Raw genomic sequence first — 220,214 nt, forward strand, 5'->3', positions numbered from 1 at the left:
TGACTGAGCGCCTCCCGGACCGGGAAACCGTCCCAGCCCGGCATGATCGGCGGAGCCACCGGAACACCCTCGGGAAAACGGACCGGCCCCGGCACACCGATACCGGCACCGTCGAAACCCTCCGCGAGCCCCGTCGCCTTCAACTTCGCCGCCATGGACAGGACTTGCTCGAAGACCGCGACCGGGCCCTCACGGACGTCCATCGGTTGATTCAGATGCCCCAGGACCTCCAACTCCGCATTCGTCACGGCGACATCGATCGAGGTCGCACCGATATCGACACCGAGGAAACGCAGCGTCGGCGCAAGCCGGATGTTGTGCGACCGCCGGCCGCCGCGGGACGGTGCCAGCCCGTCCGCGACAACCAGCCCCGTCTCCAGCAGCCGGTCCACCTCCACGGCCAGCTTCGAGCGGGACAGATCCACCAGATCACCGAGCTGGGCACGAGAGTTGGACCCGTTGTCACGCAGCAGACGAAGCAGCCGCGCCTGATGCGCGTTCTCAGGTCGAGCAGTCATCCGTCGCACGATCCCTCCTCTCCCCTCACCCACGGCCGGGGATCCAGAAGCCTGTCTGCACCGACTGCACCGTCAGGCTGTTGAAGAGGAACGTAACAACGATTTTCCAGACTGGGAAGTACTTACGTCGGAGTAGGGCGCTTCTTTTTCCACACTCAGGACAAAGTCTGGATGGGTGACGTTCGGGAGTCGTACGACAGGGACGGCACACCGACGGCGTCGCGGTGGCGTTGTGCGGCTGCGGGGAAGAGGTCGAAGGCGCGGCGGCCGAGTGCGTCGACTTCTCGCGGTGCGAGGACGCGGGAGTTCCGGAGTGCGTCGATGTTGCGTTTCATGTTGTTCTCGTTCGAGCAGGGGACTCCGGCGTCGGCGCCGTAGACGAGTTGGTCGCGGGGCACCATCGTGACCGCCGCCGCGAGGTTGGCGTCCGTGCCGGACGCGGCGGTGTCGAGGTAGAGCTTCGCCAGGTCGGTGCGGATGTCATCGGCGGTCAGACCCAGTGGGTTGACTATGTACTCCTCCGCCCCGAGCAGCCCGAGGCGGCCGGAGAGCGCGGGCAGGGCGCCGCCGCAGTGGGCGAGGACGACCGTGAGACGGGGGTACCGGCGGAAGAAGCCCGTATAGAGGAGGTCCACGACGGTCCGGGTGGTCTCGAAGGGCAATTCGACCAGGACGGCGGTCTGCTGGAACGGGGGCGCTACTGCGCTCGGGTGGATGAACAGCACGGCCGAGCGCCGGTCGAGCTCCTCCCACACCGGCTCCAGCCGCGGGTCCCCGAGCCGGACACCTGACCGACGAGTGGTCAACAGATAGCCGTCGGGGTGTGTTTCCGTGTCGCCGCGCGCGATCTCGGCCAGAGCCGCGTCCGGGTCGTCCGTGGGCAGGCCGGCGAGCAGGCCGAAGCGGCCGGGGTGGTCGGCGACGAGCTGGGCGCCGTAGTCGTTCCAGGCACGCAGTTGCGGCAGTGGGGCATCGACGGGGACGGGACTGAGCATCTGCATGGCGATGCCCAGGCGGTCCATGGTGGCGAGCATCGTCTCGGGTTGCCAGTGGTAGGGCTCGGGCGCCAGGAGGTGCGCGTCCCTCAGCTGACGCCACTGGGCCTCCCGCTCCTCCGCACTGGTCGGTGGGGTGAAATGCGAGTGGATGTCCACCCAGCCGTTGACCTTGTCCATGATGCGTTCCCTTCGAATCAAGTTGCACTCAAGTGCAACAAGCTCGATGGTTGCACTCAAGTGCAATAATGTCCACATGACACAGTCGGACGGCGGGAAGCAGGACGGGAGAACGCGCAATGCCCAGGCCAACCGGGAGCGCGTCTATGCGGCAGCGATCAAGGTGTTCGCTTCGCGCGGCTACGACGCCGCCACGATGGACGAGATCGCGGCGGAAGCCGGGGTGTCGCGGCGGACCGCGTTCAATCACTTCCCCGCGAAGGCGGACATCGCCACCGAGTGGGCAGTACGAGGCGGGGAATCGGTCTTCGCCCTGGTTCGCGACGTCGACCGCACCGCTTCTGCGGCAGACCGGGTGCGGGCGTACTTCCACGAACTGGCCCTGGCGGCGGAGCGGGACTGGGACGAGACCCGGCAGATGACCACCGGACTGCTGCGCGGACACGGCGTACCGCCCCACCGCTCACAGCTCTCCGCGGAACTGCGCGACTGGCTCCGTGACTGCCTACGGGAGCGGCCGGGCAACGGACCGACGCCCTCCGCCGATCCCGCCCTTGCCGTGGACGTGCTCTACGACGTCTTCCAGGGCGCACTCATGCGACGGCTGCCCCAAGAGACTGCGCCGCACGGGGCGTTCACCGCCGAGGTGGATGCCGCGATCGCGCTCGTGCTGGCCGGATTCGCGAGTGACGTCGCGCCCGATCGAGGGAGAGTGGCCGACGTGTGAACCATGCACAGGCACCCAGCCGTTCTCGTCTCCCGCAGTCATCGCACCGGCCCTGCGAAGCGGTTGCGCGACATCCAGACTGACGCTTCTACGGCGCAGTGGCCAGGCCGAGCCGGACCGGCTCGTCGCGGCCGCGGTCGCAGTCGCAGTCGCAGTCGCAGTCGCAGTCGCAGTGCAGCGTGCCGTCGACGACGCGCACCGCGGCGACCTGGAGGGAGGAACGGCGCGTGGCGTAGGCGTCGTCGTCCTCGGCCGCCATGCCGTCGCGGCCCGGGTGCGTGAAGTAGAAGACGTAGGCCGTCTCCCCTTGGACCACCACGTCCGCGTGAAGACCGATCGTGCCGTCGTCGGGTCGGTGGCCCGGCTTGTCGAGGATCAGCCCCTGGCGCTCCCAGGTGGCGAGGTCGTCCGAGCGCAGGACTCCCTGGCCGCGCCATTCGTCGACGAGCATCCAGTAGTGGCCGCCGAGTTCGAAGACGTTGGGGCCCTCGTGCGGGCGGTGGCCGACCGCGAGGCCGGTGGGCCGCCACTGGTAGAGGTCGGGGCTGTCGGCGGCCGCGGTGCACGACCCGTAGGACTTGTCCTTGAACCACATCCGCCAGCCCCGCCCGGCGGCGGCCACACACCTCGCGCCCTGCCGACGGGATGCCACCCCGGCCAAGAGTTCGTCCTCGGCTTCGACACTACGGGGGGCCAGCCCACAAAGAACCCCGCGCACCCGGACCAACTACGGCCCAGAGACACAGGGTTGAGAAACCAGCAGTCATCTCCCCGAACCCCGCGACCTGTCGATCACAGCCAAGTAGTGAGATCTGGCCCTGCCATAACCGACTCAGACACAGGCTCTGCTGAGTCACCGCACACGGCGACAACGCCGTCCCGGCACGGGAGCGGGGCATCGCCCCGGACCGGCTTGACCGTCCGGCGCGATGCCCCGCTCCTCGCATCCCCAGGTCAGCGGTGCCGCTACACCAAGGGCTGAGCGGAGCGCGCCGTCTGGGCCTGCTCGGCGGGCGCGGCCGGGCGGCCCTGCGGTGCCGTGCCCACGATCTTCGCCGCACCCGCTGCGGCCTGCTTGGCAGGGCGCAGGAGGGTGACCGCGCACACGGCCGCGATCAGCACCAGCACCGCCGCCACTATGAGGCACAGCCGCATGCCGTCGATGAGGGAGTCGCCCAGGGCACCGTAGACCTGATCGGCGGTGGAGCCGAGGTTCATCCCGGCGACCGCGCCCAGGCCGCCGTCCTTGGCGGTGGCGACGATGGTGTCGACCTGCGCGCCCGTCACACCGGCATCGGCGAGGTGGCCGGGCAGGGTGTGCACGGCGCGGGTGGACAGCAGGGCGCCCAGGACTGCCGGGCCGAGCGCGCCGCCGACCTGGCGGAAGGCGTTGTTGGCGGCCGAGGCCATGCCGGCCAGCTGGTGCGGCACGGCGGCGACGGCGGTGGCCGTCATCGGGGTGGTGACCAGGCCGAGACCGATGCCCAGGACGACCAGCCGCCAGGCGATGGAGCCGTAGGAGGTGTCGGCGTCGAGGTTGGTCATGGCCAGCAGGGACCCGGCGATCAGCAGCAGACCGCCGGTGATCATCCAGCGGGCCTGGACACGGTGCATGAGGCGTCCGGCCGGGGCGCCGGCCACGATCGCGGCGACCGGGACGAGCAGCAGGCGGGCGCCGGCCTCCAGGGTGCCGAGCTGCTGGACCATGCCGAAGTACAGGCTGAGGACGAAGAAGAAGCCGATCAGCCCGAGGAAGGTGATCAGGGCGATGAGAGCGGTGGCGGTGAAGGCCGCGCTGCGGAAGACAGCCAGATCCAGCATGGGGCTCGCGCTGCGCTTCTCCGCCACGACGAACGCGATCAGCGCGACGACGCCCAGTGCGAGGGCGATGACCACCTTCGGCGTGGTGAAGGAGTCGGCGCCGCCCTCGATCACGCCGTAGACCAGGGCGGTGACGCCGACGGCCGCGGTGATCTGGCCGGGCCAGTCGAGCTTGCGACCGTGCGGGGCGCGCGAGTCGGTCAGCAGCGGGGCGGCGACGGCCATCGCGGCCAGCGAGAGGGGGATGGACAGCAGGTAGATCCAACGCCACGAGTAATGGTCGAGGATCACGCCGGCGATGACCGGGCCGACGGCCAGGGCGGCGAGCAGGGCCATGGCCCACATGCCGATGAACTTGCCGCGCTCGCGGAAGTCGGGCACCGCGTGGCTGATCAGCGCCAGCGTGGTGGGCAGCAGCGCGGCCGAGCCCAGGCCCGCCAGCGCCTGGCCCGCCCACAGGGTCTCGATGTTGTGCGCACACAGGGCGAGGGCCGCGCCGGCCGCGCTGAAGAACAGGCCGGCCTGGAAGACCTTCTTGCGGCCGTGGACGTCACCGAAGACGCCGGCGGTCAGGATGAAGGCGGCCATGGGCAGGACGAACGCGTCCTGGACCCAGGACAGTTGTGCGGTCGAGGTGTTCAGCGCCCGCTGGATGGCGGGCAGGCTGACGGCGACCGTGGTGATCGGCAGGTAGGCGACGAACACGCCGAGGCAGGCCATGACGATGGTGGCCGCCCGCCTGTCCGTCGACCCGCTCGCCGGTGTGGTGACGTTCACGGAAATTCTCCGTTTTCTCCCGTACGGCATGGTGAACCGCAATCGGTTGGATGGGGAGGGGTGGGTGGTACTCAGGGGCCGCCATGCGGAAGCGGGCAGCCCCTGCCTGGCGGACGCAGCCGGTGGCGTCCCCCAGACGTCGGTGGGCGACAGCGCCCCGCGCCTACGCCGACAGTCCGAACTCCGCCCGGTACGCAGCCGGACAGGCGTGCGGCTGGGCTCGGGAACGGACGCGCTCGAACGGCGCCCTGACGGCAGTGGCGCGGATCCACCAGACCGGGGCGCCGGGGTTGCCCCGGACGACCTCGTCCTGCGCATCGGCCTGGGCGTCGGCGACGTCCAGCACCGCCGGGGAGAGCGTCCCGCGGAAGTCGTGGCCGTAGTCGCGCGAGGGCGGGAAGGACCGGCCACCGGTGGAGCAGGTCCGCTTCCACGAGAGGCTCTCGTCGAACCGGTCGGCGCGCTCCGGCCGTCCGAGGAGCTTGACGAGGATGCCGACCGGGAATGTCGAGGGGAAGGCGTCGGCGGTGAGGTCCACAGGGACGGATACCTCTCTGGGGAAGTGGTACTGCTCGTGTGCAGTGGCGTGAACGGCTCGTCGGCGCAGCGCGGCCGGAGGCCCGGAGCGCCCGCGGGGGGTGCGAGGACGGCGCTCCGGGCCGGTCAGGGAGCGGCGACGCCCCGCCGGGCGGCCTGCCCGCAGACTCCCGGGAGCGCCACCGCGGGCGCCGGGGCCATGCCACCGATCACCTGCTGGATGCGGGAGAGACCGGCGAGTGGGAGCACCGTCCGGTGGGACAGCGCCCCGCCTGCCATGGTGAGGTGCGTCAGCAGGACGAAGGTGCCGATACAGGCCGCAGTCGGCGCCAGCCGCGTGCTCATGGGAGTCACGCCCTTTCTTCAGAACACGACCAGCATCCACCTCGCATCCCAAAACCATGAACTCAACCGCTCAAAACGACTAGAAACTTCTACGTGATCGCAGAGACGTGACAGACTCCTCCCGTGATCGACGAAGTGGACAGGAAAATCCTCCACGCGCTCCAGTGCGCACCCCGCCTCCCGTTCCGGCACATCGCCGAGGTGACCGATGTGTCGGAGCAGACGGCCGCCCGCCGCTACCACGCCCTGCGCCGCAGCGGGGTGATGCGTGTGGTGGGCCTGGTCAACCCGGCCGTCCACGGCAAGGCCCAGTGGGTGACCCGCATCCGCTCCCGCCCCGACCGGGTCGGGCCCCTGGCGGACTCCCTGGCCAAGCGGCCGGACGTCGCCTACGCCAACCTCGCCTCGGGCGGCTCGGAGATCATCTGCATGATCCACTCCCCCGTGGAGGCCGAGCGCGACGACATCATCCTGCGTCAGCTGCCCCGCTCCGCCTCCGTCCTGGATGTCAGCATCGACCTCCTGCTGCACCCCTTCGGCGAGACCGGCACCAGTGAATGGACCGGCTACGGCGACGGCCTGGCCCCCGAGCAGGTGCGGCAGCTCACCGCCGACCGGGCACCCACCCCCGCCGGCCCTCTGCGGCCCCCAACGGAGGAGGACACCCCCCTACTGGACGCCCTCGCCGAGGACGGCCGCACCACCCACACCCGCCTCGCCGAGCTCACCGGCTGGTCCAACGCCCGCGTCGCCCGCCGCCTGGAGGCCCTGGAAACCTCCCGCACGCTCTTCTACGACGTGGAACTGCTGCCCGAGCGCCTCGGCCACACCCTCAACGCCACCCTCTGGCTGCGCGTCACCCCCAACCGGCTCCAGCAGGCCGGGGAGCAACTGGCCCAGCACGCCGAGGTCGCCTTCGCCGGTGCCATCAGCGGCCACCACAATCTGATGGTCAGTGTCATCTGCCGTGACGCCGAGGACTTCTACCGCTACCTCACCACCAGCGTCGCCGCCGTCGACGGCATCGACGCCTACGAGGTCAGCATCCGCGTCCGCCGCCTCAAACAGGCCGCCTCACTCATCTTCCACGGACGCCTGGTGCACACGACACCCGCATGACAGCCGAGCCCGCCGCAGCGACTGATCCCGGCACACGTTCTGGACAGGCCTGTGTCGAGGAGTCCGGCTGCACCGAAGTACGGCTGCTCACCAAGCACGTCGAGATGTACCAGCTCGCCGCGGTCGCCGCGCAGAGTGCCGTCGACGACCCGTGCGGCGGCAACCTGGAGGAGGGAACGGCGGGTCCCGCAGGTGCCGTCGTCGGCGACAAGAGCGACTCACCCCGGGTGGGTGAAACGGAAGTCGTAGGCCGTCCGCCCTGGACGACAACGTCGGCGTAGAGACCGATGGTCCCGTCGTCGGGGCGGCTGCGGGGCTTGTCGTTCGGTGCTGCCCGTCAGCCCGTCGCGCAGACGGACGCGCTCAACTCCTCACCGGCAAGCCGATGCCGAGCTCGGTGCCGATGGCGCCGGAAGCATGCCGGGCAAGCAACGAGAGTTGCGTCATGCAACCTTGACAGTTGCTTCGTACAACTCGATGATGGCGCCATGGCAGCACGGAACGAACCCCTCGACGTGATCCACGAGGCGATCATCCTGTTCTCCCGCAACGCCAAGGTGCGGGAGAACAGGATGTACGACGAACTGTCCTTCGTCGCCTACACGATGCTGTCCTACGTGGGGTCCTCCCCCCAGCCGACCGCCTCCGATCTGGCGGAGCGATACGGCCTGGAGAAGTCCACAGTCAGCCGTCAGCTGTCCGCACTGGAAGACGAGGGCCTGCTGCGCCGGGTGGCCCATCCGTCCCGGCCCAGGACCAAGTTGCTGGAACTCACCGACATCGGTCTCGCCTGCCTGGCCCGCGTCAGGCAGCACCAGCGCGAGGGCCTCGAGGAGCGGCTCGGCCGATGGCCGGACAAGGACGTCGAGACGTTCGGCCGTCTGCTCTGGCGATTTGTCACGGAACTCGACTGACGCCCGGGACCGGCCCGCCCGACGGACGAGGACCGAGCCGTCATCATCACTCAACCCACCGCGACGAGGACACGAACGGAGACCCGCATGCGACACGGCGTGCACATCCACCGGTTCGCCCGACACCACGACCCGGCAGGGTCCGGCCCCGCGCCGGACGTCACGCGCCACCACCTCGACGACGCAGGGTCTGCGTCGACGCAGGAACGGCGGTGAGTGCCGTGCTCTACGCGGCGGACCTTCACCCCGGAACCGTGTTCGAGCTGGGCAGCACCAAGGTGTCCAAGGAGGAGATCCTCGACTTCGGCCGCCGCTTCGACCCTCTCCCCCTGCACACGGACGAGGACGCTGCGGCCGCGAGCCGCTTCGGGGGCCTCATCGCCAGTGGTTTCCACACCGCCGCACTCCTGCAACGCCTCGTGGTGGAAGCGGTGCTGTCGCGCGCCGCGCTCATCGCCGGCCGAGAACTCGGACCCGTGCGCATGCGAGCGCCGGTCAGACCCGGGGACGTACTGCACGGCGCCATGGAGATCATGGAGGTCCGCCCCCGCGACGACGGCACAGCCGTGGTCCGCAGCCGGGGCACCCTCACCAACGAATCCGGCACCGTCGTCATGGAAGTCCAAGGCGAGACGCTCTGGGAACACCGTCCTGCGGACGGAAACACGAACGGCGCGGTCTGACCCATCGTCGGAAGAGGTGGACTTCCCGCCCGCCGACAACCTCGTCGGCATCATCAACAAGGCCCACCCCTCAGCGGTCCCCGCGTGATGACCCACGGGCCCGTCCCGAGCAGCCCCGGCGGCGCACTCCCCCCTGGCCCGCCGGGGCACCTCCGTGTCGGCGCGGCACGCAAACCGTGCCGCGCCGACCAGACTCCGGGCGGCCTCAGCGCAGGGTGAAGAAGATCATGGGGTTGTCCCTGCTGTCCCGGAGAGGATGGCCCAGAGCAAGGGACCGTTTGACGTCGTTCAGGCGGTCGTGGGTCTCGGGGTCATGCACCCGCGACGCGGTGAAACAGTCGTTCTCCCGGTCGGCGAGCCAGCGCAGGACGACCGCGCCCTCGGTGAACGGCAGCGGGCGACGACCGTGGAAGACGTCGTGGACGCACACCGGTATGCCCGGCCGCATGCGCGGGAACAACTCGCGGATGTACCAGCGGGCGAAGCTCGCGGAGTGCGCCGCGTCGATGAACAGGAAGTCCGCGGTGTCCGGGATCTTCTCCAGGTTCTCCCGCACGTCCCCCTGCGTGAACGTCCAGCGGCCGGTGGACAGTTGCCCGGGGACGTTGCCCACGACGTGGTCCACGATGTCGTACGAGTACAGGTGGCCGGTGCCGTTGTCCCTCAGTGCCTGGAGGATCCAGGTGGTGGACCAGCCGTGGAAGGTGCCGATCTCCACCACGGTCTCCGGGCGGGCCTCGCGCAGCAGCAGATAGGTGATCTCCGCCTCGATGTCGTCGAGTTGGGCCTTCAGCGAGATCGGCGGCGTCAGCAGTTTCCGCTGCTTCTCGCGCACCCTGTCGAGATCGTGGGCGTAGGCGCGGTAGAGCCCGATGATGTGGTCGATGTCGATGTGCTGGTGCATGCTCGCTCCGTGCGAAACCGGTCTGGTTGGTCAGGGCGCGGTGACGGTAAGTCGCGGGAACGTCAGTGCACGTCACACCCGGGTGCCAACTCCGGTGTCCCACCTGGGTGCTACGTGCCCGGGACCGGGTGCGGCCTGCCCGGGGCGACCAGCCCCGACTCGTAGGCCATGACGACGAGTTGCGCCCGGTCGCGGGCGCCGAGCTTGGCGAGCAGCCGGGACATGTGGGTCTTGACGGTCTGCTCGGCCACCACCAGCCTCGCGGCGATCTCCGCGTTCGACAGGCCCTGAGCGACCAGCAGCAGCACCTCCGTCTCCCGGGGGGTGAGACCGTTCAGCCGCACATTCGGGTCCCGGCGCGGGGCAGGGCGGCGCCGGGCCACGTCCTCGATGAGGCGTCGGGTGACGGACGGGGCCAGGAGCGCCTCACCTGCGGCGATCACCCGTACCGCCTGCACGAGTTCGGAAACCGGCGCGTCCTTGAGGAGGAAGCCGCTGGCTCCGGCGTGCAGAGCCTCGTAGACGTAGTCGTCGATGTCGAAGGTGGTCAGCATGAGCACCTTGGGGCGGTGCACCACGCCGGGCGGTGGATCGAGCAGCTGTCGCGTTGCCTCCAGCCCGTCCATTTCCGGCATCCGTACGTCCATCAGCACCACGTCCGCGTGTGTGCTGCGGCTGACCTCGACGCCGAGGCGGCCGTTGGGTGCCTCCCCCACGACGTCGATGTCGCTCTGTGCCGACAGCAACGCCGCGAACCCCGAACGCACCATGTCCTGGTCGTCCACGACGACCACCCGGATCACCATGTTGATCTCTCTCCTGTCCCGGTCACCTGCGAAGTCCACGCGACCGGGACACATGACGGGGCGGGCATGCGCGCAGGGCCGTCGCGTGCTCGTGCGGTCGGGGCGTGGACCGGGCTCACTCTGCCCTCGTCGCAGGGCGGCCGCCTCGGCCGAACGGCCACACATCACCGACCGCGAGGGGAGAGATCTCGACCGAACGACGGATGACGGAGTGTCACGGGCCCCGGCACAGTTGCCGAAGCGGTCACGACGACGTCTTCTCCGTCGGCAGGATCGCCATGACCTCCCAGCCCCGACGGCCGGATCGGGGTCCTGTACGCAGCTCGCCGCCGAGCGCGGTGACTCGTTCGGCCAGTCCGACCAGGCCGAAGCCGCCGCCACGCGCGGCGGTCGGCAACCGGGCGCCGCCTCGGCCGTCGTCGCGCACCGTCACCTCCAGCGCGCGCCCGTCGTGGACCAGGCCGACCGTCACCTCGGTGGCGTCGGCGGCGTGCCGCCGTACGTTGGTGAGCGCCTCCTGGACGACCCGGTAGGCGGCGGCCTGCACCTCGTGGGGCAGGTCGTCGGGCACCGAGGGATCACGGCGCAGGGCGGCTTTCGGGCCGACGGGCCCGACGAAGCCTTCCACCAGTTCGGGGAGTACGGCCAGATCGCCCGTCGGGTGGCGGTCGGTGTCCCCCGCCGCCGGGACCTCGCGCATCAGGCCGACGGTACGGCGCATGGACGCCAGAGCCTCGGTGGCGGCGCGTTCGACGTCCTTCAGGATCCCGGCCAGACGCTCGGGGTCCGACATGGCCAGGTGCTGGGCCACCTGCGACTGCACCAGGATCCCGGTGACATGGTGGGCCACGAAGTCGTGCAGGTCGGCCGCCATGGCGAGGCGTTCGGCCCGCTGGGTCTCGGTGACCGCCACGCGTCGGCGGTGCTCCAGCGCGCGCAGGTATCCGGCGAGTCCGGCCACCGCGCAGACCGGCAACAGCATGGTGAACGGGTTGACCGACGACCCGCCGAAGGCCTGCCGGTAGGGCAGCGCCAGAACGGCCACCGCGCCCAGAACGCCGCACACCGCCGCCCAACGCACAGGGCAGTCACGCACCGCGATCAGGAGCAGGCACAGCAGGGTCGCCACTTCACCGGGGCCGGACATCGCCTCCCGGCCGGACAGGAACACGGCAGCCGTCACGGCGCCGGAGAGCACCGCGGGCACGGCGGTGCGCACCGGCACAGTGAGCCATGCGGGGCGCCGGGCGACGGGCCACAGAAGCGCCGCGAGACCGATGGGCAGCACCACCAGCTGCGGCCACAGAGAACCGCCGTCGACGCCGACGAACAGCACGTCCACGCCTGCCGCCAGCAACAGGAGGACGATGCCGAACGCCTTCAGAAAGTCCCGTCGGCGGCCATCCGGTCCGGGTGACGTACCAAGGGCACGCACGCTGCTCAGGAGATCCACGGCGCGACCTTAACCTCCCATCGGCACGGCGGGATCAGCCGAATGGCCACTTGCCGCGACGCCGCGGGCCACGCACACCGGCCGAACGGCCGAGTCCTGGCACGCGCACGAGTCCGGCTCGATTTTTCAGTGCCCTGGAGGGGCTACTGACCAATCCTCCGCAGGCCAAGACTCGATCACGGCCGACGGCACTCCTCCGCCGACGGCTCGGGCGGCCCCGGCCCCACCGCCCCCTGCGTGGGCCGGGGCCGCCCCTGCGCCCTTCATCCGGAACCATCCACCGACCTATGGGGAAGCGAGACAGCACATTGCGGAACAAGCACAGCCGCATCGCGCGGAGACTGACGGCGCGGAGTGCCGCATACGGGATACCGGCCCTGGTGGCGGTCGCCGGGCTCACCGCCACCGCCATCGCCCCGGCGGCAGCGGGCCCGTCGGTGGACCTGACGGCCACAGCGGCGAGCGGGTCGGCCCGGGCGGGTGCCCGGGTGACGCTGGTGACCGGTGACACCGTGAGCGTGGACGGCACGGGCCGGGTGACCGGTGTGCGGCGCGGCGAGGGCCGCGGGCACATCGGCTTCTCGATACGGCAGTTCGCCGGCCACACCTACGTCGTCCCGCAGGACGCGACGCGGCTGCTGGGCAGCGGGCGGCTGGACCGCCGCCTGTTCGACATCACGCGGCTCGTCAAGGACGGCTACGACGACGCCCACCGCAAGCAGGTGCCGCTGATCGTCTCCTACCGGGGCGGCAGCGGTACCCAGGCCGGTGCCCGACGTGCCCTGGCCGCCGCCGACGCAGAGGTCGAGCAGGTGCTGCCCGCCGTCCGCGGGGAGGCACTGACCGCCGACAAGCCGGACGCCGGCGATGTGTGGCGGGCGCTGACGGACACGGTCACCGGTGACAGCGCCGTGGCCGCCGCGCCCGGTATCGACCGGATGTGGCTCGACGGACAGGTCGAAGCGGCCGTACAGGACAGCGGCGACCCCGACCCGGAGGGCGGGGTCGCGCAGATCGGTGCCCCCGGGGCCTGGAAGCAGGGCTACGACGGCAAGGGCGTGAAGGTCGCCGTCCTGGACACCGGCGTCGACGCCACCCACCCGGACCTCAAGGGCAGCATCCTCAAGACCAAGGACTTCGCGGGCTCCGACTCCGGCTCCGGCTCGACCGACGACAAGCAGGGGCACGGCACCCACGTCGCCGCCACCATCGTCGGCTCCGGTGCGGAAAGCCACGGCAAGTACAAGGGTGTGGCGCCCGGCGCGAAGCTGCTGGTCGGCAAGGTCATGGACGACACCGGCGTCGGATCGGACTCGTCGATCATCGCCGGTATGCAGTGGGCCGTGGCGCAGGGCGCCAAGGTCGTCAGCATGAGCCTGGGCGACACGGACGCCCCCGAGGTGGACCCCCTGGAGAAGGCCGTGAACGACCTGTCGGCCTCCTCCCACGCCCTGTTCGTGATCGCCGCGGGCAACGACGGCCCCTCCGACACCACCGTCGGTACTCCGGGCTCGGCCGCCGCCGCGCTGACCGTCGCCGCGGTGGACCGGCACGACAAGATCGCCGACTTCTCCAGCCGCGGCCCCACCGCGGACGGCGCGCTGAAGCCGGACATCGCCGCGCCCGGCGTCGACATCGCCGCCGCGCGGGCCGCCCACGGCAGCGAGGGCGAGGAGGTGGCACCCGGGTACGTGTCGATGTCGGGCACCTCCATGGCCACCCCGCACGTAGCGGGCGCCGCAGCGATCCTCGCCCAGGAACACCCCGACTGGACCGGCGAGCGGATCAAGGCCGCGCTGACCGCCTCGGCGAAGCCGCTGACCGGCACCAGCGCGTACGAGGTAGGGGCGGGCCGGGTCGACCTGACCCGGGCTACCGGCGCCGACGTCACCACCGAGCCGGCCTCCGTCGGCTTCGGCACCGCCTCCTGGCCGCACGACGACGACCAGCCGGCGGCCCGGACGCTCACCTACCGCAACTTCGGCACGAAGCCCGTCACCCTGGACCTGACCTCCGACGTGACCGGCCCCGACGGCAGCAGCGCACCCGCCGGCATGTTCACCATCTCCCCGGCCCGGCTGACGGTCCCGGCCGGGGGCACCGCGCAGGCCACGGTCACCGCCGACACCCGGCTCGGCGGCGCCGACGGCGCCTACTCCGGCGCGGTGACCGCGAGCGGCGACGGACAGCGCGTGCGCACCGCCCTGGGCGTCATCCGTGAGGTGGAGTCGTACAAGCTGAAGCTGACTGTCACCCGCCGCGACGGCAAGCGCGACGACGCGCCCGGCGTCACCGTGGCGAACCTGGACACCGGCAAGCAGTACACGCCGTTCGACGACGACAAGAACCACCCCGACGGCACGGCCAGCCTGCGGCTGCCCGAGGGCCACTACGTGGTCGACGCCCAGACCACCGACCCCCGGGGGAAGACCGCCCTGTTGGTGGCACCTCGTCTGCTGCTCGACCGCAACACCACGCTCGCCCTCGACGGGCGCAGGGCCAAGCCGGTGAGGATCACCGCTCCCGACCGCCGGGCCACCCCGCGCGACGCGCAGGTCCTCTTCGCGGCCCACGGCGCCGAGCCGGCCTACGACTACGTCGGCGGGAACACCGTCGACGCCGGCGACACCGCCCTCGGGCAGATCGGCTCCGGCACCACGGCAGACTCCTTCGTCGCCCAGTTCGGCGGGATCTGGCAGCGCACCTCCACCTCACCGACGTACAACCTGGTCACCACCCGCACCGGCTCCTTCTTCACCGGCCTGAACCGCACCTTCTCCACCACCCGGGACATGGCCCGGGTGAACACCTCCGTCGCCACCGCCCTGCCCCGGGCCGGCGCCGCACCCCAGGTGAACTGGTCCACCCCCGACTGGCCTGAGCTCGGCCGGGCGTCCATCTTTTCGGAAGGCCTCCAGCACCCGGCGCCCACCGCCTCTCTCGTGCAGTACCTGAGCACCGACCGCGGTCTGCGCTGGAACCTGGGTGCTCGGATCGCCAACGGCTCGCACAACGAGGACACGGTCTCCTTCCTCACCGCCCGCCGCTTCGAGCCGGGTCGCACCTACCGGGTCGGGTTCAACGGCGGCGTCCACGGCCCGGCCGTCTCACCGGCGTCCGGAACCGGCGCCAAACGGCTCGGCGGGTTCTCCTACGTGTGCGTGCCGATGTTCTCCGACGGCCCGGGCAACCTGGCCTACCTCCCCCAGGCCACCATCACCACCCGGCTCAGTTCCGGCTCCCGGGTCTTCACCTCCACGACCGACGACACCTGCCTGAACGTCTACGGCGGCCTGCCCGCCGCGCGGACGCACTACCGGCTGTCCATCAGCACCGACCGCACCAAGGACTACGGGACCAGCGACCACGTGGACGCGGTGTGGACCTTCACCTCCCGCGACAACGGTGAGACCAAGGGGGTCCCCTTCCCCCTCTCCGTCGTCCGCTTCCACCCGAAGCTGAGCCTGACCGGCACCGCCAAGGCGGGCGCCCGCGTCACCGTGCCGCTGTCACTCCAGGGCCCGGCCTCGGCCAAGGGCCACGTGAAGTCGCTGACCGTGCACGTGTCGTACGACGGCGGCCGCACCTGGAAGACGGTCGCCGTCCACACGGACCACACCGGCAAGCGATCCCTCACCCTCACCCACCCGAGGAAGCCCGGCACCGTTTCCTTCCGGGCGTCCCTGACCGACACCGACGGCAACACCGCCACCCAGACCATCCGCACGGCGTACCGCACGGTGCGCTAGCCGTCCCGGCCAGCTCCACGCCGTGCCTCCGGCCGTACCGGTCGGAGGCACGGTCATGTCCCCGCGTCCGCGGAATGGGCCGGAATTGCCACGAATCGGCGGCCGAACGTAGGTTTGGCGCCGATCACTGGTGTGTTTGCAGGTCGAAAGGTACGGCCCGGTGGGACGACGCGAAAAACCGGTGAACCCTGATGCCGGACCCGTGCAGCGGCTCGCGCACGAACTGCGGCTGCTGCGGGAGAAGGCGGGAAAGCCGCCGTACCGGGAGATGGCCGAGCGGGCGGGCTACTCGACGACCGCACTGTCCCAGGCGGCAGCAGGCGACCAGTTGCCCTCGCTCGCACTGCTGCGGGCATACGTCCAAGTGCTGGACGGCGATCCCGACGAGTGGGAGCGGCGCTGGCGGGAGGCGGATGCGGAGGTCCGGGCGGCCTCGACCGGGGAGCGGGCACCGTACCGGGGCCTGGCCCGCTTCGAACCGGGTGACAGTGATCTTTTCTTCGGCCGGGACAAACAGGTCGGCGAGCTGGTGGGCCTGGTGCGCGCGCACCGGTTCGCGGTCGTGTCGGGTCCCTCCGGCAGCGGCAAGTCGTCGTTGCTGCGGGCCGGGCTGATCCCCGCTCTGCGGCAGGCGCAGGGCGCCGACCGCCCGGCGGTGATCCGGGTGCTCACCCCTGGTGAACAGCCGGCGCGCACGCACGAGCGAGCGCTCGTCCCGAAGGACGACGGGGACGGCGAGGACGCCGGCCTGGACACCTGGGTGATCGTCGACCAGTTCGAGGAGCTGTTCACCCTCTGCCATGACCGCGCGGAACGCGACCGCTTCCTGGATCTGCTGCTGTCCGCCCGCGAGCCCGCGAGCCGGCTGCGCGTTGCCATCGCCGTGCGCGGCGACTTCTACGGCCACTGCGGCACCCATCCGCAGCTCGCGGAGTCGGTCGGCCGAGCGACCCTGCTGATCGGGCCGATGGGCCGCGAGGAACTGCGGGACGTGATCACACAGCCCGCGATCGCCGAGGGCCTGAATGTGGAGCGCGCGCTGACCGCCCGCGTCATCGACGAGGTCACCGACCAGCCCGGCGCCCTGCCGATGCTCTCGCACGTCCTGCTGGAGACCTGGCGCCGTCGCCGCGGCCGCACACTCACCCTGGCCGCGTACGAGGAGGCCGGCGGTGTGCGCGGGGCGATCGCCGCGACCGCCGAGCAGGTCTACGGCGGCCTCGCGCCGGAGCAGGCCCGTACCGCCCGCCGCATCCTGCTGCGGCTCATCACTCCCGGCGACGGCGCCCCGGACACGCGCCGCCCCGCGTCCCGGGCCGAGCTGGGGTCCGACGCGCAGGACGTGCTGGAACGCCTCGCCGCAGCCCGGCTGGTCACCCTGGACGGTGACACGGTCGAGCTGGCCCACGAGGTGCTGATCACCGGCTGGCCCCGGCTGGCCGGCTGGATCGAGGAGAGCCGGGGACGGCTGCGGGCGCAGCGGCTGCTCGGGGAGTCGGCACGTGCCTGGCAGCAGCTGGACCGGGACCCGGGAGCGCTGTACCGGGGCACGCGGCTGACCCAGGCCGAGGAGTTGTTCGCCGGACGGTCCCAGGACGACCTCGCCGCGCTGGAGCGGGACTTCCTCGACGCCTCCCGCTCCGCGCGCGATGCCGAGCGGGAGGCCGGGACACGGGCCGCCCGGCGTACCCGCCTGCTCACCGTGGGGCTCTCCGCGTTCCTCGTACTGGCCCTGGCCGCGGGCCTGCTGGCCTGGCAACGCGACCGGGCGAGTGACGAAGAGGCGGCCAAGGCGGCCGCCCGACGCCTGGCCACCGTCGCCGACAGTCTGCGCTCCGCCGACCCCCGCACCGCCGCCCTGCTCTCCGTCGCGGCCTGGCGGCTCGCCCCGCTGACCGAGTCCCGCTCGGCCCTGCTCGACGCCCAGGCCCGACCGGAGCGGGACGCGTTCACCGACCCGCAGACGGGTGAGAACTCCCAGCGCTTCCTCACCGATCGGGGCCGCGCCCTCATCACCGTCACCGGCTCCGAAGTGACCGTCCGCGACGTGGCCGACCACCGTGTCACCGCCACCTACCGCCTGCCCGCGGGCGCCGAGGCCTCCGATGCCGGCCTCGGCGCCCGCTCTCTTGTCCTGACCCGACAGGACGGCGGCGAACTGTGGAACCTCGCCGCTCACAGACCCGTCGCCGAACTGGGCGACGCGGTCTACTGGGGGGCGCCCGACGGCAGCGCCTACGGCACCGGACCGGTGGACGGTCCCGGTCCGGTCCAGGTGCACCGGGCAGGCGACGGCAAGGTGGTGTTCAGCACGGACACGCCACGCGCCCTTACCGCCACCGCGATCGGTCCAGGCGGCCGCCTCCTCGCCCTGTGCCCGGCCGACGGCGCACCACAGGTGTGGGACACCGTCCATGGCACGAGGCTGCGGGGTTCCTGGGAGAAGGCGGGCGGCACCGTCTGCGGCACCGGCTCGGGGGCGGACCACGGCTCCCGGCTGCTGCGGTTCAGCGGAGACGGCCGACGGCTGTCCGTGATCTCAGGGAACACGGCCACGGTCTGGAACATCTCCGGTGGACGGGAGGTCGCCGACTTCCAGAGCAGCGGCACCAGTGGCTTCACTCAGGCCGTCCTGTCCCCGGACGGGCGGTTCCTGGCCACGGCCGACGACCAGGAGATCGCCGCGTGGTCGCTGGACCTCGGCGGCGGGGAGGTCTTCCACACCCCGTTGGCCGGCGCCGAGGTGAGCGACCTGACCTGGGCCCCCGGCAAGGCGCGGACCCTGCGCTATCTCGACGGCGCCACGGTGCGCACGTACGACCTGAGCGACCGCCTGGACGCTCACTGGCAGAGCACTCCGGCCGACGCGACCGCGCTCAGCCCGGACGGCACCGTCCTGGCCACGGCCACCCGGTCCGGCTCCGGCTACCGCTTCGAACTGCGCTCCACACGGACGGGCGCCGTCCTTGCCCGCACCACGCTCGGTGCCCTGCCGGGCGACGGTGCCGAAGGAGCCCCACCGCTGGCCTTCAGTCCGGACGGACGGGCTCTGGCCGTCGCCGACACCGTGTCCTCGCACGGCTCCCTCCGGCAGCGCTTCACCATCTGGGACGTCCCAGCGCACCGGGTCCGTACGTCGTTCCAGACGTCCGGTGCGGCGGATCGCATCGTCTCCGCTCTCGCCCTCGGCACCGGCGGCCGGACGCTACTGGCCGCGCGCTCCCCCGACGGCGACGGCACGACCGAGGTCTGGGACACCGCCGCCCACCGCCGCACGGCCACCCTGAGCGCCCTCAACGCGGACACGCTCGCCCTGCGGCCCGACGGCCGGCTGCTCGCCGGTTCCGCCGACCGGTACGCCGAGCTGCCGTCCCGTCATGTGCGCGGACGCGCCCTGGCCGACGGCCGACAGGTCACCGCACTGGCCTTCAGCCCCGACGGCACCCGACTCGCCGTCGGCGACTCCACCGGGCACGTCACCCTGTGGGACGGCGACCTGCGCACCCGTATGGGCATTCTGACCGGCACCTCCGACACCGTCTCCGAGGGCGAGCCCGAGGCGGTGGGCGCGCTCGCCTTCTCCCCCGACGGCTCCACCCTCGCCGTCGGCGGCCGCAACGGCACCCTGCGCCTGTGGGACACCGCCGGGCAACAGCTCCTCGGCGGCGACCTGCCCACATCCGGCGACGAGATCGACACCCTCGCCTTCACCCGCGACGGCGCCACCTTGTACACCGGTGGCCCGGATGTGTTGCTCCAGCGTCACCCGGTCGGCGCGGACGACGTCGTCCGCATCCTGTGCGACCGGGTCGGCGCAGGACTCACCGAGGCCCAGTGGCGGACGTACGTGCCCGATGTGCCGTACCGGCGGGTGTGCGCGACGGCACGCTGAGCGGGATTCTTTGTTCACAGTGACGGTGACGGTCGCTGAAAAATGCCTCTGACCTGGACTATCGAACTCGGAAAAGCCCTCTAGTCCAGGTTCTGGTCTCATGCGTACACACCTCCTGTTCCCCTCCCTCCTGCTGCTCGGCTCGCTCTCCCTGACGGCTGCCTGTTCGTCCGGGTCCTCCGGGACCTCGGACACGGCGACCGCCGGAGCGCGGCCCGGATCGTCCTCCGGCACTGTGCCGGTAAGGGCGGTGGACCCCTCGAAGATCAAGGGTCTGCGGATCGTCAACGACAGCAGCGAGGACAGTTCCTGCCCCTTCGCGGCCGGCTACCCGGACGTGCCCGGTGCCGAGGCGATGACGGCCGCGATGAAGAAGGACGTGGACGGGCGCCTGGCCGCCTTCCGCTCGGCGTGCGGCGACAGCAGCGGGTCGGCCGACGTCGGCGAACTCAACATCAGCCACCAGTTCCTGGTCGCCTCCGGTGACGTCCTCGGCGTCCGGCTCACCACCCAGGACCACTCCGCGGCGGGCAGTGGGCTGAGTGTGCGCACCTACTGGTACGACGGACGGGCGGGCGCGTACAGCACCGCGCTCGGGCTCGTCGGCGACGGGTCCCGGAACGCCTTCGTCTCCGCCCTGAAGAAGCGGCTCACGGGACGCGACGGCACCGACGCGGACACGGTGGACGAGGCGTTCGCCGACTCGTCGGACCTGGCCTCCACCCTGGACGACATGGCCTTCACCGCCGACGGCGGCCTTCGGGTGACCTTCGACCGGGGCGAGGTCGGCACCCCCGCCGCCGGCACCTATGTCGTGACCTTCCCCAGGGCGACGGTCACCCCTTGGCTGTCCGCGTTCGGCAAGCGCGCCCAGCAGCAGACCGTACGGCCGTCCGGCTCGCTCGACCTCGGGGCGGCCGCCACACCCACTCCCGCCGTGCCCACACACACGGCCTCCGGTGACGACGACACCGACTGCGAGAAGGTCGTGTGCGTCGCCCTGACCTTCGACGACGGGCCAGCCGCCCCGGAGACGGCGACCCTGCTGACATACCTGGCGCAGTACGACGCCCGGGCCACCTTCTTCACCGTCGGCCAGAATGTCGCCGCCCACCCCGATCTGGTCCGCGCCGAGGCACGTGCCGGCAACGAGGTGGGCAACCACTCCTGGAGCCATCCCGACCTCACGAAGCTCACCGCGGAGCAGGTCGCCTACCAGCTGAACCGCACCAGCGCGGCCATCAAGGCCGCGACCGGCAAGGCCCCCACCCTCTTCCGTCCGCCCTACGGCGCGGTCAACAGCACCGTCCGCGGCGCCACCAAGCTCTCGCCCGTGCTGTGGACCCTGGACACCGAGGACTGGAAGTACCCCGACGCCGCGAAGGTCGCACAGAGCGTCATCGGCAAGGTCAAGCGCAACGACGTCGTCCTCATGCACGACATCCACCCCACCTCGGTCGCCGCGGTCCCCGAGATCCTGCGCACCCTCGGCGCCCGCGGCTACCACTTCGTCACCGTCAGCCACTTGCGCGCCACGATGTGACCTGACAGTCTGCGCGGTCCCCCTCGCGACATCGAAAGTCAGGTCTAAATCGATTCAACCCGTCACGAACTCATTCTCGGCCCAGGCATTGACCACCACGCCGCGGAACCCTAACCTCCGGGCAATCGTATTGAAACCTTTCACGAGCCGAGGGTGCACCATGTCCCGGGACCTGTCGCGTCGAAGACTTCTCCAACTCGGTGGTGCCACGGCCGCCTCGGTCGTCCTGAGCGGGCCCCGGGCACTCGCGGCCGACGGCCCCGGCGTCACAGCCCACGGCAAGCCGCCCGCGCCGACCGGGACCCTGGCCGACCTGCTGCCGCAGGCACTCGCCACGAGCGCCGGGCAGCGGCCCCGGTTCAGCTGGCAGGTGCCCGACTTCGGTGCCGGTACCCTCCAGCACGCCTATCAGCTGCAACTGGCCGCGACTCCGGGCGGTTTCGAGGACGAGCGGCTCGTCTGGGACTCGGGCAAGCGCAGGTCCGCCGACTCCACCGCCGTGCCGTATGCGGGGGCGGCCCTGCGGCCTCGTACCGCCTACTGGTGGCGGGTCGCCAGCTGGGGCGAGAAGCGATCGGCCTGGTCGGAGCCCGCCCTGCTCGCCACCTCGGTCGAGGACGAGTGGGAGGCCGAGCCGATCTGGGTGCCGTCCGGACCGGTCATGACGGACGGCACCTTCGCCACCCGGCTGAGAATCACCACCGTGGCCGCCGGGGTGTGGTTCCGCGCCGCGAACACCGCCAACAACTACATGTGGCAGCTGCGCGCCGGCAGTCCCGGCATCCTGCGCAAGCACGTCTGCGTCAACGGCACCTACAGCGTCCTCGGCGAAGTCCGCCTGCCGTCCGCCGTCGTCACCGGGGAGTGGCTCGACCTCGCCGTCACCATGACCGGCTCCACCTTCACCACCAGCGTCAACGGCACCGTGGTCGACACCACCACCGACACCCGTTACACCTCAGGCAACATCGGCCTGCGCAACGGCCTCACCGAGTCCCAGGTCTACGACCGTGTCACCTTCACCGCCGCCGACGGGACCGTCCTCCTCGACGACGATTTCGCCTCCGACAAGGGCACCTTCTCGACCGGCACGGTCTCCGGCGGCACGCTCACCTTCCCCACCGGCGCCTCCTCGCTCTCCTCCTACGGGGTCGACGACACCTGGGCGCTGCTGCGCCACGAGTACGACACGGCCGCGGGCAAGAAGATCGCCGCCGGCGTCCTCTACGTCGCGGCCGCCTCACCCGACCCGGCACGGCAGTACGTGGCCAAGGTGTGGAGCAACGGCAGTGTGGTCGGGCACGCCTCCGTGCGTTCCGGCACCGGGACCGCTTACCAGGCGTTCGACGTCACCTCGACCCTGCGGGCCGACGGCGGGCCGAACGCGCTCGCCGCGTTGTGCTGGACCACCTCGCAGCAGAAGTTCCTGGCCCAGCTGGAGATCACGTACACCGACGGCAGCCGGACCACCGTCGCCTCGGGAGACCACTGGAAGGCACGTCGGCAGGCCGGGCTGCTGCCCGCGAAGGGCAGCGCGGGCAGCAGCTACTTCACCGTCCCGCAGGAGTACTGGGACCTGCGGCAGGAGCCCGTCGGCTGGACCCGGCCCGGCTTCGACGACGGCGACTGGCACACTCCCGTCGTCCGCACCGCGATCAGCGGACTCCTCCCGGCGCCGATCGAGTCGCCGCGGCTGCACGACGTCGCTCCCGCCTCCGTCACCAAGATCGCCGACGGCCGCTGGCTGGTGGACCTCGGCCGGGAGATCGTCGGCGGGCTGTCCCTGGAGGTCGACGGGGGCGCGGGCGACACCGTCGAGGTACGCCTGGGCGAGGAGTTGAACTCCGACGGCACCGTCAAGTACCAACTGCGCGCCACCAACACCTACCGCGAGGTGTGGACCCTGCGCGACGGCAAGCAGACCTTCGAGCACTGGGGTTACCGCGGCTTCCGCTGGGCCGAACTGCGCACGACCCTCGACCTGTCCGCAGCCGTCGTCACCGGGCGGGCCTGGCGACTCGACTGGGACGACACCGACGCCTCCTTCCACAGCTCCGACCCCGATCTCGACCGGGTCTGGGAGCTGTGCCGGTACTCCATCGAAGCCACCCGCGGCGACCTCTACACCGACACCCCGACCCGGGAACGCGGCCCTTACGAGGGCGACGCACTGATCAACCAGCTCTCCGAGTACGGCGTCCAGCGCTCCTACGCCCTGGCCCGCTGGTCCAACGACTACCTGGTCCGCAAGGGCACCTGGCCCACCGAGTACCGGCTGATGTGCGCACTGTCCGCCTGGGAGGACTACCTCGCCACCGGCGACGACCGTCAGCTCGCCAAGGACTACGACCTGCTCGCCGCGAAGAACCTCACCGCCTACCTGGACTCCCAGGGCCTGGTCCGCAAGGCGCCCGGCAGCAGCAGCCAGGACCTGGGCGACCTCGTCGACTGGCCGACCGCCAGCCGCGACGGCTACGTCTTCACCAACGTCAACACCGTCGTCAACGCCTTCCAGTACGCGGCCTTCGACGCCCTGGCCAAGTGCGCGACAGCACTCGCCAAGGACGACGACGCGAAGGCCCTGAGCTCCCGCGCCGACACTCTCGCCACCGCCATGCGCGCCAACCTGCTCGACAGTGCCGCCGGCCGGTTCCTCGACGGCGAGGGCACCACGCACAGCGCCCAGCACGCCAGCGCCTTCCCCGTCGCGCTCGGCGTCGCGGACACCCTGGACGACGAGGTACGCGCACGGCTCGGAGACACCCTCGCCGCGGGCGGCATGCGGGTGAGCGTCTACGGGGCGCAGTTCCTCCTCGACGCCCTCTTCCGGCTCGGCCGCGCCGATGCCGCGCTCGCGCTGCTCACTTCCACGGCCACCAACTCCTGGCTGCACATGCTCGACACGCTCAAGGCCACCATCGTCACCGAGGCCTGGGATCCCGCGCTGAAGTCCAACATGACGCTCTCCCACGCCTGGGCGTCCGCTCCCGCCAACGCGATCCCCCGGCACGTGCTCGGTGTCCGCGTCACCTCCCCGGGAGCTGCCGAGTTCCTCATCCGCCCCAGGACCGGCGCCCTGACCGAGGCGGCCGGAACGGTCCCGTCCGTGCGCGGCCCGGTCAAGGTCGCCGTACAGCGGTCCACCGATGCCCATACGACACGGGTGACAGTGCCGCCCAACTCCCGCGCGGTACTGGAGGTGGAGATCGGCGACGCCGACCCGGCGGAGTACCGGGTGACCGCGAAGGCACCCGGCGGGCAGGGACGTGTGAAGGTCACGCCGCTCACCGACCTCACCGGCACCGTGCTGCGCATCGGGCCCGTCGGCTCCGGCACGACGAAGGTCGAGCGCACCCGTTCCTGACCGCGTTCCCCCGGGCTCCGGCCCGGGGGAACTTCCTTGCCATCTGGGTCCGTTCGCATGTCCCGTCATGGGGATGTCACGTCTTGTTCTAACGTGTGGGTCTTGGACCAGGACCACGAGCAGCTGGCGCTGAACCCGATCTCGGCGGAGAGCTGGTCCGTGAACTTGCAGGAGGGCTTCGTGTTGACGCCGATCGACACGGATGCCCCGCCGGTGGTCGCGTAGGACTCGTACCAGGTCCAGGTGGAGGACTGCGGGAACTCGCAGTTGCCGCTCACCACATCCCAGCCGTTCGTGAGCGCCCCGTGGGAGCCGTGCGGCGCGGTGCCGGTCGCGTAGCGGGACTCACCGGCGAGGCCGTCGCGCAGCGCTTGATCGTGTAGGTCACTCATCTCTCGCTTCTGTGCGGCCCGCCCGCTGTGCACCAGGGAACAGAGCGTTCCTCAGAGCGGCATCAGAGCCTGATCAGAAACGCGGCACGCAGGTTGCGGCCTCCCAACTCCCGCAAAGCCGGGGGTCACTGTGAAAGTCGGCAAAATCGTTGACGATCACCCTGGCCCGCCGCTACGTTCGCGCCTGCCAACCCCCCACGGCACGCAGGAGGCCGAACAGCACAGGTGTTGACGGCGATACCGCCTCCCTCCCGCCATCCATCCGACAGTGCGAACGATGTTCGACACATCAGTGGTGTGCGGTGAAGGACAGCTCCCTCCCGAAGACGAAAGGACGAGCCGCCCATGCCTTCCTTGCTCTCTCTGCGCCGCCCTCCGCGGCGTCTGCCCAGACCCCTGCTGGTACCGCTCGTCGCCGCCGCGGTGGCGTGCGCCGCCCTGCCCGCGCAGGCGACGCCACCGTCGGCCGTCGACCCGCAACTCACCGAGGCCGCGGCCGCGTTGACGGTTTGGAACGCGGACGACATTCGCGGCTACCTCACTCTCCCCACCACCTCTCTGTACGGCGCGGCCGTGAAATGGGCGTCCAGCAAGCCGCGGACCATCACCCCGACCGGCGAGGTCAACCGCCCCGCCCACGGCCGGCCGTCCGCCCATGTCTCCCTGACGGCCACCGTCCGGCTCGATCACCGCCAGGTCACGCGCCGCTTCGACGTCACCGTCCGCCCCCTCGCGGAGCGGAAGCCGATGGAGGGATACTTCTTCCCCTACTTCGCGGGCGAGCGCTACACCGACGGCGAGCAGGTGTACTTCGGCGCCTCCCGCGGCAACGACCCCTTGCACTGGGACGACCTCAACGACAACAAGCCGGTGCTCACCTCCTCCCTCGGCGAGAACGGCGTCCGCGACCCGTTCATCGTCCGCTCCCCCGAGGGCGACAAGTTCTACCTCGTCGCCACCGACCTGAAGATCAACGGCGGCAAGGGTTGGGGCTACGAGATGCGCTTCGGCAGCCGGTACCTGGAGGTGTGGGAGTCCACCGACCTCGTCCACTGGTCCGAACAGCGCCACGTGAAGGTCTCCGGCGACCAGGCCGGCATGACCTGGGCCCCCGAGGCCACCTGGGACCCGAAGCTGGGTGCGTACGTCGTCTACTGGGCCTCCAACCTCTACGCGGCCGACGACACCGAGCACACCGGCAGCACCTACCCGCGCATGATGTACGCGACCACCCGGGACTTCCGCACGTTCAGCGAACCGAATGCCTGGAACGATCCGGGGGGCGGCGTCATCGACTCGACCGTGGCAAGGGAGGGCGGCTGGTACTACCGCGTCACCACGGACGACAAGGTCGTCGGCTCCTGCGCCCGAGACGTCGTACTGGAACGCTCCCGCGTCCTGACCGCGGTCGACACCCCCGACACGGCACCGCGCACGTGGCAGCTGGTCGACGACTGCGTCCGCACCGGCGTCGGTACCGACTGGGTCGAGGGACCCACCGTCTTCAAGGACAACTCCGGTGACGGCTGGTGGGTGTTCATGGACGAGGCCGGCGGACGCGGCTACCTGCCCTTCCACACCGACGGCCTCGCCGAGCCCGACTGGTCACTGCCGAGCGACTACCGGCTCCCTTCGCGGCCGCGGCACGGAACGGTCCTGCCCGTCACCGCCGAGGAGCTGGCTCGGGTGCGCGCCGCGTATCCGAATTCCTGAGCCCCGCAGGGTCCCGCGCCCGGCCGTCTGCCACGAGGCGGCCGGGTACGGCCAGTTGCGCGCGTGACGGCGCCGCACGGCCTTATCCGGAATTGCCGGAGAAATGCCGCGAGGTTCACCAGAGCGGCTGTTAGTTTCACATCCCACCCTTCGAATGCAGGTGCGACTACCGCCGGTAACATTCTATCTCCCGCAGGGTTTTGAAAATCGGTCAGAGATAGCGCTTGTCTCGCCCGACTCGCGTATGCGAAGGTGAGCCTCCGTTGAGGCAGTTCCCGGCCCTGACCAGGCAAAAGGGAATCCTCAAGGTATGAACCAATCACCCAGCGCTTTCCGACGGAACGTCATTTCGTATGCCGTCCTGCCATGAAAAGGAAAGGGTTCCGTGCAGGTTTCCCACCCCCCACGCCCGCCGTACCCGCCCCGTCCCGGACTGCCCCTCGGGGAGCCGGATCCGGACCTCGTCGCCCAACTGGACGGCGACGTCGACGAACGACACCACGCGACAGCCGTGTTGCTGGCCCGCCACTGGCTCGCCGCACGCGACTACGCGCTCCTGTGCCTGGCCTCCGCCACTCCCACCGCCCAGTTCGTGGCCGCCAGCGCGTTTCAACGGCTGCTGGACCGGCTCGCGAGCGGCGCTCCCGCCGCGGCCCTGCGTCCGCAGCTGCTCGTGACGGTCCGCGAGACCGTCCGCGCCTGGGCCGCGAACGACAAGACTTGCGCAGCCCTACCAGAACTGCGCAAACCGACCGGCGGCCGTGGTCTGCACACAGCCAAACCGGAAGCCCCGGCCAACCGAAAACTCGCCGAACGCGCCTTCGTGGCGTTGTCGGACTTCTCCCAATGCCTGCTGTGGCACACGGAGGTCGAGGCGGAACCCATCGAGATACCCGCCGGCTTGCTGGGTATGGAAACCGTTGCCGCGAGAACTGCCTTGAGTAAAGCCCGTGAACAATTCCGGACCGGTCTGGTGCGCGCTCACACGCAATTCGCCCCGTCCGAGGAGTGCCGGTTCTACAGCAGCCTTATCGACGTTCCCATTCGACGGGGCGGCGCACTGCTCCCGGATGTCCAGCAGCATCTGAACGAGTGCCCTCATTGCCGGTCCACCGCCGACCAACTCGAATACTGTGAAGGCCGGTTGGGGCTTCTGCTGGCGGATGCCGTGCTCGGCTGGGGAGGGCGGCGTTACCTCGCCACGCGCCCAGGCCGCACTGCCCCCGGAGCGTGGCAGGCCGCACCGGAGCATGAGCAGGCAGCGCCGGTTACAGGCGGACGCCACCGCACCACGGCCGAGAGGAGACATCGCGCGTTCGCCGCCGCGGCCCTGGCCTCTCTCGCTCTCCTTGCGGCCGTGCTGGCAGCCCAGAACTGGTCCGATGACAACGACTCGCCCGCGTCGGACACACCGGCCTGGGGGGCTCCCGCCAACAGCATCCCGAGCCCGGGCTCCACCGGGCGGACCGGCGCCGTGTCCTCCGCCTCGCCGGGCGTCTCCGGCACCTCCGTCGAGGGCAGGCTGCACAACCTGGCCACCGGAGAGTGCCTGGCCGTCGACAGCCGGGCCTCGGCCGGCGCGGCCATCCGGCTGGCAGCGTGCTCCTCGGGCGGGTCCGAGCAATGGTCCTACGAGTTCGACGGTCTGCTGCGCAGCGGCGCCGACCCCTCCCTCTGTCTGGCCGCCGACCCTCGGACCCGGAACGTCCGGCTCTCGCTGTGCGTCGCGTCCACCGGCGAGGTGACATACGTCCTCACGAGCCATGGGGAGCTCCTGCTGCGCCGACGTCAGGACCTGGCTCTGGCGCCGGACCCGGACAGCAGGCTCTCCGAGGTGGTCGTGGCCGACCGCAATGCATCCGGCGGCCAACGCTGGGCGCTCGAGGTCGCAGATGCCGACGCCGCCCCCACCTCCCATACGTAGGAGCACGGTTCGAGGGTGCGGCGGGACAGGGGCGATGCCATCGCGTGGATCCGTGCGGTGAATGACCCCCGGCGTGGATCCGAACCGTCCATGTACGCCCGGAGACTCCTGTGAAAGAACGCCCGAAGTCTCGACAGACCCCGGGTAACCGGGGGTAACTTCAGCCCCGTCCCCACCGCAACCGCTTTCTCCCCCAGGAGCCACACCCTCATGCGCAGACTCCTCGCCTGCCTGACGACAGCGGCCGCCGTTCTCGGCGGGCTCACCGCGGCCACCCCCTACGCGGCCGCCGCCGACTCCGGCACCTTCAGCGTCCTCAGCTACAACGTGGCCGGCCTGCCCGAAGCCATCTCCAGCGCCCCGACGCCCCGCGAGTCGGCCACCACGACGATCGGCCAGCGGATAGCGCCGTACGACATCGTCCACGCCCAGGAGGACTTCAACTACCACGCCTACCTCTACGCGGCCGACACCGCCCACGCCTACCGCACCGCCACCAGCGGCGGCGCCGGCATCGGCAGCGGCCTCAACAGCCTGTCGAAGACCTCCTACGACGAGGACGACTTCGAGCGGGTGGGCTGGAACACCTGCACCTACGGGTCGGGCGACTGCCTGACCCCCAAGGGCTTCACCTTCATGCGCGAGCGGCTCGCCGAGGGTGTGTACGTCGACTTCTACAACCTGCACACCAACGCGGGCACCAACGCCGACGACCTCGCCGCCCGCGCCGACAACCTCAGCCAGCTCACCGACTTCATCGCCACCCACTCCGCCGGCAACGCGGTCGTGGTCATGGGCGACACCAACACCCGCTACACCCGCTCCGGTGACACCATCGCCGAGTTCGCCGCCGCCAACGGCCTCACCGACACCTGGGTCCAGCTGATCCGCGGCGGCAGTGCGCCCGCCAAGGGCAGCGACGCCCTGGTCTGCGACCAGACCGGGACCACCGTCCCCAACACCTGCGAGGTCGTCGACAAGATCCTCTACCGGGGCAGCAAGCTGGTCTCGCTGAACGCCACGTCGTACAACAACGCGCACTCCAAGTTCCTCACCGACGACGGCCTGATGCTCTCCGACCACGACCCGATCGCCGCCGGCTTCAGCTGGTCGCGCAACTCCGCGTTCCAGCTCAGCGACCAGTTCGGCGGCCCGCACGGCGACTACTACAACGACATCGACAGCGTGCCCGCCGGCGCCCGCGCCACCACCATCGCCCTGCGCGCCGGATCCCGGGTCGACCAGGTGAGCCTGACCCTGGCGAACGGCACCACGCTCACCCACGGCGGGACCGGCGGCACCGCGTCCTCCCTGACGCTCGGCAACGGGGAGTACGTGACGACGGCATACCTGTGCCAGGCCCAGAAGGACGACCACACGCGGATCTTCTACGCCAAGTTCACGACCAACCTCGGCAACACCCTGGCCGGCGGCACCACCACCTCCGACTGTGTGACCCGCACCGCGCCGTCCGGTTGGCAGATCGCCGGATTCCACGGCCGGACCGGCGACGAGGTGGACAAGGTCGGTTTCATCTACACCCAGCGCTGATCCTCTTCCCGCTCCGGGGCGCGTCACTGCCGCCCCGGAGCGCACAAGAATCACAAAGGCATGCCAGGACGATTGACGGGCGCATGCCCAGCCCCTACGTTCTGATCGATTTTCCGAACCACGTTCGAAATACCGGCCATTTCAGGTGCCCCCGCACGCCACCCTGGAGCCCACGTGAGCAAGAACCCCCACCTGTCCCGTCGCGCTCTGCTCGGCATGACAGCCGCCGTCCCCGTCGCCCTGACCCTCGGCACGGGCACCGCCCACGCCGCCGACTCGGCATACGCGATGGTCTACTTCACCGAGTCGACCAACCTCGGCGACGGCACCGACTACGGCCTGCACCTGGCCGTCAGCCCCGACGGACTGAACTGGACGCCGCTCAACCAGAACAACCCCCTGGCCACCCCCACCGCCGGCGCACTGGGCCTGCGCGACCCGTTCCTGATGCGCAAGCAGGACGGCACGTTCGTGGTGCTCGCCACCGACCTCAAGGGCACCGACTGGAGCTACAACAGCCAGTACATCCACATCTGGGACTCCGCCGACCTGCGCACCCTCACCGGCTACCGGCGCCTGAAGCTGCACGACATGACCACCCACAGCTGGGCGCCCGAGGCGTTCTGGGACGCCGGCCGAGGTCAGTACGCGGTCATCTACTCCTCCGTGAACAGCAGCGGCCACAACGTCATCATGGTCAACTACACCAGCGACTTCGTCACGGCCTCGGCCCCGCAGGTGTTCTTCGACCCCGGCTACGACGTCATCGACGGCGACATGGCGGTCGGCGTGGACGGCTACAACTACCTCTACTTCAAGAAGAACCAGACGCTGGTGAGCGCCAGGTCCACCTCGCTGAACCCGGGCAGCTTCACCGAGTACAGCGCCGGTGTGGCACACGGCGGCACCGAGGCCCCCACGGTCGTCAAGTCCCTCTCCTCCGGCAACTGGTGGCTGTGGGGCGACACCTACACGCCCAACGGTGTCTTCTACGCCTGGCAGTCGAGCAGCCTCGCCTCCGGCACCTGGACCGCCCTGGACCAGAAGACCTACACCCAGCCGGTCAACTCCAAGCACTGCGGCATCGCGACGATCACCACGGCCGAGTACAACAACCTGCTCGCCAAGTGGGGCGCCCCGGCCTGGAACCGGCTCAAGTCCTACAACTATCCCGCCCGTTACGTCCGCCACTCCAACTACGCCGGCCGTATCGACGAATACCCCGTCGAGCCGTACAAGGACTCCCTGTGGACCCTGGTCCCCGGGCTCGCCGACAGCTCCGGGGTGTCCTTCCAGTCGGTCAACTACCCCACCCGCTACCTGCGGCACTACAACTACGCGCTCCAGCTGGACGCGAACGACGGCACGTCGACGTTCGCCGCGGACGCGACGTTCTACCGCACGGCGGGCCTGGCGGACGCGAGTTGGGCCTCCTTCCGGTCGTACAACAACCCGACGCGCTACATCCGCCACGCGAACTACGTCCTGCGCATCGACCCCGTCTCCACGACCACGGAGCGGCAGGACGCGACCTTCCGCGTCGGGTACTGACATGGAAGACACCCGCGTGTCGAACACCTCCGCACCCGGCTGGGCCAGACGCGTCACCGTGCGCGTCCTCGCCCTCGCTCTCGCCGTGTCCGGTCTGACGGCCCTGGCCGACCACGATCCATCGGCACCCCTGCTTGCCGAGCCGGCGGCGGTCAGCACCACACAGGCCGCCGTCACCCCGCCGTCGATGGGCTGGGCGTCCTGGAACAGCTTCGCCAGCAGCATCGACTCCGACGTCATCAAGGAGCAGACGGACGCTCTGGTCTCCTCCGGCATGGCGGCGGCCGGCTATCAGTACGTCAACCTCGACGACGGCTGGTGGCAGGGCGACCGCAACGCCGACGGCTCCATCGCCGTGGACGCCGAGCTGTGGCCGGGCGGCATGCAGGCCGTCGCCGACTACATCCACAGCAAGGGGCTGAAGGCCGGCATCTACACGGACGCCGGCAAGCAGGGCTGCGGCTACTACTACCCCACCACCCGCCCGGCGGCCCCCAACACCGGCATGGAGGGCCATTACCAGCAGGACCTGGAGACCTTCCAGCGCTGGGGCTTCGACTACGTCAAGATCGACTGGTGCGGCGGCCGGGTGGAGGGTCTCGACCCGGAAACGACGTACAAGCAGATCGCCGCCGCCAACGAGGCCGCGACCGCCGTCACCGGACGCCGGCTCGTGCTGTCGTTCTGCGAGTGGGGCAGCGGACTGCCGTGGAACTGGGCCACCGGGTACGGCGATCTCTGGCGCACCAGCACCGATGTCATCCTGTGGGGCCAGACCCCGACCACCGCCATGATGCTCACCAATTTCGACCGGGGCCTGCACCCGGCCGCCCAGCACACCGGCTACTACAACGACCCCGACATGCTGATGGTCGGCATGAGCGGCCTCACGGCCGCCCAGAACCGGCTGCACATGGGCCTGTGGGCGATCTCCGGCGCCCCGCTGCTGGCCGGCAACAACCTGGCCACGATGAGCACCGCCACCCGCGACATCCTCACCAACCGCGAGGTCATCGCCATCGACCAGGACCCGCGCGGGCTGCAGGGCGTCAAGGTCGCCGAGGACACCCGCAACCTGCAGGTGTACGGCAAGGTCCTCGCCGGCACGGGCAAGCGCGCCGTGCTGCTGCTCAACCGCACGTCCTCCTCGGCGTCCATGACCGTGCGCTGGGCCGACCTCGGCCTGACCGGTGCCACCGCGTCCGTGCGCAACGCCTGGACGGGCACCAACGCCGGGTCTCACGCGACCAGTTACTCCACGACCGTGCCGGCGGGCGACGCCGTTCTGCTCACCGTCTCCGGAACGGAGGCCTCGGGGACGACGTACGAGGACACCACCACGGCCACCACGCCCACCTTCGGTGCCGTCACGACCGGCGCGGCGGGCACCAAGCTGGTGGACATCACCTACGCCAACGGCGGCAGCACGGCCCGTAAGGCGACCATCCAGGTCAACGGCCAGTACACGTCCGTGGTCGCCTTCCCGCCGACGGGCTCGGCCTCCACCTACCGGACCGTGTCCGTACTGGCGCACCTGGCCAAGGGCACCAACACCGTGCGCTTCGCCGCGGTCTCCGGCGCCACCGCGCCCGACATCGACGCGATCCGTGTCCAGGGCGTTCCCGGCACCAACGGCGTCGCCCTCGTCGGTGCCGCCTCCAACCGCTGCGCCGGACTGGAGAAGAACACCATCACCGACGGCTCCCAGGCCATCCTCTGGGACTGCTTCGGCGGCCGGAACGAGACCTTCACGCAGACCTCGCGCGGCGAGCTCGTCGTCTACGGCAACAAGTGCCTGGACGCCGACAACAACGGCACCGCCAACGGCACCAAGGTCATCATCTGGGACTGCACCGGCGGCACCAACCAGAAGTGGACCGTCCGCTCCGACGGGACGATCACCAACGACCTGTCGGGACTGTGCCTCGACGCCGCGGAAGCGGCGACCGCCAACGGCACCAAGCTGGTCCTGTGGACCTGCAACGGCCAGACCAACCAGCAGTGGGCCCTCAACTGACCTGACCCGCACCGCCTGCACCGCCCGTCGCCGGGCCGGCCCTCGAGCCGGTCCCGGCGGCGGGCGGTGTCGTGCGCCGGGCGGGACCGCGGGTCGTCAGCGCGGTGGCGGGCCGGGCCAGATGGCCGAGGCGTCGTCGCGGTCCACGTCGGGCAGGCGGATCGGGCGGACGGGGACGGTGCGGGTGCGGCCCTCGGACACGACCGTCCAGGGGGCGGGTCGGCCCGAGTAGCACAGGGTGGTGAGTACGAAGACGCCGTCGGCGTAGACCTCGACGTACTCGCCGATGGTGAGGATGCGCAGGGTGGTGGCGGGTTCGGTCAGTATCGTCTCGCCGAGCCGGTCCCCGTGGGGGCCGGTGACCCAGAGGTTCTTGCCGTCGCAGCCGACGAGCAGCGCCGGGCGGTCGCCGCCGGCGGTGTCGGTGCGCAGGGCGATCTCCACGCGGCCGGTGAGGGTGACGTCGCCGACCGCGTGCAGGGCGGGCTGTTCGGTCTCCTCGCCGAACCAGGCGTTCAGGCCGGGCCACCATTCCAGGCGAGGTGCCTGGTCCGGGGCGGTCACCAGGAGTTTGGGCTGGGCGAGCATGCCGCGGCAGCGTTCGCCGGAGTCGGTGAGGTTCACGCGCCGGGGCGTGGTGTGCAGCACGACGCGGGAGCCGTCGGGAGCGGCGATGACGCGCGGGGCGTAGGAGCCGGTCGGGCCGAGCGGGCCGCGGCGGGTCCACGGCCCCCTCAAACGTGGCGCGGTCCACGCCTCGAAGCCGCGTGTGGCGCCGACGGAGCCGAGCAGCAGCCAGCTGCCGTCGTCGAGACGCTCCAGGACCGGGCACTCCAGCTCGTCGACGTCGCCGGGTGAGACGAGCGGCGGGTGGACGGTCCAGTGCTCCAGGTCGTCGGAGGTGGCCCAGGCGACGCAGCCGCCGACCTCGACGGGCAGGGAGGCGTCGGCGGCGCAGACCACCATGACCCAGCCGTCGGACTCGTCGTCGCGCACGACGAACGGATCGCGCCAGCCCATGTGTTCGCCGGTGCGGTACCAGCGGGCGTCCGCCTCGACGACGGGCCCGGTGCCGTGCCGGCGCCAGCCGGTGCCGTCGGTGCGGTCGGAGTAGGCGAGACCGACCGACTGCAGCGGCCAGCCACCTGGGGTGAGGCCGGAGACGCCGGTGTAGAACATGGCCATTCCGTCGCCGTGCCGGACGGGGTGCATGGTCCAGACGGCCTGCTGGTCGAAGCGGCCGGGCAGGCCGTTGCCGAACGCGGTGCCCTCCGGGTTCCAGCGGACCAGGTCGGTGGAGGTGGCCCGGCCGTAGGACGTCTCCATTCTCAGGTGGTCGAACTCGGCCGTCCACGGGCCCTGCAGATGCAGCACGGCGTAGGTGCCGTCGTCGTCCCGCAGCAGGGCGAAGTCGTTCACGCAGAGGCCGGGCGGGGCGTATCGCATGCGCAGTTCCTGTCGGCTCGCAGCGCCCAAACGCGTGCGCTGACCATTGACCTCGGAGGTATCGCTTAAGAATCGGCCCAAGTAAAACCCAACGCAAACGCTTGCGCAACAACGATGCCGGGTCTACGGTCACGTCACCCACAGATCACACCGACGTGAAACAAACGGGAGAAAAGCGCCGTGACCGTCAGCATCACCGATGTCGCCCGCGCCGCCGGCGTCTCGGCGTCCACCGTGTCCCGCGCACTGCGCGGTCAGCCGGGCGTCTCCGACGAGGTCCGCGCCCAGATCACGACCGTCGCCGCACAACTCGGCTACACCGCATCCCGTTCGGCCTCCAGCCTGGCCAGCGGACGCACCTACACCATCGGGGTCGTCGTCCCGTACATCGGCCGCTGGTTCTTCGGCACCGTCCTCGACGCCGCCGAGAAGGTGTTCAGCGCCGCCGGCTACGACGTGCTGCTCTACAACCTGAACTCACCGGAGGCACGCAAACGCTTCTTCACCAAGCTGCCGGTGCGCAAGCGGGTGGACGCCGTCCTCTCACTGCTCATCCCCGACCTGGACGAGGAATCCGCACTGCGCTCCCTCGGAGTGCCACTGGCCACCACCGTCGGCGGCCCTCGGGACGGCTTCACGGTGGTCGGCATCGACGACCACACCGGTGCCACCAGCGCCGTACGGCACCTGGTCAACCTCGGTCACCGGCGCATCGGCATGATCTCCGGAGCCAGTGAGCCGCTGCACTGGACCACTCCGATCGACCGCCGTCAGGCGTACCTGGACGTGCTGGCCGAGGCCGGTATCGCCCACGATCCGGCACTGGAGGCGGACGGCGGTTACACCGTCGACGGCGGCGAGCGGGCCATGACCGAACTCCTCGCCGTCTCCCGCCCCCCGACGGCGGTGTTCGCCCAGTCCGACGAGATGGCGATGGGCGCGCTGCGCGCCCTGCGCCGGCACCGCCTGAAAGTCCCGGACGACGTGTCCGTCGTCGGCTTCGACGACCACGAACTCGCCGAGGTCATCGGGCTGACCACCGTCGCCCAGCCGGTCCCGGAGCAGGGCGCGGAGGCCGCCCGGCTGCTGCTGCGCCGACTCGACGAACCGGATACCGAGCCGGTCGGCCAGGTACGGATGCCCATCCGTCTGATGCTGCGGGAGACCACGGCCCCACCGAGCCCGCACAGACCCGCGTGACTCCCCGCTCCTCGTCGAGCCACCGCCTTTCGAACCCACCTCCCCACACCCCGAATCGTCGAGTTCCAGAACCCTCACCCAGCACGGAGGCACCGTCCATGAACGCCGGAAGCAGAAGGTTCCGCCGCACGCTCTGCTCGAGTCTGACCCTCACCCTGCCCCTGGTGGCGCTGGCCGCCTGCGGTGGAGGCGGCGGCAGCGACACCTCCGCCGAGGCGGGCAGCGGCAAGGGCACGATCAGTGTCTGGGCCCACCAGGGCCAGGCGGGCGAGACCGCCGCACTGCAGAACACGGTGAAGACCTTCAACTCCTCACAGAGCGACATCAAGGTCGAGCTGAAGCTCATCCCCGAGAACGACTACACCAAGACCATCACCGCCACGGGCGCCGACGAGCTGCCGGACGTGATGGAGTTCGACGGCCCGACGATGGCGAACTTCGTCTACAACAAGAAGCTCGCGCAGATCGACTCGTATGTGTCCGCGAAGACGCTGTCCAACGCCACCGACGCGATCAAGGCGCAGGGCGAGATCGACGGCAAGCACTACGGCCTGGGCATGTTCGACTCCGGCCTCGGCGTGTGGGGCAACAAGAAGCTCCTGGACGCGGCAGGCGTGAAGTACCCGACGAGCGTGGACGACGCCTGGACGGCCGCGGAGTTCGACGCGGCACTCAATGCGCTGAAGGCAAAGGACGCCGACGGCAAGGTCCTGGACGTCTCCGAGCAGTACGGTCTGGCCACGGAGTGGGGCACCTACGGCTTCTCCCCCATCGTCTGGTCGGCCGGCGGTGCCCTGCTGAAGGACGGCAAGGCCGAGGGCGCCCTCGACAGCCCGGCCGTGGTCTCGGCGATGAAGACGTTCCAGTCCTGGAAGACGTACGTCGACCCCAACACCGACGGCAACGCCTTCGCCAAGGGCAAGGTGGCGCTGAGCTGGGTCGGCAACTGGACCTACCCCGGCTACGACAAGGCCCTCGGCGACGACCTCGTCGTCCTGCCGCTGCCCGACTTCGGCAACGGCTCCAAGACCGGCCAGGGATCGTGGGCCTGGGGCATCGGCGCGAACACCAAGAACGCCAAGGCCGCGGGCGCCTTCCTGGACCACCTCCTGAGCGACGACAGCGTCGGCGCGATGACCAAGGCCAACGGCTCGGTCCCCGGCACCGAGTCCGCCCTCGCCAAGAGCGAGCTGTACAAGCAGGGCGGCCCGCTCCAGCTCTTCGCCGACCAGCTCGCCAAGCCGTGCGGTGACAGCGACATCAACAAGTCCTGCGTCGCCGTCACCCGTCCTGTGACGGCCGGGTATCCCACGGTCACCGCCAAGTTCTCCCAGGCGCTCAACGCGATCTACGGAGGCGCGGACCCGAAGGAAACCCTGGAGAAGGCAGCCCGCTCCATCGACCAGGACTACTCCGACAACGCCGGCTACGAGATCCCGTAGGCCCCCGCCGGGAAAAGGACCCACACCCGTGAAAACCGTGGAACCCGCGCACTCCGCGGCACCCGGCCGCTCCACACAGGCCTCCTCCGCACCATCCGTCAAACCCCCGAAAGCCGGGCGCAAGAACCAGGACCGGGTGCACGCCCTGCTCATGGTCGCCCCGGCGGTCGGCGGGCTGATCGCCTTCGTCGGCATCCCCTTCGGCTACGCCGTCGTGCTCTCCTTCTACAACGTGCGGCTCGGCTCCCCGCTGGAACCGTCGTTCTTCGGCCTGGAGCACTACCGGCGCCTGTTCACCGACCCCGACCAGTCCGGCCCGTTCCTGCGGGCGCTGCTGAACAACCTCACCTTCGCCGCGGTCGTCGTACCGCTCCAGACAGGTCTCGCCCTCGGCCTGGCGATCCTCCTCAACCGCAAGCTCAAGGCCATCGGCCTGTTCCGGTCCCTGTTCTTCATGCCGGTGGTCTTCCCGATGGCCCTGGTCGCCGTGATCTGGCGACTCATCCTGGCCCGCAGCGAGCAGGGCATGCTCAACTCCCTGCTCGACGCGGTGAGTCTCGGCAACTGGGGCGCCTTCGACTGGCTCGGCGACACAGCCACCGCCATGGCATCGATCGTCGTGCTGTCGGTTTGGCAGGGCGTCGGCTTCCAGATGGTCATCCTGCTGGCCGGCCTGCAACAGATCCCCGGTGAGTTGTACGAGGCCTCCGAGTTGGACCGCGCGAGCCGCTGGCAGCAGTTCCGCCACGTCACGCTGCCCGGCATCCGCGGCACGCTGGTCTTCGTCGCGCTGCTGACCTCGGTGATGTCCTTCCGGATCTTCGACCAGGTGTACATCCTCATCCGCGGCGGAGGCCTGGACGAGGACGCCACCCGAACGGTCATGTACCAGGCCGTCACCACCGCCTTCGACCAGAACAACATCGGTCAGGCGTCCGCGATCACCGTCGTCTTCTTCCTGATCGTCCTCGTCCTGACGATCGTCCAGCGCCGCGTCGTCCGGCCCGACAACGAGGACTGACCTCCATGGCCATGACCCGCACCCCCGTCCGCCGCATCCTCGACTACAGCGTCCTGAGCGTTCTGGCGTTCGTCTTCGTCCTGCCCGTCCTCTACCTCTTCCTCGGCAGCCTCAAGCCGTCCGACGAGGTCCTGAACGGACTGTCCGGCTTCCTGCCCACCCATCTGACCTTCGCCAACTACTCCGCCGTCCTCGACAGCCTCAGCTCCGACAGCACCGGCTACTTCTGGCAGTTCATGGGCGTGTCGGTACTGGTGGCCTTCGTGGTGGTGACGGGCGGGCTGTTCGTCAACTCGATGGCCGCGTACGGCCTGTCCCGCCTGAAGTGGCGTGGCCGGGAAGCGGTCTTCACCCTCGTCCTGCTGCTGATGCTCATCCCGTTCGAGTCGGTGGCCGTCCCGCTCTTCTACATGTTCAACGGACAACGCAACACCCTCTACATCCAGGCGGTGCCCTTCATCGCCAACGCCTTCGCCATCTACCAGTTCCACACGTTCTTCCGGAAGATCCCGACGAGCATCGAGGAAGCCGCCCGGCTGGACGGAGCGGGCCCCTGGCGCACCTTCTTCGCGATCATCGTGCCGATGTCCAAGCCCGTGTTCGCCTCGGTCGCGATCCTGACCTTCCTCATCCAGTGGGGCTCCTTCCTGTGGCCGGTCCTGATGGTCTCCGACCCCTCGGTGCGCCCCCTCCCCCTGGAGATCAGTGTCTTCCAGGGCCAGCAACCCCCGGACTGGGGCCAGATCCTCGCCTTCGGCGTCCTCCTGGTCCTGCCCGTACTGGTGGTCTTCGCCTTCTTCCAACGCTGGTTCGTCCAGGGCGTGGCCAGCTCCGCCGTCAAGGGCTGAGCGGAACGGGCCCGGCCGGCACCTACGCGGGTGCCCCGCCCGCCAACCTGACCGCCGTCATGCACGGGCATCGACGGAAGTGCCCTGGTCAGCGCCCCGGGCGGGGCGATCACAGGCTTCTCCCGGAGCACGGGCGTGGACGACCAGCGGTACATCGCCGCCGACATCATCATCACCGCCGAACCCCGCACGCCCAGGCGCACCATCTGGCCCTCGGGGCAACTCCGTCCTTCACCGCCGCCGTCGCGATCTCCCGGCCGGCGGTCCCACATGTCCCGTAGCGGCAGCGCGGAGGCGCCTGTGACGTCCGGGGCGCACCGGGGCAGTCGCAGAAGGTCCCTTGCCAGGTCACGAGACCAGGCATCCGGAATGCCCGAAATCGCAACAGAAATCCAGAGTTTGGATTGTTCAGTGCGCCCGGCGGGTCGCTGAAAAACGCCTCTCACCTGAACGATCGGTGACCAGAACGACCGCGACGCGCCGTCGACGGCGTCCCACCAACCCCTCAGTCAGGTTCTGGTCCCATGCGCACTCACACTCTGGTCCCGACTCTCTTGGTCCTCGGTGCCCTCTCCTTCACCGTGAGCCACTCGTCCGCCTCCTCCGCTGTCCCGGACACCTCGACCGTCAGCGCGCAGTCCGGTTCGAGCACCGCGTCATCACGTGTCCACGACGTCGACCCATCGAAGATCAAGGGCCTGCGCATCGTCAGGGACAACAGCGAGAACAGCTCCTGCCCCTTCGCGACGAGCTATCCGGACGTGCCCGGCGCCCAGGCGATGACGGTCGCGATGATGAAGGACGTGGAGCAGCGCCTGGCCATCTTCCGCTCGACGGTGTGCGAGGACGCCCAGAGCGGCGGGGAGGGCATCGAGCTCGACATCAGCCACCGCTTCCTGGTCGCTTCCGGTGACGTCCTCGGCGTCCGGCTCACCACCCAGGACCGGAGCGCCGCCGGGTCCGGGCTGTCCGCAAGGACGTACTGGTACGACGGTAAGGCCGACGCGTACCGCACGGCCCCCGGGCTCGTCGCCGGCGACTCCCGGGACGCCTTCGTCGCCGTCCTGAAGGCACGGCTCAAGGGACGTGAGGGCGTGGACGCCGCCACCCTCGATGACGTCCTCTCCGACCCGGCCTCCCGCGCCGCCGTCCTGGACGACATGGCCTTCACCGTCGACGGCGGACTGCGGGTGACCTTCGACCGCGGTGACCTGGGCGCCCCCGCCGCAGGGGCCTTCAGGGTGACGCTCCCCAAGAAGACGATCACCCCCTGGCTGTCCGCGTTCGGCGAGCGCGCCCAGCACCAGACCGTACGGCCGTCCGGCTCGCTCGACCTGGACGCGCACCACGCCCCGGCACCGGCCGTGACCACCCGCACCGTCTCCGGCGGCGACCACATCGACTGCAAGCGGGTCAGGTGCATCGCCCCGGCCATCGACGGCGGAGCCGCCGCCCCGAATGCCCTTCGCGCCCTGACCGCCCGCGGCCACTATTCCGTCGCCGTCAGCCACCTGCGCGACGCCTTCTGAGCGCACGACGCGCTCACCCCTTGTACGCCTCGATCCCGCCACGCCGGGACCCCCTCACACACGAACACGGGAACGGAACACCCATGCCGCAGCACGCCCACCGACACCTGACCCGCCGGAACGTCCTCGGCAGAACCGCCGTCGGCGGCCTCGCCCTCGCCGGGGGCGCCGCGCTCGCCGGACCCCTCGTCGACGGCGCCGACGCGGCCACGTCGGCCTTCGGATACCGGGACGACGGGCGCGCGTACGTGGTCGGCACCGGCGCCGACCTCGTCTTCAAGGTCGACCACCGCAACGGCGACCTGACCTCGCTCGTGTACAAAGGCACCGAATACCAGGGCTACGGCAACCGGAACTCGCACGTAGAGACGGGTCTGGGAACGTCGTCCGTGAGCATCCGGAAGACCGGCGGCACGATCCTGGTCACGGTGGTGCATGGCACGATGCACCACTACTACGCCGCCCGTCGCGGCGAGAACAACGTCTACATGTGGACGAACAAGGCGGACTCCTCCATCACCGCCACCCGCTACATCGTCCGCGTCCGCCCCGGCCTGTTCCCCAACAACAACCCCGACTCCTGGGACGCCCGCACCGACACCCTGATCGAGGCCCAGGACATCCGCCGCAGGCCGAACGGCACCACCCGCTCCAAGCACTACTCCAACCAGCGCGTCATCGACTACGACCACGTCGGCTGGAGCACCGGCACCGTCGGCATGTGGATGGTGCGCAGCAACCACGAGAAGGCCTCCGGCGGCCCGTTCTACCGCTCGCTCATGCGCCACCACTACGAGGACGGCGCCGGCCTGTACGAGATCCTCTACTACGGCGAGAACCAGACCGAGCCGATGCGCTTCGGCCTCCAGGGCCCCTACGTGCTGGCCTTCACCGACGGCTCCGCGCCCTCGCCCGCGCTGCGTCACGACCGTGTCGACACCTCCTGGGTCGACGGCCTGGGCCTGGCCGGTTGGGTCGGCCGGAGCGGGCGTGGGCGGGTCGCGGGGGTCGGCATCACCGGCCGCGACAAGGCGTACGCCTACACCGTCGGGTTCTCCAACGCCGACGCGCAGTACTGGACCGAGGCGGACCCGGCTACCGGACGTTTCATGTCCCCGTACATGCTGCCCGGCACTTACACGCTCACCGTCTTCAAGGAGGAACTGGCGGTGCACACCACACGGGTGACGGTTACCGCCGGGCGGACTACCCCGCTGCACACCCTGGCGATCGGCGCGGACCCGAGCAGCAAGTCGGCCATCTGGCGGATCGGTGACTGGAGCGGCACACCGCGCGGCTTCAAGAACGCCTCACTGATGACCACCATGCACCCCTCCGACGCACGGGCCAGGCCCTGGACCGGCGCCGCCCACACCGTGGGCACGTCGTCGGCCAACGACTTCCCCTGCTATCAGTGGGCGGACATCAACAGCCGCCTGAAGATCCGCTTCAAGCTCACCGCACAGCAACTGGCATCCGGCCACACCCTCAACGTCGGCATCACCACGGCGTTCGCGAACGGCAGGCCGCGAGTCCGGGTCAACGACTGGGTCTCGGCCCTCCCCGCGGCCGCCAAGGAGCCGACGACCCGGTCACTGACCGTGGGCTCCTACCGCGGCAACAACCACACCTTCGGCTACGCCGTCCCTGCCAGCGCCTGGATCAGGTCCCCGGACGCCTATCAGGAGGTGACCCTGGACATCGTCAGCGGCTCCGGCGGCAATGCCTACCTAAGCGCCGGCGTGTCGTACGACGTGATCGAACTCCTGCCCGGAGCCACCTGGTAGGTCCGGAATCCGCTCGCCGACACCTGGGTGCCGACGGCGTTGTCGGGGACAAGGGCACGGCCCAAGCTTCCGGCTCGGCGGCGCCTTCCCTCTGTCGCTCTCCGTCGGAGTGTTGGCGAATCACGCGGGCTCCTCCGAGGCCTGCCCCGGCTCGGTCCTGTTCGGCGTCGCGTCCGGCAAACCGGAGCACGGAGGCCTGCCGACGGTAACGACGGCGGAGGGGTGCCAGGAGGGCGGTCGTCTCATGACGCATGCCTGTTTCGGCGGCTGAAGGCGCGATGAGCGAAACCTGTGAACCAGCACAGCATATTTCCTGCTTATGTGGCGCTCGTCACTCAAAAGGGACAGGCCCGGCGGCTCGGGCGTTGAGCTGTCAACAATATTGCTGATAGTTCTCTCATCCAGCGCGCGCTTTCCCCGGGCGTCGCCGTCCTCCGAGTCGGCGACGCCCCCGCCTTTCCTTTCAGGGAGTGTTCGTGAGCAAAGAGAGAACACGTCGGGCCCGTAGCCGACGGACTTGGCGAGGTATAGCGGGCGTGGCCGCCGGTGTGGTCCTCGTCGGCGGTGGATTCGTGGCGGCCAACGCCGCGACGAGCTCGAGCGACGCGAAGAAGGCCGGGGTCCACTACCCGGTCGACAAGAAGGCCAATGGCGTCGCGGCCGTGGTCAGCGCGGCCAACGCGTTCCTGAACACGCTGGACTCCGACCAGCAGGCGGCGACGGTCCTGGACTACTCCCAGGCGAACGCGACCGCGTGGTCGAACTTGCCGTGCGGCTCGTCCTGCCGGGTCGGCATCCAGACGGGTTCGCTGAGCGCCGACCAGCTGGCCGCCCTCAAGAACGTGTTGAAGGTGGCCCTGGGGACCGGCAAGGGCACCGGCTACGAGCACGTCCTCGAGACCCTCCTGGCCGACGACCAGCTGGCCTCGGCGGAGGGCTCGGGCTCCGGACCCGCCGCACCGTCAGGCGACACCTCCACCTCGGCCGACCCCTCGGCCTCCGCCTCGGCAGACCCGAGCGCCACAGCCAGCGACGCCCCGACGGGCGCCCCGCCGTCCGGCGGGACCGGCGGCGGCGCCGGTGGCGGGTACGGCAGCGACATCTACTTCCTGGCCTTCCTGGGCACCCCGTCGGCGGACGGCACCTGGCAGCTGCAGTTCGGCGGCCACCACCTCGCCGTGAACGTCACCTACAAGGACGGCAAGGTGGCCGGCGCCAGCCCGTTCTTCACCGGTGTCGAGCCCACCAGCTGGACCGCGGACGACGGCACCGCGTACGAGCCGATGGCGAAGTTCCGCAACGGCATGCTCGCCCTGACCGGCAGCCTGAGCACGGAGCAGCTGGCCAAGGCCAAGCTGTCCGAGTCCTTCAACGACGTACTGCTCGGCCCGGGCGAGGACGGCCAGTTCCCGGAGACCAAGGAGGGCATCAAGGCCAGCTCACTGTCCCCCAAGCAGCAGAAGCTGGTCCTGGCGGCGATCCACCCGTGGGTCGCGGGCGTGGACGACGCCACCGCGAAGAAGCTCATGAAGACGTACGCGCGTGAGCTGAGCAAGACCTATGTCAGCTACTCCGGCGGTACGGGCCTGGACACCCAGGGCGACTACGTCCGCATCGACGGCCCCAGCGTGTGGATCGAGTTCGTCTGCCAGAACGGCTTCGTCTACCAGGACAAGGTTCACTACCACACCGTGTACCGGGACCACACCCGCGACTACGGCAGCGAGTTCTCCTTCTCATGACCGGACCGCGAAACTGGCTGACTGCAGCGCTGACACGCATGGTGGCCGGGATCGCGATCGTGGTACCGGCGACGCTCCTCCTCGGGGCGTCGCCGGCCGCCGCGCATCCGATGCCGCACTCTGTGGTGGAACTCGACGTATACGAGACGTCGGTGAGCGCACGGCTGGAACTGCCCGCCGACGACTTCTCCCGAGCCAGCGGGATCGACCTGAGCGACACCACCCAGGCCACGCTGGCCAAACGGGCCAAGGCCATCCGGACCTACCTCGGCAACCACATCAACCCGACCAGCACCGGGATCAAGGCCTGGCACGTCAACGTCGGCGACCTGCGCCTCAGCAGCACCGAGCAGACCTCCACCGGCCCCTACCGGGAGCTGGTCGCCGAGGTCGTGCTCACCCCGCCGGCCGGCGCCGACGTACGGCACTTCACCTTCGACTACGACGTCATCGTCCATCAAGTCATCACGCACACAGTCCTCGTGACAGTTCGTCAGGACTGGGCCAGCGGGCAGGTCGCCGAGGCGGGCACCACCCAGGTCGGCACCATCCGGGTCGACACCCGCACCATGAAGGTCCCAGCCCTCAAGGTCGACCTCGGCGAAGGCAGCGCCTGGCGCGGCTTCCTCGCCATGGTGAAGCTGGGCGGCGACCACATCCTCACCGGCACCGACCACCTGCTCTTCCTGCTGATCCTGCTCCTGCCCGCGCCCCTCGCGGCCACCGCAGGACGGTGGGCCGGGCTGGTCGGCGCGCGCTCCGCGCTCGCCCGGATCGGCCGGATCACGCTCGCCTTCACCGCCGGGCACTCCGTCGCGCTGGCCGCGACCGCGCTCGGCCACCTGGACATCCCAGGTTGGCCCGTCGAGGCGTTCATCGCTTTGAGCATCCTCATCGGCGCCGTCCACGCGATCCGCCCGCTGTTCCCCGGCCGTGAGGCACTCGTGGCAGGGCTCTTCGGACTCGGCCACGGTATGGCGTTCTCCTTCGTCCTGGCCGAGATGCACCTGTCCACCGGACAGCTCGTAACCAGCCTCCTCGGCTTCAACCTCGGCATCGAGCTGGTCCAGCTCCTCCTGGTCTGCCTCGCCCTGCCCTCGCTGCTGGTCCTCGCACGCCTGCGCATCCAGCCCGTACTGCGCCTGACCGGCGCCGCACTCACCGGCACGGCGGCGCTCGGCTGGCTGGCCGACCGCCTCGGCCTGCCCAACCCCGTCGCGCGGGCAGCCGACAGCGCCGGATCCCACACGACCGCGATGCTCGCCGCCCTCGCGGTGACCGCACTCGCCGCCACCGCCTGGACCCTGGCCACCCGCCGGCACGCACGCCACGGACCGGCCGAGACCCCGACGGCGGCATGTCCCGAGGGCGATGGACCCCACACGGCGACGACAGGTGAGCCGTACGACCGGAACCAGCCGGCGGAGACCGCCGACTCGGCGACGACATAGATCCGTTGAGGGCCGCCAGCGGATGACCCGGGGGCCGCGCCGCAGACCGAGGGTGTCTCGGAGCAGCAGGTCGGCCCCCGACCACCGCAGCGCGGGGCTGCCCACGTCGACTGCAAGCGGGTCCGGTGCATCGCGCCGGACTCCGGCCACCCCGTAGACCACGGCCGTGCTGAACTGCCTGGTGCGTCACCACTCGCGGGCCACCTTCGTCACCGTCAGCCAGCTCAGCGGTGGACAGTTGGGCCGTGTAGCCGTCAGGGTCGTCGGCCGAGTCGTAGACGGGTCGGACCGCGCATGGCAGGCGTGCGCTGCGAGCGCGCGCCCTCTGAATGTCTCGAGCGCTCTCAGGTGAGTCGGCAACTCCGATGTTGTCGCTGTGCCGGGTCCCTACTGTTGTGGCAGCCGTGAGAGGGAAGGACAAGCTCTCCTCCCTGACGACCTGACACGGCATCACTCATCAGTCATCTCATCGCTCGAGTGCCGGAACGGTCTCCCGGTCGTACGACGGCGGTCGACGGCCCAAGACCGGTTCCCGGCCCGGAGCACGGACGTTCGGGGGGACAGAAATGGATCTCAACAAGAAGACGGACAGCGACAGGGACGAGCGGCGTAGTCGCCGTCGCTGGGGCGTCATCCCGCGCTGGCTGGAGGTCCTCGCCATCTGCATGGCGACCGTGGCGGCCGGCTTCTTCGGCGGCAGGGTCACGGTGGTCCAGGCCGACGCCCCCGCACCGACCGCCACCATCACAGCAACGGTCACGGCGACACCCGAACCCAAAGTCAGTGCCAACGTCGAAACGGATCCACCGACGGACGATCCGACAACGCCCGAACCGAGCACACCCGAGAACGCCTCCAGCGTCTACCTCGCGGACCTCGACCCCGTAGAGGGGGACCGAAGCGTCCAGCCCATCACCGTCCACGGCCAGCACTACGCCAAGAGCATCACGCTCACCTGCAGCAGCAGCGGAACCAGCGTCGTCTACAGCACCAGCGGATACACCCAGCTCCAGGCACAGGCCGCCATCGTGGCCGACTCGCCCAACGCGATCGGTTCCATGGGGACCATCAAGGTCACCAACGCGGCCGGGGACCCGATCGGCAAGGACGCCACCATCCAGTCCAGCAAGGCCACCGAACTCTCGGTTGACGTCACCGACCAGGACCAGATCCAGATCGCCTGCGTGATGACGAAATCGGGCGACGAGGACGGCTGGTACTTCTACGGCGGCCTGGGCGATGCCACCCTGTCCTGAACAGCCCGGAACGAAAGAGACTCCATGAGGCCACAGGCGCCCGGAGCGGACATCGTCGTCTTCAGCGCGCTCGGCAAGGAGTCGGCCGCGGTCATGGATCACCTCGAAGGACCACGTACCGAACACGAGGTCCGCGGGGCCCTGTTCGAACTCGGCGAATTCACCGGCGAACACGCCACCTGGCGCGTGGCATGCCATGAGACGGGAGAGGGAAACACCGCCACCGCAGCCCTCGTCGAACGGGCCGTGACGGAGTTCGAGCCTCACCACATCTTCTTCGTGGGCATCGCGGGCGGCCTCAAGGACGTCAAGCTGTGCGACGTCGTCGCCGCCCGCCACATCTACGACTACGAGAGAGGCAAGGACGAGGAGGGGGGCTTCCAGGCCCGTATCACCACCCATCTGTCGACCTTCGCCCTCGTCCAGCGTGCCCAGTCGGTCGCCCGCTCGGAAACCTGGCGAAACCGCATCAGGTCTCCGCTGCCCGACCGCACCCCGAAGGCCTACGTCAAACCCCTCGCCGCCGGCTCGAAGGTGGTGGCCGGCGAACGCTCCGCCACGGCTCGGCTCCTCGCCCGGCACTGCGGTGACGCGCTCGCGGTGGAGATGGAGGGACACGGCTTCCTACAGGCCGCGTACATCAACCCGGGCGTCGGCGCGCTCGTCGTCCGGGGGATCTCCGACCTGCTGTCCGACAAGGGCGAGGACAACGACGACGTCTGGCAGCCCGCTGCCTCCAGGTGCGCCGCGGCCTTCACCTTCGAGGTGCTCTCCAAGCTGCCCGCTCCCCCGGGCCGCCGACTGGGACTTGGGAACTTCGTAGGCGAGTTACGCCGGACGCGGCAGTCCGGCGGTCAGGCGACGATCGGATTCGGGCCGGATCACACGGTGGTCGTCATCGGTGGGGACGGATCGATCGAGCGGTGGGACCTGAAGTCGGGCGAGGCTCTGCCCGGTGCCCCGGGCGAAGCCGAACTGCGCCTCGGCCACCAGGCCATCACCTCCCCGTCCCGCCACAGTGTCGCCATCGCCCGCCGGACGCGCCTGGAACTCGTCCACTTCGTGGGCACGTCCGGCGAACACCGGCGGCGTACCGCGCCCCTGGCCCAGGACGAGTTCCTGGTCACCAGCGGCGGCACCGTTCTGGCGACCCATGACGGCCGCCGGCTGGCCGTGCGCGACTTCGACGACGGCCGGATTCTCCGCGAAGTGCCCTGCCCTCAGGGCCTCGCGGCATCCGCCATCAGCGCCGACGCCTCGGTTGTCGCCTTGGCTACCTCGAACAAGATCCGCGTCCACCAGCACCATCGTGGACCGGTCGAACTGGACATCCGTAACCGGCTGGGAATTCTCAAACCGGGCTGCTGGCTGAGCGTCTCCCCTTCCGGAAGGTACGTCGCGTGCGCCACCTTCCGCGAACTACGGGTCTGGCTGACGGCTGATCAAACCATTGTCCTGCACCGGGAGTTCAGCAGACACGAGAGCGTCGACAGCCTGGGGGCCCAAGGCATGCGCCTGTTCTGCACCGACGAGGGGAGAGTGCTGTGGCTTCGTCGGGGCCTGCTGTCCCAGGTGACCCACCACCCCGAGATCCGCCATCTCGAACAGGCCGGCCGTTACGACGACTTCGCCGTCCACCCCGACGGAAACCTGCTGGCGGCCGTCAGCGGCGCCAGCCTCGTTCGGACCTGGGAATGGTACGGCTGAGGCCGTCCAACCCGAACCCCTCAACGGGTGGGCGCGAAGCGGGTGTTCGGACGTAGGTTGTGCGATGAATGATCCATACCTCGGCTGAAGGACTGACGCGACTCATGACCGACCCTGTGACGACGCCCGATCCAGCGGAGCACCAGAAGATCGACACTTCTGTGCCGCACTCGGCCCGCATCTGGAACTACTGGCTGGGCGGCAAGGACAACTACCCCGTGGACGAGGCGGCCGGCGACGCCTACACCGACGTCTTCCCCGGCATCGTCACCATCGCCCGCAGCAGCCGCGCCTTCCTGCGCCGCAACATCGCCTATCTGGTCTCCGAGGCGGGGATCCGGCAGTTCCTTGATGTCGGCACCGGCCTTCCGACCGCCCAGAACACCCACGAGGTCGCCCAGCAACTCGCCCCCGAGGCACGGATCGTCTACGTCGACAACGACCCCATGGTCCTGGGCCACGCGCGTGCCCTGCTCTATTCCACCCGCGAGGGCGCGACCGCCTACATCGACTCCGACGTCACGGACCCGGACCGCATCCTCGCCGCGGCCGCGAAGACCCTGGACTTCGGTCGGCCCACCGCGCTCATCCTGAGCAACATCCTGGGACACGTCGCCGACCACGATCAGGCCCACTCCATCGTCACCCGGCTCATGGACGCGCTGCCCTCGGGGAGCTACCTCTCCATCAACGACGGCTCACGCGGCATCGACCCGGTCTTCGAGCAGGCCCAGGACGCGTACAACGACAGCGGGGCGGTTCCGTACAACCTGCGCACTGTTGAGGAAATCACCGCGTTCTTCGACGGCTTGGAACTGGTCGAGCCGGGCGTCGTCTCGGTCACGCAGTGGCGTCCGGAGCCCGGTTCGTCCGGTGCCGGCGTCATCGCCGAGCACGGCGGTCTCGCCCGAAAGCCGTAAGCGGCAACCGGCTGTACGGAATCTGCGGTCGTCTCGGCACGACCCAGGTCGCGCGATCAAGGCGGTCGTGCGGGTCGGCAACCAGGAAGTACCCATGTCGCCGTCCCGCACGTTGCCCCAACCCACCCCGGCGACCTGGTCGACCCGGCCGCGGGTGTACGTGTCTCCGGTCAGCAGCTGCCGTTCGACACCAGCAGGCCCTTGCCGGCTCCTGCCGTCCGACTCACGATGCTCGGCACGCAGGCAGTCGCGTCGAGGCTGTGGGCGTAGGGGATGCTCACCGTGGTGTTGGACTTCGGGTCGGGGCCGGCGGGATGGTTCTCCGAACCGGGGCTGGACCAGGTCACGTTGTCGAAGATGTTGCCGCTGACCTGCCAGTATCCGGCCGCGTCCGTGTAGAAGGTGCCGAGGACGTCCTTGGAGTCCTCGAAGTAGTTGTTGTCCACCTTGGCCTTGGCGCCGGCTCGCGAGTTGATGCCGGACTCGTTCAGGCTCACGTAGTGGTTGTTGTACATGTGGGCTGTTCCGCCGCGCAGCAGGGGCGCGCGGGAGTCGATGTTCTCGTACCGGTTGTGGTGGTAGGTGATGAAGCTGTTCGAGACGTCACTCTCACTCGACCCGACGAGGCCACCGCGGCCGGAGTTGCGCAGGATGCTGTAGGAGAGCGTCACATACTGGGTGTTGTCCTTCATGTCGAAAAGACCGTCGAACCCCTGCGCCTCCCCACCCGATGCTTCCAGGGTGGTGTGATCGACCCAGACGTTGCGGACGTTGCGCTCCATGCCGATGGCGTCACCGCCGTTGGACGTGGGCGAGCCCGACTTCTTGACGTTCCGGACGGTCACGTTCTGAATGATGATGTTGCGGGCGTCGCGCAGGTGGATGCCCAACTGGTCGAAGACAGCGCCGCTGCCCACCCCGATGATCGTGACGTTGCTGACCTCCTTGAGCTCGATCACGCCGGCGGCGGTGTTGCAGCTGGCGCCCGACACCTTGGTGGTGTTGCCGTGGTTGATGGTCCCCTGAACCTCGATGGTGATGGGGGTGCTGCTACTCGCCCGGCCGCACAGGGCCGCGTGGATCTGCGTCCCGGTGGTGGCCCGAACGGTCGCCCCGCCCGCGCCGCCGGTGGTCCCGCCGTTCTGGGTCGCGTAGCCGGTGGCGCTACCGGTCGCGGCCGATGCCTCGGGTATCGACAGAACCGCGCCGGTCGCGGCCGTGAAAGCCATCGTGGCCAGCGCCGCATAGAGTCGCAGTGGGAGTGGTCGCTTCATCCTCGTCTCCTCGTTCGTCTGTCGGGGCCGGCCGGTCGGTGGGCCCGCTGGTTCCGGCAACGGAACACCAGGTGCACGAGCTGAACCCCTGTGGGTAAGCGCTTTCTCGGACCGTAGGGACCTGTCACGACCACGTCAATAGTGTTGTACTGAATTTGTTCACGTAGGTGAACATGCGATGACGCGGCACTCCGTGCGGTACGCCCCCGGGTTGGCGAGTCCCAACCCGCGAGAGGCGCACCAACCCGCACGACTGAGACCTCTACCCATCACACCCCCACATTTGGGCGCGACAGCGACCATCGCACAGCATTCACAGATACAGACAATGATCATGTACAGACACCTTGACGTGACTATGACACGCTTCTTAACGTCTCCAGAAAGCGCTTTCCGGCCATCCGTTCGAGGCCTCACCCTGGAGACGAATCATGCGTCTGAAGCACGTCGCCACGTCCACCGCCCTCTCCGGACTGCTGGCCGGCTTCCTCACCTTGGGCTCGGCCGGCGGTGCGCACGCCGCGACCGACCTGTACGTGGCGCCTAACGGCAGCGACAGCAACGCGGGTACGCTCACCGCCCCGTTGAAGACCATCCAACGCGCCGTGGATCTGGCGCAGGCGGGGACCACCATCCAGGTCCGGGGCGGAACATACGCACCGAGCACAAACCTTCAGTTACTCAAGAGCGGCACGGCGAGCCAGCCCATCACGCTGCGCAACTACAACGGCGAACGCGTGATCATCGACGGCGAGAACATGCCGTACACCCCGGGAGCGGTGGATTCGAGCATTCCCCGTGCCGAGCGTGGTGCCGTTCATATCGAGGGCGAGTACTGGCGGCTCGTCGGCCTGGAGATCATCCACGGTCCCTACGGCGTGTTCGGCCTGGACACCAGCGGCAACGTCTTCGACCGCCTCGTCACCCGGGACAACTACGAGTCCGGGTTCCACCTCCAGGGCGCTTCCAGCAACAACCAGATCCTGAACCTGGACAGTTACGGAAACCGCGACCCCCGCAAGAACGGTGAGAGCGCTGACGGGATCGCCATCAAGGAGGGCGCCGGCAGCGGCAACGTGTTGCGCGGCGCCCGTCTGTGGAACAACGCCGACGACGGCCTGGACTTCTGGATGTTCGACAACTCGCCGATCCTCGTGGAGAACACGCTCGCCTGGGGCAACGGGTACAACCGGTGGAACCTGCCTGACTACCAAGGCGACGGCAACGGCTTCAAGATGGGCGGCAACGGCGTGGCTGCCAACCACACCGTCCGCAACAGCATGGCGTGGGACAACTCCGCCGGCGGCTTCGTCGACAACAACAACCCGGGCAAGATGAAGATCGAACGCTGCACCGCGTGGGACAACCTGAAGACCGGCTTCAACTTCAACCGGTCCTCCAGCACCCTGACGAAGAACCTCGCGGTGGCCAACGGCACCGACGTATCGCTGGGATCCACCTCCACAGGCACCGCAAACTCCTGGAATCTGGGTGGCAGTTGGGCACTCACCAGTACCAACGCGAGCACGATCACAGGCGCCCGGGCAGCCGACGGCTCCATCCCGTCCTCCACCTTCCTGCGCCCCAGCAACGGCGCGGACGTCGGTGCACGGTTCTGAAAAGGGCGCGCCCGAAGACTCGTCAAGAACCTGACGGAGCGGTCGTCGCTGTGCACCGCAACGCGGAGAGCCGAGTCGGCAGCCCACGGGTTGCCGACTCGGAGACAGGGGCGCAGGTCCAGATCTTCAGACTGCTCCGCATCGAGGAGATCACCGACGAGCAGCAGACCGTCGACAACGCCACCACCGGCGGCAGCCCGGAACCCGCGGGCCAGGTGCTCGCTCCCTATCCGACCCGGGCCGCCCCACGGCTCCGCGGCCGCGCCGCCCGCTGACACCCTGCGGCGGGGCACCACGATCGCGGCAGTCCACGCCGAGGGGCACCGGATCGACCGGTGCCCCTCTTCCGCGCGCCCGCCGCTTCAGGTCCGGGAGGGCAGTTCGCCCGAGAAGGCGGCGGCCATCCGCAGCCAGGGCGCCGCCTCGTCGCCACGCCCCTGACGTTCCAGGGTGCGGCCCAGCATCAGGTGGGCGTAGTGCTCCACCGGATCGCGGTCGATGACCTGACGCAACTGCTCCTCGGCGCGCCCCAGTTGGGCCGAGTGGTAGTAGGCGCGGGCCAGCAGCAGCCGGGGACCGCTCTGCTCCGGAACCTCCTCGACGACGACGGCGAGGAGACGGGCGGCGCCGATGTAGTCCCGGGCCTCGAAGAGCAGTCGGGCCCTCTCCCAGCGCTCGAGGACGCTCTCCTCGTGCGGCAGGCCGGCGCCGTTGTCGAACAAGTGCAGAGCGCTGGCCCAGCGGTCGGGTGCTACTCCGTCCGGCGCGGGGTAGTCGTTGAAGCCGTCGATGTTGTCAGCCATCAGTCTTCCCTTCCTGCCGACTCCCGGGCGTGGTCGGCGCCGCGGGCGGAGAGCAGCGAGACATGGGTGGGGGCGTCGGGCACCTGGGCCGGCCGGCCCACGGCGAACTCCTTGCGCAGCACCGGGACCACCTCCGCGCCCAGCATGTCGATCTGCTCCAGCGCCGACTTGAGCGGGACTCCGCCGCCGTCCACCATGAACAGCTGGCGCTGGTAGTCACCGGCGTAGTCACGGAAGGACAGCGTCTTCTCGATGACCTGCTCCGGGGTGCCGACCGTCAGCGGAGTCTGCTCCATGTACTCCTCCATGGCCATCCCGCCGCCCATCACCGGCGAGCGGTCGAAGACCGGGCGGAACTCGCGTATGGCGTCCTGGGAGTTGCGGCGCATGAACACCTGGCCGCCGAGACCGACGATCGCCTGCTCGGCACTGCCGTGGCCGTAGTGCGCGTACCGCTGCCGGTACAGGTCGATCATCTTCCTGGTGTGCTCCTTCGGCCAGAAGATGTTGTTGTGGAAGAACCCGTCGCCGTAGTACGCGGCCTGCTCGGCGATCTCCGGCGAGCGGATGGAACCGTGCCAGACGAACGGCGGGACCCCGTCCAGCGGCCGCGGGGTGGAGGTGAAGCCCTGGAGCGGCGTGCGGAACTTCCCCTCCCAGTCCACGACGTCCTCGCGCCACAGGCGGCGCAGCAGGGCGTAGTTCTCGACGGCGAGGCTGATCCCGTCGCGGATGTCCTTGCCGAACCACGGATAGACGGGACCGGTGTTGCCGCGGCCCATCATCAGGTCCACCCGGCCGTCGGCCAGGTGCTGGAGCATCGCGAAGTCCTCGGCGATCTTCACCGGGTCGTTCGTGGTGATCAGCGTGGTGGAGGTCGACAGGATGATGCGGTCGGTGCGGGCGGCTATCCAGCCGAGCATCGTGGTCGGCGACGACGGCACGAACGGCCGGTTGTGGTGCTCGCCGGTCGCGAAGACGTCCAGGCCCACCTCTTCGGCCTTCTGCGCGATGGCCACCATCGCCTTGATCCGCTCGTGCTCGGTCGGCGTACGGCCCGTGGCCGGGTCCGTGGCGACGTCACCAACGGTGAAGATGCCGAACTGCATCGTGATCAGCCCTTTCATAATGTTGACGCATCAACCACGACATCGTAACGCGACCCCGCGCACCCGTATTCCAGCTGCACCCGCGAGCCGTCCTCGCTGACGCCCCACTCACGGCCACCATCTAGTTGACACATCATCCTTGTCTCTCTATGTTCCTCGTGCCGAACCCGTCGACGAAACAACCAAGAGGCCATGCCCCCTCGCCGGGCACGGGCCACATCGGAGGGAACCACCCCCATGTACATCACCGCCGCGGTCCTCAGCGTGCTGCTCGCCCTTGTGTCGCTGGCCGCCGGCGTGCCGAAGGCAATGCTGAAGGGTGACGTATCCGCAGGGCTCCAGTCCCACATGGGCCTGAGCGCCGGGCTGGTCCGTTTCATAGGACTGGCCGAGGTCGCCGCGTTCGTGGGCCTGGCCGTGGGGCTCTTCTGGCAGCCTCTGGGCATCGCCGCCGCCATCGGCTTCGGGATCACGATGATCGGCGCGGTGGGCTTCCACACCAAGGCCGGCGACTACGCCGACCCCGCCACGCGCGGAAACGCCATGGCCCCCGTCATTCTCGCGCTGCTCTCCGCGGCGACCGCCGTCACACTCGTCCTGGCTATGTGAGCCCTCGGCCTCCGAGGCATCGGCCCGGCCGCCCCCGCAGCGATCGCCTACCGCGTCCCGGTCGACCGATCACCCAGGCAACGACCTACCACTCCGAGGAGCGGCTCCGGCCCCGGAAGCGCGGCGCGACCTGTCCTGCCCTGACTGTCCGTGCCGCGCTTCCGGCCTTTCGGCAGATCCACGCTTGGGGATGTTCTCAACCCGGCACCACCACGTACTTGCCCGGTGTCACACCGGCTTCCAGGTCGCTCTGCGCATCGCGCACGGACTCAAGACCCTGGTACACCTTCGCCACGCTGACCTTGAGCCGGCCTTCGGCGATGGCGCGCAGCTGGTGGCCGAACACGTCGGCCGGCAAGTCGGAAGCGGCGCCGCCGTAGGCCGTCAGCCGCACCCCGTTGGGGATGTGACCGAGGGGGCTGAAGTCCTGGATGGTCCACGTGTCCGACAGCGCGCCCGTGAAGCAGACGGTGCCGTGCACGCGGACCGATCGCAGGGTGTCCTGGAGGTCCCGCGTGCCGACCAGTTCCAGCGCGGCGTCGACGCCGTCCGGGAAGATCTCCCGCACGGTCCGGGCGATCTCGCCGTCGTCGACGATCGGATGGTCGACACCGAGCTCACGCAGCATCTGCCCCCGTTCCGGACGGCGGGTCGTGGAGAGCACGGTGGCTCCCAGGTCCTTCGCCATGGCGGCCGCGGTCAGCCCGACCGTCGACGTGCCGCCGCGGATCAGCAGAGACTGCCCAGGGCGCAGGTCGAGTCCGGTGCTGAGGGAGCCGTACGCGGTCTGACACATCTCCGGCAGCGCCCCGAGGGTCTCCCACGGCAGATCGGAGTCGAACGGGATCACCTGGCCGACCGGAACCACGGTGTACTGCGCGTACGCCCCGTCGAACGAGCGGCCCATCCCACCCATCATCGTGGCCACCTGCCGACCGGGACGCAGCCCGCTGCCGGCCGGCGCTTCGTCGACCAGGCCGACGCATTCGATGCCCGGCACGCGCGGCAGCGTCACGTCGGGGCTGGACAGGCCTTTGCGTGTGGTGACTTCGGATTCGTTGACCCCGAAGGCCTTGACCCTGATACGAACCCATCCGGGCCTGACCTTGGGCACGGGCACGTCTTTGACGACGAGTTGCTCCACACCGCCGGGCTCGGCGACCACGACGGCCCGCATTGTTCCTGCCATGGCAACTCCTTGTTCGTACGGGTGCATGTGCGCGGGTCGGCAGTCGTCAGTCGGCGGAGTCGGGGCGTTGCTCGCGCAGGGCCGACCACCGGTCCAGTCGGCGGCGGATGTGCTCCTCGTAGCCGCTGCCCGTGGGGTGGTAGAAGGTCTCGCGGTCCATGCCCTCGGGGAAGTAGTCAGCGCCGGAGAACCCCTCCGGTGTGTCCGGGTCGTACTGGTAACCCTCGCCGTAACCGATGTTCTTCATGAGCCGGGTCGGCGCGTTGAGGATGTGCGGCGGAGGCATCAGGGAGCCGGTCCGGCGGGCGCGCTGCTGTGCGGCGCCGAACGCCCGGTAGACCGCGATGGACTTGGGGGCGGTCGCCAGGTGGACGACGGCCTGCGCGATGGCCAGCTCGCCTTCGGGTGAGCCGAGACGCTCGTACACGTCCCAGGCCGCCAGGGCCTGTTGCACCGCCTGGGGATCGGCCGTTCCGATGTCCTCGTTGGCGAAGCGTACGAGCCGGCGGGCGATGTACAAGGGGTCCTCGCCGCCGTCGAGCATGCGGGCGAGCCAGTACAGGGCCGCGTCGGGGTCGGAGCCGCGCATGGACTTGTGCAGCGCCGAAATCAGGTTGTAGTGGCCCTCCTGAGCCTTGTCGTACAGCGGAGCCCGCCGCTGGATCTGCCGGGCGAGAGCGGAGGTGTCCAGCGGCGGTGTGCCCTCGGGCAGCGCCTGGAGCTGCTCGGCCATGTTGAGCAGGAACCGGCCGTCGCCGTCCGCCATGGCCATCAGGGCCCGGCGTGCCTCGTCGTCCAGCGGCAGTTCGCGCCCGGGCAGCTCCTCGGCGCGTGCGATCAGGGTGCCCAGGGCCGAGTCGTCGAGGCGTTTGAGGACGAAGACCCGGCAGCGGGAGAGCAGTGCCCCGTTCAGCTCGAAGCTGGGATTCTCGGTGGTGGCCCCGACGAGGGTGACCGTGCCGTCCTCCACGTAGGGCAGGAAGCTGTCCTGCTGGGCGCGGTTGAACCGGTGGACCTCGTCGACGAACAGCAGCGTTCCCCGGCCGATCCCGCGCCTGCGCCGGGCCGCCTCGAAGACCTTCCTCAGGTCCGCGACACCGGAGAACGTGGCCGACAGGGGCTCGAAGGCCAGCTCGGTCCGCTGCGCCAGGAGCCGGGCGATGGTGGTCTTCCCACATCCGGGCGGCCCCCACAGGATCGCCGACACCAGCCGCCCCTGCTCCACCATGCGCCCGAGGGGGGCGTCGGGCGCGAGGAGGTGCTCCTGCCCGACGACGTCCTCCAGGGTGCGCGGCCGAAGCCGGTCGGCCAGCGGGCGCTGCGTGTCCTCGTCGAACAGGGGCAGCGCTTGTGCTTCGTGCTTCATGGACGGGTCCTTGGCTCCTGGCCTCGCGGTGGATGTGGCCGGCGGCCGGGTGTTCGTCAGTCGGTGACGCCGCCGTGGGCGATGACCTTGGTGGGGTGCAGGCGGACGACGAGTTCACCGGGAACGGCATTGCGCCTGCCGAACTCCTCGGCCTGGTCCGCGCCCATGTACCGGGCACCGGCCCGGGTGGCGACGTCGAGGAGTTCGTCGAGGTCCTCGCTGAGCGTCACCTCGCCTCGCGCTTCGACGTAGGCGAACGGAGGCGCGTCGTCGGCGACGCAGAGGGAGGCACGGGGGTTGCGCCGCAGGTTGCGGGCCTTGGCCGTCGCGCCACCTGTGGTGAACAGGAATGCCTCGCCGTCGAAGACGTACCAGACGGGGGTGATGTTGGGGGTGCCGTCGGCCCCGACGGTGGCGAATCGTCCGGTGGGCGCGCCGAGGGTGACGAAGGCGTGCCATTCTTCGGTCGACATGCGGTGCATGGGCGGTCCTTGTCCGTGGTCGGTTGCTTGTCCGGTCGGCCGCCGGTCATCCGGGGCGGCGGTTGTGCGGAACCGTCTCCAGGACGAGGTGGTAGGAGTGGTCGACGAGTTCGGCGACCAGGCCTGCGGTGACACCCCTGCCGGCTCCTACGGAGATCCAGTGCCGCTTGTCGAGATAGCGGCCCGGAGTGACAGTCGGGTACTGGCCTTGCAGCAGCCGCCCGTACTCCGGTTCCGCCTTGAGGGTGACGATGAGTTCGTCCGGGTCGTCGGTGACGATCAGGAAGACCTTGCCCGCCACCTTGTAGACGTCCAGTTGCTCGGTGAACGGGCGCCCGTGGCCGACTCCCGGCAGCGCGAGTGCCGTCTCGCGCGCGGTGTCCTGGAGCTTCGCGCCGCTGAAAGGCATGAGGCGGGTCAGACGAGGCGGCCGTAGGTGTGCGGAGCGACGGGCTGCCGGGACTTCGGCAACCGGCCGACGGCCAGACGGCAGGAGTCGGTCACCAGCTCCCTCACGACCTTCTCGTCGAGGGTGTTTCCGCCCTCCAGCGTGATCCGTCCCGGTACGTCGGTCATGAGCATGAGCACCTTGTCGCGCACCTTCTAGACCTCCCACTCGGGGCCGAACGGTGCTCCAGGCCGGCCCCGGGCAATCCTTCGGCGCAGTCGGCCGCGGTCTTCTGCAGTGCTTCTTGGTCCAAGGTCGTCCACTCCTCGATTCCTGTCCGTGCCCCGACCGACGGGCCACAGCACATGGCGCCGTCTCCGTCATGATCAACACACGCGGCGGCACCGGCAACACGACGACGGCGAGCCCCGCGCTCACCATCCTCTCCCCGCGAACGACGATCCGGTCGGTACACCGCGGACACATGATGGTCGACAGACGACACGTGTCGGGACAGGCCACCCCGGATCCTTGAGACTCCCCCGCCGGTGGACATTTGCCGTCACCGGATCCTCCTTCGCGAAGAGAGCCGTGGCCCCGAACCGGTGTCGCGAGCAGGTGTTGTGCCGTCGCGACCACCGGTCGGGCTCAGGATGTCCCTCGGTTCTCACGCACGCCAGTGCACTTTGAAGACCCACGTGTGCTGTCCCGCCCTGCGTGCGGCTTCGGGGACGTCGATCACCAGCGCCCCGTTGCTGACGGTCCACGTCAGGGGTCGGCCGTGGCCCAGCATCGTCACCCTGTCGCCGGCGCGGATCGGTATCGGTGCTTCGACGGTGAGTTTGGCGCCCGGCCTCGCCAGGGAGTGGATGTAGAAGGCCTCGTCCGGGCGGACGGTGAACCGCAGGTCCTCGCCCAGTTCGGCCATCCGGGACCAGTACGTGGTGTCGTAGATCGCCTCCCCGTTGGTGCGCAGCCAGCGGCCCGTCTCACGCAGCCGGGTCTGCATGATCTCGGGGATGGTGCCGTCGGCACGCGGGCCGATGTCGAGGAGGAAGTTGCCGTTCTTGGAGACGATGTCGACGAGGCTGTGCACGACCTCCTCGGTCGTCATGTAGGCGTCGTCCGGGGTCGCCTTGTTGTACCCGTAGCTGAACGGGTCCAGTCCGCGGCTTGACTCCCACTTGGCGACGACCGTGTTGTCGTACGTCGTGTACTCGGGGGTCGTGAAGTCGTGGAAGCCGATGCCCGAACGGTCGTTGACGGTGACGTCGACGGGCCTGGCCCGGTTCTTCGCGTGGTTGAAGTACTCGGCCAGGACGTGGAGGCTGTCGTTGGCGCCGCCGATGTCGCACCAGATGAGCTCCGGGTCGTAGCCCTGGATCAGTTCCAGCATCTGCGGGGCCTGGTAGTCCTTCACGAAGTCCTTGCCCCCGGTGTAACCCGTGTAGGGCACCGGCTCCAGGGTGTACGGATTGCGCGGGGCGTGACCCATCCAGGGGTTGTCCGGGTTGAACCACTCGGGCATGGAGAAGTAGAGCCCGCGGTGGAGTTCGGGGGTGTAGCGGCGGGACGCGTCGAAGAGTTCCTTGACGAGATCCCGTTTCGGGCCCATCTTCACGGAGTTGCGGTCGGAGACCTTCGTGTCCCACAGGGCGAAGCCTTCGTGGTGCTTCGAGGTCAGTACGTGGTACTCCGCGCCCGCGTCCCGGAACAGTTCGACCCAGGCGCGCGGATCGAACTTCTCCGCCGTGAACATCGGGATGAAGTCGTCGTAGGCGAAGTTCTCGCCGTAGGTCTCGCGGTGGTACCCGTGGACGGCGTTCGCCGGGTCCTGCATGTGGTTCCAGTACCACTCGGCGTACTGCCTTCCGACCGGCGACCAGGCGGGCACCGAGTAGACGCCCCAGTGGATGAAGATGCCGAACTTGGCGCCCTGGAACCAGTACGGCGCCTGGTGGCCGGAGAGAGAGGACGCGGTGGGCTGGTAGTCGGCGACGCCGAGGGTCAACCGGCTTTCCTGCGCGGCGACTTGGGTCCCGCGTCCGGTGACGGTCACCGAGCCGTCGCGGACCGTACCGGGGGTGGTGCCCGCACGGTTACGGATGCCCACGCGGACGCGGGCCTGCTCACCGGGGTCCAGGCGGCGGACACGGGCGGCCTCGACGGTCCGGGCTCCCGGAACCTCGACACCCACCGACACGCCGTCCGCGGCCAGGACGGACACCGTCCCCGCGTTGACGACGGTGGCTTCGATGCTCTGGGCGCCGGACGACTCCAGCAGCGAGTTCGTGGACCGGGCCCCTCGCAGGGCCAGCGCGCGCCCCTGGGCGGCAGGTTGCAGGGACAGCGCGAACACATGGAGCGAGGCCTTGCTCGCCTGCGCAGGGTTCGTCACCGGGAGCGTGATCGCCACAGCGTCGCGCTGCGGGTCGAGCCACAACTCCGACGTGCCGATGCCCACACGGTGTTCGTCCTTGGTGCCGTCCGGTGTGTAGCGGTACGGCACCGACAGAGATCCACCCGTCGCGTACCAGTCGGATCCGCCGAGGGTGGCGGTCGTGGTCGAGCCGTCCGCGTAGTGGACCGTGGCCTTGCCGGAGGCGTTGCCGTAGCTGCCCGCGGTGAGGAAGAGGGCCGAGAAGTAGCGGCCTTCGGGTAGTTCCAGGCGCTGGCCAAGCGCGACGACATTGTTGTTCGCGCCCGTGTCCGAGGCCGGGAAGACAAAGTGCACACCATCGACTTCGACAGGGCCCGCGGGAAGTTCCTCGCCGGGGAACGTGTAGCCCGAGCCGTCGAAGTCGCCACCCCGTGCGGAGGCGGTGTCGATGCCGTCGTTGTCGTAGAGGGAGTCGAGTGGAACAGGGACGGGGTCGGGGACGGGAGCCCATGGCCCGGTGTACTCGGCGAGTGGTTCGACGGCGTGTGCGGCGGTGGCTGAGGCAAGGGGAAGGGCCGCGGCGGCGACTCCGGCCGCGGTGCCCAGGACCTGACGTCTCGGATACGTACCCATGAGCGGCTCCAATTCATCGGATGTCTGATGATTGAATGGACTCACCACGCTGTCAACTGCCCCGACAAAGACGAAGGTTGAGAAAAAAGGTAGGACGAAAAGGCAGGTGCTCGTCACCGCACCCTTCCGCTGCGCGGCTCTCCGCGAGTCGATGCGCGGGTCATGCGGGTCACGGTCAGGCGGCGCGGAGGAGCATCGCAAGGGCAGCCGGGGCCGCGGCGCGGACCCTGGCCGTGTGCACGGGACGGGCGGTGCGGACCGCCGTCGCGGCCTGCGAGCGGTTCCGCGCGAAGACGACGAAGCGCAGCACCGCGAACCGCGCGACACCGGCGAGTGCGGAGGCGGACAGGTAGACGACCTGCTCCAGCACCGCACCGGGCGCCGCCACCAGCAGTTGCAGGACAAGCATCGCCACAGAGCTCGCCGCGTACGCGGCCGCCGCGGACCCGGCCGACCGCACATGCCGGCTCCGGGTCGCGCGCCCGCCCGCGCCGAAGGTGAAGCGGGAGTGCAACTCGGTGGCGAGGAACGTGGAAGACACGGTGATCACGGCATTGGCCAGAGCCCAGGGAATCCAGACAGCGAGGGCCGCCACGGCGAAGCTGGAGACGATCCCCACCCCACCACCGAAGAGCACGAAGCGAGCAAAGGCAGTACCGACACCGGGTTCCGTCTGCTGACGGCTCTGCACTGTCTCCATGCCCCAGGCCCCTTGATTAACGCATCATCTTTATATGTGACGCATCAACTAGACGTCAAGGGATGTCAAGTCCATGCGGCGGCCCAAGGCGGGCGTCCCAGATGACGGAGATCGCGCACTTGAGGCGGCTGACGCGGATGCTGTTCCTCGTCCACTGACCCTTGGGTTCTTCACAGTGCGCGGTTCGCCGATGCCCAGGCGCAGGTACTCCACGGCCGTCCGGAGCCGCCAAGCGGATCGGGGTTCAGCCGTGCGCCGCCCGCGTCTCGGCGTGGCGGGCGCCCGGGAGACTCCCAGGGCGCCTTTGCCGCCAGGTGGCACCGCGACCGGTCGATCAGGCGGGGTCCTCGTCCAGCTTGGCCACCACTCGGTCGGAGATGTCGGCCAGAGTCCGCAGCTCCGCCGGGGTGACATGGTCGAGGAACAGCTCTCGCACCGCCTCGACATGCAGCGGAGCCGCCGCCTCGATCGCCACCCGCCCGGCGTCCGTGATCACCACGAACGCTCCCCGCGCGTCCTCCGGGCACTCCTCGCGGATCACCAGCCCTCTTCCGGCCATCCGAGCGATGTGGTGGGACATGCGGCTCTTCTCCCACTCGAGCGCCGCGGCCAGATCCTGGTAACGCTGCCGACCGTCCGGCACATCCGTCAGATTGACCAGCACGCCGAAATCCGCGGCCGAGAGCTTCGACTCACTCTGCAACATGCGCGACAGGCGACCCCCCAGCCGCTCATGCAACCGGACAAAGCTCCGCCAGGCGTGCTGCTCCTCCGCTGTCAACCACCGCACGTCTTCATCCATACAAGCGAGTGTAGATGAGTTGATGGGTCACCCAGTTACCCGAAGGCCTACCCGTCAGCCATGACACCTTCCGCGGTGTACTGACCCCGTTCTGGAGAGCCGTAGTGGACGTGTCCACCGGTGGGAGCAGCCGGTATCGGGACGGACCGGTCAGCTACAGGATGTCCCGACCAGCTCCCGTACGGCGGGCGCGACCTCCTCGCCGAACTGCTGGATCGCGGTGGCATCGTCACCGCCGAGGATGTAGCCCGAGATGCCGGGTTCGAGGGTGGCCTCGGCGAGTTGCTCGGCCCACTGGATGAGCGGTCCGCTGAGGGCTCCGGAGCCACCGGACGGAGAAGGGGTGCCGATGTTGAGCAGTCGGCGCACGGACGCGGGGTCACGCCCCGCCGCTTCGGCGCCTTCGCCGACGTGACGGCCGGCGCGCGCGAGTCCGGCGAGCCCGCCCTCGAAGGCCCTGAGACTGGGCAGCCATCCGTCGGCGACACGGTCGACCAACCGAAGGATCCGTGGCCGGTACGCGCCGACCCGGATGCCGATGTCATGGGCGGGCGCGGGGCCTCGTTCGGCACCCGCGACGTGGTAGTAGGTGCCGTCCATGCGCACTCCGCAGCGCCTTTCGGGGTCCCGGATCTCACGGATGATCGTGATGGCCTCTACGAGGGCGTCGACGGACTCGCCGGGTGCCGGCCGCCGATCGCTTCGATGGCGTCCCGGAATGCGCCCGCTCCCAGCGCCAGTTCGACGCGCCACGGCCGCCACGTCCGGCGACGACAAGTCAGCCCAGGTGCGCCTCGAGCCACCGCAGGACCTCAGGGGTCACGGGGTCAGTGATGTCGGCGAACTCGTCATGCCTCTTCAGGAACTTGGCCACGTAGGGGCAGGCAGGGACTATCCGCTTACCGGAGGCGCGTGTGTCGGTGAGCGCCTGCAGCACCAGCTGTGCGGCCAGGCCCTGTCCGGTGTAGGCGTCGTCGACCTCCGTGTGGAAGAACACGCGCCGCTCACCGTGGTCGCGGTACTCGGTCATGCCGGCGCGCTTGCCGTCGACCACGATCTCGTACCGATGGCGTGCGTCCACGCGCTCGACGGCCGGGTCGGCAGAAGGCTGACTCATGGGGGGGGAACCTTTCCGAGGGAGGTCAGCGACGCGGAGGGTTGCGACGCGGCCTGATGGTGGCGTTGGGCAGGGCGGGTGCGGGGAGGCGGCCGCCGGGGAATCCCCGCATGGTGCCGAAGCGGTCGGAGGAGGCCTCCCAGTCCTCGCGGGCCTTGACGATGTCCTCGTGGGTGCGGCCGATGAAGTTCCACCACATGACGATCTCCTCCTCGAACGGAGTGCCGCCGAGCAGAATCGTCCGCGCCGGACCGTCCGACTCGTTCGTGAGCGTCAAGGTGCCTGCACCCGGCGGGACATAGCCCAGCTCCGCCCGGTGCAGGAGGGTGTCGGCCACACGGACGTACCCGCTGTCCACGAGAACACCGTGCTCGAACTCGGCGTCCATGGGGAGGCTGACCGTCATACGCGGTTCGAGGATGATCACCGCGCCGAGCAGCGGCGTGAACGTCCGCACCGGGGAGACCTCACCGGCGAGCGAGCCGAGGAAGACCCTGATCTCGGCCCCCTCCATCCGCACGGGCTCGGGCGCGTAGTGCTGGAAGTCCCGTTCGGCGCTCCGGTGCTCATCCGGCAGCGCCACCCACAGCTGAACGCCGTGGACGACGGTCGTGCGTGGGGTGGAGACCTCCGAGTGGGCGATGCCGTACCCGCCCGTCATGAGGTTGATCTCCCCGGGGCGCACCAAGGCGTGGGTGCCGAGCGTGTCGCGGTGCTCCACCTCTCCGCTGAACAGCCAGGTCACCGTCTGCAGGCCGGTGTGCGGGTGCGGGGGGAGCGTCATGCCGCCCCTGTCCGTGACCGCGTCGGGACCGTAGTGGTCGGCGAAGCACCAGGCGCCGATCAGTGGCCGGTTCCGCTGCGGCAGCGTCCGCCGCACCGTCATCGAGCGCGGGCCGCCCAGGGGCACCTCGCGCGCGGGGAGCACGTCGACTCGGGGTGCCGCGGTCGGCCGTACGTCGTCGGCCGGCGGCCGGCATGTCATCACTGCCGGCTCGGCTTCTGCATTGCTCACCGAGACCACCTCTCTTGGAATCTAGTTGTCGCATCAACTATGATGTCATGATCACGGAGCGAAGGCCACAGCCGGCAGACAACGAGCGGGAGACATGCGGATCTTCATCGACAAACAGAGCCCCAAGGCCTTCCACGCCCTGCGGCAGACGGCAGAAGCGGTACGGACGGTAGCCGCCGAAGCGGGGCTCGACCGCACCGCCGTGGAGCTGATCAACCTCCGCGTGTCGCAGATCAACGGCTGCGCCTACTGCCTCGACCTCCACACCAAGGCCGCCATACGCGCGGGTGAGTCGACGCGGCGGCTGGGAGTGCTGGCCGCCTGGCGGGACACCGAGGTGTTCTCCCCCACGGAGCGTGCGGCCCTCGAACTGGCCGAGGCCACGACCGACCCCACCGATTCCGTCGGACAGCAATCCGCCTACGAGTCGGCTCGGCAGGTGCTCACCGACGATCAGATCTCCGCTGCGATCTGGGTGGCGGTCACCATCAACGCGTTCAACCGGGTCTCGATCATGAGCAAGCACCCCGTACGGGCGAATCGAGACGCCCCGGGAGGGGAGAGCGGCGTCACCGTGTCCGACGGGTGACGCGACCCCGCTCGTCGTGAGCCGGATCGGGGTGTCGGCGAGTTCGTCGGGGGCGATGCGTCCGGCGACACCCTCCTCGCCCGCGGCCCGCGCGGCGTGGGGCGAAGTAGGTGGAGTGGGCGAAGGGGGTGGAGTGCGCGTCGTAGAGCCGTACGCCCCATGGGGCGCCCGCCCGCCATCTCCTGCCCGACGGCAGACCGTCAGCCATGGAGACAGCGGTCGGTACGTGCTGCTTCGTCGTGCGCGATCCGCACCGATGCCGCGGCTCGCGCCGGTGCCTCAGGCGACCTCGCCGTCGAGCCGCCGGCTCACCACAGGGTCGTACTCAGTCAGTTCGACTCGAACTTCGAGGCGTTCTCGGACAGCCAGTCGTCGAAGCTCTTCAGCGCCGGGTTGATCTCCCGCACCCGGGTCAGATCACGGGCGCCGGTGAACTCGCGGTCGAAGTCGCCGTAGTACTGGAACATGTTGCCGAGCTCCTCGGCCAGCGGAATCTCGAGGGTACGGAAGTAGTCGTAGGGCACGGACTGGAAGCGGACCGGCTCGCCCAGCGCCCCTGCCAGCTTCTCCGCGTACTGCGCACCGGTCAGATGGTCGCCGGCCAGGCCGACCGTCTGGCCGATGAAGCTCGCGCCGCCCTTGAGAATGGCGAAGGCCGTCCGGCCGATGTCCGCCACGTCCACCCCGGACAGGAGCTTGCCGCCCTCCAGGGGCAGGTTCAGCGCCAGTACGCCGTCCTCGCCGCGCTGGGGGCCGAGGCCCTGCAGGAAGCCCTGGAAGTAGAAGGTCGTGTTCAGGAAAGTGGTCGGCACTCCGGCCTGCCTGAACAGCTCATTGCCCTCACCCTTGATGTCAAAGTGCGGCACGTTGTACTTCTCCTGCAGCACCGGCATACGACTGTCCTCCAGCGGCAGCAGCGCGCGGGTGTCCTCCAGCGTCGACCAGACCACGTGCCGCAGTCCGGTGGCCGCAGCGGCCCGGGCCAGAACCTGGATCTCCGCCAGCTCCTGCGTCGCCGAACCGTGCGCCCAGAAGTTGGTGACGAGGAAGGCACCATAGGCGCCCTCGAACGCCTTGTGCACCGTCGACTCGTCACCGAAGTCCGCCCGCACGACCTCGGCCCCGAGCGCCGCGAGCTCCCTGGCCGCGGGCGAGTCGGGATCCCGGGTGAGCGCGCGCACCGTGAAGCCCGACTCCGGATCGGCCAGGATCGCTCGAGCGGCCCCGCCACCCTGCGCACCCGTTGCTCCAGCGACTGCGATGACCTTCTTGTTGCTCATGAGGGGGTCCTTGTCAGAAGGGGGCGATTGTTGTTGACGCGTCAACCACGCTATCCCAAACCAGTTGACACATCAACCCAAAGTGCGGGATCGAACCATGATCGCTTCGGTGAGCAGGCAAGGCAGGCCTTCACCCGCACGCCGAGGTTCTGCGGAGGAGGAGGGCGGAGAGGCGGCTTCTGACTTCGTCGAGTACGGCGACCGGTCCCGGATCGTGGGCCGCACAGGCCAGCCCCGTCACGCCCGTAGCAGCCGGCGACAGCATTGGGCGACCTCCCGTGAACACCGCACGGTTCACGGGCGGTTCGCGTTCCGGCGGTCCTCAGGTCGTGGTCGACGGGGGCGATCACCGAACAGGGGCCTCATGGACGACAACCCGCCGATGCCGCGACGACGAGAGCCGAGCTCGTCCTGAAAGAAGGCACATGATCCATCAACCATGGAAGCTCATGGCATCAGGGCGGATCCGTCTCCAGCCGACCGAGGATGCGTTCACAGAGAACGGTGAGCGTGTCGAGCTCTTCGGGGCTGAGAGGGTCGATGACCAGTCTGCGCACGGTGGCGACGTGATGAGGGGCAGCCGTCTCGATGGCCGCGCGGCCGTCAGGGGTGACGACCACATGGACGCCGCGCCCGTCCTTGGGGCAGTACTCCTGGGTCACCAGGCCGCGCTTGGCCATGCGGCGGAGATGGTGGGACATACGGCTCCGCTCCCACTCCACCGTGTTGGCCAGGTCCTGGAAGTGCCGCAGCCCGTCGGGCGCGTCGGTGAGGGCCACAAGAACGACGTAGTCCGCGACGGACAGATCGCCGCAGCCCTGCAGTGCGCGCGCCAGCCCGCCGGGGAGCTTCTGATGCACACCGATGAAGGCGCGCCAGGCACGCTGTTCGGGCGGGGTCAGCCAGCCAGATTTCCGCTTCATGCAAAGCCACTCCAGTCGATGGTTGACACATCATCTTCGCTGGATTAATAGTTGACGCATCATATACATGGGACCTGTGAAACGTCGTGCCACGTTTCCACGCACTGGAGGAGATCCCGTGAGCGAGTTCCCGAAGACCGGCCTGGACGCCCTGTTGACCCCCGAGGAGAGCCTCCTGCTGCTGATCGACCACCAGCCGTTCCAGTTCGCCAACCTGCACAGCCACGAGCCGACGATGATCGTCAACAACGCCATCGGGCTGGCCAGGACCGCCAAGGCATACGGCGTCCCGACGATCCTGACCACGGTCGTCGAGGAGCGCGGCGGCCTCATCATCCAGGGCCTCCAGGACGTCTTCCCCGACCAGAAGCCGATCAACAGAACGACCCTCAACTCCTGGGAGGACCAGCGCGTGGTGGACGCCGTAAAGGCGACCGGACGCAAGAAGCTGGTCATCGCCGGTCTGTACACCGAGATCTGCGTGGCCTTCCCCGCCCTGCACGCGGCCGGCGAGGGCTTCGACGTCTACGTCGTCACCGACGCCTCCGGAGGCGTGTCGGCCGAGGCCCACGACATGGCCGTACGCCGCATGGTCCAGGCCTGGATCACCCCGATCACGTGGATGGCCGTCCTCGCCGAGTGGCAGCGTGACTGGGCCCGCACGGACCTCGTCGCACCCGAGGACCTGGCGGCGCTGATGGGGCACTCCGGCGGCTCCGGTGTGGCGTTCGCCTGGGAGATGCAGCTCCTCAACACGCCCGTCCCCAACGAGACCGCCCCGGGGATGTAAGGGGCGGATCGAGTCCACGGGGCGGCGCGAGCGCCGGTGCCGCCCCGTGCTCGAGCGATGCCGAGACTTTCGTGTATTCCTTCCGCCGCGGCTCAGCCGACGACGGGGTACCAGGCAGCCACGGATCGGACTACGGAACCGTGGCCGCAGGGCAGCGAACCGCACCTGTTCAGTCCGTCGATCCCGAAGGGTGCCCCCCATGGCAACCGCCCCCGCCATGCCGCTTGTTGTCCCTCTCGTCCCTCCGAAACTGATCGCGACGGACCTTGACGGCACGCTGCTCCGCAGCGACGGAACGCTGTCGAACCGCACCCGGGCCGCCCTGACGGCAGCCGAACAGGCCGGGATCCGCGTGGTGCTGGTCACGGGCCGCCCGCCGCGCTCCGTACGGGAGTTGCTGGCCACCATCGGACCGCATTTCGTCATCGCCGCCAACGGCGCGGCCGTCTACGCCCCTGACGGAACCCTGGCGCAGGTGTCCCCGATCCGGCCCCTGGCGGCCACCCGGCTCATCTCGCGCGTGCGCTGGGCACTGCCCGGGACCACTTTCGCAGTCGAGTACGACGGGGGCTTCGGCCGTGAACCGGGCTATCCGTCATGGTCGTTCGGTGACGAGGACGCCGATCCGGTCGGCACTGCCGGGGAACTCCTCACCCGCATCGCGGGCAGGCCGGTACTGAAGATCCTCGCCCACCATCCGACGCTGCCCCTCGACGACTTCTACGAGCAGGCTCGACGCACCGCGGGCAGCAGCGCCGAGACCACCTACTCCACCGGCCTGTCTCTGGTGGAGTTCAGCGCACCCCTCGTCACCAAGGCCACCACGCTGCTCGCGTGGAGCGGCCGGCTCGGCGTCGGCAGCCACGAGATCGCCGCCTTCGGCGACATGCCCAACGACCTGCCCATGCTCACCGCGGTGCGTCACTCGTACGCCATGGCCAACGCCCATCCGGACGTCCTGCGGGCCGCACATCATCGCGCCCCCACCAACGACGAGGACGGCGTCGCCCAGGTGCTGGAACGGTTCGTCGAGCCGCTCGTACGCCGACCGTCCCGGCGCATCCCGTCGGTGTGGACCGTCCGGGACCGCGACGACGATCCCGCTGACTGAAGGGAAGGCCGTCGCTGAGAACGCGATTGCCCAAGGGATCAGGTCCGCGTCCGTCGGGCGCCGGAGTCTTCTGGCCGGCCCGGTGGCGGTGGCAGGTGCCGCGACGGCCACCGGGCAGCCTGCCACCGCGCAGGCCCCGACGGCAGTCGTGGCCGAGGCCGCCCGCTGCCCCGCGGGGCGGCCGCTGCTGATCCACGGCGCCACCGTCGTGACCATGGACAGGGCACGCGCGATCCTGCCGGACACCGACGTCCTCATGATGGACAGCAAGATCAAGGCCGTGGGCAAGAGGCTGACCGCGCCCCAGGCCATAGTGGTCATCGGGGCGAAGGGTGCCTTGCTGATCCCCGGCTTCGTCGACACCCACCGCCACATGTGGAAGTCCGCGCTGCGCGGCGTCCGGTCGACGTCGACCGGACGCCGACCGACTACCTCGGTGCGATACAGGCCCTGCTCCCCCACCCTCCGCCCGAGAACGTCCACGCCCGCAAAACCTCGGCATGGTCGATGCGCTGTCCGACGGCGTCACCACCGTCGTCGACTGGTCCCACGGGAGCTCCACCCCCGCCCATGCCGACGCCGCGGGCTCGACCTCGCACGCGCGCGACGACTCGCCGAAGCGTCGCACGACCACATGCGTACCGCCGTCGGGGAGACAGCCTGGCAGCACTTCATCAACCCGCCTCGCACCTGATTCCGTCAGCCGACTGTCTCGACAGGCGCACGGGTCGCTCCGGCCCTCGTCGTCGCGGCAGAGGTTGACGCAGCGACTTCTCATCGGGTATTTTCGTTGATACATCAACTATTGCGTGATCGCAGACTTTGCCGGACTCCAAGGAGAACAAGTGACGGTCAAGGTGATCGACCAACCTGAGGCACACCGCTACGAGGCCACGGTGGACGGGCGGTTGGAGGTCGCGGGCTTCTCGCAGTACATCCGGACACCGGAACTGATCGCCTTCCTGCACACGGAGGTGCTTCCGGAGTTCGAGGGCCGTGGGGTTGGTTCGGCGCTGGCTCGGACCTCCCTCGACGAGGCACGCGCCGCAGGGTTGAGGGTCCTTGCCACATGCCCCTTCTACGCGGCCTGGATCGGCCGCCACCCGGAGTACGCCGACCTGCTGTACCAGGCCCGGAGCAAGGTCAGCGACTGACTCGGCCGGCCGGGCGAAGACACCGTGAGGGAGACCGGCATGAGCGACACACCCCAGAAGAAGGCCTACAAGGCGCCGGAGATCACCGTGACCTTCGAGTCGAGGCGCTGCCTGCACGCCGCCCGGTGCATCGACGGCCTGCCCGAGGTCTTCGACACGAGCGCCCGTCCGTGGATCCGGCCCGATCGCGCCCCTGCCGACCAACTGGCAGAGGTGGTGCGCCGCTGCCCCTCGGGTGCGTTGCGGTACGAACTGCCAGATGGCGGGAGAGAGACTCCGGACCGCCCCACCCGTATCAGCCGGACTCCTGGCGGACAGCTGGTCGTCCGTGGCGACCTGTCGCTGGACACGCAGGAAGGGACGCACCACGAGACCAGGGCCGTGCTGTGCGGCTGCGGGAACAGTCAGATGCAGCCGTACTGCGACCACTCCGGCTCCTGCGGCCGGTAGTAGGCGGCGGTGACCGCCGCCCCACACGTCCCCGAACCGTCTTCGCGGCTGCGTCCAAGCCGGCCTCGTTGACGTCGGTGAGGGTTGGACCGGGCTGGCGTCAGCGCTGCGACGGTGCCCGTGCGGGTTCGGCGCCTCGCGTGCGGGGCGAGGTGGTGCGCTGGGCGAGGGCCCGGGCTGTGCGGGGTGCGGCTGACGGTGAGGGCGAGCAGCGGAACACGTGTGAGGACCGCGGAGACGGTACCGACCAGGGACGACCCGGTCAGGCCGAGCGAGGAGTCCATGGCCCTGCCGGCGATGGCCGACCCTGCGGCGATGCCGGTGTTGTAGGCGGAGGTGGTCAGCGCTGAGGTGAGGGTGGGGGCGCAGGGTGGCCAGGGCCATGGTCGGCCCACCGATGATCATGCCGATGGCGAACGCGGTGATCAGCAGGCCGGCGTGGGGGGCTCTGACTCCGAGGTCGCCGGCCATCTCGGGCAGGAGACCGGCGATCACGAACTCGGTGGTTCCCATCAGGAACGTGTCGGCGGCGAGCACCCAGACGACCAAGGGGAGCTTGCCGGGGGTGGTCCCGGATGCGGAAGACATGGGGGGATCTCTCCTTGAGCGGTACGCGGGGATCAGGGTGGCGGCCGAGGTCCGTCGGAGCGGACAGGTCCGCTGAAGGGGCATGAGGAGGAGGGGCTACGCCTCTTTCCGACGGCCGGCCGGTCAGGCGGCGGCTTCGATGGTGACCTTGTCGGCGGTGGCGAGCTGCTCGGGGCCTTCGTCGGCCATGTGCCCGATGGGGATCACGCCGTCGTGGTGCGGGCCCTCGCCGTAGTAGGTGGCAGGGTGCCCCAGGGCTCGTAGTAGGCGAGGTCGCCGACCTGCGGGTCGGCGCCTTTCGGGGCGCCGGTGGTGGAGAGCTCGCGTGGCAGGTCGTCGACTTTCTCGACCTGGTTGAAGTCCCTCAGGGGCAGGGTGAATCGCTCACACCCGTCACGGCAGCGGACTGCCTCTGTCCGGGCACCCACCTCCGCCGATGTAAGCCGGGGCGACGTGCGGGGCCGACCCCCGGTGAACCCCGGCCCTTCGGACGGTCGGCGGCCCATTCACCGGGAACCGGTTGTGCAACTGTCATGAAGTCGGCGTCTCGCGCGCACCGTGGGTTGCCCCGCTCCGACGCGGCCTCTGCTTCTTACGGAGTCATGACGTGCGGGCGCGGCCCGGCTCTCCTGCGCCCCGCCGGACCTAGCGTGGCCGTATGCGTGTACTGGTCACCGGCGGTGCCGGGTTCATCGGGTCCCATGTCGTCGAGGCGCTGGCGGCGCACGGGCACGAGCCGATCGTGTACGACGTCCGGGCGGATCCCGGCGCCGACGTACGCGATCCGGCTGCGGTCGCCCGCGCGCTCGCCGGTGTGGACGCCGTCTGCCACCAGGCGGCCATGGTCGGCCTCGGCAACGGGGTCGCCGACGCGGCACAGTACGTGGCGCACAACGACCTCGGCACCGCCGTGCTGCTCGCCGCCATGGCGGAGGCCGGCATCGGGCGCCTTGTCCTCGCCGGGTCGATGGTGGTCTACGGCGAGGGGCGCTACGAGTGCCCGCGGCACGGTGTCGTACGGCCCGGGCCGCGTGCCGTCGCCGACCTGGACGCCGGGCGGTTCGAGCCGGCGTGCCCGGTGTGCGGGGCGGACCTCTCCCCCGGTCTGGTCGGCGAGGACACCGCCGCCGATCCGCGGAACGTGTACGCGACGACCAAGCTCGCCCAGGAGCACCTGGCCGCCGCCTGGGCCCGCTGCACCGGCGGTTCGGCCGTGTCGTTGCGCTATCACAACGTGTACGGGCCGGGCATGCCCCGGGATACGCCGTACGCCGGGGTGGCCTCCTTCTTCCGGTCCGCGCTCGCCCGCGGTGAGGGACCGCGGGTGTTCGAGGACGGGGCGCAGCGCCGGGACTTCGTGCATGTGCGGGACGTGGCGGCGGCCAACGTGGCGGCGCTGGAGGCGTCGTCGGCCGCGGGCGTGCTGGCGGCGTACAACACGGGCAGCGGTGACCCTCACACGGTGGGCGAGATGGCGCGGGCCCTGGCCGCCGCGTACGGCGGGCCCGAGCCGGTCGTCACGGGCGAGTACCGGCTCGGGGACGTACGGCACATCACCGCCGACTCCGCGCGGCTGCGGACCGATCTGGGGTGGAGGCCGGGGGTCGGGTTCGCGGACGGTATGGCGGAGTTCGCGCGGGCCGGGATGCGCACCGTGTAGAACTGCGGTGCCACAGACCGGTGGTGCTGCCCGCATCAGGAAGCGGCGGCGGGCAGCACCACCTCGAAGCGGCAGCCGCCGGGGATGTTGCGTACGGTGGCCCGCCCCTGGTGCGCCTCGACGATCCCCCGGACGATGGCGAGCCCGAGGCCCGCTCCGGCCGGCGGTGTGCGGGCGTGCGTGCCACGCCAGCCGGTGTCGAAGACGCGGGAGAGGTCCTCGTCGGGGATGCCGCCGCAGCCGTCCGTCACCGACACCACCACCCCCTCGGGCGAGCGCTCGGCGGCGACGGCGACCGTGCCGTCGGCCGGGGTCCGGCGGATGGCGTTGACCAGCAGGTTGCCCAGGACCCGGCTCATCTCCTTGGCGTCCACCTCGACCGGCAGCATCTCGACATGGCCGCCCACCAGCCGCACCCCGTGTTCCCGGGCGAGCGGGTCGGCGCCCGCCAGCGCGTCGCCGATCAGGTCGTAGAGCGAGATCCGGGCGTACGACAGCGGCAGCGTGCCGGCGTGGATGCGGGAGAGTTCGAAGAGGTCGCCGACCATGTCGTTGAGCCGTTCCACCTCGGTGCGTATCTGCTGGAGGTAGCGGGCGGGGTCGGCGGCGACACCGTCCTCCAGCGCCTCCGACATGGCGCGCAGACCGGCCAGCGGGGTGCGCAGATCGTGCGAGATCCAGGCGACGAGTTCGCGCCGGGACGCCTCCAACGCCCTTTCCCGTTCACGTGATTGGGCGAGTCTGGCGCTGGTGGCCGCCAACTCCCTGCTCAGATTTTCCAGTTCGGCGGTCGCGGGGGTGTGGGGGGCGGCGAAGTCCCCGCCGTCGCCGAAGGAGCGCGCCGCCACGGCGAGTTCACGGCTGCGCGCGACCACCCAGCGGCCCAGGAGGAGAGCGGTGGCCAGTGAGACCACGGCTGCCATCGCCACGACCGTCGTGACGACGGTCAGGTCGTGCGGGGACAGGAACATCGCCCAGGCCACGGCAAGCGTGCCCGCCAGCATCGCGACGACCCCGACGGCCGCCACCACCGCCAGGGACGCCGTCAGTGAGCGGCGCCGGACCACGCGCAGTACGGCCGCTCCGGCCAGCCCGGTGGCGGCGGCGCCGGCGAACGCGTACAGGGCTATCAGCAGCGTGTCGTTCACGATGCGGCCTCCTCCCCCGTGGATCCCGTGGGATCGAAGCGGTAGCCCACGCCCCACACCGTCTGGATCAGACGGGGGCGGGCCGGGTCGTCCTCGACCTTGCCGCGCAGACGGCGGACGTGGACGGTGACGGTCGACAGATCACCGAAGTCCCAGCCCCACACCTCGCGCATCAGGTCCTCGCGGCTGAACGCCCGTCCCGGATGCCGCAGGAAGAAGGAGAGCAGGTCGAACTCGCGCAGGGTGAGGGCGAGTTCGGTGTCGTTCTTGGCGGCCCGGCGGGCCGCGGGGTCGACGGTCAGGCCCGCCGCGCCCAGCCGTGCGCCGGTGGTGGCGGGCCTGCTGCGCCGCAGTACCGACTCCACACGCAGCACCAGTTCGCGGGGGCTGAACGGCTTGGTGACGTAGTCGTCGGCGCCCACTTCCAGGCCCAGGATGCGGTCGTCCTCGTCGCCGCGGGCGGTGAGCATGATGACCGGGACCGGCCCATGTCCGCGCATCCGGCGGCAGACCTCCAGGCCGTCCATCCCGGGCAGCATGAGATCGAGCACGACCAGGTCGGGCCAGTGCGCGGCGGCACGGTCGAGGGCCGTCGGGCCGTCGTCGGCGCGGTCGACGACGTACCCGGCGCGGTCCAGGTACCCGGCGACGACCTCGGCGACGGTGGGGTCGTCGTCGACCACGAGGATCCGGGTGGGACCGCTCGCGCTCTCTTCGTGCTGGTAGGGCTGCTGCATGCCTCCAGCCTGGCACCACGCCGCCGCCGTCGGCGTGCCCGGGCGGTCCCCGGGCTTCGATGTCCGCGTTTCGTAAGGAGCAGGTGTCCGCTATGCCCGATTCCCGTTCGTAGGGTGAAACGGTGACAACGACACCTTCTGACGTCGACGTGGTGCTGCCCTGTCTGAACGAGGCCAAGGCCCTGCCCTGGGTGCTCGAACGGATCCCGCCGGGCTGGCGTGCCCTCGTCGTCGACAACGGTTCCACCGACGGATCCGCCGACATCGCCGACGAGCTCGGCGCCACCGTCGTGCACGAGCCGCGTCGGGGCTTCGGCGCCGCCTGCCACGCCGGGCTGGTCGCCGCCACCGCCGACGTGGTGTGCTTCTGCGACTGCGACGCCTCCCTGGACCCCGCGCTCCTCGTGCCCTTCGTCGGCGAGATCCTCAGCGGCGGGACCGACCTGGTCCTCGGCCGGCGCCGTCCGCAGGGCCGCGGCGCGTGGCCCCCGCACGCACGCGCCGGCAACCTCGCGCTCGCCCGCATGCTGCGCCGCCGCACCGGGCTGCGCCTGCACGACCTCGGCCCGCTGCGCGCCGCCCGCCGGGAGCCGCTGCTCGCCCTCGATCTCACCGACCGGCGCAGCGGCTACCCGCTCCAGATGGTCGTCCGCGCCGCCGACGCCGGCTGGCGGATCACCGAACACGACGTGCCCTACCTGCCGCGCACCGGAGCCTCGAAGGTGACGGGCACCTGGCGCGGCACCTGGCAGGCCGTACGGGACATGAGCCGTGTACTGGCCGACGGGAGGGCCGCACGGTGACCACACTCCTCGTCATCGCCAAGGAACCCCTGCCGGGGCGGGTGAAGACCCGGCTGACCCCGCCGTTCACACCGCGCCAGGCGGCGGCACTGGCCGAGGCGTCTCTCGCGGACACCCTGCACTCCGTGGCGGCCACGCCCGCCTCGCGTCGCCTTCTCGTCCTCGACGGAAGGCCCGGCCCCTGGCTGCCGCCCGGCTTCGATGTCGTACGGCAGTGCGCGGGCACTCTGGACGAGCGGCTGGCGGACGCCTTCGCGCACTGTGCGGGCCCGGCCCTGCTCATCGGGATGGACACGCCTCAGGTGACCCCCGCGCTGCTCTCCGTGGACTTCGCCGACTGCGACGCCGTTTTCGGTCCGGCCGAGGACGGCGGCTTCTGGGCGCTGGGACTGGCCGAGCCCGACCCCGACCTGCTGCGGGGCGTGCCCATGTCGACTCCGGTGACCGGGGCGGTGCAGCGCGAGCGGCTCATCGCGGCCGGACTGCGGGTAACAGACCTGCCCCGGCTGCGGGACGTGGACACCGCGGCCGACGCCGAGGCGGTCGCCGCCCTCGCCCCGCACGGACGGTTCGCGGCGCGGCTGGCCCGCTGCGCGCCGGCCGAAGCGGGGCCCGGGTCACCGTCGGGCACCGGGTCCGCTGCGCGTTCGGGCACCCGCCGATGAGCAGCCCGCCCGTCACGGCTCGCGCCTGGGCGACCGCCGATCCCTACGCCGCGGCCCTGCGCGCCGGGCGCGGCCCGTTGTTCCTGCGCCGCGACGACGGCTGGCTGCTGCCGCTGGAGGTGGAACGCTGGTGCGCAGGCGCCGATGAGGTGGACCGGGACGTGCTCGACCGGTGCGAGGGCAACGTGCTGGACGTGGGCTGCGGCCCCGGACGGCTGGTGGCGGAACTCGCCGCCCGGGGCCGGGCCGTCCTCGGCATCGACGTCAGCCAGGCCGCTGTCGAGCACACGGTGCGCCTCGGTGGTCAGGCACTGCGGCGCTCGGTCTTCGAGCCGCTGCCCGGCGAGGGCCGTTGGGACACCGTCCTGCTCATGGACGGCAACGTCGGTATCGGCGGTGACCCGCGCGCCCTGCTGGACCGGGTGGCCGCCCTCCTCAGGCCTGGCGGCCTGCTGATCGCCGAGACCGCACCGGTGGAGGTCGACGAGCGCGTGCAGGTGGCGGTCGTCGGCCTCATCGACAGCGGTGAGGCCGACCTTCCCTTCCCCTGGGCCCGGCTCGGCACGGGGGCCCTGCTCGCGCACGCCCAGGGTTGGCGGCGCGCCGGTCAGTGGACCGCGGGCGGACGGTGCTTCGCCGCGCTGCGCAGCCGTAGCGCCAGCAACAGCGCCGATCCTGCGAACAGCACAGCGGTGATCAGCAGCCAACGCGCCGTGAAGCCGTCCGGCGAAAGGCCGGTGGCGGATCGGTAACGCCGGTCCACCATCCCGCTGATCAGCGGGAACCACACCAGCAGAAGCAGCGCGGACAGCGCGGCCGGCACCCGCACGTACATCACCCACTCGCGGCGGCCGGCCGCGCCGAGCCCGCGGACCACGGCCCGGTCGAGCGCCGCGTAGACCGGAAGCAGCACCAGGTCGTGCAGCAGGGCCGCCCCCACGAACCACAGCGCCACCCCGAACCAGTCGCCGTCGAGCAGGCGCACGCCCGCGTAACCGGCGAGTGCGAACGAGCTGGCGAGCAGCAGGAGTTGAAAGGGACTTCCGACAGGAATCCGTGGTCGGCGCATCACAGGTCTCCGAACGTCAGCCGGGCCACCCACTTGGTGTTCAGGACACCGGGCGCGGCGGGCACGATGATCCGGGCCGGGTGGCCGTGGTCGGGGGACAGTTCCTCGCCGTTGACGTACAGGGCGAGCAGGGAGCGCGGATCGGCCACCTGGTTGGCGCGCAGGGCCGCCTTGCGGAACGATCCGCGCTGCTGGAGGGATTCGACGAAGACGTCCGGCGGGTCGTCCTCGTATCCGACGAGCGCCGCCAGGTCGCGCAGGCGCACGCCGCGCCACCACTGGTCCGAGGTCGACCAGCCCTCCACGCAGGCGATGGGCAACGCGGCGCTGTGCAAGGGCAGTTCGGCGAGCTGGGACCGGCTGAGCCGGACGGTGCCGGTGCGCCCCGTGACGACGAGCCGCCACGCGTCCTCGCCCGTCTGTGCCGGGGTGATCCCGGCGTACGCGGCGGTCTTGTTGATCTGGAAGCCGTTCGGGCCGCTGCCGGGCTCGTCGGCGCCGTGCGGTGCGAGCAGGGCGGTGCGCCGCAGCGGTCCGTCGAAGTTCTGCCCCACCGTCGTGGCGAACAGCAGCAGCGAGCCGCCCCCGACGAACCACAGGGCACCCCGCCGCGAGACGGTCGGCTCGGTGGGGCGCGGGGAGACCAGGTCGTTGCGCTCCTCCCGCAGCTGCCGCAGATTCCGCAGCGCCATCGGCAGCTTCAGCACCGCGTGCGCGGTGAACGCGGCGAAGAACACCCAGGCGCCGTAGAAGTGCAGCCGGTAGAAAGAGCCCGGGAAGATGTAGTCGAGCTGGACGTTGAGCACGCCCGTCACGAACTCGAACAGCCCTCCCCCGACCAGGAGCAGCAGCGAGATCCGCTCCAGGGCGTGCGTGAGGGAGCGGGCCGGCGGCAGGGTGAACAGCCTGGGCACCACCGACCACAGCTTGGCCAGCAGTACGGGGATCAGGGTGACGCCGAGGGTGACATGGACGCCCTGGTTGAGCCGGTACAGCCAGTGCGGGTCGGTCGGCCAGGAGAAGAGGTAGAAGCCGAGGACCCCCTTGTCCGGGGTCTTGTCGTTCACCGGCGACAGGTCCGGGTTGTAGGCGGCGTAGGAGACCAGTCCCGTCACGAACAGCACCGTGATGCCGACGAGCAGGACCAGACCCAGCACCGAGGTGAACCAGGGGCCGCGCAGCGCACTGCGCCAGAAACCGGGCGTGGACGGCAGCCGTGGGTCCGCTCGCAGGGAAAGGCGTGGGATGTCGGGGTCGCGCATGGCCCGACCGTAGGCCCGGACCACCCCATGAAAGGGTGCGCAACCCATGACGAAACGCTGACGTCCGGCCCGGGAGACGGCAAACGGCCGACCGGCCCGCCTAGCGTTCTCCGCGTGACCCGCTCCCTTCGCCGTGACCTGTACGCCGCCGGGGCCGCCGCCGTGCTGGTGACCGCCGCCGTGCTCATCGGCCGGCACATCCAGCACACGCACCACACCCTGTTCGTCGACTGGCCCCCGCTCCTGGCGTTCTGGGACCCCCATCTGGGCCCCGGCACCCCGGCCGCCGTACTCGTGGCGACCGCCACCGTGGTGTACGGCCCCGCCCTCGCCGCCCGTCTCCCCTGGCGTGCCCTGCTCACGCTGGCCTGGGCCACGGCCATGGCGTGGATCTGGTCCCTCGCCCTGATCGACGGCTGGCACCGGGGCATCGCGCGCAGGCTCACCACCCGCTACGAGTACCTCCAGGTCATCGACCGCTTCCACGACATCCCCGCCGCCCTGCGGGACTTCACCCACCACATCCTGCTCGGCTCCCCCGACCACTGGCCCGCCCACGTCGCCGGCCACCCGCCCGGCGCGACACTCACCTTCGTCCTGCTGGACCGGATCGGGCTGCGGGGCGGGGGCTGGGCCGGGGCATGGTGCATCACGGTCGGGGCGGCCGCCTGCGTGGCCGTACTGATCACGATCCGTGCGCTGGCCGACGAACAGCGGGCGCGGCACGCCGCACCCTTCCTGGTCCTGGCGCCGGCCGCCGTGTGGATGGGCACCTCGGCCGACGCGTACTTCGCGGCGGTGGCCGCCTGGGCGGTGGCGCTGCTGGCCCTGGCGATCACCCGGCGGTCCCTGTGGTGGGCGGGAGGTTCGGGGCTGCTGTTCGGCCTGACCTGCTATCTGTCCTACGGCCTGACGCTCGTCGCGCTGATCGGAGCCGCGGTACTGGTGCTCGGCACACGGGAACTGCGGGAGCGCCCGGCCGTGTTGGTGCCGCTGCTCGCCGGAGCGGCCGTGGTGCCGGCGGCGTTCACGCTCGCCGGGTTCGACTGGTGGGAGGCGTACCACCTGCTGGTCACGCGGTACTACGAGGGCGCGGGCGGCATCCGCCCCTACGGCTACTGGGTGTGGGCCAACCTGGCGTGCGCGGTGCTGGTCACCGGCCTGGCGACGGTGGCGGGGCTACGGCGGACGGGCGCGCTCCTGCTGCGGCATCGCACCGCCAGCCGTGCCGACGTCCGCCTCGGCGTTCTCGTGGCCGCCGCCCTTGTCGCCCTTCTGGTCGCCGACCTGTCCGGCATGAGCAAGGCGGAGACGGAACGCATCTGGCTGCCCTTCGCGCTGTGGCTGTACCCGGCGTGCGCGTTCCTCCCCCGGCCCCGTGCCTGGCTCGCCGCCCAGGCGCTGCTCGCCCTGCTCCTCAACCATCTGCTGCGCACCGGGTGGTGACCACCGCCCAGCACGCGGAACTCCCGCCGAGGCGCTCAAAGGTGGCACCGGACGTTGTCAGTGCCGGATGACACCATCCGGACATGAGTGGTGAGGCTTTCAACTGGCACGAGTTCCTGGGACGTTGGCAGGAGGAGTGGGTTTCGCGCGACGACGTGGACGAGGAAGAGGACGGCGGGCAGAGCGCGGGCCCGGGCCGAGCCGGGGCGGACGAGGCGGTGATCGCCGCGGCCGAGGAGCGGCTGGGGCGGCGACTGCCGGCCTCGTACCGGGAGTTCCTGGCCGTGAGCGACGGGTGGCACGTGGACCAGGCGGCCGGGATCTATCAGCTCGGCGGCGCCGCGGACATCGACTGGTTCCGCGACCCGTACGACATGACCCCGCTGTACGAGGAGAACCTGGGCAACAACCCACGCGAGGAGGACGTCCTGCTGGCCGGGATGTGGCAACGGGCGCTCCGGCTGGAGACGGACTCCGACATGTCGTACGCCCTGCTGGACCCGGGCGACACCGACCAGGACGGCGAGTGGGCACTCTACGTCTACAAGGGCTGGGGCGGTGAACTGCCGGACCGTTACCCGTCGTTCCGCGCGTACATGGAGGCCATGTACCGCGGCTTCCACTCCGACCGGGCGCAGAGATCCGACTTCGTGAACGCGACCACGCGCGTCCAGGACGCCCACGTGGCAGACGCCTACCTGCTGGCCCTGCAGGGACGGTACGAGGTGGCACTGTCCCTGCTCGAGGAGGCCCGGTCCTTCGGACGGCCACGCAGCGCTGTCCTGCTGAACCAGCTCCGGCACCTGCCGGCTCCGCGCAGCCCCCTGGATTACGGCAACCTGGTCGACGACCCGCGCTACCTGGCCGAGATCCTGCCCGTGGAAGCCATGACGCCGGCGCGCGGCGAATGGCGGCTGGGCGGGGACGACCACTGGCTCGGGATGATGGCCGCGCGCGGGGCAGACCGGCAGACCGCCGCGACCGTACTGGGCGCGCTGCGGGACGGTACCCATCGCTACGCGCCTCCCGGTCCTTGGGGGCGGGCCGTCGCCGAGGCCCGGGAGACGGCCCGCTGGGGGGCGACCGACGCCGCGTGGCGGGTGCTGCGGGAGGCGCTTCCCCGGTGGGAGACGCCCGGGCCCTCGCTGCTCGCCCCGATCGGCCTGCTCGCCGATCCGGTCCTGGGTCCGCTGGTCACGCCGGAGCGTGGGCGGGAGATCCTCGCGACACCACGGGCCGGACAGACGGGTCCCGTTCCGGAGCCGGTGCCCGATCTCGACCCGCCGGGCCTCGCCTGGCTGGCGGAGCCCGCGGCGAACCGGCTGTCGCCGGACGGATACCGCTGTGTCTGGGTGGAGGGGATCGACCCCGCCGGCCTGCCCGCCCTGATCGGTGAGGAAGGCGCCGAACTGAGCGGGCCCACGGATCCGCGCAGGGCGTCCTGGCAGGCACCCAAGCCCCATGAGCGGGAAGGCGTGGAACTCTGGGAGGACCGGCCCGTGGTCGCCGTCGGCCGCACCGCCGAAGCGTGGGCCTTCGCCTTCGACGGCCACTCCCACCACCATCTGAACAAGCTGTTCCTGTCCCCCGCTCAGACCGCCTCCTCGGCCGGCCGCGCGGTGGTGGTGTGGCGCGACCCGAGGCGCTCGTCACCGGGTGAGCGCTCGGCCGCGTTTCATCTGTCGGTGGCCGAACAGGGCGAGGAGCTCTACGCGTTCACCGTGCGGGGCACGGAGATCCGGCGCTCCGGGGCGATACCCGACGCGCTGGATCCCGCACGGCTGTTCCGCCCCGACGACACCGAGCTGGGCTGCGAACTGCGTGCGCTGGAAGCCCTGCACACCGAACTCGGGCTCTCACTCCCCCGGTTCGCGCTGACCCAAGGCAGGCTTCACACCTTCACCACCCGCTCCTGGACCCGGGCGCCGCGCGAGGGCGAGGGGTTCTCCTACCTCACCGTCGGACGGCTCCGGCACTGACCCCGGGCGGACGTGAGTCGCGCGGGCCGGTTCCGCCAGGGCCGTTCGGCCCCGCTTCCCGCCCGCACGGCCCATAGGACCCTGGGCGGGCCCGGAAGATCATGCCGGAGATGACGTGGGCCGGCCCCCGCACGCCCCTGCGGGGTCGCCCACGTCAGCACAGTGGCCCACGCCGGAGCGCCAACAACGCGATACGTATCGTCTTGTCATTCTCTTCGTCGTGCCGTACCGTCCTCCACATGGGTTCCCTGTGAGACAGCCGGCGCCAACCGCGTAGAGCACCGCTCCGCGGTTGCGCGCCCCGCGTGCAGCCACCCACCCCGATCCCGCCCCGGGCTGAAGCCCGCGCGGCCAGGAGGGACCCGATCGTGCACACCTCACAACTCACCCTTCACCACGTCTCCAAGCGCTACCCCGGCCGCGCCGTCCTCGACCAGGTCTCCTTCACGCTGAAGTCGGGCGAGAAGGCCGGGCTCATCGGTGACAACGGCGTCGGCAAGTCCACCCTCCTCCGGCTCATCGCAGGTCAGGAGAGCCCGGACAGCGGCGAGTTGACCGTGATGGCCGCCGACGGCATCGGCTATCTGCCGCAGAGCCTCCCCCTGCCCCCGACCGCCACCGTCCAGGACGCCGTCGACCTGGCCCTTGCCGACCTGCGCGCCCTGGAGGCGGAACTGCACCAGGCCGAACAAGCCCTGGGCGACAGCACGGACCCGGCACAACTCGCCACGTACGCCGTCCTCCTCGGCCGCTACGAGACCCGGGGCGGCTACGACGCGGACCACCGGGTGGACATCGCCCTGCACCACCTCGGCCTGCCCGCCCTGCGCCGTGAGCGCCGACTCGGCACCCTGTCCGGCGGCGAACGCTCCCGTCTCGCCCTGGCCGGCGTCCTCGCCGGCCGCCCGGAACTGCTGCTCCTGGACGAACCGACGAACGACCTGGACGATCAGGCCGTCGAGTGGCTGGAAGCACAACTGCGGGCGCACCACGGCACGGTGCTCGCGGTCACCCACGACCGCGTCTTCCTGGAACGCCTGACAACCACGGTCCTGGAGGCCGAGGCGGGGAAGGTCACCCGCTACGGCGACGGCTACGCCGGCTACCGCACGGCGAAAGCGGCGGAGCGCCACCGCCGACTCCAGGAGTACGGGAAGTGGCGCGACGAACTGGCCCGCAACGAGCGGCTGGCCGCCGGCCACGCCATCAGCCTCGACGCCATCCCGCGCAAGGCACCGCTGGCCAACTTCGGCCACGGCGGCTTCCGCGCCCGCGGCCGCGCCCACGGCGCGATGGCCCGAATCCGCAACGCCCGCGAGCGGGTCGAGAGGCTGACCTCGAACCCGGTGGCACCACCGCCGGACCCACTGGTCTTCCGGCCGCAGATGGGAACGGCGGGGCAAGCCACGGAGCTCCCCGCCGTCGAACTGTCGGACGTACGCATCGGAGACCGCCTCCACCTGGACTCCCTCACCCTCGGCCGCAGCGGACGGCTACTGGTCACCGGCCCCAACGGCGCCGGCAAGACCACACTGCTGCGGCTCCTCGCCGGCGAACTGCGACCGGACGAGGGCTCGGTGCAGGTGCCGGGCCGAGTGGGCCATCTGCGCCAGGACGAGACACCGTGGCCGCCGGGCCTGACAGTGACCGAGGCATTCGCGCTGGGGCGCGCGGGCTCCACCGACGAGCACGCGGACGCCCTCCTGGCCCTCGGCCTCTTCGATCCGGCACAACTGCGCTTGCGCATGGGCGAGTTGTCGTACGGCCAGCGCCGCCGCGTGGATCTGGCGCGACTGGTCTCGCAGCCCGCCGAGCTCCTGCTGCTCGACGAGCCGACGAACCACCTCTCCCCGGCGCTGGTCGAGGAACTACAGGAGGCGCTCACCGGCTATCCGGGGGCGATCGTGCTGGTCACCCACGACCGCGCACTACGGAGCTGCTTCCAGGGCGAGCATCTGCACCTGTCCCGCTCTTGCCTCGCAGCGGCGCTGCGGCCGGTCACCGGTCAGAGGGCTCGCCCGCCACGGGCTTCCTGAACCTGAGCCTCCTCGACCAAGCAAAGGGATCGATAGGCCACACCTATACGGGGCATCGATTTTTGGTCGTGGACCCCCCGCGCCGGACCCGGGTTCACTGTGGCCCAAAGCTGGCGCGGACCGATGGGGCTCGGTGTCGCGCGATCAGGGAGGTTGCAATGACGCATACCCCGGGCAACGGACGAGCCGAGCAGGCCGCGCGTATCGCGGCGAAGCCGTGGTATCGGCAGTTGTACGTCCAGGTGCTGGTGGCGATCGTGATCGGTATCGTGCTGGGCTGGAAGTGGCCTGATCTGGCCACCGACATGGAGCCGATCGGCACGACGTTCATCACGGCGATGAAGATGCTGATCGGACCGATCGTCTTCCTGACGATCATCGGCGGCATCGCCGGCGTCGCGGACCTGAAGAAGGTCGGCCGCACCGGGATCAAGGCGCTGACCTACTTCCAGGTGGGCACGATCGTGGCCCTGCTGACGGGTCTGGTGGCGATCAACGTCTTCCGGCTCGGAGACGGTGTGCACGCCGACCCCTCGACACTCCAGACCTCGGGCGACGCGAGCCAGTACGTCGAGCAGGGCGAACACCAGCACTGGTGGGAGTTCCTCACCAACATCGTGCCGGACAGTTTCTTCGGCCCGTTCGTCGAAGGGAAGATCCTCCAGGTGATCTTCCTGGCCGTTGTCTTCGGCGTCGCGATCAAGCTGGTGGGCAAGACCGGGGAGCCGATCATCGCGGCCGTGGGACGCCTGACCGAGGTCGTCTTCAAGGTCCTGTCCTTCGTGATGAAGGCCGCGCCCCTGGGCGCCTTCGGCGCGATGTCGTACGCCATCGGGAAGTTCGGCCTGTCCACACTCACCAGCCTCGGCTCGCTGATCCTCCTCTTCTACGTCACCTCGGCCCTGTTCGTCGTGGTCGTGCTCGGCGGTGTACTCGCCCTGTACGTGCGGCTGAACATCTTCCAGCTCTTCCGCTACTTCAAGGAGGAGTTCTGGCTGATCCTCGGCACCTCCACCGCCGAGCCCGCGCTGCCCGGACTGATGCGCAAGCTCCAGTTCATGGGCGCCGAGCGGTCCACGGTCGGCCTCGTCGTGCCGACCGGCTACAGCTTCAACCTCGACGGCGCGGCGATCTACCTCTCCCTGGCCACGCTGTACATCGCCCAGGCCACCGACACCTCCCTCTCCCTGGGGCAGCAACTCGGGCTCCTGGCCGTCATGTTGCTGACCTCCAAGGGCGCGGCGGGTGTGGCGGGCGGCGGATTCATCGCGCTCACCGCCACACTGTCGACGGTCGGTTCCGTCCCGGCCGCGGGCATCATGCTCATCTTCGGCATCGACAAGTTCATGTCGGAGTGCCGAGCCCTGGTCAACTTCTTCGGCAACGCCGTAGCCACCCTCTTCGTCGCCAAGTGGGAGAACGGCCTGGATCTGGAACGGGCCCGGGCGGTGCTGGCAGGCAAGGCGGGAGAACCCTCGCTCGCCGCAGAGCCCGAAGCCGAGCCTAGCGTCGTGCTCGACAAACAGCGCCCGGCCGCCGTACACCCCGCCGAGGTGGCCCCCTGATGCCGTCCGTCCTGATCGCCCCGGACAAGTTCAAGGGCTCCCTCACCGCCGACGCCGTGGCCCGCGCCGTGGCCGACGGAATCCTGGCGGCCTCCCCGCACACCCGCGTCACCCGGCTCGCCCTGGCCGACGGGGGTGAGGGCAGCGTCGCCGCCGCCTGCACGGGCCGCTTCCGTGCCGAGACGCTCATCGTGACCGGGCCCACCGGGCGGCCCGTCACGACCCGCGTCGCGGTCGAAGGCCGAACCGTCCTCGTCGAGGCCGCCGCCATCTGCGGCCTCGGCATGCTGCCGGACGGCCGCACGGCCCCGCTGACAGCCACCAGCCGCGGCATCGGCCAGGCCATCCAGTACGCGCAGGCGGGCGAGGCCGACACCATCGTCCTCGCCCTCGGCGGGGTCGCCACCACCGACGGCGGCGCGGGCCTGCTCCAGTCCCTCGGCGCCGTACTCTCCCGCGAGGACGGCACGCCGATCGGCCCCGGCGGCCAAGGACTCGCCGACCTCCACGCCGTCGACCTCGGCGAAGCCCGCGCCGCGCTCGCGGGAGTCGACCTGGTCCTCGCCACCGACGTGGACAACCCCCTGCTCGGAGCGCAGGGCGCCGCCGCCGTCTACGGCCCCCAGAAAGGGGCGACCGACAACGACGTACGCGAGTTGGACGCGGCGCTGACGGGGTTCGTACGACGGCTGGAGGCGGCCGGAGTCCCGGACGCGGCCGGCCTCGCCCGTTCCGCCGGAGCCGGAGCGGCCGGCGGGCTCGGATACGCCGGGATGCTGCTGGGCGGCCGGGTGTGCTCCGGCGCCGACTACTTCCTCACCCTGCTCGGCGCCGACGAACTGCTCGCGGACGCCGACCTCGTGGTCACCGGGGAAGGCAGCCTCGACGAGCAGTCCCTGTCGGGCAAACTGCCGGTCGCCCTTGCGAGGCGCGCCCGGCAGCGAGGCGTCCCCGTGCACGCCGTGGCGGGCCGCTGCACCCTGCCTCCGGAACGCACCGCCGCCCACTTCCGCTCCGTGCAGGCCCTGACGGACCTCACCGACCAGGACTGCGCCACCGACAGCACACTGTCCGCACAGCTGCTCACGCGGTACGGCCGTGCTCTCGCCGACCGCTGGATCGGCGGCTCCGGGGAGAAGGATGCGGCGGCTAGGTTGACCCTGACCTAGGACGAATCGATCGGCGGAGGCACCGTGGACGCGCGCCAGCTGGAGTATTTCCTGGCCATCGTGGAACACGGCGGCTTCAGCAGAGCCGCCGCCGCGCTCCACGTGGCCCAGCCGTCGCTGTCCCAGGCCATGGCGAACCTCGAAGCCGACCTGGGGGTCGCCCTCTTCCACCGCGTGGGCCGAGGTGTCGTCCTCAGCGAGGCCGGCACGGAACTGCTGGAACCCAGCCGCCGCGTCCTGCGCGACCTGGCCGCCGTCCGTGACACCGCCGCCGCGCTCGCCGGGCTGCACGGCGGCACGGTCGAGCTGGCCACCATGCCCTCGCCCGGCATCGAGCCACTGACCACCCTCGTCCACCGCTTCGCCGAGCTGCACCCGTCCGTGACGGTCAGCACCCAGGCCGCGTTCACCCCCGACGAGGTCGTCTCCCTGGTCCGCAGCGGGGCCTGCGAGCTGGGTCTGCTGGGGTCCTCGAGCCCCGTCAACCCGTCCGGGCTCGACGTCCTGCACGTCGAGGACCAGCCCTTCGTGGTCGTCGCCGCACCCGGCGGGGCGATCGAGGACGACGTCACCATCCGGCCCGAGGAACTGGCCGGACAGAAACTCATCGCCTCGCGCACGGGCAGCCTGATGCGCACCATCGTCGACGACATCACGGCGGGCGGCACCGGCACGGAGATCGTGACCATCGTCGACCACCGCACCTCCATCCTGCCGCTCGTCCTGACCGGCGTGGGCGTCGCCGTGCTGCCCTCCTCGTGGACCCGCCTGGCCCGCCGGTGCGGAGCCGTGGTGGCACCCATCGAGCCGACCGCCCACCTCCATGTGGCGATGGTCAGCCTGCCCGCGCACCTCACCCCGGCCGCGCGCGCTTTCCTGACCCTCACCAAGTCGCTCGCCCAGCGACGAGTTCGCGGCACCTGACGCCCAACCGGCCGAACGCACAACCGATCGGCCACGCCTATACGTCGTATCGAATCCACGTCTTGGACGTGCCACGAGGACGCTGTGTTGACTCGGAGCAACCGCAAAGACAGCGAGCCGGAGGCACCTCATGACCACCGCACCCCGCACGTTCCGCATCGCCGCCATCCCCGCCGACGGCGTGGGCAAGGAGGTCGTCGCCGCAGGACGCGCCGTCCTCGACGCCCTGGCCGAGGACTCCGGCGGGGCCTTCGCCTTCGACTGGCAGGAGTTCCCCTGGGGCTGCGAGTACTACGAGCGCACCGGCACGATGATGGACGAGGACGGCCTCGACCAGCTCAAGGACTTCGACGCCATCTACTTCGGCGCCGTCGGCTGGCCCAACGTCCCCGACCACATCAGCCTGTGGGGCCTGCGCCTGAAGATCTGCCAGAACTTCGACCAGTGGGCCAACGTCCGCCCCGTGCACTTCCTGCCCGGCGTGCAGAGCCCGCTGCGCAAGGCCGACGACACCGAGCTGGACTGGGTCGTCGTCCGCGAGAACAGCGAGGGCGAATACGCCGGGCTGGGCGGCCGCAATCTCGGCGGCCGCGGCCCTGGCGGTGAAGTCGCCGTCCAGTCCGCTCTGTTCACCGAAGTGGGCTGCGAGCGGATCATGCGGTTCGCCTTCGACCTCGCCCGTACCCGCAGCCGTCGCAAGGTCTCGTCGGTGACGAAGAGCAACGCGCAGCAGTACGGCATGGTCCTGTGGGACGACGTCTTCAAGCGCGTCGCTCTCGACTACCCGGACGTGGAGACGGAGAGCGTTCTGGTCGACGCGATGTCCGCGAAGTTCGTACTGAAGCCGGAGGACCTCTCCGTCGTCGTCGCCTCCAACCTCAACGCCGACATCCTCTCCGACCTCGGCAGCGCGCTGGCCGGCAGCCTGGGCCTCGCCGCCAGCGCCAACCTCAACCCCGAACGCCGCTTCCCCAGCATGTTCGAGCCGGTCCACGGCTCCGCACCGGACATCGCCGGACAGGGCCTGGCCAACCCGATCGGTGCGGTCGGCAGCGCCGCCCTGATGCTGGAGCACTTCGGCCTGCCCGACCAGGCGGCCCGACTGCAGAAGGCGATCGAGACGACGACGGGCGCCGGCATCCTCACCCGCGACGTCGGCGGCACGGCCTCCACGGAGGACGTCACCAAGGCGCTCATCGACGCACTCAACGCCTGATCTCGCTCCCCTCGGACACGGGGCCAGTTCCAGCCGGACGGGCTCGTCGCGGTCGCCGGTGCAACGCACCGTCGACGACCTGCCCGGCACCGGGGATGCCGACTTGGAGCACACACTCCCTTCAGGCTCGAGACTATGGTCGTGCACATGACGCGCAAGCGAAGGCACGACGATGGGACGTGGAGTCGTCCCATGCCGGAGTTGGTGCTCTCGGCTCAGGAGGAAACTCTGCTCCGAACCGCTGCTGAGCGTGGTGACATCTTCGCCAGCTGGCGCCTCGGCCGTGCGCTGCTGGCGGTGGACGACAAGGCGCAGGAAGCGCGGCATTGGCTGACGGCCGCAACCCGTGCCGGGCACCGCGAGGCCCGCATCCGACTCGCGTGGCTGGATGCGGGCCGGAGGCTCTATGGCTCCGACCGCAGGCCCGAGGTCGATCAGTGGTTCCGGCGCGCCGCCGCCACTGAGGGCCACATGGCCAACATGGCCGACTACCGCGGACGCCACCGAGAGGCGCTGCTACGCGAACTCGCCGCAGCTGGGGATGCCTTGTCCGCCAACTACCTGGCGATACAAGCCGGCAGGAACGGGGATACCGACGCCGAGGTGCGCTGGTACGCCCGAGCCGCCGAACTCGGGGACGACGCCTCGCCACTCCTTCAGGGACGAGCTCTGGAACAACAGGGCAGACTGGAAGAGGCGGAGGATGTATACCGGCGCGCCGTCGCCACCGCAGACGCCTCGACCGGACATGGGGCCTCCGCCAGGTACCTGCTACGTGAGGTGCTTCGAAGCCAGCACAAACCCGTCCCCGCCGACCTCCAGCACGTCGAGCCGCCCCCGCCCCAGTTTCGTGGAGAGCCCACGCACACGATCGTGGCGACCGCCGTCGTGACCACGGCACTCGTCCCGTTCATCCAAGCACTCGCCACCAAGGCAGCCGAGGAAGCCTACGGCGCCGCCCGCTCCCTCATCAGCCGACTGCTGCACAGCGACCAGCGGGCCACGACCCCTCCCCCTTCCGGCCCGGTCTTCTACGTCCTGCAAGACCCCCAGTCAGGCACACACCTCGAACTGCGCACCGGCCGCCTCGACGACGAAGCGCTGCACGCGCTCACCCTGACCGACCTGGAAACGCTCGCTGCCCCGGACCCCGCAGGAGGAACCGTCACGATCCGCTGGGACGACTCGGTGGGACTGTGGCGACGTCACGTCGATTGAGCCGCAGTGGTAGCGGCGCGGCCGGCGCATGGTGCCGCTGACGTGGGTCTGCGGACGGCCCGCGCCTCGGGCCGAGAGGTACACCGTCTGTACCAGCCGACCGCAGGGAGCACGATCTGGGCGCACAGCGTTCATGGGCGTGTACCAGAGCCGCGACAGCGCCTCTACCGAGTCAGGGGCGACGACATGGTCAACCCGCTGACGAGTTGGGCGAATTCGGTGCGCTGCCCGGTGGTCAGGGTGGCGCAGAGCGGTGCCTGCAGCTCGGTGGTGAGTCGTTCGGCACGTTGCCCTTGCGGGAGGAGGGCCGCCGTTGCGGGGACTGGTGCTTCCCAGCCGTAGTGGGCTGCCTGCTCGGTGCCGAGGTTGATGACCACGGCCGCCTGGGCGCTCGGTCCGGACAGGCGTACCGCGGCCAGGTGGCAGGCGCCGCGGTGCTCTCGCAGCACGTGGATGCGCGGCATGGCCGCACCGACGGGGTCCTTGTCGGGGCAGGGCTGTGCGCGCCGGCCGGCGAACAGCGGCAGTGCGTCCGCGTCGGCGGCGTCGATCAGCTGCTGCGCCAGCCGGTTGAAGTGCTCCACGCCGACGTCACCGGAGATGTGGGTGCGTGCCCACTGCCGGCTCGCCTCGGCGTGGCAAGCGGCGACAGCCTCTGCCGGCATCACGGCCCGTCCGGCGAGCCGGCCTGCGGAGATCAGGCCGAACCGCCGTCGACCCGACCACAGCCGGGATCCGCACCTCGCCCATCGAGGACCACCCGATCCACCGCTCGCTGTTCGCCGCGACCCGCCGCACCAACACGGCGAACCCCACGATCACCGCTGTCGTCACCTCGCTGCGAACAGCCGCTCAGCACGGTCGCGAACCTGATGGGGTTCGAGCCGCTCGCCGACGGTGAACGGCCATGCTTCTGATTGCTTCCGGTCACATCCGAGGGCCTCGTCCTGGACGCTGAGATTCGCCGCCGTTCCCCGGACGGTCGGGTGCCGGCACAGCTCCCATAGCGGCGCGGGGAACTGCTCCGTCAGGAACGAGTCTTCCGATGGGCCAGGACGGCGAAGACCGCCAGAACCACTCCGCTGACTGCGGCGATCACTCCGAGCGGGATCGGCACAACATCGCCAGTAAGAATTCCTGCAACGCACGCACACATCCCTCCGGCGATCGAGACCGCAGAGAAGGCTCGCACTCCTCCTATTGCCTCATCCATCGATGCACCCTTGTGCCGCATTCCACCACCGCTCTCTACGGGTTCGGAGAAAAACCGTTGGACAGGGAAGGAATTGTCGCACCACAGCGAGATACAGGGCCGCAGTACCCTGTTCTCGCTATTCCTCACGCGTTGTCCTGCCCGTGGAGTTGAAGCGGAACCTGGAAGCCCACTCGGCCTGCCGGGTAACGCCGGGAGAAACTGGGTTGAGTGCCCGCACAGGCACTGGATAAACCAAGGAAATCAACCGCGTGTTCCTGAATTCGCCGGGCACTAGGAGCTACGGAGGTTGATAACTATGGTTCCCCTGCTTCTCGTTCTTCTGCTGGCTCTGGTTCTCTTCGGCGCGGGTTTCGCTCTGAAGGCACTGTGGTGGATCGCGGTCATCGTGCTGGCCGTCTGGCTGCTGGGCTTCGTCATGCGCTCCGCGGACACAGGTGGCCGCAGGGGCCGCTGGTATCGCTGGTAACCCGCCACTCGGCACCGTGTCAACGAGCAACGCCCCTGCCATCGGGCAGGGGCGTTGCTCGAGATGGTCTGCTTCAGGATGCCTCTTGGTCGACGGGCTTCTCGACCTCGGTGGTCACCCGCGCCCCTCGGAAGAGCACCGGAAGCCACAGGAGACAGGCCAACAGGGGGACCGCGGCGTAGGCGGCCATGCCCACACCGGAGCCCAGCCCGTCCATGAGCGCGCCGAGGACGAGATAGCCGATGCCGATGAGTGCCGACTCCACGAATGCGATCATCGACAGCAGGCTCGCCCGGTGGCGCGACGGCACGGCCTCGTTGAACACGTTGTCCACGATCACGGCGGTGATCTCGGGAATCCCGACCAGGGCCAGGAACGCGGCGATGGTGACCCAGACAAGGCCGAGGCCGCTCAGGGCCAGTGCCGCGGCGAGCGTCAGGAGGGACACCGGGACGATGACCCGATACCCGATGCGCCGGTCCGCGCGGTCCGACAGCAGCGGAGTGAGCCCGCCGGCGAAGAATCCCGCCGATATGACCACGCTGACCCATGCGGTGCCCGCTCCCTGATCGGAGAGGGTCTTCTGCGTAAAGATGATGTACGGCGTCAAAGTCGCATGCATCAATCCGGACACCACGGCAAGCGTCACGAGCGCCGGCGTGGCGACCCGGAGCATCGCCCGCCATGCTGTGGCGTCGCCGTGCCCCTCGGCTCCCTCCTGCTCGTCCACCGCGTCCGCGCCGCGGATCTCGGGCACCCGTGACATCAGCACCACCACGGCCAGGGCGAGGCACGCCGCCGAACCGCCGTAGACGACTCCCCAGGAGATCTGCTGCAGTTGGCCGCCGAGGACGATGGCGGCTCCCGAGGTGACCGTCCCGAGCATGGTGAACCGGGACTTGATCTTGATGTAGCCGGCCGTTGCGCCACGACGCACGAGCAGGTCGTACAGCAGGGCGGTGTCCGAGCCGGACACACATGCCATGCCCACGCCCTGGCCGACGAACAGCGCCAGGAACACCCAGTAGTTGGAGAACGTCGCCTGGCCGAACAGGCATCCAGCTATCAGCATCTGGCCGATCACGATGCCGGCACGCCTGCCGATTCGGTCGGCGATGACTCCCGTCGGCACTTCCGCGAGTCCGCTGACCAGGTAGAGCAGTGTCTGCAGGAGGGCCACTTGCCCGGCGGAGAAGCCTCGCTGATAGAGGAAGATGACGAATACGCCACGCTGGAACAGCGAGTTGGCGAGCACGGCGTATACGTAGAACGGGCGCGTGACGCTGCGTACTGCATCGTCGACTGCAGCCGACCCGCCAGGGGCCTGCGTGGTGCCGGTCATCCTGCGGGCTCCCTGGTGACTCCGGTGATCATTCGTGTGGGGCCTCCGCCGCCGACCCGAACCTCCACGGCGATCTCAAAGTCCTCGCTCCGGTGCGAAGCCCAACTGTCTCAGCGGAAAGGACCGTCGGCCGCGAAGGCGTGAGCCGCAAAGCGCTTGCCTATCCGACGGTATGCGGCGGCGGTGGGGTGAAGGCCGTCGGCCAGGTCATCTACCTCGTCGGGGCCGAGCAGCTCGCGTCCGTCGAGATGGTGGAGATGAGGATCGGACGCCTGTCGTGCCGCAGCGATCCGGGCCAGCTCGGCACGGACGACCGCCAGCGACAATGCCCCGCCTGCCACATCGGCCGGGTCGCCCAGGGCAACGAGTCTCCCGTCCGGGCCGGTCGCGGTCGGCCCGGGAGCCTCCTCCAGGGCCGGACAGCTCACCGGAGAGACCAACAGCAGCGGGGTGTCCGGGTGTCCGTCCCGGATCGTGTCCAGGAACCCGTGTACCGCCGGGCCGAACGTCCGCCGCCGGAAGGCGGACAGGCTCACGATGTTGATGCCCACCTTGAGGCTGATCAGGTCAGCGGGCGTATCGCGGATCGTCCGGGCGACGTAAGGATCGAGCAGCGCGTTGCCCGCCTGGCTGAGGTTGATCACCTCCACCCCTCCGAGCGCGGCTGCCACCACCGGCCAGGTCCCGGTCGGGCCGTCGGCCTCGATGCAGTGGCTGAGGGAACTGCCGTGGTGCACCCAGCGGCGCCGCCCGTCCGGCAGCGGTGCCAGCACGTCGCCGTCAGCGCGCAGTGCCACCAGTTCCGTTGGGGTCTGCTGTGGTAGCCACAACTCGACGCTCTTCATGCCGGCCGGCAGCCCGGCGAAGCGTACGGTCCCTGGCTCGCCCGGAATGAGCCGCTGTACGGCCCCGGGGCCCGCCATCCGCAGCACGTTGCCCACCGGCGCCTGCTGACGTCCGGCCAAGGCGCCGTCCACCAGCAACTCCAGCATCCCGGTCGGGCGGGGATAGGGGTCGGAGTCGAGCTGGCCGGTGGAGGTGAGTACCTCCACCTCCAATGCGCGCGCATCAGTGCGGAACACCAGCCGCACGCCCGAAGGCATCAGGGTCACCCCGTAGACCGACGGGTCCTGGTACTGCTCCTTGGTCCACGCGGGCAGCCGGCGAGGCATCACCCCTGCCTGTGTGGTCTCCAGGTCCAGCGCACCCCGTAACTCCACCGGCCCGCCCACCAGTGGAACCGCCCGCAGCGCCACCGTCACCGCTCCTGTCCCAGGTAGACGTGGACCGGAGACGACATCAGCCCGGTGCCTTCGTGCCTCATCGGCGCCCGCCGAACTCCCAGTCGTGGACCTCGATGTCCGCGTACCGTCCGGGAGTCAGGACGGCGCGTGCCGTGTCCGGGTCCGGGGCCCTGAGCAGCACCGCCGTACCCAGCCAGGTGTCGCCGTCGTCGGACAGCAACGGCCCGTACGCGACCAGCTCGTCCCGGTCCTGCGGCAGGGCGAGGTCGGCGGCCGGGCCCTCGCCGAGGCCGAGCACCAGGTAGCGGTTGCCATCGGTCCGGCCGCCGGGGAAGTCCCACATGGTGCGCCCCAGCACGTTGCGCCACCGGCGCAGCAGCACGTCCCGGTACGCGCCGGCCTGGTAGTTGGGCTCGTCGAAGGCGAACGCCCGGGCGGCGGCGGGATCGGGCAGGTCGACGATGTGCACGCTGCCGGTGGGGGTTTCACCGTCATCGGCGAAGGTCGGGCCGCGAGCGATCAGCTCCTTCGCGTACCGGTCCATGTAGGACCAGTGCTCCTCCAGCAACTCCTCGCGCAACGCCAGGGAACCGGGCCTATCACGGTGGTAGCAGAAGAACTCCATGACCACAGACCCTTCCCCATCAAGGGGACGATCACAACTGGCTTTTGGCGGCAATGACTTCGCGCTCCGCACGGTCGCGGGGCAGGATGCCTGACCCACCCGGGCGCGCAGTTGGCGCAGGGAGCCGATGGACACTTCCGGGTGACTGACCACGGGGAAAATGAGTAGCGGCAGTCACCCGTCGGAAGGATTGGAACAGGAACCGGTCTGGCACGAAGGAGGCGCTCATGGCTGTATCTGGCGAAGGTGGCCCGATCGCCCAGGAACCGCGCCGGTTCTACGACGGTGGCATGGACGCTTCGGCGGGACAACCGGAAGTCCTGCCCGACCCCGGCTCCGATGCCCGTATCGAACTCGAGCGGGTCATCGTGGGCCGCCACGAGTACTTCATGATGCAGCGCCGCATCGCATACCGCGACCGGCACCTGGGCGAGCTCCTGGTGCCGCGGGAGACCGGTACTTTCTGCACCGACCTGACCTCGGTTCCCGCGTTTCTCACCTGGCTCGTGCCGAAGACCGGCGAGCATCTCCCGGCCACGTTGCTGCACGACGGACTGAGCCACCCGGAGGGTGTCCCGGAGTACATCTCGACCGACGGCAAGGTCGTGCGGCGTGCGGAAGCCGACCGCGTACTGCGCGATGCGATGGCGGACGCCGGCACTGCGCTGATCCGGCGGTGGCTGATCTGGTCAGCGGTGACGATGTCGACCATGTGGCGCGGTGAGGGAACGAACTGGCCGACGTGGCTGAAGTGGCGCTACCGCCTGATCGTGGGCCTGACCGGCTTGGGAATCCTGCTGCTCGGCACCTGGGCGACCATCGACCTTTTCGACGTCGAGATCTCCTGGCTCGGCGATCTGTGGTGGATGGGGAACCGGCCGTGGTGGGAGGAACTCGTCGGCGGAGTGACGGCGGCAATCGTGTTCTCGGTGGGCTGGGCGGTGACCTGGGGACGCTTCTGGAAGGCCGGCGCGGTCGTCGGGGTGAGCCTGGCGGTGCTGTTGCACGTCACGGCTGCGCTACTCATCATCTCCGTGATGTACCAGGTGGCGGAGCGCTTCACGAAGAAGGCTCCGAAGGCGGCATGCATGCTGGTGTGGCTCGGGCTGCTGGCGGCACTGGCCGGATTCATCGCGGTGCTGGCGACTCCATGAGGCACGGCCCACTGGACAGTTCACCGCCGGCTTCGCTCACGTCACGGGCGTGAACTCGGGCAGGGTGAGGGCGGAATGGGCCGGTCGGCCCTCTCCGGAAGGCATGACGCTGAGGCTGCGCAGCATGTCGTTGCGCTGCTCCACGGCTCGGGCGGTGGTGGGGAGGAATATGGCGTCGCCCTCGCCGACCTGGTCCTGGTTCACCGTCACGAACTCACGGATGTCGTGTTCGTAGGCGGCAATGTCTGCGCCGGAGCCCTGTCGGGTGAGGAACGAGGGCGCGTACGCGGCGTCGCCCACGAGCGTGACCCTGCCCTTGGACCAGCGGGGCATACGCAGTACATCAAGGTCGCGTCCGGCTACACCGCCGATCACGGTGTGCGGGTTGACCGCGGCGCCGTCCGCGTCGAGGAAGGTCAGCAGGCGCAGGTCGATCTGTGCGTTCCGCAGTTGCGGCAGGATGCCCATCCTGCGGACGACCTCGAGTGCGGTGCCGCGCACGTCGATGGGGTAACCGCCGCCGTGCAGTGCGCTCGCCTTCTCGACCACCGTGACCGTGAAGCCGTAGCGGTTCAGCCAGAACGCGAGGGCAGGCCCCTCGATGCCGGCCCCGGATATCAGGACCCTGCCCCTCGCCATGGTGTTGATATGCCTCGACAGAACGGCGTGGGTCATTCCTTGCCTCCTTTGCTCATGGTGCACGCGACAAGCAGGGACAGCGCCGTGAAGCCGCCGACGATGGCGAAGCCGGTGCCGAAGGCTGATTCGGCCGGGACGTCCGACCCGGCGGGGGTGGTGGCGGTGAGGATCGCATCGCCGGCCTGGACACCCGACACCGCGCACGCGAGTCACCAGGACCAGGCTGGTGGCGATAGCGGTGTCGCCTCGGTCGACGGACGTGGCGGTGCTGGTCACTATCGCGGTGATGCACAGGCCGTTGGCCCGCGCGATCATCATCTTGCCGATGGCGAGGTGCCAGATCTCAGTGTCCGCGGCGGCCATCGCGATCAGGCCGGCAGTCAGGAGGGCGATCCCGGCGGTGCCGACGGCACGCGAGCCGTGGCGCCGCGTCCCGAGTCCGCTGATCGGTCCGGCCGGCGAAGCGGCCACGGCGCCGGGCCGCAGGTAGAAGCCGATCTCGGTGGCGCCTGCCCCGAACCCGTACGCGTGGGCAGGCACGCGAGCAGCTGCCGGACGAGGTAGACCGGCATCGCGGTGCCGACGCAGTTCACGAACGTCAGCGCACAGGACTTCCCCACCTCGTGCCGTGCCGGCATGCAGAGATCGACCATCGGCGAGGGCGCCCGACGCTCGACGGCTGTCCAACCGGTCGCGAAGGCGGCCAACACCACGTACCGAACCGTGGAGGACCGCGAGGACCAGCCACTCAGGTCACGCTGTGCAACCGCCCAGTGGAGCTGACGCAAGGCGCACCCGCACCGAAATTCGAGAACCCGGACGACGAAGACGAAGCAGACCTGACCTGTTTCAGTAGAACTACGCAATCCTCTACGGGCTTTCACCGCAAGCGGCACGCGGCGCGTGCGAGGGGCGACGGCGTGTGTGACGCTGTGGCAGGCAGCATGGTCGATTGCTTGTGAGCACACGGCTCCGTTCCCGAACCGACTCGCTGGTGGACCTCCTCATCCGGCCCTGCAGGTCCGCCCGGTGAGGGAAAGCAGTCTCGAAGCAGGCGGGGGAACTCATGGGAAGCGCACGCACGTTCGTCATACCGGCCGCGGCAGTGGCAGCGCTGCTCACAGTCTCGGGATGTTCGGACGACAAACCGACCGCCAAGGCGACGGCAACCGCTTCCCCGTCTGAGCTCGCTCACTACACGGCTGCTCCCGACCCGACCACTCCGACGCCGAGCCTGACGACGGCCGCGCCCACACAGTGCGTGAAGACCACTGGCATGAGCGTCGAAAAACTCACCGACTATCTCAAGGAACTGCCCAGCAGCAGCGGCGCATACCAGTCCACGGGCTTGACCCTGGACGCCTCCGGCCTGAACTTCACCCCGGAGGCGATCCAGAGGCCCTGCAAGGCAGTCACGGTCAAGCTCGCCCGCTACTGGATCGAGTTCAAGAAGACGAGCGAGGAGACCATCGTCACCCCGGCCCGCTACGAGTACCAGTACACGCCGATCAGCGTCACCTCCGTCAAAGCCGGCCCGCAGGACGGCAGAGCCCCCGACACCGCGCCGCCGGGAGGCTCCGACTGCCAGGGCTCGCTTTCGGTGGTCTACCTCGGCGAAGACATTCCGCAGGAGTACCTGCCGTCCGGCCTGAAGCTGACCGATTCGACAGCCCCTGTCCCGATCGAGGTTGCCGGAGCCGGAGTGCTGTCCGCGCTCTACGTCTCGCCCATCAGCTTGGAGTCCTGCTGACCACCGATGCGAGTGGCCCCCTGGCAAGGGATCGTGCTGTCCCCTGCCGGGCGGCCGCCCTGCCTGGGCGCCAGGGCATGCTCGCCAGGTCAGTCGCCGCCCCCGAAGTCGCCGCCGTCACCACCGCCGTACGTATCCACGTCCGCCAGGCCGCCGATGTCGTCGTCGACCTCTCCCGGTCCCTTGCGGGAGCGGGGTGACTGCGAGGGTCGGCGGCGGCCCGCACCGGACTTCCCCTTACCCCGACCGGGCTTGGAGAACACGGCCAGCGAGACCCTGAAATCGGTCTCGAAGCTCTCATCGGCCAGCGCCTGCGAGACGGCGGCGCGGCAGCGGCGGGTGAATCGGGGCCAGGGACGGGACATCTCCGGCGGCCACAGCCCCGCGAGAGGCGCCAGGGCGGCCCACACCGCCATCCACACGGTCGTCCACCACCCCGGGTCCTGGTCGGGCAGCCCCGGCACCCCGTGGCGCGCGATCATCGCGTGCATGGACATGCCGAACGCCACCGTGAAGGCGGCGGTCGCAGCAGGCACGCGGTACCTGCCGAATCGTTCGCGCAGGGGGGCGCGACGGGCCTCCAGGACCGTCCGGAACCTCTTGAAGCGCGGCTCGGTGCGGAGTTGCAGGACCGTGGCGCTCCCGTGTCGGCGCATGCCGGCCACGAGTGCCGCGAGCACCGGGTCCGCGAGTGATCGGGACCGCCCGGGCGTCAGGGTGACCCGGCCGTCCTTGTCGACCTCGGCGTCTCCGGCCGCGATCAGCAGGCGTACGGCCACCTCGGCGGCGTACCACTCCTGCTGTGCCGGCGCGTTCTCCCAGGAGGCGCCGAGCCACCAGGCCGCCTGGATCGGGTCCACATCCGCGCCGTCGCTCTCCGCGAGGAACCGTCGCTCGGATCGCGTCCGCCTGCGGAAGGACACGAACAGCGCCCCGTTGAACCCGGCCAACGCCAGCAGCCAGCCGCCGGCGATCCATGCCATCCCCTCGCTCATGTCAGCCGCCCCGTTCCCCGCCCGGCAACGCCCGACGGCTCCGCTCGATTCATGAGACGACCTCCTCGGAGGGCGTCCAACTGGACCTTGGGCTGGCGCACTTGCCGGTCATTCCCCGCCCGAAACACGGCCAACTCCTCTACGACGGGGCGTCTCCCCAGCTCAAGCAGGCGCTCATCGATCTCCGAGCTGCGATCAGGCGCCCGTGTCGCGGCCGGGCCCCGAGCTGACGGGGCAGACGCCGACATGCGTCGCGGAGCCGACGCCGTACGGGGAACTGGTGCCCGGCCCGGCCTGGGTGACGCTGCCGTGATCGTCCGACGTCGGGGTGAAGGCGACGTCCAGGCGGGTGAGCCCGCGGAAGTTGAGGCTGCGCTGCCACTGCGGGGCGGCGCCGTCGAGCCGCAGGCCGGGGAGCCGGGTCAGGAGTGCTTCCAGGACGACCGCGCCTTCCAGCCGGGCCAGGGCCGCGCCGAGGCAGAAGTGCGGACCGTGTCCGAACGCCATGTGCCGTCCGCCGGGCCGTTCGAAGTCCAGCACATGGGGATCGGGAAACACCGCCGGGTCCCGGTTCGCGGCACCGCCCACCAGGAGCACCGTCTGCCCTTCGGCGATGGTGCGGCCCGCCAGGTCGAGGTCGCGGCGCGCCCTGCGCAGCATCAGCTGTACCGGGGCGTCGTAGCGCAGGAGTTCCTCGACCGCGGCAGGCATCAGATCGGGCCGGCCGCGCAGTTGGTCGGCCGCGTGCGGGTGGCGGAGCAGGGCGAGGGTGGCGTTGCCGATGAAGTGGGTGGTGGTCTCGTGGCCGGCGATCAGGAGCAGGGCGCAGTTGGCGAGGAGTTCGTCGAAGTCCTGGTCGGTGTTCTCCGCCTGTGCGCCCACCAGGGCGCGGAGCGTGTGGGGCGCCGGCGGGGTGTCGTGGCGGGTGAGGAGTTCGCGGAAGTAGGCGAGCATGTCCGTCATGCTCTGCGAGGCCTCGCGGTTGCGGTCGGCATCCAGCCGGGAGTTGCCTATGGCCTCGGCGATCGGCTCGGACCAGGAGGCGAGGGCGGCGCGGTCCTGCTGCGGTACGTCGAGGAGGTCGCAGATGATGGTCAGAGGCAGAGGGCGGGCGAGGTCCGCGACGATGTCCATCCGCCCGGTCGGCGCCGCGTGGGTGATGATCCGGTCGACGGCTTCGACGACCCTGCCGCGCAGTGTCTGCACTGCCCGAGGGCTGAAGGCCTTGCTGATCAGGGCCCGTAGCCGGGGGTGGTCGGGGGCGTCGTTGTAGAGCATCTGCCGGCTCAGAACCCGGGCCAGCGGCCGCAGTTCCTCGGGTACGGCCTCGATGTCGGGATAGCGCACCGAGGACAGCCCCGGGTCACCCGCCGCTTTGCTGACCACGGAGTGCCCGGTCGCGACCCACGCGCGCAGGCTGCGGTCCCAGAACAGGTCGTCGGCGTTCCGCAGCTCTTCGTAGAAGTCGTAGAGACGCTCTTGGACTTGAGGCCGAAAGGCCCGCAACAGCGAGGTGGGAGTGCTCACCGGCCCAGGCTAGACGGTCTGCGAATCGGGGTCGGGTCCAAGGAGTCCCCAGCTCACGAGTTAGGTAGGCGATTGCGTACTTTCACCGAAGCCTTCGGACCGAGCGTGCGGAAGCGTTGTCACCGGGCCCTGGACGCCTCCGGGGTGACCGAGTGGAGAGAACGCGGGTGAACGGTGCGGGTACGGTGCGCTGCGGCGGCTGTGTGGGTGCTTTCGTTGACGGTGCTGAGCGCGTGCGGCGGTGGGACCGAGGTCTCAGGCGACACGGCGGAGGAAACGACCTCACAGGCTGCCGTGTCGGCTTCCGCATCTGTGGAGGGTGAGAAGCGCCAGGCGTCGGCTGGGCCCCGGACGTCGGCCAAGGCTCTGAGCGACGCTCAGTTGCAGGCCGCTGTCCTGGTCGATGCGGATCTGAGCGAGTTTCAGATGTCTGAGGAGATGGCGGGTATGCCCGCTCCCGAGGGCGCTGCGAAGAGGGTTTCCCCCGCCGAGTGCCAGCCGCTGTTGAACATCGCCGTGGGCAAGCTCGAACCGCAGGCAAAGGCGTTCCGGTACAGCGTTGCCGTGGGGTCTTCGGCATCGGGACAGTCCGGCGACCAGATCGGGGTGGAGATCAAACTCTTCGCCCTTGACCAGGCCGGTGCCGAGCGCGTCCTCGCGCAGCTGAGAACAGCGGCCAAGGATTGCGCGGGGTACGAGAACGGCGGGCACCAGGCCGTCGCGGCGGCCGACGCACCGGACGCGGGCGACGAGGCGGTGGCGTACAGAACGTCCGCGGCGGGCTCGATCCCGATCTGGACCACGGTGGTACGCATCGGGGCCACTGTGGCGGCCTTCGGCCACTACACAGCCGAGCTGCCTGAGGAAGTGCTGTCCGCTCAGATCTCCAAGGTCGAGGCGGTCGCAGGCTGAGTGTCCAGCCAGGTTCGCTTTCTGTGATCATGTGCGGTTTGGGGGGTCTGTGCGCCGTCGTCGTGAGCAGTCGTGTCTTCTGACAGTTGCGCTCCTGTTCAAGTGGTATCTGGTCGGACACCTCCTCCTGGTTCCGGTCGTCGTCCCCGGGCTCATGGCCGCGCAGTCGCCTCCGCAGCACGTCGACGGAACTGCGCTTCCGATCCTGGCGGGGATATCCCTGCTGACCGCGGTCGTTGTGGCCTGGGTGGCCGGCCGCGGCCAGTCCTTCCGGTGGTGGCTGCTGCTCGCCCGTACCGCCGTGCTGCTGGGTCTCTGCGCGGCAGCGGTGGCGTTGACCCGGTCGCAGGTGGAGCCGGGGGCGTTGCGCGCCACGATGGAGGAGCCGGCGGATCCCTACGCGAAGTGGATGGTCACCTCGATGCTGGAGATCCCGGCGGCGGGGCTCACGGCCCTGGTGTTCTTCCTCGTCGTGCGGTGGTGGGACCGCAGACGTCCGGCCCTACCACCCCGGCGCCGGCAGTCCGCGGACAGGCCAGGCAGGCCGGGCCGGCCGACCGTACCGGAGCCGGGCGAGATCTGGCTGGCCATGGTCCCCTACCGCGAAGGGACCGGGGAGGAATCCCAGCACTACTGCATCGTGGTGACCTCCCACGAACACCATGCCGGCGTCCTGCAGATCACCAGCCAGAACAAGGACGCGCGACGCGACCACATCCGGATGCCCAACGACGGATGGGACGAAGTCTCCGGCAAGGACCACTGGACGGAAATCGGCGTCCCTCTCCGCGAGGTGCCGTACGAAAAGTTCCTGACGGTCAGTCCCCAGGGTCAATGCCCCGCGACGACCTGGGACCAAATCCGAGCAGCGCACCCGACGGAGTTCGCGGACCAGCCGGAACAGGCCACGGCTCGGGAGCCGTTGACCGGATGGAGAAAGCTGACCCGGCAGGTGCGTTCGAGCTCCACGCCTTCCGGCAGGGACGCGAACGTCGGGGCTTTCCAGGGCGAGTCGAGGGTGGATCGGTGAAACCACGCAACCGGATACCTAACCTTCGTCCCCGGCGTCGTCACCGGCCCGGAGCGTCGTAGGTGTCGGATACGGTCCGGGCCATGACGGGAACGGACGACGACCTCTTTCACGCCGTGAGCCCTGCGCACGGCGCTCGGCCACCGGAGCAGGTTGCGAGGATCCGCGCCCTGCTGGCCGAGGGCGCCGACGTGTCAGCGCCTGATGAGCAGGGGGCCACCCCCTTGCACCGGGCGGTCCAAGCCCCTTACCAGGACAGGGACCCGCTGCCGTCCCTGGAAGTGGTGCGTGCCCTGTTGGAGTCGGGTGCGGATGTGCACGCCCGCGACCGGACCGGGGTCACGCCCGCCGCCCGGGCCGTCCTGCTCAACGACACCGCGACGCAAGCCGCCGTCGACCGGTCGGTGGCGGTACTGGAGCTCCTGGTCGAGCACGGCGCCCGTCTCGACGGCCCCTGCGGGGACGTCATGGGCGGTTCGTTCGCGCACCACAGCACCACCGCCACCCCGGTCTACGCCTTCCTGCTCGATCACGGCGCACCGACGGCGGACACCGACAGGCTCGGCAACACGCCTCTGCACGCCACCGTGAGCTCGGCCCGGCCCCAACTGGTGGAACTCCTGCTCCAGCGCGGCGCTGACACCGCTGCCGTCAACCAACTCGGACAGACCCCGCTGGGCGTCGCACTGCGCCTGGACCAGTACAACGACCATCAACGACGTGCCCGGTCGCAGATCGTGCCCATGCTGGAAGCGGCAGGGGCACCCGCACACGTCCGCTACCCCCCTACCGAGGGCGGGCCACTGCCCATCGACATGGACGCCGTACGCCGGGCCGCAGCGGAACTGCGCGCCGAAGGCGAGGACGATCCCAGGCTGCAACGGCACGTGGACGAGACATACGACAGCTACCAGCACTTCGTCGACGTACTGAAGCGCAACTGCGGCCCCGACGGTTTCGTGTGGGTACTGGAGCTGTGCCGCAGGATCCTCGGCGCCACGGGCACAGCCCGGACCCTGGTGGGCGAGCAGGAAGTGCGTACTGCCTTCTTCCACCACGGCGACCTCGTCGTCCAGGGAAACCTTCAGGTGATGCGCACCTTCGTGGTCACCGGCTCCCTGACCGTCGAGGGCTGTCTGGCGGACTCTCGCCCGGCCTCGGGCATCGTCGTCGGCGGAGACGTGACGGCCCAGGCGGTGTACACCGATGGCGACATGCACGTCAGCGGCGACATCGAGGCGGACATCGTCTACGGCTGCTACAACGACCACACCCTCGAGGCACGCACCATCCGGGGACGCCTGGTCATCTCGGACGACCACGATGTACAGGCCCACGTGGAAGCGGAGCACCACTTCGACATCGACGACTACCGGCAGGGGTACGGCGAGGGCGTGCAGAAGTGCCTGCGCACCCTCCTGGTGGACGAGGTGTTCGCCGAGGACGACGATGACGAAGCATCGCTGAACCCGGGCGAACTCTTCTCCCGCCTGTGGGAAGGAGAAGCCGTCTTCCGTACCTCTGGCTGACCGGCCATCAAGACGGTGACGGCGAAGATCCGGTGGGTCCGGCAGTCCCGGTCGTCGTGTCGCGCAGCTCGAGTCTGGTCTGGAGGACGGCGAGGGCGGCTCGCGAAGTGACGCCGGTCTTGCGGTAGATGCGGCTGAGGTGAGATTCGACCGTGCGGGGGCTGAGGAAGAGCCGGGCGGCGATGGCCGGGGTGGTCAGGCCGTCGGCGACCAGGGCGGCGATCTCGCGTTCGCGGGCGGACAGGCCCGGGTCCGGGGCCGGAGGCTGGATCGGGGGCACGTCGTACACGAGGGGGTGGAACGCGTCGGCCAAGCCGGTCAGTTGATGTGCGCCGCCGGCCTCGGCGAGCTGTCGGGCGCGTGTCCACATGGCGCGGGCGCGGTCCGGATCGCCGGCGGCGGTCAGGAGTGCGCCGAACAGCAGGCTGAACGCTTCCCACAGCACCGCTCCCCCACGGGCCGTCCTGTCCACGGCCTCCTCGAACAGCTCGGCGGCCGCTGCCGTGTCGCCGCCGGCGGCCAGACAGTGGGCGGTGCTGCGCAGCGCTGAAGCCTGCTGCGACGGCAGGTTCAGCTGCTCCGCCTCCTTACGGGCCCGCTCGGCCCAGGTCGCGGCGGCTACCGTGTCGCCGGTCAGGATGGCGGAGTTGACGAGGATCTCCAGGATGAGCGGGCGCATGGACGGGTGAAGCGCGTTCAGGTCGTCGCCTCCGCCACGCAGGACTGCGGCCCGGGCGCGCTGCGGATCACCCGCGTGCATCGCCGCCTGGGCGAGTACGCACCAGGCGATGGACGACCACCAGTTGGTACGCGTACCTGCTGCGGCAACGGCTTCCTCGGCCACCGCCAGCGCGGCCTGGTCGCCGGGCGGGAGGGCGAACATCTGGGTATACGCCTTGTTGGTGAGGACGAAGGCCAGCAGTTCGTCGCTGCCGATGCCACGGGCTATCGTCTCGGCCTCGTCCGCGAGTTCCCTGGCCGAGTCCATTCGCAAGGTCTGGAGTTGAACATATGCCTTGCACAGCAGCAGGTGCGGCAGGACGTAGAGCTGGCCGCCGCGCCGGGCGATGGCCAGGCCGCGATCGGCGTGCCGCTCGGCATCGGCGTACCTTTCCAGGAACGCCTCGGCCCAGCCGAGCCGGGCCAGCGGCTCGCACAGTCCCGCGAGGTCGTGATCGGTAAGGGCGTCGACCAGGGCGGCGGCCCGGTCGCTTGTCTCCCGCGCGGCACCCATGTTGCCTTCGTACGTCTCACCGAGGGCCGCGATCCCGAGGGCGCCCGCCTGGGCGACCTCATCGCCCAGCGACCGGGCCAGGGCGAGGGTGTCGGCCAGGTCGGCACGCACCTGGGGGTAGGCGGTGGCATGCGGCGCGGACGATCCGAGTTCCAGGCCGATTTCTACCGTGTCGGCGTCGGACGGGCCCGGTGTCCGGGCGAGCTCGCGGCGCAGCAGAGCAACCGCCTCGGCATACCGCCCGAGGTAACGCTCCATCACCGCGCACAGTGTCACGGCAGAGGCCCGCACGCTTCGTGCCGCCCCCGCCTCGTCGGGCGGTGACATGGCGATCACCTCGTGCAGCAGGTCCCGACTCTCCCGCAGTCCTCCGCTCACGCCCAGGGCACGGGCCCGTCGCAGCATCAGATCGCGGCGCAGCGTGGTGTGTTGGGGCTGGTCGGGCAGGTGGGTGAGGGCGACGCCGAGCCAATGGGCGCTGCTCGCGGGTGCGGTGGCGGCGGAACGCTCGGCCGCTTCGGACAGTACGGCGACGGCCTGCGGGTCCCAGCCGGTCAGTGACTGCTCGACGTGGTGGGCGCGTTCGCTGGCGGGCGCACCCGCGGCGGCCAGTGCGTCCGCGGCGAGGCGGTGCATGCGCACGCGTTCCAGGGGGTGGGTGCTCTCGTGCACGACTGCTCGTAGTACCGGATGGCGCAGTGCCCACCGTCCAGCCGGCCCGGAACGCAGGAGATCACGGTCGGTCAGTGCTCCCAGGTCCGCGGTGACCTCGGCCTCGTCCCGGCCGGTCACCACGGTCAGCAGGGCGGTGCTGCCCCGGTCGCCGAGGACGGCCACCGCCTCGGCGGTCCGGCGCTGTGCCGCGGTCAGCGGGGTCAGTTCGTCCAGCAGGACGGAGCCGAGTCCGGCTGAGTGCGGGGGTGCCTCCTGCCCGGCGTCGCGTCCTGCTTGTCCGGCCTGGAGGAGGGCGAGGAAGTACAGCGGATTGCCGTCACTGGCGGCGTACAGCTCGGCGGCCCGGCCAGACTGCATGCCGGGTGCCAGTCCGGGGGCCAGGACCTCGACACACGCCTGCTCGGCGAGGGGGCCGAGGTTCAGCCGCAGCACCGTACCCATATCGATGCCCCGGGTGAGCGCGGCGTCCAGGGAGGCCGTGGTCTGGCGGTCGCGACGGGCCACGACGATCACGACGGGGGCGTTCGGGGGATGGCGGACGACGTGGTCGAGGAGTTCCAGGGATGCCGGGTCCGCCCAGTGCAGATCGTCCAACGCCACGACGAGCCCGGGGCCGGGGCCGGACCGGGCGATCCGTACGAGCAGCTTCGCGATGGCGCGCTGCAGCCCGAAGCGGTCGCCGCGCGCGTCCATGGCACCCGGATCCGCCAACTCCATGTCGTGGTCGGCGAGTGCGTCACTGAACGGCTGGTAGGGGATGTGCTGTTCGTACTCGGTGGCCCGGCCGCGCAGCACCGTCATCCCCCGGGCCTGGGCCCGTCGGCAGAACTCGGCCATCAACCGGCTCTTGCCGATGCCCGCAGTCCCGGCGAGGTCCACGACGGAGCAGCCGCCGTCCTCGCCGAGTGTCCGGTCGAGCACCGAGTCCAGAAGTTCCAGTTCTGTCGCCCGGCTCACCAGCGGAGTCACATCGCCACCTAACTCCCCATGGCCACGCGGCCGTCGGGGACATTTCCGTGACGATCTTACGTAATCCATGCCCGGCACTGGCGAACCGGCCGGACTCCACGGGTCATCCCCTACCGCTCCCGACGACATGCCCCCAGGGCGGACGAAGGACGGGTAGGGGAAGAAGCGCCCCTCGACGCACGGGCGTCGAGGGGCGCTTCTTCGTCGGCGTGGCCGTCACACCCGTTCGGTGTGGCGCTGCGGTTGCCATGTCGTGGTGGTGCCGGCCGTCAAGGTGGTCACGTCCCCGTCCGGCCACTCGATCCGTGCTGTTGTGCCGGTGGGCACCGTGGTGTGCACCTCCATGCCCGAGGCGTGCAGCTCCCAGCGGATGGCCACGCGGCCGTACGGTGACTCGTGGGCGGCGTCGGCCCAGGTGATGCCGCCGCCCGGGCGGGGACGGAAGACGATGTCCCGGTAGCCGGGTGCGGCGGCGGTCAGGCCGGCGACCGTGGTGTGCAGCCACTGGGCGACCGCGCCGAGGGCGTAGTGGTTGAAGGAGGTCATCTCGCCCGGGTTGACGGTGCCGTCGGGGAGCATGCTGTCCCAGCGTTCCCAGATGGTCGTGGCGTCGTGCTTCAGCGCGTACAGCCAGGAGGGGCAGTCCTGTTGGAGGAGGAGGGTGTAGGCGGTGTCGGTGTGGTGGGTGGCGCTGAGTGCGGGTGTCACGAGGGGGGTGCCGATGAAGCCGGTCTGGATGGTGTGTCCGCCTGCGGCGACCAGTTCGGCCAGACGGTCTCCCGCCGTGGTGCGGGCTGCCGGGTCGGGAAGCAGGTCGAACTGGAGGGCGATGGCGTAGGCGGTCTGGGTGTCGCTGGTCATCAGGCCGGAGGGCAGTACGTAGGCGTCGATGAACGCCCGGCGCACCCGGTGCGCGAGCTCCTCGTAGCGTTGGCGGTCTTCGCCGAGGCCGAGGACGCCCGCGGTCCACGCCGTGTGCCGCGCGGACCAGGCGTAGTAGGCGGTGGCGATGAGGTGGCGGTCGGTGCGACCGGCGCCGGGGTCCTCCGGGGGCGCGGACGGGTCGAGCCAGTCGCCGAGCTGGTAGCTGTGGTTCCACAGGTTCGAGGGGCCCGCGAGTTCGGTGAGGAGATCGACCCACCGGCGTGCGCTGTCGTACTGGGTGGCCAGCAGCCCGGTGTCGCCGGAGTCCTGGTAGAGCGCCCACGGGGTCAGTGCCACCACGTCGCCCCAGCCGGCACCGGGTCGGGCGGGTGTCCACTGCGGGCCACCGGGGATGGCCGGTACGTACCAGGGCACGGTGCCGTCCTCGTGCTGCTCCACGGCGACATCGCGCAGCCAGGAGGCGAGCATCCCGTGGCAGTCGTACAGGAAGGCGGCGGTGGGCGCGAAGACCTGGATGTCGCCGGTCCACCCGAGCCGTTCGTCGCGTTGCGGGCAGTCGGTGGGAAGGTCGACGAAGTTGCCGCGCAGACTCCACACGATGTTTTCGTGGAGCCGGTTCACCTGGTCGTTGGAGCAGGCGAACCAGCCGGTCCTGGCCATGTCGGTGTGGTGGACGCGGGCCACGATGTCACGGCGGGGGTCGCCGCCGCGCCAGCCGGTGATCTCGGCGTAGCGGAACCCGTGGATGGTGAAGCGCGGTTCCCACGACTCCTGGTCCCCGCCCCGCAGCACGTAGCGGTCGGTGGAGAGGGCGTCGCGCAGGGGGCGGACGCACAGCTCTCCGTCCTGGAGCACCTCGGCGTGCCGGATGACGACCGTGTGTCCGGCCGGCCCGGTCACGTCGATACGGATCCTGCCGACGAGGTTCTGTCCGAAGTCCACCAGGAGACGGTCGGCGTCGAGGGCGGTCACCTGGGCCGGTGCGATCTCCTCGGTGCAGCGCACCGGTGGTCCGGTGGGGGCGACCAGCGTCCGCGGGTCGCGGGGGACGACGTCGACCGCTGCCCAGTCGCTGTCGCCGAATCCGGGACTGGACCAGCCCGGCTGCTCGTCCCGGGCGTCGTACGTCTCACCGTCGAGCAGGCCTGAGGACACGATCGGACCGTGGGCCGCTCGCCAGGAGGAGTCGGTGTCGATGGTGGTGCGGGTTCCGTCGCGGTGGACGATCTCGAGTTGGGCGATGAGGGCGAGTCGGTCGCCGTAGAGATCGGAATGGCCGCCGGCGAAGCCCAGCCGTCCGCGGTACCAGCCGTCGGCCAGCCAGGCGCCGATGGTGTTGTCGCCGGCGCGCAGGTGTTCGGTGACGTCGTGGGTCTGGTAGCGCAGCCGATGGTCGTAGCTGGTCCAGCCGGGGGCGAGTGTGTGGTCGCCGACGCGGCGGCCGTTGATCTCGATCTCGTACAGGCCATGGGCGGTGACGTACAGCCGCGCGCGCTCCACCTCCTTGCCGGTCTGGAAGTCCTTGCGCAGCAGCGGTGGGCGCCGCTCGCCGTCGGACCGCTCCAGCGGCCGGCCTTGCGGGGAGATGGCGTGCGCGCTCCAGTCCGCCGGTTCCAGCAGTCCCGTCTCCAGGCGCAGGGCCGGGCTCCACTCGCCGACGCCGGCGTCGCTGCCTCGGACCCGGACGCGTATCTCGGCGGGCTCTCGCGACGTCAGTGGCCGGTCCGGCCAGTCGACGAGGACGGAGTCCTCGGAGATGACCCAGTCGGTGAGGTGCGTGCCGTCGGCGCGGTCGATCTCGATCTGGTAGGCCTGCTGGCTCCAACCGGCCGGCGCGATGGTCTTCCAGGAGATCCGTGGTTGTGACTCACCGATGCCGAACGGCTCCCGGTGATGTTCCGCGGTCGGTGTGGCGACCACTGGGTTCGACACGTGGTTCATCCCTTCACCGCCCCGGCGGTCAGGCCCTTGATGATGCGCTGGTTGATGAGGAGGTACAGGAACAGGGCGCCGACCACGTTGATGCTGATCGCGGCGAACAGCGGTCCGTAGGCCGTCTCGCCGTACTGTCCGGTGAAGTTGAGCAGGCCCACCTGGATGGTGCGCAGGTCGTCGTCGGTGGTGAAGGTGAGTGAGATGAGCAGGTCGTTCCAGATGAAGAAGAACTGCACGAGCCCCACGGTGAAGACGGCGTTGCGGACCATCGGGAAGGCGATCCGCCAGAAGGCTCCGAGGATGCTCGCCCCGTCGAGGGTGGCGGCTTCGAACACCTCGCGCGGGATCGAGCGGAAGTAGGTGGCCATCATGAAGACGGTCAGCGGAAGGCCGGCCGCGGTGTAGGTGATGACGAGCGGCCACAGTGTCCCGGACAGACCTGCCTGGAAGTAGATCCGGAACAGCGGCAGCAGGATCATCTGGCTCGGCACCATGATGCCGACGAGGAAGGCCAGCAGGACCTTGTGACGTCCGCGCCAGACCATCACCTCCAGGGCGAAGCCGGCGGCGACGCCGAGCACGATGATGAGTGCGAGGGAGGGCACGGTGGCCATGAGGCTGTTGCGGATGTACAGGGCGACGTGCCCGGTCGACCACGCCTCGGCGTAGTTGTGCAGGCCCCAGCTCTTGGGGAGCGACCAGGCGGGGTCGTTGACGAACTCGGACTGGGTCTTGAAGGAACTCAGCAGCATCCACAGCAGCGGAGCCACCTCGATCACCAGCAGCAGGGCCACGAGTGCGTTGCGCACCAGGCGCCGGGCGTGCCGGCGCCTGGGGAGGGCGGTCTTCGGCGGGCGGGTGAGGCGTCCCCGCGGCGGCGCTGTCAGGGTGTCGGTCATGGGGGTTCAGCCCTTGGTCAGGTCGCGTCGCGAGAACCGGAAGATGATGAGGGACACGCCCAGGCAGACGACGGTGAGCAGCGAGGCGATGGTGCTGCCGTAGCCGTAGTCGCCGTAGGAGAACGCGGTGCGGAACATGTACAGCGTCAGGGGTGTCGTGTCGCTGCCCGGCCCGCCGTTGGTCAGGGCCAGGACCGAGTCGAACACCTTGAGCGTGCCGTTGATGCTGAACACGGCCGACGCCAGCACCACCGGCCAGGACAGCGGCAGGACGATGTGCCGGATCAGCCGCCATCCCGTGGCGCCGTCCATCCGCGCCGACTCGAGGGTCTCCTCGGGGATGTCGAGCAGTCCCGCGTAGATGAGCACGCCGTAGAAGCCCATGGAGCGCCACACGTCCATGACGACCAGGACGAGGAAGGCTCCGCCACCGGTGGCGAACCAGTCGCCGTGGGGGATGCCCAGCGCTTCGATGGCGGTGTTGGCCAGGCCGTTCTGCGGCGCGACGGCGAAGAGTTTCTGGAACATCAGGGCCACGGCGACCGTGGGCAGGATCACCGGGAAGAACACCAGGGTGCGGATGAGCGCGGACGACTTGCGCAGGACGAACACGTAGAGCAGGGCGAGCAGGTAGCCGCAGAGCACCTGCCCGACGCTGACGACGATCCCGTACTTGAAGGTGAACCACAGCGCCGAGTGCGCCTGCGGGTCGTGCCACAGCTTCTCGAAGTTGCCGAGCCCGTCGAAGGTGAATCCCTCGATGACGTTCCCTTTGAAAAAGGTGTATCCCAGGGACCAGCCCATCGGCACCAGCATCACCAGTGTGTAGACGAGCAGGGCCGGTCCCAGCAGGATGGCGAGGGCGCGGCGATCTCCCAGAACTGAACGCATGACGGCTCTTTCGAAGGGGTCGGTACGGCTGAGGGTGGCGGTGGTCGGACGGGTCAGCCGTTGTCGAGGTCCGCCTGGACCTTGCTCATGAAGTCCTTCGCGGAGAGGGACCCGGTGACCAGCGGCGCGGCGTTCGTCTGGCTGGTCGCGGTCGCCTTGGTGTTGAACAGTGCCTCGAACCACAGGGTGCTGGTCGTGGTCTTCGTGATGGTGTCCTGGACCGTCTGCGTGAGCGCCGGCAGTGTGCCGGTGTCGCCGTTGGGCTTGAACCCGGAGACCGTGCCCTGCTCCTTGAGCGAGGCGGCGCCGTAGTTCTTGGCGGTGCAGGCGAGCCAGTCGCCGACCTCGGGGTTGTACGCCTTGGCCGAGACGGCGACCGGGAGGCCCACGTTGGCCGGGATCTGGTCCGCGGAGCCCTTGCCACCGGACACGGTCGGGAACGGCATGAATCCGACGTTGGCCGCGCCGACCTTGTTCTTGGCCTTGTCGTTGAGGTCGCCCAGCGCCCAGCTGCCCATGTAGAACATGGCGGCCTTGCCGGTCAGGAACTGCTGCGCCGCGGTGTCGTAGTCGATGGATCCGACGCCCTTGCCGAAGTAGCCCGCCTTACCGAGGTCGGCGATGGCCTGAGCGGCCTTGACGTACGCGGGATCGGTCAGCTTGGCCTTGCCGTCCGCGACTGCCTGCAGGGCGTCGGGGCCCAGTTCACGGTAGAGGTAGCTGCTGACCAGACGGGTCAGGGGCCACCCCTCCTTGCCGGCCGCGGAGAAGGGGATGACTTCTGCCTTCTTCAGCTTCGCCGCCGCCGCGACCAGTTCGTCGTACGTGGTCGGGACGGCGATGTCGTGGGCGGCGAGGAGCTTCTTGTTGTACCAGATGCCCTCGATGTTGAACTGGTACGGCATCACGTTGAACTTGCCGTACAGGTTCTCCACCGTCTTGACGGCGGCCGGCTGGATGTCGTCCCACACACCGAGATCCTTGAGCGTCTTCTCCAGGTCGAGGACCTGCCCGGCCTTGTCCAGGGTCTTGGTCAGCGCCGGAGTGCCGCCCGCCGCGAACTGCACCGGCAGCGCGTTCTGCCCGGCGAGAAGCTGCACCTTCTGGTCGACGTTGCTGATCGGCAGCGTCTGGATCTTCAGCGGCAGAGCCGTGTTCTGCGCCTTGCACGCGCCGGTGCTCAGGGACTTGAGCTGCTGCTGCACGATGTGGTTGTCGTCGTTGATGGTGAGCGAGTATTCCGAGGCGCCGCTGCTCGACGAGTCCGTGCCGCCGCAGGCGCTCAGCAGAAGACCGGCGGAGGTGGTGGTTGCCAGGACGGCAAGGGTGCGGGGCTTGAGGGTGTGGTGCACGGGGTTGCTCCTCGCGGTGCACAGCGCATTGAAGCGCTTCAATGTTGCCCCGGAACCTATGGCCCGCTACGCGACCATGTCAAGGATGATTCGCCGGTATTTCCGAATCGCAATGTGGGCACAACGCCGGGAATCAGGCACGCCGGAAGGCGAGCCCGACCGGGGCGGCGACGGCTGCGGACTACGGACTCAGTGCGGCGTGCTGGCGCGGACGACCAGTTCGGGTTCGAGTACGACGGTGGCATGCCGGTGCTGCGCGCCCGAGGCCACCTCGTCCATCAGCAACCGCATCGCTTCGCGTCCCATCGCCCGGCCCGGCAGGTCCACCGCGGTCAGGGGCACGGCCGCGGAACCGGCCGTCCGGTTGTTCTCGCACCCGACGACAGCGACCTGGTCGGGTACGCCGATCCCCGCCACCGTGTGCAGTTCGTGGATGATGCCGTTGGCCAGTTCGTCGGCGACGACCACGAGGCCGTCGGGCAGGTCGCCGGGCTCCCGCCCGGCGAGAGCCCTGCCGACCAGGTGCCCGTGCGCGGTGGTCAGGCCGACGCTGTCGATCTCCTCAAGCGTCACGCGGGCACCGGCCTCCTCGACCGCCGCGCGCACCCCTCTGCGCCGGTCGCGGACCGGCTGGTAGTCGTCGTGCGCGACCACGTACGCCAGCCTGGTGCGTCCGGTGTCGATGAGGTGGCGTGCCGCGAGATATCCCACGTGCTCGTTGTTGACCAGCACCGAGCAGCAGGTGCCCGGTTTCGGCGAGAAGTTCAGGAGCACGATCTGGCGTCCGTGCGAGCGCATCCGGGCGATGCCGTCGGTGGAGTCCTCCATGGGGGCCAGCAGCACGCCGGTCACCCGGGCCTCGTCGAAAACGTCCAGGTACTCGTCCTGGAGCCCCATGTCGCACGTCGTGTTCGCGAGCAGCAGGTTGAGACCGGCCGTGCGGGCCGCCTCCTGCGCTCCGTGCGCCATGTCGATGAACAGGGAGTTCTCGATGTCCGCGAGCACCATGCCGACACTGTCGTTCGACCCCGAGGCCAGCGACCGGGCCGCGTCGTTGCGCACGAATCCCAGCCGGCTTATGGCCTCGCGCACTCGCTGCGCCGTCACGGGGCTGACCTTGGCCGGATGGTTCAGGACGTTGGAAACCGTGCCGAGCGAGACGCCCGCCGCCTTGGCGACGTCCTGCATGCTCGGACCGGCGTGTCCATTTGCTCGCGGACCTGCGGCTGCCACGACGCTCCTCGGCTTCCGGTCTTGTTCGGCCCGGACGGGGGCCGGGCCGGTATGAACAGACGCAGGATACACGTTTGCGTTAAAGCGCTCCAACGCTGTTGTCCGACGCGCCGTGAAACCCGGTGGACACCGGCGCGTAGGCACAGGTCACGGCACTTTGCCGGCCCGCTCCGCGAACTGCCGCACTCCTCAGGCATGCCCGCTCGACGAGCTTCGCCCCAGCAGCGACGCCCGGCACAGAACCCGCTGCGGCCTGCGGGATGAGTGCGCGAGCCCTTGACGTCCTGCCCGGAGAGTGCCAGCCTCTCACCGCTGAAGCGATTGAAGCGTATCAATCCGCCTCTCAGCTCTTGAATGCCGGCCCACGCGGCGACACTCCCCGCAGCCGCACCGGCCGTGCAGAGGCCTGGCCATGTGCTCCGGTTCCGCGCCGGAGCACATGACCGGCTCCCGCGCCACAGACCCCGCCCGCCGTCCTTCCCTCACCGTCGAGGAAGTGAGAAGCCATGACAGCCGGCCCCGGCCTCCCGGACCGGGGCCGCTCACCGACGCCTCAGCCGCTCCTCTGAACAACCGCCGTCCGGGCGCCCCCAAGCCCGGGCGGCGGTGCAGGGACGGGGACGCACCGGGCCCCACAGGTCTGCGGGCCTGTGCGAGCCGACGGCCGGACACCGGCCGCCCGCCCGCACCCACGCATCAGCGAAACAAAGGAGTCTCGTATGGTCAGCCACCGCATCGGAGGCGCATACCCCGGAATCCGCAGACGGCGTATCTCTCCCACGCTCGCCGCGATCCTGGCCGCCCTCGTGACCGTCATAGCTCTGGTCACCGCCGGCCAGGCGAAGGCACTCAGCGGAGACATCCGTATGCACGATCCGAGCCTCATCAAGGTCGGCAGCTGCTACTACGGCTTCTCCACCGGGTTCGAGAACGACTCGCTCAATCCCAGCGGATCCATCACCATCCGCAAGACGTGCGCCGGCACAGCGGCAACCGGCTGGACGAAGGTCGGCAACGTCTGGGGGACGACCCCGTCCTGGATCACCAGCAAGCTCGGCTCGACCCCGCCGAACATCTGGGCCCCCGACATCAAGTACTTCAACGGCAAGTACCACCTGTACTACGCCGGTTCGCTCTGGGGCACGAACTACGCCGTGATGGGCCTGGCCACGGCCACGAACATCGAGGGCCCGTGGACCGACCAGGGCATGGTCACGGACGTCAACTACCCGATCGACCCCAACGTCGACTGGGGCCCCGACGGCCGGCTGTACATCTCCTGGGGCTCCTGGACCGGCAGCGGCACCTACATGCACGTCCTGGACACCGCCACCGGCAAGCTGTCCACCACCGACAACAACCTCTGGCACATCGCCATCGACATCGAGAACCCGACGATCATCCTCAACGGTGGCTACTACTACCTCTTCGGTTCCAAGGGCCTGTGCTGCAGCGGGACCAACAGCACTTACTACACCGTGGTCGGACGGTCCACCAGCATCACCGGCCCCTACCTCGACCAGAGCGGCACGGACATGGCCTCCGGCGGCGGAACCACCATCCTCACCGGTGCCTACCCCAGGGTCGCAGCGGGCGGCGCCGACGCCTACGACGACGGCTCGTCCAAGTTCCTCGCCTACCACTACTACGACGGCGACAATTCCGGGCAGGAGACCCTCGACATCCGTCAGGTGACCTTCGCGGGCGGCTGGCCCGTCCTCGCGAGTCCGCTCGGAGCCGCCAACAACCACCTGCTCAACCGCAACAGCGGCAAGTGTGCGGACGTCTGGTCACTGAGCACGGCGGACGGCGCGGCGGTCAACTCCGGCAACTGCAATTCCGGGGCCAACCAGCAGTGGGTACCCACCGCCGTGGGCTCCAACTACCAACTGGTCAACGTCAACAGCGGCAAGTGCCTGCAGATCGCCGGCGCCTCCACCGCCAACGGCGCCGCGGCCGTCCAGTCGACGTGCACCGGCGCCTCACACCAACTGTGGACGAAGACACCGGTGATCGGCGGCTACGTCACCTACACCAACGTCAACAGCGGTAAGTGCCTGGAGGTCGCCGGGGCGTCCACCGCCAACGGCGCGGCCCTGGACCAGTCGACCTGCGCCACCGGCGCGAACTACCAGTGGATGGTCGTCTGACGGCTCCGACGAGCAGCGTCTCTCCGACGGAACGACACCGTTCGAGGACATGCCCACCCGGGCGGCGCGGACAAAGGTCCGCCCGCCCGGGCTGCTGTCGTCACACACGCGAGCGGTGTTGCGACCAGCACGGCAGGTCGATGAAGCGGGCCCGATCGCCGTCGAGTTCCCCTCACCGCGAGATGACTCTGGAACAGCAGCCTCAGCAGGTCAGTCACGGCCCCGCTCCACCTCGTGGTGCGCCGGACGCGCGGTCGCGGGGTCGGCCAAGTCGCCTTGCAGAAAGCGAGAGGCGCTGGGCCCAGCTCCCCCGCCGGGAAGATCACCGTGTTCGGGCTCCGGGCCGAAATAGGTGATGCGCGCCTTGTTGAAGGGTTACGCCCGTGCCGATGACCGCCTCGGGGCGTACAGGTCCAGGGATCTGCTGAGCCGCGGCGCGGAAGTTCGGATCGCGGATGAAGATCCAGGAGCGGTGTTGCCAGGGATTGAGTGCGTCGCCTTGAGCCAGCGGCGCACCGTGGAGGCGGAGATCGTCCCGGTGATGGCCCGAGTGATGGCCTCGCGCGCGAGATCGGGGCAGGACCGGCGGGAGAGCGGTTCCGGATTCGTTGGGCAACTGGCAGGCCGACGCCTTGACTTCGGCGATCCGAAGGGCCGTGAACGTCGGTGGTCGTCCCGATCGCTTGCGGTCGGCCAGGGCAGGCAGCCGGGCCGGCCGGTCGCGAATCGGCCGCGGCAGCGGCGCACGGTGTCCACGTGCAGGCGGGTTTCGGCGGCGATCCGGGCGTTGCCGCGACCTCGTGCCGCAAGAGTACGATCGCTGCCCGCTGGCGTGCCTGGTGCGGGGTTTTGTGACCGCAGGCCATCTTCTTGAGCCGGTGGCGCTCGGAAGCAGGCAGCTCCACGGGCACGGCGGAGCACACGGGCGCGGATGGAGATCGGCCCATCTCCCGGGGCGGTGAACGGGAGGGGCAGCGCCGGCTTCCCTCACTGGTGCCGGCCCTCACGACCCTCAAGTCCCCCTGGCGACCGGGCGTGTCCGGCACGTCGTGGACGAACACGCCCTTCGCGGTCAGCTGGTGACGTACTGCTCGGAGTATTCCGCGGTGGGGGCGATGGGCGTGATCACGTCGATCAGGACGCCGTTGGGATCAGCCACGATGAAGTGTCTTTGCCCGAAGTCCTCGCTGCGCAGTTCAAGGACGGGAGGCAGCCCTTCGCCGGTGACGAGACGTTCCCATTCCGCGTCCACGTCCTCCACTTCGAAGTTGAGCAGCAAGCCCTGTGCGGGGACCCCGTGGCCCTTGGGAACCGTCGGGTGGGTGTGATCGAGGAGGCCGAGCTCGTACCCAGGGTCTCCCGGCTGGCGCAGGCTGACGTACCAGTCAGCCTCGAACGTCGTCTCGAACCCCAGCAGCCGGGTGTAGAAATCGCGAGACTCTCGCAGCTTCGCTGTGCCGATCACGGGATAGAACCCGGTCAGCTTCATACCTGGACCCCTTTCACATACCATCGGTATGCGAATGACGCTATTCACATACCGTCGGTATGTCAATGAGGAGTGCGATGCAACAGCACGGCACCCGGGCACAGCAGCGGGAGCAGACCAGGCAAGCGCTGCTGCGGGAGAGCAGGCGCCTGTTCTCCCGCAGCGGCTACGGCGCTGTGGGCCTGGCGGAGATCGTCCAGGCAGCCGGGGTGACCAAGGGCGCGCTCTACCACCACTTCACAGGCAAGGCAGACCTCTTCCGCGCCGTCCTGGAGGAGTTGCAGCAGGAAGTGGCCCGGCGCGTGTCCGCGGCCGCAGACGCCCACGACGATCCCTGGGCCCAGCTGACCGCCGGCTGCCAGGAGTTCCTCACCGCGACCACCGATCCGGACATCCAACGGGTCATGCTGGTCGACGGACCAGCCGTGCTGGGATGGAGCCAATGGCGGGCGATGGACGAAGCCGCCTCGGCCCGCCACCTCGCCGACGCGCTGTCCTTCCTCATTGACGCAAGGATCATCACCCCACAGCCGGTCGCACCGCTGGTCCACCTGCTGTCGGGGGCAATGAACGAGGCCGCCCTGTGGCTCGCGTCATCCTCCGACCCCGAAGACCTGGACCACACCAAAGCCGCGCTGGCACAACTGCTGGAGGCACTGCGCACCGGCTGACTAGATGACCACGGCACGGGGCGCAATGAGTACTCGCCGGCCTCATCACCTGGTCAACTCAGCGGCCTGCGCCCGGAGTTCCACCACCCGTGCGCAGGCCGCCGACCCCTGTTCCGGTTCTTCGATCGACAAGCCCGTGACCGCTCATCGGTCCTGCCGAAGCAATACCGGCCTGCCCGAACGAGCCCATGGCGCAGGACAGGCCGCCCCGTCCGATCCGATACCGCCGTAGTGCTAGTCGATGTCGATCTCGGCCAGCTGCAGGCGGAACTTGGTGCTCTCGTCGGAGGCCGGGGTGCCGAGTCTGGTCGCCGTCAACCGCAGGTAGCGACCGGTCACGGCAGTGAGGGTGTAGGTCTGGGCGGCTCCGCTCGGGTTGGCCTGTCCGGTGACGGTGCGGGCGGTGGTGTAGGTGCCGGATCCGTCGGCGCGGGTCTGCAACGTGAAGTCGGCGGGGAAGCCCGCCGAGCCACCGCCGGATCCACCGGCGTCCGTGCGGGGGTGGAGGGTGACCGAGCCGATGGACCGGTCGGCGCCTAGGTCGACTTCGATCCACACAGGTGTGCCGCTGACGTCGGCGGCGGGGAAGTCGATGCTGGTGAAGCCCTTGGCGCCGGTGACGCTGGTGGTGGTGCCCTCCAGGAGCCGGGTCTTGCCCCAGTCGCTGTTCTCCAGCGTGTAGTTGGCCTTCACGGTCGTCGCGGCGGCCGGGACGGTGAGTTCGGCGAGTTGCAGGCGGAACCTGGCGGACTCGTCGGACGCGGGGGTGCCGAGCTTGGTGGCCTGAAGGCGAACGTAGCGGGCGGTGGTGGTCTTGAAGCCGTACGTCTGGACCTTGCCGTCGGGGTTGGCCTGGCCGGTGACGGTGCGGACGGTGGTGTAGGTACTGGATCCGTCGGGGCGGGTCTGGATGGTGAAGTCGACGGGGAAGCCCGCCGTACCGCCGCCCGCTCCCCCGGTGTCGGTGCGGGGGAAGAGACGTACGGCGTCCAGGTCGGTGTCGGCTCCGAGGTCGATCTCCACCCAGACGGGGCTCGCGCTGACGTCGGCGGAGGTGAACTCGTTGCTGGTGTAGCCCCGGGCGCCGCTCACGCTGGTGAGCTTGCCGTCGGTGAGCCGGTTCCTGCCCCAGCTGGTGTTCTCCAGGCTGTTGTTGCTGGTGACCGTCCGGCCCAGGGCCAGGTTGTCGAGGCGGCCGACGCCCGTCGCCGTGAACGTCCACGTGCCCGGCTGGACCTTGAAGTAGACGTACGAGGAGTCCTTGCCGTCATAGCTCAGACCGCTGACACTGCCCGTTGATGAACCGCCGGTGAAGACGGTGGTGCCGTTCGCCTTGACGACGGGCTGGGAGCCGCCGTAGGTGGGCACGCCCACCCGGGCGGTCGTCCCGCTCGGCGAGGTGAGCGTCAACGTCACCTGGGTGCCGTCGCGGGTGATGCCGGAGCGGATCTCACCCTCGACGGTGGGTGTCACGGTGTTGATCTTCGTCAGGGTGCCGGTCTGCGGGATGACCTCGTACGTCGTCCAGCCCGCCGTGGTGGGACGCACCCCGGCGGCGTAGGCGGACAGCGCGTACAGCGGGCCGCCGTTCCAGGCGTGGTTGTCGGTGCCCTGCGACTTGACCCAGACCTCCCACAGTGTGTGGCACGCCGGATCGGCGACCTGGGCGGCGAAGCGGTTGCGCATCCGCTCCTCGGCGACGGTGGCCGCGCCCATCAGGTACAGCGCCTCCAGGACGTAGAACTCCATGTAAGGGCTGGCGTTGAGGTGGGTGCGCAGTACCTCCGTCACGGCCCGGTGGCGGGAGGCGGGGGCCAGGCCCGCGACCACGGCGAGGGCGTTGGCCCGGTCGTCGGTGTCGCCGTTGTAGGCGGGAGAGCGGTACTCGTTCTTCGTGGAGTTCCACAGCAGGGTGTCGAAGTTGGACTTGATGCTGTCGCGCTGGGCCTGCCATCCGGCGACGTCGCCGGTGTTGCCGCTGAGGGCCGCGAGCTTGGCGGCGGTGTCCAGGGCGAGGTAGTACCAGCAGTTGTTCAGGACCCGGGTGTCGATGTTGCTGCCCCAGTCCTGCCAGTCCCAGTCCCCGGTCCGGTGGTTGACCAGGCCGTCGCTGCCCAGGCTCCACAGGTCCAGGTACTCCTTCACCGCCGGGTAGGCGCCGGTGACCGTGCTCGTGTCGCCGGTGTAGAGGTGGAACGTCCAGAACGACCACACCGAGGCGAGCATCTGGTTGGGCAGTTCGGCGGTCCAGATGGTCGAAGGCATCGGCGAGTACAACACGCCGCCGGACTCCTGCCAGGACGCCAGCTGCGAGATGGCCTTCTTGCCCAGGTCGTGGGACTTGGTGTCGAACGTGTAGAAGCCCTCCTTCAGCTGGTTGACCACGTCGCCCCACCACTGAGCGCGTTCGCGGGTCGGGCAGTCCATGTAGTTGTCCCGCATGTTGACGTACATGGTGCGGGCGGCCTTGGTCCACACGGTGTCGAAGAGGGCGTCGCTGCTGGTGAACGATCCGTCGAAGTCGGTGTCGTAGCCGCTTTCCCGGTACTTGAGGTCCAGGATCGTCACGCCCGCCGGGATGGTGTACCGCACCGCCGTGCCGCTCATCCAGCTCAGCGCCTCGAACTCCTGGACCCCGCCGGCGCAGACGTAGGTGGCGCGGACGTTGAAGATGGTGGCCTGGTCGATGCCCACCAGACCCTTGCCGTCGTCGTAGTGGTCGGTCTGGATGCCGATCACCGCGCCGGCCGGAGCGTCGACCTTCAGGTACGGCGTGACCTGGATGTTGGAGGGCAGGCCGGCCGAGATCGCGGTGGAGCCCTGGCCGGTGGCCGGAAGCGAGGAGGCGTTGGTGTAGGACTTCAGGCCGGAGTAGCGGAACTGCGGGATCGGCCGCTCGACGAGGCCGTTCCAGGGAGTGGTGCCGGCGGCGCCGAAGTCGGTGGGCGCGGTCCAGGCGCCGTCGTCGAAGCCGGAGGACTGCCAGCCGGCCATGGCCGTGGCGTTGCGGGCGTCGTAGTAGACGTTCGATTCCGGCAGCCGGAAGTTGACCTGCGTGCCGCTGGTGTTGTTCGCGTAGCCCGGGTGGACGGTGTGCTTCCAGCCGGTGTCGCTGACCAGCCGGGTGGTGGTGGAACCGGTCGTGATGTCCGACTGGAACAGCAGACCGCCCTTGCCGCTGCTGCTGTGCGAGAAGCCCTGCTTGCCGAAGTAGTGCACCAGCAGCGCCACCGTGTTGGTGCCGCTGGTCAGGTACGGAGCGAGGTCGATCTCGTCGTAGTAGGTGTCCGTGCGGTTCGGGCCGCGCTTGAGTCCGCCCTCGAAGACCACGAGGGTGCCGTTCACCCACAGCCAGTACTTCGAGTCGGCCGCGATCTGGGTCACTGCCTTCGAGGGCGCGGAGCCGAGGGTGAACGATCTACGGAAGGCCGCCCACTGGTTCGTCGAACTGGACGGGGCCCAGATCCACTTCGCCGTCCACGAGACCGCCGCGGACGCCGTAGGCGCGAGCCCGGGCACCATCAGGGAACCCAGAGTGGGGGCCAGAGCCACGGCTATGGCCGAGCGCAGGACATTCCGGCGCGTCACAGAGTGCATCGGGGGCTCCAAGCGTTGATGTGCGGCAAGGACGGCAAACGGGCCGACAACCCTGAGAGAGACAAGGCCAGTTGCCGATCACAGGGAATTGAATCGTTTCATTCGCATGTTTGCAGGCGAGATCTTGTCCTTCTGTGCAGGACTACGTCAATGCTCTTGCACCAGTTGCTTTCGCCGACGGGTGGGCCGGGTGCGACGAGTTGCTCGCGCCGGGGATCAAACCGGCCGGTTCCATTGACGCACGCTTGACCCACATCTATCTTCTGCTCGAACTTGCGAACAGCGTTCGACTTCTCGAACCATGGCCCCTTCCCCCTGTCCTCATCACCCGGCACGACGGCCGGGCCTCACCCGTACGTGCACCCGAACGTGACATTTGCAGAACGACAGGAGCAGTTCATGCGCGCGGTTCTCTCCAGACTGGCAGCAATGCTGGTCGCCGCCGGCCTCCTCTTCACAGCCCAAGTCCTGATCACACCTCAGCGAGCCGCCGCGGCCGACCCGGGTTACCTGATGACGCACTTCATCGGGGAGGGCTCGACCGGTCAGCAGATGTACTTCTCGTACAGCTCGGACGGCCTGAACTGGACCGATCTCAACGGCGGCGGGATGACCCTGCGTTCGACCGTGGGCACGCGCGGGGTGCGCGACCCCGCCCTGGTCCGCTCCCCCGACGGCAGCAAGTACTGGATCATCGCGACCGACCTGTGCATCGGCTGCGGGCAGTCATGGTCGGACTCGACGTCCAACGGCAGCCGCAACCTGGTGGTGTGGGAGTCGACGGACCTGGTCACCTGGTCTCAGCCCTGGCTCCTCAACGTGGCCGGTGCGATTCCCGACGGGCGCAACGCGTGGGCACCGGAAGCGATCTGGGACCCGTCCGCCAACAACTACGTCCTGTACTGGGCGACGAACGCGACCCTCAACGGCGTACTGAAGCACCGCATCTACTACGCCCGCACCACCGACTTCCGCACGATCACCACCCCGCAGCTCTACATCGACCGTCCCGGCACGCAGGGCATCATCGACACGCAGATCGTCGAGGTCCCCTCCGGCACCGGTGACTACCGCTACGTGCGGGCCTCCGGCGACGGCCAGATAACGATCGAGGGCAGCAACTCGATCCTCGGCACCTGGACCAGCCTCGGAAACCTCTCCGGCATCGGCCTCACCGGCTCGCAGGTCGAGGGCCCGATGTGGATGAAGTTCCGCGACCGCAACGAATGGACCCTCTACCTCGACCAGTACGCGGCCGGAAAGGGATACATGCCGGTCACGACGACCAACCCGTCCGCCACCGGTACCTACAAGCTCCCGACGTCGGGCACCTACTCCCTGGGCGGCACCAAGAAGCGCCACGGCTCGATCCTGAACCTGACGGCCGCCGAGGACGCCCGGATCCAGGCCCGCTGGGCCAACGTCGCGGGCAAGCGGCTGCAGTCGTTCAACTTCCAGGACCGCTACGTCCGGCACGCCAACTTCGACGTGCGCATCGACCAGAACATCACCAGCCAGGACGCCCAGTTCCGGCCCCGCCCCGGCCTGGCCGGCACCGGCACCGTCTCCTTCGAGTCGGTCAACTTCCCCGGCTACTACCTGCGCCACGACGGAACCGACTTCCAACTCGTCCACAACGACGGCACCACCGCCTTCGCCGAGGACGCCACCTTCCGCCAGGTCGCCGGACTCGCCGACGCCACCTGGTCCTCCTTCCAGTCCTACAACCACCCCGACCGCTACATCCGCCACTACGCCTTCCAGCTCAAACTCGAGCCCATCACCACCGCCACCGCCCGCAGCGACGCCACCTTCCGTCTGACGAGCTGACCCGGCCGAGGTGCCGGCGCCCTCCGCCCAGCGGAGAAGGCGCCGGCATCCCATCGCCGTCGTCATCATTGTCCGCGGCGCCGGCGGAGCGGCAGCCTCAGTTCGAACAAGGCACCTCCCCCGGGAGCGTCACTGACCGTCAGTGTGCCTCCGTGGCGTACGGCGATGTCCCTCGCGATGGCCAGGCCCAGACCGGCGCCGCCGTCGTCTCGGGCTCGGGACTCGTCGAGACGCACGAAGCGCTCAAAGATACGGTCGCGGTCGGCGAGGGGGACGCCCGAGCCGTCGTCGGCGACCTGGAGAACCACCTGGTCGGCGGCCGTGCGCAGGGTGACGGCGACGCGATCACGGGCATGCCTACGGGCGTTGTCCAGGAGATTGCCGAGAACCCGGCAGATCTGGCTGCGGGAGCCGTGCACCTCCACGGACGCCACGCTGTCGAGGGTCACTCCGTCCCGGGAGGACACTTCCTCCGCCACGACCGCCGCCAGGTCGAAGCGAGCGTCCGGCGGGGGGCGCTCCCCCGCGTCCAGGCGGGCGAGCAGCAACAGGTCGGCAGCGAGGGTCTGCAGTCGTACGGTGTCCTCGACAGCCCCGTCCAGGTCCAGCAACTCCGCGTGCGCGGCGCCCACTTCGAGCTGGGTGCGCAGGGACGCGATGGGGCTGCGCAACTCGTGCGAGGCATCGGCGACGAACGCGCGCTGCCGTGCGACCGAGGTCTCCAGCGCAGCGAGGGTCTCGTTCGTCGTGCGGGCCAGGCGGGCGATCTCGTCGTGGGTGCCCGGCTCGGGGACCCGCCGCGACAGATCCTCGGAGGCCATGATGGCGGCCATCTCGGCACGGATGCCCTCGACCGGGCGCAGCGCCCGCCTGGTGACGACGTACGTCACCCCGCTGACCGTCAGCAGCAGCAGCGGCAGCCCGATGAGCATCGTCGTCAACGCGACGTCGACGGCCTCCTCCTGGATGGACAGCGGGGCGCCCGCGTAGACGGTGAGCAGGACACCTCCCGACGTGATCACGTCGACCGCGGCGAACCGGTACTTCGCCGTCACCCCCTCGACGGTCGCGGTGCCCTCGCCGTACCAGGTCTCGTCGGTGACCTCCCCGGTGGTGAGCGCGTCGTTGTCCTCCGTGTCCCGATCGCCCTCCGCCTTGTCGTCGGCGTCGTCGTTGGTCTCGGAGTTCAGCCGGTCCGAGGCGGCGGCGGTCACGTTCATGCCCTCGACGTCCTCGCCGACCGCGACGGGCTTCTCGTCCCGGTCCAGGACCTCGACGGGGTTCTCGTCGCCGTCCGGCAGGTTCAGTTGGTCGTACGCGAACCCGTTCGCCAGCGCCGAGGCGGCGTTGCGAGCGACGGAGTCGGCCTCGGCATCCGCCTTGTCGGTGAGGGTGAACCGCAGCGAGAGCACCACGGCGGTGCCCGCCGCGACCAGGGCGATGGCGACGACGACCGTCGCGGCGAGGGTGGCGCGCGCCCTGACCGAGCGGAGACGGCGCTTCACGGGCGGACCTCCAGTCTGTATCCGGCCCCACGTACCGTCTTGATGAGCGCGGAGCCGAGCTTGCGGCGCAGAGTGCTGATGTAGACCTCGACGATGTTCGGGTCGCCCTCGTACGCGAAATCCCAGACGTGCTCCAGGATCTCGGACTTCGACACGACCTCACCGGCTCTCATCGCGAGCTGCTCGAGGACGGAGAACTCCTTCGTGGTCAGGGTGATCTCGTCCTCGGCGAGGAACACCCGCCGGGCCGCGGTGTCGACCTTCAGATCGCCGACCGTGTGCACGGGCGAGGCTCCGCCCGCCGGCCCGCGCCGCCTCAGCAACGCCTTCACCCGGGCGACGAGGACGACATAGGAGAACGGCTTGGTGAGATAGTCGTCGGCACCCGTGTCCAGGCCCTCCGCCTCGTCGTACTCGCCGTCCTTGGCGGTGAGCATCAGGATCGGCACGTCGTGGCCGCCGGCGCGCAGGGCTGCGCAGACACGGTAGCCGTTCATGCCGGGCAGCATGATGTCGAGGATCACCAGGTCGTAGGCCCCCTCGCTCGCCCGGTGCAGGCCCTCGGTCCCGTCGTGGACGACGTCCACGGCATACCCCTCGGCCGTCAGACCCTTGGCCAGCGACAGCGCGAGCCGCTTCTCATCTTCCACGATCAACAGACGCATGCGCTCAGCTTGGCAAACCGAACCTGAAGACGCCTTCAGGGGGCTTCAGCTCTGCTTCAGTGTCGGTCGGCCAGATTGAGTCCCGTCGACAGCAGACGAGGCGGACAAGCCGACTGCGACCGACGAACACCACTGTCATTCGTTGCAGTCGTTCACATTCTGGAGGAACCCCATGAAGCGCAACACCGTCATCGCCACCGTCGCGGCCGTCGCTCTGATCGGCGGCGGCACCGCGGCCGCCATCGCGGGCTCGGATGACGACGGAGGGCCGGCGAAGAAGACCGTGGCGGTGACGAACGACGTCAACGACACCGATGGCACCGCCCAGAACGGGGCAGGGGACCAGTCCACCCGCACCACGGACGAGGCCTCCGAGGACAAGGCCGAGAACTCCGCCGCGGCGAAGGCCGGACAGATCACGGCCGCGGACGCGATCAAGGCGGCGCTGCGGCACACGACGGGTACGGCGGTCTCGGCCGACCTGGACGACGAGGGCACGACCCATGTGTGGGAGGTCGATGTGCTGGCCAAGGGCGGTACCTGGCACAGCGTCCAGGTGGACCCGGCCGACGGCAAGGTCCTCGGCTCGCGCACCGAGAAGAACGACGACGGTGACGACGCCGCCGAGACCGCGCAGATCCGTGCCGCCCTGAAGGGCACCTCCGTGAGCGCCGCGGAGGCCGCCGAGGCCGCCGCCGCCAAGGGCACGGTGACCTCCGTCGACCTGGACGAGGAAAGCAGGGACCATGCCTGGGACGTCGACACCACCGCCGCCGACGGCACCGGCAGCGAATGGCACGTGAACCCCGACTCCGGCAAGGTCACCGCCGACCGCTCGAACGACTGACCAAGGCGCACGCGATCAGGCCCAGGGGTTGGCCGCCTCGGCCGATGACCGATACCCGGCCTACGCGGAGGCCGCCTTGGCTACCAGGCGCTTTCGCCACTCCTGAAGGCGCTTCATCTCGTAGTCGCCGAGGTTCTCGTCGATTCCGTAGATCGTCCCCCGCTCGGCGGCGATCTCCTCGTCCAGCAGATCGAGGGCCTCTTGGACCTGGCCGTCCAACTCCAGTGCCGTGACCAAGGCGTTGCGGATGGAACGGGTCTCGCTCCGCCGCTTCGGCCCGAAGGCCTGGGACTCGGCGTACAGGGCGCGCAGCAGGCGTACCGCTTCGGCCGGTTGGCCGCTCTCGGCGAGGAACTGGGCGAGGATCGACCGGCAGCGATGGGTGTCGGCGTGATCGGAGCCCAGCACCCGCTCGGAGTCCCCCAGGACGGCCCGCGCCTCGGTGACGGCTCCGTCCAGGTCGCCCACCCGGCGTCGGTGCCAGGCGAGCGAACGGCGCATCCTCAGGGTTTCGGGGACGTCGGCCCCGAACTCCGCTGTTCGTTCCGCCACGTCCGCCTCGGACAGTCGTAGGACGTCGGCATGACGGTCTTCGTCAGTGAGCCACATGCACATCCTTGAGCGGGCAGCGAGGGTGTCCGGGTGCCAGCGGCCCAACTCCCGGGTGAGGCAAGCGACATCCTCGAACACGTCCGGCCAGTTGCGCGACTTCGGCCGCTTCATATGCCGAAAGCGCCGCTTGACCCGCCAGGTGCCCAGGGTGCGGCGCGGCCGGCGCTGCTTCTCGACAGTTCCCTGACCGCTCTCGTGATCCCCCATCGCCATGGGCCGACCGTACCGTCACGGAACGCCGGGTCACATAGCGCGTCGAGCCGCCCGTCAGACCCAGTCGAAGGCGGCCGGTTCCCGCAGGAAGGACACGAACACCGAGTCGTCGCCGTCCGGACGCGCAGGGTCGTGGAGCACCTGCACCACGCCACCCTGGACCAGTACGGACGCATCGCGGTACTTGCGCGTCACCCAGCGGCGCGTGCCGGCGGCGTCGACGTAGGTGACCGTGGCGGTGGCCCCCGCGACGTGCCGCCCACCGGAGTCGTCGCTGGAGTGGTGGATACGCAGCTCGCTGATGGTCCCGGTGGTCCGCAGCCCCTCGATCAGCAGCCGGTCCCGGGTGGCGGCGCTCGCGGCACTACGGCGCTGGGCCCGGATGGCCGACCACACCAGCAGCAGCGAGAGCGTGACGAGGAGGCCGGGCAGCCAGAGGTCGGCGTAGTAGAGGATCCACTGCCCCCAACCCCAGGGGTCCGGCGGCTCGTAGTCCGTCACCACCCAACCGACGCGGTCCGCCTCCACCCAGCCTCGCGACGCGACAGCGACGCCCAGGGCGAAGACGGCGACGCCGATCGCCAGCGCCCATCCGCCGCCGCCCCGTGCGGCCCGGTAGCCGTCGAGATGGTGGGCGCCCACCGGCAGCCCCAGGCCCACCAGGAGCATCCCCGCGACCATCCCGACGACGACGAGCGGGACCGAGACACCGGAGACGTGGGTGCCGGACGGCGCGTTGAGGGAGATCGCACGCAGCGCGTCGAACCACAGGGAGACGGGCAGAGCGAGCACGAAGGCGCCCGCGGCACCGAGGACGAACCAGAACACGCCCATACGCAGCGCCGCCGGATTGCCCACCTGGCGATCACGCTTCTGGCGTCGGCGCACTGCCGGGTCCACGGTGTCCATGGCGCCTCCTGAGGTGCAGGTCGGCGCGATCGCCGGGGAATCATCGTACTGAACTGATCAGGTGATGCCGGGGCGTGGGCCGGCTGACCCCCTACTTCACGGATCCGGCCATCACCCCTTGGACGAAGTGCCGTTGGAAGGCGAAGAACACGACCACCGGCACGATCAGGGACAGGAAGGCGCCGGGCGCCAGCACGTCGATGTTGCTGCCGAACTGCCGTATCTGCGACTGCAGTTCCACGGTCAGAGGCTGCGCCGAGCTGTCCGCGAAGAGGAGCGCCACCAGCATGTCGTTCCACACCCACAGGAACTGGAAGATGGCGAGGCTCGCGAGGGCGGGGCGCCCCACCGGCAGGACGAGCTGGATGAAGATGCGCCACTCGGTGCCGCCGTCCATGCGGGCGGCCTCCAGCATCTCCCGGGGTATCTCGGCGAAGTAGTTCCGCAGAAGGAAGATCGCGAAGGGCAGGCCGTAGGAGACGTGGAAGAGAACGACGCCGGGGATCGTGCCGAACAGCCCGAGCTGGCCGAAGAGTTTGGCCACGGGCAGCAGGCCGATCTGCACCGGCACCACCAGCAGGGCGACGACGAGCAGGAAGAGTGCGTCGCGGCCGGGGAAGTCCAGCCACGCGAAGGCGTATCCGGCGAGCGCGGCGATCACCACGACGAGCATCGTCGTCGGAACCGAGATCAGCACGGTGTTCCAGAACGCCCGCGTGATCCCGGAGTTCTCCAGCAGCGCCGTGTAGTTGTCGAAGGACAGCTGTCCCGGGCTGGTGAACGTCGTCCACCAGCCGCCCTTGGCCGTGTCCTGCGTGGAGCGCAGGGACGACAGGAGCAGTCCGGCGAGCGGGGTGAGCCAGATCAGTCCGACGACCACGAGGACGGCCTGGACCACGCTGTTGGCGAACCCGCGCCGGAGCGCATTGAGGTTCATCGCTGACTCCCTCGGAAGCGGCGGACGTTGAAGACCATGGCGGGGATGACCAGGAGCAGGAGCAGGACGCCGAGGGCACTGCCGAGACCCTGGTCGTTGCCGCCGCCGAAGGACACGAGCCACATCTGCGTGGCCAGCACGGTGGCGTCCTCCTGCACGGGCCCTGGCGCGATGATGTAGACGAGGTCGAACACCTTCATCACGTTGATGACCAGGGTCACGAAGACCACGGTCAGCACGGGCGCGAGCAGGGGCACGGTGATCCGCCGGAAGATCTGCCACTCGTTGGCGCCGTCCATCCGGGCGGCCTCCAGCGCGTCCCGGGGCAGCGTCGACAGGCCGGCGCCGATGAGGACCATCGCGAAGCCGGTCCAGATCCACAGGTAGGCACCGATGATCGCCGGGGTGACGAGCGCCGGGCCGAGCCAGGAGATGCCTTCGTAGGGCGGGGCGAAGTTCGAGCCGGGGAGGGTGACGGTGTACGAGCCCGCGTCGAGGCCCGTGAAGCGGAAGGAGCCGTCGGTGGCGGTGGTCGTGCTCGCGATCGTCTTCCCGTCGCGCACCGCCTCGACCTGCATCTGCGGCAGTCCGCTCTCGCGCGGGTCGACCACCCCCTGTTTGCCTCCTCCGCCGGGGGTGAAGTCCAGGTAGACGACGCCGCGCAGTTCGTCCGCACCCGCTGTCCGGGCGGCGGCCGCCTGGGCGGGCCGCGCGTCCTGGGGCAGTTCCTTGGGCGCTACGCCGACCAGTCCGAGAGAGAGCGTGTCACCCGGTGAGACGCTCGTGCTCGTGCGGTACGAACCGTCGGCGTCCTCGGTCAGGCCCTGCCCGTCGCGGGCGCGAGCGGTCGGGTAGGAGGAGGTGCCTTGGAAGGCGTCGTGGATGCCGACCACCGCCGCGTTGAGGACGCCCTTGTCCGGGTCCTCGTCGTAGGCGAGGCGGAAGATGATGCCCGCCGCCAGGAAGGAGACGGCCATGGGCATGAACAGCAGCAGTTTGAACGCCGTGGCCCAGCGGACCTTCTCGACGAGTACGGCGAGGATCAGTCCCAGGCCCGTGAGCAGGGCGGGGGCCACGACCACCCAGATGATCGTGTTGCGGAGCGCTGTGAGGGTGGCCGGGTCGCGGAACATCTCGGTGTAGTTGTCACCGCCCACGAAGCGGGTTCCGGAGGCGTCGAAGAAGCTGCGGCCGACCGTGAACAGCACCGGGTAGAGGACGAGGGCACCGAGCAGGAGCAGCGCGGGGAGGACGAAGAGGAGGGCGATGGTCCGCCCCCGCCGCCGGGCGCGCCGCTTGTGGGCGACGGTTCCGGCGGCGGGGGGACCGCCCGCCTTCGTGAGCGTGGCGGTCATCGCGATCAGTCCTTGTAGGCCTTGGCCGCGGCGGTCTCCAGCTGGGCCGCGGTCGCCTTGGGGTCGGACGGGTCGCGCAGGAAGTCCTGGAGGATCTTCCACTCGCCTGCGCCCTTGGTCCCGCCGAACGCGGCCGGTGCCTGGTCGGACATGTCGAAGCGGACTGAATCCCCGGCGGCTATGAGGGACTTGGCGGTCGTGCGGGTGACGTCGTCGCCGTAGGAGGCGAGGTCGAGTCCCTTGTTCGGGGAGAGGAAGCCGCCCGTCTTCGCCCACACGGCGGCGGCCTCGGGGGTCGCCAGGTACTCCAGGAGGGCCATGCCGGCCTTGGTGTTCTTGCCGTCCTTGAGGACGACGGCCGCGTCGCCGCCGCTGACCACGGGTGCCTCGCCGCTGCCGACGGGCGGGAACGGGAAGAAGTTGGCGTCCTCGCCGATCTTCCGGCCGAACTGGTCCTTGGCGACACCGGCGACGAAGTCGCCCTCGTAGACCATGCCGGCCTCGGGTTCGGGTCCGAAGACCTTCTCGACGGAGCCCGGGAAGTCGGTGTTGAGGGCGCCCGTCTGTCCGCCCGCCAGGAGCTGCTTGTCCTTGAAGAGCTTGCCGAGGGTGGTGAGCGCGTCGACGACGCTCTGGTCGGTCCACCTCAGCTGGTGCGTCGCGAGGGCGTCGTACTTCTCGGGGCCGGCCTGGGAGAGGTAGACGTTCTCGAACCAGTCGGTGAGTGTCCAGCCGTCCTGTCCGGCGACGGAGAAGGCGGCGAGGCCCGAGTCGGAGATGGTCCGCCCGGCCTTCAGCATCTCGTCGTACGTCTTCGGGGGCTGGACGCCGGCCTGGTCCAGGGCGTCGGGGCTGTACCAGACGGTCGACTTGTGGGCGGCCTTGAAGTACAGGCCGTAGAGGGTGCCGTCGACGCTGCCGTAGTCCTTCCACACGCTCGCGTAGTTGGCGTCGACGGACTTGCGGGTGGCCTGGGACAGCGGCTTGAGCCAACCGCTCCGGGCGAACTGCTGGAGTACGCCGACCTGCGGGACCATCACCACGTCGGGGGCGTTGCCGCCCTCGATCTTGCTGCCGACGACGGTCGAGACGTTGTCGCCGGTGGAGACGAACTGGGTCTTGGCGCCGGTCTTCTCGGTGAAGGCGTCCAGCACCTTCTGGAAGTTCTTCTGTTCGCTGCCGGACCAGACGCCGGCCACGGAGACCGTCTGGCCGCTGAACGCCTGGTCGCCGCCGCCGGCGGAGACGGGGCCGCCGCCACCGCAGGCGGTCGAGCCGAGCGCCAGGACGAGTGCGGTGCAGCCGGTGAGCAGGGCGGTACGTCGTCGCATCATCGTTGATGTCCCTTCGGGGAGGGTGATTGCCGGGGTGGAGGGGTGTGGGGCTCAGGAATCGGTGTCGTCGCCGATCCACCAGGCGGCCGTGGAGCCGGGGAGCACCCCGGCCGGGCAGGGGCCGCTGGACAGCAGGGGGGTGCCGGAGACGGGCGCCGGCGTGGGCGTCGTACCGAAGTTGACGGCGCAGACGAGGCCGTCGCCGCGGACGAAGCCGAGGACGCCTGGCTGGGTGTCCAGCCAGCGCAGCGCGCCCTCGCCCAACCGGGGTAGCGCGGATCGCAGTTGGAGGCCGTCGCGGTACAGGTGCCAGAAGGAGCGGGTGTCGGCGAGGGCCCGGTCGGTGGCGTACTCGGCGAAGTAGTCCGGCTGCGGCAGCCAGGGTTTGGCGTGCTCGACGCCCGAGGTGAAGCCGAAGGGCGAGGCCTGTCCGGACCATGGCAGGGGTACCCGGCAGCCGTCGCGGATGCGGGCGCGGCTGCCGGTGCGGTGGAAGATCGGGTCGGTGAGCACGTCGTCCGGCAGGTCGACGACCTCCGGCAGTCCCAGCTCCTCGCCCTGGTAGATGTACGCGCCGCCGGGCAGCGCGAGCATCAGCAGGGCGGCGGCCCGGGCGCGGGCGGCGCCGAGTCCGCTGCCCTCGGGGGCCGGTTCGCCGTAGCGGGTCACGGTGCGGACCTGATCGTGGTTGTTGAGGACCCAGGTGACGGTCGATCCCGTTCCCGCGATGTCCTGCATGGCCTCGGAGATGACCTTGCGGAAGGCGTCGGCGTCCCAGGAGGCGCTCAACAGGTCGAAGAAGAAGGCCTGGTGCAGCTCGTCGGGGCGCACGTACTTCGCGTGTTCACGGGCTGTGGGGACCGAGACCTCACCGACCAGGAGCCGTTCACGGCCGTCGCGCGCCGTGTACTCCTCGCACACCGCGCGCCAGCGGCGCCACACTCCGTGCACCTCCGGCTGGTTCCAGGCGAGAGGGTTGACGGAGTCACGCGTACGGGCGTCGGCCTCGGGGTCCGGCGAGTCGGGCAGCTCAGGGTGTTTGAAGAGCCCGGCGGCGACGTCGATGCGGAAGCCGTCCACGCCGCGGTCGAGCCAGAAGCGCAGGACGCGGTCGAACTCGGCACCGACTTCGCGGGCGCGCCAGTTCCAGTCGGGCTGTTCGGGGGTGAACATGTGCAGGTACCACTGGCCCGGACGGCCGTCCGTCTCCGTGACCCGGGACCATGCGGGGCCGCCGAACATGGCGTGCCAGTTGTTGGGCGGCTCGGCCCCGTCGGGGCCCTGGCCGTCGGCGAAGTGGAAGCGGGCCCGGGCCGCGCTGCCCGCCTCGGAGGCCAGTGCCTCGCGGAACCACGGGTGGTCGCTGGAGCAGTGGTTGGGAACGATGTCGAGCAGCACCCTGATGCCCAGCCGCCGGGCGGCCGCCATCAGCAGGTCGAACTCGGCGAGGTCCCCGAAGAGCGGGTCGACGTCGCAGTAGTCGGCGACGTCGTAGCCGTGGTCGTGCTGCGGCGAGGGGTAGAAGGGGCTCAGCCAGATCCCGTCGACACCCAGTTTCTTCAGGTAGGGCAGCCCCGCGCGGACTCCGGCGAGATCGCCGACGCCGTCGCCGGTGCTGTCCAGGAAGCTGCGGACGTACACCTGGTAGATCACTGCATCACGCCACCAGTGCGGCGTGTCGATGTGCTTGGAGCTCACCCCATGGACCTGTCTGTGCGGGCTGACTGTTATGCATGCATGTTAGGTAGCCGTTTCACATGGGTGTCAATGAACTCGCAGCAGCAATCAAGACAGCGGGTATCTATATACGGATATAGGAGCCCTAAACGAAGGGGGGCGAGACCACGGCGTTACCTAACATGTAGGTAGGAGGGGAAGGAGAGACGGCAGAGCTCTCAGCCGCGGCGGGCGATCTCCGCCAGCTCCCTGGCCAGCCGTCGCACCGCCGCCGCGGGAGTCGTGTGCCCGGTCATCGCGTCGTGGACGACCGCCTGCACCACCAGACTCACCTGGTCGTAGCGAGGGCTCTTCGGGCGCGGCGCGGCCGCGAGGACACTGGCACGCAAGGTCGGCAGGTACGGGAACTTCCGCACCAGTTCCGGGTCCTCGTACAGATCCGCGCGGACGGGAGGCAGCGCGCCCTTCTGGAGAACCTGCCGCTGGACTCCCTCACTGGTGAGGTAGGCGATCAGGCGCGCGGCGGTCTCCGGATGCGCGGCATGTGTGGTGACGGCCAGGTTGGACCCGCCGAGCACACTGGTTCCGGGCCCGTCGGGACCCGGCAGAGGTACGGCGCCGACCTTGCCGGCGACCGCGGAACCCGCGGCGGACGCACTGACGTACGCGTAGGGCCAGTTGCGCAGGAAGAGCAGCCGCCCGTCCTGGAACGCGCGCCTGGACTCCTCCTCCGTGTACGTCAGCGCCTCCTTGGGCACCCAGCCCTCCCGGACGCCCCGGGCGAGGAACCCGATACCCTCCCGGGCGGCCGAGCCGACGGTGACACGGTCGCCCTCGTCGCCGAGGATCGTGCCCCCCGCCGAGTACACGGCCTCGGCCGCGTTGACGGTGAGTCCCTCGTAGGGCAGGAACTGGCCCGCGTAGCCGTCGAGTCCGTGCCTGGGCGCGATCGTCTTCGCGTCGCGCTCCAGCTCGGCCCAGGTGCGGGGCGCCGGGACGCCCTCCGCGGCGAGGATGTCCTTGCGGTAGAGGAGCAGGCCCGCATTGGTGACGTACGGGACGGCGTACAGCTGTCCGTCGTACGTCGCCGTGTCCACGACCGGCGGGAGGAAGCTGCCCAGCGGGAAGCGGTCGCGTGGCAGCGGGCGGATCCAGTCCGCGGCGGCGAACTCCGAGGTCCAGGCGACGTCGATGTTGAGCACGTCGAAGCGGCCGTGCCCCCCGTCACGCAGGTCGGTGATCATCTGGGCGCGGGTCTCGTCAGGGGAGTCCGGCAGTTCGACGAGGGTGACCCGCTCTGCGGGGTGGGCACGGTTCCACCCCTGGAGCAGCGAGCCGAGGTAGCCGGTCAGGTCGCCGCCCGTGGCCAGGGTCAGCGGTCCGCGGCCCCGGGAGCCGCCGTCGGCGTGGGCACCGGTTCCGCCGTAACCGGCCAGGACCACCGCGAGGACGAGAAGGCCCCTACCGGCGGCGTGTATCCACCGCATAGGTTCCTCCCTGTACACCGGCGCTGGGCTCCCTCGCCCGGAATCAGAGGCCATGTATACCTGTTAGGTATGGGCGATACTAGGGCCTGGACCACACTACGAGGCTGCGAGGAGGACAGCACGAGTGCGCCTGCCCCTCCTGGCACTGCTGGCACGCGGCCCGGCCCATGGCTACGAGCTCAAGCAGGACCTTGAGCAACTGCTGGGTGCCGCGTACCCTCAGCCGAACATCGGCCAGATCTACGTGACCCTCGGCCGCCTCGAGAAGTCGGGACTGATCGAGGGCGAAGAGGTCGAGCAGTCGAGTCGGCCCAACAAGAAGATCTACCGCCTCACCGACGCCGGGCAGGAGACGCTGCTCGCCTGGTACGAGGAGACGGCCGACGAACCGCGGGTACGGGACGAGTTCTTCATGAAGTTCGCGCTCGCCCCGCAGACCGGTCTCGCCGACCAGATAGACCTGATCAACAAGCAGCGACGCCACTACCTGAACACCATGCGCAACCTGTCGAAGCTCGTCACGGCCGAGAACCGGGACAACCGGATCGCCCATCTGTTGGTCGAAGGCGCCATGCTGCACCTCCAGGCCGACCTCGACTGGCTGGAGCGTTGCCAGGAGGAACTGGAGGAGCCGGAGTGAGCGACACCCCCACTCCTGTGCTGCGCGCCGAAGGCCTCGTCAAGACCCACCACGGCGAGGGCGCGCCCGCTCACGCCGTACGCGGGGTGGACCTGTGTGTGCGGCAGGGCGAATTCGTGGCCGTCACCGGCCCTTCCGGCGCCGGCAAGTCGACCCTGCTGCATCTGCTCGGCGGGCTGCATCGACCGGACAGCGGCAGCATCTGGCTGAACGGCGAGCGCGCGGACGCCTACAGCGAGGCGCGGTGGGCCGTGGAACGCCGGCGCCGGATCGGCATCGTCTTCCAGTTCTTCAACCTGGTCTCCAACCTGTCGGTCGCCGACAACGTCGAGCTGCCCGCGCTGCTGGCCGGGGTCTCCCCCAGGCAGGCGCGCGCGAAGCGGGACGAACTGCTGACCGAGCTGGGTCTCACGGGCAAGGAGCGGAGCATGCCGGGCGAGCTGTCCGGCGGCGAACAGCAGCGGGTGGCGCTGGCCCGGGCGCTGGTCAACCATCCGCCGCTGCTGCTCGCCGACGAGCCCGCGGGCAGCCTGGACAGCAAGGGCACCCGCGAGGTGATGCGGCTGCTGTCCCGTTTCCACCGGCGCGGCCAGACCATCCTCCTGGTCACGCACGACGCACGGCTGGCGAGCGCCGCGGACCGGGTGATCAGCTTCTTCGACGGCCGGATAGCCGACGACGCACGGCTGGACGGCACGCCGTCACCGAGCACGGACGCCTCCGCCGTGCTGCAGCTGAAGGACTGAACCGATGCGAGCCACCTTGCGCTGGGCGCACTCGGACCTGCGGACGCATCGCGGCGAGGCGCTGTTCCTGGTGCTCGCCACCGTCGGCATCGTCACCTCCCTGCTGCTCGCGGCGGCGCTCTTCGGCTACGCGACCAACCCTTGGCAGCGTGTCTTCACACAGTCCCGGGGCGCACACGTGTGGATCCATACGGAGCCCTCCTCCAAGGTGTCCGATCTCGCCCGGCTGGACGGCGTCGAGGCCGTCGCGGGTCCCTACCCCACGGCTTCCGCCACCGTCACCTCCCGTGGCTCCCGCGCCTCCGTCGAACTGCGCGGCACGACCCGACAGCCCGCGATCGGCCGCCCGTTGCTCACCTCGGGCCGCTGGCTGGACCCGGCGATGCCCGACGGCGTGGTGCTGGAGAAGAGCCTCGCGCGGGCGCTGCTGGCCGAGCCGGGAGACGCGCTGACACTGCCCGGCGGGACCGGCCCGCTGACCGTCCTGGGCATCGCCGACAGTGCCGAGCCGCAGTACCGCCGAGGCGAGCGGTCCGGGGTGGTCTGGGCGCTCCCGTCCGCCGTACCGCACGCCGACTCCGACGGCCAGGTGATCGGACTGCGCCTGACCGACCCCGAGGACACCGACTACGCCGTCCAGCGCGCCGTCACCGTGCTCGGCGCCGGCGCCGTCGGCGAGGTCTCCACCTGGCGGCAGGCCCAGTCCGAGGCACAGGGCGACGACCGGCTGCTCGGCCAGATACTGGGCCTGTTCGGCCTCGGCGCACTGGTCGCCGCCGGTCTCGCCGTGCACGGGGCCATCGGCACCCGCATCCGAGGCCATCTGCGGGACATCTCGGTCCTCAAGGCGATCGGTTTCACACCGGGCCAGGTGGTACGTGTCTTCCTGCTCCAGCACCTCGCGTACGCACTGCTGGGTGCCGTGGCCGCGGCAACGCTCACACAGGCGCTGGGCAGCCGGATGCCCGGGCGCCTCGGGGACGCGGTCGCCATGTGGCAGGGGCTGCCGGGGCACGCCATGACACTGGTCGCGGTTCCGGTGGGTGCGGTGCTCTTCATCGCGGCGACCACCGGGCTCGCGGCCTGGCGGGCAGGACGGGTGCCCCCGGTTCCGGTACCGCGGACCGCCGCACCGGCCGCCGGACGCCTGTCGGGCCTGGCCCGCCGCGCCCTCGGCCTGCGGCTGCCGCCCGCGCTGGTCCTCGGCTGGCACAAGGCGTTCACGCGCCGCACGCGCTCACTGGCCACGATCGCCCGACTCGCTTTGCCGCTGCTGCTGATCGTGGTGGCGATGAGCGCGTGGACGACCATGGACCGCTTCCACAGCAGACCGGAGCAGATGGGGCTGGCGGCCGCACTCACCGTCCGCGCCGACGACGCGTTGAGCGACCCGGCCACTCGCACGCTCCTGGCCCGCAGTCCCGAGGTCGCCGCCGTCTATCCGGGCGTCGAGGTGGCGGCCCTGGTGCCGGGCCAGACCGCCACGATCGCTCTGCGCGGCCTCGGCACCCGGAAGGACCCCTACCCCTACACATTGGCCGAGGGACGTCTCGCCCACGGTCCCGACGAGGCGGTCGCCGGGCAGGGACTGCTGGATCTGCTGGACGTACGCGTCGGCGACTGGGTGCGCATGACCGTGTCCGGCCGACCCCAGATCCTGCACATCGTGGGCCGCAGCATCGAACCCGAGAACGCCGGCCGGGTCATCTCCACATCGCTCGACACCCTCCAGGAGAACGACCCGACGCTCCGGCCGATGCTCTATCAGCTCCGGCTGCGGGCCGGTGCGGAGCCGCACCAGGTCGCCACCGACCTGGCGGCCTCGGCCGGTCGCGGACAACTGGACGTGCACACCGTGGCGAACCCCGCCGACGGTCTGCCGCCGCTGCGCGCCGTCGTGGTCGGTCTGCTCGGAGTCCTCGCCCTCATCGGACTCGTCGATCTGCTGACCGCGATCGGCGGCAGTGTGCGCGAGGGCGAACGGGACCTGCTCGCGCTCAAGGCGATCGGACTGTCACCCCGGCAGATCACCGCGATCACCGTCACGGCCACCGGTTGCACCGCCCTGGCCTCGGTGGTGGTCGCCATGGTGGTGGGCGTCCCCCTTGCGCACTGGTTGATCGACGCCCAGGGCCGGTCGAACGGGATCGGGGCCGGGATCGCGCACGGCCCCTCCCCCATCATGCTGTCGGCCTTCGCCGCGGCGGCGGTCCTGGGTGCCCTCGCCCTTTCGGCGCTGCCGGCCGCCCGCGCCTCCCGCCGCCGGTTCGCGGACACGCTGAGCGGCGTCGCGTAAAGACCTCGGCACGTGCCTCTTGGAGATACGAGCAGGCAGCGCCCCTGACAATTCAACCAACGGTTGTGGTTTGACTGCCCCCATAAGGAGACGTGCCGGACAATTCTCCGGCTGCCAAGGTCTGTCGGGACAAGGCCGGATATCCCGGCACTCCTACCTCCGGAGAGTGGCACATGTCCCACCCAGATCTCACGACCTCGCCCGCGCAGCGCAGGCACCGCACCCGCAGGAACACTGTCGGAACGATCGTCGCCACGGTCGTCCTGGCGATCTTCGCCACCCTGCTCGGCCCGCTGGGCGTGGTGCAGAGCGCGAGCGCGTGGGCGCCGGACAAGGGCAGTGTCGCCCGTTGGAAGGTCGGTGACCGCACCGGCTACGCCGCGTTCATCAATGCCCTGCGCGAAGCCATCAGACACGGAAGCGCCGCGATTCCGGGCACCTCGCGGCAGATCACCCACACCAACCCGGACAGTCGCGACTACATCAACGTCGACGTCGAAGAACAGCACAGCCAGCGATTCGTGACACTGCGGCTGCGCGCCTCGGACCTGTATCTCATGGGCTGGTGGGGCGGCGCCCGCGGCCACGAGCAGTACCACTACGTAGGCGAAGCGCACGGCCAGCAGATGCCTGGGGTCCCCGGCGACGGCGACCACAACAACCTCGCGCCGGTACAGGCACCCTTCGGGGAGAACTACGTCGACCTCGAGCGTCAGGCCGGAGCCTCGCGCACCGAGATCGACTACAGCCAGGGCGCGTACAACGGCGCAGTACTCGCACTGATCCACGCCCCCTCGAAAACCACCGACAGGGCCGAGGTCCGTCGGCAGGCCCGCTCGTTTCTGATCATGGTTCAAGCACTCTCGGAAGCCGCCCGCTTCAGGCCCATGGCCAACTTCAACACCGCGTCCCAGGTGGACCATGCCCACAACAAGCTCGACGGCCGCTACGTGTCGATGCAGAACCGGTGGAGTGAGTTCAGCGCGGAGCTGAACGACATGGAGGCCACGGGCGCGCACAGGCAGCCGGAGAACGCCCTGACCCAGTGGATCTGGGAGTGGATACCCGACCGGAATACGTTCGACTGGGTGCTCGTGCCTCTCACTGACCCGCGCGTGTTCACGGTTTTGCTCATGACCGTCAAGGGACCGCCCAAGAAGAAGGGCTGACGAGCGGTATCAGCTCCCCCGGGCGTTGGTCGTCGGCGGAATCCCGTCGACGGCCAACGCCCGCTCCCGGTTCTTCACGAACTCCCGGTTGCCGTTCCGCCTCCCTCGGGCGGGCCACCTCAGGCGCACACCCTGCGGTAGCGGATCTCGGGGAGGTAGGCCCGCCACTGGGCTACCGTCAGGCTCTTCCCCCGGGCTCGGGTGCAGACCTGCCGCGCCGATCGGTCTGTGTCCACCGCATACCGCTGCAGCGGTACATGCGCCCCACCGGCGTACAACGTATGACTGTCCGCGCTGAAGGCCAGGGTGTCGATGCTCTCGCCCGGAGTCGGAAGCGGGCCACCGAGAGGCTGTTGAGTCGCGGTGTCCCACAGTTGGAGTGTGCCGGCGTCGCTGCCCACCGCCAGAGTGCGGCCGTCGGGGCTGATGGCGAGCGACCGCACAGCTTCAGGGGTTCCGCCGAACGGGGCTGGGAAGAGGTTGCGCAGGACACCCGCCCGGTGGCGTACGTCGCCGTCCCACAGGGCCACCCGACCCGTCCGGTCGCCGGCCGCCAGGGTACGGCCGTCCGGGCTGAACGCGAGGGCGCTGATCTCATCGCCCAGCACAAGGTCCTGGGCCTGCAGTTGGCCGTCGGATACGCGGGCCACACGGTTGTCGCCGGCCACCAGCCCTCCCTTGGAACTGACCGCGATGTGGGCGCTGGACAGGCGGGTGTCGGTGCCGGCGTACACACGTCGGCCGGTCGTCAGATCCCAGACCTCGTTGCGCAGTCCGGCGGTCGTGGGCGTGCGGGTGGTGTAGAGGTTACGGCCGCCCGCGGCGAGCGCCACATTGGTCAGCGCCGCGTCTGGCTCCGACCGCGCCAGGTCCAGAGTCGTGCGCTCGCGTCCCCCCTTCGTGGTGTCCCAGATCGTGAAGCGCAGGGGAGCCGCCGGGTAGCCGGGCGCGGACATCCCGTACGCGAGGGTCTCCCCGTCGGGACTGAAGGTCATCAGCGGTTTCGTATGCTGCGGTACGACCGGACTGGCGGGGTCTCGAGACACGGGTACCGGTGGTGACGGCAGTCTCTGCACCAGACGGCCGTCCCGGGTGTCGTGGAGTTCGAAGCGGTACGTCAGCCCGGTACGCGACGCCGTCACCAGCATCCGGCCGTCCGGGCTCAGCCGCACGCCCGCCAGCGGCGACGCCCGCCATGCCGGTGTCGTCGCTGCCGACAGGTCGAGCGTGTGGACCGTGCCCCCTTCCAGGTAGCGCAGGAACGGGCGGCCCGGGTCCCAGGCGAGGCAGTCGTAAAGGTGCTGATTGTTCAGCGAGTGCCGGAACACCGGGGTGCTCGGATCCGAGAGCCGCCAGACCCGGACCTCGCCCGCGTCTGCCGTGGCCAGAAACCTCCCGTCCGCGCTGATCGAGACGTAGCCCGCGCCGATGGTGTGCACCTCGGCCACATGACGACGCGACCGCGTGTCCCAGACGTCGACGCCGTGACCGGAGACCGTCGCGAACCGGGTGGCCGTGCCGAAGCCCAGCGCCGATCGGTCGGAGCAGATCCGGCCTGCCCCGTCCCACGCGCCGGAAAGCCTGCGACGGCCCACGACGTCCCACACCTGCGGAGCGTGGCCCGGCGGGCAAAGGGCCACCAGGTGGTCGTCGGGGCTCGGCGCCACATGGGTCCGGTCGGCCCGGCGCGTCTCGAAGAGCAGGCGGTTGTCCGTGACCGAACGGAGCTGGACGCGGTCGCTGCCGGTTCTGCCCGCCAGATACGTGCGGCCGCTCGTGCCGACACCCACGTCCGGCAGTGCGCGGTTCGGGCGGGCCCCGGTCCAGCGGCCGGTGGCCGTGTCCCACAGCCGTATGCCTGCCGCGCCCTGTGAGACGACGAGCAAACGGCCGTCCCGCCCGACCGCGGACACCTCGCCCCCGGGCAGTCGGCCCCGACCGATGCGGCGGTGCGTGACCACGTCCCACCTCTCCCAGGCACCACCCTTGACGGCGAGCAGGCCGCGGCCGGAGTCCACGAGGAAACGCTGGGAGCCGTAGCCCGGGGCAGGGTCGGTGAAGCTGTCCGGTTCGGCCTGCGAGACGGAGCCGAGCAGGGCGCGCCGGGTCTCGGGCAGCGGGGCGATCTTCCAGGCGGCGGCACCGAGCAGCAGCGCGGTCCGCGGGTCGGTGGCGCGCAGGCCGTCGGCGACGGCGGCGATCCGGCGAGCGGTGTTCTCGGTGCGTTGCAGGGTGTTGTCCCGGTGCTGCCGTACGGCCACCAGAGCGACCACCAGCACCGTCGCCAGGACCGCCGACAGCGCGCCGACCAGCATCCGGCCGCGGCGTAGGGAGCGTTTGCGGGCCGCCCGTTCCGCCTCGCGGGCATCGAAGGCGGCCATGAGGAAGGTGCGCTCCACCGCCGTCAGGACGGGATCGGTCCGGAAGGACGGGAAATGCTCCTGCGCGCGTTCCAGGCGGCTGCCCCGGTACAGGTCACCGGGGTCGCGGTCGTGCTCCAGCCAGGTGCGGGCAGCCTCGGTCAGCCGACGGTGGTGCCGCAGGCGTTCCCGGTCCTCCTCGATCCAGCCGTGCAGCCTCGGCCACCCGGTGATCAGCGCCTCGTGGGCGAGCTGGACGCCGTCCTCATCCACGGTCAGCAGCCGGGCACGGGCCAGCCGCTCCACCACGTCCGGCACCCCGGGGTCCGCGAAGTCGTCCAGGTCGTCCCAGGTCAGGGGCCGTCGGGTGTCGGGGGTGCCCTGCCCCGGCTCGACCATACGCATCAGCAACTGACGGGCGGTGCGGGAGTGGGCCGGGGACAGCCTCCCGTACGCCTCCTCGGCGCTCGCCGCGATCGCGCCGCGCACTCCGCCCGCCGCCTGATAGGCGGCCAGGGTCAGCAGGCGGGCTCTACGCCGCCGCCATGTCTCCAGCAGGACATGGGAGAGCATCGGCAGCCCGCCCGGCTCGTCAAGGACGTCGTCCACGAGCCGGGAGGTCAGTTCCCGCTCGACCAGGTGCCCGACCGTCTGCGCGGGCTTGACGATCGCGTCCCGCAGTTCGTCCGCCGTCATCGGGCCGAGCAGCAGCCCCGCGTCGTCCAGGGCCTCCGCCAGCCCACGGTGCTCGGCGCAGCGGGCGTAGAAGTCGGCCCGTACCGCGATCAGGACCCGCAGCCGGCTGTCCGGGGCACGGGCGGTCAGCAGCAGGTCGATGAAGCGGGAGCGCTCCCGCCGGTCCCGGCACAGGGTGAAGATCTCCTCGAACTGGTCAACCACCACCCAGCTCTCGGGTTCGCCGGGCATGGGCGCCAGCAGATGCCCGTACGTGGTCGCGGGCCGGGCTCCGGGCGTGAGCACGCGCAGCACCGACGGACAGTCGCGCCGGCCCATCTCCTCCCGCAGGCGCGGGATGAGACCGGCCCGCAGCAGCGAGGACTTGCCGCTGCCGGACGCCCCGAACAGCACCGCGAGCCGGCGGTCGCAGACCAACCGCTGCAGCCGGTCGACCATCCGGTCGCGGCCGAAGAACACCGCGTGGTCGTCCGGCTCGAAGCGGGCGAGGCCCTGGTAGGGGGACGGAACGTCCGCCGGATCCTCCCGGCCCGCCCGGTCGAGCTCCGCCTCCACCTCCTTCCAGCGAACCTCCCACGCCCCGAGGTCTCCCCCGCAGGCCCGTACGTACCCCTGGATCACGGCGAGCGAAGGCAGCCGCTCCCCGCCGGCGGCATGGGCCAGCGTCGTCGACGAAAAGCCGGCAGCTGCCGCCATCGACCGGTACGAGGGGCCGCCCGCCGCCCGGCGGAGCTCCCGCAATGCCTGGGCGAAACCTTGAACCGGGCCGGCCTTCGGGTCCAGCGGTCGCTCGGGACGTCCCACGGGCCACCTGCTTCCACACAGTCAATGAAAACGATATTCAAGTGCTGAACCTACGTTTCGCCCTGTCTGGGCGTAAAGCGACTCAGGATGTGAGGTTGCCGACCTCCGCGCGATGACGCCGGACAATCCCGTCGACCAGGCGACTTTTGTCAGCCCCGATGAAGAGAGGTGCCTGACAACCCTCCGGTCGGTGAATGTCGGTCTCGCCCCGCCCCATTCCGGCGCGGCACCCCCGTCAGCCGAACATCTGGAGAGCATCCGCATGTCCCAGCCACCCAAGACCCGGAGCAAGTCCCGGTTCCGCAAGGCCGTCGTCGTCGCCGCCGGCGCAGCAGCCCTGACCGTCGGACTGTCGGGCAGCGCGTTCGCCGCGGCCCCGGACCCGCTGCCCTACCAGGCCTCCGCCTTCCAGGACAAGTACCAGCCGCTGCTCGACTACGACCACGACGGCTGCTACCCCTCCTCCGCCGTCGACAGGAGCGGGCACCTCAACGGCGGCCTCCGGACGGTCGGCGACCCCGGCGGCGACTGCCGCTACATCGGCCGGGCCAACACCTACGTCCGCACCGCGTGCGACGCCAACTGGTGCGCGTACATGTACGCCCTCTACTTCGAGAAGGACCAGGGCACGTTCGCCGGCCATACCCACGACTGGGAGAACGTCGTGGTCTGGCAGAAGCGCGGACAGGAAGCGCCGTCGTACGTGTCCACCTCCGCACACGGCGGTTACAGCAGCAAGGCGTTCAACCGGATCGAGCGCTCGGGCAACCGTGCCCACATCGTCTACCACCTGGACGGCGCCGCCACCCACGCCTTCCGCTTCGCGAAGACCGGCGAGCAGCCGGAGGCCGTCAAGGGTGTCTGGGACCGGCCGGCCCTCGTCGCCCTGGACAAGCTCAGGTCGAGCAACCGCACGGCGTTCGACGCGTTGTGGAACAGCAACTGGATCCCCGAGGGCCTGAAGGACGGCGCCAACTTCCCGCTCCAGGACAGGGACACGCACTTCAAGACATCCCTGGACCGGGCGTGGAAGAACGTGAACTCCAGCCTCGGAAACCCCATCCCCACGTTCAACCCGAGCACCAGCCTCTGACCGCGCCCCTGAACGGCGGCCGCCGACGCCCACTCACCAGGTGTCGGCGGCCGTTGCGCAGACGCGGTGGTCTCGCCCCACGGCCCGCATCGCGACTCCGAGCCGTCGGGACAGCAGTGCCTCGCTGCCGGGCGGTTGAGGGCGGGAGTAGAGGCATCAGGCCCACACCACATGTCTTCTCCCCAGGGCGAGCCCGACTCATAACCCCAAGGTCTTCAGACCGAGATCCGCACGTGACAGGAAGAGCAATGACCACAGGCAGCACTGGACAACAGCATCGCCGAGCCATAATCACCGGAGGCGCGGCGGCAACGGTTGCTCTGATCGCCGGTTGTTCGTCGAAGTCGGAGAGTCCGCACAAGCAGTCGGCCGGAACCGCCGCGGCGGCCAAGAGCGCCTCGCCCACCGCGAGCGCCCGCCCGGACTCGCCCGGGTCTGCCTTCGCAAGACTGATGGACGGCAACAAGCGCTGGGTGAAAGGGACGTTGCAGCACCCCGACCGGGACCCGGCGCGCCGCGAGTTCGTATCCCAGGAGCAGGACCCCTACGGGGTCATCCTGTCCTGCATCGACTCTCGGGTCCCACCAGAGCTCCTCTTCGACACCGGGCTCGGCGACCTGTTCGTCCTGCGCACCGGCGGCCAAGTGGTCGGGCCGGTGGTCACCGGATCCGTCGAGTACGGGCCCGTGACCTCGGGGACCCCGCTGATCATTGTCCTGGGACATCAGCGCTGCGGCGCCATCAAGGCGGCATACGAAGCCATGCGCGACGGCAAGAAGCTGCCCGGCAACCTCCAGGCGATCTCCGACGCGCTGAAGCCTGCGTACGAGTCGACCGTCAAGGCGAAGGCCGCCGACCCGGTCGACACGATGATCCGCGTCCACGTCAAGCAGACCGCTGCCGACCTGAGGTCCAACAGGGACCTCGCGCCGATGGTGAAGAAGGGCGACCTGGCCGTGGTCAGCGCCTATTACTCGCTCGACACCGGCCGGGTCGAGGTCCTCACCGGCGCACCGTCCGCCTGACCGGACCGAGGTGCTGTGGTCGACGGGTCCGCATGACAGGAGGTCTCTGGAGTCTGCTCTGTCGACCTGCCGTACTTGTGACCGGACTTGGCGGGTGTGTCGGCGTCCTCGCTCGACAGCTCCGGGCCTGTGGTGGTCGGCCGGGCACGGACACGATTACCTGCACCCGCCCCCGACACAGGCCGGGGACACCGAGCGGGCGGTGCCGCCGCCCGATGCATCAGGCGGCTCGGCAAGGGGCGATGGAGGGTTCGGCGGCGAACAGTCCGGCCAGGTGCAGTACCCGGACTCGGTGACATACGCGCCGGTTGAGCCGACCGCACCGGTAGACGCCCATGGGCCAGGACTCCGACGGCTTCGCCCCCCTCTTCAGGGAGGCGGCCGCCCCCAGCAACTCGGCAGCCTTCCGGCGAGACCTTCGCGCCTGGACGCGGTAGCCCCGGGCGTCATCGCGACGGGTCCACCGCGTCCGAGCTCAACCGGAGGAGAACGGCGGTGTTCTCACGCGGCAGCGAGACGGTGAGCAGCCCCGCGTCCGCGTCCCACTTCACGGCGGCATCGGCTGTCGTCGGATGCAGCACCGTGGGCTGCACATGAGCGCCCCGCAGATGGGGGATGGTGAGGGTGCGGTCGGTGTCGGCGGACGGGTCGGGTGTTCCCCCGTTGCCAGGTTCCCTTCTCCAGACCGTGACGAACGTGGCGCCTTGACCTCGTAGTCCATGGGCGAGCCATGCGTCGTCCCAGGCGGGAAGCCCCAGAGGCCAGAACGGGCGCGCGCCGCCGAGCTCCGGCCGGAGCTCCTTGTAGACGGAGATCGCCGAGCGGACGAGGCCGGCCTGCTCTTCGCTCATCAGGTTGATGAAACCGGAGAGGTGGACGCGGCCGAGCAGCGCCCCGGTGAGGGTGAAGGCGATCTCGTCGAGGGTGTGGTGCGGCTGGGGGTAGGCCCAGACCGCGGACTGCTCCGGCGTCACGGCGGTGGCGGCCGCGGCGGCGATGGGCGGGTAGCGCAGGAGGTCCTGCTGGTCACTGGTGGACTGCAGCTGGGCCACGGCCAGCTGCGCGTAGTCCATGCGCAGGCCGCCCGATCCGCAGTTCTCCAGGACGAGATCGGGATGCCGGTCGAGCAGCGAGGCCATCCAGTCGAGGTGGGCACGGTGATGCCCGAGCAGACCGGCACCCGGGCTCTCGGAGCCGTTCTCCGTGCCGGGGCCGATGTTGATGTTGTAGTCGAGCTTCAGGTAGCCGACGCCCCACTCGCCGACCAGCCGGTCCACGACCTCGTCGAGATGGGCGCGGGCGGCCGGGTGACGCAGGTCCAGATGGTGCCGCCCGTGTTCGGTGACGCGCAGACCGCCGCGCCGGAAGAACGCCTCGGGCGGCAGCGTGCCGGCCAGGGGGCTGCGTACGCCGACGACTTCGGGTTCGAGCCAGAGTCCCGGGGTCATCCCGTGCGCCCTGATGGCGTCCAGGACCTCCAGCAGACCGCCCGGGAAGCGGCGGGCAGCGGGCTCCCACGCGCCGACGGCGTCCCACCAGCCCTGGGCGTCGTCGTCGTACCAGCCCGCGTCGATCACGAACACCTCGGCACCGGCCGCACCCGCCGCCTCGATCAGCGGCAGGAGCCGTTCCGTGGTGGGGTCGCCCATCAGGGTGTTCATGTAGTCGTTGTAGATCACCGGCAGCGCGAGGCGGTCGGGGTGATCGCGGCGGATGCTCCGGCGGTAGTCGGTCAGTTCACCGAAGGCCGCGTCCAGTCCGCCGCTCTCCGTGTGGACGAGGACGGCCGGGACGGTGTGGAACTCCTCGCCGGGGGCCAGGGTGTGGTGCCACTGGTGGTGGGCGTCGTCGGGACCGAACAGTGCCACGTAGGCGGCACCTTCGCGCTCCCCGGTCTCGAAGCGCCAGCCTGCGCTGGACTCGATCTGCCACAGCCAGGCGCGGCCTTCGCTGTCGGTGAGGCCGGCCACGGGGAGGTGGCGGCCGGTGGACCAGCTTCCCTGCGAGTACCGCTCGAAGCAGCCCCGGCCTTCGTGGCCGTGTGCGGAGCGGCTCAGCGGGACCACCCGTTTGCGGAACGCGTCCTGGCGCCACCGGCATTCGGCGAGCCAGTCGTTGTCCGCCCAGTGCAGGGTCAGGTCGTCGAGGCCGCCGTCCGTGTCGACGATGCCGCCGAGGGTCAGGGTGGAGACGCTCTCCAGCCGGAGCGCTGTGCCGCCCTCGTTGGCCAGGCGCACGCGGGCCCGTAGGAAACCGCTGCCCGGACGTGCCTCCAGGGTGACGTCGGCGACCAGCCCGGTCGCGGAGTCCGCCAGCCGGATCGTCGTACACTCCCGGCCGCGGTCCTGGACCGTCTCATGGCTCAGGTAGGTCAGGCGGTCACCGATGGCCGTCTCGATGAAGCGTTCTCCCGACCACATGCGTCCGTGGCCGGTGGCGGTGACCTCGACCAGGGGGACCAGGCCGGCCCAGTCCTGGCCGGGTCTGCCCAGTCTCACCGCTCCGGTGTCATCCATGACGGCGTGCAGACCGAGTTCCGGATGCGACCAGACCCGGGACACCTCGGCAGCTTCGACGGCAGCGGTCAACGCGATTCCCCTTCCGGGATGATTCGGTCCTGCGGTTGGTTTTCGTGGAGTTGATCTGCGAATTCACCCTCGGGGCGGTGCGGATGTGCCGCACCGGCGAATGTACCGGGGTGATAACCCCCCGGTTACGGTCTCTTGACGCCCACGTTGTGACCGCTCACAATCCTCGCATGTCTGTGACCGGTCACACAAGGTCGGGCGGCCGCGCCGACCCCCCACAGGGGCAGCAGAAAGCTGCCAGCATTCGCGATGTCGCCCAGGCGGCAGGTGTCTCCTACCAGACCGTTTCGAGGGTCATCAACGGCCACCCGAACGTCCGGGAGGAGACACGCCAGCGGGTGCAGGAAGCCATCGCCACCCTGGGCTTCAGGCGCAACGCCACCGCGTTCGCGCTGGCCAGTGGCGTGACCCGGTCGGTCACCGTACTCACGTCGAACACGCTTCTCTACGGTTACGCAGCCACCCTGCAGGGCCTGGAGGAGGCGTCCCGCGCCGCGGGCTACACCCTCGGCGTACGGGTCCTGACCCCCGAGGACGACCTGGACCGCACGATCGCCTCGGCCGCCGACGCCGGTGGCGGACTGGTGGTCATCGGCTTCGACCGGCTCGGCGCAGCGGCTCTGGAACGGGTACCGGCCCACGTGCCGTGCGCGGCGGTGGTCGAAGCACCACCCCAGGGACAGTCACCCGGACTTCCCGCGGTGTGGGCCGACGACCGCGAGGCGGCCCGTACCGCCACCGAGCACCTCCTCGCACTCGGGCACGACACCGTCCACTACGTGGCGATTCCCACCTCGACCGGGACCCGGAGCTCGGTGGGACCGCGCGCAGAGGGCTGGCGCCAGGCCCTGGAAGCGGCCGGCGTCACCGCTCCCGAGCCGTCCGGCAAGGGGTGGGACTCCCAGGCCGGATACGAGGCCGGGAAGAAGCTCGCCCGGAACCGGGACGTCACCGCGATCCTCTGCGGCAACGACGACCTGGCGCTGGGTGTCCTGCGGGCCCTGCACCACGCGGGCCGGCGGGTTCCCGAGGACGTCAGCGTCATCGGATTCGACGATGCCCCGCACTCCGCGTTCGTCACACCGTCCCTCACCACGGTCCGCATGGACTTCCAGGGGCTGGGCCGCACCGCCTTCGGGCTGCTGCGCACCCAGCTCGACACCGAACAGCAGGCACCCGCGCCGGTGCCGGCCGAACCCACCCTCGTCCTCCGGGAGAGCGCGGGTTCCCGAGAGACATAAGCCGCACCGGAAGCTCCCGCTCGCCGTCACCCCAGGTCACCGCCCCGCAGCCATCCCCGCCTGGGCAGCACAGCTCCGCCTCCTTCCCCTTACGACCAAGGATCTCGCCATGAGAAGAGCCGTCTCCGTCCTTGTCACCGCCTGTCTGCTCGGGCTGACCGCCACCGCCTGCAGCGACAGCACCGCCGGCGGCACCGGTGCCGCGCCCGAGGGAACGGTCGACCCCACCGCGAACCTCAAGGGCGTCGAGCTCACGATGTGGACGGCCCAGAACAGCGTCGGGCAGCCCAAGCAGGCCATCGAGGCGTTCGAGAAGGCCACCGGCGCCAAGATCAACACCGAGGTGATCCCCGACCCCTACGAGTCCAACGTCCCGACCAAGCTCGCCTCGGGCGTCAAGCCGGACCTGATGTTCTGGCAGCCCACGGGCAGCACCCTGCCGTTCATCCAGCCGCAGCAGAACCTGCTCCAGCTCGACAACGAGGACTGGGTCTCCAAGCTCGGCAAGACGGAGAAGGGCCTCGGCCAGGTCGACGGCCACCGCTACGCGGCCATCGTCACCAGCCCCGCGGTCCTCGGCATCTACTACAACAAGGACGTCTTCAAGAAGGCCGGCATCACCTCGATGCCCAAGAGCTACGACGACCTCCTCGCCACCGCCCAGAAGATCAAGTCCAAGACGGGCACCGCCCCGTTCTTCGAGGTCGGCGGCGACAAGTGGCCCCTGCAGTGGCAGGTCCAGGTGCAGATGACGGACCTGCCGCAGACGTTCTGGGACAACCTCAACAAGAACAAGGACAGCTGGACCAACAAGGCCATCGTCGACGCCATCACCAAGTACAAGACGAAGGTCCTCGACGGCGGCCTGGCCCAGAAGAACTACAAGACCGCCACGTTCGTCGACCAGGGCAAGGCGATCATGGACGGCAGCGCCGCGATGGCCCTCAACGTCACCTCGCTCCAGTCCCAGATACAGGCCACCTCCAGCACGGAGGAGATGGACAAGAAGCTGGGCTGGTTCCCCATCGCCAACAGCGCCGCCGGCGCCGAGTACTCGCCCGACCAGACCAACGGCGTCGTCGCCTTCAAGACCGGCGACACCAAGCGTCAGAACGCCGCCCGGCAGTTCCTGTCGTACTGGCTCGGCCAGGACTACCCGGACTACATCAAGGCGAACAAGCTCGTGTCGGTGCAGCCGTCGGTGCCCAACCCCGACGGACTGCCGCAGACCGCGATCGCCCAGGCCGAGGCGCTGTCCACCGCCACCGGCGTCTTCCAGGTCAAGGCACTCACCGCGCCCGACATGCACCTCGCCCTCGCCGACATGATCTACGGCAAGAAGACCCCCAAGCAGGTCGCCCAGGCCGCCCAGGACCAGTTCCAGCAGGTCCTCAAGGCGCGCGGTGTCTCCGGCTTCTGACCGGCGCCCCCTCGCCAGCCCGTTCCCCGGGCCGCCCGTCGGCGGCGCGCCCGGGGCCCGTAACCGGAGGTAGGAAAGTGGTGGACACCGCCGCCAGGGGCGTCATCGAGCCCACGCGTGCGAAGGACCGGATCGGCCCGCCCCGTCGCGGCCGGCGCACCCGGAAGAAGGCCAACCAGCCGTGGTGGTTCGCGCTTCCCGCGCTCGCCGTGTTCGGCGTGTTCTTCCTGCTGCCGAACCTGCTGAACTTCGTCTACCCGTTCACCGACTGGTCGGCGTTCCACCCGCAGATCAGCTTCGTGGGCCTGGACAACCTCAAGACCATCCTCGACGACGGATCGATGCTCCGGGACATCCGCATCACCCTGGTGTACGCGGTTCTCGTGGCCTTCTTCCAGAACGGCTTCGGTCTCGGCCTCGCCCTCCTCCTGGAGCGGGACACCCGTTTCAACCGCTTCTTCCGCGCGGTCTTCTTCCTGCCCGTGCTGATCTCCGCCCTGGCCGTCGGCTACATCTTCAAGGCCCTGCTGGAACAGGACGGGGCGCTCAACGGCGTGCTGTCCTCCCTAGTGGGACACCAGGTCGACACCCCCTGGCTGGGATCGACCACCTGGACCCTGGTCGTGGTGACCCTCATCCACGGCTGGAAGTGGATGGGCCTGGCCATGCTGATCTATCTGGCGGGCCTGAAGAGCATGCCCGACGACGTGCTGGAGGCCGCCCGCATCGACGGGGCCGGCGCCTGGCGCACCTTCTGGTCGATCCGGTTCCCGCTGCTGGCGCCCGCCGTGACGTTCAACGTGACCACCGCGCTGATCGGCTCCATGAACACCTTCGACATCGTCCAGGCCACCACCGCGGGCGGTCCCGGCAGCGAGACCGAGGTGTTCAACATCTACATGTTCCGCATCTTCGGCCAGGGTCTGTACGCCCAGGCGTCCGCGATGAGCCTGGTCCTCTTCCTCATCGTCGTCGTCCTCGCCGTACCCGTCATCGTCGGCCTGCGGCGCAGGGAGGACAACCAGTGACCACCATGCCCGCGCTCGCCCCCGTACGCCGAAGCCCCGTGCGGTGGGTCCAGCCCTTCGTCACCCTGGTCGTCGCGGCCGTCACCATCGGCATCCCGCTCTGGCTGGTCGCGGTGACCTCCGTGAAGCCGCAGGCCGAGGCGATCAAGCCCAACCTCTCGCTGCCGCAGCACATGCAGGCCGCCGAGAACTACCAGCAGACCTTCGACGAGGGCAAGATCGTCCAGGGATTCGTCAACAGCCTGCTGGTCGTCGTCCCCTCCGTCGTCCTCGTCCTGCTGCTGGGCGCCGGCGCCGCATGGGTCTTCGCCCGTCGCAAGGGACGTCTGGTCGGGACGCTGTACGCGCTGAGCATCAGCGGCCTGCTGCTTCCGCCCGCCGTCATCACCATCGTCATGGAGCTGCGCCAACTCGGCCTGGCGGGCACCCAGCTCGGCATGATCGCCGTCTACACGGGGATGTACCTCTCCACGTCGATCTTCTTCATGACCGGCTTCATCCGAAACCTCCCGGAGGAACTGGAGGAGGCCGCGCGCATGGACGGCGCGAGCCCGGCCCGGGTCTTCTTCCAGGTGATCCTGCCGCTGCTGCGCCCGGTCATCGCCACCGCGACGATCATGGTGATGCTCTTCGCCTGGAGCGACATCTTCTACGCCTTCTTCGTGCTGGGCGGCGGGGACAAGGCCACGCTCCCGCTCAACCTCTACCAGGTCGCCAACGCCCAGCTGTACCTGAACAACTGGCACCTCGTCTTCGCCTACGTCGTGATGATGAGCCTGCCGATGGTGGCGGTCTTCGTCATCGCCCAGCGCCGGATCGTCGCCGGCATCACCAGCGGCGCCGTCAAGTAGCCCCACCCCCTGATCTCCGGGGCGTGACTCCCCGCGCGCCCCGGCCCCCACATCCGGCCACCCGGTCCACCCGGGTTCCCGGGCCCACTCACGATCCTCCCGCAACGACGCGGGAGGCGGAGGACACACATGCCGCGAACCGAGCACGGATCACGCCACACCGCGCGCCTCATGGGGGCGATCGCCTTCACCGCCGCGCTGATCGGCACAGCCGTGACCATTCCGTCCGCCCAGGCGGCCACCGCGCAGGTCACCGTCGACCTGGGCAGAACCACCGGCGACGTGATGCACGGAGCCAACGGAACGCTGTACGGGCTCAGTGACGACGGCGTCCCCGGTGACGAACTGGTCGCACCGCTGCACATGACCACCGTCATACAGAAGGCTCCCGACGGCGCTCAGCACCCCAACGGCGACGCTCTCGCGATCAAGAAGGGCTACGACCGCAACGGCGGCGGCGAGGTCCACATCTACATGCAGGACGTCTACGCACAGTGGCCGTACGAGAACCTCGGCCTGAGCGACTACCTGACCAAGGTCGACACCATGGTCCGCAAGGTCGCGGCACGACCCGACGCGGACGATTTCGTGTGGGTACCGTTCAACGAACCCAACGGCAACTGGTATCCGGATCTGGGCAGTTCCGACAGCGCCAAGTACGCGAGCGCGCTGAGCAGGTTCCAGAGCGACTGGACCACCGTCTACCAGAAGATCCGCTCGATCATCCCCGACGCCCGGATAGCCGGCCCCAACGAGACCCACTACGACGCCAAGCTCATGGGCGACTTCTACCCGTGGGCCAAGGCCAACGGCGTACTCCCGGACATCACGACCTGGCACGAACTGGGCCCGGACTCCCTGAAGGACTTCGAGTCCCACCTCGCCGACTACCGGGCCATCGAGAAGAAGGCCCGGATCAGCGAGCGGCCGGTCAGCATCAACGAGTACGGCAACCGGCGTGACCAGTCCGTGCCCGGACAAATGGTCCAGTGGATGTCGATGTTCGAGCGCAACAAGGTCTACGCCGACCAGGCGTACTGGAACATCGCCGGAAACCTCAACGACAACGCCGCCCAGACCAACATCCCCAACGGCACCTGGTGGCTGCTGCGCTGGTACGCGGGCCTGACCGGCAAGACCGTCAAGCTGGACCCGCCGCAGCCCAACACCATCGACACCGTCCAGGGCATCGCCTCCCTGGACACCGCTCGCAAGCAGGCCCAGGTACTGCTCGGCGGCACCTCCGGCGACGTGAACACCGTGATCCGCAACGTCCCCGCGCGCTTCGGCAAGAAGGTCAACGTCACCGTCGAGCGCATCGGCTGGAGCGGGTACGAGGGCGCCGCCGCGCCCAGCGTGGTGTCCCGCACCACCACCAAGGTCGCCAAGAACGGCAGCGTCAACGTGCCGCTGACCGGCCTGGACGCCATGTCGGCCTACCGCGTCACCGTCAACCCGGCCGGCAGCGGCTCGCCCACCGCGGCGAGCCTGCCCTGGTCCACGTCGTACGAGGCGGAGAACGCCACGATCACCGGCGGCACGGTCTACTCCCAGGGCTCCGTGACCAACCCCTACGGCTTCGCCACCTCGGGAACCAAGGACGTCGGCAGCCTGAACCAGTCCGACAGCAAGGTCGCCTTCACCGTCGACGTCCCGAAGACCGGCACGTACGACCTGGACGTCTTCTACGGCAACCAGTCCGGCGGGCCCGCCACCCAGACCCTCACGGTCGACGGCGGCTCACCCAGGACCCTCACCTACGGGTCCACCCTGAACTGGACCTACCGCGCCACGGCGAGCACGCCCGTGTCCCTGACGGCCGGCACGCACACCCTGACCCTGTCCAAGGGCACGAACGAGGTCACCCTCGACAAGATCGACCTCACCGCGTCCAGGACACCGGACTCCGTCTACCCCGCGGTCTACACCGACATCAGCGGATCCCCGTCCTACGACTACAGCGCCTCCGGCATCAGCGGCGCCGGTGCCCTGGTGCTGGACCGCCGCGACAAGGCCGCCTTCGACGTCTACGCCCCGGCCGACGGCTACTACACCGTGCACGCCCACTACGCCGCCACCGGCGACGCGACCCTGAGCATGGACGGCGCCGACGCCGCCGTCCTCTCCTCCACCCGGGGCCGTGTGACCGACAAGGCCCTGCGGCTGTACCTGTCGGCGGGCAACAACCGCATCACCGCCGCCGTCCCGGGCAAGGGCACTCTCACCCTGCGCGACCTGCGCGTCACCGGCGTGGTCAGCACCTCGGGGGCCGAGACCTACGAGGCCGAGGACGCCACCCCCGCCGGCACCGCGTCGGTCTCCACCAACTCCTGGGCCTCCGGCGACAAGTACGTCGGCCACATCGGCCTCGGTGCCGCCAACACCCTCACCTTCAAGGTGAACGCCCCCTCGGCCGGGCGCTACGTGATGAACGTGCGCTACGCCAACAACGAGGCCGCCGGGTCCGGGAACTACAACACCAACGTCGTCTCCCGGGCCGCGGACATCACCGTCAACGACACGTCCCAGAGGGTCATGTTCCGCAACTCCTACAGCTGGTCCAACTTCTGGGACCTGCCGGTCCCGGTGACCCTCGAGGCCGGCGTCAACACGATCACCTTCGCCAACCCGGCGGCATACGCACCGGACATCGACAAGGTGACCGTCGCGCCGCTGAACGGCTGACGGCACCGCACGCAACACACCATGCCCGAACCGGCGCCGCAGCTTCCGCCCAGGAAGCCGCGGCGCCACCGGCTGTTTTCGAGGGTGCCTGCCTTCGTGTCCGCGTACAGACCCCGGCGGGTACGGCACAGAACAAGACGCCTCGGTCTTGCCTCTCCCTGTCGGGTCCCGTTACGTTGCGGCGGAGTTTCTGACCAGGTACGCGGTGCGGTCCGGCGCATCGGTGTCCGGCGAGCGGAACGGGCATCGGGTGACAGGTCGAGGCAGGGGCCGGCAGGAAGCGCAGCACGGTCTGCTGACGAGCATCGCCGCCGAGGCGGGAGTCTCGCTCAGTACCGTGTCCAAGGTGGTGCACCGGCGCCGAGACGTGGGCGCGGCGACACGGGACCGGGTCGAGGAACTGCTGGCACGGTATGGGTACGTCCGCCCATGGGAACGGGATCCCGCGACGCCCCGGCAGATCATCGTCGTCTTCCGTGACCTGTCCGGCCCGTACACGCTGGAGGTCGCCCGGGGCATCGTGGACGCGGCCGGTGAGCTCGGCATCGACGTGGTCACCGGGACGACGAGCCGACGGTCGATCTCCGGGTGGCTGGAGGAGTGCGTGGCGCTCGGCGCGGCGGGGATCGTGATCGTGATCTCCATGCTGGCCGAGGAGGACCAGCGGCGGATCGTCGAGCAACGGCTGCCGGTGGTGCTGATCGACCCCCTCAGCGCCCCGTCGGAAGACATCCCGAGCATCGGGGTGACGAACTGGAGCGGAGCCCGGGACGCCGTACAGCACCTGCTGGAACTGGGGCACACCCGCATCGGTATGGTCGCGGGCCGCTCGCACTCGCTGGCCGGGGCGGCCCGCGTGCACGGCTATCGGGCCGCGCTGGAGGAGGCCGGAATCACCTACGATCCGGCGATCGTCCGCTCGACCGACTTCGACTACGCCGAGGCGCTCGCGGCCAGCCAGCAGATCCTTCGAGCGGACAACCCGCCCACGGCCGTCTTCGCGGCCAGCGACGCGCAGGCCCTCGGTGTGCTCGAGGCAGCCCGGCAGCAGGGGCTCGCCGTGCCGGACGACCTGTCGGTCATGTCCTTCGACGGCACGCTGGTCGCGGCCATGGCCTGCCCACCGCTGAGTGCGGTACGCCAGCCGTTCGAGGAGCTGGGACGGGAGGCGACCCGGGTGCTCCTGGATCTCGCCCAGGGCCGTCCGCCCGCGTCATCGCGCATCGAGCTGGTCACCGAACTCGTGCTGCGTACCTCGACGGCCGTTCGCCGCCGAGTCAATACCGCGTAACCCGCGACCCTACGAAACCCTTTCGCAATGTGCCGGTGACAGTACGCCGTCGCCTGCGAATACTGGCTTCCTGCCGCGCACCCCATCCCCCTCCCCCGGGAATCCCCTTGGAATGCGGTGCGCGATTCCCCGCTGAAAGGAACGCCGTTGAAAAGACCCTGGGCGCGAAAGGCTTTCGCTTCGGCGAGCGCCCTCGCGATAGGTGTGGCATTCGCCGTCGGCACTGCGACAACCGCATCGGCGTATCAGCCGAGCCCCGCGAATCTGTATACGGCGGACAACACCGCCGCGTGCAACAAGAACCCCTGTGTGCTCTACCCGAAGTCGGCGCAGCTGCCGAGCGGGCGGATCGTGGCGGCGTTCGAGAACAGTCAGAGCGCTCCGGTGGGGCAGACGATGCCCCTCTACAAGAGCGACGACGACGGTACGACGTGGGCGAAACTGGCCGACATCAAGGCCCCCGCCCACCTCTCCAGCGACTCCGCGTACGCGAAGTACACGAGCAACTGGACCAACCCTTATCTCTACGTGCTCCCACAGGACGTCGGCTCCCTGAGCGCCGGCACGCTGTTGCTCGCGAGCATCGTCTCGGGCGACGACTATTACTACCAGGAGCAGAAGGCCGCCAACTCCAGCTGGACGCCGTCCGGTGACGGCGACCGCGAGAACGTGGCACTCGCCCTGTACGCGAGTATCGACGACGGAGCGACCTGGAACTTCAAGAACATCATCGCCGCCGGCGGCTGGCAGGGCGGCAGCGCGGGCAGCATCGGCCGGGTCTCCACGGCCAACGCCGACGCCCAGGTCGACCCCATCTGGGAGCCGCACCTGCTCGCCCACAACGGCAAGCTCATCGCCTACTACTCCGACGAGAGGGACTACACCGGCTACGACACCAGCACCGGCGCCCCGACTCTCGACCCGGCCAACGACACGGCGACCGATTCCGGTGGGCAGGTGCTCCTCCACCGCACCTGGGACGGCGCCACCACCACCTCCTGGAGCAGTCCGGTCGTCGACGTCCCGGGCTCCACGGTGAGCATGGGCAGCGGCAAGACGGAGATCGGCGGCGGCCGTCCGGGCATGACGACCATCGCCCCGACGACCGACGGCAAGTGGCTCCTGACCTACGAGTACTGGGGCGGCGGCACCAACGTCCGCTACCGGATCTCCGACGACCCGACGAAGTTCTTCTCGGCCACGGACGCCGCGATCACCTCACTGCCCGTGCCCTCGGGCGGGAACACGCTGTCCACCGGCGGCAGCCCGGTCCTCCTCCCGATGCCGGACGGCCGGATCGTCTACAACGCCTCCGGCAGCGGCAGCGTCTGGGTGAACGAGTCCGGACTGAGCACCGGCACGTGGAAGCAGTACCAGACGTCGATCGCCGCCGGGTACAGCCGCAACCTCCAGTACGTCGACGGCACGGGCCGCGTCCTGATCCTCCAGGCATCCTGGAGCGGCGGCAGCGTCGGCCCCGTGAAGTACGCCGAGGTCGACCTCGGCCGCTCCGACGGCTCCTACTACAGCCTCGTCAACCGGTTGACCGGCCAGGTCCTGTCCACCGCGTCCGGGAAGACGCAGGACGCGAACCTCACCGGGAACACCCCCGATCTCGTCCTGGGCGCGGACTCCGCGGCCGAGACACAGCGCTGGCACCTGACCACCAAGGGCACCGACGTCACGCTTCTCAACAAGGCAGGGGGCCGCGCGGTCGCCGTCTGGACCGGCAGCGCGACGGCCGGGCAGAAGCTGGCCCAGTGGGTCGACGACGGAGCCACCGACAAGCAGTGGACCCTCGTCTCCTCGACGGACGGGTACTACAAGCTCCGCTCGGTCCGTAACACCAGCCTGTTCATGTCCGGGGCGACCGCGGGAGGCTCGGTCACCCTGGCGTCGTCGGCCACCGACGGCTCACAGGAGTGGCAGCTGGTCCAGGACCCCCTGCCGACGGACGCGACCTTCACACTGAAGGGCGCCAACTCCGACCGCTGCCTCGACGTCCCGAACGGCCAGACGGGCGTGCAGGTGCAGATCTATGACTGCTCCGGGAACGCGAACCAGACCATCACGCAGACCACCACGGGCGAACTCCGCGTCTCGGGCAAGTGCCTCGCCGCCAACGCCGACGGCACCACCGCGGGCACCAAGCTCATCCTGTGGTCCTGCAACGGAAAGACCAGCCAGCGGTGGTCCTTCCGCGTCGACGGGACCATCGTCAACCGCTCCAACGGTCTGGTCGTCGACGTGACCGGCTGGGGCAAGACCAACGGTTCGAAGGTCCAGCTGTGGACCGGCCTGGGCAACGCCACGCAGCAGTGGAGCCGAAGCTAGGTCCTGACCCGTACGAACAGAAGGCGGCGCCACCGGATCCACCGGTGGCGCCGCCTTGTCGTGCTCATCTCCCGCGGCTCACTCCCGCTCGACGGTCACGGGCACGTCGTGATGCCGTACGACCGTCGCGTCCCGCTCCTCGCCGACGAGCCGGACGGCGTCCCGCACCGGTGTGTCCAGGCTGGAGGAGCCCGCGTGGAGCCGGATCTCGCCGGGCTCGACGATGCGGCGACCGTTCAGGCCCGTGAAGGCCAGGCGGTCGGTGTGCACGTGGAAGCGGACCGTCGCCCGCTCGCCGGGACCGAGAGCCACCTTGGCGAAGCCGAGCAGGAAACGCACTGGCCGGGTCACCTGGGCGACCGGGTCGACAGCATACAACTGGACGGTCTCGGCGCCCGGGACGCTCCCCGTGTTCCGCACCCGCGTACTGACCGTGAACTCCCCGTCCGTCGGCACCAGTTCGCGGTCGACGGCGAGCGCGTCGATCTCGAAGCCGGTGTACGACAGCCCGTGCCCGAACGGGAACGCGGGCGTGGGGTCGAGGTTGGACAGAAAGCTCTGCCTGTCGCCGAGCGGCGGGTGGAGGTAGGTGTACGGCTGTCCGCCCGGCGAGGTGGGGATCTGCACGGGTAGCTTGCCGCTGAAGTTGGCCCGCCCGGACAGGAGTTGGGCCATCGCGCGGCCGCCCTCCTCCCCCGGCAGGAATACCTGCACCATGGCCGCGGCGGCGGACGCGAACCGGCCCACGGCGTAGGGCCGGCCGCTGTTGACGACCAGCACGACGGGCTTCCCTGCCGCCAACACCGCCTCGACCAGTTCCTCCTGGACACCCGGCAGACGCAGGTCCGCCACGTCACACCCTTCGCCGGAGGTGCCGATCCCGAACATGCCCGCCTTGTCACCGACGACCAGGACCGTGAGGTCGGCAGCGGCCGAGACCACCACGGCGGCCGCGATGCCGGAACGGTCCGCGTCACGGATCGGGCAGCCCGGCGCGAACTCCCACTGCACGGCCGGGAGTTCCTCGGCAAGCGCGGACCGCAGGGAGACCGCCTCGACGCCGTTGCCGAGGTCGTCGCGGTCGGCGAGGACGTGGTTGGGGAAGCTGTAGCAGCCGAACATGGTGCGTACGTCGTCGGCGCACGGCCCGATCAGCGCGAGCCGGCCGCCGGCCGGGAGGGGCAGGATCCCGTCGTTCGACAGCAGGACCGCACTCGACTGCGCCACGGCGTAGGCGAGGCCGCGGCTCTCCGGCTTGTCCAGGTCGAGTTCGCCCGCACGCAGGGCGGGAGGCCGCGGGTCCCAGTCCGGGTCCAGGAGCCCGAGCTCGACCTTCTGTCGCAACACCCGGCGTACCGCGCGATCGACCAACTCCTCGTCCACCACACCCTGTTGCACGGCGTGGACAAGAGCGTCGCCGAAGCCGCGCTGATCGGGCAGCTCGACGTCCATCCCCGCGCCCAGGGCGAGTGCCCCGGCGTCCGGAAGGTCTTCGGCCACCCGGTGGGCGCTCACCAGGAAGGGCAGCGACCAATAGTCGGAGACGACCGTGCCCTCGAAACCCCAGGCCTCGCGCAGGACGTCGGTCAGCAGCCACCGGCTGGCGGCGGGCGCCTCGCCGTCTATCTCGGCGTACGAGTTCATGATCGAGCGCACTCCCGCGGCGACCAGTCGTTCGAAGGGCGGCAGGATGACGTCGAGGAGTTCACGGCGGCCTGCGTGCACGGGGGCGTGGTTGCGGCCGCCCATGGAAGCGGAGTAGCCGGCGAAGTGCTTGAGGGTGGCGTACACACCGGCGCCCTGCAGTCCGGTGACATACGCCTCCCCCATCTCCCCGACCAGGTACGGGTCTTCCCCGTAGGTCTCCTCGCAACGGCCCCAGCGGTAGTCGCGGATCACGTCGACCACCGGGGAGAGACCCTGGTGGACGCCGGCCTCGGCCATGTCGGCGCCGATGGCCTCACCGACCCGCCGGATCAGCTCCGGGTCGAAGGTGGCCGCCATCCCGAGCGAGGTGGGGTAGATCGTCGCCCCGTAGGCGGTGAAGCCGGTCAGGCACTCGTCGTGTGCCATGGCCGGGATGCCGTGCCTGCTCTGACTGACGATCTGCCGCTGGCGCTCGGCCAGGGCCCGGGCGTGTTCCAGGGCGGGCCGAGGCAGGGTGCCGTAGGGGCGGGTGAGCTGACCCAGGCCGTGCCGGGCGGTGTCGGCGAGGTCGCCGACCCGGTCGAAGATGCTGGTGCCCGGCGCCACTTCCGGGCCGGCCGGTTCGACGTCCTCCCAGGCGCTGCTGAGCTGTGCGACCTTCTCCGGGAGGGGGAGCCGGGCGAGGAGAGCTTCGACCCGCTCGGAGGTCGGCAGGGTGGGGTCGGTCCAGGGGCGGTCGTCCTCCTGCTGGGAGGTGCCGCCGTGGTCCGGCATGGTGGTCGTCATTCACGACTCCTCGGGGATTGCGCGTGTGCTCGCGAGGGGGCGCGCGGGGTGTGCGTGGGCACGCCGACGGGGCCGGGCGCACTGCCCGGCCACTGCTCGGAGCGAACTGCTTGCTGAAGTGGGTTACTTGGAGAAACCGGCGGTGAGACCCGCGACGAGCTGGCGCCGGGCGAGGATGAACAGCGCGAGCATCGGGAGAGTGGAGAGCACGACCGCGGCCATCGTGGCCGGTACGTCGATGCCGAACTGGCCCCGGTAGAGGGTCAGCGCCAGCGGCAGCACGGCCTTGTCGCCGCTCTGGGTCAGGATGAGCGGGAAGAGGAAGCCGTTCCAGACCTGCAGTCCGTCGTAGACGGCGACCGTCATCAGCGCCGGGCGGGCCATCGGTGCCGCGAGCGAGGCGAGCATGCGCCAGTCGCCGGCGCCGTCGACGATCATGGCCTCGAAGAGCGAGCGGGGCACGTCGCGCAGGAAACTCACCAGGATCATCACGGTGATCGGCAGCGCGAACGCCGCCGAGGGCAGGACGATCGCGAGCAGGCTGTCGTACAGCTGCATCCTGATGATCAGCAGGTAGACCGGGATGATCACCGCCTGGAGAGGGATCGCCAGGCCCAACAGGTACAGCCGGAAGGACACACGGGAGAGGCGACTTCCGGCGCCGCGGACGATCGCGAAGGCGGCCATGAGAGCGACGGCGACCGTCAGAGCGACCGTCGCCACGGTCACGATCACGCTGTTGAGCAGGTAGGTCGTGAAGTCGCCCGCCAGGACGGTCCGGTAGCTGTCGAACGTCGGATGGCTCGGCAGGGCCAGTGGGCTGTCGGCGGTGAAGTCGGCGCGGCCGCGCAGACTGGTCACCACCAGCCAGTAGACGGGCACGACGACGATCGCGGCCCACAGGAGGGTGGCACCGCCGGTGAGGGCGCGACGGAACGCCCCTGCCACGAGGTTCGGCCGGACGGGCCTCGGTGGTGTCACCGCTCCGCGTTCGGGGACGTCGGCCTGTCCGGTTGCGGCGCGGGCCTTGGCCTTGGCCTTGGCCTTGGTCACGGTGGTGCTCACATGCCCTCCTGCCGGCTGTCCATCCGGGTGAAGCCGGACAGGCGGGTGGTCAGCAGCGACAGGCCGAGCCCGAAGACCACCAGGAGGGTGGCGACGGCGCTGGCCCGGCCCATGTCATGGGCCTGGAATCCGGTGATGTACATGGCCAGGGGAAGGACGCGGGTGGCGGTGCCGGGGCCGCCGGTGCCGCCGGACAGCACGAAGATCAGGTCGAAGTACGTCAGCGAGCCGACCAGCATGAGCGTGCTGGAGGTGACCATCGTGTACTTCAGCTGCGGCAGGGTGATGTACAGGAAGCGAGTCACCGGCCCGGCGCCGTCGAGGGCGGCCGCCTCGTACAGAGCCGTGGGAATCTGCCGTATCCCGGCCTGGTAGAGCAGTGCGTGGAACGGCACGAACTGCCAGGCGATCACGAAGATCACCGTGTAGAGGGCCAGCTCCGGCGAGCCGAGCAACGGCTTGGCCAGCCAGTGCAGGCCGGGCGTGGCGCCGATACCGAAAGACGGGTCCAGCAGCGCCTGCCAGGTCAGACCGATCGCCACGGCCGAGAGCAGCAACGGGAGGAAGAACAGCACCGCGAACAGCGCCCTCGCCCTCCCCCTCGGTGCCTGGAAGACACCGAGGGCCAGGGCGATCGGCGTCTGGACCAGCCAGCTCACCGCCATCACCTTGACGGTGAGCCCCATCGCCTGCCAGGTCGCGCCATCGGCCAGGACACCGCCCCAGTTCGCGAGGCCCGCCCAGCCGATGGAACCGAGGCCGTCCCAGCGGGCGAGGCTGAGCGCCACGACCCCGACGAGCGGGACAAGCCCGAACAGGCCGAAGAGAAGCAGTGCCGGGGCGGCCATGAGGAGGCCGCTGCCTCCTCTCCGGCGCGCAGGGGCGGTGGAGACCGTCACGACGCCGCCTTGCTCATGTTCGTACCGAACTCGGCGGGCGAGATCTGGCGCAGGAACGACTTGTCGGTGTTCGTCAGCAACGGGTCGGCCTGGTCGGACGGCAGGGCCTGGTCCCAGGAGAGCTGGAAGCCCGGCGCGTTCTCCACCAGGTCGTAGACAAAGGTGAGCCACGCCTTGTCCGACGACGACTCGACCGCCGCCAGCTTCGACTCCAGACCCTTGACCGGTGGCACGCTGCCGGCGGCGAGGTAGGCGTCGACCTGGGAGTCGTTGAGGACGTAGTCCTTCAGGTATGTGAGGGCCGCCGACCTGTTCTTGCTCGACGAGTTCAACGACAGGAAGTTCGAGGGATTGCCGACGATGCTCTTCGAGTCACCGGCGCCGCCGGACAGCGACGGGAAGGCGGTGTAGCCGAGATCGCCCTTCTTCAGGAAGTCGGGGTCGGCCGTGGCTATGTTGGCGTACTCCCAGGTGCCCATCACCTCCATCGCCGCCTTGCCCGTGTACAGCAGGGCGGTGGAGGCGCCCTGGTCGTAGCTGACGGAGGAGGCGTTGTCACCGAAGGCGCCGGCCTTCGACAGCTCCTGGAGGTACTGGTTGGCCCGGGTGACCGACGGGTCCTTCCACGCCGAGGCGTCACCGGAGGCGATCTTCGTGAACACCGAGGAGCCGCCGGTGCGGTCGAGCAGGTACTCCAGGTACATCAGGGTCGGCCACTTGGAGTTCGCCGCGAGGGAGAGCGGCACCACGTCCTTCGCCTTCAGCTTCTTCACGGCCGCCAGCAGGTCGTCGTACGTCTTCGGCGGCTCGACGCCCGCGTCGGCCAGCACCTTCTTGTTGTAGTAGAGGACCACCGGCGCGAGGCCGTTGGCGGGCACACCGTAGACCTTGCCGCCGAAGGTGGCGCTCTGCATCACGCTCGGGGTGAACCGGTCCGTACTCGCCTCGGTCTGCGTCAGGGCGTCGACCTTGCCGGCCTTGACGTAGTCGTCGAGGGCTCCGCCGCCCCAGCTGAAGAAGATGTCCGGGGCCTGGTTCGCGCCGAAGGCGACGCGCAGCTTCTGCTTGTAGTCGTCGTTGGCGAACAGCCGCAGCGTGATCTGCTCGTCCGGGTGGTCCTTGTTGTAGGCGTCGACGGACTCCTTGAGGATCGTCTGATCGTTGAGCGCCCACATCGTCAGGCCCTTCGCGGACGTGGTCGTGGACGGCCCCGAAGTCCCGCACGCGGCAAGGCCCATGACCGCCGTGAGGGTGACTGCGGACGCGATGACGCGTCGCGATATCGGGCTCCCAGGATGTCCGCTGACCGGAATTCTCCGCATGCTGTGCCTCTCTTCTTTCCACATGCCGTCGTTGAGCAAGACAGATCGGGGGGCCAGTACGAAAGGCTTTCGGATACCCCGCTGCCGGACGGCCTGCCTGCTGGCCGGGACACTGACACGGAATTCACGACCGGGACAAGGACAGGAAATGCCTCGGTTACGAAATACTTTCGCGGGTCCGTCCCACCCATGAGGAAAGCGAGGGCGCATATGGCGTGCCGTTGACCGCTGCGTCTGGCACGCACATGGGCCACGCCGGCCTAGGACACGCCGTCAAGCGGCCGGAGAAAACGGCGTTCGTATCGCTTGATGCAGCGCGTTCGACGAGCCAGTTCGATTGCGTCCTGGCACTCCGGATCGGATGCGCTGTCCGCGCGGTACTGCTCGTAGGCGGCGAGGCTGGGAAACGAGAAGAGGGCGTAGGCGATGTCGCTGTCGCCCTCGCTCGGCAGGAAGTAGCCGTGGTGTGTCCCGCCGAAACGGTCGACGAGCCGGACCCAGCGACGGCCGTATTCCTCGAAGTCCTCCAGCTTGTCCGCGTCGATCTCGTACTTCAGATGAATGGTGATCATGCCTACATGATGCAGCGAGTCGACGCAGGCCCGAACGCGGCCCGTGTGCCGTCGGCGCGGCCGGCTCGAACGTCCGCCGGTGCCAACGGGAGCGAGCTTCTTCAACGGCGCCCGGTAGCTCGCCGGCCGCATCCCGCTCGCGGATCCAGTGGATGATCTCGTCGTCGGTCACCTGACCCACGGGGTTGAGGGTCTTGTGCACCACGCCGACCGGCAGCTTGACTGCGGCGGCCGGGCACGGCCGTAATTCGCTTGCTCTGGGCACGGGGGAACGCTGCACTGAGCGCAGGCACCACGGGTTGTGGTGCCGGTATTGCGAGGAGGCAGCGGCGCCGATGGAGATTCGTTCCACGACCGATGAGGACTTCGACGTCTTCGTCGACACAGTCCATGCCGCGTTCGGGAGCTTCCCGGAAACCCCGGTCGAGGGCGGCGGGCTCTGGTGGTCGGCGCTCGAGACAGACCGCGGCCTGCTCGCCCTGACGGTGGACGGGCGGCCTGTCGGCACCGCCGCCACGCACTCCTTCGAGCTCACCCTGCCCGGCGAGACCCTCGTCCCGGCCCCCGGAGTGACCGCCGTCGGCGTCCTGCCTTCGCACCGGCGCCAGGGCGTGCTCAGCGCGATGATGCGGCATCAACTCGCCGAGCTGCGGGCCGGCGGGGAGTTCCTCTCCGTGCTGCTGTCCTCCGAGGCCACCATCTACGGGAGGTTCGGCTACGGACCGGCGACCTACACGGGGCAGCTGACGGTGGAGCGCCACCGGGCCGCCCTCGCCCTCCCCCGGGCGCACGGAGCGGCCGAGGCCCGGGCGGCCGGCTCGGTCGAGGTACTGCGGCGTGCCGAGTGCGGCGAGATCCTTGAAGAGGTCTACGACCGGTACCGCCGCGCCCAGCCCGGCGCGCTGTCCCGGCCGCACCGCTGGTGGGCCTTGCGCGCGGGGCAGCCCCCGATCTCGCCGGCGCCACGCTACGTCGCCGTTCACCGCGACGCCGGCGGTGTCCCGGACGGGTACGCCAGCTACTCGATCGAGTCCGGCACCCTGACGGTCGACGAGACCATCACCACCGACGACGCCGTCTTCACGGCCCTGGCCCGGTTCGTTCTCGAACATGACCTGGTCTCTCAGGTCGTGTTCAAGCACGTCCCGCCCGAGCACCCGCTGCGCTGGCAGCTCACGGACTTCCGCTCCGGCCAGGTGAGCGGCCAGATGGACTGGCTCTGGGTGCGGATCCTGGACGTCCCCGCTGCTCTGACCGCGCGCGGCTGGTTCACGGACGGCGAGCTCGTCCTGGAGGTCGCCGACCCGTTCCTCGGCGAGCACGGCCGCTATCTGCTGACCGTCCGGGACGGCAAGGCCGACTGCGTCCCCACGGACCGGAAGCCCGACCTGTCCCTGGACATCAGGGACCTGGGCTCGATCTACCTCGGCGGCACCGCCCCGAGCACGCTCGTACGTGCCGGACACGTCCAAGCCCACCACCCGGGCGCAGCCACCCTCGCCGACACCCTCTTCCGCACCGAGCGCTCCCCGCACTGCCTGCACTGGTTCTGACCGCGCTCGCAGACCGGCACACGTCTCGTTTGTCCGAGCAGGGAACCAGCCCTCCGGGCCCCAAGGGCAAGCTGCCGTGGGGCCCGGAGGCACAACCTCTGCGCCTCACCCGCCTATTCGGTGCGCAGCGCCGTGGCGGTTCGCGCCCGGGCGGCCCAGCCGGCGGGCAGGAGGGCGCCCAGGGTGGCGATGAGCAGGCCGCCGAGGGTGAGCGGGAGGAGTTCGGCCGCGGGGTAGACGGCGGTGACGGAACCAGGGAGGCGAAGCCCCACGCTGTCCCCCATCGCGGGGATGACCCAGCCGTGCAGGGCCACCCCGAGGGGTACGCCCAGCGCGCCCGCGACCAGTCCGATCACGACGACGGAGGTGAGGACCATCGCGACGGTCTGTCGGGGGGTCATGCCGAGCGCCTTGTGTACACCGATCTCCCGGACGCGCTCGCGGGTGTCGAGCAGCACGCCGTTCAGTACGCCGAGCGCGGCGACGGCGACGAGCATCAGGGTGAGGATCGCGGACAGCGCGTTGAGCGTGACGACCATGTCGCTCCCGGAGCTGAGCCCGCCGGTCCGCGCGGTGGCACCGAGTGGTGTCAGGTCCTTGTTCAGCGTGTCGGCGTAGGCGGTGACATCGGTACCTGAGGTGACCGCGATGTGATGGCTCGTCTCCGTCAGGTCGGGACGCGCGTCCTTGAGTGTCGAGGCGTCGGTGAAGACCTGCATGCCGCCGTTGCGGGTATCGAAGACCTCGCCGACGATCCGGACCGTGACCGGCCGGGCCAGGCCGTTGAGGGTGACGGTGTCGCCGATACGAGTGCTGGTGGCGGTCAGGAAGGGGGTGGGGACCACGGCCTCGCCGGTGCGCTCGATCCAGCGGCCCGAGACCATCGTGTAGCCGCCCCAGGAGGCGTCGCCGGTGAAGGAGTTCACCTCGATGGTCCCGGTCAGACCGGACACGGTCGCCCGTACCCTCGCAGCCCTGTAGTACCTCCCGGTCCCGGGTGCGGCCTCGATGGCCGCGGCGACCGCGGCGGGATCGACTTCGGGCTGCTTCTCCGAGCCGGGGCTCCGGGGTCCGAATTCCGGTACGGGCGCGGGGACGACGACATCGGCCGCGTTGTGGGCCCTTGCTTCCATCACTTGGCCGAGCGAGGCGCCCATCCCCACGGTGAACGTGACGGCGATGGCGCCGAACAGGATGGCGGTGCCCATGGCCAGCGCGCGGGCCGGCCGTGCGAAGGGCCTGGCCAGGCCCAGGGCGACGGGTTGCGGAAGCGGCAGGCGTCCGGCGAGGCGGCCCGCCCACCGGCCGCGCCCCGCCGAAGCGGTACGCCCGACGGCGAGCGCGTCGACGGTACGCAGACGGCCGGCCCGCAAGGCGCTCGCCCAGGCGGTCGCCGCCACCAGGCCGAGCAGCCCCGCGATCACCGTCAGGTCGACCCAGGGGGCGACGGCCAGGGACGAGGTGCTGTAGACGTCCTGGGCCTCGGCCAGCACGGGGACGGCGAGCAGGTGCCCGGCGAGCACTCCGAGGGTCGCGCCGACGGCGGCCGGTATCAGCGCCTGGCCGACGTAGGCCCGTACGACCTGGGCCGGGGTGAGGCCGACGGCTTTGAGGACCCCGATACGGCGTGTTCCCGTGCCGACGGCCGACGCGACGACGTTGCCGACGATGAGCACCGACATGACCAGGCCCAGGGCGCCGAAGGCCATGAGGAAGGGGACGTAGAGGGCGGTGTCGCGCTCTACGCTCTTCTTGACGGTGAGCCAGGACTGTTCGCCGACGGCGGCTCCCTGCGGCAGGGACCGGGTCACGGCCTTGTCGCCCGCGGTGATCTGCGCGGCGGTGCCGGCGTCGGTGAAGCGGTAGAGCATCTGGTGGCCGCCGCTACCGGGTGCGGTGAGCGCCGGCATCCGGGACGGCAGTACCCAGGCGTCGGCGGTCTGCGTGACCGAGCGAGCCTCACCGACCACCGTCAGCGCCGGGGAGCCGGGCAGGTCGGGGAAGGTGACCTTCATGCCCAGGGTCGCGAGGAGCGCGGAGTCGGCGGACACCACGATCTCGCCGGAGTGCGTGGGCCAGCGTCCTTCGAGCAGTGTCAGCTCGTCCACGTCCCGGCCGGGACCGTCCCGGCCGACCACGGTCATCGGCCAGCCTGGGCCGCCCATGCCGTCCGACCGCGGGGTGAGCGTCGCTGTGGGGAACGGGCCGGCGGCATCGCTCACGCCTTCGGCGTCCTTGGACGTCGACAGCTGTCCGGCGCTGACCGTGTCCGCGTCGAACTGCAGGGACAGATGCGCGCCGTGCCGGCGCGCGAACGCGTCGTCGAAGGGCGCGCCCGAGACCGCGAGCAGGGTTCCGCCGAGGACGGAGGCGGCCACCGCCATCATCGTGGCGAGCCCGATCACCAGGGTCTGCACCCGGCGTCGTGCGACCCCCGAGCGCACCACCTTGCCGAGCGCGCTCATCGGACGGCCTGCGGGGTGACGGCCTGCGACCCGGTGTCCTGGGTGATCCGGCCGTCGGCGATGTGGACCGTACGGTTCGTGCAGGACCGGGCCAGGGCGAGGTCGTGGGTGACCACGACGATGGTCTGGCCCTCGGAGTTGAGGCCGGTGAGCAGCTCGCTGACGTCCTGTCCGGCCGCCGTGTCCAGGGCTCCGGTCGGTTCGTCGGCCAGGAGCAGCGCGGGCCGGTTCATCAACGCCCGTGCGACCGCGACGCGTTGCCGTTCGCCACCGGACAGCCGTCCCGGGTAGGCGCGGGCGTGCCGGTCGATGCCCAGCAGTTCCAGGAGTTCCGCCGCCCGGCGGCCTGCCTCGCCCCGCGCCATGCCGGTGAGGCGCGCGGGCAGCTCGACGTTGTCGGTGACGGTCAGATCGTCGAGCAGGTTGAAGAACTGGAAGACCATGCCGATCCTCGAGCGCCGGTAGAGCGCCGCACCGGCCTCACCGAGTCGGTCCACCCGCACCCCGTCCACGGTGACGGTCCCCGCATCGGGCCGGTCCAGGCCCGCGATCAGATTGAGCAGCGTGGACTTGCCGCTGCCGGAAGGGCCCAGGATGGCGACGGCCTCGCCGGGTTGCACGGTCAGCGACGCCTCGTGCAGAGCGGGCGGGCCGTCGTCGTATCGGCGGCTCACCTCTCGCAGTTCGATCACCGGCACGGTCATGAAAGGCTCCTCGGGTAAGGGCAGTTGGCTGCGTGAACGCTAGGAGCGGGCCCGGCCGGCACGCGTCGCCCACTCGAACCCCTTGCGGTACCGAGCTGGGATGAGCCCCGCAAACGTCATCCCTGCGATGTAGGCGGGTGATGTATCCGGTGCGGCGGAAATGACCACGGGGGCGGACTCCGCGGGTCCGCGCGGCGGCGAGAATGATCCGGTGACGGACGTACGTACGACGCTGGAGCGGATGCGGGAAGCCGCCCGCCGGACGGTCCGCGACGCCAGGGTTCCCAGCGGTCCGCCGCTGCGGCCCACCCGGCGCGCCTGGCAGTTCGACACACTGGTCGCGCTGGTGATCGGCATCTCCACCGTCTACTACGGCATCGACAACGTCGACGTCGTCGTGGTGCGCGAGATCGCACCCGGCGTGGCGTACACCGTGGTGCGCCCGTCCGGCCCCGGCGGGCTGGCCTTCATGGTGAGCCTCGCGGTCGTCGCCTCGGGCGCCCTGGCGCTGCGCCGCCGCTATCCGCTCGCCGTACTGTGCGTCGTGACGGCGGCGACGCTGGCGACACCGCAGAGCGTGCTGCGGCTGACCTTCTACGCGTTCATCATCGCCGTCTACAGCGCCGCCGTGTACAGCCCGTACCGGGTGGCGGCCCTGGCGGCACTGCCGGTGTCGGTCGTCCTGGTCGGCACCTCGGGGGACTCGGTGACACCGATCGTCCCCAACGACTACATCGCCCTGCTGATCCTGGTCCCGATGGCCGTGGCCGCCATCGGCCTGCGCACCTGGAAGCTCCGGACCGACGAGGGCCGTACCCGGATCTCCACCCTGGAACTGGAACGGACCGAGGAACTGCGCCGGGCCGTCGAGCACGAGCGGGCCAGGATCGCCCGCGAACTGCACGACGTCGTCACACACAACGTCAGCGTGATGATCATTCAGGCGGGTGCCGCCCGCAAGATCATGAACACGTCGCCCGAGGAGGCCGGCGAGGCGCTGCTCGCCGTCGAGGCGGGTGGGCGGGCGGCCATGACCGAACTGCGCCACGTCATGGGGCTGCTCACCATGGCCGACGAGCACGAGGGGACGTCCAGCGGTGCGGACCCGGCCGACACGGCGGAGGAGCTGACCCCTCAACCCGGCCTGGACCAGCTGGAATCGCTGGTGGGGCGGGTGCGGGACACTGGACTGCCCGTCGACCTGACCGTGACAGGGCCGCCCCGTCCCCTCCCGCCCGGCCTCGAACTCGCCGCCTATCGCGTGGTCCAGGAAGCCCTGACCAACACGGTGAAGCACGCGTCCGGCGCCAGGGCCGCCGTGACCGTCGACTACGGCCCGGACCGGCTCCGGGTCGAAGTCACCGACACCGGTGGGCAGTCGGGCGGGGCCGTCGGAAGCGGCCGGGGCCTGATCGGGCTGCGCGAGCGCCTCGCCGTCCACGACGGAACCCTCAACACCGGCCGACGCCTGACCGGCGGCTACCGTGTGGAAGCCCTGATCCCCCTGGAGGGACCGTGACCGAGCCGCTGCGTGTGCTTCTCGCCGACGACCAGACCCTGGTCCGCACCGGATTCCGGTTGATCCTCCGCGCCGACGGCATCGACGTCGTCGCCGAGGCGACCAACGGGAGCGAAGCAGTCGAGGCGGTCCGCCGCACCCGGCCCAACGTGGTCCTGATGGACATCCGGATGCCCGAGATGGACGGCCTGGAGGCCACCCGCCGCATCCTCACCGGGGGCGCCGACGCGCCCCGCGTCATCATCCTCACCACGTTCGACCTCGACCGGTACGTCTACGCCGCCCTGTCCGCCGGAGCCAGCGGCTTCCTCCTCAAGGACGTCACCCCCGAGCAGCTGACCGCGGCCGTCCGCACGGTCCGCACCGGCGACGCCCTCCTCGCACCCACCATCACCCGCCGCCTCGTGCAGCGGTTCGCGCACCAGGGCAGCGACACCGCCGCCCTCCACCGCGACCTCGCCTCGCTCACCCCACGCGAACTGGAAGTCCTCGGCCTGCTGGCCCGAGGCCTGAGCAACGCCGAACTAGCCGGCCGCCTCCACCTGGCCGAGGCGACCGTCAAGACACACATCGCCCGCATCCTCGGCAAACTCGGACTCCGTGACCGTGTCCAGGCAGTCATCGTCGCCTACGAGACAGGGCTGGTCAGCGTCGGCGCGGGTGGGGTCGCCCAGCAGCCGACGGAGCAGACGTAGAAGAAGGCCGAGACTTGGCCCTGGCAGGAGGAACCTGCGTCTGTCAGTCTCTGCGCGTCCGCGAGGAGCGCCAACCGCCTGGCCGGCACACCGAGTTGGTGGAGTCCCGTTCCGGATGTCGGGCAATTCCCTGCCCGACCGCGGAGATTCAGGGATCCTGGGTGGCCGTGACCGAGAATCTGAGCGACAACACTCCGGACCACGAGGTCAGGGCGCTTCTTCGAGTCCTGCACGGGCAGCGGCGCCACGTGGTGGACATCCTCGACGGGCTCGACGCGCAGGATCTACGACGGCCCGTGCTGCCGTCCGGATGGCACTGTCTCGGCCTGGTCCAGCACCTCACGCTGGACGTCGAGCGGTTCTGGTTCCGCGCGGTCGTCGCCGGGGACCAGCAGGTCATCCGCGGCCTGACGAGCGACGACGAAGCCTGGCAGGTGTCCCCGGAAGTCCCGGCCGTCGACGTGCTCGACCGATACCGGCAGGAGGCGGCCTGCGCCGACGCCGTCATCACCGCCACCTCTGCAGACGCCGCGTTGGCCTGGTGGCCCCACGACCTGTTCGGCGAACCACACCTGCACACCCTGCGCGACGTGCTGCTGCACGTCATCACCGAGACCGCGTGCCACGCCGGCCACCTCGACGCGGCCCGCGAGCTGATCGACGGCCGCCGCTGGCTGGTCCTGACCTGAGAGTCCCGATCCGGCTCCGCGATCCCTCCGACCCGATCGCCGGAGAAGGGCGGCCGCGGGTCGGCCGCCCCAGGAGGAAGAGTGCCGGAAATGAGAATATTCTCCTTGTATGGCACCTACGCGTGCGCGACCCATCGCCTTGGCGGTCATCCTCGGTCTCGTGGCAGTGCTCGGGATCGTCTGGCTGGTCAGATCCGCCACCATTGATGGGCAGAATGCCGCTGACGAACGCCCGATCAGCTCCGTGACCGGCTCAAACGGCACTGATCCCAACGCCGACCCTGGCAGCGGCACCGGCACCGGCACCGATCGCTCGGATGACGGAGCCTCCAGCTCCCCATCCACCTCGCAGGGCACATCGACCGCCGGTAACAGCACGCCAGGCGGCGAGACGCGCAAGAGCGATCGACGATCCATTCATGTCAACGGCGTCCACCTCGACGGCAACGGCAGTGGTCCCGGTTGTGTGACCATCATCAACAAGACGGCCACTGCCGGCACCGTCAACAGTGTCTCCTTCACCGTGACCGCCGGCCCGGCCACTCCGGCGGTCCGTTCCGACGACGCCGCGCATTGTTCCCTCGACGGTAATCCTGCGTGTCGCGGAATCAATCTGACTGAGGGCGACCAGTGCGTGGCGGGGGCTGTCCTCCCGTCAGACGCCCCGGCAGGTGAGTACACGGTCACCGCAGTAGTCCACTTCACGTACCTGTGCGACAACGCCGAGAACTCCCCGTGCAACGAGGTGCCGGACTGGGGCGGTTCGCCACCGACGTCGCAGAATCCGGTGCAGATAAGTGGCTCAAGTTCCAACAACGTTCCCACACTGACGATGTCTGTCGGAGGGGCGGCGGCAGACAGTCCGCCGGAGGAGTTCTCCCCGCCGTCCGACGACACGCCTGTCCCGGACTCCCCGCCGTCACCCGACACCGACTCCCCCGAGGAGTTCCAGCCCCCGCCCGACGAGCCGCTGACCGGGGAGCAAGGCTGATGGCCACGGTTCCCCCACCCGAACCGCCACCCACGCCACCTGGCCCGGAACCAGCCGAAGAACCCGAGCCCTCCACCGACCAGCAGCCCGTCTCGGCCCGCATCCGCCAACTGGCCGAGGCCATCGGCCCGACAACACTGGCCACCGCGCTGCTTGTCTACTTCGGCTACGTCGCCACCCGCGCCCGCTACCAGTACTTCGGCGTTCCCCTGGACATGACGGGCCTGTCCAATCAGGACTTGATGCTGCAGGGCCTCGAAGTGGTCTACGTCCCGGCGGCCTTGATGTTCCTCGGTGTCCTGACGTGCGTCGGGATCCATGTCTTCGTCAAGTGGCTGCTCGCTCGCGACACGGGCGACGACACCTCCACCACCCATGCCCTTCTGGCGTACCTCATCATGCTCGTCGGGGTCCTCCTCATTGCCAGAGCCGTCATCGGCATGTTCGTCCAGGACTCCGACACCAGCGTCATCATCGGTGCCACACCTCTGTCGCTGGCGATCGGACCGGCGGCGGTGGCATACGGCACCTGGGTCTACACGCAGCAGCGCGGGCGAACCCTGCTGTCGCGGCGCCTGGCACGCAATGGCGCGCTCTGCGCCGTGGGGCTGTTCATCGCCGGGCTGTTCTGGGCCTCGACCCAGCTGGCCTGGGCGTACGGCACAGGGCGAGGCGAGGAGGACGCATCCAGACTGGACCTCCGACCGGAAGTCGTCATCGACACCAAGGAACCACTCGATGGTCTGCCCACCGGGGTCACGACAACCCGGCTCGACGATTCCGAGAAAGAGGGAAGGGCGTACCACCACCGTTACGCGGGCTTCCGCCTGTTGCTGTCGTCCGGCGGACGACTGTTCCTGGTCACCCCGGACTGGGAGCTCGGCCGGGACCGGACGATCGTTCTCCCCTACGGAGATGACATCCGGGTACAGCTCATGCCCCAACCCTGAGCCTCCCCCTCCCGGTCGACTCCGAGCCGGAGGAGGAGCACGCTGAGCAAACAGCCTTCGACGCCTTCGTCCGGCAATGCGGCAAAGCGTCCGGGCCCACGCACAGAAGACGTTAGGGAGCGGGACGATGGACCTGTTGCCGGTCGAGATCAAGGTCAACATCGAGAGCGACGTGGCGGCGGCTCTGTCGCTCCTCGGCGCAGCGCACGGCGAGATGACCACGCGCCGGATCTGGTTCGCCGAGGGCCGGGACGGCGCCGCCGAGGGCCGGGTGCCACTGCTGGACGCCGGCGTGATCGTGCGGTTCAGGATCGGTGGCGGTGCGGACGATCTCACCGTCAAGTTGCGCCCGTGCGACCGGAAGCAGTTGGTCGGCCGGTTCTCCACCCCGTTCGACGCGGAGCCGTTCACCTACAGGATCGAGGAGGACTGGTCAGTGGACCGCCATGTGCCCGCCGCCTCCCTGGTGCACAGTCACCCACCGGGGGCGCTGTTGGGCGCGGTGGCTCCCGGTGCCGATCCCGCCGCGCCGATCGATGCGGTGCAGGACCAGTTCCTGCACGCCTGTGCTCCCGCCGTCCAGCTCAATGGCCTGGTCGCGCTGGGGCCGATCCTCTCGACCAAGGTCGACGACGTTCCGCTGGGCGACCTGAAGGTGAACCTGGAGGCGTGGTCGGTCGCCGGTACGGAGTTCCTGGAGGCCTCGATCCGGGTGAAGCCCAAGGACGAGGACGACGCCAAGGAGTTCATCACGCGGGCCGAGCGCAAGCAGCGAAAGCTACAGGAGACGGTGCGGGAACGCGGGGTGGCGCTCTCCGATCACCCGGAGAACAAGACCCGACGCGTCCTCACCGCCCTGGTGGCGGCCGGGCGGCGCTGATCCAGCACCACGGCCGTGGAGCCGGCCCATGGTGTGCCTCCCGTCTCGGTTGACGGACTGTCATCACGGCCACGGCTCCGTGGGCCGCACGGTGTCGAAGACCAGCCCGCTGGAGCTCTCCCCGGTACCGGGGGCCTTCTCCCGGCGCACCCAGCTGTGCCAGGAGCCGTCGAACCAGCGGGCCAGCACGGGGCGTCGGGTGACGAACACGCCGTCGCGCGGCACTTCTTCCTCGTGCATCCACAGTCCGGGGGTGATGAGCCGGCCCTCCGGGCGTGAGTCGAGGCCGGGGCCGGTGAGCCTGGCCAGCCGGAAACGGATCTGGGCGGTGCCGACCGCTTCCGGGACGAGGGGGAACCAGTAGTCCGGCACGATGCTCTGCACGGCGTACGTGGGCAGTTCGCCGGCCGTGGCGGGCTCCGGGGGTGTGGTGCGGGCCCAGCGGTCGCGGCGGTCGACCTGTTCGCCCCGGCCGTCGGTGTAGTGGTGCTGAACGGCCCAGGCCAAGTTCGCCAGTTCGTCACGGGCCAGCACCACGCGTTCCAGCGGCTGCCCCGTCAGGCCGCGTTCGGTGGGCAGGACCAGCAGCCCGGAGGCCGCCGGGTGGTCCGGCTCCGGGCTGCTCAGGGTGAACATCGACCAGGCCGGATCATCCTGGCCTGCGCGCCGGACCAGATGGTGGCGGCCGAAGACGTCACGCACGAGGAGTTGGTCCAGGACGGTCAGGGAAGCCGTCGGCACCTCCAGCGGCACCAGGAACCAGTCGTTGCCGAACACCGTGGCGAAGGAGATCAGCAGCAGGCGGCCCGTGTCCAGCGTGGACACGTCCGCCGCCCCGAGGTCGACGCGCGCGTCCTCCATCTCCCAGAACCGGTCGGCCGGCAGTCCGCCGTAGCGGATCGTCGAGGGCAGTCCCTCCTCGGTGAACGTGCTGCGTTCGCCCTGCGGCGCCGCCTCGGCGTCGGGGTCGGGGTGCACATCCAGGCTGTACCAGTCGAGGCCGTCGCCCTGGTACTCCTCGGCGCGCAGCACGGTTCCACCGGTGGACAGTTCGGCGCCGTACTCGAAGCGGTGCGGGTCGAAGCAGTCGGGGCCGCGCTCGGCGAGCTGTCCCGCCCACCAGGTCCGCCATCGGGCGGCCACCTCGCCGAGCCGCGCGTCGGGTCCGCTGTCGAAGGTGCCCGCGTCCAGTGCTGCCGCCACCGACTCGGCGTCGGGCAGTCGGCCGTCGAGCAAGCCGATCAGGCTCGTGTCCGTCTGGCCGGACCGCAGCCGGTGGGGTGCCAGTGCCGCGAGGGCGGCGGTGGGCAGCCCGGCGTCGTCGGTCATCCGCAGCAGGGCGGCACCGCCTTCGGCGCGCAACCGTTCGTCGGCCTGTACGGGCTCGTCCTCGACCTGGCTGTCCAAGGGGCCGAGGCGCGGATCGTAGGGCACCCAGTCCGTGCTCCCGCCCGGCCGCCAGGCGTCGATGGGCGAGCTGCCGCCGGCCATGCGGACCACCGCGGGCGAACCGGCGTCCTGGGCGGCGAACTCCCCGAACTGCCACTGGCGGGTGAGCAGCCACAGCGGGTCGTGGACGCGGGCGGCCAGTCCGGTTTCGACGTCGGAGGTGCGGTGGCGGGGCTCCAGCATGAAGGGGCCCTCCGGGTCGGTGCCGGGCCGGGGGTTCTCGATCCTGGACAGGGCCTGGCCGGTCGCACCGCGGGGGGAGATCCGGATGCCGGGGATCAGATCGTCCAGTTCCGGCAGGTCGTCGAGGTCGACGGCGCGCAGCTTGGCCAGTTCGAGGGTCTCGCGCACCACCTGCGCCAGGCCGTCGGAGGTCCAGCCGCGCTCCAGGTTCGGGGGCACCGCGATGAGCACGCTGTGCGGGGCCTTGGCGTCCGGGCGGTCGTAGTGGAAGGCGACTCCGGTCAGTTCGGTCTGCGGCGCGGCCGCGTCCGACGGGGGCAGCTGATCGGAGCCGGGGAGCAGTTCGATCCATTCGTCGAGTACGAGGCCGGTGATGGCCGCGCCGGGCACGGTGTCGGCCGGTGCGTGCCAGACCAGGTGGGTGGTGGCGGTCGGGCGCTGCCCGGCGGGGAAGACACCGCCGATCCAGGCGTCGGCCGCGCTCGTCGGGTGCTGTGCCGCACGCAGCCGCTCGACCCGGTCGGCGCCCACTGCGGCCAGCAGCAGGGTCTCGTGCAGGGTGCGCACCACCGGTCGTACGGCCGCGTTGCGCCGTAGCCAGTCCTCCAGGTCGGCGCCGGGCAGGTCGGTGCGGCCGGCCGGGGGCGGGGTCGGTGCGGTGAGGTCGGGCAGGAGCGGGATGTCCGCGCCGAGCACGTCGGCAAGTGTCGTCCGGGCCCGGGAGAGCCAGGCGTCGGCCGCTTCCGGTGTGACCTGCTCCGCTGCCAGGGCACGCAGCGGGTCCCCGGCCGGGCCGCTCTCGGCGAAGGCGGCGAGGCGCGTTTGCAGCCCGGTCGTGTCGACGGTTCGGCCGGCCGGGTCCTCGGGAAGGTGGGCGGGCAGCAGTGGCTGGGCGGTGGACAGCAGCGAACGGATACGGACCGCGCGGCCCCGCAGTCCGCTCCAGCCGGGCCCGCTGAAGGTGACCGGGGTGTCCGGTGTGACGCCATTGGCGTTCTGTACGGCACGGCGCAGCCCGGCCGGTTCGACGGAGGCAGTGTCCAGTACGGTGCGCAGCGCGCCCAACCGTAGGCTGTCGACGGTGAGTTCGAACGCCTCCTGGCCCACTGTCCCGGTCAGCGTCCAGCCAGTCGCAGGGCCCAGCAGATGCGCGACCCAAGCCTCCAGCGCAGGTTGCAGCGTGGCGAGCGGATCGGTGGGCCAGCCGGCCGGGGCGAGGGCGGCCGGCAGCAGCGTGGCGACCCGGTGGGTCAGTGCGCGGGCCCGGTGCGGTGTGCGCAGGACGCGGAAGGTGTCCGGTACGTCCTCGCCGCGGCCCAGGGTGTCGGCGGTCAGGCCCGCACGGATCGGGTTGCCTCCCACCAGCTGGTGCACGCTCTCGGCCAGTACCAGATCGCCCACCGCGTCCAGGGCATCGGCAAGGTCCTCCAGCAGCGGTGTCACCGCCGCGAGGTTGTCGTCCGGGACACCGGCCAGAGCGGGAGCACCGGCTCCGGCCCGTACGAGGGCCATGCCGTCGACGACGTTGCGTGCCGAGATCGCCTCAGCGCTGCGCGCCCACAGGTCCGCCGCGGGCTGCTCCCCCTGCGGTTCGGGTACGACCGGCAGGGGGAAGCGGCGGCGGAAGCGTTCTACGAGGTGGTCCAGTTCGGCGTCGTGCAGGGCCCGTTCGAACCGGTAGCCCAGGAGGGAGCCCAGGTTCTGGCCCTGGCGTACGCCGCCGAGCAGCCAGCGGGCGATACGGGCACGGCGGGAGGTGAGGTTGACGGCGTAGGTCTGCTCGTCGGGGTCGCTGAGGAAGCCGGAGCGCAGCACGGCCGCCGTCGCCGCGTGCTGGAGCGAGGGCGCGTGGATGTAGCCGTCCTTGTCGGAGATCTCGACGGTGGTGTCCATGTCGTCCAGCACGATGTCGAGCTGTTCGCGCTGCACCGGCGGACGCAGCTCCTCCACCCAGCCGTAGCAGCCGAACCGCACGCCTTCCACTCCGGACTTGCGCAGCGCGGCCAGCCGTCGCGACGCGAGCGAGGTGATCCAGGCGTCCAGCCGGTGCGAGTGGACGTCGATGACCTCCAGCAGGAGTTCGGGCAGCCGGGTCACCGGGACGCCGGCCAGGGTCCGCAGGGCCTGTTCCAGGCGGGGCAGCTCCGCGGCGGCCCGGGTGGCTGTGGCGACCCGTTCGGCGCGCTCCTGCTCGCTCAGCCCATCCAGTACGTCGGCCACCAGTTGGTCCACATCGCCGGTGACGGCCAGTGCCTGGCGCAGGGTGTCGTCCGCGCCCTCGTCGTCGCCTTGGAAGAAGGCCCAGTTGGGGAGGAACAGCAGGGCGTCGAGCAGCCCGCTGGCGTCCGGTTCGGGTTCCGGCTCCCCGTCGTCCGGTGGCTGCTCCTCGCCGTCCACGGGCGGCGCCTCACCTTCGCCGCCGGGATCCTCGCCTCCGTCGGCAGGCGCAGGCTCCTCCTGGCCTCCGGGAAGGTCGAAGAACGTGCTGCGCCGAGGCGGAGTCTCCCGGCCGGTCGACAACTCCACCGGCCACGCCTCGTCGTAGCCCTCGGCGTTCAGCTCGCCCGCCAGGAAGGCGCGCACCGCGCCCAGGTAGTCCGCGGTGGCCGCCGCCCGGGCCGGGAAGGCCTGCGGGTCAGGGGTGAGCCGGGCGACGAACTCGGGGACGCCGGTCTTCTCGTCCAGGCTCCCGCCGAAGGAGGTGAAGCCGTCGCCCCGTGTGGTCCAGCGCAGCATCGCATGGGGCGGCAGACCGGGCAGGCCCAGCCGCGCGGGGGGCTCCGTACGGTCGGTCCTCCCCACGGCCGCCGCCGGGCTGTCCATGCGCCACATGGACAGGCCGGTCGCCACGGGCAGCCGCTGCAACGCGTTCACCGCGACCTCGTCGACCGGCATGCCCGGCTGGACTCGGGGGATGGGGTCGATGGCGTTCTCCCCCTTCACCGCCGCCCGCCAGCGTTCCCTGAGACGCTCCAGCCAAGGCGCGATCAACGCGTCCACGTCACCGACGCGTTCGGCGCGCCAGTCGTCCAGCGCCGTGGCGGGCAGGATCCCGTACGGCTGGCGCCCGACCCGCAGCATCGGCAGCGGCCCGCGACCGCGCACATGCTCGGCGAGATGCTCCCTGACCGCACGCCACGGCCCGCCGGGGGCCACACCGGTGACCTGCCGGGTGCCCAGGTCGAGGGTGCTCAGGGCGGCCTCGGCGAAACCCTTGCCGAGCGTCGGCCATGTGAGCAGGGTCAGCGCGGCGACGGCCGAGGGTTCCGGGTCCGCGGCGCCGGAACAGCCGCGCAGGAAGTCGGCGTCGGACAGACCCAGCCCCGTCGCCAGCGCGTCGGCGACCGGCCGCTCGCCCGCCTTCGGATCGGGATCGGGGCCCGGGTAGGCGGGCGCCGAGGACCAGCCGGAGCGGCTGCGCGGGGTGTTGTTGGTCGCGGTGCCGGACGGCAGCAGGCCAAGACCGCCACCGAACCTGTGGCCGTGCAGGAGGTCGCGCAGCCGCGTCGCGCCGTCCGCCGCCGAGTCGTCGCGCACCCCGACGACGAGCAGCTCGTCCAGTTGCTCGGTGCTCTCGGGCGGGAAGACCAGTTCGATGCCCATACCGGCCTTGACCGCCTCGAACCAGTCGGTCTCCCAGCCCTCCTCCTCGGCGCGCAGCAGGCCGATGGGCAGCGGGTCGGGCACCGGGCGGCCGAGCGTGTCCACCACCACCTGGCCGTCGAGCAGGCCCAGGAAGCGCCAGCGTTTCGGCATCGCGACCGTCTGCGGCCGGTGCTGCCCGGGGTCGTCGGTGCGGATCGTCGGTGGCGGTGCGCCGGGGCGGGCGGCGCGGACCGCCCAGGACGCGCGGGCCGGACGCAGCTGGGTGAGCACCTGCTGCCAGGCCTCCGGGCCGGGGTTCTGCCAGTATCCGGCGGCGGCCGCCGCTTCGGCGGGGGTCAACCGGGGGTCGAAGGCCGTGAGCAGGATGTCGTCCGGGTAGATCCGTACCCGCAGGGTGCGCGGCTCCCACCAGATGGTCTCCACCCGCACCGGCAGCAAGGCGATCGGGGCGGTGTTGTCGTCGGGGAACAGGGCCGTGCCCTCGCCCAGGGCGCGGGTGAGTTCGTCCTCGGCCCCGGCCGCCGAGGCGTTCAGCTCCTCGGCTCTGCGCTGGAGCTCCAGCAGGGCCGCCTCTGCCTCGACGAGCAGTTCGGGGCTGGGGCGCTGGCCTTGGATGTGAAGGGGGTCCGGCAGGCCGGCCCGGATGTGGTCCTGGAGGCGCTGCACCACGGCATGCTGCTCGTCCGCGAGGGCCTGCGCGGCGTCCACCTCGGTGCGGGCCCGGTCCACCTGTGCGCGAGCGGCGAACGCGTCGTTCATGGCGGGGGTGCTCCTGTCCTCGGTGCGGCGCTCAGCCGCCCAGCAACGTGGTGGCCCTGAAGGCGAGTTGGAAGGGCCGTTGGAAGGCGATGCGGGCCATGTCGGCCGCGTCCCGGCCCCACACCGCGAGATCGGGTGGCGGTGGGGCAGGGGTGGCGGGGGCCCGGCCCAGAAGGACGAACGCACCGCCCGCCACCTGGACGCCGTCCCAGGTGAGATCCGCCCACGACTCCATCTGGGCGGGCTGGGCGCCGGTGTCGAAGCCGAACTGGGTGCCGCGCATCGGTTCGCGGAACACGAAGAAGAAGTCCTCGGCGCGGGCGCGTTCCGCGTCGAGACCGGAGAACAGGTAGAGCACGGTGGACTCGTCCAGTGCGAGCGGGGTGGCCGGCACTCCGTCGAACGCGTCGGGCAGTTTGCCCGCCACGCCGCGTACGGCGAGCAGGGCGGTGCCGGGGAAGCGGTGCAGCAGCTCCCCGCGCACGAGCAGCACCAGGTTGCCCGCGCCGCCCGTGCGCAACTGACTGCCCAGCGGGGCCTCGCGCGGCCACAGGGCGATCTCCTCGACATCCGCGTCGTCGCTCGGCCAGAACCGGGCGAAGGGGGTGCCGCGCTGGTCGGTGGGGAACTCCCGCCACAGCAGTTCCCGGTTGAACTCGTGGTTCAGCCCGACCAGCAGCGCGGCGATGAACTCGGGGTTGGTCTCCAGCAGGGTCACCGAGTCCGGGGGGAGCGCGCTGATGCCGGGCAGCGCCCACTCCGGCCAGCGGGCCAGGAGCTCCTCGGCGATCGGCACGGTGAACTTCGGATGGGCCATGATCGGCCGCAGCGGGCGGGCGTCGTCCTGTGTGCGTTGCGCCCAGAAGTCGCCGGGGACGCGGTCGGTCATCCGCAGTATCTGCAGCCGCGTGGGGCTGATCCGGTCGCGCAGTTCGCCGGACAGGCCCTGGACGTCCATGCCCATGTCCTGCAGGCCCCGCAGCAGGACCGGATCGGGCTGCTCCTCGGGTACCTCGCCGTCCAATCCGCGCTGGGCACGCCGGGCCAGCGCCCCGCCCGCGCGGATCAGCCGTGCGAAGGAGGTGCTGGCCGCTCCTGTGGGCACCTTGTCGCTCGCGACCAGCATGGCGGACAGCGTCTTCGCCTCCGGTCCGGCGGCGGCCAGGGGCACGCGTCCGCTCACCGGCGCCATGACGGTGACCAGATCGGCCACCCCCAGCGCGTCGAGGTGCTTGTGCTGGGCCCGCTCGGCCGCGGCGGCGGCCAGCTCACCGGCGGCCAGCAGGCGGTTGGCCTGCCGGATCTCGCCGACCTGTTCCCAGGCGCGGGCCATCAGGAATTCCTGCTCCAGTTGCACGTACCGGGTGCCGAGCGCGGCGGCCACCCGCCGGCGGACCTCCAGGTTGAGTGTGCTCAGCCAGCTCTCCGGCTCGGCGGGCACGGTCTGTTCCCCGGTGTGGTGGCTGCCGTAGAGGGGCGGGCCCACGGCGACGATGTCCTGGTCGTCGACGGCTTCCTCGCGCTGACGGGCGGGTGCGTCCACGCGTTCGCGCACCAGGCCCCGGAAGCGCTCCTGAGCGGCCGGGTCGCTCCAGGTCTCGGGTGCCGCGGTACCGGGCGCACGCAGCGCACCGTCCATGGGCACGGTGGCAGGACCGGGAGAATCCTCGGCGGGCCAAGGCTTGCCGACATCAATGATCCGGCTGCCGAGTCCGGCCTCCGCGGCGGACCGAAAGCGCAGTCGGCGGGCCAGCTCCTCGAAGGTGCCCGCCTGCCCGGTGCGGAAGGTCCACCAGTGGTAGACGGGCAGGTCGACGGTGTCCCGGCCGGGAATCGGCCAGGCGTCCGCCGTGGCCGCGCCCGCCGGTGTCACCCTCAGGCCCGCGTCCCGTCCCGCGGCGGTGGCGGGGACCACGGCGGCGATCCAGCCGCGATTCGGGAGCAGCCGACGCGGGCACATCAGCCGGGCGACGACATCGGCCGAGTGGTTGCGCGCCCCCTGCTCGACAAGGCGCTTCGCGCCGGGGACGTCCGTGACGGTGTCCGGGAGGCGTGCCTCCACATGCGCCCACGCCCACCGCTCGGCCAGTGGGGGCAGCGCGGCGACCGGGGCGGTGAGCACCGGCAGCGGGTGGGACTCGCGCGGTGGGGCCGCCTCGTCCTCGGCCAGCACTATCAGCACGACCCAGGGCTGCGGGGTGGGCCCGCTCCCGGTGGGTGCCGGTCCCGGGGACAGCAGCCAGGGCAGGTCGGCGTGGGCCAGTTCGACGGTGGCCAGCACGTTCTCCGCGGCGTCGGGCGTGCCGGGCGGCGGTTCCTCCCGCAGGACCATGCTGCGGTCGAAGCCGAACACATCTCCAGGGCCGACCAGCGACAGCGTCGGCCCCGTCACCGGTGGCGGCTCCTCGCGGCGGCCCTCGATGTCACGGTTGAACCGCACCGACGTGGGCAACGCCTGGCCCGTGGCCGAGGCGCCGGCGCCGACCTGTGCCGAGGAGAAGAACCAGCGCGTGCTCACGACCGTAGCTCCCAGGTCTCGACGAGCCGCAACGCGTCCTGCGGTTCGGCGAGTTGTCCGCGTACGGCGTCCCAGGCGTCTGTGGTGGCGTTGACCAGGGTGACGTCGTCGAGCAGCGGGCTGAGGGTCTCGGCGGCGGCCACGCTCAGCGTGGCCGGGCGTACCTTGACGGCCGCCTCGGGGGTGCGCCACCTCTCCAGCCGCTCGGCGGCACTGACCGCGAAGACGGCCTCGCGGCGGAAGAACCCCGACCACATCGTGAACTGCCGCTCGGGCAGCGGCGGTTCGTACTTCGTCTCGTAGGTGTCGTCGACCCGGTGGCCCTCACCGACCCGGACGCCGTCGGTACGCGCCCGCAGCCCGCCCGCGTGGCTGACGAACGCGGGCCCGGTGAGCTGTTGGTCCTCGGTGAGGTCGAAGAACTCGCCGGGGACGAATCGCTCGGGCAGCGAGGCGAGTTGGCCGGCCGCCTGGGGAGTGCCGAGGGTGACCTCTTTGACCGTCCAGGTCTGTGCGGGTACCGGCCGCCGCTCGAACCGGGAGATCCGCACGCCCAGCGGTACCACACGCTGGGTCAGGCGCAGGGTGGCGTCGGGGTGCACCAGACTCCCCTGGTTCAGCTTCTCGTTGGCCTCGGGGGTGAACAGCAGCGCGGTACGTTCGGCGGCCGGCCGCTCCGCCGCCCAGGCCGTCGTCTTCGCCAGTTCGGGGGTGAGCGCGTCGAGCGGACTGCGTCCGGGTTCCTGCCGGATCGCCTGCGCCGATCCCCAGCGGACGTCGAAGTCCAGCTCGACGTCCCAGAACAGCACCGAGATGCTGCCGGTGCCGAAGGCGTGCCAGGGGGCCGGGCCCTCCAGGGTGAAGTCCAGCCCGATGCCCGCCAGTCGGCGCCCGAACGCGCGCACCGCCACCCCGGCCCGTACATGCACCGAGAACGCGAACACCGGGTCGAAGACGAACAGGGCGTCCAGGCCGAGCCAGCCCTGCACACCGCAGCCGGCGATCGACGCGTCCAGCTGGACCTGACCGCCGAACATCACCGCGTTGGAGGTGATGGCGAAGTAGGCCTCCATCCGCAGTCCGAAGCCGTTGCCCGGGGCCAGGTCGACCTGGAGCCGGTTCAGCGCCGGCACCCCGGCGGGGCGGGCATAGCGGGGGTGGAAGCCGCCGGCGGACAGGACGAACTGCGGCTCCCGGCCGCCGCGTACGAGGAGATACATCTCTCCGCGCACCGCGAGCCCGACGATCCACGAGCCGGACAGCGACACCAGGAGTTCGACGAGGGGGACGGCCGGTTCGATCCGGCCGAGCACACTCGCCTGGAGGCGGATGAGCGGCACCACCGGGTCGGGCAGCCCGACCAGCAGCCGGCCCACCAGCACCGCTCGGGCCGGGGCGGGCAGCTCCAGGATCAGCGCGCCGGACAGGGACACCATCCGGCCGCCCCACGTGATGCGGACCATCGGCCCGACCAGAACACGTCCGGCGGCCACCGGGAACGCCGAGCCCAGGGATCCGATGATCTCCGCGGCGCGCTCGACCGCGCGGTCCGGGAACAGCACATGGTCGGCGTTGCCGTCGCCGACCAACTGCTGAAGTGCGGTGATGTCGACGCGCCGGTTGACGCCGACCAGCCCGCCGACCGCGTCCAGCGCGAAGCCCAGGCCCAGTTGGATGCCGGGGGGCGGGAACTGCGCGGCGAGCAGCACCATGAAGCTGGTCGGGGCGCCGTTTCCGTCCGGCGGCCGGAACAGGGCGACGGCCTGGAGCCGCAGCACGCCCAGGTCGATCGAGATCAGACCCCCGTAGCCCTGGTCGGGAGTGCGCCGCACCAGACCGCCGCCGGAGATCGGCGGCACCTTGAGCTCGGCTCCGATGCCATCCGGGAACAACTCGCGCAACCGGCTCGGGTCCAGGCCCGGCCGGGTGCCGGGGGACAGCGCGATCGGCAGATCGATCCCGGCCCCCTCCAGATGGACGCGGAGCGGCAGACCCGGCAGCCCGGCGCTGGCCGACAGGGACAGCGCCAGGTGCGGCTCGCCGCCCTCGGAGGTCAGTTCCAGGGCGGCACCCCGAGTGGACACGAGCGGGGCGTTCAGCCGCATGGGGAGGGGGACACGCAGGGCGCCGGTGCCGGCAAAACGCAGACCCTCGACCCGGTCGGCCCGCAGGATGACGGGCGGGGGCGGGCCGGACATGGGGCTGGCCCCGCCGATGCCGAGCAGCCTGGCGAGGGCGGCCGGCAGGACGGCGGCGTTGAAGCCCTGCAACTCCAGCTCCGCGGCCGCGGGCGGGCCGGCGGTCACGGTCAGGGCGATGCCATCCACGCTGACCCCCGGCCCGTCCGTCATACCGGCGGCGAGCCGGCCGGTGCGCCGCAGCCGGATCGTCGCGGTGCCGCCAGGCGGCGCCGGAGGCGTGGACGGCTGGGAGGGCACGCCGGGGCCGAAGGCGGCGTCCCAGCCCTGCGGGGCGGCGATGGTCGCCTCCGCACTCCAGGGCGCCAGGCCGGCCGCGGTCGGGTTCAGGGTCGTTCCCCGGGTGACCACCACTTCGAACACGGGCCCGTCCGCGGTCACTCCGAGCACCGCACGCCCGGCGGCCGGCCCCGCCGCGTCGGTCAGCACCAGCGCCACGCCGAGCTGGCCGCCCGGTACCCGTCGCCAGCCGTGCAGGCGTACAGGGGATGCGGAGTCCAGATCACCGAGCATCTCGCGTACGAGATCCACCAGCGAGTTCCCCGCGGGCAGCCGGTCGTGCACGGCGAGCAGCCGGCCCGCGAGCTCAGTGCCGGCGGCGGACGGATCCTCACCGAGTTCGGGCAGCGAGCGGACCAGCCCGTCCACGGCGTCCCGGGTGAGCGCGCGCAGTTGGCCTGCTACCTGGTCAAGGAGTTCGCGGGGGTCCATGGCGGCTCACCTCTGACTCGTCTGGCTCGCTTCGCCGTTGTCGATGACCAGCGCGTCGTTCATGGTGCCCAGGCCCAGCCAGCGGCCGTTCGGGCTGAACCGCATGGTCAGCACCTCGTCGGTGGTGACGGCGTACAGCTCCTTGCCGTCGATGTTGAACAGCCGTACGACGTTGTCGATCGAGGCGCTGGCCGCCAGCTTGCCGTTGGGACTGAACGCCACATGAGTGACGGCTCCGAACCCGGGGTCCGGGGCACCGGGAGTCAGCTTCGGCGCCCGGCCCCTCTCGACGCCGGTCTCCGCGTCCAGGACCCGGGCGAATCCGTCGGCACCGCCGACCACGGTCCACTTGCCCTTCGGGTCGTACGCCAGACAACTGGGGGCCGTGACCTGTTCGTCGATGTCCTCCGCGGTCGGCCACACCTGTGTTCCGTCCTGCGCCTGGAACATCCGGGTGGTGTCGTCGGCGGCGCAGCACAGCACCAGCCTGCCGTCCGGGCTGAACGCGACCGCGAACACGGCGTTGCCGGGGGTCAGTCGGCTGATCTGAGTGCCGGTGGCCAGGTCCATCACCCGCGCGGACCCGGCGAGATGGTGGTCGCCGCCGTGCCGTTCGTCCACGGCCAGCGCGACCCGGGTGCCGTCCCGGCTCAGGTCGACACCGGCGATCAGGGGCCGTTCGACAGTGATCCGCCGAGTGATCGTCCCGGTGGCCTGATCGAGTACGGCGACCAGGGTGTCGGTGGCCGCGATCAGCTGCCCGTCGGGACCGAACCGCACGGTGTTCACCGAGTTGCCCGGGTCGAGCGGCCCTTCCCAGACGGCCGAGCCGGTCGAGCTGTCCCGCAGGGAGATCTTCTCGAAGTCGGCGACGGCGAACTTGCTGCCGTCGGGACTGAAGGCGATGCCGGTCACGGATCCGTCGACGGCCACGTCCAACGCGGCGCCGATACCGACCGCGCGCACCCGCAGCAACGCATCGCTGCCGCCGCCGGCGAAGCGGGTGCTGTCCGGGCTGAAAGCGAGCGCCTGGACCGACCCCTCGTGCTTGACCCGAAGCGCCACGGTACCTGGCTCACTCATTGCGGCACCTCCCTGTGCTTGGCCGATCCGGCGTGCTGGCCGACCGATCGGAGTGGAGACGTCGCACCGACCCGTCGGACACCTCGCCGACGGATGGGCACACCCAGGAGTCACCGGCGATGGAGGCGTGGCGATGGCCGCAGTCCAAGTCGGCGTGGCCCGGCCTGATGCGCTGCCGGTATTCACCGCATGCCGGAATGGAGGGGTTCGCGTTGGCGAACACGGTGTGAATGTCGAATTCGCTGTCACAGCACACATCAGGCTGCGTGCGTTTGCTATAACTCACCAGCCTAGCCGGAATATCGACACTCGCCACATCGACCTGCGGCCACGTGGTCATCGGTGCAGAGCCAGAGCGGCGCGGCGGGGAGCACCTCGCGTGGCGCCGTCCCCTGTGCGGTGCCAGCATTGGTGGTGGTGCTCTGTACCGCTCCGCGCTCCCGCGAGGAGGGATGATCATGGCCAAGCGTCTGGTCGTGTGCTGCGACGGCACGTGGAACTTCGCCGACCAGCCGAGCAAGACGAACGTCGCCAAGGTCGCCCTGGCCCTGCGCCCGGGATCCGCCGACGGGAAGGAACAACGCGTCTACTACCACAGCGGCGTTGGCACCCAGCGGCGGGAGCGGCTGCGTGGCGGCGCGCTCGGCGTGGGGCTGTCCCGGAACGTCGCCGCCGCCTACCAGTTCCTCGTCGAGACGTACGAACCCGACGACGAACTGTTCCTCTTCGGCTTCAGCCGGGGCGCGTTCACCGCTCGCAGCCTGGTCGGACTGCTCCGCAACTGCGGTGTGCTGCGGCGGGACCACGCCGACCGGATCCCGGAGGCCTGGGCGCTGTACCGGGACCGGATCGAGCAACCGAACGGCGCGGCGGCCACGTTGTTCCGCCGCTCGTACGCACGCGAGACGGAGATCCGCTTCATCGGGGTGTGGGACACGGTCGGCGCCCTCGGTATCCCGGTCCCGGACATGGCCTGGCTGCGTCCGGCGGCGGACCGGTTCAACCGCCGTTGGGCGTTCCACAACACCGAGTTGAGCAGCTGGGTCAGGTCCGCCTTCCACGCTCTGTCCGTCGACGAGCAGCGCTCGGCGTTCCGGCCGACCCTGTGGCATCAGCAGCCTGGAGCGGACCGGGAGGGCCAGGAGCTCAAGCAGGTCTGGTTCGCCGGGGTGCACGCCGATGTCGGCGGCGGCTACAAAGAGGCGGGGCTTTCCGACGTCGCCCTGTTGTGGATGGTCGATCAGGCCCGCAGATACGGTCTCGACTTCGACACCGACGTGCTGGGCGAGGCCGGGCCGAAGGTGATGAAGCCGCAGGAGAGCATCGACTTCCGGGTACGGCCCGACGGTTCGAGCATGCTGCATACCTCCCGTACGGGCATGTACCGACTGTCCAAGCCGCTGCATCGCCCCCTGGGTTCGGCGGTGGACGACAAGGGCGAGCCCGACGGGAACGAGTTCCTCGCGGTCCCCGCCAAGGAGCGCTACGACCGGGACACGGGTTATCGGCCGCAGGAACTGGAGCGCTACCTTGCCGCTCAGGAGCGGGTGCGGCTCGAGCCGGTGCTGCTGCCGGGCCTCGCCGCGGGCCTGCCGCCGATCCCGCCGGGGGCGCCGGCCGATACGTCCAAGGGATTCCACCGGGCCCCGTGACATCACGATCTGGGCCGTCCGAGCACGAAGGAGCCCCGCGATGCTCACCTCCGCACTCTTCGCCGGCGATCCGCTGCTGGAAGCCGTCGCACAGGACCAGGACCGTATCTCCCGGTCCCAGCACCGCACCGATCCGGCTGTGCGAAAGGTGCAGATCGCCCTGCTGGACTGGGATCCCGACTGTCTGCCCCAGTTCGGGGCCGACGGTGACTACGGCAACGAGACGGCCGGTGCGGTGGCCCGGTTCAAGGCGGAGGTGCTCGGGGTTCCCCCGGCCGAGATCATCGACGACGTAGGGCCTTTGACGGTCCTGAAGCTGGACGAGATCCGCGCGGCCGTCGAACGTCCGCCCGCCCCGAGCCTCGCTCCCGATGAGTGGCTGCTGACCGACGCCGAGATGGGCGGCTTCCGCTCCCCCGCCTTCACCCTGGACAACCTGATCCTGTTCTTCGTCGACGGCGAGGCCTACTACAACACCCTGGCCGCCCGCCTCGACGGGCTGACCGCCGGAGACCGGGTGCTGTTCGCGGGCTGGCGGTTCTCGCCCGAGCAGAAGCTGCTTCCCGCGGTCGCGGGCGCACCGGGGATCCTCGACCGGCTCCTCAAGCTCCGCGCCGACGGCGTCGTGGTCCGTGCGCTGCTGTACGGCTCGCAGTTCTCCACGCTGCCGGTGCGCAGACCGAGGATTCCGACCTTGCCGTCCAAGGACAACTTCGACTTCCGCACCGGTCTGGTCGATGCCGGGGCGCAGGCCGTCCTCGACGCCCGGGTGGGCGACTTCGGCTCCCACCACCAGAAGTGCGCCGTGGTACAGGGTGCCGCCGAGGGGCCCTGCGCGTTCGTCGGCGGCATCGACGTCTGCCTCGACCGTTGGGACAACGCCGCCCACGTCGATCCGCCCGCCCGGCAGCGGGAGCCGGACTTCCTCGGACAGAAGATCTCCCTGCCCGGCTGGCACGACGTGCAGTGCGCGGTGTTCGGGCCCGCCGTCGGCCAGATCTGGCAGAGCCTGGTCCAGCGCTGGAACGACCCCACACGCCCCAGCCGTATCGACGCGACGCCCGCGCCCATCCCGGCGTCGGAGGCCCCCGGACCGCCGGCCACCTCGGGCACCCAGGCCGTGCAGGTGCTGCGCACCCTCACCTGCAAGGGTGTCTACTCCTTCCTGCCGGGCGGCGAGTTCACCGTCGTGGCCGGCTACCGCAAGGCCATTCGCCGGGCACGGCACTTCATCTACATCGAGGACCAGTATCTGTGGCCCTCGCTCGTCGTCGACGACCTGCGCGACGCCGCCGCCCGGGGCGTCCAGGTCATCCTGGTCACCGCACGCGACTTCGACGCGCCGGGCCTCAAGGACGTCCACAAGGCGCTGCGGGCCGAGGCCCTGCAGCGCATCTCCTCCGCCGCTCCCACGAACGTCCACTGCTTCCATCTGGAACAGGCGGCGACCAGCCTCCAGGTCTACGTCCACGCCAAGCTGTTGATCGCCGACGACCAGTACGTCGCCGCGGGCAGCGCCAACCTGAACTTCCGCTCCCACACCACGGATTCGGAGCTCCAGCTCGGCATCTTCGACACGGAGCTGATCGACAGCGCGATGGGGGGCGCACCGCACCAGGCCGGCAAGTCCGTCCGTGAACTGCGCACGCAGATCTGGGGGGAGCACCTCAACGAGGACCCGTCCCTGCACGAGGATCCGCTGGCGGGTCTGGGGCGCATGCCGACGGCCGGAGGCAAGATCGGCCATCTGGTCAACTTCCCCGTTCCCCCGCAGGTCCCCGCCGTGGACTGGCGTGAGACGGTACGCGAACTGCTGCGCTCCCTCCAGGAGATGGAGAACTGGCAGCTCCTGGCGCCCATCGTGCTCGGCCCGCTGTCCCTGCCCCTCGCGCTGGTGCCGGGCATGGACCTCGGCGCCCTCGCGGACCTGATCCCCGACCCCGAGTCCTTCCTGCGCAACCTGCTCAACCCGCACACCGTCTGCTGAGACGCTCAGGCGCCGAGCACGGTGAATCCGAGGCCGGTGAGCTGTGCGGCGAGCGCGGACACTGTGTCCGGGTCGTTGAACGCCCCGTTCCCGGCCAGGCCGTTGGCCGACTGGAACTCCTTGACCTTGCCCTGGGTGAGGGGGCCGTCCACACCGTCCTGGGACAGCGGCTTGAAGCCCAGGGCGAGCAGCGCTCCTTGTACGCCGAACACGTCCGACACATCCAGTGCGACCTGTTCGAGGGGCAGAGTCTGGTCCTCCACGGCGCGGGCCAGCAGAAAGTGCGCCCGGTCGAGCTTGTTGCGGATCCTGATCGTGCCCACGTCCGGGGTGAAGTGGGATTCGTCGGCCGCGCCCACCCAGTTCCGGGCTCCCACGTGCCCCTGGAACTTGGGGAATCGGAACTTCGGGCCCATCGCCCAGCTCATGCTCAACGCGCCGAGTTGGGCGTTGGCCGGCCAGGAGGCGAAGTCATGGAAGCCGTCGCGAGAAACGAGTACCGACTCCATCTCGTCGAGTTTCTCGAAGACATGGCGGTCGATTTCGGCGTCGTCGACGTGCAGGCGGGTGAACTGCCGGAATTTCCCGTGCAGCCCCTGCGGCGCCAGCTCCAGATGTGATTTCACCGCGTCCCAGTCCAGCGCGACCTCGTCGGGCGAGGCCTCCGTGTCCACGTCGTTGACGAGCCAGCGCAGTCTGGTGGCCGCGGCCAGGGAGGCGGCCCGTTCCGCCGCGGTCGGTGCGGAGTTGTCCCGGGCCGTTTCGTCGATCTTGTTGCCTATGCCGGTGCTCACGTACCCCTTGACGTCCAGGTACATGAAGTGGACTCGCCCTTCGAGGGGGTCGTTGAAGGTGATCCAGTAGTCGCGGACGCTCTGGTGCATGATGCCGCCTTCCTGGCTCTGTCTCGTGGACGCTCGGGAAGCATCCTGGCGAACCGAGGCGAGGGCTCCACGCCGAGCTCCTCGTCCAGCAACCGGCAGAACGCGTCGTAGTGACGCACCGCCTCGACGACGTTCCCCTCCGCGAGATGCGCCGACACCACAGCCCGGTGCGCGCTCTCCCGCAGCGGCTCCGCGCGCACGCTCGCCCAGGCCGCCTCCATCGCCAGCGCCGGTCTGCCCTGCCGTATGAGGGCCTCGGCCAGCGCGTCGAGGGCGTGCAGCCGCAGTTGCCGCAGCCGCTCCCGCTCCAGCAGCACCCAGTCCTCGTCCCAGCCCGGCAGCAGGTCCTCGCCTGTCAGGAGACCCAGCGCGGGCCCGACCCGGGGGCCATCGCCCTGTACGACGCACAGGGCCGTCCGTGTGAAGGCGTGGACATCGACCCGGAGAGCGGGAGTGACCTGCAGGGCGTCCCCCCTGCAGCCGATCAGGGGCGGCTCGCCCGGCGGCAGCTTCCACAGGGTGGTGCGCAGGCTGCCCCGGGCGTGCCCCTCGGTGACCTCGGGCCACAGGGTGCCGGCCAGGACCGTGCGGGACACGCGCCCGCGCAGTCCCAGGTATGCGAGAAGGCGCTGGCCGTTGCGGCCCAGCTCGACGGTCCCGGTGTCCAGTTCCAGCCGGAACTGGCCGAGCAGTCTCAGCCGGGCAGGAGCAGAAGCCACGTTCATCGCCTTCTCGGACGGGCGTGTCGTTTCCATTTTCGGCCCCGCTGTCACACCGTGCAATTCAGCACCGGTGACGCCATGATGACGCCCAGGTGACACCCGTTTCCGTACCTTCGGACAAACGCGGCCCCTCGCGAAACCCGAAGGACTCACTCATGGTCGCTCTGTCGAACGTCCAGTTCGGGAAGCGGAACGAGGACGTACGCACCGTGCAGAAAGCCCTGATCAAGCGCGGCCACAAACTCCCCGACGGCGCCACCGGCTTCTTCGGCGAACAGACCAAGGCCGCCTACCGCGCCGAACAACGCAAACAGGGCTTCAAAGGAACCGACGCCGACGGCATACCGGGCCCCACCTCCCTGACCACCCTCGGCCGCCTCACCGGATTCTCCGTGAAAGCAAAAGCGGCACGCCCCGCGACACCGCGCCCCGCGACTGGACGAGTCCCCTCCCCCGTGCCCGGCCACAAGGTCAGCTTCCAGTTCTTCGAGCGCGGCAACTACGCCTGGAAGCCCGACGGCGTCGGCCGGCACACCGGACAGGACTTCGCCGCCGCCTCCGGCGACCCCGTGGTCGCCGTACGCAGCGGCACCATCGCCTGGTCGAACAAGAACGGCGGAGCGTACGGCGACTGGATCGGCCTGGCGGCGGACAACGGCCACATCTACACGTACTGCCACCTCTCCCAACGCCAGGTACGCACGAACCAGCACGTCAAGGCTGGCCAACAGCTGGGCAAGGTCGGCAGCACGGGCAACTCCACCGGCCCGCACCTGCACTTCGAGATGTCAAAGGGCCGCACCTGGTCCTACGGCAATGTCGCCAGGCCCAGTTGGTGACCACGGCCCTGAATCGGACACCTGGTTGGGCGCTGGGTCCCCTCGTTCGTCAGCCAGACCGGCTCGCGCGGTCCCCGGGGCGTGGCGTCAGGCATCCTCGAACAGCAGGTCCTCGGACGGATGCGTCATCCGCAGGGTCTGGCCGTTGGTGACCTCCACGACCCGGTGCAGGCCCACGCAGCGCTCGCCGGTGGAGAGGACGGAGTAGCGGTCCCTGGCACCGGCGAGATAGGCCGGGACGCACGTCAGGGGCATGGAGAGCTGGAGGTAGTCGACCATGCGGCGGAACAGCTTGGGCAAGAGCACGACATCGTCCGTCAGGGAGGCCAGGCCGGTGATCTTCGCCCCGCTCGTGGTGACATCGCTCGGCCACAGACCCCGCTCCGCCTCTCGGGCCTGCTTCGCCGCTGTGGCCATCTCCACCCGCAGACTGGTGAACAGACTGCGGTAGAACGTCGGGTACACCAACCCGCTCGTGAGCAGATGGTGATTGACCGTCGTCCTCAGCACAGTGACGTCGACGTCGATCTCCAGACCGCTCGTGCCTGGCGCGGTTCCGCGCCCTGCCAGGGCGATACAACGACCGTGGACATCGGAACCGCGGGTGAGCACGAACCCGGGAACCGTCTCCGGCGTGGCGGCGGTGACGCTCTCGTCCGGCCGGCGCTGAACGTCGGTGAAGCCAAGCCAGTTGAGGAGCTCGTCGCGTGCGGCGTGCGCGAACTGCAACGGTTGGTGGACACGGTTGGCGCCGTAGTGCGTCTCGAGCGCGTCGATCGCGTCCAGCCGCAGCTTCGCGCGGCCCGTTGCGCTGTGCTCGACGGCGCGGCCCAGCCCGCCGCCGACCAGGCTCCACTGCGAGGGGTCGTCGGCCGTGAAAGCAACCGTGTCCCCGTCCGGCTGCGAGCCCTTGACGTCGTAGAAGCCCTTGATGAGCAGCATCGGCATGACGACTCCTCCGCGGGTTCGCCGGCGAATGGACGCAGATCGCCGTCGCCGAAGCCCCTCCCGTACGGCTCGTCAGGACCACCCGCACAGCTCGTCGTCCCCCTACTTCAAATGGTGCGCCTCGAACAGCGGTTCCGCACGTCGTGCGGGTAAGGGAGCAGGGGTCCTCCGGTCCAACGCCCTTTGCACCGAGTGGCCTTGCGTCTCGCCCCGAGGCCGAAGCTTGGGGATGGCGAGTGACTCCGGGGCCCTACCAGCCCATGTCCTTGGCCACCTCTTCCTGCGCCTGGGCGATCTCTTCCTCGGTGGACCCGATGACGTCCACTTCTTCCAAACGCGTCAGCAGGTCCGCGAGAGCCTGTTTCTGAGCCGGGTGTGTGATCGGCACGGTGTTGAGGTCGGTGCTCATCAGCCAGTCGAAGAGGACGATGGCGTCGGAGCGCCACAGACGGAGATCGACGGTCGGCGTGGACCCCCACGGGAACCCGGTTTCCATGGAGGGCAGCATGCCAGGTAAACGGCGCGCAGCACGGCAGAGCCCACAGAACCGTACGGCTGCTCGCCCAGCCTTCGACATGACCACCACTCCCCCACCGCCGGCCTGTGCGCCGGGCGGCGCTCGGAGCGAGCAGCGCCACGGTGTCCCGCTCGCCGGTGGCCGCCGTGCGGGCACGAGGAACGTCCCGTTGGGCCCCGTGAAGTGGCCCGGTGGTCTCCTCGGGCCCAGGATGGGAACCGGCAAAAGCCGTGGAATGTCATATATGCCGCTGGAAGGGGCTTGACCGCATGAGTGCCGACGTGTCACAGGCAAAGGACCCCTCACAGCGGCGCCGAACCGCGACCTCGGTCGTCGGGCTCGTGCTGGCAGCCGTGAGTGCGGCGGCGCTCGTCTCGTGCAGTACCGACAGCGACGGTGACGACGCCTCCTCGTTCAGCCCGACTCCTACGGCGGCCGACACGGCGTCGTTCTCCGGCACATCGCCGTCAGCCCTCGCCTCGATCGGGGAGTCCGTGAAGGCGTCCGCCAAGGAGGCGGCCTCGGCTGCGGCCTCCTCCGCCTCCGCACGGGCCTCCGCGTTCGAGGCCTCGGTGTCCGCCGAGGCCGCACGCGCCAACGAGGCGGCGCAGAAGGAGCTCGCGGACGTCGAGGGCCGGGGCAACGCGACGGCCGACGTCTCGATGACCGGCCTGCCGCGCGCGGAGACGGGCGGTCTGCTCGCCCTCGTCGTGAACATCACCAACCGGACGGACGAGACCGCGTCCTACGCCGTCCAGGTCGACTTCCGGGACCCGGACGGCAAGGTCGTCGAGACGCGCTTCGTCGGTGCGCAGGACCTCGAGCCCGGCGATCGGGCGCAGCCGCTGGCCATCAGCCGCAAGCCGGCCGAGCCGAAGCTGACGGCCGAGATCGCCAAGGCTCAGCGCTACTGATCGCCCAGCCTCGTACCGTCCTCTCACGATGAGTTTCCGTAGCGAGCGGTGATCGCGGCGGCGCGGTTATGCAAGGAGGTGCGCAACGACTGCGGGGCCAGGGCTTCCGCGTCCGTGCTGAGCTGCCACAACGCCCATTCGGCATGCTCTGCGTCCTGGAAGGTCACCTCCAGCCGCAGCCAGCCGTCCGCGTCGGGCTCTTCAGCCCGGACGGCCAGCGCGGTGTCCAGCAGGTCCTCCCGCCGCGCCGGGTCCACCCGTAGCCGCACGGCGATGTGGTCACCGCCGGAGAGGAACTGCGCGGAGCGCTCCCGCCAGATCCGGTCCAGATCAACGCGGTCTGGCCGCTGTGCTGTTTCGGGAAGTTCCTCGGCCGCCAGTACCCGCGACAGCCGATAGGTGCGGTCCTCGCCGGATCTCGTGGCCAGCAAGTAGCCACGCTCGCGTACGGTGACCATCCCGATCGGGTCCACCGTGCGCCACTGTGCGGTCTGGCCTGAGGCCGCGTAGTGGATACGCAGCTTGTGCCCGGCCAGCACCGCGCGGCGGACCTCGATCATTGTGGCGCCGGGTACCGCATCAGTGGCCGGCCGGCGTGAGAGCAGGTCGGTCTCCGGTTCGACAAGAAATCGCTGCGCCGCGTCACTCGCGGTGGTCCGGTGGCTTTCGGGCAGCGCGTCGACGACCTTCCGCATAGCCGAAGCGAGCGCCGAGCCGAGGCCGAACACCTGCTCGCCACGGCCTGATCCCGCGGTCAGCAGGGCAAGAGCCTCGTCGTGGTTCAGTCCGGTGAGCTCGGTCCGGAAACCGGGCAGCAGTGCGAACCCGCCGTGCCGACCTCGTTCGGCGTAGACCGGGACACCGGCCGCGGACAGCGCCTCGATGTCGCGCAGCACCGTGCGGGTGGATACCTCCAGCTCGCGAGCCAGAGTGTCCGCTGTCAGCCGACCGCGCTGGCGCAGCAGGAGAACCAGTGAGACCAAGCGGTCGGCACGCATGCGAGAACGCTAACCGAATACGTGACTGAGGGTGTCGTGATTTGTTGCGAGGCTCGTTGACGCGACGTCAGGGCTGACGGCTACCGAGCCGACAGGCGGACGAGACGGACGCACTCCTGATGAATCGAATGGAGCTGAAGTGGCAGTGGAGCGAACGGCGGTCAACCCGGTGACGTGGTCGGTGGAGATGGGGTTCAACCAGGGCGAGGTCGTCTCCGGGCACACACGGACCTTGTACATCTCGGGGCAGACCGCGATGAGCGGCGACGGCAAGCCCCAGCATGACGGTGACATGGCGGCGCAGTTGGCGCTGAGCATCGACAACGTGGAGGCCGTGCTCGGCGAGGCCGGCATGTCTCTCGCGAACCTCGTCCGGCTCAACGTCTACACGACCGACGTCGATCTGCTCTTCCCGCACTACGGCGTGCTGGCGGCACGGTTGGGTGCCGCCGGGGTGGCGCCGACCACCACGATGCTCGGGGTGGCGCGACTGGCGATCCCGGGTCAGCTGGTCGAGCTCGAGGGGACCGCCGTCGCGTGATGTGAACTCGCCGTTCCTGCCTAGCCGGGTCCGGAGAAGTACCTGTGCCGTGTGTATCCAGGACGGGCGGGTGCTGCTCGCCCGTCACGTGCCGCGCGAGGGCGAGAGCAACCGGACGCTTCCGGGCGGCAAGGGCGAACACGGGGAGGATCCGTTCGATGCGGTGATCCGGGAGGTCGCCGAGGAGACTGGATACGTCGCGGTGGTGGATCGCCTGCTGGGAGTGGACTCACAGGTGATCCCCCGCGGCCTCCGCACGTGCGGGAGTCGAGCACCAGAATGTCGGCATCTTCTACCGGGTCCGTATCACTGGCGGCCGACTGCGCCCTGAACCGAACGGCGAAATCGCCGAGTCGGTCTGGACTCCGTCCGCCGATGTGGCTGCCATGCGCCGGTCGTCGCCGGTCGACATCGGCCTCACCCTGGCCCGGACCCTTCCGTCAAGCGGCCACGTCGCTCCTGTCCCGGTCGGCGGCCTGATCCAGCACTGAGCCCGTCAACGGTCCTGTGGGGCACTGCGCCTAGACTCCGCCCATGATCTGTCGTGTGTGGCGCGGCTGGACCACAAAGGCGAACGCCGATGCGTACGAGCGCATCGTCCGGGGGCAGGTCATCCCCGGGATCGAAGCCCGTCGCATTCCGGGTTTCCGGTCGATCGATCTGATGCGGCGCGAGCGCGAGAGCGACGTCGAGTTCGTGACCCTGATGTGGTTCGACAACCTGGCCTCGGTGCAGGCGTTCATGGGCGAGGACTACGAACAGGCACACGTGCCGGCAGCCGCCCAGGCCGTGCTCTCCGACTTCGACGAGCGGTCAGCCCACTTCGAGGTACTCGACCGACGCCGGCAGTCGGACTGAGCAAACCTGCGAACCACTCGGCAGCACTACGCCGCGACTCGGGCAGCGGACCGTGACTCGATCCACTCGGATCGCCTGCCGGGACGACCCCAGCACGGCCGAGCGCTGCACCGAGTGCCACACCATTTACGGGATTTCAGACCGTTCCAGATGCGAATCCTGGGCAATTCTCGCCTCCACGGTGAGGGTCTTGAACCCCCACGACCACCGGGTGGCGCAGGGAAGGGATTCCGTACGCCGATCTTGACCTGCCGGGGAATCCAGGCTTAACGTTCCGGCGTTTGCAGCCAATTGAAACGTTTCACCTCCTGGGGGCGCACCATGCAGAAGCCCATCCCGCAGCACGGCGGGATTTCCCGGCGCGCGGTCCTCGCCGCCTCCCTCGCCACAGGCGCTGCCACGGCGCTCACCGCTACGGGCGCCATGAACGCCGGCGCCGTTCCGCTGACCGGCCATCACCCCCTGTCGGGCGGATGGTTCGCCACGCCCCCGCGCTCGGTGCGCCCCAAGTTCCGCTGGTGGTGGCCGGACGGACTCGTCGACCCGGTGGAGATCGCCCGTGAGATCGACCAGATCGCCGACGCCGGCTTCGGCGGCGCTGAGGTCTCCGCCGTACACCACAGCATCAAGGACAAGTCCGTCCTCGACACCGCACACCACGGCTGGGGCAGCGCTTCCTGGCGTGAGGGCGTCGAGGCAGCCCTGCGTCAGGCCGCCCGCCGCGGCCTGACCGTCGACCTCACGCTCGGTCCCAGCTGGCCTGCCGCCGTACCCGGCGTCACCCCTGACGACGAGTCGGCCGCCCAGGAACTCGCCCACGGACGCGTCTCCGTGACCGGCGGCACCACCTACCAGGGCCCGGTGCCCGAGCCCGTACGTGTGGCCGCCGACGCGGTCACTCGGCGCACCCTGCTCGCCGTCCAGGCGGCCCGTGTCGAGCCTGCCAACGCCACCCGTAAGGAGACCGGTCTCGATCTCGCCAGCGTCCAGGACCTCACCGCCACCGTCGAGGACGGCGCACTGAGCTGGACCGCTCCCGCCGGGGGCGACTGGGTGCTGATCTCCTACTGGCAGCGCGGCACCGCCCAGCAACCCGAGTCAGGCCCGCACTCCGCTCCGGCCGCCTACGTCGTCGACCACTTCAGCCCGACCGGCACCGCGGCCGTCACCGACTTCTGGGAGCGCTCCGTCCTGACCGGCACGATGCGCCGACTCCTCAAGGCCGCGGGCGGCGCCTTCTTCGAGGACTCCATCGAGCTGGAGACCGACTCCCTCGTGTGGACCTCGGCACTGCCCGACGCCTTCGAAAAGCACTGCGGCCGCTCGCTGCTGCCGTACCTGCCGGCACTCGTCCTGGACAAGAGCAACCAGGTCTTCGCCTTCGAGGCGCAGATCACCCGGCAGATCCGGCACGACTTCTGGGAGACGGTCTCCCATCTGTTCAACACGCACCACGTCACCGCCCTGAGGGACTGGGCCCACTCCCTCGGCATGGAGCTGCGAGCTCAGCCCTATGGTCTGCAGACCGACGCCATCGCCTCCGCCGCGCTCCTCGACATCGCGGAGGGAGAATCCCTCGGCTTCAAGAACCTCGACGACTACCGCTGCCTGGCGGGTGGCCGGGACATGGCCGGGCACACCGTGCTGTCCTGCGAGTCGGGCGCCTACAACGGCTCGGCGTACAGCACGACCTGGGACCGGTTCCTGCGCACCATGGGCGGTGCGTACGCCGCCGGCGTCAACCAGACGGTGGTGCACGGTTTCTCGTACGCGACCGCCCCCGGAGTGAGCTGGCCCGGCTTCGCCGCCTTCAGCCCCTACAACGGCGCGCCCGGCTACGGCGAGTCGTGGGGTCCCAGACAGCCCACCTGGCGGCACGCCGAGGACATCGCCGGATACCTCGGGCGCGTGCACCAGGTTCTCCAGGCGGGTACGGCGCGAGCCGACGTCGCCGTCTTCCGCCAGACCGGCTACACCGCCACCGGCATCGGCGCCTCCTGGTTCACCGCGACGGGCGTCCCGCTCGGCTGGACCCACCAGTTCCTCAGCGGTCCCCTGCTCGACCTGCCCGCTGCCCGTGTGTCGGACGGCCGTCTGGCGCCCGAAGGCCCCGCGTACAAGGCGCTGTTCGTCGAGGGCGACTTCTTCTACGGTTCCACTCCGACCCTCGCCCTCGCCGACGCCCGGAAGCTGCTGAGCCTGGCCCGGGCCGGTCTGCCCATGGTCCTGCTCGGCGCGTTCGACCAGGCACTGCCCCCCGGCGTTCCCGGTCAGGACGAGACGGAGCAACTGCGCGGGGTCCTCGCGAGCCTCCTCACCCTGCCTCACGTCAAGGCCGTCACCGACAAGAGCGCGGTCGGCGACGCCCTCGCCGCCCTCGGCATCGCCCCCGACGCCCGCTATGCCGCCTCCTCCACACTCCTCAACGCCCACCGCGTCATCGGCGACACCGACCTGTACTACCTCTGCAACGGCAAGCACGCCGAGACGGTCAAGCCGCCTGTCGCGGCGATCGACCACGACGTCACCCTGCGCCGCACCCGGGGCGGCACGACCATCCCCTACCTGCTCAACCCATGGACGGGAGAGGCGACCCGCATCGGCCGGTACACCGAGGACGGCGACACCATCACCGTGCGCGTCACCCTGGAACCCGGTCAGGCCACCGTCATCGCCCTGGGCGGACCCGGCCTGTTCGGGGACCGCAACGGCAACCGGCAGCACGCCGTGGACAGCACCGCCGACCGTGTCCTGTTCGCCGACCGCGGCCTGACCCTCCGCGCCACAAACGGCGGGACGTACACCACCCGGCTCTCCCACGGCCGTACGGTCACCACCACACTGCCCGCGGTACCGGGCCCGATGACACTGGACCGCTGGCGGCTCGACGTTCAGGACTGGCGCCCCGGCACCGAGGCGACCGAAACCGACATCGTCCGGCGCAGCCTCACCCTGGACGCCCTGCTGCCCTGGTCGCAGATCCCCGAACTCGCCGACTCCGCGGGCATAGGCCGTTACCGCACCACCGTCTCCCTGCCCGCCGACTGGACCTCGGCCCACGGCGCCCACCTCGAACTCGGCACCGTCAGCGACACCTTCCGGGTCACGGTCAACGGCACACGCCTGGCACCCGCAGACCGGCTCCACCCGGTCATCGACCTCGGCGGACACCTGCGCCCCGGCACCAACGTGATCGAGGTGGAGGTCGCAACGCCCCTCATCAACCGCCTCCGCGTCAGCCAGCCCGCCGTCTTCGGCACGGCCACCCGCCAGGCATACGGCCTCTCCGGCCCCGTCCGCCTGGTGCCGTACGCCCAGACTCCCGTGAGGTGAGGCCGGCCGCCCGCACGTGAGCGCGGTAGTGGTCGCTTTGTGCATTCGAGTACCTCGGGTCGGCCAGGGAGACGGTCCGGCATCTTCCGCGCGGAAGATGCCGGGCACGGTCAACCACTCACCGGCCGACAACACCGGTCAGGATTCGAGAAGCGACGACCGCCGAGGTTCCCTAGCGTGAAGGCATGACCTCAATCGACTGCATCACCCTGGAAGTGGCCGACGTGACGGCCGCCGAGCACTTCTACGCGGACGCCTTCGGCCTGGGCAAGCAGGTGCGGCTGCGGGCCTCGGAGGCACCGACCTCCGGCTTCCGTGGGTTCACGCTCTCGCTCGTCGTGTCCCAGCCGTCGATCGTCGACGGCCTCGTCGGCACCGCACTCGACGCCGGTGCCACCACGCTCAAGCCCGCCAAGAAGTCGTTGTGGGGCTACGGCGGCGTCGTACAGGCCCCGGACGGAACCATCTGGCAGATCGCAAGCTCCTCGAAGAAGGACTCCGGCCCGGACAGCCGGCAGATCGACGAGATCGTTCTGCTCCTGGGCGTCGCGGACATGGCGGCGAGCAAGCGGTTCTATGTCGACCGCGGTCTCACGGTGGCGAAGAGCTTCGGCAGCAAGTACGTCGAGTTCGACTCCTCGTCGAGCCCCGTCAAGCTGTCCCTGTACGGACATCGCGGCCTGGCCAAGGTCGCCGGCGTGTCGCCGGAGGGCACTGGATCGCATCGGATCGCCATCGGCAGCGATGCCGGGCCCTTCACCGACCCGGACGGGTTCGCCTGCGAGACTGTGGCATGAGGTGCCGGTCCTCGATGCGGGGGTGGCCGACCGCGGGTGGTGAAGGTGCGTTTGCCGGTTCTCAGGGCGTTCCTAGGCGGGTCGTCGTTGCACGGCATGGGCGATGACCGCTGTCACGAGCTTGTTTACGGCTGCCGGTGCCGGCGGGCCGGGGTCGCGGTCCGCGAACAGGAGATGCCCGCCCCCGACCAGGGAGAGGGTGAGTGAGTCGATGTCGGCGTCGGCCGCGATACGGCCCAGTTCACGCTCGTCGGCCAGGTAGGCGGAGATCGCGGACGTGCCCTCGGCGAGGATCGCGATGCCGCCGCCCGGCCTGGCTTGCCGCAGTCGTACCCGTAGCTCGTCCCGGAAGGTGATGAGCGGGATGATCGCCACCGGAATCGGTCCGAACAAGGTGGTCAGCGCGCTGGTCAGGTTGTCGGCCACCGTGCCGGTACCGGCGGACTCGCGCAGCGCACCCGCCTGCGTCTCCAGCTGCGCGGCCCGGTCGAGCACGAGGTCGGCGAGGAAGGCGTCGAAGTCGGTGAAGTGCCGGTGCAGGACGCCCTTGGCGCAGCCCGCCTCGTCGGTGACGGCCCGGCTGGTCAGCCCGCTCGGCCCGTCTCGCAGGAGCACGCGTTCGGCAGCGTCGAACAGTTGCTGCCGTGCGTCGCGAAGGTGCACCCCAGTTGGCACTCGTCGATCCTCTCGTGCGTCACCCCGCCGACATCCGTTGCCGAGTGGGCATGCGCCCACTAAGGTGGGCACATGCCCACATTACCGCGAGAGCGACCGGAACCCTCCTCGGCACAGCCGCATCAGGCCCGGCGCATGGCCGAGTCGTTCGGCGCGGACGCGCAACGCTACGACCAAGCCCGGCCCGGCTACCCCGACGCACTGGTGACGCGGATCATCACCTCGATCCCCGGCCCTGACGTACTCGACGTCGGGTGCGGCACCGGCATCGCGGCCCGCCAGTTCCAGGCGGCCGGCTGCACCGTGCTCGGCGTCGAACCCGATGCGCGGATGGCCGACTTCGCGCGGGCCCGCGGCCTGCGCGTCGAGGTGGGGGCCTTCGAAGGCTGGCAGTCGGCCGGCCGGACGTTCGACGCGGTGATCGCCGCTCAGTCGTGGCACTGGGTGGATCCGGTCGCCGGACCCATGAAGGCAGCACATGTACTGCGTCCTGGGGGACGACTGGCGATCTTCGGACACGTGTACGAGCCGCCGGCCGAGGTGGCCGAGCCGTTCGCTGCCGCGTATCGACGCGCGGCGCCCGACTCCCCGTTCAACGGCCGACTGGCCCGACGTCCGCTCGACCTCTACGAGGCGGCGTACGCGAGGTTCGCCGACAAGATCCGCGAGACCGGACAGTTCAACGATCCCGAACAGTGGCGATTCGACTGGGAGCAGTCCTACACACGCGACCAATGGCTGGACCTGCTCCCCACCACCGGCGGCCTCACCCAGCTCCCTCCCGGTCAACTGGCCGAGGTACTCATCGCGGTCGGGGACGCCATCGACTCTCTCGGTGGAGGCTTCACGATGAACTACACCACCCTGGCAACGACGGCCGTACGCGCCGCTGCCTCCTGAGCCCATCGGCCAGGCCGCCCGCCGGCCCAGGAATCCCTGAGCCGCACTCTCCGTTCACACACCTCAGGCGGAATTGCGGGGAAATTCGTTGCGCAGCCTCCAGATGTCCTTCCACTGCCGGGAGTGAGCGGCCGCCAGCAGCGGGTCGGGTGCGTCGGCCCGCTCCACCGCGAGGCTGACACCGCATTGTCCGCAGAGTTGATGGATCGACTGGTAGCCGTCGTGCCAGGCGCGGGTGTTGTCCCGGTTTCCGCAGACACGGCAGATCAGCGCAGGAGCTCGGTCGGGCGGGACCGACGAACGCAGCACCCGCTCGACGACCACGGGCAACGGCTCGTCGGGATGGATCGTCGGCTCGGGGCAGTAGGCGATGCGCCCCCATCCGCGCTGCCAGCCTCGCCAGGCCCCATCCGCCGCCATCTGCCGAGAGCCGCGCGCCTTCTCCGCACGACGACGAATGCCATAGGCGCGTTCGTCAGCGAGCCACAGCTGCCGGGCATCCTGCAGTTCCTCGACAGCGCGTAGGAGCGAGCCGGGGTCCTTTTCCGGGTCCCTCGGGATGCCCGCGCTGAGGCAGAGGTGGTGATAGGTGGCTCGGAAGCCGTAGGGCGCGAAGCAGACGAGGCAGGACCGCAGATTCGCGTGGCGGGCACGCGCGGGCAAGCCCTCGTCGTAGACCCGTCTGCGGTGCGTGTTGAAGCTGCTCATCCCGAGACGCTATGGCCTGCGGGGCATGGATCGCACGTCAGTTTGGCAGCGAGCCGCGCGGCGCGCCGGATCAGGGTGCGCCCCTCCGGAACGCCGGTCAGGCAGCGCCGGCTCGCGCGGGGCTTCCGCTGCGCTGTACGGCGACGCAGCACGCCTGCGGCGACATCTCGACCAGCTCGATCTGGTCCGCCCACCGCACCACATCGACGGGCATGGTCGCGATGGTGGGAGTCGGCGGTCCGGGGCGGTTCAGGCCGCCGACTCCCCTCTGGGGCGCGCAAGGCCGTCAGTGGTTCGCGACGAGGTCCTTGAGCGCGATGTTGAGTCCGAGGACGTTCACCCGGGGTTCGCCGATGAAGCCGAGCGTGCGTCCCTCGGTGTGGTCGTCGACCAGCTTCTGCACCTGGGCGACGGTCAGGCCGTTCTTCTCGGCGATCCGGTGGACCTGGAGGTCGGCGTAGGCCGGGGAGATGTCCGGGTCCAGGCCGGAGCCGGAGGACGTCACCGCGTCGGCGGGCACCTCGGAGGCGGTCACCTTGTGGTCCGGGGTCGAGTTGTCCTTGATGACGGCGGCCTTGGCGGCCTCGACCCATGCGATCAGGTCGGCGTTGTCACCGGAGCGGTTGGTGGCACCGGACAGGATCAGCGAGTACTGCGTGTTCACGCTGTTCGTCCCAAGGCCGTTCTGCGGACGCCCCTGGAACCACTTCAGGTCGGGCGACGCGCTCCGCTCGCCCGTCTTCAGCGGCAGGTTGTACGACTGCCCGATCAGGGAGGAGCCGACGACCTTGCCGTCCGCCTCGACCTCCGAGCCGTTCGCCTTGTCGTTGAAGAGCGCCTGGGCCGCGCCCGTGACCACCAGCGGGTAGATGACACCCGTCACCAGGGTCAGGACGAGCAGGGCCCGCAGCCCCGCCCCCAGCAGCCGGGCGGTGTTCGATAGTGAGGTGTTCATTGTCGATCAACACGCTTTCAAATGACTACAGCCCGGGGATGAGGGAGATGAGCAGGTCGATGAGCTTGATGCCGATGAAGGGGGCGATCAGTCCGCCGAGGCCGTAGATCGTGAGGTTGCGGCGCAGCATCTTGTCCGCGCTCACCGGGCGGTACTGCACACCTCGCAGGGCGAGCGGCACCAGCGCGATGATGATGATCGCGTTGAAGATGACGGCGGACAGGATCGCGGAGTCCGGCGAGGACAGGCCCATGATGTTGAGCTTGTCCAGGCCCGGGTAGACCGCCGCGAACAGCGCCGGGATGATCGCGAAGTACTTCGCTACGTCGTTGGCGATGGAGAACGTCGTCAACGCGCCCCGGGTGATGAGGAGTTGCTTGCCGATCTCGACGATCTCGATCAGCTTGGTCGGGTTGGAGTCGAGGTCGACCATGTTGCCGGCCTCCTTGGCGGCCGACGTACCGGTGTTCATGGCCACGCCGACGTCCGCCTGGGCCAGCGCGGGCGCGTCGTTGGTCCCGTCACCGGTCATCGCGACGAGCTTGCCGCCGGCCTGCTCCCGCTTGATGAGCGCCATCTTGTCCTCGGGGGTGGCCTCCGCGAGGAAGTCGTCGACACCCGCCTCCTCGGCGATCGCCTTGGCGGTCAGCGGGTTGTCGCCCGTGATCATGACGGTCTTGATGCCCATGCGGCGCAGTTCGTCGAACCGCTCCCGCATGCCCTCCTTGACGACGTCCTTGAGATGGATGACGCCCAACACCCGGGCACCTTCCGTGTCTTCTACGGCCACGAGCAGCGGGGTGCCGCCGGCCTCGGAGATGCGCTTGGAGAGGGTGTCGGCGTCGTCGGAGACCGTGCCGCCCTGCTCCTTGACCCAGGTGATGACCGACCCGGCCGCACCCTTGCGGATCTTCTTGCCGTCCACGTCCACACCCGACATGCGGGTCTGGGCGGTGAAGGCGATCCACTCGGCACCGGCCAGTTCGCCCTGGTGGCGCTCGCGCAGTCCGTACTTCCCCTTCGCCAGTACGACGATGGAGCGGCCCTCGGGCGTCTCGTCGGCCAGCGAGGAGAGCTGGGCGGCGTCGGCGACCTCGGCCTCGGTGGTGCCGGTGACCGGCACGAACTCGGACGCCTGGCGGTTGCCCAGGGTGATGGTGCCGGTCTTGTCGAGCAGCAGGGTGGAGACGTCACCCGCGGCCTCAACTGCCCGCCCGGACATGGCGAGCACGTTGCGCTGCACCAGCCGGTCCATGCCGGCGATGCCGATCGCGGAGAGCAGGGCGCCGATGGTGGTCGGGATCAGACAGACCAGGAGGGCCACCAGGACGACCATGGTCAGGTGGGTGCCCGCGTAGTCAGCGAACGGCGGCAGGGTGGCCACCGCCAGCAGGAAGACGATCGTCAAGGACGCGAGCAGGATGTTGAGCGCTATCTCGTTCGGTGTCTTCTGGCGCGCGGCGCCCTCGACGAGGTTGATCATGCGGTCGATGAAGGTCTCGCCCGGCTTCGTCGTGATCTTGATGACGATGCGGTCGGAGAGGACCTTCGTCCCGCCGGTCACGGCGCTCCGGTCGCCGCCCGACTCACGGATGACCGGAGCCGACTCACCGGTGATGGCCGACTCGTCGACCGACGCGACACCCTCGACGACGTCACCGTCGCCGGGGATGATGTCGCCGGCCTCGCAGACGACCAGATCGCCCACCCGAAGCTCGGTGCCGGGGACCTGCTCTTCCACCGAGCCGCGGAGCCGACGTGCGACGGTGTCGGTCTTGGCCCGGCGCAGGGTGTCCGCCTGCGCCTTGCCCCGGCCCTCGGCGACCGCCTCCGCGAGATTCGCGAAGAGGACCGTGAGCCACAGCCAGGCGCTGATCGCCCAGCCGAACCAGTCGCCCGGGTCCTCGAAGGAGAAGAGCGTCGTCAGCACCGAGCCGACGAGGACCACGAACATCACCGGGGACTTCGCCATCACCCGCGGATCGAGCTTGCGGAACGCGTCGGGCAGCGACTTCACCAGCTGCTTGGGGTCGAAGAGACCCGCGCCGACACGTCCTTCGGCGGCCTTGTTCCCGGTGGGTACGTCGCTGTGCGGCGCCCGGGTCGGGGTGGCTGTGGACATGGAGTCCTCTTGATTCGTTACGTCGGTGGTCATGACGCCAGCCCTTCGGCCAGCGGACCCAGCGCGAGGGCCGGGAAGTAGGTCAGACCGGTGATGATCAGGACCGCGCCCACCAGCAGACCGGTGAACAGCGGCTTCTCGGTGCGCAGGGTGCCCGCGGTGGCCGGCACCGGCTTCTGCTCGGCGAGCGAGCCGGCCAGCGCGAGCACGAACACCATCGGCAGGAAGCGGCCGAACAGCATGCACAGGCCGAGCGTGCTGTTGAACCACTGCGTGTCCGCGTTCAGACCGGCGAAGGCCGAGCCGTTGTTGTTCGATGCGGACGTGTAGGCGTACAGGATCTCGGAGAACCCGTGCGCCCCGCTGTTGGTCATCGAGTTGCCCGGGGTGGGCAGCGCCATCGCGGCGGCGGTGAAGACCAGCACCAGCGCCGGGGTGATGAGGATGTAGCAGGCCGCCAGCTTGATCTCGCGAGTGCCGATCTTCTTGCCCAGGTACTCGGGCGTACGGCCGACCATCAGTCCGGCGATGAACACCGCGATGACCGCCATGATCAGCATGCCGTACAGACCGGAACCGGTACCGCCGGGCGCGATCTCGCCCAGCATCATGCCGAGCATCGTGATCCCGCCGCCCAGCCCGGTGAAGGAGGAGTGGAAGGAGTCCACCGCACCGGTCGAGGTGAGCGTGGTCGCCGTGGCGAAGATCGACGAGCCGCCGACGCCGAAGCGGACCTCCTTGCCCTCGTACGCCCCGCCGGCGATGTCGAACGCCGGACCGTGGTGGGCGAACTCGGTCCACATCATCAGGGCGGTGAAGCCGATCCAGATGGTGGCCATGGTGGCGAGGATCGCGTAGCCCTGCTTGACCGAGCCGACCATGAGGCCGAAGGTGCGGGTCAGCGCGAACGGGATGGCGAGGATCAGGAAGATCTCGAAGAGGTTCGTGAACGGGGTGGGGTTCTCGAAGGGGTGGGCACTGTTGGCGTTGAAGTAGCCGCCGCCGTTGGTGCCGATCTCCTTGATGGCCTCCTGCGAGGCGACCGCGCCGCCGTTCCACTGCTGCGAGCCGCCGATGAACTGACCGACCTCGTGGATGCCGGAGAAGTTCTGGATGGCCCCGCAGGCGACGAGCACGATCGCGGCGAGGGCGGAGAACGGCACCAGGATGCGGACGACACCGCGGACCAGGTCGGACCAGAAGTTGCCGAGCTCACCGGTGCGCGAGCGGGCGAAGCCGCGTACGAGGGCCACCGCGACGGCGATGCCGACGGCCGCGGAGACGAAGTTCTGCACGGCCAGACCGGCGGTCTGCACGACATGGCCCATGGCCTGCTCGCCGTAGTACGACTGCCAGTTGGTGTTCGTGACGAACGAGACCGCCGTGTTGAACGCCTGGTCCGGGTCGATCGAGGTGAAGCCCAGCGAACCGGGCAGGACGCCCTGGAGCCGCTGGAGCAGGTAGAGGAACAGGACACTCACGGCCGAGAAGGCGAGCACGCCGCGCAGATAGGCGGGCCAGCGCATCTCGGTGTTCGGGTCGGCACCGATGCCCTTGTAGATCCATTTCTCGACCCGCCAGTGCCGGTCGGAGGAGTAGACCTTGGCCATGTGGTTGCCGAGCGGGATGTGGACGAGCGCCAGCGCGCCTATGAGGGCGAGCAGTTGCAGGACGCCGGCCAGTACGGGACCCATCGGTGTCTCAGAACCTCTCCGGGAAGATCAGGGCGAGGACGAGATAGCCCAGCAGGGCGACGGCCACGACGAGGCCGACGATGTTCTCGGCGGTCACAGCTTCGTCACCCCCTTGGCGACGAGAGCCACCAGCGCGAAACCCGCGATCGTGACGAAGACGAAGGCCAGATCGGCCATCGCGAACTCCTGGAGTGAGGTTCGTTGGAAAGGGACAGCTAGAGGAAAGCGCCCCTTTGGCCGGATCGGACGTCCGTTGACGGCTCCCTTACGGCAGTGCCCACGGCTTTGACGGAACTCTTACGGCCTACGGCGTGGGCGACGACCCCGGTGGTTCTTCAACGCTTCGGGACACAGGTCTCAGAAAGAGAGCCGAGGGCCGCGTGCGTGGCGGCACGCGACAACGCCGGATGGCTCAGGACGTCGGTGCTGTCGACGAACTGGTCGACGGCCCCGATCACGGGCAGGCAGCGGACTTCCGGGTCGGTGATGCGGGCCGTCAGCGCCCCGGAGAAGCGTTCGGCGTGCAGCACCTGGAACGGCCTGCTGTGGTACCGCCGCGTGGCGGGATCGACCCGGTCGGTCAGGCCGAGATCGTTGTGCGCGGCCGCGACCGTCTCGTAGGCGCGGGCCAGGTGGTGCTCGCGGGTGTGCCAGTCGGCGGCGGTGAGTGCCGCGGTCAGGACCGGAGTGAGGGCGGATGCCTGCGGCGTGCGGGCAAAAGCGCTGCCGAGCCATTTGCTGTACGGCGGGTAGCGGCGCTCCATCAGCAGGCACAGCCGCATCAGATCGCGCACCAGGCGGGCCGCGACGACAGCGGACCCGAGTTCGTCTCCCACCTCCCCACAGCGGCCGACGAAGGCTTCCTCGTGGGAGATCCGCTGCCACTGGCAGGCCAGGAGGTACAGCCACAGATCGTGGGGATACCAGGCGAGGCCGGCGCGGGCCGGAGCGAGTCGGCCCAGTCCGTCGTGGAAGACGGCACCGGCCGTGACCTCGGCGAGGCGCTGGGTGGGGGCGCCCAGCCAGTCGGCGACAGTGACGTCCCGGCACGGGTCGAAGCCGAGGTGGTCGGTGAACCAGGCGCCAGGGTCTGCCACTTGGACTCGGTGGTGGACGGGGCCGTCCGTTGTCCGCATGACCCCGATGCCCGCCTCGCCGGTGGAGGCGAAGTGTGTCGGACAGCCGTGGAAAGTCTTCGGCAGGCGTTCGCTGAGCAGTGCGGTGATCCTCGGGCCATGGCGTGTGACTTCCTGCGGGTCGAGGAAGATCTGCAGGCGGGGTCCCCACTCGTGGTCGGCGGAGCGGGCGGTGTCGAACCCGAGGACTTCCGAGCCGCTGCCCAGGCGGGCAGCAGAGTGCACCACCCCGGGAGCGGCTTCGTCCAGCAACGGCCGCACCGCCTCGAAGTAGAAGCGACGCGACAGTTCCAGCCCGGGAATGAAGGACGCCGTGGTCATGGTCGGGAGACTGCCGCACCGACGTCCGGCCGGTCGACAGCTTTTCCCTTCGGCGGCTGTCAGCGGGGCAGTGGCCTCAAGGTCTGACCTTGCATGTCTCCGGTGACCGCCTGGACGTAGGCGTGCGCAACGTCGCGCAGCGGCGTGCCTCCCCGGTTGTCCATACCGAGCTTCTCGAGTGTCTCCTTCACCCACCCTGGGCTGACGACGTTCACTCTCAGCCCGCGGGGCATCTCGATGGCCGCGGCTTGGACGAACGCCTCCAGTCCGGCGTTGACAAGAGCACCGAACGAGCCGCCTGGCGTGGGCTCGTGAAACACGCCGCTGGTGAGAGTGACGGAGCCGCCGTCCCGTACGTGGTTCAAAGCCCGGCGCAGCAGCAACACTTGCCCTATCAGCTTGCCTTGCAGACCGAGAGTGAACTCGTCGTCGGAAGGGGAGGCGAGCGACGTCAGCTGACCGCTGGCCGCGCAGCAGATCACCGCATCCACCGTGCCTAGGGTCGCGAACAGCGCGTCGATGGAGGCCGGTACTTCCAGGTCGACCCGTGTGCTGCCGTTGCGCGAAGCCCGTATCACCTCATGCTCGGTCTCCAACGTGTCGGCGACCGCTCGGCCGATGGTGCCGGTCGCTCCGATCACAACGGTCTTCATCCTGTTTCCCTCCGTCGGCGTCACGGTGCCGGGCTGCCCGGTCCCGTGATCAACGATCCCGGCGGTCCGTCGCAGTCGTCCAATACCTGCTTCGATAACCAGGCGGCATGGACATCGACAGGCCGAACCCTCAGCGACCGGCGTCGGCGCGCGAAACCAGGTCGGCGATGCGGGCCCACATCAGTGGCGGGTTGGAGTACATCGGGAAGTGGGCGCAGTGCTCGATCTCGGCGAGTTCGACGCCTCCTTCGCTCAGGGCGGGGAGGTAGGAGAGCGTGTTGTTCTGCTCGCCGTACATGAACGTCTTCGGTGCGGGAAGCCCGAGGAACCGGTCCAGCAGCTTGCCGTGGTCGGAGAGGCCGACCATGGACTCGAAGATCGCCCTTACCGCTCCGGCCCGGATCTTGTGAGGCAGGCTCGCCGCGTACAGGCCGCTGCCGTAGAAGCGCGACTCGGCGACGCGTAGGGCGAACCGGGCCAGGAACTCGTCGGGATCGTCGTGGGAGTGGGTGAGGATCTGCCGGCTGAGGAAGCAGTCCTCGGGGGCGAGGTTGCCCTCGATGTTGGTGAAGCTCGCGACCCTGCCGGGATCCCCGTCGGCGAGCAGGAGTGCGGTCAGGCCGCCCATCGAGTGCCCCACGACGTGGAACCGGTCGACCTGCCATGCCCGCAGGACCTGTTCGGCGACGGCGACGAGGAAGGGAACGGAGACGGCACCGAGGTCCGCGCAGCTGCTGGCGCCGCAGCCGGGCGCGTCGTAGGCGAGGACGGGGTGGTCGCCGAGCCGTTCCTGCTGGACGACGTCGACGTAGTCCTCCTTGGTCGAGCCGAAGCCGTGCAGGAACACCAGGGGTGTGCCGGTGCCGCCGCGGTGGAGGCCGGACACTTCGACGCGGGTACCGCCGACGGAGAGGGGCAGCGTGAAGCGCTCGAGTTTCCTCACCGGGCTCATCGGGCCTCCTCCGGTTGTCGTGCGGCCGGCTCGTGCCGCGTGGGGCTGAGAGCGGTGCGCAGTCGTTCGATTGCGGTGATCAGCGTGCTGTCGTCGACAGCGAAACACAGCCGGATCCGTCCGGGCGCGTTGAACGCCTCGCCGGGTACGACCGCGAGGTGGGCGGTGTCGAGAAGCCACGCGGCGAGGTCGGCGCTGCTGGTCCAGCCACGGTTCCGGAGGAGCTCGCCGATGTCGGGGAAGGCGAACATGCCGCCGTCGGGCAGCGGGCAGTCGATGCCGTCGATCCCGTTCAGCGCCTCCACCAGCAGCGCGCGCCGGCGCCGGTAGTCGCGAGAGGCTCGGGCGGGAGTGCCGGTGTCGTCAAGAGCGGCGAGGGCGGCACGCTGGTTGACCATCGGGACGTGGGTGATCGTGCGGGACACGTGGAGCCGCGCCGCGGCGACGATCTCCGGCGGTGCCGCGAGCCAGCCGACGCGCCAGCCGGTCATGGCGTGTTCCTTGGACACCCCGCCCACGACGACGGTACGGCCGCGCAGCTGTGGAGCCACGCGCAGGATCGACCGGTAGGTCCCGGTGTAGTCGAAGGCCCGGTAGATGTCGTCGCTGATGACCCAGATGCCGTGCTCCTGCGCCCAGTCGGCGATCTGCCGCAGCCGGGACTCGGGATGGACGGCGCCGGTGGGGTTGCCGGGGCTGGAGAGGATCACCGCCCGGGTCCGTGGGGTGCGGCAGCGCTCGAGTGCCTCGGCCGAGAGGCGGAACTCCCCGTCGGCCCCGACCGGCACGGGGTTGCCGCCGGCGGCGGTGACGACCTCGGCGTGCCCGGGCCAGCCGGGCGCGACGACCAGGACCTCGTCGCCGGTGTCGATCAGGGCCTGGATGGCCAGGAAGAGGGCGTGCTTCGCGCCGAGGGCGATCTGGACGTCGTCGGCGGTCCACGGGAGCCGGGTGTCATCGCCGATGACGGTGGCTACGAGCGCGCGCAGGGCGGGGTCGCCCTGCGCCGGTCCGTAGTGGTGGGTGGCGGGGTCACGCACAGCGGCGACGGCAGCTTCGACGACCGCGTCGCTGGTGGCCGCCTGGGGCTCTCCGGCGGCGAGCGTGATGACGTCCGCGCCCTGGTCCCGGAGCGTCCGGGCCCGGGCAGCCACGGCGAAGATCGGGTTGTCCGTCATCGGCTCGACACCGCCCGGGCGGCTTCGAAGTTGTTGTACAGGTCGAGGGTGCTGCGGCCGTCCCGCAGTTTCTTCATCAGGTCGTCCTCGTGGGCCACGCGCGCGTCGGCGCGGCCGAGGATCCGCTCGGTACCGGACGCGGGCAGCGCGACGACTCCGTCGGTGTCCCCGACCACGAGATCACCGGTGTGGACCGTGATGCCTCCGACCTTGACGGGCTGTCCGAGCACGCCGCGGAAGTCCTTGCGCGTGCCGAGGATCGCGTTGTTGCGCGAGAAGACCGGGAAGCCGAGCCGCTCGGTCTCCGCCGCGTCACGGACACCGCCGTCGATCAGCAGGCCCACGATCCCCCGCTGTTGGGCTGCCACCGTGAGGATCTCGCCCCAGTGGCCGAAGCGTGCGCCGCCGAGGTCGGCGACCAGGACGGATCCGGGTGGGGCCTGCAGTACGGCGTGGTGCAGGGCGAGGTTGTCACCGCCGGCCCCCTGCACGGTGAACGCGGGGCCGCAGAGCCGGGCACCGGCCCACAGCGAGCGGAGCTCGGGGGACAGCGCGACGGTGAGTCCGGACGCCTCCGACAGGGTCGCGCTGGAGTGTCCGCGAGCTTGGTCGTCCGTGCTCACGAGGGGTCCTTCCGGGTCTGGAGCGAGTGGTAGCCGCGTGCGGCGCGTGCTTCGGCGAGCGTGGCGCCGTCGCGGACAGCGGCGACGACGGCGTCCTCGACGCGGTCGATACGGCGGGCGATGTCCGCGACCTCTTCCCAGCGGGCGGCCGGTACGGCCACGGCGCCGTCGTCGTCGGCGACGAGGATGTCGCCGGGGTGGATGACGACCTCGTCGACGGTGACGGGGATCTGGACGGCTGCCACCCGGACGCGGTCCTTGCCGGTGCGCATGAAGCGGGACACCGACCAGATCGGGTATCCGGTGTCCGTGGCGACGGCGATATCGCGGCAGGTGCCGTGGATGACGGTGCCCGCGATGCCACGGGTGTGGGCGATCCGGCTCATGATGCCGCCCCACACCGTGCAGTCCGTGCGGCCGGCGTTGTCGATCAGGATGACCGCGCCGGCGGGGACGTCGTCGAGGAAGTCGCCCACCGTGCCGCCGGTTTCGTCCACCGGTTCGTACGTGACGGTGAAGACCGGTCCGACGGTCCGCTGGCCCTGGCGCAGGGCGCCGATGCCTTGCAGCGAGCCGGGAAGCCCGAGCGAGTCGAGAGCGTCGGAGACGGAGGCGGAGGTCAGGTCGGTGCTGAGAGGCGTGGTGGCGGCGGGGGTGTTCATCGGACCGGCTCCGTCCCTCCGGCGAGGCGGCTGTCGTGCATGGCCTGCGAGAGGGGCGTGCCGGCGCGTACCTCGTCCGCGATGGCGCGCTCCCGGGCGACGATCGCGGTGGCGATCGACGCCACTTCTTCGGCCCGGGCACGCGGGACGGCTACCAGCCCGGTCTCGTCGGCGAGGACGACGTCTCCCTGTTCGACGACGAGTCCGGCGACGCGGACCGGCTCACCGGTCGAGCGTTGCTGCAGTCTGCCGCGCGCCGTGGCCGGGATCGATCCGCGCGAGAACACCGGGAAGCCCAGCTCGCGGGCCTCCGACACATCGCGGCACACGCCGTCGGCGACCACACCGCGGACCCCGCGCCGGGCCGCGCCCAGGCTCAGGATGCCGCCCCAGCACGACACATCGGTGCGGCCCTGGTTGTCGACGACGATGACGCTCTGGTGATCCGAGTTCTCGACGGCCGTGGTGGCGATATGGGCTCCCGCGGGGCCCTCGGTGCGCGGTTCGAGACCGACGGTGACGGCGAATCCCACGACGGTCGCGTGACCCCACACCGGGCGGATGCCCCCGGCTCCGGAAGGAAGGCCGAGTTGGTCGAGTGCGTCGCTGACCGCGGCGGAGTCGAGGGCCGCGAAGCGGTCCAGGAGAGATGAGTGCCTCATGCCTCCACTCCAACAGCCTCCAGATATATTCGGAAGGTCTGATTTCCAATCTCAGTAAGAGGCTGTACGAATCATGGTCGAGATCCGGCAGGCCCGCTATTTCGTCGCGGTCGCCGAGGAACTCCACTTCGGTCGCGCGGCACAGCGCCTGCAGATGTCCCAGCCGCCGCTGTCCCAGGCCATCAAGCAGCTTGAACAGCAGATCGGCTGCGAGCTGCTGCACCGCACGCAGCGGTCGGTCGCCCTCAGTCCCGCCGGATCCGTGTTCCTGGACCACTGCCGGACACTGATCCGGCACGCCGAGGAGGCGGAGATCGCCGCCCGGCAAGCGGCCACCGGACGCGGCGGACGGCTGAGCCTGGGCGCCGTCGCCTCGGCCTTCTCCTGGCCCCTGCCCGTCGTGCTGGAGCGCTTCCACGCGGCCCTGCCGGACGTCGAGATCCGCACCCAGGAGATCGACACCCACGAGGCCGCGTCCGGGCTGCTCGATCGTTCGCTCGACTGGGCGATCGTGCGCCAGACCGCCCCGGTCCGCGGCACCACGGCGACCTCGCTGTTCGTCGACCGTTTCGTCGCCGTCCTGCCTGTCGACCATCCGGCCGCCACCGCCACCGGTCCGCTGGACCTGGCCGACCTCGCGGGCAGCCCGTGGGTCTGGCTGCACCGCCACATCTCCCCCGACTACCACGACGCCATGGCGGCCATGTGCCGAGCCGCGGGCTTCAGTCCCGTCCCCGCCCACTGGGCACGGTCGGTGACCTCACAGATCGCCATGGCCGAGTGCGGCCTGGGCGTCACCGTCGTCCCCGCCGCGGCATCGGCACCCCGCCCCGCCGTCCGTTTCCGACGCCTCCGTCACACGACGGCCACCATCGAACTCACCGCCATGACCCGATCCGACCCCGGCGCCTTGGCCGAACGCCTCACCACCATCGCGAAGCAACTCACCGCGACGCAGGCGCGCTCTCCGCACTGAGGTTCCACCGGCACCGCCGATTCACTGCCGCCGGCGACCGCAGGGCCGCCCAGATGACGGCCGTCCCGCGGATGGAGCCAGCCGACGACCTCCCCGCCTCGGGCGTCTGCCCCGTTGAGACGAGAAAACCCGGCCCCTGGCTACCTCGCCAGGGGCCGGGCACTCTTTGCCGCACGCCCCGCGGCCACTTGGCCGGCAGAACCGGATCTGTGAACGACGGTTGATGCCGACCGCGTGGACGTCTGTCATGCATCAGCACAGGACAGCCGTCCACGCCCTGGCCGGCCGATCACTCGCGCGCGGCTCGGGGCGGCTTTCAGTACTGCTCGGTCTCCACGAAGCCCGCGTCGGCGTCGTCGTCCGCGCCGAAGGCGGCGGCGGTCGGGTCGAATCCGGGCGGGCTGTCCTTCAGGCCCAGGCCCAGGCCCGCCAGCTTCGCCTTGACCTCGTCGATGGACTTCGCACCGAAGTTACGGATGTCCAGAAGGTCCGCCTCCGAGCGCGCCAGGAGCTCGCCCACGGAGTGGACGCCCTCACGCTTGAGGCAGTTGTACGACCGAACGGTGAGCTCCAGCTCCTCGATCGGCAGCGCCAGATCAGCGGCCAGGGCGGCGTCCGTGGGGG

172 protein-coding genes and 3 pseudogenes are annotated in these 220,214 nt (G+C 69.9%); 87 read left to right on the forward strand and 88 right to left on the reverse strand.

Annotation, left to right across the window (positions count from 1 at the left end; all coding sequences use genetic code 11):
• Positions 1–518 (reverse strand): ROK family transcriptional regulator (locus tag ACWD3I_RS24005; RefSeq protein WP_451084168.1); only part of this gene is annotated, 518 nt, incomplete at its 3' end.
• 155 nt (positions 519–673) lie between these two features.
• Positions 674–1,693: an amidohydrolase family protein gene (locus ACWD3I_RS24010; RefSeq protein WP_365413525.1), complete on the reverse strand. Its 1,020-nt coding sequence runs from the start codon at positions 1,691–1,693 to the stop codon at positions 674–676.
• Between the two features lie 76 nt (positions 1,694–1,769).
• Between ACWD3I_RS24010 and ACWD3I_RS24015 the strand changes: the two genes are divergently transcribed.
• Positions 1,770–2,420, forward strand: coding sequence for a TetR/AcrR family transcriptional regulator (locus tag ACWD3I_RS24015; protein ID WP_365413523.1), 651 nt, complete (start codon positions 1,770–1,772; stop codon positions 2,418–2,420).
• Between the two features lie 88 nt (positions 2,421–2,508).
• Here ACWD3I_RS24015 and ACWD3I_RS24020 read toward each other — a convergent pair whose 3' ends face one another.
• The 4 genes from ACWD3I_RS24020 to ACWD3I_RS24035 all read right to left on the reverse strand — a co-directional run bounded on the left by ACWD3I_RS24020 (position 2,509) and on the right by ACWD3I_RS24035 (position 5,900).
• The gene (locus ACWD3I_RS24020; RefSeq protein WP_365413521.1) at positions 2,509–3,081 is read right to left on the reverse strand and encodes a glycoside hydrolase family protein; all 573 of its coding nucleotides are present in this window, start codon (positions 3,079–3,081) and stop codon (positions 2,509–2,511) included.
• A gap of 305 nt (positions 3,082–3,386) precedes the next feature.
• Positions 3,387–5,018, reverse strand: a complete 1,632-nt coding sequence (locus ACWD3I_RS24025) for a DHA2 family efflux MFS transporter permease subunit (protein WP_451084169.1) — start codon at positions 5,016–5,018, stop codon at positions 3,387–3,389.
• Between the two features lie 163 nt (positions 5,019–5,181).
• Complete coding sequence (locus ACWD3I_RS24030) at positions 5,182–5,556, reverse strand: hypothetical protein (RefSeq protein ID WP_365413519.1); 375 nt, start codon at positions 5,554–5,556, stop codon at positions 5,182–5,184.
• A gap of 125 nt (positions 5,557–5,681) precedes the next feature.
• The gene (locus ACWD3I_RS24035) at positions 5,682–5,900 is read right to left on the reverse strand and encodes a hypothetical protein (protein WP_365413517.1); all 219 of its coding nucleotides are present in this window, start codon (positions 5,898–5,900) and stop codon (positions 5,682–5,684) included.
• Positions 5,901–6,023: 123 nt separating this feature from the next.
• Between ACWD3I_RS24035 and ACWD3I_RS24040 the strand changes: the two genes are divergently transcribed.
• The 4 genes from ACWD3I_RS24040 (at position 6,024) to ACWD3I_RS24055 (ending at position 8,616) form a co-directional block, all read left to right on the forward strand.
• On the forward strand, positions 6,024–7,019 hold the full coding sequence (locus ACWD3I_RS24040) for an Lrp/AsnC family transcriptional regulator (RefSeq protein WP_365413515.1): 996 nt from the start codon (positions 6,024–6,026) through the stop codon (positions 7,017–7,019).
• Complete coding sequence (locus ACWD3I_RS24045; protein ID WP_365413513.1) at positions 7,016–7,300, forward strand: hypothetical protein; 285 nt, start codon at positions 7,016–7,018, stop codon at positions 7,298–7,300. The genes ACWD3I_RS24040 and ACWD3I_RS24045 overlap by 4 nt, the downstream gene beginning before the upstream one ends.
• A 207-nt stretch (positions 7,301–7,507) precedes the next feature.
• Positions 7,508–7,933: a MarR family winged helix-turn-helix transcriptional regulator gene (locus tag ACWD3I_RS24050; RefSeq protein ID WP_365413511.1), complete on the forward strand. Its 426-nt coding sequence runs from the start codon at positions 7,508–7,510 to the stop codon at positions 7,931–7,933.
• Between the two features lie 212 nt (positions 7,934–8,145).
• Positions 8,146–8,616, forward strand: coding sequence for a MaoC/PaaZ C-terminal domain-containing protein (locus tag ACWD3I_RS24055; protein WP_451084170.1), 471 nt, complete (start codon positions 8,146–8,148; stop codon positions 8,614–8,616).
• A gap of 205 nt (positions 8,617–8,821) precedes the next feature.
• Here the strand turns inward: ACWD3I_RS24055 and ACWD3I_RS24060 are convergent, their stop codons facing one another.
• From ACWD3I_RS24060 to ACWD3I_RS24070, 3 genes are all read right to left on the reverse strand, one after another.
• Positions 8,822–9,520 (reverse strand): class I SAM-dependent methyltransferase, encoded by a 699-nt coding sequence (locus ACWD3I_RS24060; protein WP_365407557.1) that lies wholly within the window; start codon positions 9,518–9,520, stop codon positions 8,822–8,824.
• Between the two features lie 110 nt (positions 9,521–9,630).
• On the reverse strand, positions 9,631–10,326 hold the full coding sequence (locus tag ACWD3I_RS24065; protein ID WP_365407554.1) for a response regulator transcription factor: 696 nt from the start codon (positions 10,324–10,326) through the stop codon (positions 9,631–9,633).
• A 244-nt stretch (positions 10,327–10,570) separates the two neighbouring features.
• Positions 10,571–11,779, reverse strand: coding sequence for a histidine kinase (locus ACWD3I_RS24070; RefSeq protein WP_451084171.1), 1,209 nt, complete (start codon positions 11,777–11,779; stop codon positions 10,571–10,573).
• A gap of 287 nt (positions 11,780–12,066) precedes the next feature.
• On the opposite strand from ACWD3I_RS24070, the gene ACWD3I_RS24075 reads away from it, so the two are divergent.
• The 4 genes from ACWD3I_RS24075 (at position 12,067) to ACWD3I_RS24090 (ending at position 24,327) form a co-directional block, all read left to right on the forward strand.
• Complete coding sequence (locus ACWD3I_RS24075; protein WP_365407551.1) at positions 12,067–15,528, forward strand: S8 family serine peptidase; 3,462 nt, start codon at positions 12,067–12,069, stop codon at positions 15,526–15,528.
• A gap of 160 nt (positions 15,529–15,688) precedes the next feature.
• Positions 15,689–19,420: an nSTAND1 domain-containing NTPase gene (locus ACWD3I_RS24080; protein WP_365407548.1), complete on the forward strand. Its 3,732-nt coding sequence runs from the start codon at positions 15,689–15,691 to the stop codon at positions 19,418–19,420.
• Positions 19,421–19,520: 100 nt separating this feature from the next.
• On the forward strand, positions 19,521–20,963 hold the full coding sequence (locus ACWD3I_RS24085) for a polysaccharide deacetylase family protein (protein WP_365407545.1): 1,443 nt from the start codon (positions 19,521–19,523) through the stop codon (positions 20,961–20,963).
• A 160-nt stretch (positions 20,964–21,123) separates the two neighbouring features.
• Positions 21,124–24,327, forward strand: a complete 3,204-nt coding sequence (locus tag ACWD3I_RS24090; protein ID WP_365407542.1) for a family 78 glycoside hydrolase catalytic domain — start codon at positions 21,124–21,126, stop codon at positions 24,325–24,327.
• 65 nt (positions 24,328–24,392) lie between these two features.
• On the opposite strand, the gene ACWD3I_RS24095 is transcribed toward ACWD3I_RS24090, so the two are convergent.
• Positions 24,393–24,719 carry a hypothetical protein gene (locus ACWD3I_RS24095; RefSeq protein ID WP_365407539.1) on the reverse strand — a complete coding sequence of 109 codons (327 nt, stop codon included), beginning with the start codon at positions 24,717–24,719 and terminating at the stop codon, positions 24,393–24,395.
• A gap of 345 nt (positions 24,720–25,064) precedes the next feature.
• Between ACWD3I_RS24095 and ACWD3I_RS24100 the strand changes: the two genes are divergently transcribed.
• The 5 genes from ACWD3I_RS24100 (at position 25,065) to ACWD3I_RS24120 (ending at position 33,475) form a co-directional block, all read left to right on the forward strand.
• Complete coding sequence (locus ACWD3I_RS24100; RefSeq protein ID WP_365407536.1) at positions 25,065–26,432, forward strand: glycoside hydrolase family 43 protein; 1,368 nt, start codon at positions 25,065–25,067, stop codon at positions 26,430–26,432.
• Between the two features lie 385 nt (positions 26,433–26,817).
• The gene (locus ACWD3I_RS24105) at positions 26,818–28,356 is read left to right on the forward strand and encodes an RICIN domain-containing protein (RefSeq protein ID WP_365407533.1); all 1,539 of its coding nucleotides are present in this window, start codon (positions 26,818–26,820) and stop codon (positions 28,354–28,356) included.
• 210 nt (positions 28,357–28,566) lie between these two features.
• Positions 28,567–29,907 (forward strand): jacalin-like lectin, encoded by a 1,341-nt coding sequence (locus tag ACWD3I_RS24110; RefSeq protein ID WP_365407530.1) that lies wholly within the window; start codon positions 28,567–28,569, stop codon positions 29,905–29,907.
• Positions 29,908–30,123: 216 nt separating this feature from the next.
• On the forward strand, positions 30,124–31,458 hold the full coding sequence (locus tag ACWD3I_RS24115; protein ID WP_365407560.1) for a glycoside hydrolase family 43 protein: 1,335 nt from the start codon (positions 30,124–30,126) through the stop codon (positions 31,456–31,458).
• 1 nt (position 31,459) lies between these two features.
• Positions 31,460–33,475 carry an RICIN domain-containing protein gene (locus tag ACWD3I_RS24120; RefSeq protein ID WP_365407527.1) on the forward strand — a complete coding sequence of 672 codons (2,016 nt, stop codon included), beginning with the start codon at positions 31,460–31,462 and terminating at the stop codon, positions 33,473–33,475.
• A 96-nt stretch (positions 33,476–33,571) separates the two neighbouring features.
• Here the strand turns inward: ACWD3I_RS24120 and ACWD3I_RS24125 are convergent, their stop codons facing one another.
• Complete coding sequence (locus ACWD3I_RS24125; protein ID WP_365407524.1) at positions 33,572–34,921, reverse strand: glycoside hydrolase family protein; 1,350 nt, start codon at positions 34,919–34,921, stop codon at positions 33,572–33,574.
• 180 nt (positions 34,922–35,101) lie between these two features.
• Between ACWD3I_RS24125 and ACWD3I_RS24130 the strand changes: the two genes are divergently transcribed.
• From ACWD3I_RS24130 to ACWD3I_RS24180, 11 genes are all read left to right on the forward strand, one after another.
• Positions 35,102–36,121 (forward strand): LacI family DNA-binding transcriptional regulator, encoded by a 1,020-nt coding sequence (locus tag ACWD3I_RS24130; RefSeq protein ID WP_365407521.1) that lies wholly within the window; start codon positions 35,102–35,104, stop codon positions 36,119–36,121.
• A gap of 98 nt (positions 36,122–36,219) precedes the next feature.
• Entirely contained in the window at positions 36,220–37,563 is a 1,344-nt protein-coding gene (locus ACWD3I_RS24135) for an ABC transporter substrate-binding protein (RefSeq protein WP_365407518.1), read from the forward strand.
• 28 nt (positions 37,564–37,591) lie between these two features.
• Entirely contained in the window at positions 37,592–38,584 is a 993-nt protein-coding gene (locus ACWD3I_RS24140; RefSeq protein ID WP_365407515.1) for a carbohydrate ABC transporter permease, read from the forward strand.
• Between the two features lie 5 nt (positions 38,585–38,589).
• On the forward strand, positions 38,590–39,432 hold the full coding sequence (locus tag ACWD3I_RS24145) for a carbohydrate ABC transporter permease (RefSeq protein ID WP_365407512.1): 843 nt from the start codon (positions 38,590–38,592) through the stop codon (positions 39,430–39,432).
• A 524-nt stretch (positions 39,433–39,956) separates the two neighbouring features.
• Positions 39,957–40,961: a hypothetical protein gene (locus tag ACWD3I_RS24150; protein ID WP_365407509.1), complete on the forward strand. Its 1,005-nt coding sequence runs from the start codon at positions 39,957–39,959 to the stop codon at positions 40,959–40,961.
• A gap of 83 nt (positions 40,962–41,044) precedes the next feature.
• Complete coding sequence (locus tag ACWD3I_RS24155; protein ID WP_365407506.1) at positions 41,045–42,748, forward strand: rhamnogalacturonan lyase B N-terminal domain-containing protein; 1,704 nt, start codon at positions 41,045–41,047, stop codon at positions 42,746–42,748.
• Between the two features lie 536 nt (positions 42,749–43,284).
• A complete protein-coding gene (locus ACWD3I_RS24160) occupies positions 43,285–44,490 on the forward strand; it encodes a DUF3500 domain-containing protein (protein WP_365407503.1) in 1,206 nt (401 codons plus the stop codon).
• A complete protein-coding gene (locus tag ACWD3I_RS24165; protein ID WP_365407500.1) occupies positions 44,487–45,941 on the forward strand; it encodes a HupE/UreJ family protein in 1,455 nt (484 codons plus the stop codon). The genes ACWD3I_RS24160 and ACWD3I_RS24165 overlap by 4 nt, the downstream gene beginning before the upstream one ends.
• Before the next feature lie 566 nt (positions 45,942–46,507).
• Positions 46,508–47,197 carry an NPCBM/NEW2 domain-containing protein gene (locus tag ACWD3I_RS24170; RefSeq protein WP_365407497.1) on the forward strand — a complete coding sequence of 230 codons (690 nt, stop codon included), beginning with the start codon at positions 46,508–46,510 and terminating at the stop codon, positions 47,195–47,197.
• 24 nt (positions 47,198–47,221) lie between these two features.
• Positions 47,222–48,904 carry a phosphorylase family protein gene (locus tag ACWD3I_RS24175; RefSeq protein ID WP_365407494.1) on the forward strand — a complete coding sequence of 561 codons (1,683 nt, stop codon included), beginning with the start codon at positions 47,222–47,224 and terminating at the stop codon, positions 48,902–48,904.
• Between the two features lie 104 nt (positions 48,905–49,008).
• Positions 49,009–49,824: an SAM-dependent methyltransferase gene (locus ACWD3I_RS24180; protein WP_365407491.1), complete on the forward strand. Its 816-nt coding sequence runs from the start codon at positions 49,009–49,011 to the stop codon at positions 49,822–49,824.
• A gap of 51 nt (positions 49,825–49,875) precedes the next feature.
• On the opposite strand, the pseudogene ACWD3I_RS24185 reads toward ACWD3I_RS24180, so the two are convergent.
• Positions 49,876–51,098: pseudogene (locus ACWD3I_RS24185) on the reverse strand (pectate lyase family protein); the annotation flags it as partial.
• A gap of 431 nt (positions 51,099–51,529) precedes the next feature.
• Between ACWD3I_RS24185 and ACWD3I_RS24190 the strand changes: the two are divergent.
• Positions 51,530–52,717 carry a right-handed parallel beta-helix repeat-containing protein gene (locus tag ACWD3I_RS24190; protein ID WP_365414092.1) on the forward strand — a complete coding sequence of 396 codons (1,188 nt, stop codon included), beginning with the start codon at positions 51,530–51,532 and terminating at the stop codon, positions 52,715–52,717.
• A gap of 50 nt (positions 52,718–52,767) precedes the next feature.
• Positions 52,768–52,992, forward strand: coding sequence for a hypothetical protein (locus ACWD3I_RS24195; RefSeq protein ID WP_365414090.1), 225 nt, complete (start codon positions 52,768–52,770; stop codon positions 52,990–52,992).
• Positions 52,993–53,079: 87 nt separating this feature from the next.
• On the opposite strand, the gene ACWD3I_RS24200 is transcribed toward ACWD3I_RS24195, so the two are convergent.
• Complete coding sequence (locus ACWD3I_RS24200; RefSeq protein WP_365414088.1) at positions 53,080–53,520, reverse strand: tetratricopeptide repeat protein; 441 nt, start codon at positions 53,518–53,520, stop codon at positions 53,080–53,082.
• The gene (locus tag ACWD3I_RS24205; RefSeq protein ID WP_451084172.1) at positions 53,520–54,629 is read right to left on the reverse strand and encodes an LLM class flavin-dependent oxidoreductase; all 1,110 of its coding nucleotides are present in this window, start codon (positions 54,627–54,629) and stop codon (positions 53,520–53,522) included. Before ACWD3I_RS24205 ends, ACWD3I_RS24200 begins: the two co-directional genes overlap by 1 nt.
• 237 nt (positions 54,630–54,866) lie before the next feature.
• Here ACWD3I_RS24205 and ACWD3I_RS24210 point away from each other — a divergent pair, with 237 nt between their 5' ends.
• Positions 54,867–55,238 carry a DoxX family protein gene (locus ACWD3I_RS24210; RefSeq protein ID WP_365412620.1) on the forward strand — a complete coding sequence of 124 codons (372 nt, stop codon included), beginning with the start codon at positions 54,867–54,869 and terminating at the stop codon, positions 55,236–55,238.
• 196 nt (positions 55,239–55,434) lie between these two features.
• Here the strand turns inward: ACWD3I_RS24210 and ACWD3I_RS24215 are convergent, their stop codons facing one another.
• From ACWD3I_RS24215 to ACWD3I_RS24265, 11 genes are all read right to left on the reverse strand, one after another.
• Positions 55,435–56,415, reverse strand: a complete 981-nt coding sequence (locus ACWD3I_RS24215; protein ID WP_365412626.1) for a zinc-binding dehydrogenase — start codon at positions 56,413–56,415, stop codon at positions 55,435–55,437.
• A gap of 58 nt (positions 56,416–56,473) precedes the next feature.
• Complete coding sequence (locus ACWD3I_RS24220; protein ID WP_365412618.1) at positions 56,474–57,793, reverse strand: replication-associated recombination protein A; 1,320 nt, start codon at positions 57,791–57,793, stop codon at positions 56,474–56,476.
• 56 nt (positions 57,794–57,849) lie between these two features.
• A complete protein-coding gene (locus tag ACWD3I_RS24225; protein ID WP_365412616.1) occupies positions 57,850–58,266 on the reverse strand; it encodes a PPOX class F420-dependent oxidoreductase in 417 nt (138 codons plus the stop codon).
• A gap of 55 nt (positions 58,267–58,321) precedes the next feature.
• Positions 58,322–58,684, reverse strand: a complete 363-nt coding sequence (locus tag ACWD3I_RS24230) for an MmcQ/YjbR family DNA-binding protein (RefSeq protein WP_365412614.1) — start codon at positions 58,682–58,684, stop codon at positions 58,322–58,324.
• 8 nt (positions 58,685–58,692) lie between these two features.
• Positions 58,693–58,851, reverse strand: coding sequence for a hypothetical protein (locus ACWD3I_RS24235; protein ID WP_451084173.1), 159 nt, complete (start codon positions 58,849–58,851; stop codon positions 58,693–58,695).
• Positions 58,852–59,330: 479 nt separating this feature from the next.
• Positions 59,331–61,676: an alpha-L-fucosidase gene (locus tag ACWD3I_RS24240; protein WP_365412612.1), complete on the reverse strand. Its 2,346-nt coding sequence runs from the start codon at positions 61,674–61,676 to the stop codon at positions 59,331–59,333.
• A gap of 175 nt (positions 61,677–61,851) precedes the next feature.
• Positions 61,852–62,376 carry a GtrA domain-containing protein gene (locus ACWD3I_RS24245; protein ID WP_365412610.1) on the reverse strand — a complete coding sequence of 175 codons (525 nt, stop codon included), beginning with the start codon at positions 62,374–62,376 and terminating at the stop codon, positions 61,852–61,854.
• A 334-nt stretch (positions 62,377–62,710) separates the two neighbouring features.
• Entirely contained in the window at positions 62,711–63,178 is a 468-nt protein-coding gene (locus ACWD3I_RS24250) for a MarR family winged helix-turn-helix transcriptional regulator (protein WP_365412608.1), read from the reverse strand.
• 150 nt (positions 63,179–63,328) lie between these two features.
• A complete protein-coding gene (locus ACWD3I_RS24255; RefSeq protein ID WP_451084182.1) occupies positions 63,329–63,940 on the reverse strand; it encodes an LLM class flavin-dependent oxidoreductase in 612 nt (203 codons plus the stop codon).
• Positions 63,941–63,956: 16 nt separating this feature from the next.
• Positions 63,957–64,295: a GNAT family N-acetyltransferase gene (locus ACWD3I_RS24260; RefSeq protein ID WP_365412604.1), complete on the reverse strand. Its 339-nt coding sequence runs from the start codon at positions 64,293–64,295 to the stop codon at positions 63,957–63,959.
• Between the two features lie 25 nt (positions 64,296–64,320).
• Positions 64,321–65,310 carry a pirin family protein gene (locus ACWD3I_RS24265; RefSeq protein WP_451084174.1) on the reverse strand — a complete coding sequence of 330 codons (990 nt, stop codon included), beginning with the start codon at positions 65,308–65,310 and terminating at the stop codon, positions 64,321–64,323.
• A 94-nt stretch (positions 65,311–65,404) separates the two neighbouring features.
• Here ACWD3I_RS24265 and ACWD3I_RS24270 point away from each other — a divergent pair, with 94 nt between their 5' ends.
• Positions 65,405–65,899 (forward strand): carboxymuconolactone decarboxylase family protein, encoded by a 495-nt coding sequence (locus tag ACWD3I_RS24270; protein ID WP_365412602.1) that lies wholly within the window; start codon positions 65,405–65,407, stop codon positions 65,897–65,899.
• Between the two features lie 329 nt (positions 65,900–66,228).
• On the opposite strand, the gene ACWD3I_RS24275 is transcribed toward ACWD3I_RS24270, so the two are convergent.
• Positions 66,229–67,179, reverse strand: coding sequence for an NmrA/HSCARG family protein (locus ACWD3I_RS24275; protein ID WP_365412600.1), 951 nt, complete (start codon positions 67,177–67,179; stop codon positions 66,229–66,231).
• Positions 67,180–67,634: 455 nt separating this feature from the next.
• Positions 67,635–68,102 carry a MarR family winged helix-turn-helix transcriptional regulator gene (locus ACWD3I_RS24280; RefSeq protein ID WP_365412598.1) on the reverse strand — a complete coding sequence of 156 codons (468 nt, stop codon included), beginning with the start codon at positions 68,100–68,102 and terminating at the stop codon, positions 67,635–67,637.
• Between the two features lie 118 nt (positions 68,103–68,220).
• Here ACWD3I_RS24280 and ACWD3I_RS24285 point away from each other — a divergent pair, with 118 nt between their 5' ends.
• From ACWD3I_RS24285 to ACWD3I_RS24305, 5 genes are all read left to right on the forward strand, one after another.
• The gene (locus ACWD3I_RS24285; protein WP_365412596.1) at positions 68,221–68,892 is read left to right on the forward strand and encodes a hydrolase; all 672 of its coding nucleotides are present in this window, start codon (positions 68,221–68,223) and stop codon (positions 68,890–68,892) included.
• Between the two features lie 199 nt (positions 68,893–69,091).
• Positions 69,092–70,003 carry an HAD family hydrolase gene (locus tag ACWD3I_RS24290; RefSeq protein ID WP_365412594.1) on the forward strand — a complete coding sequence of 304 codons (912 nt, stop codon included), beginning with the start codon at positions 69,092–69,094 and terminating at the stop codon, positions 70,001–70,003.
• Between the two features lie 82 nt (positions 70,004–70,085).
• The gene (locus ACWD3I_RS24295) at positions 70,086–70,697 is read left to right on the forward strand and encodes a hypothetical protein (RefSeq protein WP_451084175.1); all 612 of its coding nucleotides are present in this window, start codon (positions 70,086–70,088) and stop codon (positions 70,695–70,697) included.
• Between the two features lie 151 nt (positions 70,698–70,848).
• Positions 70,849–71,157: a GNAT family N-acetyltransferase gene (locus ACWD3I_RS24300; protein ID WP_365414080.1), complete on the forward strand. Its 309-nt coding sequence runs from the start codon at positions 70,849–70,851 to the stop codon at positions 71,155–71,157.
• A gap of 39 nt (positions 71,158–71,196) precedes the next feature.
• Entirely contained in the window at positions 71,197–71,607 is a 411-nt protein-coding gene (locus ACWD3I_RS24305; protein WP_365414078.1) for a (4Fe-4S)-binding protein, read from the forward strand.
• A 791-nt stretch (positions 71,608–72,398) separates the two neighbouring features.
• On the opposite strand, the gene ACWD3I_RS24310 is transcribed toward ACWD3I_RS24305, so the two are convergent.
• Positions 72,399–72,623, reverse strand: coding sequence for a cyclophilin-like fold protein (locus tag ACWD3I_RS24310; RefSeq protein ID WP_365414076.1), 225 nt, complete (start codon positions 72,621–72,623; stop codon positions 72,399–72,401).
• A 230-nt stretch (positions 72,624–72,853) separates the two neighbouring features.
• Here ACWD3I_RS24310 and ACWD3I_RS24315 point away from each other — a divergent pair, with 230 nt between their 5' ends.
• Positions 72,854–73,855, forward strand: a complete 1,002-nt coding sequence (locus tag ACWD3I_RS24315) for an NAD-dependent epimerase/dehydratase family protein (RefSeq protein WP_365414074.1) — start codon at positions 72,854–72,856, stop codon at positions 73,853–73,855.
• A gap of 35 nt (positions 73,856–73,890) precedes the next feature.
• Here the strand turns inward: ACWD3I_RS24315 and ACWD3I_RS24320 are convergent, their stop codons facing one another.
• Positions 73,891–75,003 (reverse strand): sensor histidine kinase, encoded by a 1,113-nt coding sequence (locus ACWD3I_RS24320; protein ID WP_451084176.1) that lies wholly within the window; start codon positions 75,001–75,003, stop codon positions 73,891–73,893.
• On the reverse strand, positions 75,000–75,740 hold the full coding sequence (locus tag ACWD3I_RS24325; protein ID WP_365409159.1) for a response regulator transcription factor: 741 nt from the start codon (positions 75,738–75,740) through the stop codon (positions 75,000–75,002). The genes ACWD3I_RS24320 and ACWD3I_RS24325 overlap by 4 nt, the downstream gene beginning before the upstream one ends.
• 122 nt (positions 75,741–75,862) lie before the next feature.
• Here ACWD3I_RS24325 and ACWD3I_RS24330 point away from each other — a divergent pair, with 122 nt between their 5' ends.
• From ACWD3I_RS24330 to ACWD3I_RS24340, 3 genes are read left to right on the forward strand one after another with little or no spacing between them, the layout of a single operon-like run.
• Entirely contained in the window at positions 75,863–76,543 is a 681-nt protein-coding gene (locus ACWD3I_RS24330; protein WP_365409162.1) for a glycosyltransferase family 2 protein, read from the forward strand.
• Positions 76,540–77,208 carry a TIGR04282 family arsenosugar biosynthesis glycosyltransferase gene (locus tag ACWD3I_RS24335; RefSeq protein WP_365409165.1) on the forward strand — a complete coding sequence of 223 codons (669 nt, stop codon included), beginning with the start codon at positions 76,540–76,542 and terminating at the stop codon, positions 77,206–77,208. Before ACWD3I_RS24330 ends, ACWD3I_RS24335 begins: the two co-directional genes overlap by 4 nt.
• A complete protein-coding gene (locus tag ACWD3I_RS24340; RefSeq protein WP_365409167.1) occupies positions 77,205–77,960 on the forward strand; it encodes a class I SAM-dependent methyltransferase in 756 nt (251 codons plus the stop codon). The genes ACWD3I_RS24335 and ACWD3I_RS24340 overlap by 4 nt, the downstream gene beginning before the upstream one ends.
• A 316-nt stretch (positions 77,961–78,276) precedes the next feature.
• Here the strand turns inward: ACWD3I_RS24340 and ACWD3I_RS24345 are convergent, their stop codons facing one another.
• Positions 78,277–79,539, reverse strand: coding sequence for a molybdopterin-dependent oxidoreductase (locus ACWD3I_RS24345; protein WP_365409170.1), 1,263 nt, complete (start codon positions 79,537–79,539; stop codon positions 78,277–78,279).
• A gap of 114 nt (positions 79,540–79,653) precedes the next feature.
• On the opposite strand from ACWD3I_RS24345, the gene ACWD3I_RS24350 reads away from it, so the two are divergent.
• The 8 genes from ACWD3I_RS24350 (at position 79,654) to ACWD3I_RS24385 (ending at position 91,092) form a co-directional block, all read left to right on the forward strand.
• Positions 79,654–80,985 (forward strand): hypothetical protein, encoded by a 1,332-nt coding sequence (locus ACWD3I_RS24350; RefSeq protein ID WP_365409173.1) that lies wholly within the window; start codon positions 79,654–79,656, stop codon positions 80,983–80,985.
• An 83-nt stretch (positions 80,986–81,068) separates the two neighbouring features.
• On the forward strand, positions 81,069–82,964 hold the full coding sequence (locus ACWD3I_RS24355) for an SMI1/KNR4 family protein (protein WP_365409176.1): 1,896 nt from the start codon (positions 81,069–81,071) through the stop codon (positions 82,962–82,964).
• 368 nt (positions 82,965–83,332) lie between these two features.
• A complete protein-coding gene (locus ACWD3I_RS24360; RefSeq protein WP_365409179.1) occupies positions 83,333–85,000 on the forward strand; it encodes a TlrC/CarA/OleB/SrmB family ABC-F type ribosomal protection protein in 1,668 nt (555 codons plus the stop codon).
• 158 nt (positions 85,001–85,158) lie between these two features.
• On the forward strand, positions 85,159–86,565 hold the full coding sequence (gene dctA / locus ACWD3I_RS24365) for a C4-dicarboxylate transporter DctA (RefSeq protein WP_365409182.1): 1,407 nt from the start codon (positions 85,159–85,161) through the stop codon (positions 86,563–86,565).
• Positions 86,565–87,734 (forward strand): glycerate kinase, encoded by a 1,170-nt coding sequence (locus tag ACWD3I_RS24370; RefSeq protein ID WP_365409185.1) that lies wholly within the window; start codon positions 86,565–86,567, stop codon positions 87,732–87,734. The genes dctA and ACWD3I_RS24370 overlap by 1 nt, the downstream gene beginning before the upstream one ends.
• Positions 87,735–87,758: 24 nt before the next feature.
• A complete protein-coding gene (locus ACWD3I_RS24375; protein WP_365409188.1) occupies positions 87,759–88,658 on the forward strand; it encodes a LysR family transcriptional regulator in 900 nt (299 codons plus the stop codon).
• Between the two features lie 130 nt (positions 88,659–88,788).
• A complete protein-coding gene (locus ACWD3I_RS24380) occupies positions 88,789–89,874 on the forward strand; it encodes a tartrate dehydrogenase (RefSeq protein WP_365409191.1) in 1,086 nt (361 codons plus the stop codon).
• 192 nt (positions 89,875–90,066) lie between these two features.
• Complete coding sequence (locus tag ACWD3I_RS24385; protein WP_365409194.1) at positions 90,067–91,092, forward strand: tetratricopeptide repeat protein; 1,026 nt, start codon at positions 90,067–90,069, stop codon at positions 91,090–91,092.
• 164 nt (positions 91,093–91,256) lie between these two features.
• On the opposite strand, the gene ACWD3I_RS24390 is transcribed toward ACWD3I_RS24385, so the two are convergent.
• Entirely contained in the window at positions 91,257–91,757 is a 501-nt protein-coding gene (locus tag ACWD3I_RS24390; RefSeq protein ID WP_365409197.1) for a helix-turn-helix domain-containing protein, read from the reverse strand.
• An 846-nt stretch (positions 91,758–92,603) separates the two neighbouring features.
• Here ACWD3I_RS24390 and ACWD3I_RS24395 point away from each other — a divergent pair.
• Complete coding sequence (locus ACWD3I_RS24395) at positions 92,604–92,774, forward strand: hydrophobic protein (RefSeq protein ID WP_307022079.1); 171 nt, start codon at positions 92,604–92,606, stop codon at positions 92,772–92,774.
• Between the two features lie 73 nt (positions 92,775–92,847).
• Here ACWD3I_RS24395 and ACWD3I_RS24400 read toward each other — a convergent pair whose 3' ends face one another.
• From ACWD3I_RS24400 to ACWD3I_RS24410, 3 genes are all read right to left on the reverse strand, one after another.
• Positions 92,848–94,116, reverse strand: a complete 1,269-nt coding sequence (locus ACWD3I_RS24400) for an MFS transporter (protein WP_365409201.1) — start codon at positions 94,114–94,116, stop codon at positions 92,848–92,850.
• Positions 94,117–94,226: 110 nt separating this feature from the next.
• Positions 94,227–95,378 (reverse strand): GDSL-type esterase/lipase family protein, encoded by a 1,152-nt coding sequence (locus ACWD3I_RS24405; RefSeq protein WP_365409204.1) that lies wholly within the window; start codon positions 95,376–95,378, stop codon positions 94,227–94,229.
• 58 nt (positions 95,379–95,436) lie between these two features.
• Positions 95,437–95,985: a YciI family protein gene (locus ACWD3I_RS24410; protein WP_365409207.1), complete on the reverse strand. Its 549-nt coding sequence runs from the start codon at positions 95,983–95,985 to the stop codon at positions 95,437–95,439.
• A gap of 227 nt (positions 95,986–96,212) precedes the next feature.
• Here ACWD3I_RS24410 and ACWD3I_RS24415 point away from each other — a divergent pair, with 227 nt between their 5' ends.
• Positions 96,213–97,139 carry a DUF1353 domain-containing protein gene (locus ACWD3I_RS24415; RefSeq protein ID WP_365409210.1) on the forward strand — a complete coding sequence of 309 codons (927 nt, stop codon included), beginning with the start codon at positions 96,213–96,215 and terminating at the stop codon, positions 97,137–97,139.
• Between the two features lie 36 nt (positions 97,140–97,175).
• Here ACWD3I_RS24415 and ACWD3I_RS24420 read toward each other — a convergent pair whose 3' ends face one another.
• Together ACWD3I_RS24420 and ACWD3I_RS24425 are read right to left on the reverse strand one after the other, a co-directional pair.
• The gene (locus ACWD3I_RS24420) at positions 97,176–97,814 is read right to left on the reverse strand and encodes a Rossmann-fold NAD(P)-binding domain-containing protein (protein ID WP_365409213.1); all 639 of its coding nucleotides are present in this window, start codon (positions 97,812–97,814) and stop codon (positions 97,176–97,178) included.
• Positions 97,811–98,491, reverse strand: a pseudogene (locus ACWD3I_RS24425) (MFS transporter); the annotation flags it as partial. The pseudogene ACWD3I_RS24425 and the gene ACWD3I_RS24420, both read right to left, overlap by 4 nt.
• Positions 98,492–99,054: 563 nt before the next feature.
• Between ACWD3I_RS24425 and ACWD3I_RS24430 the strand changes: the two are divergent.
• Complete coding sequence (locus ACWD3I_RS24430) at positions 99,055–99,528, forward strand: hypothetical protein (protein WP_451084177.1); 474 nt, start codon at positions 99,055–99,057, stop codon at positions 99,526–99,528.
• A gap of 89 nt (positions 99,529–99,617) precedes the next feature.
• Here the strand turns inward: ACWD3I_RS24430 and ACWD3I_RS24435 are convergent, their stop codons facing one another.
• Together ACWD3I_RS24435 and ACWD3I_RS24440 are read right to left on the reverse strand one after the other, a co-directional pair.
• On the reverse strand, positions 99,618–100,523 hold the full coding sequence (locus ACWD3I_RS24435) for a hypothetical protein (RefSeq protein ID WP_365409219.1): 906 nt from the start codon (positions 100,521–100,523) through the stop codon (positions 99,618–99,620).
• Positions 100,524–100,718: 195 nt separating this feature from the next.
• Positions 100,719–102,050: a cytochrome P450 gene (locus ACWD3I_RS24440; protein ID WP_365409222.1), complete on the reverse strand. Its 1,332-nt coding sequence runs from the start codon at positions 102,048–102,050 to the stop codon at positions 100,719–100,721.
• Between the two features lie 216 nt (positions 102,051–102,266).
• On the opposite strand from ACWD3I_RS24440, the gene ACWD3I_RS24445 reads away from it, so the two are divergent.
• From ACWD3I_RS24445 to ACWD3I_RS24455, 3 genes are all read left to right on the forward strand, one after another.
• Positions 102,267–102,962 carry a hypothetical protein gene (locus ACWD3I_RS24445; protein WP_365409225.1) on the forward strand — a complete coding sequence of 232 codons (696 nt, stop codon included), beginning with the start codon at positions 102,267–102,269 and terminating at the stop codon, positions 102,960–102,962.
• 49 nt (positions 102,963–103,011) lie between these two features.
• On the forward strand, positions 103,012–103,992 hold the full coding sequence (locus tag ACWD3I_RS24450) for an MFS transporter (protein ID WP_365409227.1): 981 nt from the start codon (positions 103,012–103,014) through the stop codon (positions 103,990–103,992).
• An 83-nt stretch (positions 103,993–104,075) separates the two neighbouring features.
• A complete protein-coding gene (locus ACWD3I_RS24455; RefSeq protein WP_365409230.1) occupies positions 104,076–105,521 on the forward strand; it encodes an ankyrin repeat domain-containing protein in 1,446 nt (481 codons plus the stop codon).
• 7 nt (positions 105,522–105,528) lie between these two features.
• On the opposite strand, the gene ACWD3I_RS24460 is transcribed toward ACWD3I_RS24455, so the two are convergent.
• The 6 genes from ACWD3I_RS24460 to ACWD3I_RS24485 form a co-directional block, all read right to left on the reverse strand.
• Positions 105,529–108,399, reverse strand: coding sequence for an ATP-binding protein (locus ACWD3I_RS24460; RefSeq protein WP_365409233.1), 2,871 nt, complete (start codon positions 108,397–108,399; stop codon positions 105,529–105,531).
• 216 nt (positions 108,400–108,615) lie between these two features.
• The gene (locus ACWD3I_RS24465; RefSeq protein ID WP_365398540.1) at positions 108,616–111,216 is read right to left on the reverse strand and encodes a family 78 glycoside hydrolase catalytic domain; all 2,601 of its coding nucleotides are present in this window, start codon (positions 111,214–111,216) and stop codon (positions 108,616–108,618) included.
• A gap of 5 nt (positions 111,217–111,221) precedes the next feature.
• Positions 111,222–112,118, reverse strand: coding sequence for a carbohydrate ABC transporter permease (locus ACWD3I_RS24470; protein WP_365398537.1), 897 nt, complete (start codon positions 112,116–112,118; stop codon positions 111,222–111,224).
• A gap of 6 nt (positions 112,119–112,124) precedes the next feature.
• Positions 112,125–113,009: a carbohydrate ABC transporter permease gene (locus tag ACWD3I_RS24475; RefSeq protein ID WP_365398534.1), complete on the reverse strand. Its 885-nt coding sequence runs from the start codon at positions 113,007–113,009 to the stop codon at positions 112,125–112,127.
• Between the two features lie 53 nt (positions 113,010–113,062).
• Positions 113,063–114,361, reverse strand: a complete 1,299-nt coding sequence (locus ACWD3I_RS24480) for an ABC transporter substrate-binding protein (protein ID WP_365398531.1) — start codon at positions 114,359–114,361, stop codon at positions 113,063–113,065.
• Between the two features lie 189 nt (positions 114,362–114,550).
• Entirely contained in the window at positions 114,551–115,549 is a 999-nt protein-coding gene (locus tag ACWD3I_RS24485) for a LacI family DNA-binding transcriptional regulator (protein WP_365398528.1), read from the reverse strand.
• A gap of 764 nt (positions 115,550–116,313) precedes the next feature.
• On the opposite strand from ACWD3I_RS24485, the gene ACWD3I_RS24490 reads away from it, so the two are divergent.
• Positions 116,314–117,744, forward strand: coding sequence for a family 43 glycosylhydrolase (locus tag ACWD3I_RS24490; RefSeq protein WP_365398525.1), 1,431 nt, complete (start codon positions 116,314–116,316; stop codon positions 117,742–117,744).
• Positions 117,745–118,816: 1,072 nt separating this feature from the next.
• On the opposite strand, the gene ACWD3I_RS24495 is transcribed toward ACWD3I_RS24490, so the two are convergent.
• Positions 118,817–119,233 carry a VOC family protein gene (locus ACWD3I_RS24495; protein WP_365398523.1) on the reverse strand — a complete coding sequence of 139 codons (417 nt, stop codon included), beginning with the start codon at positions 119,231–119,233 and terminating at the stop codon, positions 118,817–118,819.
• 77 nt (positions 119,234–119,310) lie between these two features.
• On the opposite strand from ACWD3I_RS24495, the gene ACWD3I_RS24500 reads away from it, so the two are divergent.
• Complete coding sequence (locus ACWD3I_RS24500; RefSeq protein WP_365398521.1) at positions 119,311–119,904, forward strand: TetR/AcrR family transcriptional regulator; 594 nt, start codon at positions 119,311–119,313, stop codon at positions 119,902–119,904.
• A 234-nt stretch (positions 119,905–120,138) separates the two neighbouring features.
• Here ACWD3I_RS24500 and ACWD3I_RS24505 read toward each other — a convergent pair whose 3' ends face one another.
• Entirely contained in the window at positions 120,139–123,501 is a 3,363-nt protein-coding gene (locus tag ACWD3I_RS24505) for an alpha-L-rhamnosidase-related protein (RefSeq protein ID WP_365398518.1), read from the reverse strand.
• A 399-nt stretch (positions 123,502–123,900) separates the two neighbouring features.
• On the opposite strand from ACWD3I_RS24505, the gene ACWD3I_RS24510 reads away from it, so the two are divergent.
• Positions 123,901–125,331: a glycoside hydrolase family 43 protein gene (locus tag ACWD3I_RS24510; protein WP_365398515.1), complete on the forward strand. Its 1,431-nt coding sequence runs from the start codon at positions 123,901–123,903 to the stop codon at positions 125,329–125,331.
• A 65-nt stretch (positions 125,332–125,396) separates the two neighbouring features.
• Here the strand turns inward: ACWD3I_RS24510 and ACWD3I_RS24515 are convergent, their stop codons facing one another.
• Together ACWD3I_RS24515 and ACWD3I_RS24520 are read right to left on the reverse strand one after the other, a co-directional pair.
• Positions 125,397–126,836, reverse strand: coding sequence for a sensor histidine kinase (locus tag ACWD3I_RS24515; protein ID WP_365398512.1), 1,440 nt, complete (start codon positions 126,834–126,836; stop codon positions 125,397–125,399).
• Positions 126,833–127,501, reverse strand: a complete 669-nt coding sequence (locus ACWD3I_RS24520) for a response regulator transcription factor (RefSeq protein WP_365398510.1) — start codon at positions 127,499–127,501, stop codon at positions 126,833–126,835. Before ACWD3I_RS24520 ends, ACWD3I_RS24515 begins: the two co-directional genes overlap by 4 nt.
• A 172-nt stretch (positions 127,502–127,673) precedes the next feature.
• Between ACWD3I_RS24520 and ACWD3I_RS24525 the strand changes: the two genes are divergently transcribed.
• Positions 127,674–128,348, forward strand: coding sequence for a PepSY domain-containing protein (locus tag ACWD3I_RS24525; RefSeq protein WP_365398507.1), 675 nt, complete (start codon positions 127,674–127,676; stop codon positions 128,346–128,348).
• 60 nt (positions 128,349–128,408) lie between these two features.
• Here ACWD3I_RS24525 and ACWD3I_RS24530 read toward each other — a convergent pair whose 3' ends face one another.
• The 7 genes from ACWD3I_RS24530 to ACWD3I_RS24560 all read right to left on the reverse strand — a co-directional run bounded on the left by ACWD3I_RS24530 (position 128,409) and on the right by ACWD3I_RS24560 (position 136,872).
• The gene (locus tag ACWD3I_RS24530) at positions 128,409–129,173 is read right to left on the reverse strand and encodes a hypothetical protein (protein ID WP_365398504.1); all 765 of its coding nucleotides are present in this window, start codon (positions 129,171–129,173) and stop codon (positions 128,409–128,411) included.
• A gap of 54 nt (positions 129,174–129,227) precedes the next feature.
• The gene (locus ACWD3I_RS24535; protein WP_365398501.1) at positions 129,228–130,082 is read right to left on the reverse strand and encodes a hypothetical protein; all 855 of its coding nucleotides are present in this window, start codon (positions 130,080–130,082) and stop codon (positions 129,228–129,230) included.
• Positions 130,083–130,173: 91 nt separating this feature from the next.
• Positions 130,174–131,019 carry a carbohydrate ABC transporter permease gene (locus tag ACWD3I_RS24540; RefSeq protein ID WP_365398498.1) on the reverse strand — a complete coding sequence of 282 codons (846 nt, stop codon included), beginning with the start codon at positions 131,017–131,019 and terminating at the stop codon, positions 130,174–130,176.
• Positions 131,016–132,374, reverse strand: coding sequence for an ABC transporter permease (locus ACWD3I_RS24545; RefSeq protein ID WP_365398495.1), 1,359 nt, complete (start codon positions 132,372–132,374; stop codon positions 131,016–131,018). Before ACWD3I_RS24545 ends, ACWD3I_RS24540 begins: the two co-directional genes overlap by 4 nt.
• Positions 132,375–132,379: 5 nt before the next feature.
• On the reverse strand, positions 132,380–133,708 hold the full coding sequence (locus ACWD3I_RS24550) for an ABC transporter substrate-binding protein (RefSeq protein ID WP_365398492.1): 1,329 nt from the start codon (positions 133,706–133,708) through the stop codon (positions 132,380–132,382).
• Positions 133,709–133,759: 51 nt separating this feature from the next.
• Positions 133,760–135,406: a glycoside hydrolase family 13 protein gene (locus tag ACWD3I_RS24555; RefSeq protein WP_365398489.1), complete on the reverse strand. Its 1,647-nt coding sequence runs from the start codon at positions 135,404–135,406 to the stop codon at positions 133,760–133,762.
• Positions 135,407–135,603: 197 nt separating this feature from the next.
• A complete protein-coding gene (locus tag ACWD3I_RS24560) occupies positions 135,604–136,872 on the reverse strand; it encodes an ABC transporter substrate-binding protein (protein ID WP_365398486.1) in 1,269 nt (422 codons plus the stop codon).
• A 124-nt stretch (positions 136,873–136,996) separates the two neighbouring features.
• Between ACWD3I_RS24560 and ACWD3I_RS24565 the strand changes: the two genes are divergently transcribed.
• The 4 genes from ACWD3I_RS24565 to ACWD3I_RS24580 all read left to right on the forward strand — a co-directional run bounded on the left by ACWD3I_RS24565 (position 136,997) and on the right by ACWD3I_RS24580 (position 141,723).
• Entirely contained in the window at positions 136,997–137,512 is a 516-nt protein-coding gene (locus tag ACWD3I_RS24565) for a PadR family transcriptional regulator (RefSeq protein WP_266883649.1), read from the forward strand.
• Positions 137,509–138,258 (forward strand): ABC transporter ATP-binding protein, encoded by a 750-nt coding sequence (locus ACWD3I_RS24570; RefSeq protein WP_365398483.1) that lies wholly within the window; start codon positions 137,509–137,511, stop codon positions 138,256–138,258. Before ACWD3I_RS24565 ends, ACWD3I_RS24570 begins: the two co-directional genes overlap by 4 nt.
• 4 nt (positions 138,259–138,262) lie before the next feature.
• Entirely contained in the window at positions 138,263–140,554 is a 2,292-nt protein-coding gene (locus tag ACWD3I_RS24575) for an ABC transporter permease (RefSeq protein ID WP_365398480.1), read from the forward strand.
• A 173-nt stretch (positions 140,555–140,727) separates the two neighbouring features.
• Positions 140,728–141,723, forward strand: coding sequence for a ribosome-inactivating family protein (locus tag ACWD3I_RS24580; protein ID WP_365398476.1), 996 nt, complete (start codon positions 140,728–140,730; stop codon positions 141,721–141,723).
• A 119-nt stretch (positions 141,724–141,842) separates the two neighbouring features.
• On the opposite strand, the gene ACWD3I_RS24585 is transcribed toward ACWD3I_RS24580, so the two are convergent.
• Positions 141,843–145,583: an nSTAND1 domain-containing NTPase gene (locus ACWD3I_RS24585; protein WP_365398473.1), complete on the reverse strand. Its 3,741-nt coding sequence runs from the start codon at positions 145,581–145,583 to the stop codon at positions 141,843–141,845.
• Between the two features lie 262 nt (positions 145,584–145,845).
• Between ACWD3I_RS24585 and ACWD3I_RS24590 the strand changes: the two genes are divergently transcribed.
• Both ACWD3I_RS24590 and ACWD3I_RS24595 read left to right on the forward strand, forming a co-directional pair.
• Positions 145,846–146,676 carry an NPP1 family protein gene (locus ACWD3I_RS24590; protein ID WP_365398470.1) on the forward strand — a complete coding sequence of 277 codons (831 nt, stop codon included), beginning with the start codon at positions 145,846–145,848 and terminating at the stop codon, positions 146,674–146,676.
• 452 nt (positions 146,677–147,128) lie between these two features.
• Entirely contained in the window at positions 147,129–147,701 is a 573-nt protein-coding gene (locus ACWD3I_RS24595; protein WP_365398467.1) for a carbonic anhydrase, read from the forward strand.
• A gap of 446 nt (positions 147,702–148,147) precedes the next feature.
• Here the strand turns inward: ACWD3I_RS24595 and ACWD3I_RS24600 are convergent, their stop codons facing one another.
• Positions 148,148–150,217, reverse strand: a complete 2,070-nt coding sequence (locus tag ACWD3I_RS24600) for an alpha-galactosidase (RefSeq protein WP_451084183.1) — start codon at positions 150,215–150,217, stop codon at positions 148,148–148,150.
• A 242-nt stretch (positions 150,218–150,459) separates the two neighbouring features.
• Here ACWD3I_RS24600 and ACWD3I_RS24605 point away from each other — a divergent pair, with 242 nt between their 5' ends.
• From ACWD3I_RS24605 to ACWD3I_RS24635, 7 genes are all read left to right on the forward strand, one after another.
• Positions 150,460–151,530: a LacI family DNA-binding transcriptional regulator gene (locus tag ACWD3I_RS24605; RefSeq protein WP_365398461.1), complete on the forward strand. Its 1,071-nt coding sequence runs from the start codon at positions 150,460–150,462 to the stop codon at positions 151,528–151,530.
• A 109-nt stretch (positions 151,531–151,639) separates the two neighbouring features.
• On the forward strand, positions 151,640–152,950 hold the full coding sequence (locus tag ACWD3I_RS24610; RefSeq protein ID WP_365398458.1) for an ABC transporter substrate-binding protein: 1,311 nt from the start codon (positions 151,640–151,642) through the stop codon (positions 152,948–152,950).
• 77 nt (positions 152,951–153,027) lie between these two features.
• On the forward strand, positions 153,028–153,978 hold the full coding sequence (locus tag ACWD3I_RS24615; protein WP_451084178.1) for a carbohydrate ABC transporter permease: 951 nt from the start codon (positions 153,028–153,030) through the stop codon (positions 153,976–153,978).
• On the forward strand, positions 153,975–154,829 hold the full coding sequence (locus ACWD3I_RS24620) for a carbohydrate ABC transporter permease (protein ID WP_451084179.1): 855 nt from the start codon (positions 153,975–153,977) through the stop codon (positions 154,827–154,829). Before ACWD3I_RS24615 ends, ACWD3I_RS24620 begins: the two co-directional genes overlap by 4 nt.
• 129 nt (positions 154,830–154,958) lie before the next feature.
• On the forward strand, positions 154,959–157,514 hold the full coding sequence (locus ACWD3I_RS24625) for a CBM35 domain-containing protein (protein ID WP_365398455.1): 2,556 nt from the start codon (positions 154,959–154,961) through the stop codon (positions 157,512–157,514).
• Between the two features lie 250 nt (positions 157,515–157,764).
• A complete protein-coding gene (locus tag ACWD3I_RS24630) occupies positions 157,765–158,805 on the forward strand; it encodes a LacI family DNA-binding transcriptional regulator (RefSeq protein ID WP_365398452.1) in 1,041 nt (346 codons plus the stop codon).
• 309 nt (positions 158,806–159,114) lie between these two features.
• Complete coding sequence (locus tag ACWD3I_RS24635; RefSeq protein WP_365398449.1) at positions 159,115–161,139, forward strand: RICIN domain-containing protein; 2,025 nt, start codon at positions 159,115–159,117, stop codon at positions 161,137–161,139.
• 78 nt (positions 161,140–161,217) lie between these two features.
• Here the strand turns inward: ACWD3I_RS24635 and ACWD3I_RS24640 are convergent, their stop codons facing one another.
• The 5 genes from ACWD3I_RS24640 to ACWD3I_RS24660 all read right to left on the reverse strand — a co-directional run bounded on the left by ACWD3I_RS24640 (position 161,218) and on the right by ACWD3I_RS24660 (position 167,430).
• Positions 161,218–163,572, reverse strand: a complete 2,355-nt coding sequence (locus tag ACWD3I_RS24640) for a beta-glucosidase family protein (protein WP_365398446.1) — start codon at positions 163,570–163,572, stop codon at positions 161,218–161,220.
• 123 nt (positions 163,573–163,695) lie between these two features.
• The gene (locus ACWD3I_RS24645) at positions 163,696–164,637 is read right to left on the reverse strand and encodes a carbohydrate ABC transporter permease (protein ID WP_365398442.1); all 942 of its coding nucleotides are present in this window, start codon (positions 164,635–164,637) and stop codon (positions 163,696–163,698) included.
• Positions 164,634–165,485 carry a carbohydrate ABC transporter permease gene (locus ACWD3I_RS24650; protein WP_365398438.1) on the reverse strand — a complete coding sequence of 284 codons (852 nt, stop codon included), beginning with the start codon at positions 165,483–165,485 and terminating at the stop codon, positions 164,634–164,636. Before ACWD3I_RS24650 ends, ACWD3I_RS24645 begins: the two co-directional genes overlap by 4 nt.
• Positions 165,486–165,532: 47 nt before the next feature.
• Entirely contained in the window at positions 165,533–166,774 is a 1,242-nt protein-coding gene (locus ACWD3I_RS24655; protein WP_365398435.1) for an extracellular solute-binding protein, read from the reverse strand.
• Between the two features lie 344 nt (positions 166,775–167,118).
• The gene (locus tag ACWD3I_RS24660; RefSeq protein ID WP_365398432.1) at positions 167,119–167,430 is read right to left on the reverse strand and encodes an NIPSNAP family protein; all 312 of its coding nucleotides are present in this window, start codon (positions 167,428–167,430) and stop codon (positions 167,119–167,121) included.
• Positions 167,431–167,765: 335 nt separating this feature from the next.
• On the opposite strand from ACWD3I_RS24660, the gene ACWD3I_RS24665 reads away from it, so the two are divergent.
• Entirely contained in the window at positions 167,766–168,983 is a 1,218-nt protein-coding gene (locus ACWD3I_RS24665; RefSeq protein ID WP_365398429.1) for a GNAT family N-acetyltransferase, read from the forward strand.
• A 113-nt stretch (positions 168,984–169,096) separates the two neighbouring features.
• Here the strand turns inward: ACWD3I_RS24665 and ACWD3I_RS24670 are convergent, their stop codons facing one another.
• Positions 169,097–171,448, reverse strand: a complete 2,352-nt coding sequence (locus ACWD3I_RS24670; RefSeq protein ID WP_365398426.1) for an ABC transporter permease — start codon at positions 171,446–171,448, stop codon at positions 169,097–169,099.
• The gene (locus ACWD3I_RS24675; RefSeq protein ID WP_365398423.1) at positions 171,445–172,152 is read right to left on the reverse strand and encodes an ABC transporter ATP-binding protein; all 708 of its coding nucleotides are present in this window, start codon (positions 172,150–172,152) and stop codon (positions 171,445–171,447) included. The genes ACWD3I_RS24670 and ACWD3I_RS24675 overlap by 4 nt, the downstream gene beginning before the upstream one ends.
• 241 nt (positions 172,153–172,393) lie before the next feature.
• Here ACWD3I_RS24675 and ACWD3I_RS24680 point away from each other — a divergent pair, with 241 nt between their 5' ends.
• The 6 genes from ACWD3I_RS24680 to ACWD3I_RS24705 all read left to right on the forward strand — a co-directional run bounded on the left by ACWD3I_RS24680 (position 172,394) and on the right by ACWD3I_RS24705 (position 177,876).
• On the forward strand, positions 172,394–173,671 hold the full coding sequence (locus ACWD3I_RS24680; protein ID WP_365398546.1) for a sensor histidine kinase: 1,278 nt from the start codon (positions 172,394–172,396) through the stop codon (positions 173,669–173,671).
• Complete coding sequence (locus ACWD3I_RS24685) at positions 173,668–174,366, forward strand: response regulator transcription factor (protein ID WP_365398420.1); 699 nt, start codon at positions 173,668–173,670, stop codon at positions 174,364–174,366. The genes ACWD3I_RS24680 and ACWD3I_RS24685 overlap by 4 nt, the downstream gene beginning before the upstream one ends.
• Before the next feature lie 161 nt (positions 174,367–174,527).
• Entirely contained in the window at positions 174,528–175,055 is a 528-nt protein-coding gene (locus ACWD3I_RS24690) for a DinB family protein (RefSeq protein WP_365398417.1), read from the forward strand.
• A 160-nt stretch (positions 175,056–175,215) separates the two neighbouring features.
• A complete protein-coding gene (locus ACWD3I_RS24695) occupies positions 175,216–176,046 on the forward strand; it encodes a hypothetical protein (RefSeq protein WP_365398414.1) in 831 nt (276 codons plus the stop codon).
• Positions 176,046–176,996: a hypothetical protein gene (locus ACWD3I_RS24700; protein ID WP_365398411.1), complete on the forward strand. Its 951-nt coding sequence runs from the start codon at positions 176,046–176,048 to the stop codon at positions 176,994–176,996. Before ACWD3I_RS24695 ends, ACWD3I_RS24700 begins: the two co-directional genes overlap by 1 nt.
• A 127-nt stretch (positions 176,997–177,123) precedes the next feature.
• Entirely contained in the window at positions 177,124–177,876 is a 753-nt protein-coding gene (locus ACWD3I_RS24705; protein WP_365398408.1) for a hypothetical protein, read from the forward strand.
• A 63-nt stretch (positions 177,877–177,939) separates the two neighbouring features.
• Here ACWD3I_RS24705 and ACWD3I_RS24710 read toward each other — a convergent pair whose 3' ends face one another.
• The 4 genes from ACWD3I_RS24710 to ACWD3I_RS24725 are packed head-to-tail and all read right to left on the reverse strand — an operon-like array spanning position 177,940 to position 190,383.
• Positions 177,940–183,873 carry a hypothetical protein gene (locus ACWD3I_RS24710; RefSeq protein WP_365398405.1) on the reverse strand — a complete coding sequence of 1,978 codons (5,934 nt, stop codon included), beginning with the start codon at positions 183,871–183,873 and terminating at the stop codon, positions 177,940–177,942.
• A gap of 31 nt (positions 183,874–183,904) precedes the next feature.
• Positions 183,905–186,391 (reverse strand): hypothetical protein, encoded by a 2,487-nt coding sequence (locus ACWD3I_RS24715; RefSeq protein ID WP_365398401.1) that lies wholly within the window; start codon positions 186,389–186,391, stop codon positions 183,905–183,907.
• On the reverse strand, positions 186,388–189,300 hold the full coding sequence (locus tag ACWD3I_RS24720; protein WP_365398398.1) for a DUF6603 domain-containing protein: 2,913 nt from the start codon (positions 189,298–189,300) through the stop codon (positions 186,388–186,390). The genes ACWD3I_RS24715 and ACWD3I_RS24720 overlap by 4 nt, the downstream gene beginning before the upstream one ends.
• Positions 189,301–189,306: 6 nt before the next feature.
• The gene (locus tag ACWD3I_RS24725) at positions 189,307–190,383 is read right to left on the reverse strand and encodes a WD40 repeat domain-containing protein (protein WP_365398395.1); all 1,077 of its coding nucleotides are present in this window, start codon (positions 190,381–190,383) and stop codon (positions 189,307–189,309) included.
• Between the two features lie 458 nt (positions 190,384–190,841).
• Between ACWD3I_RS24725 and ACWD3I_RS24730 the strand changes: the two genes are divergently transcribed.
• Complete coding sequence (locus ACWD3I_RS24730; protein ID WP_365398392.1) at positions 190,842–192,035, forward strand: DUF2235 domain-containing protein; 1,194 nt, start codon at positions 190,842–190,844, stop codon at positions 192,033–192,035.
• Positions 192,036–192,075: 40 nt separating this feature from the next.
• A complete protein-coding gene (locus tag ACWD3I_RS24735) occupies positions 192,076–194,022 on the forward strand; it encodes a phospholipase D family protein (protein WP_365398389.1) in 1,947 nt (648 codons plus the stop codon).
• A gap of 5 nt (positions 194,023–194,027) precedes the next feature.
• On the opposite strand, the gene ACWD3I_RS24740 is transcribed toward ACWD3I_RS24735, so the two are convergent.
• Together ACWD3I_RS24740 and ACWD3I_RS24745 are read right to left on the reverse strand one after the other, a co-directional pair.
• On the reverse strand, positions 194,028–194,906 hold the full coding sequence (locus ACWD3I_RS24740; protein WP_365398386.1) for a peptidoglycan-binding domain-containing protein: 879 nt from the start codon (positions 194,904–194,906) through the stop codon (positions 194,028–194,030).
• Positions 194,813–195,631, reverse strand: a complete 819-nt coding sequence (locus ACWD3I_RS24745) for an AfsR/SARP family transcriptional regulator (protein WP_365398543.1) — start codon at positions 195,629–195,631, stop codon at positions 194,813–194,815. The genes ACWD3I_RS24740 and ACWD3I_RS24745 overlap by 94 nt, the downstream gene beginning before the upstream one ends.
• Before the next feature lie 152 nt (positions 195,632–195,783).
• Here ACWD3I_RS24745 and ACWD3I_RS24750 point away from each other — a divergent pair, with 152 nt between their 5' ends.
• Positions 195,784–196,467 carry a peptidoglycan DD-metalloendopeptidase family protein gene (locus ACWD3I_RS24750; RefSeq protein WP_365398383.1) on the forward strand — a complete coding sequence of 228 codons (684 nt, stop codon included), beginning with the start codon at positions 195,784–195,786 and terminating at the stop codon, positions 196,465–196,467.
• 87 nt (positions 196,468–196,554) lie between these two features.
• On the opposite strand, the gene ACWD3I_RS24755 is transcribed toward ACWD3I_RS24750, so the two are convergent.
• Both ACWD3I_RS24755 and ACWD3I_RS24760 read right to left on the reverse strand, forming a co-directional pair.
• On the reverse strand, positions 196,555–197,415 hold the full coding sequence (locus tag ACWD3I_RS24755; protein ID WP_451084180.1) for a nuclease: 861 nt from the start codon (positions 197,413–197,415) through the stop codon (positions 196,555–196,557).
• A 250-nt stretch (positions 197,416–197,665) separates the two neighbouring features.
• Positions 197,666–197,911 carry a hypothetical protein gene (locus tag ACWD3I_RS24760; protein ID WP_365413038.1) on the reverse strand — a complete coding sequence of 82 codons (246 nt, stop codon included), beginning with the start codon at positions 197,909–197,911 and terminating at the stop codon, positions 197,666–197,668.
• A gap of 290 nt (positions 197,912–198,201) precedes the next feature.
• On the opposite strand from ACWD3I_RS24760, the gene ACWD3I_RS24765 reads away from it, so the two are divergent.
• Positions 198,202–198,846, forward strand: coding sequence for a hypothetical protein (locus ACWD3I_RS24765; protein WP_365413036.1), 645 nt, complete (start codon positions 198,202–198,204; stop codon positions 198,844–198,846).
• Positions 198,847–198,869: 23 nt separating this feature from the next.
• Here the strand turns inward: ACWD3I_RS24765 and ACWD3I_RS24770 are convergent, their stop codons facing one another.
• Entirely contained in the window at positions 198,870–199,844 is a 975-nt protein-coding gene (locus ACWD3I_RS24770) for a helix-turn-helix transcriptional regulator (protein WP_365413034.1), read from the reverse strand.
• A 145-nt stretch (positions 199,845–199,989) separates the two neighbouring features.
• Here ACWD3I_RS24770 and ACWD3I_RS24775 point away from each other — a divergent pair, with 145 nt between their 5' ends.
• The 5 genes and pseudogenes from ACWD3I_RS24775 (at position 199,990) to ACWD3I_RS24795 (ending at position 205,373) form a co-directional block, all read left to right on the forward strand.
• The gene (locus tag ACWD3I_RS24775) at positions 199,990–200,385 is read left to right on the forward strand and encodes a RidA family protein (RefSeq protein WP_365413040.1); all 396 of its coding nucleotides are present in this window, start codon (positions 199,990–199,992) and stop codon (positions 200,383–200,385) included.
• 16 nt (positions 200,386–200,401) lie between these two features.
• Positions 200,402–200,876, forward strand: a pseudogene (locus ACWD3I_RS24780) (NUDIX hydrolase).
• A gap of 43 nt (positions 200,877–200,919) precedes the next feature.
• Entirely contained in the window at positions 200,920–201,243 is a 324-nt protein-coding gene (locus ACWD3I_RS24785) for an antibiotic biosynthesis monooxygenase (protein ID WP_365413032.1), read from the forward strand.
• 321 nt (positions 201,244–201,564) lie between these two features.
• Positions 201,565–204,576 carry a glycosyl hydrolase gene (locus ACWD3I_RS24790; protein ID WP_365413030.1) on the forward strand — a complete coding sequence of 1,004 codons (3,012 nt, stop codon included), beginning with the start codon at positions 201,565–201,567 and terminating at the stop codon, positions 204,574–204,576.
• Positions 204,577–204,761: 185 nt separating this feature from the next.
• Positions 204,762–205,373: a VOC family protein gene (locus ACWD3I_RS24795; protein WP_365413028.1), complete on the forward strand. Its 612-nt coding sequence runs from the start codon at positions 204,762–204,764 to the stop codon at positions 205,371–205,373.
• A gap of 72 nt (positions 205,374–205,445) precedes the next feature.
• Here the strand turns inward: ACWD3I_RS24795 and ACWD3I_RS24800 are convergent, their stop codons facing one another.
• Entirely contained in the window at positions 205,446–206,048 is a 603-nt protein-coding gene (locus ACWD3I_RS24800) for a TetR/AcrR family transcriptional regulator (RefSeq protein WP_365413026.1), read from the reverse strand.
• A gap of 72 nt (positions 206,049–206,120) precedes the next feature.
• Here ACWD3I_RS24800 and ACWD3I_RS24805 point away from each other — a divergent pair, with 72 nt between their 5' ends.
• Positions 206,121–206,948 carry a class I SAM-dependent methyltransferase gene (locus ACWD3I_RS24805; protein WP_365413024.1) on the forward strand — a complete coding sequence of 276 codons (828 nt, stop codon included), beginning with the start codon at positions 206,121–206,123 and terminating at the stop codon, positions 206,946–206,948.
• A 63-nt stretch (positions 206,949–207,011) separates the two neighbouring features.
• Here ACWD3I_RS24805 and ACWD3I_RS24810 read toward each other — a convergent pair whose 3' ends face one another.
• The 12 genes from ACWD3I_RS24810 to ACWD3I_RS24865 form a co-directional block, all read right to left on the reverse strand.
• Positions 207,012–207,656, reverse strand: a complete 645-nt coding sequence (locus ACWD3I_RS24810) for a hypothetical protein (protein WP_365413022.1) — start codon at positions 207,654–207,656, stop codon at positions 207,012–207,014.
• 286 nt (positions 207,657–207,942) lie between these two features.
• Positions 207,943–208,611, reverse strand: coding sequence for a potassium-transporting ATPase subunit C (locus ACWD3I_RS24815; protein WP_365413020.1), 669 nt, complete (start codon positions 208,609–208,611; stop codon positions 207,943–207,945).
• Between the two features lie 25 nt (positions 208,612–208,636).
• Positions 208,637–210,766, reverse strand: coding sequence for a potassium-transporting ATPase subunit KdpB (kdpB, locus tag ACWD3I_RS24820; RefSeq protein WP_451084181.1), 2,130 nt, complete (start codon positions 210,764–210,766; stop codon positions 208,637–208,639).
• Entirely contained in the window at positions 210,763–212,427 is a 1,665-nt protein-coding gene (gene kdpA, locus ACWD3I_RS24825; protein ID WP_365413180.1) for a potassium-transporting ATPase subunit KdpA, read from the reverse strand. The genes kdpB and kdpA overlap by 4 nt, the downstream gene beginning before the upstream one ends.
• Before the next feature lie 7 nt (positions 212,428–212,434).
• Positions 212,435–212,524, reverse strand: coding sequence for a K(+)-transporting ATPase subunit F (kdpF, locus tag ACWD3I_RS24830; protein WP_016434100.1), 90 nt, complete (start codon positions 212,522–212,524; stop codon positions 212,435–212,437).
• Positions 212,525–212,762: 238 nt separating this feature from the next.
• Entirely contained in the window at positions 212,763–213,884 is a 1,122-nt protein-coding gene (locus tag ACWD3I_RS24835) for a DUF4037 domain-containing protein (RefSeq protein WP_365413182.1), read from the reverse strand.
• A 59-nt stretch (positions 213,885–213,943) separates the two neighbouring features.
• A complete protein-coding gene (locus ACWD3I_RS24840) occupies positions 213,944–214,537 on the reverse strand; it encodes a short chain dehydrogenase (protein WP_365413184.1) in 594 nt (197 codons plus the stop codon).
• Between the two features lie 130 nt (positions 214,538–214,667).
• On the reverse strand, positions 214,668–215,489 hold the full coding sequence (locus tag ACWD3I_RS24845) for an alpha/beta fold hydrolase (RefSeq protein WP_365413186.1): 822 nt from the start codon (positions 215,487–215,489) through the stop codon (positions 214,668–214,670).
• Complete coding sequence (locus ACWD3I_RS24850; protein ID WP_365413188.1) at positions 215,486–216,667, reverse strand: aminotransferase class I/II-fold pyridoxal phosphate-dependent enzyme; 1,182 nt, start codon at positions 216,665–216,667, stop codon at positions 215,486–215,488. Before ACWD3I_RS24850 ends, ACWD3I_RS24845 begins: the two co-directional genes overlap by 4 nt.
• A complete protein-coding gene (locus ACWD3I_RS24855; RefSeq protein WP_365413190.1) occupies positions 216,664–217,290 on the reverse strand; it encodes an RraA family protein in 627 nt (208 codons plus the stop codon). The genes ACWD3I_RS24850 and ACWD3I_RS24855 overlap by 4 nt, the downstream gene beginning before the upstream one ends.
• Positions 217,287–217,952: an RraA family protein gene (locus ACWD3I_RS24860; RefSeq protein ID WP_365413193.1), complete on the reverse strand. Its 666-nt coding sequence runs from the start codon at positions 217,950–217,952 to the stop codon at positions 217,287–217,289. The genes ACWD3I_RS24855 and ACWD3I_RS24860 overlap by 4 nt, the downstream gene beginning before the upstream one ends.
• Entirely contained in the window at positions 217,949–218,614 is a 666-nt protein-coding gene (locus ACWD3I_RS24865) for an RraA family protein (protein ID WP_365413195.1), read from the reverse strand. The genes ACWD3I_RS24860 and ACWD3I_RS24865 overlap by 4 nt, the downstream gene beginning before the upstream one ends.
• A gap of 73 nt (positions 218,615–218,687) precedes the next feature.
• Here ACWD3I_RS24865 and ACWD3I_RS24870 point away from each other — a divergent pair, with 73 nt between their 5' ends.
• Positions 218,688–219,590: a LysR family transcriptional regulator gene (locus ACWD3I_RS24870; RefSeq protein ID WP_365413197.1), complete on the forward strand. Its 903-nt coding sequence runs from the start codon at positions 218,688–218,690 to the stop codon at positions 219,588–219,590.
• A 316-nt stretch (positions 219,591–219,906) separates the two neighbouring features.
• Here ACWD3I_RS24870 and ACWD3I_RS24875 read toward each other — a convergent pair.
• Positions 219,907–220,214: DNA-directed RNA polymerase subunit alpha C-terminal domain-containing protein (locus tag ACWD3I_RS24875; protein WP_361556108.1), on the reverse strand; the 308-nt coding region annotated here is incomplete at its 5' end.

This window comes from Streptomyces sp. NPDC002817, assembly GCF_053592055.1.

What these genes read in the sequence shown, in the direction of transcription:
- ACWD3I_RS24010 (WP_365413525.1), bottom strand. Translation starts at nt 1,693, where the DNA reads ATGGACAAGGTCAACGGCTGGGTGGACATCCACTCGCATTTCACCCCA.
- ACWD3I_RS24015 (WP_365413523.1), top strand. Translation starts at nt 1,770, where the DNA reads ATGACACAGTCGGACGGCGGGAAGCAGGACGGGAGAACGCGCAATGCC.
- ACWD3I_RS24035 (WP_365413517.1), bottom strand. Translation starts at nt 5,900, where the DNA reads ATGAGCACGCGGCTGGCGCCGACTGCGGCCTGTATCGGCACCTTCGTC.
- ACWD3I_RS24045 (WP_365413513.1), top strand. Translation starts at nt 7,016, where the DNA reads ATGACAGCCGAGCCCGCCGCAGCGACTGATCCCGGCACACGTTCTGGA.
- ACWD3I_RS24050 (WP_365413511.1), top strand. Translation starts at nt 7,508, where the DNA reads ATGGCAGCACGGAACGAACCCCTCGACGTGATCCACGAGGCGATCATC.
- ACWD3I_RS24060 (WP_365407557.1), bottom strand. Translation starts at nt 9,520, where the DNA reads ATGCACCAGCACATCGACATCGACCACATCATCGGGCTCTACCGCGCC.
- ACWD3I_RS24065 (WP_365407554.1), bottom strand. Translation starts at nt 10,326, where the DNA reads ATGGTGATCCGGGTGGTCGTCGTGGACGACCAGGACATGGTGCGTTCG.
- ACWD3I_RS24075 (WP_365407551.1), top strand. Translation starts at nt 12,067, where the DNA reads ATGGGGAAGCGAGACAGCACATTGCGGAACAAGCACAGCCGCATCGCG.
- ACWD3I_RS24085 (WP_365407545.1), top strand. Translation starts at nt 19,521, where the DNA reads ATGCGTACACACCTCCTGTTCCCCTCCCTCCTGCTGCTCGGCTCGCTC.
- ACWD3I_RS24090 (WP_365407542.1), top strand. Translation starts at nt 21,124, where the DNA reads ATGTCCCGGGACCTGTCGCGTCGAAGACTTCTCCAACTCGGTGGTGCC.
- ACWD3I_RS24095 (WP_365407539.1), bottom strand. Translation starts at nt 24,719, where the DNA reads ATGAGTGACCTACACGATCAAGCGCTGCGCGACGGCCTCGCCGGTGAG.
- ACWD3I_RS24100 (WP_365407536.1), top strand. Translation starts at nt 25,065, where the DNA reads ATGCCTTCCTTGCTCTCTCTGCGCCGCCCTCCGCGGCGTCTGCCCAGA.
- ACWD3I_RS24110 (WP_365407530.1), top strand. Translation starts at nt 28,567, where the DNA reads ATGCGCAGACTCCTCGCCTGCCTGACGACAGCGGCCGCCGTTCTCGGC.
- ACWD3I_RS24115 (WP_365407560.1), top strand. Translation starts at nt 30,124, where the DNA reads ATGACAGCCGCCGTCCCCGTCGCCCTGACCCTCGGCACGGGCACCGCC.
- ACWD3I_RS24120 (WP_365407527.1), top strand. Translation starts at nt 31,460, where the DNA reads ATGGAAGACACCCGCGTGTCGAACACCTCCGCACCCGGCTGGGCCAGA.
- ACWD3I_RS24125 (WP_365407524.1), bottom strand. Translation starts at nt 34,921, where the DNA reads ATGCGATACGCCCCGCCCGGCCTCTGCGTGAACGACTTCGCCCTGCTG.
- ACWD3I_RS24135 (WP_365407518.1), top strand. Translation starts at nt 36,220, where the DNA reads ATGAACGCCGGAAGCAGAAGGTTCCGCCGCACGCTCTGCTCGAGTCTG.
- ACWD3I_RS24145 (WP_365407512.1), top strand. Translation starts at nt 38,590, where the DNA reads ATGGCCATGACCCGCACCCCCGTCCGCCGCATCCTCGACTACAGCGTC.
- ACWD3I_RS24150 (WP_365407509.1), top strand. Translation starts at nt 39,957, where the DNA reads ATGCGCACTCACACTCTGGTCCCGACTCTCTTGGTCCTCGGTGCCCTC.
- ACWD3I_RS24155 (WP_365407506.1), top strand. Translation starts at nt 41,045, where the DNA reads ATGCCGCAGCACGCCCACCGACACCTGACCCGCCGGAACGTCCTCGGC.
- ACWD3I_RS24165 (WP_365407500.1), top strand. Translation starts at nt 44,487, where the DNA reads ATGACCGGACCGCGAAACTGGCTGACTGCAGCGCTGACACGCATGGTG.
- ACWD3I_RS24170 (WP_365407497.1), top strand. Translation starts at nt 46,508, where the DNA reads ATGGATCTCAACAAGAAGACGGACAGCGACAGGGACGAGCGGCGTAGT.
- ACWD3I_RS24175 (WP_365407494.1), top strand. Translation starts at nt 47,222, where the DNA reads ATGAGGCCACAGGCGCCCGGAGCGGACATCGTCGTCTTCAGCGCGCTC.
- ACWD3I_RS24180 (WP_365407491.1), top strand. Translation starts at nt 49,009, where the DNA reads ATGACCGACCCTGTGACGACGCCCGATCCAGCGGAGCACCAGAAGATC.
- ACWD3I_RS24190 (WP_365414092.1), top strand. Translation starts at nt 51,530, where the DNA reads ATGCGTCTGAAGCACGTCGCCACGTCCACCGCCCTCTCCGGACTGCTG.
- ACWD3I_RS24200 (WP_365414088.1), bottom strand. Translation starts at nt 53,520, where the DNA reads ATGGCTGACAACATCGACGGCTTCAACGACTACCCCGCGCCGGACGGA.
- ACWD3I_RS24205 (WP_451084172.1), bottom strand. Translation starts at nt 54,629, where the DNA reads ATGCAGTTCGGCATCTTCACCGTTGGTGACGTCGCCACGGACCCGGCC.
- ACWD3I_RS24210 (WP_365412620.1), top strand. Translation starts at nt 54,867, where the DNA reads ATGTACATCACCGCCGCGGTCCTCAGCGTGCTGCTCGCCCTTGTGTCG.
- ACWD3I_RS24215 (WP_365412626.1), bottom strand. Translation starts at nt 56,415, where the DNA reads ATGCGGGCCGTCGTGGTCGCCGAGCCCGGCGGTGTGGAGCAACTCGTC.
- ACWD3I_RS24220 (WP_365412618.1), bottom strand. Translation starts at nt 57,793, where the DNA reads ATGAAGCACGAAGCACAAGCGCTGCCCCTGTTCGACGAGGACACGCAG.
- ACWD3I_RS24225 (WP_365412616.1), bottom strand. Translation starts at nt 58,266, where the DNA reads ATGTCGACCGAAGAATGGCACGCCTTCGTCACCCTCGGCGCGCCCACC.
- ACWD3I_RS24230 (WP_365412614.1), bottom strand. Translation starts at nt 58,684, where the DNA reads ATGCCTTTCAGCGGCGCGAAGCTCCAGGACACCGCGCGCGAGACGGCA.
- ACWD3I_RS24235 (WP_451084173.1), bottom strand. Translation starts at nt 58,851, where the DNA reads ATGACCGACGTACCGGGACGGATCACGCTGGAGGGCGGAAACACCCTC.
- ACWD3I_RS24240 (WP_365412612.1), bottom strand. Translation starts at nt 61,676, where the DNA reads ATGGGTACGTATCCGAGACGTCAGGTCCTGGGCACCGCGGCCGGAGTC.
- ACWD3I_RS24245 (WP_365412610.1), bottom strand. Translation starts at nt 62,376, where the DNA reads ATGGAGACAGTGCAGAGCCGTCAGCAGACGGAACCCGGTGTCGGTACT.
- ACWD3I_RS24250 (WP_365412608.1), bottom strand. Translation starts at nt 63,178, where the DNA reads ATGGATGAAGACGTGCGGTGGTTGACAGCGGAGGAGCAGCACGCCTGG.
- ACWD3I_RS24260 (WP_365412604.1), bottom strand. Translation starts at nt 64,295, where the DNA reads ATGAGTCAGCCTTCTGCCGACCCGGCCGTCGAGCGCGTGGACGCACGC.
- ACWD3I_RS24270 (WP_365412602.1), top strand. Translation starts at nt 65,405, where the DNA reads ATGCGGATCTTCATCGACAAACAGAGCCCCAAGGCCTTCCACGCCCTG.
- ACWD3I_RS24275 (WP_365412600.1), bottom strand. Translation starts at nt 67,179, where the DNA reads ATGAGCAACAAGAAGGTCATCGCAGTCGCTGGAGCAACGGGTGCGCAG.
- ACWD3I_RS24280 (WP_365412598.1), bottom strand. Translation starts at nt 68,102, where the DNA reads ATGAAGCGGAAATCTGGCTGGCTGACCCCGCCCGAACAGCGTGCCTGG.
- ACWD3I_RS24290 (WP_365412594.1), top strand. Translation starts at nt 69,092, where the DNA reads ATGGCAACCGCCCCCGCCATGCCGCTTGTTGTCCCTCTCGTCCCTCCG.
- ACWD3I_RS24305 (WP_365414078.1), top strand. Translation starts at nt 71,197, where the DNA reads ATGAGCGACACACCCCAGAAGAAGGCCTACAAGGCGCCGGAGATCACC.
- ACWD3I_RS24315 (WP_365414074.1), top strand. Translation starts at nt 72,854, where the DNA reads ATGCGTGTACTGGTCACCGGCGGTGCCGGGTTCATCGGGTCCCATGTC.
- ACWD3I_RS24325 (WP_365409159.1), bottom strand. Translation starts at nt 75,740, where the DNA reads ATGCAGCAGCCCTACCAGCACGAAGAGAGCGCGAGCGGTCCCACCCGG.
- ACWD3I_RS24340 (WP_365409167.1), top strand. Translation starts at nt 77,205, where the DNA reads ATGAGCAGCCCGCCCGTCACGGCTCGCGCCTGGGCGACCGCCGATCCC.
- ACWD3I_RS24345 (WP_365409170.1), bottom strand. Translation starts at nt 79,539, where the DNA reads ATGCGCGACCCCGACATCCCACGCCTTTCCCTGCGAGCGGACCCACGG.
- ACWD3I_RS24355 (WP_365409176.1), top strand. Translation starts at nt 81,069, where the DNA reads ATGAGTGGTGAGGCTTTCAACTGGCACGAGTTCCTGGGACGTTGGCAG.
- dctA (WP_365409182.1), top strand. Translation starts at nt 85,159, where the DNA reads ATGACGCATACCCCGGGCAACGGACGAGCCGAGCAGGCCGCGCGTATC.
- ACWD3I_RS24370 (WP_365409185.1), top strand. Translation starts at nt 86,565, where the DNA reads ATGCCGTCCGTCCTGATCGCCCCGGACAAGTTCAAGGGCTCCCTCACC.
- ACWD3I_RS24380 (WP_365409191.1), top strand. Translation starts at nt 88,789, where the DNA reads ATGACCACCGCACCCCGCACGTTCCGCATCGCCGCCATCCCCGCCGAC.
- ACWD3I_RS24385 (WP_365409194.1), top strand. Translation starts at nt 90,067, where the DNA reads ATGCCGGAGTTGGTGCTCTCGGCTCAGGAGGAAACTCTGCTCCGAACC.
- ACWD3I_RS24390 (WP_365409197.1), bottom strand. Translation starts at nt 91,757, where the DNA reads ATGCCGGCAGAGGCTGTCGCCGCTTGCCACGCCGAGGCGAGCCGGCAG.
- ACWD3I_RS24395 (WP_307022079.1), top strand. Translation starts at nt 92,604, where the DNA reads ATGGTTCCCCTGCTTCTCGTTCTTCTGCTGGCTCTGGTTCTCTTCGGC.
- ACWD3I_RS24400 (WP_365409201.1), bottom strand. Translation starts at nt 94,116, where the DNA reads ATGACCGGCACCACGCAGGCCCCTGGCGGGTCGGCTGCAGTCGACGAT.
- ACWD3I_RS24410 (WP_365409207.1), bottom strand. Translation starts at nt 95,985, where the DNA reads ATGGAGTTCTTCTGCTACCACCGTGATAGGCCCGGTTCCCTGGCGTTG.
- ACWD3I_RS24415 (WP_365409210.1), top strand. Translation starts at nt 96,213, where the DNA reads ATGGCTGTATCTGGCGAAGGTGGCCCGATCGCCCAGGAACCGCGCCGG.
- ACWD3I_RS24420 (WP_365409213.1), bottom strand. Translation starts at nt 97,814, where the DNA reads ATGACCCACGCCGTTCTGTCGAGGCATATCAACACCATGGCGAGGGGC.
- ACWD3I_RS24430 (WP_451084177.1), top strand. Translation starts at nt 99,055, where the DNA reads ATGAGCGTCGAAAAACTCACCGACTATCTCAAGGAACTGCCCAGCAGC.
- ACWD3I_RS24435 (WP_365409219.1), bottom strand. Translation starts at nt 100,523, where the DNA reads ATGAGCGAGGGGATGGCATGGATCGCCGGCGGCTGGCTGCTGGCGTTG.
- ACWD3I_RS24455 (WP_365409230.1), top strand. Translation starts at nt 104,076, where the DNA reads ATGACGGGAACGGACGACGACCTCTTTCACGCCGTGAGCCCTGCGCAC.
- ACWD3I_RS24470 (WP_365398537.1), bottom strand. Translation starts at nt 112,118, where the DNA reads ATGACCGACACCCTGACAGCGCCGCCGCGGGGACGCCTCACCCGCCCG.
- ACWD3I_RS24475 (WP_365398534.1), bottom strand. Translation starts at nt 113,009, where the DNA reads ATGCGTTCAGTTCTGGGAGATCGCCGCGCCCTCGCCATCCTGCTGGGA.
- ACWD3I_RS24485 (WP_365398528.1), bottom strand. Translation starts at nt 115,549, where the DNA reads ATGCAGGACGTCGCCAAGGCGGCGGGCGTCTCGCTCGGCACGGTTTCC.
- ACWD3I_RS24490 (WP_365398525.1), top strand. Translation starts at nt 116,314, where the DNA reads ATGGTCAGCCACCGCATCGGAGGCGCATACCCCGGAATCCGCAGACGG.
- ACWD3I_RS24495 (WP_365398523.1), bottom strand. Translation starts at nt 119,233, where the DNA reads ATGAAGCTGACCGGGTTCTATCCCGTGATCGGCACAGCGAAGCTGCGA.
- ACWD3I_RS24500 (WP_365398521.1), top strand. Translation starts at nt 119,311, where the DNA reads ATGCAACAGCACGGCACCCGGGCACAGCAGCGGGAGCAGACCAGGCAA.
- ACWD3I_RS24505 (WP_365398518.1), bottom strand. Translation starts at nt 123,501, where the DNA reads ATGCACTCTGTGACGCGCCGGAATGTCCTGCGCTCGGCCATAGCCGTG.
- ACWD3I_RS24510 (WP_365398515.1), top strand. Translation starts at nt 123,901, where the DNA reads ATGCGCGCGGTTCTCTCCAGACTGGCAGCAATGCTGGTCGCCGCCGGC.
- ACWD3I_RS24520 (WP_365398510.1), bottom strand. Translation starts at nt 127,501, where the DNA reads ATGCGTCTGTTGATCGTGGAAGATGAGAAGCGGCTCGCGCTGTCGCTG.
- ACWD3I_RS24525 (WP_365398507.1), top strand. Translation starts at nt 127,674, where the DNA reads ATGAAGCGCAACACCGTCATCGCCACCGTCGCGGCCGTCGCTCTGATC.
- ACWD3I_RS24530 (WP_365398504.1), bottom strand. Translation starts at nt 129,173, where the DNA reads ATGGCGATGGGGGATCACGAGAGCGGTCAGGGAACTGTCGAGAAGCAG.
- ACWD3I_RS24535 (WP_365398501.1), bottom strand. Translation starts at nt 130,082, where the DNA reads ATGGACACCGTGGACCCGGCAGTGCGCCGACGCCAGAAGCGTGATCGC.
- ACWD3I_RS24540 (WP_365398498.1), bottom strand. Translation starts at nt 131,019, where the DNA reads ATGAACCTCAATGCGCTCCGGCGCGGGTTCGCCAACAGCGTGGTCCAG.
- ACWD3I_RS24545 (WP_365398495.1), bottom strand. Translation starts at nt 132,374, where the DNA reads ATGACCGCCACGCTCACGAAGGCGGGCGGTCCCCCCGCCGCCGGAACC.
- ACWD3I_RS24550 (WP_365398492.1), bottom strand. Translation starts at nt 133,708, where the DNA reads ATGATGCGACGACGTACCGCCCTGCTCACCGGCTGCACCGCACTCGTC.
- ACWD3I_RS24560 (WP_365398486.1), bottom strand. Translation starts at nt 136,872, where the DNA reads ATGCGGTGGATACACGCCGCCGGTAGGGGCCTTCTCGTCCTCGCGGTG.
- ACWD3I_RS24575 (WP_365398480.1), top strand. Translation starts at nt 138,263, where the DNA reads ATGCGAGCCACCTTGCGCTGGGCGCACTCGGACCTGCGGACGCATCGC.
- ACWD3I_RS24580 (WP_365398476.1), top strand. Translation starts at nt 140,728, where the DNA reads ATGTCCCACCCAGATCTCACGACCTCGCCCGCGCAGCGCAGGCACCGC.
- ACWD3I_RS24590 (WP_365398470.1), top strand. Translation starts at nt 145,846, where the DNA reads ATGTCCCAGCCACCCAAGACCCGGAGCAAGTCCCGGTTCCGCAAGGCC.
- ACWD3I_RS24595 (WP_365398467.1), top strand. Translation starts at nt 147,129, where the DNA reads ATGGACGGCAACAAGCGCTGGGTGAAAGGGACGTTGCAGCACCCCGAC.
- ACWD3I_RS24600 (WP_451084183.1), bottom strand. Translation starts at nt 150,217, where the DNA reads ATGGATGACACCGGAGCGGTGAGACTGGGCAGACCCGGCCAGGACTGG.
- ACWD3I_RS24605 (WP_365398461.1), top strand. Translation starts at nt 150,460, where the DNA reads ATGTCTGTGACCGGTCACACAAGGTCGGGCGGCCGCGCCGACCCCCCA.
- ACWD3I_RS24610 (WP_365398458.1), top strand. Translation starts at nt 151,640, where the DNA reads ATGAGAAGAGCCGTCTCCGTCCTTGTCACCGCCTGTCTGCTCGGGCTG.
- ACWD3I_RS24625 (WP_365398455.1), top strand. Translation starts at nt 154,959, where the DNA reads ATGCCGCGAACCGAGCACGGATCACGCCACACCGCGCGCCTCATGGGG.
- ACWD3I_RS24640 (WP_365398446.1), bottom strand. Translation starts at nt 163,572, where the DNA reads ATGACGACCACCATGCCGGACCACGGCGGCACCTCCCAGCAGGAGGAC.
- ACWD3I_RS24650 (WP_365398438.1), bottom strand. Translation starts at nt 165,485, where the DNA reads ATGGCCGCCCCGGCACTGCTTCTCTTCGGCCTGTTCGGGCTTGTCCCG.
- ACWD3I_RS24655 (WP_365398435.1), bottom strand. Translation starts at nt 166,774, where the DNA reads ATGGGCCTTGCCGCGTGCGGGACTTCGGGGCCGTCCACGACCACGTCC.
- ACWD3I_RS24660 (WP_365398432.1), bottom strand. Translation starts at nt 167,430, where the DNA reads ATGATCACCATTCATCTGAAGTACGAGATCGACGCGGACAAGCTGGAG.
- ACWD3I_RS24665 (WP_365398429.1), top strand. Translation starts at nt 167,766, where the DNA reads ATGGAGATTCGTTCCACGACCGATGAGGACTTCGACGTCTTCGTCGAC.
- ACWD3I_RS24670 (WP_365398426.1), bottom strand. Translation starts at nt 171,448, where the DNA reads ATGAGCGCGCTCGGCAAGGTGGTGCGCTCGGGGGTCGCACGACGCCGG.
- ACWD3I_RS24675 (WP_365398423.1), bottom strand. Translation starts at nt 172,152, where the DNA reads ATGACCGTGCCGGTGATCGAACTGCGAGAGGTGAGCCGCCGATACGAC.
- ACWD3I_RS24680 (WP_365398546.1), top strand. Translation starts at nt 172,394, where the DNA reads ATGCGGGAAGCCGCCCGCCGGACGGTCCGCGACGCCAGGGTTCCCAGC.
- ACWD3I_RS24700 (WP_365398411.1), top strand. Translation starts at nt 176,046, where the DNA reads ATGGCCACGGTTCCCCCACCCGAACCGCCACCCACGCCACCTGGCCCG.
- ACWD3I_RS24705 (WP_365398408.1), top strand. Translation starts at nt 177,124, where the DNA reads ATGGACCTGTTGCCGGTCGAGATCAAGGTCAACATCGAGAGCGACGTG.
- ACWD3I_RS24710 (WP_365398405.1), bottom strand. Translation starts at nt 183,873, where the DNA reads ATGAACGACGCGTTCGCCGCTCGCGCACAGGTGGACCGGGCCCGCACC.
- ACWD3I_RS24720 (WP_365398398.1), bottom strand. Translation starts at nt 189,300, where the DNA reads ATGGACCCCCGCGAACTCCTTGACCAGGTAGCAGGCCAACTGCGCGCG.
- ACWD3I_RS24725 (WP_365398395.1), bottom strand. Translation starts at nt 190,383, where the DNA reads ATGAGTGAGCCAGGTACCGTGGCGCTTCGGGTCAAGCACGAGGGGTCG.
- ACWD3I_RS24730 (WP_365398392.1), top strand. Translation starts at nt 190,842, where the DNA reads ATGGCCAAGCGTCTGGTCGTGTGCTGCGACGGCACGTGGAACTTCGCC.
- ACWD3I_RS24735 (WP_365398389.1), top strand. Translation starts at nt 192,076, where the DNA reads ATGCTCACCTCCGCACTCTTCGCCGGCGATCCGCTGCTGGAAGCCGTC.
- ACWD3I_RS24740 (WP_365398386.1), bottom strand. Translation starts at nt 194,906, where the DNA reads ATGCACCAGAGCGTCCGCGACTACTGGATCACCTTCAACGACCCCCTC.
- ACWD3I_RS24745 (WP_365398543.1), bottom strand. Translation starts at nt 195,631, where the DNA reads ATGAACGTGGCTTCTGCTCCTGCCCGGCTGAGACTGCTCGGCCAGTTC.
- ACWD3I_RS24750 (WP_365398383.1), top strand. Translation starts at nt 195,784, where the DNA reads ATGGTCGCTCTGTCGAACGTCCAGTTCGGGAAGCGGAACGAGGACGTA.
- ACWD3I_RS24755 (WP_451084180.1), bottom strand. Translation starts at nt 197,415, where the DNA reads ATGCCGATGCTGCTCATCAAGGGCTTCTACGACGTCAAGGGCTCGCAG.
- ACWD3I_RS24760 (WP_365413038.1), bottom strand. Translation starts at nt 197,911, where the DNA reads ATGGAAACCGGGTTCCCGTGGGGGTCCACGCCGACCGTCGATCTCCGT.
- ACWD3I_RS24765 (WP_365413036.1), top strand. Translation starts at nt 198,202, where the DNA reads ATGAGTGCCGACGTGTCACAGGCAAAGGACCCCTCACAGCGGCGCCGA.
- ACWD3I_RS24770 (WP_365413034.1), bottom strand. Translation starts at nt 199,844, where the DNA reads ATGCGTGCCGACCGCTTGGTCTCACTGGTTCTCCTGCTGCGCCAGCGC.
- ACWD3I_RS24785 (WP_365413032.1), top strand. Translation starts at nt 200,920, where the DNA reads ATGATCTGTCGTGTGTGGCGCGGCTGGACCACAAAGGCGAACGCCGAT.
- ACWD3I_RS24790 (WP_365413030.1), top strand. Translation starts at nt 201,565, where the DNA reads ATGCAGAAGCCCATCCCGCAGCACGGCGGGATTTCCCGGCGCGCGGTC.
- ACWD3I_RS24795 (WP_365413028.1), top strand. Translation starts at nt 204,762, where the DNA reads ATGACCTCAATCGACTGCATCACCCTGGAAGTGGCCGACGTGACGGCC.
- ACWD3I_RS24805 (WP_365413024.1), top strand. Translation starts at nt 206,121, where the DNA reads ATGCCCACATTACCGCGAGAGCGACCGGAACCCTCCTCGGCACAGCCG.
- ACWD3I_RS24810 (WP_365413022.1), bottom strand. Translation starts at nt 207,656, where the DNA reads ATGAGCAGCTTCAACACGCACCGCAGACGGGTCTACGACGAGGGCTTG.
- ACWD3I_RS24815 (WP_365413020.1), bottom strand. Translation starts at nt 208,611, where the DNA reads ATGAACACCTCACTATCGAACACCGCCCGGCTGCTGGGGGCGGGGCTG.
- kdpB (WP_451084181.1), bottom strand. Translation starts at nt 210,766, where the DNA reads ATGACCACCGACGTAACGAATCAAGAGGACTCCATGTCCACAGCCACC.
- kdpA (WP_365413180.1), bottom strand. Translation starts at nt 212,427, where the DNA reads ATGGGTCCCGTACTGGCCGGCGTCCTGCAACTGCTCGCCCTCATAGGC.
- ACWD3I_RS24835 (WP_365413182.1), bottom strand. Translation starts at nt 213,884, where the DNA reads ATGACCACGGCGTCCTTCATTCCCGGGCTGGAACTGTCGCGTCGCTTC.
- ACWD3I_RS24840 (WP_365413184.1), bottom strand. Translation starts at nt 214,537, where the DNA reads ATGAAGACCGTTGTGATCGGAGCGACCGGCACCATCGGCCGAGCGGTC.
- ACWD3I_RS24845 (WP_365413186.1), bottom strand. Translation starts at nt 215,489, where the DNA reads ATGAGCCCGGTGAGGAAACTCGAGCGCTTCACGCTGCCCCTCTCCGTC.
- ACWD3I_RS24850 (WP_365413188.1), bottom strand. Translation starts at nt 216,667, where the DNA reads ATGACGGACAACCCGATCTTCGCCGTGGCTGCCCGGGCCCGGACGCTC.
- ACWD3I_RS24860 (WP_365413193.1), bottom strand. Translation starts at nt 217,952, where the DNA reads ATGAACACCCCCGCCGCCACCACGCCTCTCAGCACCGACCTGACCTCC.
- ACWD3I_RS24865 (WP_365413195.1), bottom strand. Translation starts at nt 218,614, where the DNA reads ATGAGGCACTCATCTCTCCTGGACCGCTTCGCGGCCCTCGACTCCGCC.
- ACWD3I_RS24870 (WP_365413197.1), top strand. Translation starts at nt 218,688, where the DNA reads ATGGTCGAGATCCGGCAGGCCCGCTATTTCGTCGCGGTCGCCGAGGAA.